Raw genomic sequence first — 230,686 nt, forward strand, 5'->3', positions numbered from 1 at the left:
GAGAGACGTTTCATCCCTTCCACCTGGTGGCATTGCTGCTGGTGCTTGGCGGCATTGCGATCGCTGAACGCGGCCGCCCCAAGCTACCGCGCTAACAATACGGCTCTGGCAAGGCCCTCACCCCGCCTCCATATAAAAATGCCAAGGCGCCGCACATCTGAAAGACGTGCGGCGCCTTGGCCGAGTTCCGGACTGCTTCCGTTTAATCGATATTGAACACCAGTTGCTTCGCCTGGCGGATTGCCGCATTCGCGCGCAGCTTGTCGAGCACCTTCTCTGAGACGGGACCGTCGACGTAGAGCAGTGCGATGGCATCACCGCCTTCCTTCTCGCGGCCGAGCTGGAAGTTGGCAATGTTGACGCCGGCGTCACCGAGCGTCGTGCCGATGAAGCCGATCATGCCGGGGACGTCGGTGTTGGTCAGATAGACCATGTGCTTGCCGACATCGGCGTCGAGATTGATGCCCTTGATCTGGATGAAGCGCGGCTTGCCGTCGGAGAAGACCGTACCGGCGACCGAACGGGTCTGGTTCGCTGTCGTCACCGTCAGCTTGATATAGCCGTCGAAGACACCGGATTTATCGCGCTTCACTTCGGAAAGGATCACGCCCTTTTCCTTGATCATGACCGGCGCGGAAACCATGTTGACGTCGGCCACTTGCGGGCGGATCAGGCCTGCGAGAACCGCGCTCGTCAATGCCTTGGTGTTCATGGCCGCCGTGGAGCCGTCATAGAGGATTTCGATTTCCTTGATCGCGCTTTCCGTGACCTGGCCGACGAAGGCGCCGAGAACGTCGGCGAGCCGGATGAACGGCTTCAGGATCGGCGCTTCCTCCGCTGTGATCGACGGCATGTTGATCGCGTTCGAGACCGCACCGTTGACCAGGTAGTCGGACATCTGCTCGGCAACCTGCAGCGCCACGTTCTCCTGCGCTTCCGTGGTGGAAGCTCCGAGATGCGGCGTGCAGACGACGTTCGGCAGGCCGAAGAGCGGGCTTTCGTTGGCGGGCTCCACCTCGAAGACATCAAAGCCGGCGCCGGCGACATGACCCGATTTCAACGCCTCGGCAAGCGCGCTTTCGACGACGAGACCGCCGCGCGCGCAGTTGATGATACGCACGCCCGGCTTCATCTTGGCGATTGCTTCTGCGTCGATGATGTTACGGGTCTTGTCGGTCAGCGGCACGTGCAGGGTGATGAAATCCGCCCGCGCAAAGAGCTCGTCGAGTTCGACCTTGACGACGCCCATCTCCTCGGCACGCTCCTTCGACAGGAACGGATCGTAGGCGACGACATGCATCTTCAGGCCGATGGCGCGGGCGCAGACGATAGAGCCGATATTGCCGGCACCGATGACGCCCAACACCTTGCCGGTGATCTCGACGCCCATGAACTTCGATTTTTCCCACTTGCCGGCCTGGGTGGAACCGTCGGCTGCAGGAAGCTGCCGGGCGACGGCGAACATCAGCGCGATCGCATGCTCGGCCGTGGTGATCGAGTTGCCGAAGGGCGTGTTCATGACGATGATACCGCGGCGGGAAGCTGCCGGGATGTCGACATTGTCCACGCCGATGCCGGCGCGGCCGACGACCTTGAGATTGGTGGCGGCGGCGATCAGCTTCTCCGTCACCTTGGTGGCAGAGCGGATGGCGAGACCGTCATAGTTGCCGATGATTTCGGCGAGCTTTTCCTTGTCCTTGCCGAGCTTCGGCTGGAAATCCACTTCAACGCCGCGGTCGCGGAAGATCTGGACGGCGGTTTCCGACAGTTCATCGGATACGAGAACGCGAGGTGCCATGAGAGGCCTCCTTAGGGATCAGTTCTGAAAGAGGTGCGGGATTGGCTGCGCCCGTTGGCGAGCGAAGCTTATCGCTTGGGTCAGGCGGCTGCCTGCGACAGTGCCGCCTTCTGGGTCTCGAAGGCCCAGGCAAGCCACGGCATCAGCGCGTCCATGTCGGCAGTCTCGATAGTCGCACCGGCCCAGATCCGCAGACCGGAGGGCGCATCGCGATAGTGGCCGATGTCGTAGGCGACGCCTTCCTTTTCGAGCAGGGCGACGACGCCCTTCGCGAAGGCAGCCTGACCGTCGGCGTCGAGAGCCAATACGTCCTTGTCAACGATTTTCAGGCAGACCGAGGTGTTGGAGCGGGTTTCCGCCCTGGTCGCCAGGTTGGCAATCCAGTCGTTCGCGTCGACGAAGCGGTGGATCGCGTCGGCGTTGGCGTCTGCCCTAGCGATCAACCCCTTGAGGCCGCCAACCGACTTCGCCCAAAGGAGCGCGTCGATATAGTCTTCGACGCAGAGCATCGACGGCGTGTTGATTGTTTCGCCGGCAAAGATGCCCTCTATCAGCTTGCCGCCGCTGGTCAGGCGGAAGATCTTCGGCAGCGGCCATGCCGGTGCATAGGTGAGCAGCCGCTCGACGGCGCGCGGCGACAGAATGAGGATGCCGTGCGCGCCCTCTCCACCGAGCACTTTCTGCCAGGAGAAGGTAACGACGTCGAGCTTGGCGAAATCGAGATCCTGCGCGAAGGCGGCGGAGGTCGCGTCGCAGATCGTCAGGCCCTTGCGATCCGCCGGGATGAATTCGGCGTTCGGCACGCGCACGCCCGAGGTCGTGCCATTCCAGGTGAAGACGACGTCGCGGTCGAAATCGACCTTGGCGAGATCCGGCAGCTCGCCATAGGCGGCTTCGAACTTGCGAACGTCGGCGAGCTTCAACTGCTTGACCACGTCGGTGACCCAACCGGCACCGAAGCTTTCCCAGGCGAGCATGTCGACGCCGCGGGCGCCAAGCAGCGACCACAGCGCCATTTCGACGGCGCCGGTATCGGAGGCGGGCACGATACCGATGCGGTAGTCGGCCGGCACTTCAAGAATTTCACGGGTAAGATCAATGGCCTGCTTGAGCTTCGTCTTGCCGATCTTGGCTCGGTGCGAGCGACCGAGTGCTGCGTCGGAAAGTGCGTCGAGCGTCCAACCAGGGCGCTTCGCGCAGGGGCCAGAAGAAAAATGGGTATTTGCCGGACGCACGTCCGGCTTGGCAGGCTTCGTCATGATGCTATCCTCTCAGATAGAAGCCCCTCGTTGGGGAGGGGTGTCCCGCCGTCGGAAATATTGTGGGTCGGAGAGGAAGTCAAGCGGCTTGCGTCGCTTTTGAAAAAATTTTGGGCGTTCCGGGCAAAGTTCGAAAGACCGGGGGCGGCGCGCCGAACGATTGTTACCAGAGCGAGAAGCGCAGGCCTGCGCGGATCTCGTGGCGGGAAAGACCATCGTCGCGGCCCTTCGCGCCGCTGGCGCCGGCAAGTGCCTCGGCCCCGAAGCCGAACATGTCTCCATCCGCTATGCGAGAATAGCGATAGCCGAGATCGAGTTTCAGCCGGTCGGTGATATCGTAGGAGATACCGGCCATGAGCGCGTAGGTGAAGCGCCAGCTGTCCTCTCCCCCATAGGATGTTCCACCTGCCCCGCCGGCGCAGGCGCCGCCGCCGGGAACGCAGGTCGCCGTCTCGTGGACAGTGTTCCAGTCGATGTTCGTGGCGCCTATGCCCGCGCCGAGATAAGGCGTGAATCCGGCGAGCGTCGCGAGATCGACATAGCCGTTCGCCATGAGGCCGAGCGCGGAGAAATTGGCTTCGTGCGAGAAAGCGCATGACGTTCCGGCGCCCTGGCCCGCGCAGGGCGCGGCTGACAACGACGAGCCGTCGAACCGACCCTCGAAATATTCCGCCGTGATGTCGGCGCGGATGACGTCGTTAAACCGATAGCCGATGCCGATCATCCCCGAGACCGGCTTGTCGAAGCGGCCATTGTCGAACGGAACGTTGTTGTAGCTGCTCGTTCCAGCGTCGAACGTGCGATAGGAGGGATCGCCCTCGCCGCGCCATGGCGCATAGCCGATGTCGCCGCGCAAATAGACGCCGCCGACATCGCCCGCTTCAGGCGAAATGGTGATTTCCGGCGCGTCGAGCAATTCCTCGTCGGCTGCATGGGCCGCACCGGACGCCAGCAGACTAGCGCTCAGACCGGCGCCCAGAGCGGCAACAAGTGCGATCCCGTAGATCCCGTGCCGCCAGTCCATCCCTATGCCCTTTCGTCAATGCCGTCGGACCGACCTTCGTGGCGGCCGGTCCAAACCTGCGTTAACTATTGGCAGGGACAAGTTAACCAGCGGTTAAGCATGTTGTTTGACGAAAAATTTAGGATCCGTGACGGGCGGAGCGTTATGACGACGGTCTGCGGAAGGCCCATTCAAACGGGAACCTGATCATCGCCTTCTCACCGATCGGCGCGCGACGCACGCGCTGCCAAGTCTCGTACATAGGAAAGCATGTCAGTCCGCCGCGACCCGGTTCTCACGAGCAAACCGCTTTCGCCGACGATCGCCCTTGCTTCTGTGAAGAAGTGACACCCCTCTCTTTCGATTTCGGCAATCACTTCCTCGACGTCCTCGATAGCATTTCGCGAGATCGCGTCCATTTTCCCGAATATGGTCGTGCAGAAGGCCTTGTCCCGAGCCGTGGCGATACCTGCGTCATTGAAGAAAAAGATGGCCTGGACGAGATTGTCGCGATCCGGCCCAACGGCCGCATATGGCTTTCCCCAGGATCTCGCAATCGCCTTCTTCCATTCGTCGGAAGCGAGGCGATCCTTCGGCAGATGAGAAAACTTGACGTCGCGTATGATGCTGTAGACGACACCGCCCGACAGTGGCGAGGTAAAATCGATCCGATAGACGTCGGCAAGCGGCGATTGCCCGCGCGACTCCAGTGTTATCGACTCGGTAAAGGTTTCGGATGCCGCGTCCTGTTTCGCTTTTATACCTTCGCGATTTTCCGTCTTCTGCCAGTGCGCGTATTTCCGCGAAATAATCGCTTCGACTTCCGAGCGGGTCATTCCGATCTCAAAATCATGCCCGGGAAGGAATCGTTGCGCGACGGCATCATTCGGGTCAGCCAAAGAGACCTTCGAGGGCGAGCCAGCATGGGCGAGCGTGGCGAAGAGGAAAAAGAAGCAGGTCGCGAGCGTCTTCATCTGTTCGTGCCTTAACCGCAATCGAAAGGGGCCGCGTGGCGGCCCCGAAACGAAGGTCTGGCTGCGCACTCCGCGCAGATCATGTCACTGTCCGAGTTAAAACTGTTACACTCCTGGATCGCTCTATTGCAGGGCGTAGCGCATACCCAGTTTGAAATCGTGCGAGGTGATGTGGTCGAAATTCATCGGACCCTCGTTCACGGTGTTGTCGTAGCTTCGGATTCTGCCGGTCTTGGCATCGCCGAGGTCGACGTAGCTGTAACCGAAATCGATCGCCAGCCGCTCGGTCGCCTGGTAGGCGACGCCGGCATGAAGCGCCCAGGCGAAGTTCCAGGTCGATTCGTCTCCGGCATAAGAAACGCCCTGGGTCGGCACGTTGACGTCGCGGAACCGCGAGATCGTGTTGCGCGATGCGCCGATGCCCGCGCCGACATAGGGCTTGACGCCATACCAGTCGCCGATATCCACATAGGCGTTGGCCATCAGCAGCCATTCCGACTTGGCGCCGTCGTAGTCATTCGTAGCGTCCCAGACCGGACCGCCCGGTGTCGTGTGGCCGTAACGGTCGAGCGCCGAGTAGTCCGCCTTGCCGCGGTATTCGACGATGCCATCCATACGCAGCCAGTCATTGAACTGATAGCCGACGCCGACGCCTGCAAGCGGTGCGCTGTCGAAGCTGCCCTCATCGAGGAACTCGTGAAGCTCGACGGTGTCCATCAACGGGTGGTGCATGTCGCCAAGCCGCTGGTTGCTCATGCCGAGATGGCCGCGCAGATACCAGCCGCCAGGGACGATAACCGGCGCCGGATCTTCGACGTAAAGGTCGGCAGCCAAAGCTGGGGTACCGCCTAATAACGCGGCAATAAATGCAATCAAAGGTTTCTTCATAATATGCCCCGCGAATATTCTGACCCGCGCCGCGTTGCCTCGGCCGGATACTGCGAATGTCGTTGCGTCAGAAATCGCATGCGGGGGTTAACATCGGATTAAGCATAGAAATTTACTATGTTTTTTAACAATTGCTGATGTTCGGCCACATCCAACCAATGCCTTGCCGCAACAAAAAAGCCGGCAAGCGATGCCGGCTTTCGATCGCGACATGCAATCTGCGTCAGGCGGCGCTGCGAACGTTGCCGATCACATTGACGAGTTCATCGACAATGCGCTCGACCTGGCCGCGGTCGTCACCTTCCGCCATGACTCGGATCAGCGGCTCCGTTCCCGACGGACGGATCAGCAGACGGCCATTCTTGGCAAGGCCCGCTTCGGCGTCGGCGATGGCCTGCTGCACGGACGGGTGCTCGAGCGGCTTGCCCGCCGACACGCGAACATTCTTCAGAATCTGCGGCACGGGCTCGAAGCGGTGGCACACTTCGCTCACCGACTTGCCCTGACGCTTGACGACGGCGAGGATCTGCAGCGCAGCCACCAGGCCGTCGCCGGTCGTCCCGAAATCGGAGAGCACGATGTGGCCGGACTGTTCGCCACCGACGTTCAGGCCGTCCTGGCGCATCTGCTCGACGACATAGCGGTCGCCGACCTTGGTGCGGTGCAGTCCGATGCCCCTGCCCTTCAGGTAACGCTCGAGGCCGAGGTTCGACATCACTGTCGCGGCGATGGCGCCCCCCTTCAGCATTCCGTCCGTGGCCCAGCTGTCCGCGATCACAGCCATGAGCTGGTCGCCATCGACGACGGTTCCGTTTTCGTCGATGATCAGCACCCGGTCCGCATCGCCGTCGAGCGCGATGCCGATATCGGCCCTGACTTCGTGAACCTTCTTCGACAGGGCGGCCGGATGTGTCGAGCCGCATTCGAGGTTGATGTTGACGCCGTTGGGCTCCGTCCCGATCGTCACCACTTCGGCGCCAAGCTCCCAGAGCGCGGACGGGGCAACCTTGTAGGCAGCACCGTTGGCGCAGTCGATGGCGATCCTGAGACCCTTCAGCGTGACATCGCGCGGCAGTGTCCGCTTCGCCTGTTCGATATAGCGGTAGATGTCGCCATCGACGCGTTTGGCCCGGCCGATATCCTCAGGCTTGGCGAGCTGGCCGGACATATCCTGGTCGATGAGCTCCTCGATCTTTTCCTCGATGTCGTCGGAAAGCTTGTAGCCATCGGGTCCGAAGAGCTTGATGCCGTTGTCGCGGAACGGATTGTGCGAGGCCGAGATCATCACGCCGATATCGGCGCGCAGCGATCGCGTCAGCATGGCGACGCCCGGCGTCGGGATCGGTCCGAGCAGGAAGACGTCGAGTCCGGCGGCCGTGAAACCGGCGACCATCGCGTTTTCGAGCATATAACCGGAAAGGCGCGTGTCCTTGCCGATCACGACACGGTGGCGGTGCGCTCCATTACGGAAGATCGTTCCGACGGCGATGCCGACACGCATGGCGAGGTCGGGCGTCATCGGGAAAATATTGGACTGGCCGCGAATGCCGTCAGTGCCGAAATATTTGCGTTTCATAAGAACTCCATGGTCCTGCTTCGGCAGGATCGTCTTTACCGGCCGCGTCTGTCTGCGTGTTCCGCGATTGGCTTTCATATCGCCGGACCTCGTATCCAGAGTTTGACGCCCTACAGCGCCGCGCGTCGAACGGGGCGCGCTAAGGTCGCTGCAGCACTTTGAACTGCTGCATGATTTTGTCCTCAAATCGATTCCGATTTAAGGAATCATGCAGTAGCGGCCTCTCCATTTCTGCAGCCTGCTCGCGTCCATCGCAGAGGTCAGGCAGGGTTGAATCATCTTTGGCATAAAACCGCAGCAAACGGCAGCAATCCTATCATCAGAAATCATTACATCGCGTTACCAACTGCGCGAAAGATATTCCGGGTAAACATACCCAACAAAAAGCCGCCGCTCCTTCCGGCGCGGCGGCTTTCCGATTCATTTTTCCGACGAGCCCTATTGCGGTTGCGGTTCGAAGCCGCCTTCCGGCTCCTCGCCCTTGGCACCAGCTTCCTTCTTCGTGCCGGCGGAGGGGACAGCCGAACCGCGATGCGGAGGCGTATCGTCTCCGAGGTCGCGTGCAGGCTTCTCGCCGCGGATCAGCGACTTGATTTCGTCGCCCGTCAGAGTTTCGTACTCCAGAAGGCCTTCCGCGAGCGCCACGAATTCGTGGTTCTTCTCCGTCAGGATGTGACGCGCCGTTCCGTAGGCGTCGTCGATCAGACGGCGGATCTCGTTATCGATCTTCTGCGCGGTCGCTTCCGAAACGTTCTTCTGCTGCGCCACGGAGTGACCGAGGAAGACCTCCTGCTGGTTCTCGCCATAGGCAACCTGTCCGAGCTGATCGGAGAAGCCCCATTGCGTCACCATCGCACGCGCAAGCTTCGTTGCCTGCTCGATATCGGAGGACGCGCCGGAGGTGATGTTCTCCTTGCCGAAGGTGATTTCCTCGGCGACGCGGCCACCCATCATGATCGCGAGACGCGAGATCATCCACTTGTAGCTCATCGAGTAGCGGTCGCCCTCGGGCAACTGCATCACCATGCCCAGCGCGCGGCCGCGCGGGATGATGGTCGCCTTGTGCAGCGGATCGGCTGATGGAACGTTGAGCGCAACGATGGCATGGCCGGCTTCGTGATAGGCGGTCAGCTTCTTCTCGGCCTCGGTCATGGCGGAGGAGCGACGCTCCGCACCCATCATGATCTTGTCCTTGGCGTCCTCGAACTCCTGCATGGTGACAAGGCGCTTGTTGCGCCGCGCCGCCATCAGGGCGGCCTCGTTGACGAGGTTCATGAGGTCCGCGCCGGAGAAGCCCGGCGTGCCGCGTGCCAAGACCTTGAGGTCGACATTGGGCGCCAGCGGTACGTTGCGGACATGCACCTTGAGGATCCGTTCGCGACCGTTGATGTCCGGGTTCGGCACGACGACCTGTCGGTCGAAGCGGCCCGGGCGCAACAGTGCCGGATCGAGCACGTCGGGACGGTTGGTCGCGGCGATCAGGATGATCCCCTCATTGGCTTCGAAGCCGTCCATCTCGACGAGCAGCTGGTTCAGCGTCTGCTCGCGTTCGTCGTTGCCGCCGCCAAGGCCGGCACCGCGGTGACGGCCGACGGCATCGATCTCATCGATGAAGATGATGCAGGGGGCGTTCTTCTTCGCCTGCTCGAACATGTCGCGGACGCGCGAGGCACCGACACCGACGAACATCTCGACGAAGTCCGAGCCGGAGATCGTGAAAAAGGGCACGTTCGCTTCGCCTGCGACCGAGCGCGCAAGCAGAGTCTTACCGGTGCCGGGGGGGCCGACCAGCAACACGCCCCGCGGGATGCGTCCGCCGAGGCGTTGGAATTTCTGCGGATCGCGCAGGAATTCAACGATTTCCTCAAGGTCCTGTTTGGCCTCATCGACGCCTGCGACATCGTCAAATGTGACGCGACCATGCGCTTCGGTCAGGAGCTTGGCCTTGGACTTGCCAAAGCCCATCGCCCCGCGGGAACCGCCTTGCATCTGCCGCATGAAGAACAGCCAGACGCCAAGGATCAGCAGCATCGGCAGCAGCGTGCCAATATAGCTCAGGAAGCCCGACGATCCGTCCGTTTCCGGGCGCACGGTGACGGTGACGTCCTTGGCTTCGAGCCGTTCGGTCAAAGCGGTATCGACGGCGGGTGCAAAGGTCTGGAAGGTTGCGCCGCTTTCGGTATAGCTGCCGATCACCTTCGAGCCGGTGATCACGACTTCCTTGACGCGGCTGGCGTCGACGTCCTTCAGAAACTGCGAGAATGGAATTTCGCGTGAACCGGCGCGCTCCGTCGGCTGCTGGAACATGCTGAACAGCGCAATCAGGAGAAGCGCTATGATTGCCCAGAGGGCAAAATTACGAAAATTAGGGTTCATCGAACTCCCCGGAACCTGTCGCAGCCCGGACATTTCGCCGGGCCGCAGTCTTGTTCCCTAACATAAGGTTCTGGCGTCGCCTTGCCAAGGCAAACCGCCGGCTCCCTCTCCATTTCTGTCAAAAACGTCGTGTACCGGCGGAGCGGGGTATCGTTCGCGCCCGAACAGCATCGCGACCGCATCCGCCATAGTCCGGTCGAAACCGGGCAAAAAGGTGTCGTAAAGGGCGATGCGGCATTCGACTTTCGCCCGGATCGAGCCGGCCATATCGGCACGCGCCGGGCCGATATGTGGCGCGGCCCGGGTGGCCCTTTTGGCGACTCCTCGGGGCAGGTCCCCATCAATAAGTATCTGATTCCATTGACCATCTTTCTGCGAGGTAGTCACGACCACCGGGTCCTGTCCGTCATTCGTCACATTGAAGCGGCCGTCCCACACGCTCGTCTCACCGGGATCGATGACAAGAACGGACAGGTTGCGCGCCTCACGGTAGAGGTAGAGACCGTTTGGACGCCTGTCATAGACGACGCCTCCCGCCGTCATGCGTCCCGGTGCGCCCGGTTGCAGAAAGCCGGATATGCGCTCGATCGTCGCATGCCCCGGCAAATGATTGCGGCCGCCGAGGACTGCGGCAACGGACAGAAGCGCGCGGCGCCAATCGGCGTCGCTCATGTTTCCCGCCTGGGCCGCCGCAATTTCAGCCACTACGGTCTCGTGCACGCGCACATGGGTCTCGATCATGGCGGCTGCCCGCGTCGATGACGCGGCCCTTTGGGCAGCGCTCCACGGAGCTGCGGGCGCCTCTTCCGAGCCTTCGAGCTCGGATCGCACGCGAACACGCTCGAACAGGGGATTGGCGTTGCTCGGATCGTCGAACCACTCGATACCCCGCAGGCTCAGGAATGCCCGTATGTCGGCACGGCTCAGGCCAAGGAATGGTCGTGAGACCCAGATGCGACGCCCGTAAAGCATGGTGCTCGCCATGCCGGCGCTGCCCTGTCCCTCCCCTTCGCCGCGTGCAGTGCGCATCGCGATCGTCTCGCGCTGGTCATCTCGCGTATGCCCGGTGGCAATGCAGTCCGCGCCGAGCGCGGCGGCGGCATCGGCCAGCAACTCATAGCGTTTCTGGCGCGCGGCCGCCTGGATGCCGCTTCGTGGCTTGTCGCCTTCCCAGCGGCTTACAAGGTGGGGAATACCCAGTTCGGCACAAAACGCCGCCACGGCTGCCGCTTCATCGGCGGATTCCGGTCTCAAGGCATGATCGATCGTGCAGGCGGCAAGCGAAAAACCTTCGCTACCTCCGTTTCTGATCGCGGAGTGGAGAGCAAGAAGAAGTCCCTTGGAGTCGCTGCCTCCAGAGACGGCCGCGAGAATCCGGCAAGGTTTGGCGAAGGAACGCAGGAATTGTCTGGCCGCGGCGATGACGGCTTCGGGCACGCGGCGCGCCTCAGCAGCCAAACCGGCTCTGCTCGCTTGACACCTTTGCCTTCACGGCCGGCGAAGCCTTGGGGTAGCGCTTGTTCACCTCGCGCAGCGTGGCGCAAGCGGTTTCCTTGTTGTCGAGGGCGCCGAGCGACATGCCGAGTTTCAGCAGCATCTCGGGCGCCTTGGGCGATTTACCGTGAGCCTGGTGCGCGTTCAGGAAAGTCTTCGCTGCGTCGCTGTACTTGCCTTGCGAATATTGCGCCTCACCCATCCAGAAACTGGCGTCGGCCGCCTTGTCGCCGTTGGGAAAGACGTCGAGATAGTCGTGGAACTCCTGTTCCGCCATGGCGTAGTCGCCGGAAAGCACATGGCCGTAGGCGGATTGGTAGAGATCGGCCGGATTGTCGAGGGACGCGGTTTGCTGCTCGGTGCCCGGATTGGCATTGATACCCGCATCACCGCCGGCGGAGTTGGCCGTCCCGGTGTCGACACCGGGGAGCGTAGCGTTGGCGCCAGGCTGGGCGCCCGCGGTGGTCGATACCGGGTTGCCGCTCTCGTCGAAAATGATCTGCCCCAACGTCGTCGGCGGCGCGGCACCCGTCGAGCCGGGATTGGCGCCTGTTGCCGCCATGTCGTTGCCGCCAGCAGAAGGTGCCGCCGGGGGTTGGCTATCCGTCACCCCCGGGGTGACGGACGCCTGATCACTGGATTTCGGCGCTTCAAGTGCGCCGCTCTTCTTTGAAGAGGACTTGCCGTTTTCGAGATCCTGGAAGCGGAACTCGTTGTCCTCCTGGAACTTCCGGATCTGTTCCTGCATCTGCAGCAATTGGAAGCTCATTTCCTCGATACGCCCGTTGAGCGAGCGGATCTCTTCCTCGAGTTGACCGATCCGTCCGAGGTCGGCCGACTGCACCTTCACCACCGGCAAGCTCTCTTTGCTGGCGGCATCGGCATGGGTTGAGCGGGCGAAAAGCCCGGAAAGTGGCATGGCATTTGCCGCTGGTCCGAGACCCGAGAGGGCCACAAGACCAATCAGTCCTGCCACGACAAATTTCTTCATTTCAGTTGTCCTGTTCGAATACCGATTATTCCCACCCCTGCGATCACGGTCCGCGATACTCGATACTGTCGCCGATTCTAAAGGTGAGTGCCGCACAGTTTTCCAATCGCTGTGAAAAAGCAACGGAGTTCGGCTAAAGTGTGGTAAAAAAGAAAAGGCGGCCCGTGGCCGCCCGTTCAAACTTCCACTTCAGTGGCCGGAGCGTCACATGCCGGCGCCGCCGAGAACGGTAACGGCGCGGCGGTTCTGCGACCAGCAGGAGATGTCGTCGCAGACGGCAACCGGCTTTTCCTTGCCGTAGGAAATGGTGCGCATGCGGTTCGCGGGAACGCCCTGGCTGGCGAGAAAGTCGCGGGTGGCGGCGGCACGGCGGGCGCCGAGCGCCAGGTTGTACTCGCGGGTGCCGCGCTCGTCGGCGTGGCCTTCGATGGTGATCGCGTAGTTCGGGTATTTCGCCAGCCACTGAGCCTGGCGGGCGAGCGTCGCCTGGGCATCGGCACGGATGGAGCTGGAGTCCGTATCGAAGAAGATGCGGTCGCCGACGTTGACGGTGAAGTCCTGCTGGGAGCCCGGCGTTGCAGCGCCTGCGCCGAGACCGAGGCCGGCGGCGTCGTTCGGCAGGTTCTTTTTCGAAGCGCAGCCGGCAAGAGCGAGCGTCATGACCAGAGCGATCATGACAGGATTGCGGGCGATGGTCTGCATGCGGCTCGCGGCCGGGGTGTCAATTCGGCTCATGGGCCGGGTCTCCTTGGAAGTGTCTGATTCACGGTTGCCAGACTGTAACCGGAAGCGGTTAATTGCTTTTCAACTGATATGGTTAACAAATCGATAATTTGCGTGGGGCGCCTGCTAGACCAGCACTTTGCGGCGAGAAAGCGGCACATCGGCCACATTTGCCACCACTTCTGTGGACACCCGATCACGATGATCTTGGATCGATCGCAAATGTGATCGGTTCTGGTCGCCGCCGGGAGATACACAAAAACAAAAACAAAGAAGCGCGCCGCATGATCGCGGCGCGCTTCAGCAAGTGGAGACGCGGGATGCGGGCGGAGAACCGCTTGCACTTCACCTCGTCCGCTCTATTCCATCAGCGGAGACCAGGCGGGGTCGGATGCAAAGCCTTGTGTCTGGACCGGCTGCTCGTTGTAACCCGTGAGGTCGATCGAATAGAGCTGCGGCCCGCCGGCACCGGCGTTCTGGCGGAAGAACATCAGGACGCGGCCGTTCGGCGCCCAGGTCGGGCCCTCGTTGTGGAAGCCCGTTGTAAGGATGCGCTCGCCCGAGCCGTCCGGCTTCATGACGCCGATCGAGAACTTGCCGCCCGACTGTTTGGTGAAGGCGATAAGATCACCGCGCGGAGACCAGACGGGCGTCGAATAGGAACCGTCACCGAAGGAGATGCGCGTCTGGCCCGAACCGTCGGCGCCCATCACGTACAGTTGCTGCTTGCCGCCGCGGTCGCTTTCGAAAACGATCCTGCTGCCGTCCGGCGAATAGGACGGCGACGTGTCGATCGCTGCGGTGTTGGTCAGCCGCGTCGTGGTGCGCGAGCGCAGATCCATCGTGTAGATATTCGCATTGCCTTCCTGCTGCAGGCTCATGATCACCCGCTGGCCATCCGGCGAGAACCGCGGCGCGAAGGTCATGCCCGGGAAGTTGCCGACCACCTCGCGCTGCCCGGTTTCGAGCTGCAGCAGATAAACCCGCGGCTGCTGGTTTTCGAACGACATGTAGGTGATTTCCTGACGGTTCGGCGAGAAGCGCGGCGTCAGCACGATGTCGTTTGAATTGGTGAGTGCGCGGGCGTTGGCGCCGTCCTGATCCATGATCGCGAGCTGGCGTTTGCGCGCCGTCTTCGGACCGCTTTCGGCGACATAGACGATGCGGGTGTCGAAATAGCCCTTTTCGCCGGTGATCCGCTCATAGATCGCATCGGCGATGATGTGGGCGACGCGGCGCCAGTTTTCCGGCTGCGTGTAGAATTGCTGACCGAGCATCTGCTGGCCGGCAAAGGTGTCCCAAAGACGGAATTCCGCCTTCAACCTGCCATCGCCCTCTTGAGTTACGCGGCCGGTGACGAGCGCCTGCGCGTTGATGACCTTCCAGTCCTCGAAGCGGGGGGCAGCGTCCGGATTGGAAATCTTCTCGATGAAAGCGCCCTTGTCGATCGGCGCGAAAAGTCCGGAGCGCTTGAGGTCCGCGGCAACCACGTCGGAGATCTTCTGGCCGAGCTCGCCCTGCAGAAAATCGGTGATCGCAACCGGCAGCGGCTCGACGTTGCCCTTGTTGATGTTGAGCTCGACGAGTGCGTTTGCCGGCGAAGCAATGAGCCCACAGCCTGCGAACATCACCATCAGAAGGCGGAAAAAATTGCGTCTCAGCATTTCCATAAAGCCTTTCAGCCTCTCATTTTCTGGGCGGGATGAGAAAAAGTGCGCGCGATTTTCCGCCCGCATCCCGCCCCAACCTGTTTAGAGCATCGAGCTCGGGTCGAAATTGACGACGACCTCGCTCCATGAATCGTACTTGTCGGCAGGCAGTCCCTTGAAGGGTGCGGATTTCAGGATGGCGCGGCGAGCGCCGCCCATGAGCGCCCTGCGCGCCGCATCGGAACCGCCGGTCGCTTCCACTTCCGGCTCGCCGATCAATTCGCCGTTCGGGTCGAGCCGCATCGTCACCTTGATGCGGACGTCCGTGGCATCGGCCATGCCGGGAATGATCGACCAGTTGTTCTGGATCTGCCCGCGAAGTGCATCCATTTCGCTCTGCGAAAGCGTGTTGCCGCTGGTCGTCTTCTTGCCGCCAAGGGCCGCCTCCTCGGTCGAACGCTTCGCGCCGCCGCCGGAGGAGTCCTGCTTGTTGAGCAGCGCCGCGATCTCGTCGGCATTGAAGTCGCTCTCCTTGGCGGAGGACGCCTTCTTCTGCTCCTTCTTGGTCTCTTCCTTCTTGCGCTCCGGCGTCTTGGCGGTCTGCGCCGGCTTTTCGACCTTGGGCTTGGCCATTGGTGTCGGCACCTTGTCGGGCAGCGCCTCGGCTTCCGGGTTCTCGGCCGGCTGCTCCTCGGCGGGAGCGGGTTCCGGCTTGGTCTCGGGCTTTACCTCCTGCTTCGGCTCGGGCAGTGCGGCAACTTCCGTCGCGGGCTCGGACGCCGGCTCGGGTTCCTCGACCTTCTGGATCTCCTCCCTGACGGGATCAGGTGTCGGCAGCGCCTTCTCGGTCTTCTCCGGAGCGGCTGCCGATTCATTCTGGACCGGCTTGGTGTTGGGCGTAGGTGTCGTCTTCAGATCCACGTCGTTGTCGCCGATATTCTCGGCGTTCTCGACCGGCGTCGGCTTTTTGGTGGGAACCGGGGACGCCTTCTCCTTCGCGGGGGCCTTCTTGTCACCCTGCTGAATCTGCGTGATCGATTCGATCGGTACGATATCGACCGGCAGCGCCTCAACATCCGCGACCTCGAAGTCGGCCGGGCTGCCAAGCGAAACCAGCGCCCAGGTCAGCACCAGGGCGTGGAGGACAGCAGAGGTTGCGAGACTGCCCTTCATGACCGAGGATCACTTTTCCTGTTCTTGGAGCGTTACGAGGCCGAGGTTCTTGAAGCCGGCCGCCGAAATGCGCGCCATGACCTTCATCACCGTGCCGTAGTCGGCGTTGGTGTCGCCCCGCACGTAGATGCGCTCGTTGTAGCCGGTGGTGGCGATTGCCTCGAGCTTCGGAACAACCTCATCGATCCCGATCGGCGTTTCCTGCAGGAAGATTTCACCGGCCGGGTTGACCGAAACGGTAATCGGCTGGGTGTCGGAGTTGAGCGCCTTTGCCTGCGTCTCCGGCAGGTCGATCGGCACGCCCACCGTCATCATCGGCGCCGCCACCATGAAGATGATGAGCAGCACCAGCATCACATCCACGAAGGGCGTGACGTTGATTTCGCTCATGATTGCCTTCTTGCCGCTGCGCCGACGACGTCCGCCGCCCGAACCCTTGGCTCCGCCAACTGCCATACCCATCAGCGTGGTCTCCGTGCTCGAGGGTCGTTATTGCGCGGCCTGGCGCGAGGACTGCAGCTTCTCGTCGATCTGCCGCGACAGGATGGCGGAGAACTCGTCGGCAAAAGCTTCCATCCGTGCCGTCAGCTTGCCGGCATCGGCGGAAAACTTGTTGTAGGCGATAACGGCGGGAATAGCGGCGAGCAGGCCGATGGCGGTCGCGAGAAGCGCCTCGGCGATACCGGGCGCGACGACGGCAAGGTTGGTCGATTTCGAACCGGCGATTGCCTGGAACGACGTCATGATACCGACGACGGTACCGAAGAGGCCGATAAAGGGAGCCGCCGAGCCGATGGTCGCCAGCGAGCCGAGTCTTGCCTCGAGCGTCTCGGATTCACGAGCAAGCGTCACGTCCATGGCGCGGTCGATACGCATCTGCAAGCCAATCGGCGAGCGGGCGCCGCGCTCGAAGCTCTTCTTCCACTCGCGCATGGCGGAGACGAAGATCGCACCCATCCCGGCCGTCTGCCGGTCGGAGAGCGTTCGGTAGAGTTCCTCGAGCGATTGGCCGGACCAGAAAACCTGCTCGAAATTGTCGAGCTGCCGGCGAACACGGCCGTAGTTCAACGTCTTGTCGACGACGATGCCCCAGGTCCAGACCGAGGCTGCGATCAACCCCAGCATGACCAGCTTCACGACAAAGCCCGCTTCCATGAACAGCGACCAGAGGGTCACATCGCTCGTCGCGGCCAATCCAACCTGTTCCATCGTTTCCAGTCCCCGAATCCAAATACCCGGCAAGAGCTGTTCATGCTCATGACCGGGTCGCCCAAACGTCCTGTTGCAAAAATGCCCCGGCATCGCCGCTGATCGCGGCATTGCGATCTAATGCTTCAGGTTGCCTTCTTGCCGTCAATTTTGGTCAAAGGATGACGTGCACTGCACAAATCCTAATGCACGGATTAAGACACCACTATGGTTAAGGGAGTGTTACCGGGCAGATATTCCTGTGGCCGACGCTCTGGAACTTCACCGCGCCATAGCACGTTTCTCTCGCATGACCCTCCAGATGCCCGGAAAAGCCGATGAGAAATCGGCGCCACGACGGCTTGACGCCCGCGACCGGCTGATCCTTGCGCTCTACGCGCAATTGAAGGCCGAGCGGGAGACCCGCTGTGCCTTCGAGGAGGCGATCGCAAACGGCGTGCTTTCGAAGGAGGTGCTCCAGGCACTGCTCGCTGATCCCGTCCCTGCCGTCACCGGCGAGCATATCGCAGCCATTGAGCGCGTGCTTGCCCGTGAGCCGCCTCGCAACGACCGGGAGCCGGAGCCGCGCCGCAGGCTCGGCCGGTGAGTGGGGAACCATGCCGGCTCGCGCGCTCTGATGTCGGCGCTGAAGAAGACCCTCGAAAGTGGCGAGGGCAAGAAACCGCAGCCGAAGGCGCAATCCGCCTCGCGCCGTCGGCGGAAATCGGCGTGAGGACGATCCATGGCTGCTCGCAATGAACCCCTTTCCGAATACAACCGACGCCGCGACTTTGGAAGGACGAGCGAGCCCAAGGGAACGGTCGCCCGGGCACACGCCGGCAGGAAACGCTTTCTGGTCCAGAAACACGATGCCACCCGCTTGCACTACGACTTCCGGCTCGAATGGGAGGGTGTGCTGAAAAGTTGGGCCGTAACGCGCGGCCCTAGCCTCGATCCGGAAGACAAGCGCCTTGCGGTGCGCACCGAGGACCATCCCTTGGCCTATGGCGACTTCGAAGGTACGATACCGGAAGAGGAGTACGGCGGCGGCACGGTGATGCTGTGGGACACCGGCTGGTGGGAGCCGGAAGGCGACCCGTCCGAAGGCCTGAACAAGGGCAAACTCTCGTTCCAATTGCATGGCAATCGGATGAGCGGTGGCTGGGCGCTCGTGCGCATGCGGCCGCGAGACGGTGAGAAGCGCGAAAGCTGGCTGCTGATCAAGGAAAGGGACGAAGATGCCTCAGAGGACGGGGAACACCTCGTCGAAGAGAACCTGACAAGTGTCCGCACCGGCCGCACCATGGATGAAATTGCCACGGGCAAGGGCGAAAAACGGGGACGCGTCTGGCATTCGAACCAGAGCACGGCGGCCAATCTCAAGGCTGGCGCAGTTGCCGAGAACAACAATCGACGCAAGCGCCCAACGCGAAAATCCTCCGGAAAGCTGCCCCCCTTCAAGGCACCGCAGCTTGCGACCTTGGTTAGCAAAGCACCCGCCGGCGACGAATGGTTGAACGAAGCCAAGTTCGATGGCTACCGCTTGATGGTTGCCATCGGCGGCGGCACTGTCCGTTGCTATACGCGCAATGGTCTCGACTGGACCGAGAAGTTTCCAGCGATTGCCTCCGCTTTGGCCGAGCTCGATTGCAAGTCCGCCCTGATCGACGGCGAAGTGGTGGCGCTGTCGGAGGAAGGCTCGACCTTTTCGGCCCTGCAAAAAGCGCTGAGGACCGGCGCCAGCACAAGGCTCTACGCGTTCGATGTCGTCGAACTCGACGGCAAGGACTTGAGCCGCAAGCCGCTTATCGAGCGAAAGGAGCAACTGAAGGCCTTGCTCGATACGCTCGGCGCCACCTCGACCGTTCAGTACAGCGAGCACGTTCGAGGTAATGGCGAACACGTGCTTGCCGCCATTTGCAAGGCCGGACAGGAAGGCATTCTTGCCAAGGAGGCGAATGCTCCCTATCGCAGCGGACGCACCCGAAGCTGGCTGAAGGTCAAGTGCACGAAACGCCAGGAGTTCGTCATCGGCGGCTATACCCCATCGACGAAAAAAGGGCGTGCTTTCGCATCGATCCTTCTCGGCACCTTCGAGGGTGAAAAGCTGGTATACCGAGGCGGCGTCGGCACCGGCTTCGGGCAAAAGACCATGGAAGAGCTCGCGGCCGCCTTCGCAAAACGCAGACGCAAGACGTCACCGTTCGACAGCGTGCCGAGAGAAAGGGACCGGAATTCCGTCTGGCTGAAGCCGGATCTTGTCGCAGAGGTGGATTTCACCGAGTTTACGGCTGACGGACATATCCGCCATGGCTCATTCGAGGGATTGCGCGAGGACAAGGAGGCCAAGGCCGTGAAACTGGAAAGACCGAATCCGACGAACGCCGCGGAGACCGGGAAGGGCAAACGTGCGACCAGGCCGCGGACAGTGGCGCCGGCCAAGGGTGATGCCGATATTCTCGGCGTGCACATCTCGCATCCGGATCGCATTCTCTTCGAAGGTCAGGGGATCACCAAGATCGACCTCGCCCGCTACTATGCAGTCGTTGCCGACAGGATGCTCCCTTTCGCGGCCGACCACCCGGTTTCGTTGGTGCGTTGCCCGCAAGGCGGACAGCAGCACTGTTTCTATCAGAAACATGCCAGCGACGGCTTTCCGCAGGAGATTCGCGAAGCACCAATCAAGGAGGCCTCAGGCGAAACCGAGAAGTACATGTACGTTCGCGACGCCGAGGGCCTCGTTGCCGCCGTGCAAATGGGCACGCTGGAGTTCCACATCTGGGGCGCAACGATCGACCGGCTGGAGAAGCCTGATCGTCTGGTCTTCGATCTTGACCCAGATCCCAGCGTCGACTTCGGCACGGTGAAGCATGCGGCGGCCGCGCTGCGCGACGAACTTTCAGATATCGGCCTCAGAACAGTTGCCATGGTAACCGGCGGCAAGGGCGTTCACGTGATTGTGCCACTTCGGCCGCATGCCGAATGGGAGGGGGCCAAGGGATTCGCCAAGAAGATGGCGCAACGTTTTGCAGATCGCGATCCGGACCACTTCATCGCCACTATGTCGAAGGCGAAGCGCAAGGGTCGGATCTTCATCGACTGGCTCCGGAACGACCGCGGCGCAACCGCGATCGCCCCCTACTCCACCCGCGCACGCGCGGGTGGCCCCGTCGCTACTCCGGTCAGTTGGGAGGAACTCGAAGGCCTTGCAGCCGCCAACACATTCCACATTCCGGACATTCTTGAGCGCATCGAATCCGGCACCGATCCGTGGGCGGATATCGGCGAAATCAAGCAGTCGCTGACGAAAAAGATACTCGGTTCGGTTGGCGACTGATCTGCGATGATTGAGATTGCGTGGTCGGGTCACTCGACCCGAGTCGGAAGCTTGTGGCCCGCCGCCAGGAACTTTACAGCCAGCGCTTCCGGCAACCGGCGTGGCCGGCCCTGCCCGTTGATGACCGCGATGATGACCTTGGCAGCGATCAGCAGCACCCCGTCGCGACGAATCTCCTGCTGCAGCACCATTTTGGCGCCACCCGCCTTCTCGGTCGTCGTCTCGATCGTCAGGATGTCGTCCATGCGCGCCGACAATTTGAAGTCGATCTCCATACGGTGAACGACGAAGACCAGGCCTTCCGTATCGCCTTCGATCGCAAGCGACGCCTGTTCGACGCCGAGCAGCCGCAGGTAGTCGGTTCTGGCGCGCTCCATGAAATGCAGGTAACGCGCATGATAGACGACGCCCGAAAAATCGGTGTCTTCATAATAGACTCGCTGCACGAGTCGGTGGCCGTTTTCGGTCAGTTCGCCCGCGAGCGAAATTAGTGACATCGTCTCATTCTCCGGGGGGATTCTGCTTTTCCTGTGCAGGAACAAAAAGCCATTTGCAAGCATTGCAGCTTTGTCACAATCCTATCCTATCACCTCACCATGTCCTTCTTCGCGATCAGGAGAACCGTGCATGAAGATTGCAATCCTCGGCGGTGATGGTTTCGTCGGCTGGCCGACCGCGCTGCATCTGTCCGATGCGGGCCATGACATCCACATCCTCGACAATCTTTCGCGCCGCTGGATCGATACGGAACTCGGCGTCCAGTCGCTGACTCCGATGGACTCCATCCAGGAGCGCACCCGCATCTGGCATGCCGAGACGGGCCGGCGCATCCATTTCAACCTGATCGACCTCGCCCGCGACTACGAGCTTCTCAAGAATTGGCTCGCCGAGCATCGGCCGGATGCAATCGTCCATTTCGCCGAGCAGCGCGCCGCTCCTTATTCAATGAAGAGCGACCGGCACAAGAACTACACCGTCAATAACAACGTCAACGCCACGCACAATCTCCTCAATGCGCTGGTGGAACTCAGCCTCGACGCCCACCTCGTGCATCTCGGCACAATGGGCGTCTATGGTTATTCGACCGTCGGCGCGGCGATCCCCGAGGGCTATCTGCCGGTCGGGATCGAGACGACGGAGGGCGAGACCGTAAGCCAGGAGATCCTTTATCCGTCCAATCCCGGCTCGATCTACCACATGACCAAGTGTCTCGATCAGCTTCTCTTCCAGTTCTACGCCAAGAACGACGGTCTCAGGATCACCGACCTGCACCAGGGCATCGTCTGGGGCACGCATACCGAACAGACGCGCCGGCATCAGCAACTGATCAACCGCTTCGACTATGACGGCGATTACGGCACGGTGCTCAACCGCTTCCTGATCCAGGCAGCGATCGGCTACCCGCTGACGGTACACGGCACCGGCGGCCAGACCCGCGCCTTCATCCATATCCAGGATTCGGTCCGATGCATCGAGCTCGCGCTCGACAATCCGCCCGCGCGCGGCAGCCGTGTCGAGATTTTCAACCAGATGACCGAGACGCATCGCGTCCGTGATCTTGCCGAGATGATCGCCGCGATGACCGGATCCAGGATCGCCTGGCTTCCAAATCCGCGAAAAGAGGCGGCAGAGAACGACCTTGTGGTCCACAACGAGAAATTCCTGGCGCTTGGCCTCGATCCGATCCGTCTTCAGGACGGACTGCTCTCGGAAATCGTCGATGTGGCAAAGAAATTCGCCTACCGTGTCGATCGTTCGCGTGTCCCGGCAGTTTCCGCTTGGACGAAGGACATTGCACCGTTGATCAATCACGATCCGGAAGGCAAGCGGCTGAAATCCGTTTCATGACCCCTGTGACGCCCCAGCCGGGAGGGCTCAGCCCCTCCTCGCCCCCTGCCGCCCGCCACGCCTTCGTGACGCTCGTCACCAATGCCGACTATGCGCTCGGCGCACGCGCACTGTTGCGGTCAATCCGGCTGACCCGAACGCCGGCGGATATCGTCGTGCTCTACACCGGTGGGGTGGATGCCGCCTCGCTCGAGCCGCTCACGGAATTCGATTGCCGCCTCCTCGAAACGGAGCTCCTGCCGCTCTCCGACGAGTTCAACGCCCGCCATGCCCGCCGCAACGTCCACGAGACGGCCCCCTTCACCAAGGGTCGGAAACCCCAATTCCACTCGCCGCTCGACAATTTCTGCAAGCTCCGGCTCTGGCAGCTCGTCGAATACGAGCGCTGCATCTTCATCGACGCCGACGCGATCGTCCTGCGCAACATCGACAAGCTCTTCCGCTACCCGGAATTTTCCGCGGCGCCGAACGTCTATGAGAACCTTGGCGATTTTCATCGGCTGAACTCCGGCGTCTTCGTCGCTGAACCGTCGATCGAGACGTTCGACAGGATGCTTGCGGTGCTGGACTCGCCCGGGGCTTTTTGGCCGCGCACCGACCAGACTTTCCTGCAAGGCTTCTTTCCCGACTGGCACGGCCTGCCGGTGACGATGAACATGTTGCAATATGTCTGGTTCAATCTGCCGGCGCTCTGGGATTGGCGCTCCATCGGCGTGCTGCATTACCAGTATGAGAAACCGTGGGAGGCTGATCATCCGCGCACTGAGGTTCTTCGCCCGCTGATCGAGCTCTGGCATGCCTACCTGACCGGAGAGAATATTCCGGATCTGGCTACGCTCGACAATCCGGCGCCAGCTGGCAGCGTGCCCGGATGACGCGCGTTCTTGTTTCCGGCGGCAGCGGCTTTGTGGGCCGCTTCATCGTCGAGCACCTCGTCGCCCGCGGCTACAAGGTTGCTGTCGGCGGGCGCACTCCCCCGCCCACAGGGTTCTTCTCACAGCCGATCCCCCATGTTCCGCTCCGCCTGGACCCGGACGCAGACCAGATCGCCGCTTTCGACGACATCTACTATTTCGTCCATGCCGCCTTCGAACACGTCGAGGGTAAGTATCGTGGCGGCGAAGGCGCAGACCCGGAGGGCTTCCGCCGCGCCAATCTCGACGGCTCGGTCCGCCTCTTCGACGAGGCCCGCGCTGCCGGGGTTCGCCGCTGCGTGTTTCTGTCGAGCCGCGCCGTCTATGGTGAAACGCCGGCCCCTGTTGTCGCCGAGACGTCGCCCGCGATGCCCGACACGCTCTACGGAACGGTGAAGCTGGCCGGCGAAGACGCCTTGAAAGCAATGACCGGCCACGGCTTCGCCACCACCAGCCTGCGTGTGACGGGCGTCTACGGGCCGGCGGGTACCGGGCGGAAGCACAAATGGAGCGGTCTCTTTGCCGACCATCTCGCAGGCAGAGCGATTCCGCCACGCAGCGGCACCGAGGTCCACGGCGACGATGTGGCCCAGGCCGTGAGACTTGTGTTGGAAGCGGAGACCGCCAAGATCTCCGGCAAGGTGTTCAACGTCTCGGACGTGCTCACCGACAACCGTGAAATCCTCGCCATTTTCAAGAAGGCAACCGGTTGTCCCCATGCTCTGCCGCCTGCGGCGCAGACGGCTGCTTTCAAGGAAATGTCGACCGATAAGCTGCGTGCGCTCGGCTGGGCGCCCGGTGGACCTGAACGACTGGCGGCGACGATCATAGAAATGGTGAGGGATGTCAGATCACAATAGCCCTCACCCTCACCCTCCCCCGCAAGCGGGAGAGGACACAGGAGCGTGCTGCGACGCCCTTCACGATCCAGTTGATCTGCGCGGGGCGGCACGGCTTCTCCCTTCTCCCGGTCAAAACGGGGAGAAGGTGGCTGCAGCCAGAGGCAGGGCCGATTGCGCGAAAAGCACGCTACCCCAGATCAACCACGACAATTTCCGGCGGAACGCCAAAGCGAATTGGCGCGATCGAACAGCCAAGGCCACCGGAGACGATCAGATTGCGATCCTCTTCGACGATATGGCCATAGGCATACCGGTCGCCAAAGCGGGACGGTACGACTGGCGCGAGACCCGCGAAACGAACCTGTCCGCCATGGGTATGGCCGGACATTGTCAAGCAGACTCGCGCCGGCACTTCCGGAAAGATGTCGGGCTCGTGTGCCAGAAGGATGACCGGCGCGTTGTCGCGCACCTGCGCCAGCGTTCCATCAAGATCATCAAGACCCGTCATCGAGCGTCGGCCCCATTTCTTGCCGGGCAGAAGGGCAAGCTGGTCCTCCAGGCCGGCAAGCCAGAACCCGTGTCCGTCCTTTTCCAGGCGGATCGCACGGTTGCTGTGGACCGGAATGCCGACATCCGCCAATGCCCGGTGGCCGAAGGTTTCGCCGCCGCCGTTTCGCTGCGCGGTCCTGTCCTCCCACCAATCGTGGTTGCCCATGATCGCATGGACGCCGAGTGGAGCCTTGAGCGTCGCGAGCGCCTTCGACCACTCACTGGAGTGGACATAGCGCGTGACCAGGTTCATGCCGGAGGCATAGTCTCCGAGCAGAACCGTGATGTCGCCGCCGAGATCGTTCGCCTGCGCGCATATGGAGGCAATACGCCTGGAGGACATCCACGGCTCGCAGGCATGAAGATCGGCAAGAGCAACCACACGAAGCTTCAGACCTGGCGTCCAGCCGGACGGCGTCAAATGATAGCGCGCAATATTCAGCCGCGCGAGCGGCTCGATGGCAAAAGCATAGCTGCCGAGTGCCGCGAAACTTGCAAAACCGCCCCCGAGCGTCTGCAGGAATCCTCGGCGCGTGAACATTTCAGTCGTCCTCCAGCGTCAGGCGGAACTGGGTCGTCTCGAGATCCTTCGGCGGATTGAGACCGAGATGCTTCCATGCGTTCGCCGTGAGCACGCGACCGCGCGGCGTGCGCTGGATGAAGCCCTGCTGGATCAGGTAGGGTTCGATGATGTCCTCGATCGCGTCGCGGGGCTCGGAAAGCCCGGCCGCAATCGTCTCGATGCCGACCGGTCCGCCGCCGAAATTGTGGGCGATCATCGTCAGGTAGCGGCGGTCCAACTGGTCGAGCCCCATGCTGTCGACGAGCAGACGCGTCAGCGCCTCGTCGGCGATCTGCCTGGTCACGGCCTCCGCTCGTGCAACCTCGGCGAAATCGCGCACCCGGCGCAGAAGGCGGCCGGCGATACGCGGCGTCCCGCGTGCACGGCGGGCGATTTCGCGCGCCCCTTCGTCGGTCATGCCGAGGCCCATCAGTCGCGCCCCGCGGCGCACGATCAGCTCCAGCTCCTCGACCGTATAGAAATTGAGACGGACCGGAATGCCGAAGCGGTCGCGCAGCGGCGTCGTCAGCAGGCCGAGGCGGGTGGTCGCCGCGACCAGCGTGAACTTCGACAGGTCGATCTTCACGGAGCGCGCCGCCGGTCCCTCGCCGATGATGAGGTCGAGCTGGAAATCCTCCATCGCCGGATAGAGGATTTCCTCGACCGCGGGATTCAGGCGGTGGATTTCGTCGATGAACAGCACGTCGCGCTCTTCGAGATTGGTGAGCAGCGCCGCGAGATCGCCGGCCTTGGCGATAACCGGCCCGGAGGTCGACCGGAAGTTGACGCCGAGTTCCTTGGCCATGATCTGTGCGAGCGTCGTCTTGCCAAGACCGGGCGGGCCGACAAAGAGCACGTGGTCGAGCGCCTCGCCGCGATTGCGCGCCGCTTCGATGAAGATCTTGAGATTGGCGCGCGCCTCCGCCTGGCCGGTGAACTCGTCCAGCGACTGCGGACGCAGCGTCGCATCGAGGTCCTCGCCTCGCTTTTCCGGCGCAATCAGGCGTGCGGCTTCACTCATGTCAAACTTCCATTTCGGGCTGCACCGCGCCCTGCGGTGCGCGGACCAAAGCCGACCACCATCACCGTGTCCACGCGCTCAACCATATTGTCATCGCATTGTCGGATCCAGCGCGGATCACGTCATTCCATTGCTTTGTGACCGCAGGAGGGTTCGCGCCCTCACCGCGCCAGTTCCTTCAGCCCGAGACGAATAAGCCTGGCGCTGTCGCCGCCCTCGCCGCCGTTCTTCAAGGCCGCGGCAACGGCGTTTGCAGCCTGGTCGCGCGAGTAGCCGAGATTGGTCAGGGCCGAAACGGCGTCCGCGACCGGAGCCGAGGCAACCCCTTCGCCAAGTTCCTGCTTGAGGCTGATCGCAGCCGATGGCTCGCCGGCAAAGGCAGGCGCCCTGTTCTTGAGCTCGGTGACGATGCGTACGGCCACCTTGGGTCCGACGCCGGGGGCGCGCGAAACCGATGTCTTGTCCTGCAGCGCGATCGCGCTCGCAAGCTCGCCCGGCGTCAGCGTCGAAAGCACCGCCAGCGCCACTTTGGACCCCACGCCCTGGACGCTCTGGAGCAATCGGAACCACTCGCGCTCGAGTGCAGTCAGAAAGCCAAAAAGCTTGAGCTGGTCCTCGCGCACATAGGTCTCGATGAAGAGCACCGCCGCCTCGCCCGCCGATCCGAGCTTGCCGAGGGTGCGCGCCGAACAATGGGCGACATATCCCACGCCGTGCACGTCGAGAACGACGTGATCCTCGCCGATCTCGTCAATGGTGCCCTTGAGCTTGCCGATCATCTGATCTTGTCTTTCTGGATGGATTTGGACCGTAGCCGTTAAACCGATTCCGACAGGGGGCCTAGCCGGCGAGAGCCGCAAGCCGGCTGGTAATCGCCTGCCGGTTGTGCGCATGGCATATGGCGATCGCCAGCGCGTCGGCGGCATCGTTGCCCTTGAACTCAACCTTTGGCATCAGCACCTTCAGCATCATGTGGATCTGCTGCTTCTCGCCATGGCCGACGCCGATCACCGCCTTCTTCACGGCGTTCGGCGCATATTCAGCCACTCGGAGACCGGCACGCGCCGGGACGAGCATGGCGATGCCACGAGCCTGGCCGAGCTTCAGCGTCGCGGTCGCGTCCTTGTTGACGAAGGTCTGTTCGACCGCGGCCTCGTGGGGCTGGTAGCTGTGCACGACATCGGCAAGCCCGTCATGCAACTGGCACAGGCGTGACGCAAGGTCCATCTCGCCGTCGGATGTCACCGTGCCCGAGGCTACGAAACGCAGCGAATTGCCCAAGGTTTCGATGATGCCCCAGCCGGTGCGCCGAAGCCCCGGATCAATGCCGATGATGCGAATCGTGTTCTGCATGCCTCACCCTATGTCGGTCAGCCGGACGCTGCCAGCAAAAAGTGAACAAAACAAAAACATTACACAGGAAAGCCGGCGGTTTAACGAAAACGGCTTGAATGCTCTTGGCTTTAAGAAACTTGAACCTACATTGCGATCGATCAATTTCTCTTAATTGAAGGTCTTGCCATGATCCCCTTCTCCGTTCTCGACCTGTCGCCGATCACCGAGGGCGGCAGCGTCGCCCAGTCGCTTGAAAACTCGCGTCGGCTGGCAACCGCAGCCGAGGAGAACGGCTACAAGCGCTTCTGGCTCGCCGAACATCACGGAATGAAGGGAATCGCCAGCGCCGCGACGTCGCTGGTCATTTCCCACGTGGCGTCGGCGACACGATCGATCCGCGTCGGCTCGGGCGGCATCATGCTGCCCAACCATTCGCCCCTCGTCATCGCCGAACAATTCGGCACGCTTGCTGCCCTTTATCCAGGCCGCATCGACCTTGGCCTTGGCCGCGCGCCCGGCACCGACATGCGGACGGCACAGGCGCTCCGGCGCAACATGGAGACGAGCGCCAACAATTTTCCGAACGATGTCGTCGAACTCCAGGCGCTGCTCGGCCCGGGCACCGAAGACCAGAAGATCATCGCCGTGCCCGGAGCCGACTCAAATGTGCCGATCTGGCTGCTCGGTTCCAGCCACTTCAGCGCTCACCTCGCCGGCATCCTCGGCCTTCCCTTTGCTTTCGCCTCGCATTTCGCACCCGATATGCTGCTCACCGCCCTCGAAATCTACCGCGAGCGCTTTACGCCGTCGCCGCAACTCGACAAGCCGCATGTAATGGTCGGCGTCATGGGCGTTGCCGCCGATACCGACGAGGAGTCAGACTATCTTTTCACTTCCATGCAGCAGTCCTTCGTTGCACTCCGCCGCAATGCGCGCGGCCGCTTCCCGCCGCCGGTAAAATCCATGGATGGCCTCTGGAGCAGTGACGAGAAAATCTTCGTCGACCATGCCATGACCTATGCCGTGGTGGGCGGTCCTGAAACGATCCGCAGCAAGATCCGGACGTTCATCGAGCAAACCAAAGCCGACGAGTTGATCATATCCATGCCGATCTTCGACATGGAGGCGCGGCTGCATTCGTTGAAGCTGTTTGGCGAGGCGCAGCGTCAACTCGCTGCGGCCGCTTGAAAGGCCGTGGCTGAAACAAGAAAGACCCGCGCTCCATTTCGGAACGCGGGTCTTTTGATCGATCAAAGAAATGTCAGGCCGAAAGCTTGGCGAGAATCTCGTCCGAAACTTCGAAGTTCGAATAGACGTTCTGGACGTCGTCGTCGTCTTCGAGGTTGTCGATCAGCTTCATCAGCGACTGTGCCTTTTCCTCGTCCACCGGCACAGTGTTCTGTGCCTTCCAGATCGCCTTGACGGTTTCCGCTTCGCCAAGAACGTCTTCGAGAGCCTTGGAGACTTCGCCGATATCCTCAAAGCCGCAGATGATCGTGTGGCCGTCCTCGTCCGTCGTCACATCATCGGCACCGGCCTCGATCGCCGCTTCCATGACCTTGTCGGCATCGCCGACGGAAAGCTTGTAGGTGATTTCGCCAACGCGATCGAAGGAGAAGGAAACCGAGCCGGTTTCGCCGAGTGCGCCGCCAGCCTTGGTGAAGGTCGAGCGGACATTGGAGGCGGTGCGGTTGCGATTGTCGGTCAGCGCCTCGACGATGACGGCGACGCCGCCCGGGCCGTAGCCCTCGTAGCGGACTTCCTCGTAGCTCTCCGCATCGCCACCCGACGCCTTCTTGATCGCCCGCTCGATGTTGTCCTTCGGCATCGACTGCGCCTTTGCATTCTGGATCGCCAGCCTGAGGCGCGGGTTCATCGCCGGGTCTGCCATGCCCGACTTTGCGGCGACCGTGATTTCGCGCGCGAGCTTGGAAAACATTTTCGAGCGCACCGCATCCTGACGGCCCTTGCGGTGCATGATGTTCTTGAACTGTGAATGGCCAGCCATGGCGCCCTCTGCATGCATGAATTTATTGGGATGGGGCGCCTTATAGTTTTATTGCCGCGCCCCGTCCAGCAGGGGGCGTCGTCTTTTCAATGCGCGCAAATGCGGCGCCGTCAAAGCGCAGCTCGCCGCCGTGGGCGGCTCAGGCACCCCGGAGAACGTAGATCAATGGCTTGCTCGGCAGGGAACGCAGCGACACCTTGACGCTTGACCCCGTGGCAAAGCTCTTGTCGTAATCGTCGCCGAACATCGCCAGAAAGTCGTTGATCAACGGCGGCCGGTGCATCGGCAGGATCAGCGCCGCGCGCAGGCGGGATACGACGCGGCTCATGCTTTCCGCGCCCATGGTCAAGCCGCCATCCACCGGTACCATCAGCACGTCGAGCCGTCCGATCTGGCGGTAATGGCTGTCGTCGAGTTCGTAATGCAAGTGACCGAGATGGCCGATGCAGAGGCCGGCAACCTCGAAGATGAAGATCGAATTGCCGTCGTGTTCCATGCCTCCGTAGCCGGAGCGTATGTCCGTCGTGACATTGCGGATATAGGCGTCGCCGACGACGAGATCATGGTCGGCCGGCTCGCCATCATCGCCCCAGCCATGCAGGACGTACCGGATGGCCGGGTCGGGCGTCAAAGTATAGTGGCTGGAATGGGCCTTGTTCATCGTTACCACGGTCGGTAGTGCCGGGGGCCGGAACCAGCCGTTGTAGTCGGTGGCGATCGAAATGCCGCCCGGCGTTTCGATCAGGAACGTCGAATGGCCGAGATAGGTGATGTTGACTTCGCTGTCAGCCGCTGTCGCCGGCGTTACCCCCGGAACCGTGAAGCTGGCGAATGTCGCTTTCGGCGTGGCCCGCGCGATCGCCTGGCATTGGCTCACCGGCGGCGAAGGCTGCTGCGCATGCGCATGTTCGGGCCAGAACGTATGGATCAGCCAGATGGCGGCCATTGTGTAGGCAAGGTATCGGAGCAGCATCCTTCACCTCTCACACGCGTCTTCGCCGCACGTTTCCTTAAATCGCAGCCGACTCAAGAATAAAAGCATGCAGCAATCAAAGTGCTACTGCGTCCTGCGCGCGTCCGATAAGACGCGCGGCGCTGTAGCGGGTGGCAGGATCATTCAAGGTCGCGGCGCCGTCCAGCAACAAACGGGCGCTGGTGCTCACAATCGCGTCATTGTCTGCATTTCTCGAACACGGGGACTGAATGCGTTCTACAGCGCTGTGCGTCTTTCAGGGGCGCAACCGACGCCATAACAGTTTGAAAGGCCGCGCAGGATCGGTGAGACGCACTCACTCCGCCGGTGCGCCCGGTGGTTCCTCGACGGCCTTCACGCGTTTCCGGCCCAGCGAGCGCAGCGTCACATAGAAGACGGGCGTCAGGAAAAGGCCGAGAAAGGTGACACCCAACATGCCGGAAAAGACCGCCGTGCCGAGCGACTGCCGCATTTCGGCCCCGGGACCCGTCGCGATCACCAGCGGCACGACGCCGAGGATGAAGGCGAAGGCGGTCATCAGGATCGGCCGAAGCCTCAGCCGGCTTGCATCGATCGCCGCCTCGACCGGCGTCTTGCCCTCCTCTTCCCCCTGTCTGGCGAATTCGACGATCAGGATCGCATTCTTCGCGGCAAGGCCGATCAGCACGACAAGACCGATCTGCGTGAGTACGTTGTTGTCGAAACCCCGGATGGCAACGCCGAGAAGCGCGGCGAGAACGGAAAGCGGCACGATCAGGATGATCGCCAGCGGCAGCACCCAGCTCTCATATTGCGCGGCGAGCGCGAGGAACACGAAGATTACCGAAAGCGTAAAGATGAAGACGGCCGTGTTGCCGGTCTGACGCTCCTGGAAGGCAAGCTCGGTCCACTCGAAGGTCGTGCCCTGCGGCAGGACCTGGGCGGCGAGCGCCTCCATCTTGTCAAGCGCAGTGCCGGTCGCGACGCCCGGCGCCGGATTACCCTGGAGCGGCACGGAGACATACATGTTGTAGCGCTGGACAAGCGACGGGCCGCTGGTATCGCGGATCTCGACGAGCGTCCCGAGCGGCACCAGCGCCCCCGATGCGGAACGCACTTTCAGGGCAAGGATATCCTCCCGCTCCACCCGATATTTCTCGTCGGCCTGGGCGCGAACCTGGTAGACACGGCCGAATGCGTTGAAATCGTTGACATAGGACGTTCCGAGATTGATCGAGAGCGTCTCGAAGATATTCGGGATCGGCACGTTCAACGCCCGCGCCTTGTCGCGGTCGATCGCCAGGAAGAATTGCGGGCTCGACGCCGAGAAGGTGGTGAAGACCCCTGTCAGCCCTTCTGTCTGGCTGGCCATGCCCATCATCTGGCGGGCAAGCCCGAGGGCGCGCCGCATGTCGGCGCTCTGACGGTCCATGATCTGCATCTTGAAGCCGCCGGCATTGCCGATGCCCCGCACCGACGGCGGCGGAATGGCGATGATGAAGGCCTCCTGGATGCTCTGCATCGTGCCGAAGATTTGGCCGATGATCTGGGTGGCGCTCTGCCTGTTCTTGAGCCGCTCCTCGAAACTGTCGAACGGCGTGAAGATGACGCCAGCGTTGGAGGCATTGGTGAAGGTCGCGCCGCTGAAACCGGCAAAGGCGACGGCGTCCCTGACGCCCGGCACCTCCCTGATCATCTCCGATGCCCGCCGCACGACCGCGTCGGTCCGTTCGAGCGATGCGCCGTCCGGAAGCTGGATGACGACGATCGCATAACCCTGGTCCATCGTCGGTATGAAGCCGCGCGGCACCACCTGCGCCATATATCCGGTGGCGCCGAGAAGGGCGACGAAGACAACGAGCGCGGCCACGAGCGCCATCCGTGTCTTGACGAGGTGGCGCACCACCCAGCCGTAGCCGTCCGCCATGCGATCGAAGCCACGGTTGAAGCCGTTGGCGAAGGCTCGGCCGAGCCGCGTGATCGGATTGCGGCTCTCGTGCTCATGGTTCTCGTGCGGACGCAGCAAAACGGCGGCGAGCGCCGGCGACAGCGTCAGCGAATTGATCGCCGAGATCACCGTCGCCACCGCGATTGTCACGGCGAACTGCAGATAGAACTGCCCGGCTATGCCCGGAATGAAGGCGGTCGGCACGAACACTGCGGTCAAGACGAGCGAAATCGCGACGACTGCCGCGCCCACCTCATCCATCGTCACATGTGCCGCCTCCCTCGGCGTCATGCCTAGAGCGAGATTGCGCTCGACGTTCTCGACGACCACGATCGCGTCATCGACGACGATGCCGATCGCAAGCACCAGCCCGAAGAGCGTCAGCATGTTCAGCGAGAATCCGAAGGCGAAAAGCAGACCGAAGGTGCCGATCAACGAGACGGGGATGGCCACGATCGGGATGATCGCCGTGCGCCAGGATTGCAGGAAAACGATCACCACGAGAGCCACGAGGATCGCGGCCTCGCCGATCGTCTTGTAGACCTCATTGATCGATTCCGCGATGAACTCCGTCGGATTGTAGATAATCCGGTACTCCAGCCCGTCAGGGAAATCCTTCGAAAGCTCCGTCATCGTTGCCTGGATCGCTTCCGCTGCAGCAAGCGCATTGGTGCCAGGACGAGAGAAGATGCCGAGCGCGACCGCCGGCTTGCCGTTCAGGTAACTGTTGGTGACGTATTCGCGGGCGCCAAGCTCGACGCGGGCGACATCCTGCAACTGCACGAGCCTGCCGTCTTCCGTGGCCTTGACGATCACGTAGCGAAACTGCCGTGGATCGCTGAAACGCCCGTCGGTCGTAACCGTGTATTGGAAGGCGCTGTCGGCCGACATGGGCGGGCCGCCGATTGAACCACCCGAAACCTGGACGTTCTGCTCGCGCAGCGCCTCGACGACGTCGCCGGAGGTCATGCCGTAGGCGGAGAGTTTCTGCGGATCGAGCCACACGCGGAGCGCATATTCGCGCTCGCCGAAGAGGGTAACATCACCGACGCCGTCCAGCCGAACGAGAAGATCGCGGATGCGCGTGCGGGCATAGTTGGAGACGTAAAGCTGGTCGTAGCGGTCGTTCGGCGACAGCAGATGCACGACCATCATCAGGTCCGGCGAACTCTTGGTCGTCGTGACGCCGATGCGCCGGACCTCCTCGGGCAAACGGGGCTCGGCTACCGAAACGCGGTTCTGCACCAGCACCTGCGCCTGGTCGAGATTCGTGCCGAGCTTGAAGGTGATCGTCAGCGCCATCGACCCGTCGGCCGTCGAATACGAGGACATGTAGAGCATGTTCTCGACGCCGTTGATTTCCTGCTCGAGCGGCGTGGCGACGGTGTTGGCGACGGTCTCGGCATCCGCCCCCGGATAGGAAGCGCGTACGACGATGGTGGGCGGTGCGATTTCCGGATATTGCGCCACCGGAAGCTGGAAATAGGCGATGCCGCCGACGATCAGCAGCACGATCGAAAGCACCGAGGCGAAGATCGGCCTGTCGACGAAGAAATGGGCGAACCTCATTGGGCGCTCTCCGCCGACTGCGCCGCTTCCTGCGGCAGCACGACGAGCTCGGGCTTCACCTTCACACCGGGCCTGACGCGCATGAGACCGTTGACGATAATCGTCTCCTCGCCCGTCATGCCGCTGCGAATGACCCGATAGCCGTGCAGGCGCGGCCCAAGGCGTACGGGCTTGGTCATGACGCTGCCATCCTGAGCAACCTCGTAGACGACGCGTTCGTTCTGGTCGGCCGCGATCGCCTCATCGGGAACGAGGATCGCTCGATAAGTATTCGAGCCTTCAACCTCCACGCGCCCGAAGAGACCGGGCTGGAGGACGAATTTCGGGTTCTCAAACCGAGCCCGCAGCCGCATCGTGCCTGTCTGGTTGTCCACCCTGTTTTCCGAGAAGTCGAGCTTGCCTTCGAACGGTCGTTCGGTGGCGTCGGCGATCGTCACCAGAACGCTGAGCGCCCCGCCGCCCTCCTGTAGGGCGCTGCCTCGCTCCCGTGCGGTGCGGGCGTAGGAAAGCACGCGACGCTCGTCGACATCGAAGTAGAAGTCGATCGGGTCGAGCGAAACGATGGTCGTCAACACCGTCTGATCCGCCTGGACGAGGTTGCCCGGCGAGATCAGGCGTCGATCGACGCGGCCGCTCAGCGGCGCGGTGATCGTCGTATACTCGAGATCGAGCTTGGCCCGCTCGACGGCCGCTTCCGCACCCCGGACATTCGCCTGCGCCGCGAGCAGCGCACGGCGGTCGTCGTCGAGCTTGGACACGGAAAGCGTGCCGCTTCCGGTGAGCGACTCCGTCCGCTTGAACGTGTTCTCCGCGAATTCAAGTGTCGATCGCGCCGCTGCAAGCGACGCTTCGGCCTGGGAGAGAGCGGTGCGGAACGGCCGTTGGTCGATGACGAAGAGCTTGTCGCCCTTCTTCACCATCGCGCCGTCAGTGAAGAAGACCTGATCGAGATAGCCGCCGACACGGGAGCGGACCGCGACCTCGTCGACGGCTTCGAAGCGACCGATGAATTCGTCAGCGTCGATCACGTCGCGCACGACCGGCTTGGCGACGGTCACGGTCGGCGCCGGAGGTGCGTTCTGGGCCGCCGCAAACGATGCGGGGAGTAGAAAGAACAAAACGCTGAAGATCGCGGGCAACGGCCACTTTCGCAACATGCACGTCCTCCGAAACCACTTGAAAGCCGAAATCGCCCGGCGTGGATCTCGTTCGGGCTGGCGACATCGAAACCCGAGGCCGGAGCATACGGGTGGCATTAAATGGAAAACTTGCAAACAGCGGCCGCATCTCGTGCGGCTCTGATTTTGACGCTAACCTGCCACCATTTGGCAGGGCTGTCACTTGAAAAAACGCAATTCCGGGAAGACGATACGACCGCCGCAGACAGCCGGCGGCAAGCGCAAGAATCGGGCGGAAAAATGCAAGCTCGCGCCGGCGGCGCCCGGTTTACGCCCAGAACTCGGGGATCGTTTCGCTGAGCCTCGGACCGAGCCGCAGCGGCGCGATCTTCTCTGCAAGCCCGGTGCGATCGGAAATCTCGACGCCGACGCCGCAGATGGTCGAGGGGCCGGAAGCCGCCTCGAAGCGGCCCTTCGGCATCTTGGAGATGAACCGATTTAGCGGCTCTTCCTTGTCCATGCCGAGCGACGAGTCGTAGTCGCCGCACATGCCGGCGTCGCTGATATAGGCGGTGCCGCCGTTGAGGATCTGGTGGTCGGCGGTCGGAACATGGGTGTGGGTTCCGACCACGAAGCTGGCGCGGCCATCAACGAAGTGTCCGAAGCACTGCTTCTCGCTTGTGGCCTCGGCATGGAAGTCGAAGACGATGGCGTCAGCCTGCTCGCCGAGCGGACAGGCGTCGAGGATCGCCTCGGCTGCCTTGAAAGGATCATCGAGCTCGGGATGCATGAAAACCCGACCCATGACGTTGGCGACCAGCACGCGGGCGCCGTTGCGGGCAAAGAAGAGATTGGAGCCACGCCCCGGCGTCCCGGCCGGATAGTTCGCAGGGCGCAGGAATTGGTCATGCCTCTCGCAGAAGACCACCGCTTCCTTCTGGTCCCAGACATGGTTGCCCGTCGTCACCACGTCAGCCCCGGCATTGATCGTTTCCAGGAAGATGTCTTCGGTGATGCCGAAGCCGCCTGCGGCGTTCTCGCCGTTGACGATGACGAAGTCGAGCTTCAGGTCGCCGACCAATCCGGGCAGGCGCTCCCAGACCGCCGTGCGGCCCGTCTTGCCAACCATATCTCCCAGAAAAAGAAGTCGCATACCCGTTCAATCCTGTCTGAAATGCCGAAAACCGCTCTCCGTCAGCACCGCGTCCAGCGCGACGTCGTGCGGTTCAGCCGGCACTGATGCCACTTCCTGGCAGTCGAAAGCAATCCCGATCAGTCGCGGCAGGTGACCTTTGCGGCGCAATCGCTCGATTGCCCGGTCATAATAACCGGCGCCGTAGCCGATCCGGTGCCCGACCGAATCGAAGGCCGACAACGGCACGAGCATGATGTCGGGATCGAGTTCGGGCGCTTCCGGCCCGGGGCCGGTCGTACCGAAACCGGTTTCGACCACCGCGATACCGTCGGCGAGTTCGCGGAAGACGATCGTCTTCTTGTCCAAGATTACCGGCAGGCATAGCCGCGCGCCGCGATCCTTGAGCCGCACCATCAGCGGACGGATGTCCGCTTCCGAGCGGATTGGCCAGAAACCGGAAACGACATGGCCGGGATCGAGCGCGATGATATCGCCGGCGTGGTCGGCCATGGAAAGGCTTGCCTCGATCCTCACCTCCAACGGCATTTCATCACGCAGAGCCAGGCGTTCCTTTCGCAGCGCTGCCTTCAAATCCTTCGGAGACATCCGACGACCTCTTCCTGCGGTTTTTGCCCTTCATAGCGCAATGCGCACCGTAGCTGGAACCACGCCGCCGCCGCTTTTGCAACACCGCGCGACAATCCTGCGCACCTTTCCCACTTCGGCACAGCATTAGCGCTCCATTCATCACAGCGCACGGTTCCGCTTTCGCGCGTCAGCTTGCGCGTGCAAGTAAGTTCGGGTTTTCAATTAATTAGCTGAGGCCAAATCCCGCAGAAAATGCGACGCCGCGGTCTTACGGGCAAGATTGAGCGGGCGGGCGAGAGCGGACGGGCAGACAGATGAATCCACTCGACCCCCTCGAACTGCGTTGCCTCTCGCTCGCCGCCTGCGGCAGGACTAGGCAGGACATGGTGCGTGAGACGGACATTCCGATGGAACGCATCAACGGCGCGCTCGATGAGGCGATGCGGAAGCTTCAGGCAAGCAATCTCGCGGAAGCCATCTTTCGCGCCGCAAGGCTCGAACTGCTTCATAACATCCAGTGGGAGCGATAGAGCGACTCGAGGCGCGTGGCGTCAAGATCCGTGGGCCATCGCGGCTCGCTCGGCAGTCCAGCGTCCCTCAGCAATCGGGGATTGTGCCACGGTGCCTCGCAGCACGGCGCAGCGTACGAGGCCTGCCACGCGCGCCAGCGCGCCAAAAGGCCTTGCACTTGCATGGCGAAGGAGGAGCCGGCCGAACCGGCGAGGAAGGACACACTCATGAGCAGGTCTCCGGAAGGCGCTCGACAGTGTTGAATCCTCCACCCTCCGTTGACATCCGACAAACGAATTGCAAACATAGCTACCATCAGATTTTCTGATGGCCCTAAAATGTCTCTTCCACTCGACAGCGACCTCCTGAGAACCTTCCTTGCAGTTGCCGATGCCGGCAATCTGACCAAGGCGGCCGACAGCGTCGGGCGCACCCAGTCGGCCGTAAGCATGCAGATCAAGAAGCTTGAAGACGCGCTTGGCGACACGCTTTTCGACCGACATTCGCGCGGCGTCGTGCTGACGACGCAAGGCCAGCGCCTTGTCGACAACGCGCGGCGCATCGTCGCGCTCCTCGACGATACTGCGGCGGCCATGCGCCAGCCCGCGCTCGACGGTTCGGTCAGGATCGGGGTTCCCGAGGAATATATCAACTCCACCCTTCCGAGGGCTTTGGGCGCGTTTGCCGCCATACATCCGGGCGTGGAGGTCACGGTGCAGCAGGGCACCTCGATGTCCAACCGGACGGCGCTTGAGGCAGGTGAGATCGACATTGCTGTCGTTTTCGAGCCCGGCGGGCGCACGAAGCACGAGGTCCTCATGGTGGATCCCACCGTCTGGGTGACTTCGGATCAACACGGCACACATGAGCGGCAGCCTCTGCCGATAGCCACATACACATACGCCACGGGCGGGTGGTGCGATGAACTGGCGATGCAGAGTCTGAAGAGGCGCGGAAAACGCAGTCGCGTAGCCTATGTCAGCCGAACGAGCGGCGGTCTGATCGCGGCCGTGGTTTCCGGCTTGGCGATCGCGCCGCTGTCGCGCAGCGCCATTCCGCCCGGCTGTCGCGAGCTGACCGAGGAAGACGGTTTTGGCATCGTCGACATGTCGAATGTCGTGCTGCGCACCCGGCTGGAAAGCCGATCGCCGACGATCGATGCCATGGCTGACGCCATCCGCAGCGCCTTCTCGGGCACTTAGTACACATCTCCTCAAATCGACCTCGATTAAGGAGACATGCAGCAATTCAAAGCGCTACAGCGACCTTTGCGCGTCCGATCAGACACGCTGCGCTCAGTAATCCGCCACGAAAAGGAAAGGTGCGATCCACGACGACCGGTGGATAGTTTACGATCCCGGGTGCCTACTAAGTAGGTGGGCGCCGTGTGTCCGAACCCACGAGTCCGGCCAGGGACAGCTCCCTTGAGATCGTGTATGGCCCCGGGGATTGTGGTTCCTGTCGGGAAGCGCAGATCGCGGCCTCAGATATAGAGGCTCTTTGTCGTTTTCGCCAGAGGCGTTTTTCTAGAAGTCTATCCGTTGGCTGGAGCGGCGGCGCGACCGTTGAGCCTGGCCGCGATGTTGTGGATCTGGGCCGTGACTTCGCTGAGTGCCGAGGCCAGTGCCTCCTCGCTCCTCGCCTGCTCCGACAACGCAACGTCGTTGCCGCTCTTCAGGCTGCCCAGTTCAGTCTCCAGGCTCTTGAGCCGGCGATTGACCTCGCTTAACTCGTCCATGACCATGATGCCGGCCATCACGGTCAACCGCAGATCGCCGATTTCTCCAAACTGCCCCTTGAGATGGCTCACATATTGATCGAATCTCGCCGCGAGGTCGCTCAGGTGGTCTTCCTGACCTTCCTCGCAGGCCATGCGGTAAGCCTTGCCGTCGATCGTCACCGTTACCTGAGCCATCGCGTAAACCTCAACGATCCAACACCGCTCGAATGGTTTCCATCGCCGTGACCAGACGACGGGAAACTTCGCGGTTGACCTCTTCCAGCCGGTTGGCCCGGAACTGGGACTGGTCGAGCTCCTGTGCGAGCCGCGACCGATCGGTATTGACCCGCCGCACCTCGCCTTCGAACTCGCTCAAATCCCGTTCCTTGTCGAAACGACCGTCGATCGCGCCCTCGAGCGAGTGGACCGCGTTCCGTAGCTCCTCGATCGCCGCTTTGACCGTCTTTGCCGGCATGCTCCGATACCTCGCTAGAGCGGGATGAGGAAATGTGTGAAGCGGATTTCCGCCCCGCTCTAAATCAACCTGCCACTGCATGATTCCTTAAATCGAAATCGATTTAAGGACAAAATCATGCAGCACTTCAAAGTGCTATAGCGACCTTTGGCGCGTCCGATTGGACGCGCGGCGCTATAGAGTCTGAGCGCGTTCCGCGAACGCGGCGCTCCGGAAGAGCCGAATCGCCGGACGCAGTCCGCTACTTCGCCTCGATTCTTTTTAAACCCATTACATAAGCCTCAACAATGCCCCGTGCGGCAAAACGCCGTCGGAAGCTGTGGATCATTGCTCCCGAGCAATCGCACTCATACTGTATGCTGCCGCACAAGAACGATATCGAAAAGCACGTCGCCATTTGGCCGCGGAAGGCCCGTATTTATTGACTCGCGTGGAGCACCTGCTATGTGTCTGCCGCTTCTCATACGGTCTTGGAGGATAGAGACCGTCCCTGACCACCGAACCCAAACGGAACAGTCATGATCTCTCGCGAAAAACACGATCGGATGGCAAATGCGATCCGCTTCCTTTCCATGGACGCCGTCGAGAAGGCAAATTCCGGTCATCCAGGTCTCCCGATGGGCGCTGCCGATATCGCAACCGTCCTCTTCACGCGGTACCTGAGCTTCGACCCCAAGAATCCCGCCTGGCCCAACCGTGACCGCTTCGTGCTTTCGGCCGGCCACGGCTCGATGTTGCTCTACTCGCTGCTCTATCTTACGGGCTACGAGGACATCACCATCGACGAGATCAAGAACTTCCGCCAGCTTGGCTCGCGCACGGCCGGCCACCCGGAATACGGCCATGCGGCCGGCATCGAGACCACCACCGGTCCGCTCGGCCAGGGCCTCGCCAATTCGGTTGGCATGGCGATCGCCGAGCGCAAGCTGCGTGACGAGTTCGGCAGCGACCTGATGGAGCACTACACCTACGTGCTCGCCGGCGACGGCTGCCTGATGGAAGGCATCAGCCAGGAAGCGATCGCGCTGGCCGGTCACCTCAAGCTCAACAAGCTGATCGTCTTCTGGGACGACAACAACATCTCGATCGACGGCCCGATCTCGATCGCGGATTCGACCGACCAGCACGCGCGCTTCCGCGCCTGCAACTGGAACACCATCGCGGTCGACGGCCACGATCCGGATGCTATTGCCGCCGCGATCGAACAGGCACAGAAGTCCGACAAGCCGACGATGATCGCTTGCAAGACCGTCATCGGCTTCGGTGCCCCGAACAAGGCCGGCACGCACAAGGTCCACGGTTCGCCGCTCGGCGCCGAGGAAATCGCCGCCACGCGCAAGGCGCTTGGCTGGGAGGCCGAGGCCTTCACCGTTCCCTCGGACGTGCTCGATGCCTGGCGCCTCGCCGGCCTTCGCTCGACGAAGGCGCGCAAAGACTGGGAAGAGCGCCTCGAAAAGACCGAGACCGAGAAGAAGGCACAGTTCGTCAGGCGCTTCGCCGGCGAGCTCGAAGGCAGCCTTGCCTCCGCAATCAGCGCCTACAAGCAGAAACTCGCTGAAACCAAGCCGTCGCCCGCGACCCGCAAGGCCTCCGAGGACGCGCTCGAAGTCATCAACGGCATTCTCGCCGAGACGATCGGCGGTTCGGCCGACCTCACCGGCTCGAACAACACCAAGACCAGCCAGACCCATTCGATCACGCCGGACAACTTCTCAGGCCGCTACATCCACTATGGCGTGCGCGAGCACGGCATGGCGGCGGCGATGAACGGCATGGCGCTGCACGGCGGCCTGATCCCCTATTCCGGCGGCTTCCTGATCTTCTCGGATTATTGCCGTCCGTCGATCCGCCTCGCGGCACTGATGGGCATCCGCGTCATCCACGTGCTGACGCACGATTCCATCGGTCTCGGCGAAGACGGCCCGACCCATCAGCCGGTGGAGCACATGGCTGCGCTGCGTGCCATTCCGAACCTGTTGATGTTCCGTCCCGCCGACGCGACGGAAACGGCCGAATGCTGGCAGCTTGCGCTCGAAAGCCACAACCGCCCGTCCGGCATTGCGCTGACGCGCCAGAACCTGATGGCCGTGCGCACCGAATATGAGGAAGAAAACCTCTGCGCTCACGGGGCCTATGACCTGATTTCCGCAAGCGACGCGAAGGTGACGATCTTCGCCACCGGCTCGGAAGTCGAGATCGCCGTCAAGGCCTGCCAGACGCTCACCGCCAAGGGTGTTTCGACGCGCGTCGTGTCGGTTCCCTGCTTCGAGCTCTTTGCCGAACAGAGCGAGGCTTACCAGCAGGCGATCATCGGCCATTCGCCGGTCAAGATCGCGGTTGAAGCCGGCATCCGCCAGGGCTGGGATCATTTCATCGGCACTGATGGCACGTTCATCGGCATGTCGAGCTTCGGCGCTTCCGGTCCCTACAAGGATCTCTACAAGCACTTCGGCATCACGCCGGAAGCGGTTGTAGCGGCCGCGGAAGCCAAACTGTCCTGATCAAGCCGGAGGGCGCTTCCCAAGGCGCCCTCTATTCGTAAAACGCCATTCTGACAGGGAAGGACCCGACATGACAGTGAAAGTCGCCATCAACGGTTTTGGCCGCATCGGCCGCAACGTGCTCCGCGCGATCGTCGAATCCGGCCGCACCGACATCGAAGTCGTCGCCATCAACGACCTCGGCCCGGTCGAGACGAACGCCCACCTGCTGCGTTTCGATTCCATCCATGGCCGCTTCCCGGCTGACGTGAAGGTCGACGGCGACACCATCGTCATCAACAACGGCAAGCCGATCAAGGTAACCGCCATCCGCAACCCGGCGGAACTGCCGCACAAGGAACTCGGCGTCGATATCGCAATGGAGTGCACCGGCATCTTCACCGCGCGCGACAAGGCGGCTGCCCACCTCGAAGCCGGCGCCAAGCGCGTCATCGTCTCGGCCCCGGCCGACGGCGCTGACCTGACCGTCGTCTACGGCGTCAACCACGACAAGCTGACGAAGGACCACCTCGTCATCTCCAACGCATCCTGCACGACCAACTGCCTGGTGCCGGTTGCCAAGGTGCTGCACGATGCCATCGGCATCGATCACGGCATGATGACCACGATCCACTCCTACACCAACGACCAGCCGTCGCTCGACCAGATGCACAAGGATCTCTACCGTGCCCGCGCCGCGGCCTTGTCGATGATTCCGACCTCGACGGGCGCTGCCAAGGCAGTCGGCCTCGTCCTGCCGGAGCTCAAGGGCAAGCTCGACGGTATCTCCGTGCGCGTGCCGACCCCGAACGTCTCGGTCGTCGACCTCAAGTTCGTCGCCAAGCGCGAGACGACCAAGGAAGAGGTCAACGCCGCCATCAAGGCTGCCGCCGACGGTCCGCTCAAGGGCGTTCTCGGCTATACGCTTCAGCCGAACGTCTCGGTCGACTTCAACCATGATCCGCATTCTTCGGTCTTCCACATGGACCAGACCAAGGTGATGGAAGGCAAGTTCGTGTCGATCCTGTCCTGGTACGACAATGAGTGGGGCTTCTCGAACCGTATGGCGGATACGGCGGTCGCCCTCGGCAAGCTCCTCTAAGACCGATGTTTCGGGCCCTTTCCTCAACGACGGTGCGATGGCGCCCGCTCGAAGGGGAAGGGCTCGAATATCTGAGCCTCAGGGCTCTTAAAGCAACGGCCGGCGCGGCCATCCGCGCCGAAAGTGTCGTCATCGGCGAGCGCGGCGGCCGCCCTTATGGCCTGCGTTACCGGATCGACTGCGACGCACACTGGCAAGTGATGTCGTTCCTGATCGAAACGACCGAAGGCAGGACGTTGCACCTGCTCTCGGACCGGCAGGGACATTGGCGCGACCTCAACGGCGTCGCCCTTCCTGAATTCGACGGCTGCATCGATATCGACCTCGCCGGTACTCCCTTCACCAACACGCTTCCGATCCGCAGGCTGAAGCTCAGCCGCAAGGCCGGCACGGCAAAGCTCAAAATGCTTTACGTGCCCTTCGATACCCTCCAACCGGTGACCGACGGCCAACACTATACCTGCCTCGAAGACGGCAAGCTCTATCGCTACGAGGCCGAGGACCGGAGCTTCGTAGCCGATCTTCCCGTCGACGAGGACGGGCTTGTCACCGACTATCCCACTCTTTTCCGTAGACTTTGACCGGAGACATCTGATGACTTTCAAGACCCTCGACGACCTGACCGACATTGGCGGCAAGCGCGTGCTCGTGCGCGTCGATCTCAACGTGCCGGTCAAGGATGGCCAGGTGACCGACACGACCCGCATCGAGCGCGTTGTCCCGACGATCCGCGAGCTTTCCGAAAAGGGCGCCAAGGTCATCCTGCTTGCCCATTTCGGCCGTCCGAAAGGTGAGCCGGTCGCCGACATGTCGCTGAAAGCAATCGCACCCGCCGTCGAGGAAATTCTCGACCAGCGGGTTCACTTCGCCGCCGATTGCACCGGCGACAAGGCTGCCAATGCCATTTCCGAGATGAACGACGGCGATGTGCTCCTGCTTGAAAACACCCGCTTCCACAAGGGCGAGGAAAAGAACGATCCGGCTTTTGTCACGGCACTGGCTGCCAATGGCGACATCTACGTCAATGACGCCTTCTCCGCCGCCCATCGCGCCCACGCCTCGACCGAGGGCCTGGCCCATCGCCTTCCGGCCTATGCAGGCCGCACCATGCAGGCCGAGCTGGAAGCGCTCGAAAAAGGCCTCGGCAATCCGAAGCGCCCGGTCGTCGCCATCGTCGGCGGCGCCAAGGTTTCGACCAAGATCGACCTCCTGCAGAACCTGGTGGAGAAAGTCGACGCCCTCGTCATTGGCGGCGGCATGGCCAATACCTTCCTTGCCGCGCAGGGGATCGACGTCGGCAAGTCGCTCTGCGAGCATGACCTTGCGGACACGGCAAAGTCGATCGTTGCCGCCGCGTCTGCTGCCGGCTGCGCCATCGTGCTGCCCGAAGACGGCGTCGTCGCCCGCGAGTTCAAGGCCGGTGCCGACAACGAAGTCGTCGACATCAAGGCAATCCCGGGTGACGCCATGGTACTCGATGTCGGCCCGAAATCTGTTGCCGCGATCAACGACTGGATCTCTCGTGCAACGACGCTGGTGTGGAACGGTCCGCTCGGCGCGTTTGAAATCGCGCCCTTCGACAAGGCGACCATCGCTGCCGCCAAGCATGCGGCGGCCCGCACGCGGGCCGGCTCGCTCGTCTCCGTCGCCGGCGGCGGTGACACGGTCGCAGCCCTCAACCACGCCGAAGTTGCGGACGATTTCACCTATGTTTCGACGGCCGGCGGCGCCTTCCTCGAATGGATGGAAGGCAAGCCGCTGCCGGGTGTCGACATTCTGCACCAGCAGAAGTGATGCAGGCTTCCCGACCCGGGCAAACATGTGGGCCCGGGTCGGGAGACACAAAAATAATTATGATATTTCAAACGATTAAAATAATTTAAATCGTTTTAGTCGATTTTCACACCATTTTCCCGGACAATTTCTTCTGTTATCGCGCCATTATTCGGAACGCGGCGGACGCATCTGCGCCTCAGACCGAACTTGTTTTCATTCGTCGCCCGCTCCGTTGGTGATCGGCGCTGTCTAAGGAGAAAAAACATGAGCGAAAGACTGGAAGATATTGCGGTTGCCATGGTCGCCAACGGCCGGGGCCTGCTCGCTGCCGACGAGTCGACCGCAACAATCAAGAAGCGCTTCGACAGCATCGGACTGGAATCAACAGAGACATCGCGCCGCGATTATCGCGAGATGCTGCTGCGGTCCGACGAAGCGATGCGCAACTACATTTCCGGCGTCATCCTCTACGAGGAAACGCTGTTCCAGAAGGCGGCCGACGGTACGCCGCTCGTCGAGGTCATTCGGCAGGCCGGGTCGATTCCCGGCATCAAGGTCGACACCGGCGCAAAGCCGATGCCCTATTTCGCCAAGGAGACGATCACCGAAGGCCTCGATGGCCTCGCGGCGCGCCTTGCGAAGTACTATGACGCCGGCGCCCGCTTCGCCAAGTGGCGCGGCGTGATCGCCATCTCCGACGCCCTTCCGACCTGGGGTGCGGTCAAGGCTAACGCCCATGCACTGGCCCGCTACGCGGCCCTCTGCCAGGAGGCGAAGATCGTGCCGATCGTCGAGCCGGAAGTGCTGATGGACGGCGCACCCGGCGATCATTCGATCGAGCGCTCGGAAGAGGTCACCGAGTGGGTGCTGCGCACCGTCTTCGAGGAACTCGGCGATGCCCGCGTCAAGCTCGAAGGCATGATCCTGAAGCCGAGCATGGTGATAGACGGTAAGAAAGCCCGCAAGGCGTCTGTCAGTGAAGTTGCCGAGCGTACGGTCAAGGTGCTGAAACGCACCGTGCCCTCTGCTGTTCCCGGCATCGCCTTCCTTTCCGGCGGCCAGTCGACGGAAGAAGCCACCGCGCATCTCTCCGCCATCAACACGGCACATGACCTGCCTTGGAAGCTCACCTTCTCCTACGGCCGCGCGTTGCAGCAGGAGGCTCTCAACGCCTGGAACGGCAAGGCGGAAAACGTCGCCGCCGGCCAGCGCGCCTTCACGCATCGGGCGAAGATGTGCAGCCTCGCCGCCAAGGGCAGCTGGAAAAAGGACCTCGAAAAGGCCGCTTGAGCGGCTTCATCGGACCGAAAACCGGGAGCGGTTTTCGGATAAACCCGATGGGCAACCAAAAGCGCGTTAGAGTGAAGAGAGGAGAAGGCCCGGCGGCAGCGATGTCGCCGGGCTTTTGCGTCGAGCAGGGCCCTAGGCGCGCCTTGCAGGCGATTGTCAGGGAGACAAGTTCGCTGTTTAAGACGATGAGACAAGGCTCTAAATCCGTAGTCCGATCGATCAGGAGCCTTCGATGACCAAAGTTTCCTTCGTCACCGTCGATGTTTTCACCTCCGAACGCTTTGCCGGCAATCAGCTTGCCGTGATCCCGGACGCGCGGGGCTTAAGCGAGGCTCAGATGCAGGCTATCGCCACCGAGTTCGGCTATTCCGAAGTCACCTTCGTGCTTCCGCCGGACGATCCCGCAAACACAGCCCGCGTGCGCATTTTCACGCCGACGACCGAAGTACCCTTCGCCGGGCATCCGAATGTCGGCACCGCCTTTGTGCTCGGTCGACAATCGGAAGTCTTCGGCAGGGTGCCGAGCGACCACCTGCGTTTCGAGGAAAAGGCGGGACTGGTAGAGATTGCTCTCTTGCGCCAAGATAGCGTTGTTACCGGCGCGCGCATCGTCGCGCCGCAGCAGCTTGTCGTCGGCCCCGCAATTGACGCAGCGACCATCGCCGCCTGCGCCTCACTCCCCCCGGCAAGCATGAGCGACCGCTGCCACGCGCCGGTGCGGATCTCTGTCGGCCTCCCCTTCGCCGTCGCCGAAGTCCGGGATGTGGAAACGCTCGCGACAGCGCGTCCGAACGTCAGCGCCTTTGACGAGGCGAATGGCCGCTATCCGCTCGCCGAAGACAGCTTCAGCCTATTCCTCTACGCCCGAACGCAGCAACATCCGTGGCAAATAAGAGCCCGCATGTTCGCGCCGCTCGACAATGTCATCGAGGATCCGGCAACCGGCAGCGCATCTGCCGCACTCGGCGCCTATCTCGTATCGCTTGTTCCGGAGGCCGACGCCGAAGTGGAAATCGTGGTCGAACAGGGCGTGGAGATGGGGCGCCGCAGTCTGATCATGGTCGGCGTCAGCAAGAGAGAGGGTTCGATCAGCAAAGTCGGCATCTCGGGCGACTGTGTGACGGTGATGCGCGGTACGATCGAGATTTGATCGCGCAACGCCGGCGAGATCCGACATCAGCACCCTGCTGATTGGTCGTCCTCGAGCGCATCGAGGAGCGCGCGGAAGCGGGGGTGATCGCGAATGGCGTCCAGATCGGAGTCCTGCTTGAACCAATGGAGGTGATAGCAGGAACTCTGCGGCACGACGGTTTCAAGGAGTTCCAGCGCGCGCTCGCCCTCACCGAGAAGCGAATAAACGCAGGCGGCATTATATTGCGCGACCACGTCGTCCGGATCGATCGCAAGCGCGCGAGCCACCCATTCCTTCGCGCGCTCGGGTTCGCCCATGTGCGCAAGTGCCAGCGCGCCGCGATGGGCCGGGCTGGCATTCTCCGGATGCCGCTCGAGCGCGCGTTCGGCCCGCGCGATGCCGATCCGAGCCCAGCGCTGGCGCTCGGCTTCGATCCCGAGCGAGAAGTAACAACCCATCAAATGAATCGGCGAAAAATAGTCGTCCGGCTTGATCTCGGCCGCGCGCAGGAAGAATTCGACCGCTTCCTGAAACCGACCTAACGCAAACAGGAAACGACCATAATATAAGTTCGCTTCATAAAGTGAAGGATCAAGCGCCAGAGCCTGGCGGAACTCGCGACCCGCCTCCTCCGTTTGCCCTTCGTGGTTTAGTGCCAACCCACGTGAGGCATGCGCTTCCGCGAGATTTGGATCAAGGGCCAGCGCCCTTGCGCTCATCTCGAGAATGCTCTCGAGCGGAAACTCCTTTTCGTGCCAGTCCCTGATCGCACATTCGCATTCGGCTATGCCGGCATACGCACGGGCATAGTTCGGGTCGAGTTCGACCGCCTTCAGGAACATCCGGCGCGCAAGCAGCAGATAGGACCGCGTCCAGGTACGCGAGAACTGCCGGCCGCGGAGATAGTAGGTGTAGGCCTCGACGGAGGTGGTCGGATCGCTCTCGATCGCCCTTTTCTCTTCCGGCAGCAGCTTGATCCTGAGCTGGTCGACGATCGCATGCGTGATCTCGTCCTGGATCATGAAAATGTCCGTGAGTTCGCGATCGTAGCGGTCTGCCCACAGATGCCCGCCGGTCTGCGCATCGATGAGCTGGCCGGTGATGCGCACCCGCTCGCCCACCTTGCGGACGCTGCCTTCGAGAATGAAGCGGACGCCGAGTTCCTGGGCGATCTGCTTCACCTTCACCGGCTTGCCCTTGTAGGTGAAGACGGTGTTGCGGGCGACGACGTGCAGGCGTGAAATCTTCGACAGATCGGTGATGATGTCCTCGGTGATGCCGTCGGAGAAATATTCCTGCTCCGGATCGTGGCTCATGTTCGTGAAGGGAAGAACTGCAACCGAAAGCTCATAACCGGGTTCCACCGTGATGGTGGCGGGTTCCGCCGGCTTCTGAGCCGCCATGTCGCCGAAGGAGATGGTGTAGACGCGCACACTCGGGGCGATGTTCTTCAACGCATGCTCGCCCTTATCCACGAAGCCGAGGTCGAGCCGCGAGCCGACGTGATCGCGGACCGACGCCGAAACCGCGATGCCGGAGGGGTCGGCCAAGCCCTCGAGCCTGGCCGCGACGTTTACGCCGTCACCGAAAATGTCGCCGTCTTCGACGATGACGTCGCCGAGGTGAACGCCGATCCTGAGCTCGATGCGCCTGGTCCTTGGGAGGCCTTCATTCCTGGCGAGCATGCCGCGCTGAATTTCCGCCGCACAGGCGACGGCATTCACCACGCTCGAGAATTCGACGAGCATGCTGTCGCCCGCGAGTTTGACGACACGCCCCTTGTGGTTTGCGATCTTGGGCTCCAGGAACTCACGGCGATGTCTTTTCATCGCTGCCAACGTGCCGGCTTCGTCGGTGCCCATGAGACGGCTGTAACCCACGACATCGGCAGCAAGGATAGCGGTCAGACGACGTTCCAAGAGACTCTCGATTTTCATCTTGTGTCCGAACAAGCTAACTTAGCCCCTTATAGTCTGAATGTCGTGCGGATACTTCAGCACCCTCGGATCAGAATAGCGCAGCATCGGCGACGGTTCTGTTTCAAATGGAACCCGCTCAGCGCGGTCTTGGCCAGCCCAGGTTCTGCCTTGCGAACACACGTCGCCGCGGTGAAAGCGATTCCAGCAAAGGCGCGTAACGTTTTCCGCGCGGAATTGCGTGGTTCAAAGAGTTAGATCTACGGCCGCACAAGCACGGTGATCATCATCACCGCGATCGCGAAAACGGCGATCTTCCAGAAATCGCGGCGTTGCCGGAGTCCCGGGATGCCAAGTGGCTTGATGATTTGGACGCCCATCGCGAGCAGCAGGAGTGCCATCAGGATTTTCGACATTCGTTCATTCCCGCAATGCTCTGTTCGCCGTGACGGACCGCGAGGACAAAGCACAATTGGGCGGAAAACGCCTGTGCACTTTTTCTCATCTCTCCCTTCGGCGTCATACCGCCGTCACTTTTCGTCGCATAGAGGGCTATTGTTTCCGCCGCCGATTTGCAATGACAGGCGGCACAAAATCCGGCTGGCAATTGCGGGTACTCGCCCCTAGCTTGCTGACGGCAGAACGATTTTCGGATTGATGATGAGAAAAAACCTGCTTCCCGTCACCGCACTCCTGCTTGGTACCCTGTTTCTCTTTCTTGGAAATGGTCTGCAGAGTCTGCTCCTGCCGGTCCGCGGCACGGCGGAGGGATATCCGACGACCATTCTCGGCCTTCTTGGCACTTCATGGGCCTCCGGCTTCGTTCTCGGCTGCTTCTTCGCACCTAACGTCGTCAAGCGCATCGGCCATGTGCGTGCCTTCAGCGTCTTCACGTCCTTGATCGCGATCATCGCCCTTCTTACCGGCATCTTGGTCGACCCGATCTGGTGGGTTGCGTTGCGCGCGGTCACCGGTTTCTCGACAGCCGGCACGTCGATGATCATCGAGAGCTGGTTGAACGAGCGCGCCACCAATGAAAGTCGTGGCGTAATCTTCTCGCTCTATATCGCGATCACGCTTTTCGGCGTCGTCGGCGGCCAGATGATGATTCCGTTCGGCGAGACGACGACGACCTTCTTTTTCATGATCTGCGGCATTCTCTATTGCGTCGCGATGTTGCCGACGCTGCTCTCCAAGGCCGCCACGCCGCAACCGCTGAAACAGGTCCGGCTCGATCTGCGCGGCCTCTATCGCAATTCGCCGGTCTCCTTTCTGGGCATCCTGCTGGTCGGCATCGCCAACGGCGCCTTCGGCACGCTCGGCGCCGTCTTCGGCCGCCAGGCTGGTCTTTCCGACAGCACCGTGGCGACGATGATGAGCGTGGCGATCTTTTCGGGAGCCATCATGCAGTTGCCTGCAGGCCGTATTTCCGACCGTGTCGACCGGCGTTACGTGCTGGCCGTGCTGGCCGGCATCGGCGCACTTGCAGGTCTTCTGATCTTCCTCGTCGAACCGAGCCAGGTCTGGATCGTCTTGACGCTGATCGCCATCTACGGTGCTGCCGCCAATGCGCTCTATCCGATCGCGGTCTCCCACGCCAACGACTTCGCCACGCCGGAAGAATTCGTCAAGGTTTCGGGCGGCCTCTTGCTGCTTTACGGCATTGGCACGATCATCGGCCCGACGATCGGTGGACCGGTGATGACTGCGACGGGCCCCTATGGCCTGTTCATGATCACCGCCTGCGCGCATATGCTGATCACCGCCTACGCGATGGTTCGCAGCCGCCGGCGTGCGCCGGTTCCGGTCGACGAGCGCGACGCCTTCTCGCCGGTCAATGCCGGTACGCCGACGACGCCGGAAAGCCTCCAGCTTTCGCCGCGTGCCGCGCCGCTGGATGAACTGCGCGACGAGGATGTCAGAGACAACCCCGAGGAAGAGGAGAGATCGAATGAGCCTGTTTGACGACGACCTTCCAAAGAAGAAAACAGCACACGAGATCGGCAGCGATCTGTCGCTGCTCTCGGTCGATGAGCTGACGGCGCGCATCGCGCTCCTGACGGAGGAGATTGCGCGATTGGAAGCCGAACGGACCCGCAAGTCGGCAAGCCGCTCCGCGGCCGACAAGCTCTTTCGGTAGAGGGATGAAGGAAAAGTGTGCGCGGTTTTCCGCCCGCATCCCGCGTCTCAGCTCATAAGAATCGATCACAAGTTGAATGCGCCTTCTTTGTATTCGCGCGTCCTGCTACGCGACCCGAAGTGAATGCAACTTAACGGCAAATTAAGCATTTTCGGTGATTGTCGAGTCATCCGGTTCCCCCGGACTCAGACATTTTCTCCGACTGGCGAATGGGTCTGATTTTTCTCCCTGTTTTACCTTGAGAGCCGCTTTTCGCGGCTCTTTTTTTGTCTTCAGGGCCGCGCGTCCCGTTAGACGCGCAAGGGACGCAGATGCCCTTTGAGCTGCCGCATGATTTTGTCAGCAAGTCGACCCCGATTCCAGGAATCATGCAGTAGTGAACAGGCATTTCAAAGAATTGTGGAGATTAACCCTTTCTTAAGAATACCCTTGCGCGGAATACGGTAAGGGATCATTCTTCAACCATAGAGGGGACCTAGGGGAGCTTTTCCCGGAGTCGCCCGTTACCTGACCGTGATGCGTTTGAACCAGGGAAAACAGGCCATGTCCGAGAGAGGATTGAATACCGTCAGTTTCGCGGGACACGCTGCGTCCTCGGCGCAGTTCAAGGCACTCTATGCAGAAGGCATGGGCCTGGTCGAGGAAACCGCGAGCTATCTCGACGGACCGGGCCGTCTGGCCTCCAAGGCGCTGCCGCGCATGGCCTCGGTGCTCTACGCCGCCGAGTCGATGCGGCTTACTACGCGCCTGATGCAGATGGCTTCCTGGCTCCTCCTTCAGCGCGCCGTCAACAACGGCGAAATGAGCCGCGATCAGGTTCTTTCGGAAAAGAGCAAGGTTCGCCTCGACAGCTTTAACGTCGATCGCAATGCGCCGGGCTGGAACGACCTTCCCGAGATGTTCCGCGACCTGATCGAGCGGTCGCTCCGTCTGCAGAACCGCGTCGCCATACTCGACCGCGAGATTTACCGGCCGCAGGAGGCGACGACCTTCGTTCCCGACAACCAGAACGGCGTCAAGGCGCAGCTCAAGCTGCTGCAGACTGCCTTCGGCACCAACTGACGCCGGCACACCGACCTTCCCAGACAACCTCGAACCCGGCCACACGCCGGGTTTTTCGTGTTGGCCGCGGTCCGGCTTGGGGCAGGCAACAAAAAAGCCCGGCAAAGCCGGGCTTCGAACACGCCGGAGAGGCGAGCGATCAGAGGCCGAGGCCTTCGAAGCGCTTCTTGAACTTGGAGACGCGGCCGCCGCGGTCGACGAGCTGCTGGCTGCCACCGGTCCAGGCCGGGTGCGACTTCGGATCGATTTCCAGGTTCATGGTGGCGCCTTCCGAACCCCAGGTCGAGCGGGTTTCGTATTCGGTGCCGTCGGTCATGACCACCTTGATCATGTGGTAGTCGGGATGGATGTCTGCCTTCATAACAATCTTCCTAGAGTTCCAGGGTCCAATTGTCGCAAGGCATTGCGACTTTGGGACCGAACACGTAAATGAAGCCGCAGACCACCACTGGGCTACGGCTCCCCAATTCGATGCCGTGCCTATACATGAAGGTCTGCGGGATAACAAGTGCCGCGCGGAAGACTTATCAAGGAAGCCCTCCCGCGCTACTGCATGATTTCTTAAATCGGGATCGATTTAAGGACACAATCGTGCAGCATTTCAAAGTGCTACAGCGACCTTAGCGTGTCCAATCCAACGCGCGGCGCTGTAGGCGATCGGGGGTCATGTGTCGAGACGAGAAAACCAACCGCCAGCACGCAGATCCATTCGCCCACTGGCCGCAGTGCTGCCATATCTCGCGCGCTATCGCCGCTTGGTTATCGGAGCGGCGATCTCGCTGACGGTCGCTGCCGTCACCACGCTGACGCTGCCGTTGGCGGTCCGGCGGATGATCGACAATGGCTTCACCAATTCCGATTCCGGCTTCATCAATACCTATTTCTCCATGCTGATGGTGCTGGCCATCGTCCTGGCCCTTGCCAGTGCTACACGCTACTACTTCGTCATCTCGCTCGGCGAGCGTATCGTCGCCGATCTCCGCCGCGATGTCTTCGCGAAGGTCACGCGGCTTTCCGCCTCCTTCTTCGACGTCAACCAGTCCGGGGAGATCGTTTCGCGCCTGACCGCCGACACGACACAGATCAAGTCTGCCGTCGGTGCCACTGCCTCGGTGGCGCTGCGCAATCTGATCCTCTGCCTCGGCGCGATCGGCATGATGATCTATACCAGCCCGAAGCTTTCGAGCCTCGTGCTTGCAGCGATCCCGGTCATTGTTTTCCCCCTCGTCGGTTTCGGCCGGTCCGTCCGCCGACGCTCACGGCAAGCGCAGGACACCCTTGCCACAGCCTCCGCCTATGCCGGCGAGGCTATTGCAGCAGCCCGTACGGTTCAGGCCTTCAACGCCGAGGAAAGCGCCAACCGACATTTCGGCAGCGCGGTGGAAGACGCCTATGGTGCCGCCCGCGCGGCGATCAGGGCGCGGTCGATCCTCACCGGATTCGCCATCACCATGGTGTTCGGCAGCGTCGTCGCGGTGCTCTGGTTTGGCGCGCGCGACGTGCTTGCCGGCACGCTGTCGGCGGGCACGCTGAGCCAGTTCCTGCTCTATTCGGTCTTCGCCGCCGGCAGTCTCGGTGCGCTCTCGGAAGTGTGGGGCGAGCTGTCGCAGGCGGCGGGTGCCGCCGAGCGCCTCAACGAACTGCTGACCGAGGTACCCCAGATCCAGGCGCCCGAGCATCCGATCGCAATGCCCGTGCCGGCCCAGGGCGCCATCGCATTTGCGGATGTCCACTTCGCCTATCCTGCGCGCCCGGATTACAAGAGCCTGAACGGCCTGAGTTTCGCGGTCAAACCTGGGGAAACCGTCGCCATCGTCGGCCCCTCGGGCGCGGGCAAGAGCACGGTCTTCTCGATGCTCCTGCGCTACTATGATCCGGTCAAAGGCACGGTTACCATCGACGGCATCGACGCCCGCATGGTCGACCCCAAGAACTTGCGTGATCGCATGGCCATCGTGCCGCAGGACGTAACGATCTTCGCCGCCTCCGTGCACGACAACATTGCCTTCGGCGCAGCGGATGCGAGCCGGGAAGCCGTCCGCGCAGCAGCCGTCGCCGCGCAGGCTGACGAATTCATCGCGAAGCTGGACCGGGGCTACGACACGCATGTCGGCGAGCGCGGGGTGACACTTTCCGGCGGTCAGCGCCAGCGCATCGCGATCGCGCGGGCAATCCTCAGGAACGCGCCGATCCTTCTCTTGGACGAGGCAACCTCCGCGCTCGACGCCGAGAGCGAGACATTGGTGCAGACGGCGCTCGATGGGCTGATGCGGCAGCGCACGACGATCGTCATCGCCCATCGGCTGGCGACCGTGCTCAAGGCCGACCGCATCCTCGTCATGGATCATGGCCGCGTCGTCGAGGAAGGCACCCATGCCTCGCTGATCCGCCATGGTGGCCTTTACGCGAAACTCGCCCGGCTGCAGTTCGACCACGGCGCGGAATCGCTCTTCGTGGCAGCACGGACTTAGACTTTCGTCGTCCAACCGCGGCTGATCCAACCTCCGCCATTGCACAGCGGGAGCCGGACCCTATTCTTAAGGACCCGGCCTTTCGCGGCCGGCATCGTCACGACGAGTTTGGGAGGATTTCCGCATGGCATTCACGAGACTGACCCGCCGCGCCGCTATCGCCTTCGGCCTGACCGCGCTTTCTGCGCTGAGCCTTGGCACGACGGCGCAAGCGCAGGAGTTTCCGGACCGGTCAATAAACTTGGTCGTCCCCTTCGCTGCCGGTGGTTCGACCGACGTGGTCGCGAGAATCATCGCCCAGAAAATGTCGGAGGATCTTGGCCAGCAGGTGGTCGTCCAGAACGTGGCGGGTGCCGGCGGCAATCTCGGCGCGGCCAACGTCGCGCGCGCCGACCCGGACGGCTATACGATCCTGATGGCGACGGTTGCGACCCACGCGCTCAACCCGCTGATCCTGAAGACGAAGCCCTATGACCCCGAGAAGGATTTCGCACCCATCTCGCTCCTCGTGATCGTTCCGAACGTGCTGGTCGTCAATCCGGAACTGCCGGCCAAGAATGTCCAGGAATTGCTCGCCCTGCTCAAAGCGGCGCCGGACCAGTACAGCTACGCCTCATCCGGCAACGGCACGCCGCTTCACCTCTCGGGCGAGCTCTTCAAGAAAATGGCCGGCGTTGAGATGCAGCATATCCCCTACAAGGGCTCCGGGCCGGCGCTGAATGACGTCATCGGCAACCAGGTTCCGATCATGTTCGACAATCTTCCCTCGTCATCGGGACACATCAAGGCCGGGACCCTGCGGGCGCTTGCTGTCACCACCGCCGAACGCGCGCCGTCGTTCCCCGATATTCCGACGATCGCCGAATCCGGTATTCCGGGTTACGAGACCTATACCTGGAACGCGCTCTTTGCGCCGGCGAACACGCCCCAACCGGTGATCGCGCGACTGAACGAGTCGGCAAAGAAGGCGCTTGCCGATCCGGCGGTCCAGAAGCGCATGGAGGAGTTCAGCGCGAAGATCGTCGGCTCGACGCCCGAGGAGCTCGCCGCGCATGTCAAGGCCGAGCTTGAGAAATGGACACCGGTCGTCCGCGACGCCAATATCCAGATGGATTGACGCTCAAACACCCCTCATCCGGCCTGCCGGCCACCTTCTCCCCGCAAGCGGGGCGAAGGAGACTCGCGACAACCGTCGAGCGTCCAAGTCCCCTCTCCCCGCATGCGGGGAGAGGGTTAGGTGAGGGACAGTCGCGGGCTCAAACATCCGCAGCCGCATTCCGCCCCGCGGCGCGGCCAGAAAAGATGCAGCCGCCGAGGAAGGTCCCCTCGAGCGCGTTGTAGCCATGCATGCCGCCACCGCCGAAGCCAGCCACCTCGCCCGCCGCATAGAGCCCCGGCACCGGCTGCCCGGAAAGGTCCAGCACTTGGCCGGAGAGATTGGTCTGCAGGCCGCCGAGCGTCTTGCGCGTCAGGATGTGCAGCCGAACGGCGATCAGCGGTCCGGCCTTCGGGTCAAGAAGACGGTGGGGCTTCGCGGTTCGCAGCAAACGATCGCCGCGATAGGCCCGCGCCCCGCGGATCGCGATCACCTGGGCGTCCTTGGAGAAGCGATTGACGATCTCGCGGTCTCGCGCCTCGATCTGCGCTCTCAGGTGCGAGGCCGGAAGCCGGTTCTCGCCCGTCAGCCAGTTCATCCCTTCGACGAGATCCTCCAGCCGGTCGCGCACGACGAAGTCCTCGCCCTTGTCCATGAAAGCCTGGACCGGGCCGGGCGGATTTCGCCCAAGCCGCTTCAGGAGAAGCGCCAAGCTCTTGCCCGTCAGATCGGGATTTTGCTCCGACCCGGAAAGGGCGAACTCCTTCTTGATGATCGCTCTTGTCAGGATGAACCAGCTGTAATCGTGGCCGCTGCGGCGGATCGCCTCCAAGGTGCCTACTGCATGTCGCCTTTAATCGTAGCCGATTAAAGGACAAAGACATGCAGCAATTCAAAGTGCTACAGCGTCCTTTGCGCGTCTGAAAAGACGCGCGGCGCTGTAGCGTATCGAAACCCGGCATTGCAGGTGCTGCAAAGCGGTTGCCGTCGGCATCGCACCAGAATGAGGACGGCCCCGGCAGAATGCGAATGCCGTGATCCGGCCAGATCGGGTCGAAGTTCTTGAGACCTTCGGTGTAGTGCCACATGCGGTCGGCGTTGATGACGGAGCCGCGCGCTCGGGCTGCAATTTCTAACATGCGGCCGTCGACGTGATGCGGCACGCCGCTCACCATCGTCGCCGGCGGTTGCCCGAGCCGCTTGCGCGGCCAGTTTCGGCGCACGAGCTCGTGATTGCCGCCGATGCCGCCGGAGCTCACGATGACCGCTCCGGCCGAGATCTCAAAGTCACCGACGACGTCGCGGGCGCTGCGCTCTCCCCGCGCCACCGGGTCCGCCTTGAGTATCGCCCCGCGCGCGCCAGTCACCACACGATCGGTCGTCACCAATTCGTCCACCCGGTGGCGAAAGCGAAACCGCAACAAGCCGCGGCTTTCCGCTTGCCGGGCGAGTCGGACAAAGGGTTCGAGAACGGCGGGACCGGTGCCCCAGGTCACGTGGAAGCGCGGAACCGAATTGCCATGGCCGTGGGCGAGCCCGCCTCCGCGTTCGGCCCAGCCGACCACCGGGAACCAGCGAAGCCCAAGCGAATGCAGCCAGGAGCGCTTCTCGCCGGCGGCGAAGTCGAGATAGGCATCGGCCCAGAGCCGCGGCCAATGGTCTTCGGGCCGATCGAATCGCGACGAACCCATCCAGTCCTGCCGCGCGAGATCGCGATGGTCGCGAATTCCCATGCGCCGCTGCTCGGGACTGTCGATGAAGAACAGTCCTCCAAGCGACCAGAAAGCCTGGCCACCGAGGTTCTGCTCCCCCTCCTGATCGAGAACGATCACCTTGCGGCCACGGGCCACAGCTTCGGACGCCGCCACGAGCCCGGCAAGGCCCGCACCGATGACCAGCACATCACAATCCATGAAAGGCGCCCTCCCTACAGCGCCGTGCGTCTTTCAGACGCACAAAGGCCGCTGTAGCGCTTTGAATTGCTGCATGATTTTACCTTGATCGGATCCGGTTCACGGAATCATGCTGCAGCAGCATCCTTCGACGTAACTGTTACGCAGACGTCAAGGTCAATTCAAGGGATCGGAGCCGCCGCTATTTCTCCGTCAGCTTCAGCTCGATACGCCGGTTCTGAGCCCGAGCTTCAGGGTTATCACCCTCGGCGATGGGCTGAAATTCACCGAAGCCTGCGGCGACCAGCCGGTCCGCCGGCACGCCCCTGGACATCAGGAACTTCACGACCGATGTCGCACGGGCGGACGACAGCTCCCAGTTGTCGGCAAAACGGCCGGATCCCGAAAGCTGTACATTGTCGGTATGGCCATCGACGCGCAGGACCCAGTTGATCTCGGCGGGGATTTCCTTCGCGAGGTCGAGGAGCGCCGCGGCGAGTTTGGCCATCTCCGCCTGCCCCTCCGGATTGAGGTCGCTGCTGCCTGAGGGGAAGAGCACTTCCGACTGGAAGACGAAGCGATCGCCGACGATGCGGATGTTTTCGCGGTCGGAAAGGATTTCCCGCAATCGACCGAAGAAGTCGGATCTGTAACGGTTAAGCTCCTGCACGCGCTGGGCAAGCGCAACATTCAGGCGGCGGCCAAGATCGGCGATCTTGGCCTGGGACGCCTGATCCTTTGCCTCCGACGCCTGAAGGGCCCCTTCGATCGCCGCAATTTGATTGCGCAGCGCCGCAATCTGCTGGTTCAGGAGCTCAATCTGGCTCATCGCACGGGCGCTGACCTGCTTTTCCGATTCCAGCTCCGATCCCAGCCGGCCGATCTTCTGGTTGGCCGCTTCGGTGCTGCCGGCGCCTTGGTCGAGCAACGCCTGCAGGCGCGAGCGCTCGTCTTCGGACTGGGTAAGCGAGGCCTGGAGGTTGGCAAGCGAATCCTCGAGATCCTGTTTGCCGCTCTTTTCCAGTGCGAGAAGCTGCGTCAGTTCGTTGATCTGGCTGTTCAGCCGGTTCAGCACCTCGTCCTTGCCGCTGATTTCCCGCCCAAGCAGGAATTGCGCCAGCACGAAGACGCTCAAGAGAAACATGATCGCCATCAGCAGCGTCGACAACGCGTCGACGAAGCCCGGCCAATAATCGATCGTTCGGTGACTGCGACCTTTGCGTGCAAGGGCCATGGGCTCAGTCGCCTCCGCTCTCGTCTACGCGGCTGAGCTGCGCAATCGACTTGTCGCCGTGCACCGTGATCCTCTCGGCCTGGCCGATGCGCGATGTCAGCTTGTCGAGCGTCTTGCGCATCGCCTTCGCTTCCTCCTGCTGCGCTTCGATCCAATCCCGGAGCATCTGCTGCTCGCCGCGCATATTCTTGACGAGGCCCTGGATGCCTTCGGCCAACGAGGCCATCGCGGCCGTCGTGCGCTGGTTTGCGCCACCCTCCTGGTTGAGCCGCGTGATCTGATCGGTCAGCCGGCGCAGTTCCTCGATGGGCGGCTCTCCTGCAATACTGATCGGCGAGGACATTCCCGATCCGACATCGGTCACCGAGGAAAGCCAGTTTTCGAGTTCCGTGTAGAAGCGGTTCTGGGCGCGGCCGGCCTGCAGGTCGAGGAAACCGACGATCAGCGATCCGGAAAGGCCGAAGAGCGAGGCGGAAAAGGCCGTTCCCATGCCGCTGAGCGGCGCGGACAAGCCGCTCTTCAGCGAACCAAGCAAATCTTCGGTGCTGCCGCTGCCCGCGTCCAGGGACTGGATGACGGTGTTGATCGAGCCGATCGTGCCGAGCAAGCCCCAAAAGGTGCCGAGGAGGCCAAGGAAGACGAGAAGGCCGGCGAGATACCGAGTTATGTCGCGCGATTCGTCGAGGCGCGTCGCAATGGAATCAAGGATCGAGCGCAGCGCGATCGTGGAAATCGCTGTCGTCTGGCGACCGCCAATCAACGACCGCATTGGCGCGAGCAGGACCGGATCGCGCCCGACCTTGTCGGCGCTTCCCGCGGCACGAAACGAATTGAACCAGCGGACCTCGGGCCGCAGGCCCAGGACGTGGTTGAAGGCGAGCAGAATGCCGATCAGCAGAACGCCGAGAATGAGCCCATTGAGGCCCGGATTGCCGGCGAAGGCATCACGGGCCTGCCGGAAGAGAATGGCGGCGACGAAACCGACGATGATCAGAAAGAGGACCATCGTCCAGAAATAGGGCATGGGGCTCGAGAGCTTGTGCGGATTGTAGTTCTCCTCCACGTTCTCCCGACCGCTCCATCCGGACAGATTGAGTTTCGTCATAGGTTAGCCAGACTCCCGGGTTCACTCCAGCACCGCGCGCCCTCAGACACGCAAGGGTTGCCGCAACACTTTGAATTGCCGCGGCATTTCTCGAAATCAAGTCCGACTCGAGAATTGCGTAGTCAGCCGCGGCACGGCACCGCTCCGGCCCGGAGACTAGTGGAACTTTGCGCCAAATTGAAGGGAAAACGAAGGCCCCCGGGACATAACGCACCGGAGGCCGCAGACCCTAACGAACAGGCTGTTGTTTACTTCGCCGGGATCGGGCGATGGATCACGTCACGCAGCGCCTTGGCGATATATTCGTTGCCGCAAACGACCGAGCCGTCCTCGACCGGCTTGCTGCCGCCGTCGACATCGGTTGCCCAGCCGCCGGCCTCGCGGATGAGCAGGATGCCGGCCGCAATATCCCACGCGGCAAGATCCCGTTCCCAGTAGCCGTCATAGCGGCCTGCGGCCACGTAGGCGAGATCGAGCGAGGCGGAACCGAAACGCCGGATGCCGGCAACTTCGCCCATGACATGGCGAAGTTCGATCAGATATTTGCCGTGATTGCCGCGGCCAAGATGCGGCGTCCCGGTGGCAATGACGGCATCCGAGAGGTTCTTGCGGGCGCCGACGCGCAGCCGGCGGTCGTTGAGGAAAGCACCACCGCCCTTTTCGGCGGTGTAGAGTTCATCCGTTGCCGGATTGAAGACGACGGCACCGACGATCTCGCCTTGACGCTCCAGCCCGATCGAAACGGCAAAATGCGGGATGCCATGCAAGAAGTTGGTGGTGCCGTCGAGCGGGTCGACGATCCAGCGATGCGCGCCGTCGGTCCCCTTGATCTCCTCGCCCTCTTCGCCGAGGAAGCCATAGGTCGGCCTCGCCTTCAACAGCTCTTCGCGGATGATCCGTTCGGCCTTGCGGTCGGCTTGGGAAACATAGTCGCCCGGTCCCTTCAGTGAGACCTGAAGGTTCTGCACTTCACCGAAATCGCGCGCCAGCGACTTGCCGGCCTTGAATGCGGCCTGGACCATGACATTGAGAAGGGCAGAACGGGCCATGTGGCGATCCTTATGATAGCGAAGGCCGGTCGAGCGCTCTCGAACCGGACATTGAACCTCTGTGACGTGTCTCGCCAGGCGCAAGCGAAGCTGCGAGTTTCGTCGTCAAAAAACCGAGTGAAGTCACTCCGTCCGCAGGGCCGAAATCAGAAATGGGGAGGCTGCGGACAAAACCGCGGCTTCAAGACCACAAAAGCCGCAGAAGTTCAAGCGAAATAGCATTGCGGCCGGTAGACCACGCCCGTGACTGCCATCTTGGCGCAGCTCGCGTCAGGAAGAACGAAACTTGTTCGCGGCGGCGAGCGCTGACTTCTGCTGCGTTTCGGTGAGGCCGAGATAGAAATCCTCGAGCGCATCGTCCTTGAGGCCGGCGCGGCGCGACAGCACGTACCACTTCGCCGCCTCGACCGGATCGGGGCGCGTGCCGATCGCGTTGACATAGAGGTGCGACAGCCGGTTCTGCGCGACGACATTGCCGCTTTCCGCCGCGCGCTTCATCCAGGCGAAGCCTTCTTCGAGGTTGCGGTCGCCGGCGATCCCTTCGACGAACCAGATGGCGATGTCGAGCTGTGCGGTATCGTAACCGGCGCGGGCGGCGCGCAACAGCCATTCGCGGGCACGCGCGCGCTTGCTCTCCTCTATGCCGTCGACATTGATATAAATCTGCGAAAGGGCATATTGCGCATCGGCGATGCCCTGCTCGGCGGATTTCTCGTAATAGGGCATTGCCGCCTTCAGGCCCTTCTCGCCCGGCATGTCGGCAACCAGCGTTTGCCCGTAATTGAACTGGGCCGAAGCATTGCCGAGATCGGCCGCCTTCTTCATCAGCTCTTCGGACTTTTTCCTGTCGCGCTTGGCGTAGCGCCCCTCCATCAGGATCAGGGCATATTTGAACATGGCCGCCGGATCGCCGTTATCGGCAGCCTGGCCGTACCAGAAGGCGGCCTGCTCGGCGTTGCGGGCAATGCCAAGGCCCTGCTCGAGGATCGATGCAACCAGCGTCTGGGCAGCGGGATCGCCGAGCTGCGCCCGCGGGAGCGCCAGATCCATCGCCGTCAGATAGTAGCCGCGCTGGAAAGCGCCATAGGCATCGTCCACCTTTCCGGTGAATGGTTTTTCCGCCGGAAGCGCCGGCAATTGTGCGCCCATGCGATCGATGACGTTGACGCCCTTGGAAGGCGTGTTGCCGTCTCCGGCCGTCGTTTTTTTCGGCGCCGGGGTCTCGAGCTTCTGCTGCGGAGCCGCAGCTTCCGGCAGGATCGCTCCGTTGAAGGGCGTGATCCGCCCGCGCTTTGGTACATTCCCCTCGTCCGGGACCCCCTCGTCCGCAGGCGCGCCCGTCGTCGGCTGCTGCGCGCGAACCGGCACCGCCGCGAGTGCGACGGCCATGAGAAGGACTGCAACCCGGCTGGGCTTCGACGACAAGCGGCTCAACATCGGACCGTCTTAATCTTCAAACCGTGGCGCTTTTTCGTCAAGCAGCGCGTTGACGGCAGCGACGACCGCCGGCGCCTGCTCCGGGTCGCCAAAGACGGCGAGACGTAGCGCCACGAATTCCGCCCCCGTCTCGGCGACGGCGAGCGCCGACTGCGGATCCGTGCCGCCCATGACGACACAGGGGATCTCGATCATCGACGCCCACCATTCGGCAAGCGCCAGATTTTTCGGATGCGGCTCCGGCTTGATGTCGCCATCGGTGCGACCGAAGAAGACGTAATCCGGCCTGACTTCGCCGATTTCGAGCGCATGGTGGCGGTCAGAGGCATTGCCGCCTCCAACGATCAGCTTCGGCGTGTGCTTCTCGATCGCATCGCCGAGCACATCGGGTCCCCCGACGATATGCAGGCCATCCGCCTTGGCGCGTCCCGCGACGCGCGTGTCACCCTCGATCAGCGCCGCCACGCCGGCTTTCTGGATCACCGGCACCAAGAGTTCGGCGTGCTGCTGGAACTCGGCGTCGCTTAGGCCGTATTGCGGCAGGATGACGGACGCCACGTCGCCTCCCCGCAAAGCGTCGGCCAGCACCTTCGAACGCTGTGCGAGATCCGTCATTTCCGGCACGACCAGCACGAGGCGGCAGCGGTTTTCTACATTGCTCATGATATCCGTTCCCTGCGGCGCCTGCTTCACTGCATGATTGCTTAAATCGGAATCGATTTAAGTACAAAATCATGCAGCACTTCCAAGTGCTACAGCGACCATGATGCGTCCGATTGGACGCGCGGCGCTGTAGGCGCGAAAGCCGCCACTCGATTTCGTTCGGGAAAACCGATAGACGGAGATGACAAAAGGATCAACCGCCACACATGCTTCCGGATTTCGACTTCTATCTCGTCGCCATCCCCGCAGTCCTGCTCGTCGGCCTCAGCAAGGGCGGCATGGGAGAGGCGCTTTCCTTGATGGGCGTTCCGATCCTGTCGATGGCGGTATCGCCTGTTCAGGCAGCGGCGCTGTTGCTGCCGATCCTCATCGCCATGGATGTCGTATCCCTGTGGATCTGGCGCAAACATGGTGACAAGAAAACGCTCACGATGCTGCTGCCCGGCGCAATCGCCGGCATCGCCATCGGCTGGGCGACCTCCGCCTATGTGCCGCGCGAGGCCTTGAGGCTGATCATCGGCCTCATTACGGTTCTCTTCGTGCTGCGCTATGTCTATACCGTCTGGCGCAGCCGCAATGGTGCCCCGATCGCGCCCAAGACGCAGCGTGCCGGACCAGCTGCCCTCTGGGGCTCCTTTGCCGGTTACGGCAGCTTCGTCGCCCATGCCGGCGGCCCGCCCTTTCAGATCTACGCATTGCCGCTGAAGCTCGATCCGCGTGAATATACAGGCACCATCGTGCGCTTCTTCGCGGTCCTCAACGCGGTGAAACTCATTCCCTATTTCGCCCTCGGCCAGCTTGATATCAGCAACCTGAAGACATCCGCCACGCTTTTTCCGCTGGCGATGGTGGCGACTGCCTGCGGCGCCTGGATCGTCCGCCGGATGAAGCCGCAGGTCTTCTATCCATTCATGTACACGATGGCGTTTATCGCCGGGTCGAGACTCGTCTGGGACAGCGTTGCGGGTCTCATTGCCGCCAGGTGACGCTCGCGAAATTGTTGCATAGCAAAATCGATTATGCCGCATCGCACAATTTTCTTGCTGCTTATGGAGAATTCGCTTAACGTCTGGCCATGACCATTGCGGACCCATTCGATGCCATCGCGGATCCGAACCGGCGCTACCTGCTGGAGGAACTGCGACGCGCGCCGAAGACGGTGAACGAATTGGCCGAAGGCTTGCCAATCAGCCGACCGGCAGTGTCGCAACACCTGAAGGCGCTGCTCGACTGCAATCTCGTGTCGGTTTCATCGAGCGGAACGCGGCGGATCTATGCGATCCACAAGCCGGGCTTTGACAAGCTGAACCTGTGGCTCGACCAGTTTTGGTCCTAATGCATGTCGCTCAAAAAGTGCACAGTGGTTTTGGGATAACGACATGCATAAGGAAGAAGGTCTGAAACTGAATGCCCGACAGAAATAGACCGGGCGTCAGGCCCGGTCGAGTGTTCCGTATATTCCGTGATGGGATTGGTTCTTGACCTTGTTGCGTTGTCACTGGGAAAGAAGACAACGCCACCCGAAATACCGTTCAGAATCAGTGAGTCGAGGAACGGAGTCTTTCGATTTCGTCCTTGATGCGCAGCTTCCTCCGCTTGAGGTCGCTGATCAACTCGTCCTCGCAGGACGGTGAGTTGAGAGCTGCGTGGAGCTCCTGTTCCAGGGCGCCATGTTTTTTCTCAAGCGTTGCAAGATGAGCCTCAATGGTCATTTGGCAGTCCCTTCCTTTTGCTTGCATCCGGCAGGTAAATGCCGGATGGTCCATGGTTTGTAACCTTACCAGTCTGCCATGCCATTTTTCATTTGTCGAAGGCGAAATGATGACGTCTGATAACTTCCCGTTACCGCCCAAGATGTGGTAGAGCGGCGCATGAAAATTCCGGATCGCAGATCAAATGCGATCGGGCTTATGGGGATCGTTTTGCATGCCGGACCAGGACCAGGCCGAACTCAGACTGACCATCGCGCGCCTGAGGCAGGAACATGAAGACTACGACGTCGCCATCAACGCCATGATTGAGACCGGCTGCGACGCCTTGCGCATCCAGCGCATGAAGAAGAAGAAGCTGGCCATCAAGGACAAGATCAGCAAGATCGAAGACCAGATCATCCCCGACATCATCGCCTGAAACGGATCAAGACCGACGTGACAGACACGACCACCCCGCCCGTCGCCATCATCATGGGAAGCCAGTCGGACTGGGAGACGATGAAGAACGCCGCCGACACGCTCGAAGCGCTCGACATCGCCTACGAGGCCCGCATCGTCTCCGCGCACCGCACACCGGACCGGCTCGTAAGCTTCGCCAAGGGCGCGCGTGACGAAGGCTTCAAGGTGATCATCGCCGGCGCCGGCGGCGCGGCGCACCTGCCGGGCATGTGCGCATCGATGACACCGCTGCCGGTCTTCGGCGTCCCCGTGCAGTCGAAGGCGCTTTCCGGTCAGGACAGTCTGCTGTCGATCGTGCAGATGCCGGCCGGTATTCCCGTCGGCACGCTGGCGATCGGGAAGGCCGGAGCGATCAATGCGGCGCTGCTTGCCGCCGCCGTCCTCGCACTCGGCGACGACGATCTCGCCGACCGCCTCGACGACTGGCGCGAACAGCAGACCGTCTCGGTAGCCGAGTACCCGGTGGACGAGGCATGAAGACCATCGGCATCATTGGCGGCGGTCAGCTCGGCCGCATGCTGGCGATGGCGGCTGCCCGCCTGAATCTCCGCACCGTCATCCTCGAACCGCAGCCGGACTGTCCCGCTGCACAGGTCGCGAACGCCCAGATCGTCGCGCCTTACGACGACGCGCACGGGCTTGACCAGCTCGCCGCGGTCTCGGACCTCATCACCTATGAGTTCGAAAACGTACCTGTCTCCGCAGCCATAAGGTTGGCCGCCACGCGCCCGGTCTTCCCACCGCCGAAGGCGTTGGAAGTGGCGCAGGACCGGCTCGTGGAGAAGCGTTTCATCAATGACTGCGGTATCGCCACGGCGCGCTTTCACGCCGTCGACAGCCAGGCCGACCTGGAGCTGGCGCTTGCCGACTTCGGCGGCTCGGGCGTGCTCAAGACCCGGCGGCTCGGCTATGACGGCAAGGGCCAGCGCGTGTTCCGCTCGACCGCGGACGACCCCGCCGGCGCCTTCATGGCCCTGGGGCAGGTGCCGCTCATCCTGGAAAGCTTCGTGCCGTTCGAGCGCGAGATCTCGATCATCGCTGCGCGCAGCCCCGACGGCAGCAACGCCTGCTTCGACCCGGCAGAGAACGTGCATCGGAGCGGCATCCTGCATACGTCCACCGTGCCCGCGGCGGTGGGCGCCGGCACGGCAGAGGCTGCGCGAGCGGCGGCGACCGCCATACTCGACGCGCTCGGCTATGTCGGCGTGATCGGAGTCGAGTTCTTCGTGCTGGCCGATGGCAGCGTCGTCGCCAACGAGATGGCTCCGCGCGTCCACAATTCCGGCCATTGGACGGAAGCGGCCTGCGTCGTCTCACAGTTCGAGCAGCATATCCGCGCGATCGCCGGCCTGCCGCTCGGCGACCCGTCGCGTCATTCGGACTGCGTGATGCAGAACCTCATCGGCGACGATGTTGCGGAGGTCCCAGGCCTGCTTGTCGAACGCAACGTGCTCGTTCACCTTTACGGCAAAGCCGAAGCACGCGCCGGCCGCAAGATGGGCCATTTCACCCGCCTGACCTGAGGGAACGCCACAGATTTGCGCTGTGCGGAAGGAAAATCCCCTGTCTTGCGGTTGACACGATAAGGGCGACACGGTATGTGCCTGCCTACTTGGAGCGCGCTGAATGGCGCGCTTTTGATTGTTATTACCGGGCGAATTTTCGTTCCCCGAAACCTGCGGATCAGGAAAATGAAGATCAAAAATTCGCTCAAGTCGCTGAAGGCCCGTCACCGCGAAAACCGTCTGGTTCGTCGCAAGGGCCGCGTTTACATCATCAACAAGCAGAACCCGCGCTTCAAGGCACGTCAGGGCTGACGCCCCGGGCAGCAATCGCGTTGCCCTGCCTGATTGGCGGTTCGCTTCTGGTGATCCCCCATATTTGATTTGATCTTGTTCCATGGCGGGCTACGATGTCCGCCATGCGTATTTTTGTGACCTCGATTCTGGCATGTCTTGCCGCGCTCGCCGCCTCCCCCGGCAATGCGCAGGCCGCAGAGCCTGCGCCGCAAACGGAAACGGCAAACCTCACAACACCGAAGCAGCGCCTCGATTCCTTGTTCGCCGACCTGAAGAAGGAACGCGATGAAGCCAAGGCGCGACAGGTGGCCGACCGCATCCGCATGGAATGGCAGGATTCCGGCAGTGCCACGGTGAACCTCCTGATGCAATGGGCCGACAAGGCGATTGCCGACGACAAGAAACCCATCGCACTCGACATTCTCGACCAGGTGATCGCTCTTGCTCCGAATTACGTGGAAGGCTGGAATCGCCGCGCCACCTTGCACTATCAAATGGGCAACTACCGCAAGTCGATGTCCGACATAAATCGGGTGCTCGCGATCGAACCACGGCATTTCGGTGCCCTTGCGGGCATGGCCACGATGCTCAGCGCCGCTGGCAAGGACGAGCTGGCGATGCGGGCCTGGCAACAGTTCCTCGACATCTACCCGTCGGATCGAAAGGCACAGGAGCAGCTGGGCGAGCTGGCCGAGAAGCTGGCGGGCAGCCGGACTTGAGCCGCGACGACAAGCTTATCCATCCTGGAGCATCTCGCTTTCAAGTGGAATCACTGAAAGCGGATAAGATGCTCTAGAATCCAAGTGCTGGAGCGTCCTCTGTGCGTTCACTTGAACCTACGGCGCTCTAGATGAGGCAGATTCGCCGAAGTGACCCGGACAGCGCTAGCCTGGGCTTGCTTCCAAGGGCACATGCGTAGAACCTGCATCTTTCTCAAACGCAAATTGGGGAAGACCGATCCGATCATGCTCGCGGCGTTGCTGCTTCTCGCCATCCTGACGATTGCCAGTGTCGGCTATAGTGTCTGGCAGGCACGACGCATATCCGCCCTCTTCCCAAACCGGGGCGCCCTCGTCGATGTCGGCGGCTTCCGCATGAACTGCGTCCACCTCTCCGGACCCGGCAGCCCCGATCTACCGCCGATCGTCTTCATCCACGGCGCCGGCGGCAATCTGCTCGATCAGATGCATGCTTTCAGGCCGGCACTCGAGGGCCGGGCGGAGCTGCTTTTCGTCGACCGGCCGGGCCACGGCTATTCGGAGCGGGGCGGAAGCGTCAATGGCCGGCCGGACGGTCAGGCGAAGGCGATCGCCAGATTGATGGAAAAACGCGGCATCGAGCGCGCCATCGTCGTGGGCCATTCCTTCGGCGCTGCGATTGCCGCAAGTTTTGCGCTCCACCACCCTGAACGAACCGCAGGTGTCGTTCTTCTCGCACCGGCGACACATCCCTGGCCCGGCGGAATCGACTGGTACTTCGCATTGGCGACGCTGCCCGGCCTCGGCTGGCTCTTCGCCCACACGGTTGCCACGCCGCTCGGCCTGCGCCGCATCGACAGCGCTACACGCTCGATCTTCTCACCCAATGAGCGCCCACTGGATTACGTCGGCAAGACCGCTCCGCATCTGGTGCTGCGGCCGATGACCTTTCTCAACAATGCGATCGACGTTGCCAACCTGCATGCCTATGTGACGCATGTCTCTCCGCGCTATGCCGAGATCGCGGCACCGACGGTCATCATCACCGGCGACAGCGACGCCATCGTTCTGGCCGATATCCATGCGCGCAGCCTTGCGCGCGACATTGCCGGATCGGAGCTGCTATGGGTCGCCAATCTCGGTCACAAGCCGGACTACGTGGTGACGGACCTCGTCATTGCAGCGATTGAGAAACTGGCCGGCAAGCCGCGGGACCTTCAAGAGGCAGCACGGCGGGCCGAAGCCCGCCTTGCGGTCAACGACGCTTCAATGCAGGAAGAGCCTTATACGCCGGTCAGCCCATCCGAGCCGATATAGGCGATGCGCAGCATGTTGGTGGCACCCGGCGTTCCGAGCGGGACACCGGCGGAGATGATGATGCGGTCGCCCGGCTTCCCGAAACCCTCCGCCGCGACGATGCGGCAGGCCCGGTTGACCATGTCGTCGAGATCTTTTGCATCCTCGGTTACGACGCAGTGCAGGCCCCAGACGACCGAAAGGCGCCTTGCGGTCTCGACAATCGGCGACAGCGCGATGACCGGCACCTGTGGCCGCTCGCGTGCGGCGCGCAAGCCCGTTGCGCCGGATGAGGTATAGCAGACGATCGCCGCGAGCTTCAGCGTCTCCGCGATCTGGTGCGCCGCGAGAGAAATAGCATCGGCTCCGGTCGCCTCCGGCGGCGTGCGCTGCGCATAGATGATGCCCGGATAGTGCGGGTCGAGCTCGACATTGCTCGCGATCGAAGCCATGGTCGAAACCGCCTCGACCGGATACTCGCCGGAAGCGGATTCGGCCGAAAGCATCACCGCGTCGGCGCCTTCGAACACAGCCGTGGCCACGTCGGACACCTCCGCACGGGTCGGAACCGGCGAGGAAATCATCGACTCCAGCATCTGGGTGGCGACGACCACCGGCTTGCCGGCACGCCGACAGGCGCGCGTCAGCTGCTTCTGCAGGCCGGGAACGGATTCGAGTGGCATCTCCACGCCGAGGTCGCCGCGCGCCACCATCAGCGCGTCCGAAAGCTCGATGATCTCGTCAATGCGTTCGATCGCCTGCGGCTTTTCGATCTTCGACATCAGGCCGACACGGCCGCGGGCAATCTTGCGGACTTCGGCGAGATCTTCCGGCCGCTGGATGAAGGAGAGCGCCACCCAGTCGACCTGCCCCGTCGCCAGCACGGCATCGAGATCGACGCGGTCCTTCTCGGTCAGCGCGCCGACGCCGAGCAGCGTGTCGGGCAGGCTCACGCCCTTGCGGTCCGATATCCTCGTACCGGAAACAACGGTCGTGACGATGCTCTTGCCGTTCGTCTTCTCGGCCCTGAGGTGCAGTTTGCCGTCGTCGATCAGCAGGCGATCGCCGGGCTTCACCGCCTCGAGGATTTCCGGATGGGGAAGATAGACGCGCGTGTTGTCGCCGGGGATCTCCTTGTTATCGAGCGTGAAGGTCTGCCCGATCTTGAGCTCGACCTTGCCCTCGGCAAACTTGCCGACGCGCAGCTTGGGCCCCTGCAGATCGGCCAGAATACCGATCGGTCGGCCGCAACGGGATTCGACACTGCGGATCTTCTCGATCAGCGAGCGCATGACGTCATGGCTCGCATGGCTCATATTGATACGGAACAGATCGGCTCCCGCCTCATGCAGCCTCTGGATCATCTGCTCGTCGGCCGACGCCGGCCCGAGCGTGGCGAGGATTTTGACTTTTCTGTTCCGCTTCATCAATTCTGGCTTTCCTGCGTGCCGGGCGTGTCGGAAAGCTGAACCATCCAGCTGCCCTGCCGCCCCGTGTCATATTCCTTGAATCCCATACGCTGGAAGCCGCGCGCGAAGCAGTCCTGCACGCCGGTGATCTTGAACTCGTTCTCGGCCACGCACATGTTGACCCCGCCGGTCCAGCGGCCGCCACGAGCCGCATCTTCCGCGTAGAGATAATAATATCTGGATTGAAGCTCGCCCTCGATCAGGGTCGCGCAGGTCGTTGCCGGCACCTGCCACCAGCCTTCGGTCACCCAGCCGTCCTTGGCGCGGTAGCCGATCGCCACGCCAACCAGGGTTTGCGTGCCGTTGCAGACACGAAAATCGGCATGAGCCTCGTCCGCGAAGATAAACGACCCAGAGGTTGCCAATAAAAACAGGAGGGTAGCCCAGAACGTTCCCAGGCCCGGTTTCGCTTTGGAAAAAGGATATCTAGACACGGCTTCCAACGGAACTCCGTTTTGATTTGCGTGGCACTTTCTTGCGATGCCCAGCCCTGAAAGTCAACGCAACACTAATCGATTACAATTGGCATTCTGGTGACAAAAGGCACAAGAGTTTCGCCTTTTTCTTGCGAAGGGCCGTTCTGCATGCGATCAGGAACTCGCGTTCGCAGATCGAGCAGGAGCGGCATGCAGGACTATTCCCCTTACGAGATCATTGAAGGCAATCCGGCGAATGGTCTCGTTCTTCTAGCCGACCACGCCATGAATCGTCTTCCGCCGGAATATGGAAGGCTTGGCCTTCCCGACAGTGCCTTCACCCGACACATCGCCTATGACATCGGCGTCGAACCGCTCACACGGGAATTGGCCGCAGCGCTCGATGCGCCGGCCGTGCTCGGCTGCTTTTCGCGGCTGCTGATCGATCCGAACCGCGGCGAGGACGATCCGACGCTGATCATGAAGATCTCCGACGGCGCGATCATCCCCGGCAACCATCCGATCACCGACGAGGAATGGGAGAACAGGCTGAACCGCTTCCACCGTCCGTACCACCAGGCCGTTTCCCAAACCATCGCGCGGGCTGCCGCAGCAGGCGGCAAGGCGCCGCTGGTCATCTCGCTTCATTCCTTCACGCCGGCCTGGAAGGCTGTCGCCCGGCCGTGGCACGCCGCAGTGCTCTGGGACAACGATCCGCGCGCCGTATTTCCCTTGATCGAACGGCTCGAAGCAGCGGGCGATATCGTCGTCGGCAACAACGAGCCCTATGACGGGGCGTTGCGCGGAGATACCATGTATCGGCATTGCATGACGCCGGGCATTGCCCATGCGCTGATCGAGATCCGCCAGGACCTGATCGCCGACGCGACCGGCGTCGCTGCCTGGGCCCGGCGCCTCGCCCCCATCCTGGCGGAGCTCAACGGCTTGCCGACGCTGCACGGCTATCAGCGCCACCCCTCGCGCACGGGTGCATACGACGACTGACCGCTGAAGCTTCCTTAAATCGCGCCGATTTGAGGATAAAACGTTCAAAGTACTACACAGCCGTTTGCACGTCTGCTCGGACGGGCGTCGCCGCAGAGGAGACCATCATGACCGAACTCAGTCAGGATCAGCAGATCGCCTTCGAGGCCGCGGCCTTCCGGCGGCTCGTGGCGCATCTGCGCGAGCGCAGCGACGTCCAGAACATCGACCTGATGAACCTTGCCGGCTTCTGCCGCAACTGCCTCTCCAACTGGTATCGCGAGGCGGCGGAGGCCTCCGGCATGGAAATGAGCAAGGACGATTCGCGCGAGATCATCTACGGCATGCCGTATGAGGAATGGCGTCAGCGGTATCAGACGGACGCATCCGCCGACCAGAAGGCCGCTTTCGAGCGCAACCGCCCGAAAGAATAGCTTCCTCGCGATTCCACTCGCGCGGGAGACGCGACGGCGGCGGAAAGCCGCGTCGCAGTTTTCCAGGATCGTGTTCCGGGAAATAGCGCCGTTGTTGCGCAATCGCCCTTGACCTCGGCGGCGGTTCGCGGCAGGTCACAGCACCCAGAAAATTCATTCCCCATAAAAGGAGAAGATCATGTCGGATGCTCACGGCGTCGCACGCGACCAGCTTCGTGCTTTCATCGAACGGATCGAACGGCTGGAAGAGGAAAAGAAGACCATCGCGGACGACATCAAGGATGTCTACGGCGAGGCCAAGGCAATGGGCTTCGACACGAAGATCCTGCGCAAGGTTATTTCCATCCGCAAGCAGGACCATGACGAGCGCATGGAACAGGAAGCGATCCTCGACACCTACCTGCAGGCGCTGGGCATGGTTCCCGCAGCCGAGGACGCAGCATAAGCTCTTCTGGCCGATCTCAACAAAAAGCCCGCCGTCGGCGGGCTTTTTTGTTTTCTCGGGAATGACGGCGATCAGTTGGTGCTGAACTTCTTCACTTCCATGAAGTTCACTGCGTTGCCGCTGAAGCGTGCCGTATCGACTACGCGCACACCACTCGTGAAGCCGGCGGCATAGACCGTTGTTGGCGCTGCGCGAAGGGTCTTGCTGACGAAGCGCGGCGCCTTGACCGGCTTCGAAAGGGTCGCGACGCGACCGGTCGAGAGCGCCCATTCCGAAATGATCTTCTGCGTCAGCTTCGGCTCGGTGCGGACAGACGAGCGGCTGGCTGCCTCGGCATCCTGCTTCTTCGGCCGGCTGCCCTTTGCCGACACCTCGGCTTCGGTGTCGAAGGCGCTATCGAAGATGGTTTCCTTCAAGCTTGCATCCGAGCGGGGCGCATAGGCCGCCATTTCGATCGGCTGTGCGGTCGGCTCGGGTTCTGTCGTCGGCGCAGCAAGCGCCACGCGCGTCGTCGCCTGGGCAGCGGTGTCACGCGGCGCCTCGGCGGATGCCACGACCCGACGATCTGCGAAAGCCGGGACACCAACCTGAGCTTCGGCAACGGCCGCAAGCGCGGCTTCCCCGGCCGGACGCATCCCCGGCACCGGCACGAAACCGAGTGCCTCAGCATCTCCGGCCGCGGCGTCGGCGGACGCCACAAGCGTTCCATTGGCTATCAGCGCATTCATATCGCGACGGTCAAGCATCTGCGGAACCGGCACCTTCAGCGTGCTGAGATCCGCATACTCCGATGGCACGGTCGGCGTCTGCTGCATGGCCGCAGCCAGCGCCTCCTGGGCGTTGTTTTGCGCGGGCGCGACAAGCGCAACCGCTACGCCACCATTTGCCGGCGCATCCTTGAAGGCCGGCCGAGCGGCCGGAACCGGTGCATTGATGTTCTGCTGTTCTTCCGAGGTCTGGCCGGCGACCGAACCCGCGACACCCGGAAGCGCCTCCTGCCCGGCCGGCGCAGATGCAGTCTGAGCCTTGGCCGGAGTCTCGCTTTCGCCGTCTTCCGCAGCGCCGGCGACGATTGCCGCTGGTTCTTCATCCTCGTCACCGCCACCGCCGAAGAGCATGGCGAACAGGTTGCCGCTACGCTTGCCGCTGGCAACGTCACCCGGTCCCTTGGCACCGCCGCCGGCAACCTCGATCGCCGACGCGCCGACCCGCCGCTTGTAATCCGCAACAGCCTGCTGATAGCCCGGCAACGGCTTGCCGTCAGACGGTACGTGCATGGTCTTCCCGTCCGGGAAGAGACGTGCCAGCTCATTGCGGGTCATGCGCGGCCAGGCGCGCACGCCGCCGACGTCCATGTGCACGAAGGGAGAGCCGGAGGTCGGATAATAGCCGACACCACCCACCTGGAACTTCATGCCTATTTCGCGGAGCGACTTGAGCCTCACGTCAGGCAGGTAGAAATCCATCGCCTTGCCGAGCATGTGCTGGCTCTTCTTGGCGACGCCCTTGGAGCGGGACCGCAGCATGCTGTTTGTGGCGGGAGAGCGATAGGCGGAAACGACGTGAATATAGTCGCGCGAGCCGCTCTTCTGGTAGACTTCCCAGACCAGATCAAGAAGCCGCGGATCCATCCTCGTCGGCTCGTTGCGCCGCCAGTCGCGCAGAAAACGGTTGATCTCCTGCAATCCCCTGGAATCGTAGCGGCCGTTGCGCTTGAAGGTGATCTGCGCCTTTTCCTTGGTATGGATGAAATAAAGCTTCAAGGTCCGGGTCTGACCGGCCGCCTCGACCGGAGGCGCCATGCCAGGTGTGACGAGGGACGCCGCCAAAGCGATGGAGGCAAGAACCTGCGGCGCCTTGCGGGCAATCGCCGAGCAGATTCTCCGCGCTAAGAAGCCGACTGGCTTCTTCAAACCGAACAAATTTGGCATTCAATCCCCGTCCGACGGACAACCGTGCTTTGTTGTCTCAGATGACTGTCAAATAAGGTGACAGCATGGCAATTATGCCACAGTCGCCACCGCCCCTTATAATATAGTGAACAGTCCACTAACAAGGTCTAAACGGCGGTGCCCCAATTGCACGGCTAATGAGGCGTGAATGCGTCGAATTTATGCGGCCTCACGCAGCGGATCGTCGGGATCGATGCCGTAATCCTTGAGCTTTCGATAGAGCGTCGAGCGACCGATGCCGAGTTTTCGCGCCACTTGACTCATCTGTCCGCGGTAGAACTTCAGGGCAAAGCGAATCAGTTCCTCCTCGACCTCGGCCAGCTTGCGGACATCGCCACCCTCATCGACGCTGGCGATGGCGTTCTCCAGACGGTTGTCTGGCATCTGCTCCCGGGACGCCGGTTGCTCCGCCACCTTCAAATCCGCATGAGCGTTCGACGCATAGCCGCCGGCGGCCGGGACGCGCTCCGGCCCGGCCTCGCCCCAGGAGAAGCCGGAACGATCGGCGACGACGTAGCCGGGTATCTGGGTCGCGATCTGCGGAAAATCCTTGACCGTGAGTTCGTTGCCTTCCGCAAGCACCACAGCGCGGAAAATCGCGTTCTCGAGCTGGCGGATGTTGCCCGGCCAATCATAGGCCGTCAGCAGCGCCATCGCGCCGCTCGAGACTGTCAGCGGCTGATTGAGCCTCTGCTCGGCGGCAAAGCGCTCGACGAAGGCGCGCACCAGCACCGGGATATCTTCCTTGCGCCGGCGCAGCGCCGGAATGGTGATCGGGAAGACATTGAGGCGATAATAGAGATCTTCCCGGAACCGTCCTTCACGCACCTCGTTGATGAGGTCCTTGTTGGTGGCCGAGATCAGCCGCACATTGACCTTTTGCGGATGGCGCGCGCCGACAGTCTCTATTTCGCCCTGCTGGACGGCGCGTAAGAGCTTGACCTGAACGTCGAGCGGCAGATCGCCGATCTCATCGAGGAAGAGCGTCCCGCCATCCGCATCGACGAACTTGCCGGTGTGCTTTTCGGTTGCGCCGGTGAAGGCGCCCTTCTCGTGACCGAACAGGATGCTTTCGACCAGATTGTGCGGGATCGCGCCGCAATTGACGGTGACGAATGGTTTGCCCGCGCGGTCGCTCGCCGATTGGATCGCGCGCGCCACCATCTCCTTGCCGACGCCGGATTCGCCTTCAAGCACGATCGGGATGTTGGACTGCGCGGCACGGCGGGCAAGGTCGATGACCCGGATCATCGCCGGGCTGGCCGAGACGATGTCGTCGAAACCAACCGCCCCGCCGCGTGACCGCCGCGATGTCTTCACCTTGCCATCGCGATGCGCCATTTTCAGCGCGTTGCCGATCGCGACCGCGAGCCGCTCCGGAGATACCGGTTTGACGAGGAAGTCGAAGGCCCCGGCCTGCATCGCGTGGACAACCGTTTCGATGCCACCCTGTCCGGTCTGCACGATCACCGGCGTATCGACGCCGCGTTCGGCGAGCGCCTCGAGAAAACCGTGACCGTTCATCTCGGGCATCAGGAGGTCCAGCAGGATGACGTCGATGATACCACCCTTGCGCACCAGCACTTCGAGTCCGCTTCGCCCGTTGTCGGCGAGATGCGCGACGTGACCCAGCCGTTCGATCATGTTCGTCAGCAACCGGCGCTGCACCGGATCGTCATCGATGACAAGAATATGTGATGTCACGAAAGCCTCCTGCTCTGGACACGCAGTACTCTTTGGCCAACCTCATGTGCCAAATCATGCCAGCTATTCGTGCCATAGAGGACTGAACATCATGTTTTGAGAAAAGCTTGCATTTTATCCATTGGCGGCGATAGCAATGGGCCCCATATGGCTTGTTACCTCAGCCACCAATGCGAGAATCCTAAGATGCCGCTATCTCCTCGAAACCTTGCCGCTTCAGCCACTCAATCCGCGCTTCGTGCGACGGCGGGACAGGCGCATGGAGCCGCCGCCGACCTTGGCGATCTGCCGTCCTGGCGGCTTGAAGATCTTTACGCATCCTCCACGTCAGAGGCATTCCGCTCCGACATGGCCAAGGCGGAGGCAGACGCGATCGCCTTCGAGAACAAATGGAAGGGCAAGCTGACGGCGGCCGCCGGCAAGACCGGAGACGAGGGTATCGGTGCCGCGGTGAAGGAGTTCGAGGCGCTCGAGGATCTGATGGGGAGGATCGCCTCCTTTGCCGGGCTCACCTATTTCTCCGACACGTCCAAGCCGGCCAACGGCAAGCTCTACGGCGACGTCCAGTCGAAGCTCACCGACATGTCGGCGCATCTCCTGTTCTTCTCGCTGGAACTCAATCGCATCGATGACAGCATCATCGATGCGGCTCTGACAAAGGACAGCCTTGCGGCACACTACAAGCCATGGATCCTCGACCTGCGCAAGGACAAGCCCTATCAGCTCGAGGACAAGCTGGAGCAGCTCTTCCTCGAAAAATCGATGACCGGCGCGAGCGCCTTCAACCGCCTGTTCGACGAAACCGTCGCGGCGCTCACCTTCAATGTCGACGGCGAGGCGTTGCCGCTCGAGGTTGCGTTGAATCTTCTGCAGGATCCCTCGCCGGAAACCCGCAAGAAGGCGGCGATCGCGCTCGCCGAAACCTTCAAGGCGAACATCCGCACCTTCACGCTGGTTACCAATACGCTTGCCAAGGACAAGGAAATCTCCGACCGCTGGCGTGGCTTTCAGGATATCGCCGACAGCCGCCATCTCGCCAATCGCGTCGAACGGGAAGTCGTGGACGCGCTGGCCGCTGCGGTGAAGGCCGCCTATCCGCGCCTCTCGCACCGCTACTACGCCATGAAAGCGAAATGGCTCGGTATGGAGCAGATGGATTTTTGGGACCGCAACGCCCCGCTCCCCGACACGCCTAACGCCGTCATCCCCTGGGACGAGGCGAAGGACACGGTGCTCTCCGCCTATCACGCCTTCGCCCCGGAAATGGCGACGATCGCCCGGCGTTTCTTCGATGACCGCTGGATCGATGCACCCGTCCGTCCCGGCAAGGCGCCCGGCGCCTTCGCTCATCCGACGGTTCCCTCCGTTCATCCCTACGTGCTCGTCAATTACATGGGCAAGCCGCGGGACGTGATGACGCTTGCCCACGAGCTCGGCCATGGCGTGCATCAGGTGCTCGCCGGCGCCCAGGGCGCGCTGATGGCTTCGACGCCGCTGACGCTTGCCGAAACCGCCTCCGTCTTCGGCGAGATGCTGACCTTCCGCGCGCTCCTCGACCAGACCAAGGATAAGCGCGAGCGCAAGGCGATGCTCGCGCAGAAGGTGGAGGACATGATCAACACGGTCGTGCGCCAGATTGCCTTCTATGAATTCGAGCGCAAGGTCCATAGCGCCCGCAAGGACGGCGAGCTCACCGCCGACGACCTCGGCGAGATGTGGCTTTCGGTTCAAACGGAAAGCCTCGGTCCCGCGATCCGGATCTCCGAAGGCTACGAGACCTATTGGGCCTATATCCCCCACTTCATCCACTCGCCCTTCTACGTCTATGCCTACGCCTTCGGCGATTGCCTCGTGAACTCGCTCTACGCCGTCTACCAAAAGGCCGAGAGGGGCTTCCAGGAGAAGTATTTCGAGCTCTTGAAGGCCGGTGGGACCAAGCATCATTCCGAACTGCTGGCGCCGTTCGGGCTCGACGCGACCGATCCGTCGTTCTGGGCGCAGGGACTGTCGATGATTGAGGGGCTGATCAAGGAACTGGAGGCGCTTGATAAGGCGGCCTAAGCCACTACAGCGCCGTGCGTCTTTCAGACGCGCAAAGACCGCTGTAGCACTTTGGATAGCGACACACCCCAGCGGCCCGATGTTGAATGGACGACGACCAGCTTCGATGATCGAGAATGCGCCCTTTGTCCTTTTCCGGGACGACAGCGAAAACCGGACGACGGTTTTCGCCGAACCTTCGCGCGTTATCACGGCGCGTACGCGAGGCGAATTCCGGCGCGGGCTTGCGGAAATCGAAAGCGCTCATCGAGCCGGAAAGTGGCTCGCCGGCTATATGGCCTATGAGGCCGGCCACCTCTTCGAAGAAAAGCTTGAACCCTTTGCCGAGGAGAACCGCGAGACGCCGCTTATGTCCTTCGGCGTCTTCGACGCGCCTGCGGAAGGTCATCCTCTTGGCGAACCGCAGCGACGGGTGGAAAACGAGCCCTTCCTCTCAGAGCCACGCGCCGGTTGGGATTTTCCGGCCTACCGCGCTCGGTTCGAACGCCTGCATCAGCACCTGCGCCAGGGAGACTGCTACCAGGCGAACCTGACGATGCCGATCCATGCACGCTGGTCGGGCGACCCGCGCGCGGCCTTCTGGTCGCTGATCGAGCGCCAGCCCGTGAAATACGGGGCGCTTGTGGCGCTCGACGGCCCGATTCTCCTTTCGCGCTCACCGGAACTGTTCTTCCGCGTCGACGCCGACGGCTGGATCGAAACGCATCCGATGAAGGGCACGGCGCCGCGCGGCGCGACGGCCGAGGAGGACACGGCGATCATCGCCGCGATGCGGGCAGACGAAAAGACCCAGGCCGAAAACCGGATGATCGTCGACCTGTTGCGCAACGACATTTCCCGTGTCACCGCGATCGGAACGCTAGACGTTCCAAAGCTTTTCGACGTCGAAACCTATCCAACCGTTCATCAGATGGTGAGCCACGTCAGGGCCAGGCTTCGGCCCGACACCGGCATCGCCGATATCTTTGCGGCTCTCTTTCCCTGCGGTTCCATCACCGGCGCGCCAAAAATCCGGGCGATGGAAATCCTTCACGATCTGGAAAGCGGGCCGCGCGACGCCTATTGCGGCGCCATCGGCTTCATCGCCCCGAGCGGGGTGATGCGATTCAACGTGGCGATCCGCACAATTTCCCTGTTTCCGGACGGCCGCGCGATCTTCAACGTCGGCGGCGGAATCGTCTTCGATTCAAAGGCCGAGGCCGAATATGACGAATGCCTGCTGAAGGCCCGCTTCGCCATCGGCGACGCCGAGATCGCGCGATGACGGATTTTTCTCTGCTCGAGACGCTGCGCTTCGAGCCGGAGACCGGCTTCGTCCGGCTGCAGCTGCATCTCGCGCGATTGACGCGCTCGGCGAGGCGGCTCGGCTTTGCCGGCGCAGAGGCTGCTCAAGCGCACCTGACCGAAGCAGTGCGCGGTGCTGTCGGTCCGTTGCGGGTCCGCCTGACGCTCGACCGCCACGGGGCCATCGCCGTGACCACCGCTCCCTTTGCCCCCCTCCCCGATGACACCGTCTGGCGCGCGCGGATCGCTGCCACACGGCTCGATTCCGGCAACCGGCTGCTCCGCGTCAAGACGACACGGCGCGAAATCTTCGAGGCTGCGCGCGGCGAGTTCACGCCGGAGGAGGCCGACGAGGTCATCCTGCTCAATGAAAAGGGCGAGGTTTGCGAAGGCACGATAACGTCCGTCTTCCTCGATGACGGAAGCGGCATCCTCAAAACGCCGCCGATCAGCTGCGGCCTGCTTGCAGGCGTGCTGCGCACCGACCTTATCTGCCAGCGCCGCGCTCGCGTTTCTCGTCTCACGCCTGCCGATCTTGAAAGCGGGCGCCTTTATCTCGGCAATTCGCTACGAGGTCTGATCCGGGCAAAACTCGGGGTCTGAGCCTGCGAGCGTATAGCGTTTCACGCGATCCCGCCCTTCGCGCTTGGCAAGATAGAGCGCCTCGTCCGCGCGGGCATAGATATCGTTGACGCTGTCCCCGTCGCGATATTCCGCAAGCCCCACCGAGCAGGTGTAGTAGAACTCCGGGATGTTCGAAAGCGGGCGGGCGCTGCGCACCTTGTCCAGCACCCGATCGAGGATGAGATGGCTCTCGCTGACCGTCGTGTCGGGCAGGATCAGCATGAACTCCTCGCCGCCGATTCGGCCGAAGCAGTCTGAACGGCGGACGATCGCCTGCATCTGCCGGGCGAAATCGAGCAGAACTTCGTCGCCGCGCTGGTGGCCATAGCGATCGTTGATCGCCTTGAAGTAATCGATATCGATGATCGCGACGCAACCCCACATGTCGGGATTGCCGGTGCAGTTCGTGATGAAGTCGGTAAGTCTGTCCATCGTGTAGCGCCGGTTCGGCACGCTTGTGAGCTCGTCCACCTGCGACGCCCGCACTGCGAAATCGCGGTCCTGCCGCAGCTCGCGTTCGTCGGCGCGAATCGAGGTGATGTCGACGGCGATGCAGAGCATGCAGCCATTGGCATCGACCGTCTCGGTCATCCACAGCCAGCGGCCATCATGAAGGTCGGTTTCAAGCGCGCGAAACGGTATCTTGCCTCGCCGATGGACCGTGGCCGCAATCCAGGTTTCGATGTCGTCCGTCTTCACCACCGTGCCCTTGCCGCAGGCATAGTTGCGCCGCATCAGATCGGCCCAGGTCGGAAAGTCGTCAGGAGCGAGATTATAGGCGGCGCGAAACGCATCGTTGGCAAAACACAAACGGTCGTGCTGATCATAAAGCGCGATCAATACGGGCGATCGAGCCTCCAGTTCCATCAAGGTCTGGAGATGGTCGCCAATCACGGTCAAATCTCAATCCCTCCGGGCAAACGCATTCGGGAAATGCAATTACAGCAAGAATATACACGCGCAAGAGCTATAACACGAATCGCTTGTGACCGAATGCCCGCCATGCCAATGGAAGGGAAATATGGTTAAGTGGCGAAGCTTCGGTTCCCCAGCATGAAACACAGCCCCTACGACGGTTCGTCGAAACCCTTCACGATCGGCCTCGTCCAGCTCGATCCCGAGCGGTGGATCGAACCGGACGATGCGCTTGAGTTCTATCTCGAGGAAAAGGCGCGGCTACTCGCCTCCATGCGCGAGAGCATTTTTCTTGCCGAGACCGGAACGGAGGCGGCGCAAGGCGAACTCCTGAACGTGCTCACCGGATACCTGCCCAACCGATTTCCGGCCCTCTACCGGCGCGAGGGCGACGCGATGGTCGTCGGTAAGCGCCGGGTGCCGCTCGCCGGCGATGCCGCCCTCGTCACCGCGGGTTCCCTGATCCAGGACGACCTTGCGATCATGGAGCGCAAGGGGGGCGATTGGCGGCTTGCCGCAGCCTATGTCGCCTTTCCATCCTCCTGGTCGCTCGCGGAGAAATTCGGCCGGGCGATGCATGAGATTCACGCGCCCGTTCCCGGCTTCGGTCAGGGCACGCGCAATGCCGAACTCATCACCCGGATGTTCGACAATCTTTCGCCCGGACGTTTCGTCGAACGCTTCAACTGGGCGATCAACGTCGACGGCGCGCTGCATTTGCCGAAGTCGAAATCCGAGCAGGCCGACGCCGAGGCGGTGTCGCTTTCCGAAGACGGCACCTTCATCCGCATCGAGCGCCAGACGCTTCGCAAACTGCCGGAGACCGGCGCGATCGTCTTCACGATCCGCATCTATTCCGATCCGCTCGCCGCGCTCAGAAGCCGGCCCGACGCGGCAGCGCTTGCCCGATCCTTCGTTACCCAACTCAACGAATTGACGCTGCCGCAGGCAGCATACAAGGGTCTTGTAAGCAAGCGGGAAGCCCTGATCGCAGCGTTGCTGGCGATTGCCGGTTAAGCAAAGTCTCAAGTGGCGGTTGACGCGGCGGCCCTTTATTGTGACAGGAAACTATGCTCTAGAGCATCCGCTTTCAGCGATTTCATCTGAAAGCGGGCAGGACGCTCCAGAACCTTCAGCGCCTCGGAGCGTTCGAACGCCCGGCGTTGCTGGCATTGCCAGAGACTCTCAATCGCCCGCTTTCCGCCCGTTTCAACCAACCTCACAGGGATGTTTTCTCAGGAGAAGACCAAAATGGCAGATACCACCTATCCGGTTCATGGCGAGATCACCGGCCCGATCGTCATGATCGGTTTCGGCTCGATTGGCCACGGCACCTTGCCGCTGATCGAGCGCCACTTCAAATACGACAAGAACCGGTTGATTGTGGTCGAACCGCGCGAAGACGCCAAGGACACGGAGCTATTCGAGCGCCATGGCGTGCGTCACGTCAAGGCTTATGTGACCAAGGACAACTACAAGGAACTCTTGAAGCCTCTGCTGACTGAAGGCGGCGGACAGGGCTTCTGCGTCAATCTCTCCGTCGACACGTCCTCGCTCGATCTCATGAAGCTCTGCCGCAAGCTCGATGTTCTCTACATCGACACGGTTGTGGAGCCCTGGCTCGGTTTCTATTTCAACCCGGAAATGGACAACGCCGCACGCACCAACTATGCGCTGCGCGAGACGGTGCGCAAGGAAAAGCAGAAGAACCCGGGCGGCACCACCGCGGTTTCGACCTGCGGCGCCAACCCGGGCATGGTCTCCTGGTTCGTCAAGAAGGCGCTCCTCAACCTTGCCGACGATCTCGGCCTGAAATACGAGGAACCGCATCAGGACGACCGCGAAGGCTGGGCGAAGCTGATGAAGAAGGCCGGCGTCAAGGGCATCCACATCGCCGAGCGCGACACGCAGCGCAGCAAGAAACCCAAGCCGCTCGACGTCTTCTGGAACACCTGGTCGGTCGAAGGCTTCATTTCCGAAGGCCTGCAGCCGGCCGAACTCGGCTGGGGCACGCACGAAACCTGGATGCCCAAGAACGCCAAGAAGCAAAAGAAGGGCAACAAGGCGGCAATCTATCTGGAGCAGCCGGGCGCAAACACGCGCGTGCGCACCTGGTGCCCGACGCCGGGCCCGCAATACGGCTTCCTCGTCACCCACAACGAGTCGATCTCGATTGCCGACTTCTTCACCGTGCGTGACAAGGATGGCGAGGTCACCTACCGCCCGACGTGCCACTATGCCTATCATCCGAACAACGACGCCGTGCTCTCGCTGCACGAGATGTTCGGTAATGGCGGCAATGCGCAGCCGGTGCACCACGTTCTCGACGAGAACGAACTCGTCGACGGCATCGATGAGCTCGGCGTGCTGCTCTACGGTCATGACAAGAACGCCTACTGGTATGGTTCGCGCCTGTCGCTCGAAGAAACCCGGCGCATCGCGCCCTATCAGAATGCCACCGGCCTGCAGGTGACGAGCGCCGTTCTCGCCGGCATGGTCTGGGCACTCGAGAACCCTAAGGCGGGCATCGTCGAAGCCGACGAGATGGACTACAAGCGCTGCCTGGAAGTGCAGCTCCCCTATCTCGGCCCGGTCGAAGGACACTACACCGACTGGACGCCGCTCGATGGTCGTCCGGGCCTGTTCCCGGAAGACCTCGATACCAAGGATCCGTGGCAGTTCCGGAACATCCTCTTCCGCTGAGAATCGCGGCGCATACGTTGCAAAATACGGCCCGGAGCATAACTGCTCCGGGCCTTTTCATTTGAGTGATAAAGTTGCACGACAGGGCGAAGCCAACCCTCGCGAACGAGGGAACCGCGCTCTAACATCTTAGAATCGATCACGTTTACGACCTGGCGCGATTCAATCCAAAATCGCCGGGATTTCGGTGACGGTCTTGCTTTCAACTCATGATCGCGGCATGGTTTCGCGCACAGACCGAAACCGCCAAGACAAGACGCGGGAGAAAACGCCCATGAAGCCTTTCGCCATTCCGACCCTTCTGGCCGCCGCGGCAGCGCTGGCATCATGCCAGTCGTCGCCACGGGAAATGGGCGGACCGCCGCCGAGCCAGGCGGCCGGCGTCGAGGGCGCCTGGGTCGATCCGAACGGCATCGTTTCCACCTTCGCCGGCGGGACGTTCTCGACGCGCACCACCGACACCAACCAGCTGCTCGCCTCCGGCAACTACGTGAATGTCAGCCCGACGCTTGTCGAAATCAGCATGACGTCACTGGTGCGCAACACCCAGTCGAAGGTCAACTGCGCGCTCGTCACGCAGACACAGCTGAACTGCACCACCGATTCCGGCGCTCAGTTCTCGCTTACGCGCCGCGGCTGAAGCGGATGGGCGAGGCGATAAACGCCCCTGTCCGCATCCACTGAAATGACTAGGGCCCGCCCAAGCGCGGGCCTTTTGCCTTTGATAACGAACCCTCGTTCCATTCCGAGACGACGATGCTGAAAACCTACACAGGAAGCTGCCATTGCGGCGTGGTTCGGTTCGAGGCCGACCTGGACATCAGCGCCGGTACCGGAAAGTGCAATTGCTCCATTTGCACGAAGATGCGCCTGTGGTCTGTTCGCGTGAGGCCAGAAGCTTTTCGTCTCGTCGAAGGCGAGTGTGAACTGACGAATTTTCAGGGCAAGAACAGGGTCGCCCATCACCTCTTCTGCCAGCATTGCGGCGTGCATCCTTTCGAGCGCATCGGTGTCCCGAACATGACGGGCGGTCCGTACCTCAATATCAATGTCGCATGCCTCGACGGTGTCGACATCGACGAGCTGTTGGCCGCACCGGTTACCTACTACGATGGCCGCAATGACAATTGGGGAGAGACACCCGCCGAAGTGCGGCACCTCTAGGCCCTGCGGCACTGGGCATCGCGACCCTGGCAGACGGCGATCGCGTCGTTCGGCAGCCGGCTTAACCTACTGCATGTCTCCTTAGATCGACCTCGATCTAAGGACAAAGACATGCAGCAATTCAAAGTGCTACAGCGACCTTTGCGCGTCTGATAAGACGCGCGGCGCTGTAGTTGGAATCCGGCGAAGAAAGGGCGCCTTTAGCGCTTGAAGTCGGCCGCAACTGGTGAAAACATCCGGCACGCCATCTCGGTCAGGGGATCGAGCATTTCCGCGCGGTTTCGCGATCGATCGGAAATCCACAGGCAGAACGGGAGAAGATCATGATCAGACATACACGGACCGGCCTCATGACCGCGTCTATTCTCGCCCTTTCTTCGGGCGCCGCCTTCGCCGATTATGAATTGAACATCCTGCACATCAATGATCTCCACTCCCGCATCGAGTCGATCAACAAGTTCGAGTCGACCTGCTCGGCGGAAGAGGAAGGCAAGAACGAGTGCTTTGGCGGCGTCGCCCGCCTGAAGACGCTGATCGACCAGAAGCGCCAGGAACTGACGGGCAAGAACACGCTTCTGCTCAATGCCGGCGACAACTTTCAAGGCTCGCTCTTCTTCACGACCTACAAGGGCGCGGCCGAAGCAGAATTCCTGAACCTGATGAAATTCGATGCCATGACCGTTGGTAACCACGAATTTGATGAAAGCGAAGACGGGCTCGCGAGCTTCCTCGACAAGGTCACCTTCCCGGTCGTAACCGCCAATGTGCTGCCGAGCTACAAGTCGAAGATCGGCGACCGGATCAAGCCTTCGATCGTGCTCGATGTCGGCGGGCAGAAGATCGGTATCGTCGGCGCGGTCGCCAACGACACGCCCGAACTTTCCTCTCCCGGACCGGACATCCTGATCGGTGAAGATGTCGCGACGATTACGAGTGCGGTCGAGGAGCTCAAGAAGCAGGGCGTCAACAAGATCATCGCCCTCACCCATGTCGGCTACCCGCGCGACCTCGCTGCGATCGCGAAAATTCCGGACATCGACGTCGTCGTCGGCGGTCACTCCCACAGCCTTCTGTCGAACACCGACGAGAAGGCGGAAGGCCCCTACCCGACCATGGTCGACAATCCCGGCGGCTACAAGGTGCCGGTGGTGCAGGCCGCCTCCTACACCAAATATCTCGGCGACCTCGTCGTCACCTTCGATGACAGCGGCGTCGTGAACGCCGCAAAGGGCGATCCGATTCTCATCGACTCCTCGGTCAAGCCGGATGAAGCCGTGCTTGCCCGAATCAAGGAGCTCGCCAAGCCGATCGAAGAGCTGCGCAGCAAGGTCATCGCCAAGACCGAAGCGCCGATCGACGGTTCGCGCGAGAATTGCCGCACGAAGGAATGCGAAATGGGCACGCTGGTGGCCGACGCCATGCTCGACCGCGTCAAAGGCCAGGGTGTCACGATCGCCATCACCAATGGCGGCGGGCTGCGCGCCTCGATTGACGCCGGCGACGTGACCATGGGCGAAGCCATCACCGTGCTTCCCTTCCAGAACACGCTTTCGACCTTCCAGTTGAAGGGCGCCGACATTCGCGCCGCGCTGGAGAACGGCCTGAGCCAGGTCGAAGAGGGCGGCGGGCGCTTCCCGCAGGTGGCCGGCCTCAAATATTCCTTCGACCGCTCCAAGCCGGCCGGCAGCCGGCTCGTCTCGGTAGAGGCGAAGGAGGGCGAAGCCTTCGCCCCGCTCGACCCGGAAAAGACCTATTCTCTCGTCAGCAATAATTTCATGCGCGGCGGCGGCGACGGCTATGCCGTCTTCAAGACCAAGGGCGAGAACGCCTACGACTATGGTCCGGGGCTGGAGACCGTGCTCGCCGACTATCTCGCGGCGCACCAGCCCTTCAAGCCCCATACCGATGGCCGCATCACGGAAGCCGCTGCGGCGGCAGGTGCAACGGCCGCTGGCACGGAGGCGCCGGCAACCGAGACCAAACCGGCTGAGAGCACTGCAGCCGCACCGGCGCAGCCTGCGACCGGGACCGCAGCTGCCGGACCGCAGAAGCACGTCATCGCCAAGGGCGACACGCTCTGGGATCTCGCCGAGTCTTTCTACGGCCACGGCATCGAGTGGAGGAAGATCTCCACCGCCAACGGCAATCCGGCGCCGCGGGCACTCGAGATCGGCCGCGAATTGCAGATCCCGGCCGAATAAGACAATTTGTCTCAACTTTCGGGCCGGCGCGGCCTTTCCCGCGCCGGCTTTTCTTTTTAGAAGCGTTTGAAACTGAAGGCGCCGGCAACGGAAAGGTGCCCATGAGGACCGAGATGACGACCGCACCTGCCGAACCGACGATCGACAACGCTGTCCGGAGATCCGGGAAGATCGGCGTGCTGCTCGTCAATCTCGGCACGCCGGACGGCACCGACTACGCCTCCATGCGTCGCTACCTCAAGGAGTTCCTGAGCGACAGGCGCGTCATCGAATGGTCGCGCCTCTACTGGTATCCGATCCTCTACGGCATCGTGCTCAACACGCGCCCCGGCAAGGTCGGCAAGGCCTATGAGCTGATCTGGAACAAGGAACGCAATGAAAGCTGGCTGCGCACGTACACCCGCAACCAGGCCGAACTGATGGCGAAGACCTTTGCCGATCGGCCGCAGGTCGTCGTCGATTGGGCGATGCGCTATGGCCAACCCACTATCGCCTCGCGCATGGAAGCGCTGCAGCAGCAAGGCTGCGATCGCGTCCTCGTTTTTCCGCTCTATCCGCAATATGCGGCAGCCACGACGGCGACGGTCAACGACAAGGCCTTCGAGGCCTTGCTGAAGATGCGCTGGCAGCCGGCGTTGCGCACGGTTCCCGCCTATCCCGGCGACCCGGTCTATATCGATGCGCTCGCCGCCTCGATCAGCAAGCATCTTGCAACGCTCGACTGGGAGCCGGAAGTCGTGCTCGCCTCCTTCCACGGCATTCCGAAGAGCTATTCCGATCAAGGCGATCCCTATTATTTCCAATGCCAAGAGACCGCGCGGCTGCTGCGCGCAAAGCTCGGCTGGCCGGAGGAAAAGCTGCAGGTTACGTTCCAGTCCCGCTTCGGCCCGGAGGAATGGCTGCAGCCATATACGGACAAGACGGTCGAGAGGCTGGCGAAGGACGGCGTCAAGCGCCTTGCCGTCATCAATCCCGGCTTCGTCTCCGACTGTTTGGAGACGCTGGAAGAAATCGCCGGCCAGGCTGGCGAAAGCTTCCATCACAATGGCGGCGAAAAATTTGCGCATATCCCCTGCCTGAACGACAGTGCCGAGGGCATGGCAGTACTCAACCATATCGTACGCCGCGAGCTCGAGGGCTGGCTCTAAAGAACACCTCGGCCCCTCATCCGACCTGCCGGCCACCTTCTCCCCGCAAGCGGGGCGAATGAGACTCGTGGCGAGCCCTCAGTCCCCTCCTCCGCGCGAGCGGGGAGAGGGTTAGGGTGACGGGCGTAAACATGAAATCAAGATGACGTCGGGACGTCGAGAGCAGAATCCGGTCCGGCCAGCCGCTTGAAATATTCCCGCGAATCGCCACGTCATACCCCAGGGGCGCTCCGAACGTTGGAGTTGCGAAGAGGGAGATATGTCGGTGGGCGGCATGGATATCGCAGTCATTGCATTCGTCGTTCTCGTCATCCTGGTGCTATTTGCCGGGATCAAGACGGTGCCGCAGGGATATCAATACACGGTCGAACGCTTCGGCCGGTACACGAAGACCATGGAGCCCGGGCTAAACGTCATCTTTCCCTTCATCGATCGCATCGGAGCGAAGATGAATGTGATGGAGCAGGTTCTCGACGTGCCGACCCAGGAGGTCATCACCAAAGACAATGCCAGCGTGTCGGCGGATGCGGTCGCCTTTTATCAGGTGCTGAACCCCGCCCAGGCCGCCTATCAGGTTGCCCATCTCGAGAATGCCCTCCTTAACCTGACGATGACCAATATCCGCTCGGTGATGGGCTCGATGGACCTCGACGAGCTGCTTTCCAATCGCGACGCGATCAACGACCGGCTGCTCCGCGTCGTCGATGAGGCGGCCAATCCCTGGGGCATCAAGATCACCCGCGTCGAGATCAAGGACATCGCGCCGCCGACAGACCTGGTCGAGGCGATGGCCCGGCAAATGAAGGCGGAGCGCGAAAAGCGCGCGCAGGTGCTGGAGGCGGAAGGCGCTCGCAACGCGCAGATCCTGCGCGCCGAGGGCGCCAAGCAGTCGGCAATCCTTGAGGCTGAGGGCCAGCGCGAGGCCGCCTATCGCGAGGCGGAGGCGCGCGAGCGCCTGGCGGAGGCAGAAGCCAAGGCGACCCGCATGGTATCCGAAGCGATCGCCGCCGGCGACGTGCAGGCGATCAACTATTTCGTCGCGCAAAAGTATACCGAGGCGCTTGCTTCTATCGGCACGGCGAACAACCAGAAGATCGTGCTGATGCCGATGGAGGCCTCTTCGCTGATCGGCTCGCTCGGCGGCATCGGCGCCATCGCGAGAGAAGTCTTCGGCGATGGCCAGCCCAGCGCGCCGCGTCCGCGCCAGTCGACGCCGCGCACGGGTCCGGCCACCAGTTCCTCCGAAACGACTTCCTGAAGGGCGTCGCCATGATCGCACGCGTCGTCCTCGAACTCGGCCCCTGGAGCTGGTGGGTGCTCGGCCTGGTGCTGCTTGCGGCGGAATTGGCGCTGCCGGGCGTCTTCTTGGTATGGATCGGGTTCGCAGCGCTCGCTACTGGCAGCCTGTCCCTCCTCCTCTGGGATACGGCATTCTGGGTCTGGGAGATCCAGGTCCTCGTCTTCGCGCTGCATTCGGTGTTCGCGGTCCTCATCGGTCGGCGCTTCGTCTCCTCCTCGAGAACGAGCGACGAGCCGCTGCTCAACAAGCGTGGCGAAAGCCTCGTTGGCCGCACGGCGGTCTTGGAGCAGCCGATCGCCGAGGGCCGAGGGCGCATACGCCTGGACGACACGACCTGGGCGGTCGAAGGGCCTGATCTGCCCGCCGGCGCGCGCGTGCGCATCGTGGCAAGCAGCGGCCGCCACCTCACTGTCGAGCGCGCCTGAGCGAAGCGCCGGGAACGGTACTCAAGCTGGATTTTCCTTTTGGAAACGATTGCTTAACCACGCGCCTTTACGGTTGCGAAACGATTGCAATCACGTTTTCGCGGACACACGGCGCATGGAGCCCAAATTTTCACGCTCGATCACGGCGGGCGCCTTGCGTCCGAGGATGCGGGCGTGGCTCCTGGCAGGCTGCGCGATCTTCGTCATCTCGCCCGCAGTCGCGCAAAGCCTCGACAATCCACCGATTGCCGACACCGCAACGGGCACGACCGGTGCAACCGGCAATACCGCCGCGATTACGGACCCGCAAACGACCGGCGCCGTTGCCGCCAGCGACCTTCCTCCGGCGCTCGACGAGGACTTCAACCGCCTGAACCGGCGCGAGGAGACGATCGATGGCCTGCGCACGCGCATCGACCCCTACGAGGGTCAGGCGACGGGCATCCGTATCGGTACTTTCGTCCTGAAGCCTGCTCTCAGCGAAACCTTCAACCATGAGCGACAGAAGACAGGCGACCGCAGCGAGAGTCGCAGCTTTATCGAGACGGGTCTCAAGGGATCGCTGACTTCCGACTGGTCCCGCCACCAGCTAAGCGTCACCGGCGAAGGCGTACTGCAGAACAACACGTCCGGCGAGGGGGAAGAAGAACCGCGCGCGGATGTCGACGCCGAACTGCGTCTCGACCTCAGCGACCAGACGACCGCACGGCTGAGGGCCGGTTACAGCTTCGAACGGGAAGACGCCAACGATCCGAACGCTATTGCCAATGCCGAAAGCCAATCCGGCGTCAACATCTATCGGCTGGGCGCTGCGGTCGAGCGCGACTACGGCCTCATACGCGGATCGCTCGGAGTCGATTTCGAGCGTCGGACCTATGGCGACGTCGAGCTCGACAACGGCACCAGGCTTTCCGTCGAGGACCGCAACCGCAACATCGGCCTGTTGGACGCACGCGTCGGCTACGAGCTGTCCCCCGCCCTCATCCCCTTCCTCGAAGCATCGGTCGGCAAGTCGAACTACGATCTGCGCGAGGACATGTTCGGCTTCGAGCGGTCCTATCAAAACTATGCGGGCCGTGCCGGGTTGGAGGTCGATCTGGGCGAAAAGCTCAATGGCGAACTCGCACTCGGATACGAAACCTACCGTTTCGACGATGATCGCCTTGGCAATCTTCGCGGCTTGTCGGTTGACGGCCGGGTCAACTGGTCTCCGCAGAGAGGCACCGACGTCCTGCTCGGCCTCGAAACCTATCTCGATCCTTCGACGACGCCAGGCGATGCAGGCTCGATCAACTATGCGCTGACCAGCATCGTTACCCGCCAGTTGCGCTCGACGCTGGTCGCTCGCCTGTCGAACAGCCTGACGCTGCGCAACTTCCCGTCGGATGCCACATCTTCCGACGAAGCCACCTGGCGAACCGGTGCCGGCCTGACCTGGGACATGAATCGTTATCTCGCACTCACCGGGGACGTCAGTTACGAACGGACGAACCGGGACCGCGGCCAGTCGACCGATACCGCCCGTATCGGCGTCGGACTGACACTGCGGCGCTAGGAGCAATTTCAGGAGAGTGCTTCAAAGGAAACGCACAAGGAGAGCCGGTGCGGTCTTGCGGAGCACAACACGCTCCGCAAGCTGAAAACAAAACAGCCGCGGCTGTCGGGCGCGGCCTGGCTTTTCGATCCGTTGGAAATTACTTCAGGCTTTGCAGCAAGTCCTTCAGCGGCCCTTCGACGGAGGGACGAATGTCGCCGCGCTCGAGCGCAAAAGCGACGTTCGCGAGGATGAAGCCGTCCTTCGCCCCGCAGTCATAGGTATCGCCGCGGAAGTGATAGGCGGCAAAAGGCTGCGCGCCGGAAAGCTTGACCATACCGTCGGTCAGTTGGATCTCATTGCCGGCGCCGCGCTCCTGCCGTTCCAGAATCGGGAAGATCTCCGGCTGCAGGATGTAACGACCATTGATGAAGAAGTTGGACGGCGCGGTACCGGGCGCAGGTTTCTCGACCATCTTGGTGATCTTGAAGCCGTCGCCGATTTTGTCGCCGACGCCGACGATGCCGTATTTGTGGGCCTGGTCGGGCGCACATTCCTCGACGGCGATCACGTTGCCGCCGCTTTGCTCGTAGAGCTCGACCATGCCCTTGAGGCACCCCTTCTCACCCTTCATGATCATGTCGGGCAAAAGCAGGGCGAAGGGTTCATTGCCGACGAGATCGCGCGCGCACCAGACCGCATGGCCGAGGCCGAGCGGAGCCTGCTGGCGCGTGAAGCTGGTGGTGCCGGCCTTCGGCAATATGCCGTCGAGAAGCTCGATTTCCGCCTTCTTGTTCCGCTCGCGGAGCGTCTGGTCAAGTTCGACCTGAATGTCGAAATAGTCCTCGATCACCGCCTTGCTGCGGCCGGTCACAAAGATCAGATGCTCAATGCCCGCTTCCAGCGCCTCATCGACGACATACTGAATGACCGGCTTGTCCACCACCGTCAGCATTTCCTTCGGCACTGCCTTGGTTGCCGGCAGGAAACGCGTGCCGAGGCCCGCGACAGGGAACACGGCTTTGCGGACTTTACGCTTGTCGGTCATAGACACCTCCTTGCAATGTTTCTCAACTCTAGCCCGAAAAAGGGGAATTGGATTGGAATTAGTCGCCGATCGCTATTTTTTTGCAAAGGAAGACGACCTGGCTTATTCATGGTAAAGACTTTGTTGACTTCGTTTCTGTAGGCTTCTCCCCTGATCCGATGCGGTTTCCGCTGTTCGGAGTGAAGAAGAACCGCATGCTGCCCGTCCACGGCCTGCTGCGGGCGACATTGCAAACCCGGAGTAGTCCGTCCGGCATGAACGCCGGCTGAACGCTCGCTGAGAAACGGAACCGATAGCTGATGATCAGAAACCGCAGGACGTTCTTTAGCCATATCGCCGCCGCCCTCGTCGTTACCGCCGCCACGTTTGGCTCAGCACCTGCACATGCAGACACGGGCTTCCAGAACTGGGTCAACAATTTCTACGCGACCGCTGCGAAGAGCGGCATTACCCAGGCGACCTACCGCAAGGCCTTCGCCGGCGTGAAGACGCCCGATCCCGTCGTGCTTGAGAAGGCGGGCTACCAGCCCGAGTTCAAGCACAAGATCTGGGAATATATCGACTCGCGTGTCAATCCGTACACAAAGCGGGTCGGCCAGGAAATGGCCGCCAAGCATGCCCGCACCCTCAACTCGCTTGAACGACACTTCGGCGTCGACAGGAACGTTCTGCTCGCAATCTGGTCGATGGAAACGAACTATGGCGCCGTCCTCGATAAGGATGACCGGCTGCACTATGTGCCGCGCGCGCTCGCGACGCTTGCCTATGCCGATGCGAAGCGTTCCAAATACGCCAGAACCCAGTTGATAGCGGCGCTGAAGATCCTCCAGAGCGGCGACATCACCCCGCGCGAACTGACCGGGTCCTGGGCGGGCGCCATGGGACATACGCAGTTCATTCCGACGAGCTACCTGCTTTATGCGGTCGACGCCGACGGAAACGGGCACCGCGACATCTGGAATTCTGTCCCGGACGCACTGGCCACAGCCGCCAACCTCTTGAGGAAGAATGGATGGCAGCCGGGCGAGACCTGGGGCTACGAAGTCGTGCCGCCGGCGAATGCAGCGAAATATTCCGGCCAGACGAAGACTCTTGGCCAATGGGCAGCGCTCGGCTTCCTCCGGCCGAACGGCAAGGGTTTTCGCAGCCCGAACACGCGCGCCGAACTCAAGCTGCCGGGCGGCAACAGCGGTCCCGGCTTCCTGATGACGCGCAACTTCTTCGTCATCAAACGCTACAACGCATCCGATTCCTATGCGCTTGGCGTCGGCCTGCTGGCGGACCAGATCGCCGGCTACGCGGGCATGCAGCAGCGCTGGCCACGCCCGGACGGATCGCTTGATATCAGCGAGAAGTTCGAATTGCAGAACCGCTTGAAGGGGCTCGGTTATTACAACGGTGAAGTCGACGGCAATTTCGGCTCGGGCTCCAAGGCCGCGATTCAGGCCTTCCAGACCCAGAACGGCCTGACGCCGGACGGCGAACCGACGCAGCACCTCCTGCGCGCTTTGCGCAACTAACGCAACCTCACCGAATACTCTGGGTCACGGCGATTTCCGATCCTTCGGTCCCAAATCGCCGTGATTTGGCGTATGGTGGGGTGCACTACAGCGCCGCGCGTCTTGTCAAAAGGCGCAAAGGTTGCTGTAGCACTTTGAATTGCTGCGTTCGACGGTGAAAGCGATCATGTTGCCAATCAGAAGCGCATCGGCGAGACGGTTCCTGCGTCCGCTTCGTTTAGCGCCGATCTTCATGGGTGCCGCGGCAATGCTCGTTGCCGCTTTCTTTGCCACGATGGCCGAAGCGCAGGAGCCGCCGCCCCCGCGGCGGAATGTTCTGCAACGACTCTTCGGTGTCTTCATTCCCCAAAGGCGCATCTACTACCAGGATCAGTACGACTATCCCCGCCAGCCCGCGCCACGGCGGGTGTTGAAACGCCGGCAACAACCGGCAGAGTCGCGACAGCCACGCCCGCAGCGCGCCAAGCCACGACCGGCGGAAGCGCCGCCGCCAGCACCTGTTATCGCAAAATCTCCGAATGCAAAAAAGGTGCTGGTCGTCGGTGACTTCATTGCCGCGAGCCTCGGCGACGGCCTCAAGGCTGCGTTCGAAACGACGCCGGGAGTTGTGATCGAAACGCGCGCGAACGGCTCCTCCGGCCTTGTCCGTAACGACTATTTCGACTGGCCGAAGATGCTGCCGGACTTTGCGACGGAGCTGAAACCCTCCGTCATCGTCGTCAGCCTCGGCGCCAATGACCGCCAGATGATGCAGATCGGCGACGCCAAGGAGCAGTTCCGCACCGATCTCTGGACGGAGGAATACCGCAAGCGCGTGAACGCGCTCGCGACTCTGGCCCGCAAGGACGGATTGCCGGTTCTCTGGGTCGGCATGCCGCCGTTCCAGTCGAGCGCCATGACCGCCGACATGGTGACGTTCAACGGCCTCTTCCGCGAAGAAGTGGAAAAGGCGGGCGGTGAGTTCATCGACATCTGGGATGGTTTCGTCGACGAGGGCGGCAAATTCGTCCTGACCGGCTCCGACATCAATGGCCAGCAGGTACGCCTGCGCGGCTCGGACGGCATCAACCTGACCAAGGCCGGCAAGCGCAAGCTCGCCTTCTATGTCGAGAAGGACATCCGCAAGCTGCTCGGCGAGGCCGCCGCCACGACGGACGTGCCGGGCGCCGAGGAACTGAAGGACCTAGTGGTCACGGCTCCGCTTGCCAACGAGGATATCGTCAAGACGCAGCCGATCAGCCTGACCGACCCGGAACTCGATGGCGCGACCGCCTTGCTCGGAGGCGATGCGCCGTTGAAGAGCACGGGCAAGAGCCCGCGCGACCTGCTCATCGAAAAAGGCGAGGTCGTCGCGGCGCCGCCCGGACGCGTCGATGATTTCCGGCTGGCAAAGCAGCAGACGGTGACCGCCAAGCCGCTGGAACAGAATTGAGATGGTATGGAACCCTGGAGGTCGTCATCCTCGGGCTTGACCCCAGGATCCAGGCCGAGGCTTCCTCTTCCCAGAAAGCTCTTCAGAGAATCGGAGTGACGTTCGCGCGTCCTGTGCCCTTGGTGTTTGGATCCTCGGGTCAAGCCCGAGGATGACGGCGTATAAAGATGCACACGTAACCGCCTACCGCGGCAGGACGCTCGACCCCATCAGCGCCTCGTCGATGGCCCGGGCCGCCTGTCGGCCTTCGCGGATCGCCCAGACTACGAGCGACTGGCCGCGGCGGACGTCGCCGGCGGTCCAAAGCTTGTCGACCGACGTCTTGTAGTCCCGCTCATTGGCGACAACATTGGTCGAGCCGCGCCGGTCGGTGTTAAGCGTCAGCTTGTCGCCGAGGTCCTTGAGCACGCTGTTGGTGAAAGGACCACGGAAACCGATGGCGATGAAAGCGAGATCGGCCTTGATGATGAACTCGGTTCCGGCGATCGGCTTGCGGCGCTCGTCGACCTGACAGCACTTGACGCCGGTAAGCACACCATCCTCGTCACCGATGAACTCCAGCGTCGCGACCTGGAACTCGCGAACCGCACCTTCCGCCTGGCTGGAGGAGGTGCGCATCTTCGTCGCCCAGAACGGCCAGACGGCGAGCTTGTCTTCCTTCTCCGGCGGCTGCGGGCGAATATCGAGCTGCGTCACCTTGACAGCACCCTGACGGAACGCCGTGCCGACACAGTCGGACGCCGTATCGCCGCCGCCGACGACGACGACATGCTTGCCGCCGGCGAGGATCGGTTCGGAGGGCCAGCCGACACTGTCGATGTTCTCGCGGCCGAGGCGGCGGTTCTGCTGCACCAGATAGGGCATCGCATCGTGCACGCCGGCAAATTCCACGCCCGGAATTCCGGCGTCGCGCGGTGTCTCGGAGCCGCCGCAATAAAGAACAGCGTCACAGTCCTCGAAGAGCTTCTGCACCGGCAGGTCTGCACCGACATTGATGCCGCAATGGAAGGTGACGCCTTCGCCGCGCATCTGCTCGATGCGGCGGTCGATGAAGTTCTTCTCCATTTTGAAGTCCGGAATGCCATAGCGCAGCAACCCGCCGGGCTTCGACTCGCGCTCGTAGACATGGACTTCGTGACCGGCGCGGGCAAGCTGCTGGGCAGCCGCCATGCCGGCCGGACCCGAGCCGATGACCGCGACCTTCTTGCCGGTCTTGGTGACCGCCGGCTGCGGCACGATGTAACCCATCTCATAGGCCTTGTCGGCGATCGCCTGCTCGACCGTCTTGATCGCGACCGGCACATCCTCGAGGTTCAGCGTGCAGGCCTCCTCGCACGGCGCCGGGCAGACGCGGCCGGTGAATTCCGGGAAGTTGTTGGTCGAATGCAGGTTGCGGATCGCCTCGTCCCAGTTGCCGTTGTAGACGAGGTCGTTCCAATCCGGGATCTGGTTGTGCACCGGGCAGCCGGTCGGGCCATGGCAATAGGGTATGCCGCAGTCCATGCAGCGCGCTGCCTGCTTCTGCACCTCCTGGTCGGACATTGGAATGGTGAATTCACGGAAATGGCGGATGCGGTCGGATGCCGGCTGGTACTTTGCCACCTGCCGGTCGATCTCGAGAAATCCAGTTACCTTACCCATCGTATCATCCTGAAAGCTTCGCGTCTGAACAGGCGCTCTTGGCAAGCGCGCGTGAGGGGCCCCCGAACCAGTCTTTGATGAACCGGGAGCCTGTTTCACCGGGGCCTCCTATTCGGCCGCCTCTGCCATTTTCATGCGTTCCATGTCCTCGAGCGCACGGCGGTATTCGACCGGCATGACCTTGCGGAATTTCGGTCGGTAATCCGTCCACTGATCGAGGATCTCCTTGGCACGGGGCGAGCCCGTGTAGTGTAGATGATTGGAGATCAACTGGTAGAGCCGCTCCTCGTCGTGACGCGTCATGTCACCCGAGACATCGACCATGCCCTTGTGCATGAGGTCGCCGCCGTGGTGGTGCAGCTTCTCCAGCATGTCGTCTTCCTCCGGCACCGGCTGCAGCTCGACCATCGCCATGTTGCAGCGACGGGCGAAATCGCCCTCCTCGTCGAGCACATAGGCGACGCCGCCGGACATGCCGGCAGCGAAGTTGCGGCCCGTTCCGCCAATGACGACGACGACGCCGCCGGTCATGTATTCGCAGCCGTGATCGCCAACCCCCTCGACGACCGCGATCGCACCGGAGTTACGCACCGCGAAGCGCTCGCCGGCGACGCCGTTGAAGTAGCATTCGCCCGAGATTGCTCCGTAAAGCACGGTGTTGCCGACGATGATCGACTGATGCGGCACGATGTTGGCGTTTTCCGGCGGCCGGACGATGATACGTCCGCCCGAGAGCCCCTTGCCGACATAGTCGTTGCCGTCGCCCACGAGGTCGAAGGTGATACCGCGCGCGAGGAAGGCGCCGAAGGACTGGCCCGCCGTGCCCTTGAGCGTGACGTTGATCGTATCGTCCTTCAACCCCTTGTGACCCCAGCGCTTGGCGAGCGCACCGGAAAGCATCGCGCCGGCCGAACGGTCGACGTTCTTGATCTCTGTCTCGAAGGCAACCGGCGCCTTGGTTTCGAGCGCGGTCTTTGCCTTCTCGATCAGCTTGCGGTCGAGAATGTCGTCGATCGGATGCTTCTGGCGCTCGGTCCAATAGGTCGCTTCCTTGGGAGCCTCCACCTTGTGGAAGATCTTCGAGAAGTCGAGGCCCTTGGCCTTCCAATGCTCGATCATGCGGTCGCGCTCGAGCAGTTCCGAAGCGCCGATGATCTCATCGAGCTTTTTCACGCCAAGCGAAGCGAGGATCTCGCGCACTTCCTCTGCAACGAAGAAGAAGTAGTTGATGACATGTTCCGGCGTGCCCTTGAAGCGTTTCCGGAGCACCGGATCCTGGGTCGCGACACCGACGGGACAGGTGTTCAGGTGGCACTTGCGCATCATGATACAGCCGGCGGCGATCAGCGGCGCGGTCGCGAAACCGAACTCGTCTGCACCGAGCAGCGCCCCGATGATGACGTCGCGCCCGGTCTTCAGGCCGCCATCGACCTGCAACGCGACGCGCGAACGCAGACCGTTGAGAACAAGCGTCTGCTGGGTTTCGGCAAGACCGATTTCCCACGGGCTGCCTGCATGCTTCAGCGAGGTCAGCGGCGAGGCACCGGTGCCGCCGTCAAAGCCCGCAATCGTGATGTGATCGGCGCGTGCCTTGGCGACGCCGGCCGCAACCGTACCGACACCCACTTCCGACACCAGCTTGACGGAGACATCCGCCTCCGGGTTGACGTTCTTCAGATCGTAGATCAGCTGCGCCAGATCTTCGATCGAATAGATGTCGTGGTGCGGCGGCGGCGAGATCAGGCCGACGCCCGGCGTCGAATGCCGGGTCTTGGCGACCGTTGCGTCGACCTTGTGGCCGGGGAGCTGGCCGCCCTCGCCGGGCTTTGCACCTTGGGCCACCTTGATCTGCAGCACGTCTGCGTTGACCAGATATTCGGTGGTGACGCCGAAGCGGCCGGATGCGATCTGCTTGATCGCCGAGCGCTGCGGGTTCATCGAACCGTCCGGTAGCGGCATGTAGCGGTCGCTCTCCTCGCCGCCTTCGCCGGTGTTCGACTTGCCGCCTATCCGGTTCATGGCGATTGCCAGCGTCGTATGCGCCTCGCGACTGATCGAGCCGAAGGACATCGCCCCGGTCGAGAAACGCTTGACGATATCCGTCGCCGGTTCGACCTCCTCGACCGGGATCGGCTTGCGGCCAACGGCCTCGGCGCTCTTGATCGTGAAGAGGCCGCGGATCGTGTTCATGCGCAGCGACGACGTATTCACCATCTCGGCGAATTCGCGGTAGCGGTCCTCGGCATTGCCGCGCACGGCGTGCTGGAGCGAGGCAATGGCATCGGGCGTCCAGGCGTGGCTCTCACCGCGCATGCGGTATGCATATTCGCCGCCGATGTCGAGCGTGTTGGCGAGCACCGGATCGGCGCCAAAGGCCGCCTTGTGGCGGGTGACCGTCTCGGCCGCGATCTCTTCGAGACCGATGCCTTCGATCGTGGTCGCTGTGCCGAAGAAATACTGGTCGACCAGCTTCGACGACAGGCCGACGGCGTCGAAGATCTGCGCGCCGCAATAGGACTGGTAGGTCGAAATGCCCATCTTCGACATGACCTTGAGGATGCCTTTGCCGACCGCCTTGATGTAGCGGTAGACGACCTCGTTGGCGTCGACTTCCTTCGGGAACTCGCCACGCTTGTGCATGTCGACCAGCGTGTCGAAGGCAAGATACGGGTTGATCGCCTCGGCACCGTAGCCGGCGAGCAGGCAGAAATGGTGCACCTCGCGCGGCTCGCCCGATTCGAGCACGATGCCGACTGAGGTACGCAGGCCCTTGCGGATCAGATGATGGTGCACGGCCGCAGTCGCAAGCAGCGCCGGAATCGCGACACGATCCGGGCCGACCTGACGATCAGAGAGGACGATGATGTTGTAGCCGCCCTTGACCGCCGCTTCCGCCCGCTCGCAAAGGCGATCGAGCATTTCCGGCATGCCTTCCGCACCTCGCGAAATGTCATAGGTGAAGTCGAGCGTCTTGGTGTCGAACCGGTCTTCCGTGTGGCCGATCGAGCGGATCTTTTCGAGGTCGCCATTGGTGAGGATCGGCTGGCGAACCTCGAGCCGCTTGGCATGCGCCATGCCCTCGTGGTCGAGGATGTTGGGTCGCGGGCCGATGAACGAGACGAGGCTCATTACCAATTCCTCGCGGATCGGATCGATCGGCGGGTTGGTGACTTGCGCGAAGTTCTGCTTGAAATAGGTGTAAAGCAGCTTGGTCTTGTTCGACATGGCCGATATCGGCGTGTCGGTGCCCATCGAGCCGATCGCCTCCTGCCCGGTCGTCGCCATCGGCGACATCAGGAGCTTGGTGTCTTCCAGCGAATAACCGAAGGCCTGCTGGCGGTCGATCAGCGATACATCGCGGCGAAGCGCCCGGGGCTCGACCGGCTTCAGGTCCTCGAGGATCAACTGCGTATCATCGAGCCACTTGCGATAGGGATGCTTGTCGGCAAGCGAAGACTTCACCTCCTCGTCGGAGATGATGCGGCCTTCTTCCATGTCGATCAGCAGCATCTTGCCGGGCTGCAGCCGCCATTTCCGGACGATCTTGTCCTGGGCGACCGGCAGCACGCCTGCTTCCGACGCCATGATGACGCGGTCGTCGCTGGTGACGATGTAGCGTGCCGGACGCAAGCCGTTGCGATCGAGCGTCGCGCCGATCTGTCGGCCGTCGGTGAAGGCAACCGCCGCCGGCCCATCCCATGGCTCCATCAGCGCCGCATGATATTCATAAAAGGCCTTCCTCTCCGGCGACATCAGCTGGTTGCCGGCCCAGGCTTCCGGGATCAGCATCATCACCGCATGCGCAAGCGAATAGCCGCCCCTGATCAGGAATTCGAGCGCGTTGTCGAAGCAGGCCGTGTCCGACTGGCCTTCATAGGAAATCGGCCAGAGCTTGGAGATGTCGTCGCCGAAAAGCGGTGAAGAGACCGAAGCCTGCCGCGCCGCCATCCAGTTGACGTTGCCGCGCAGCGTGTTGATCTCGCCGTTATGCGCGACCATGCGATAGGGATGCGCGAGCTTCCAGGACGGGAAGGTGTTCGTCGAGAACCGCTGGTGCACCAACGCCACCGCCGACTGGAAGCGCTCGTCGGCAAGATCCTTGTAGTAGGCGCCGACCTGGTAGGCGAGGAACATGCCCTTGTAGACCACCGTCGAGGTCGACAGCGAGACGACATAGAAACCGAGATCGCCGCCGTCCGCCTCCGCATAGATGCGGTTGGAGATCACCTTGCGCAGCGTGAACAGCCGGCGCTCGAATTCGGCGTTGGTGGCGGCGTCGCGGCCGGCACCGATAAAGACCTGCACGTGGTGCGGTTCGGTGGCGGCGATGTCCGGCGCCTTGGAAAGCGAGGAATTGTCGACCGGCACGTCACGGAAGCCGAGCAGGTGCTGGCCTTCTTCGGCGACGACCTCGCTGATCACATCCTTGAAATGGGCGATCAGCTTTTCGTCGCGCGGCATGAAGAGATAACCGACGGCGTATTCGCCGGCTTTCGGCAGGGTGACGCCCTGCTTGGCCATCTCCTCGCGGAAGAAGCGATCGGGAATCTGAACGAGGATACCGGCGCCGTCGCCCATCAGCGGGTCGGCGCCAACGGCGCCGCGATGCGTCAGGTTTTCGAGCATGAAGAGGCCATCGCGCACGATCTGATGCGACTTCTCACCCTTCATATGGGCGACGAAGCCGACGCCGCAGGCGTCGTGCTCGTTTCGCGGGTCATAGAGCCCCTGTTTTCGCGGTAATCCGGATGGGAAAGCGGGCGTTTTCGCATCCGTCGCAGCGTTGTGTGCGAGGTGGAGCCCTGTTTGCTGTGATGGCGAATGATCCGTCATCGTCTTCCCTCCTATTGGACCCGGAGATCCCGGGCATACCGCCGCCCGCGCATCGCTCGCCGCGTCGGCGCGTTTCGCGCTGCGGCAAAGCCGGGCATTATCGTCGCATGATCCTGATCAGGTCGCAAATAAGCGCGGCTGCACCAGGCACGAATGTCCCGCGACCATCCTGATGGCAGGCGTCAACAGCCGGATGAAACCCGGCGAAAACCGCTTGCGCTATACGCCGAATGCCGCATTTTCGGCGCTTCCGGCGATTGTTCCGGTCCCTAGACCGAAATAGGACAGCAAACCTGTCCTATTTCATGCGCTCTATGCCAGAAAGCGCCCCCCTTCGCAAGGGCATATGAGCAAATAATGGAAGAGATTTTGCCGAAGATTGCCGGAAATTTCGCGCTTTTAAAATTAAATTACAATCCGCTCGGTGGTTTCTTCACTTTGGTTTCAAACTGGTCTTGTGTTGGCATAGCTGCCGGACAGCCGCATTGATCGTCCGTGGAAGTCGGCTATGGTCTCGCCGAAGCGGCCGGACGTGGCCGAAACAAGGTGATTTCAGATGATTTTTTCCTCCGACAACTGGGCTGGCGCCCACCCGGCAATCGCCGAAAGCCTGATGGCTCATGCAGGCGGCTATGCTTCCGCCTACGGCACGAGCGAACTCGACCGGAAGGTGGAAAAGAAATTCTCCGAAATTTTCCAAAGGGAGGTGGCGGTATTTTTCGTGGGCACGGGTACCGCCGCCAACGCGCTGGCGCTGTCCAGCGTCAACCGGGCCGGCGGCGTGGTCTTTTGTCATCGGGAGGCGCATGTCCACGTCGACGAGTGCGGTGCACCGGAATTCTTCTCGCACGGGGCAAGGCTTTGCCCAGTCGATGGCATTGGCGGCAAGATGGATGCGTCAGGGCTTGAGGTCGAGATCCGTCGCTTTCCCCCGGAGTTCATCCATGGCGGCCGGCCGATGGCAGTGACCATCACCCAGGCAACGGAAAGCGGCACGGTCTATTCGCCGGCCGAAATCGACGCGATCGCTGCTGTCGCGAAATCGCACAAACTTCCTCTCCACATGGACGGCGCGCGCTTCGCCAATGCGCTCGTCAGCCTCGATGTGTCACCAGCGGAAATGACCTGGAAGCGCGGCATCGATCTCCTCTCGTTCGGCGGCACCAAGAACGGCTGCTGGTGTGCCGAAGCGCTGATCCTGTTCGACCCTTCGAAGGCACACGAAATGCACTTCCTGCGCAAACGTGCCGCCCAACTCTTTTCGAAGTCCCGCTTCATCGCGGCGCAGTTCGACGCCTATCTCTCAGGGGACCTGTGGCTCAATCTCGCCCGTCATGCGAACACGATGGCCACGCGCCTTGCCGACGGCATTTCCGCCTCGGGGAAAAGCCGGCTGGCCTGGTCGCCGGACGCCAACGAAGTCTTCGTGATCCTCAAGCAGGACGTGGCGTCGAAGCTCCAGCAACAGGGCGCGGTCTTCTACGACTGGCATGTGCCGGATGACCTGGCAGGCAGCCTCGACGGAGACGAGGGGTTTTACCGGCTCGTCACCAGCTTTGCCACACGATCGGAAGACGTCGACCGCTTCGTCGAAGCCTGCTGACGGCCGGAACCTGCAGCGCCGTGCATCTTTTTTAAGAAAACCTGCAGCAGGCATGAAAAAGGCGGCGCCCGTCGGACGCCGCCTTCCTTTCCATTCCTTAGACCAGATTAGAGGGTCTGGGCCTCGATCTGCTTCGGCTGCGAGGCAACCGAGGTGATCTCGATGCGACGCGGCTTGGCTGCCTCCGGGATCTCGCGAACGAGATCGATATGGAGCAGACCATTTTTCAGCGAAGCGGATTTGATCTCGACATGGTCGGCAAGCTGGAAGCGGCGCTCGAATGCGCGCTTGGCAATGCCGCGATGGAGAAACTGGCTCTCCTCGCCTTTGTCTTCGCTCTTTTCGCCCTTGACTGTCAGTGTGTGTTCACGTGCTTCGACCGAAAGCTCGCTCTCGTCGAAGCCGGCAACGGCCATGGTGATGCGATAGGCGTTTTCGCCCGTGCGTTCGATGTTGTAGGGCGGATAGGTCTGCGACTGATCGGGCTGACCAAGGCTGTCAAGCATGGTGAAAAGGCGATCAAAGCCGACGGTGGAACGATAGAGAGGGGAGAAATCAACGTGACGCATGGTGTCCTCCTTAAGAGCAACGGTTTGCGATGTCTGGTCTGCTACCCCATCAGGCGGCGGCTCGACCGGTGAACGGACCCGTCATCGGCGTCCGCAATCAACAGATGGGAATAAGCGCACGCCAGTTCAAGGGAATTTCCGCGCGGATTCTGCCGGACCGGCGCACTGCATGTTTCGTTAAGTCGCAGCCGATTTAGCGCCAAAAACATGCAGCCGCTCAAATGCTGCAGCATCTTTTGCGCGTCTGATCGGACGCGCAGCGCTGTAGGTGAACAGAACATGAATGACCGGTTCGGTCCCCGTTCAGCCGACGCGAGTTAGAACAAGGACACTGGGAAGAAACTCCCGGCGCTGAAGTGACCATGTCCCTTCTGCTTCAGCGGCCGGAAACGGTGATCGTCCGGATTTCACCCATCGTTTCCGGCTTTTTTTCTTTTGACGCGCGTGAGGCCACCGCCTATCCCTGATGAACAAGACGCGGTTGGGCGGTGGAATGCTCTCATCCCACCTCTTCCCGCGGCAACGACTTCAACTTTACATCTCGGGCCGTCGCTCTTCATGACCACGATCCTCTATCCGACGCCGGACAACCCGATACCGGGCAGATACGCGGCAGGCTTTTTCGATGGGGTCGGCAACCGCAAGATCCGCTACGCGGTCTTCAAGACGGAAGTCTCGGTAGCCCGCGGTACCGTCGTGCTGCTACAGGGACGCAACGAGACGATCGAGAAATATTTCGAAACGATCGCGGAACTTACCGCTGCCGGCTTTTGGGTCGCCACCTTCGATTGGCGCGGCCAGGGCGGCTCCGAGCGGTTGCTGCGCCAAACCGGTCGCGGCCATATCGCTCATTTCACCGACTACGAGCGCGATCTGATGATCTTCCTCGAGCAGATCGTGCTGCCCGACACGCGCCTGCCCTTCTCGATCGTCGCCCATTCAATGGGTGCGCTGGTGGCGCTGTCACTGGCGCCGATGCTCGCAAGCCGGATCGACCGGATGGTGCTGCTTGCCCCCTTTGTCGGCCTCAGCGGCCAGGCCATCGACCAGCGAAGCATTTTTGCGATCGCGACAATAATGGACTGGCTCGGCTTGGGAACACTGCCGCTCGAGCGCGACAAGGGCAACCGCCCCTTGGCGAACAACATCCTGACGGCCGACGCCCGCCGCTATGCGCGCAACCTCGCACTGATGGACGCCTGCCCGCAATGGCGGCTGGGGCCGCCGACGGCGCGATGGCTGCGCGAGACCTTCCAGGCGATACAGCACGTCCTGCGCCGCGAGCATTTGACACAGGTCACTGTGCCGACCATCATCCTGGCGCCGACAGCCGACCGCCTCGTGCCGCATCTTGCCGTCGAATTCCTGGCGCGCAACTTCCGCGCCGGGCACATGATCCCGATCGACGGCGCGCGTCACGAGCTCTTGCAGGAAGCCGACCGTTATCGTGCCCAGGCGATGGCTGCGATTTTCGCATTCCTGCCCGGGTTCGAGAACGCCGACGAGGCACCCCATCAATTCGAGGAAAGCTTACTTCCCGCTGCATGATTCCTTAAATCGGATTCGAATTGAGGACAAATCAATGCAGCAATTCGAAGTGCTGCAGCGACCCTGAAAACTACGAAATTCCGGACGGAAGACCGTTACACACTTTTCCCGGAATTGCTTTACAGCGCCGTGCGCCCTTCAGAACGCACAAGCACGCTGTAGGTCTTTGAATCTACGCATCGTGCTTTCTGAAAATCGATTCCGATTTTCGGGCCGATGCGCTAGCGTGTCCCGTCGGACGCGTGGCGCTGTAGTATTTCCAGCGCTTGCGCGTGGATCTCGCGACTACCGGCGGCGATGATCTCGCCGCCCATTTCCGCCGCGCCGCCCTGCCAATTGGTGACAATGCCGCCAGCCTGTTCGATCAACGGGATGAGGCCGCCGACGTCGTAAGGCTTCAATCCGCACTCGACGACGAGGTCGACGTGGCCGGATGCAAGCAGCGCGAAGGCGTAGCAGTCGCAGCCGTAGCGGAAGAGCCGCACCTTGGCCTGCAACGCCTCGAACCGCTCCTTGAGATCGCCGGTATAGAGATGCGGCGAGGTGGTGAACAACACCGCATCCGAGAGCGCATCGCAGGCGCGCGTCGAAAGCACCTTCTCTCCACCGGGACCGCGATAAGTCGCCTTGTCACCGTCGGCAAAATAGCGTTCACCGGTAAAGGGCTGGTCCATCAGCCCCATCACGGCCTTGCCTTTGCGGTAAAGACCGATCAGCGTCCCCCAGACGGGAAGACCGGAAATGAACGCACGCGTGCCGTCGATCGGATCGATGACCCAGACATGTTCACGGTCGAGACCGACATTGCCGTGTTCCTCGCCCAGAATGCCGTGCTGCGGATACGCGCCTTCGATCAGCGCGCGGATCGCCGCTTCGGCCGACCTGTCCGCCTCCGTGACGGGGTCGAACCCGCCCTCCAGCTTGTTGACGACGCTGGTGCCGGTCCGGAAACGCGGCATCGTTTCCGCTTTGGCAGCATCGGCGAGGCGATCGAAAAAGGTACGGTCCGGCAACATGTCGCTCTCTCGAAGAAAGGAAGGGAAGGCGATCTGATTAGACGAATTTGATCGAAAGGCAAGAATGCCGGAATTCGAGCAAATGGAAGACTGGAGCGCGGGCTCGATTCGCGCACGCATCGCCCTTCGGTTCAGGAGAGTTTCCCGTTGCGACTGCGAAAGTTTTCGCCCTCACAACTTGACATTTGTGCAGCGCAACATTAGAGTTCTGGAGCAGTCACTCGTGGCTGCAAATACCCTCCTTGGGTGTTTCCTCCCTAGACTTGACCGCGCCGCTGGCGCGGTTCTTTTTGAGCACGGGCCGCGCGCTATTCCGCCGCAAGCGGCAGGTATGCACCATATTCCTCGACATGTTGCGCAAGCGCGGCGATGAACGTCGTGAGGTCGGCCGTCAGCGTGGCAAATCCCGGCTTTTTGACTAGGGTCATCTCGTCGACATAGAGGCTGCGGTTGATTTCGATCTGGAGCGCGTGCAATCCGCGTGTCGGCCGACCGTAATGCTCGGTGATGAAGCCGCCGGCATAGGGCTTGTTGCGCGCGACCACGTAACCAAGCTGTTCGAGCAGACTGACGGCGGTGCGCGACAACTCAGCCGCTGCACTTGTTCCGTAACGGTCGCCGATAATGAAGTCCGGCCGATGGCCGCTGCCCGGAAGTTGGACGTTGCCCGGCATCGAATGGCAATCGATCAGCACCGACATCCCGAATTCCACATGCGTGCGGGCTATCAGCTTCCTGAGCGTCGCATGATAGGGCTTGTAGATCGCCTCGATGCGTGTCAGCGCTTCCTCGACCGGAAACCGGCCACGATAGATCTCCATATTCTCGGCGACGAGGCGCGGCACGGTCCCAAGCCCGCCGGCGACCCGCATGGAGCTTATGTTGGCATGCGGCGGCAACGGCCCTTCGAACATGCGCGGGTCGAGTTCGTAGGGTTCCCGGTTGACATCGAGAAAGGCACGCGGGAAATGGGCGCGAAGCAGCGGCGCGCCCAAAAAGGTCGCGTTCTGAAACAGCTCGTCGACGAAGTGATCTTCCGAACGGCGGATCGAATGCGCATCGAGTCGCGACTGATCTAGAAAGGCCTGTGGATAGGACCGGCCGCTATGCGGGGAATTGAACACAAACGGGATCCGCTGACTTGCGGGTTCCAGGACCTCGAAAAACTCCCGCTCGACCGCTTCCCCCATCGCAACCCTTTTTACCATGTCCGGATCTTGCTGTTCGGATCATGTTGCCAGTTGGTCGCCTCTGTGTCCATAGTGACGTCTTGCTGGTACCCGGGCATTGTTACGCCCTGTTCACCAGATATTTACCATGTTGCGGTTTGCTAAGCTGCCGCACTCCACAAGCATTGAAAAGAAGTAGCCACGGCCGAATTCATGACTGCGAAAATCCTCCTTGCCGAAGACGATAACGATATGCGCCGCTTCCTCGTGAAGGCGCTGGAAAAGGCTGGCTATAAGGTCCTGTCCTATGACAATGGCGCCAGCGCCTACGACCGGCTTCGCGAAGAACCCTTTTCGCTTCTGCTGACCGATATCGTCATGCCGGAGATGGACGGCATCGAACTCGCGCGTCGCGCGACAGAACTCGACCCGGACCTCAAGGTGATGTTCATCACCGGCTTTGCCGCGGTTGCCCTGAACCCCGATTCGAAGGCGCCGAAGGATGCCAAGGTCCTTTCCAAGCCCTTCCACCTGCGCGACCTCGTCAACGAGGTCAACAAGATGCTGGCCGCCTGACGGCACCTCGCCAGCACGGGCCTCCTGAGATTATAAATGCCAGTCCCGCCAAACTCTTGTGCGGGGGTGCGCCCTGCTTCGAGGCTGCGGCCGATCAACACGGATCGGCCGCAGCCTCTTTCATTTCAATAGTTTATCGGAAACGCCCCGCAAACAAAGGCATTGCGAGAGCATGTTCGCTGCAAGAAACGCCGCCCGCGAACGTCACCGAAAATTCTGTCAAAAAACCTTCGAAAAGCCTATTGACGCGGATGAGGGTTTTGTGGTCTATGCGCCGCATCGGATGGGCGTGTAGCTCAGCGGGAGAGCACTACGTTGACATCGTAGGGGTCACAAGTTCGATCCTTGTCACGCCCACCATTCCGATCCTTCGACCAGATTGTTTTCAGGCGCCCTTTGGGCGCCTTTTGCATATCCACTCTGTGTTCACCGACATCGTTCCGGCGTGGATAGCCCCTTCCTCGTTCAGTTTCTCCGTTTCAAGCTCTGGTGCTTGCGATCTGAGACGCCTACTTCTCAAAAGCGACGATCAGGCGAACCAGGGCCGCCCTATGCCGCCACGAGTCGAAGTGATAGCTTGCGGGCGAATGTGACAAGTCCGCTCCTTCCAGCCCTTGAATCTCCCGTGATGCCCGCACCGAATCGGCGATGCACGAAGCCCGGTCCAAAACGTTTTGGCTTGACTCCCAAAACGTTTTGGAGAACTCTGTTGTTAGGGAGTGAGAGCATTGGCCAATCTGAAACAGCTCGCGCAATCGCTGGGACTGTCGATCACGACGGTTTCCCGTGCGCTCGATGGCTATTCCGATGTCTCCGCGGCCACCCGCGAGCGGGTGCGCGAGGCTGCGGAGAAGGCAGGCTATCGGCCGAACGCGTCTGCCCGCAGGCTCCGCAAGCAGCGTGCCGAACTGGTGGCGGTCACGCTGCCGAGCGACCCTGGACATATCGGCCCGCCGCATTTCCTCGACATGCTCTCCGGTTGCGCCGAACATCTGGCGAGCGCAGGCCTGAACCTCGTCATCGCACCCGTTCCACGCGGCGAGAGCGAAGTGGAAATCTGCCGCCGCTTCGTCGATGGACGCCGTGTTGACGCGATGCTCTTGGTGCGCACCAAGCGGCGCGATGAGCGGGTCGAATTCCTGCAATCGCGCGGCATTCCCTTCGTCACAAACGGCCGCACCGAAAGCCTTGAACCGCATGCCTATATCGATGGCGATGGCTTTGCCGGATTCCTAGCCGCGACCCGGCGCTTCCAGGCGACCGGCCACCGCCGCATCGGCCATATCGCCGGCCCGCAGGAATATTACTTCGCACATGTGCGCCGCATGGGCTGGCAAGCGGCCATGGATGATGCCGGCCTCGGTTCCGACCTCTGCGCCGAGCGAGCGCCAACCGAACAGGGCGGGTATCTCGCAGCCCTCGATCTGCTCCGCCGTCCTTCGAGGCCGAGTGCACTCGTCTGCGCCACCGACGAAATGGCGATCGGCGCGCTCAGGGCTTTGCGCGAGATCGACGGCGGCGATCACATCAGCGTCGTTGGCCACGACGACCTGCCGATCGGCGCCTATACGAGCCCATCGCTGTCGACCATGCGCATGACCGGCGAGAACCTCGGCGCGAGCTTTGCGTCGCTGCTGCTTCGCGCCATCGCCGGCGAACCGGCGGCTGAGCTCCAGGAGCTTCACGCGATCGAGTTCGTCGACCGCGACAGCCACCGCCGCCCGTACGTCGCGGCATAATCGCATTCGACCACGAACAAGAATAGTGAAGGAGGAGAACATGAAACGCCTGATGTCACTCGGAATTGTGGCCTCCACCGTGCTGGCTTTCGCCTCGCCGGTGCTCGCCCAGACGGTTTTTGTGTCCACGCAGCTTCGTCCGATCGAAGAGGCGACCATCGTTCGCGAGGAACTGCTGCAGGATGTCGGCGATGTCGACTACGTCGTCGAAGAGCCGCCGCAGTTCGCGGTGCGCATGGAGGCAGAGCGCCAGGCCGGCACCCGCACGGTCAGCCTCGTCGGTGCGCTGCATGGTGAGCTTTCGCCGCTTGCCGACAGGGACTCCCTTGAGCCGCTCGACGAGCTTGCCAAGAAGCTCGCGGCCGGCGGCATGCCGCAGTCTCTGCTCGATCTCGGCAAGCTCGGCAAATCGACCCAGCAATACATCCCGTGGATGCAGGCGACCTATGTCATGGCCGCCAAGAAGGAAGCCCTGCAATACCTGCCTGCCGGTGCCGACGTGAATACCCTCACCTATGACCAGCTCATCGAGTGGGGCAAGAAGATGCAGGAAGCGACCGGTCAGCCGCAGATCGGCTTCCCGGCCGGTCCGAAAGGCCTGATGGCGCGTTACTTCCAGGGCTATTTCTATCCGTCCTTTACCGGCGGGGTGGTGCGCACCTTCCAGAGTTCCGACGCGGCTGCTGCCTGGGAGCAGCTCAAGGCGCTCTGGGCCTATGTGAACCCGAATTCGACCAACTACGACTTCATGCAGGAACCGCTGGCCGCGGGCGAGGTCATGGTCGCCTGGGATCACGTCGCACGCCTGAAGAACGCTATCTCCGCAGCTCCGGACGATTACGTCGTATTCCCGGCACCGGCCGGCCCGAAGGGCCGCGGTTACATGCCGGTCGTCGCCGGTCTCGCGATCCCGAAAGGAGCGCCGGACAAGGATGGCGCCACGAAGATCATCGAGCATCTTGCGGCGCCGGACGTCCAGCTCCTCACCGCATCGCGGGTCGGCTTCTTCCCGACGCTCAACGTAAAGCTGCCTGAAGACCTGGATCCGGGTGTCGCGCTACTCGCCGGTGCCGTGACGGCCACGCAGGCCTCCAAGGATGCGCTGATCTCGCTTCTGCCGGTCGGCCTCGGCGACAAGGGTGGCGAATTCAACAAGGTCTACATGGACAGCTTCCAGCGCATCGTGCTGCAGAATGAGCCGGTCGCCGACGTGCTCAAGGCGCAGGGCCAGACATTGGCCAAACTGATGACCGACACCAAGGCACCCTGCTGGGCACCGGACGCCAAGAGCGACGGCCCCTGCCCGGTCGAATAAATCCTCCCGAGGATGCCCGGGCGGACTGTCCGGGCATCCTCATTGAAGACTTCCGAGGCGGGAGCCGATGACCAACAACCGATCCTGGATCCCCTATCTCCTGATTCTGCCGTCCGTCGCCTTCCTGGCGCTGCTCTTTATCGTACCGCTGGTGCAGACGATCTGGCTGGCGTTCTCGGACAATGGCCTGCCGTCGTCGGCGAATGCCCAGCGCATGATGGCCGACATCAACTTCACCCGTTCGATCAAGAATACCTTCCTGCTGACAATCGCGGTCGTGCCGGTTCAGCTCGCGATCGCACTTGCCATGGGCACCATGGTCGCCAAGGTCGGCCGCGGCCGCGAGACCATTCTCTGGGTCTGGACGATCCCGCTCGGCATCTCGGATCTCGCCGCCGGTCTCGTCTGGCTGTCGATCCTGCAGAACAGCGGCTATTTCAACTCGCTGCTCCTCGGGCTCGGCGTCATCGAGCGGCAGGCGAGCTGGCTCTCATACCAGACGCCCGTGGCGCTATTCTTTGCCATCGCGGTCGCCGAGATCTGGCGCGGCACGGCGATTGTCATGGTCATCATCGTCGCCGGCCTGAACCAGGTGCCGAAGGAGTTCAAGGAGGCCGCCGAGATCTTCGGCGCCGGGCCGTGGACGCGCTTCTGGCGCATTACGCTGCCGCTTATCCGGCCGGCGCTGCAATCGGCACTCATCCTGCGCACGGTGCTCGCCTTCGAGGTCTTCGCGGTCGTCTATGCGCTCGGCGGGCGCAATTTCCCGGTCCTCGTCGGTGAGGCCTACAATTGGCAGAACCAGAACCAGAACTATGGCGTCGCGGCGGCCTATGCCGTGCTGATCATGATCATCTCGCTCGCCGCCACGCTTATCTATCTGAAAGCGATCAAGGTCGATCCGGAGCGGCTGCCATGAGTGCGCAAATCACGAGTACAGCGAACCCCGAAGGCTTCGTATCCTCCCGCCGCTGGCTTCTGTGGAGCGGTATCGCAGCGCTCTGTGCCTGGGTCCTGGTGCCGATTTACCTCGTGGCCCTCGGTGCGCTTGGCGGCCGTCAGGGGGTCTATCAGTGGCCGAAGACCGGTCTGCCGACCGGCATCTCGCTCGACCCGTTCATCCTGTTCCTGAAGACCGAGGGCGTGCTGCAGTCCTTCCTGAATTCGCTGGGAGCGGCCGGGATTACCGTGGCGCTTTCCATCCTGCTCGGCGCACCGGCCGGCTACGCGCTCGCGCGCTACAACTTCCATGGCAAGGACAGCTACCGTCTGCTGGTGCTGCTCACCCGCGCTTTCCCGCTGGCGATCCTGGCACTGCCCCTCACCGTTTCCTTCATCAAGCTCGGCCTCTACGACACGATCATCGGCGTCGGCCTGATCCACACGGTGCTCGCCCTGCCGTTTGCCGCACTCGTGACGCAGGGCATCTTCATGGGCGTGCCAAGGGAACTGGAGGAAGCCGCCTGGGTGTTCGGGTGCACCCGCGTCCAGGCTTTCTTCAAGATCGTCGCGCCGCTGGCACTGCCCGGCATCGTCGCAACGGCAGTCTTCGCCTTCGTCATTTCCTGGAACGAGGTGTTCGCGGCCTCGGTGCTGACGGTCCGCAACCGCACGCTGACGGCCTATCTGCTGACGGTCCTATCCGAAAGCCCGATGCACTACCGCTTCGCCGGCGGCCTGATGCTCATCCTTCCCTCGGTTGTCTTCATTTTCGCGGTGAGGCGCTACCTCTTCGCGATCTGGGGCATTTCCTCCAAGTAACGGGACCATATCCATGGCCAACATTGTCATTGACCGCATCCGCAAGAGTTTCGGGACCTTCGAGGCCCTGAAGGAGGTCTCGCTGACGATCAACGACGGCGAATTCGTCTCGCTGCTCGGTCCTTCCGGCTGCGGCAAGACCACGCTTCTGCGCATCATCGCAGGACTGGAAACCGCCACGTCCGGCGATGTCCTGATCGGCGGCAAGTCCGTGATCGGTCTGCCGCCCAAGGAGCGTGGCCTGGCGATGGTTTTCCAGAACTACGCCGTCTTCCCGCATATGACGGTCTACGAGAACGTCGCCTTCGGCCTGCGGATGCAGAAGGCCGATGATGCGCGGGTGAAGGCGCAGGTCGAGAAGGCGGCGGGCCTGCTCCACATCGAGCAATATCTCGACCGCTATCCGAACAAGCTCTCGGGCGGCCAGCGCCAGCGCGTCGCGGTCGCTCGCGCGCTGGCGGTCGAGCCCAAGGTTCTGCTGATGGACGAGCCGCTTTCCAACCTCGACGCGCTGCTGCGGCTCGAAATGCGCACCGAGCTCAAGACAGTGCTGCAATCGGCAGGCACCACGACGATCTACGTCACCCATGACCAGACGGAGGCCATGGGGCTGTCGGACCGCATCGCCGTCATGCACAACGGTGTGGTTGAACAGGTCGGCACGCCGGTCGACGTCTACAACTACCCAGCGACGCGCTTCGTCGGCGGCTTCATCGGCAACCCGCCGATGAATTTCATCAAGGTGCCGGTTACCAACGGCCAGGTGGCCGCCGGCAGCGAGCCGCTTACGGCACCCAAGGACAGCGGCAATGAAGTGATCCTCGGCCTGCGCGGCGAGGCCGTCCAACTGGCGCCTCTGCCCGCTGGGATGGAGATGAAGGTTCGCGTCGCCGAACCGATGGGATCGCATTTGCTGCTGACCGGCTCGATCCACGACCAGCCGGTGCGCGTCATCCTGCCATCTTCCGAGACCGTCAGGAGCGGTGACGTCATCGGCCTCAAGCTCGACCCGAACCGTATTACCTGGCTTTCACCCGACAGCGGCAGGTCCATTCCGGCCGCAACGGCCTGACAATTTTGGAGTACCCGGCATGAACGTGCATATCGACCAGGCCAAGCAGATTCTCGTCGCGAACGATCGCGGCGGTTATACCGTGCCGACCGACCGGCTCTATCCCTTTCAGTGGAACTGGGATTCCGCTTTCGTCGCTATGGGCTTCGCGCTCTACGACACCGACCGCGCCTACCGCGAGTTGGAACGCCTGGTGGAGGGGCAATGGGCGGACGGCATGATTCCGCACATCGTCTTCCACCAGCCGAGCGACACCTACTTCCCGGGCCCGAGCGTCTGGCGTACGAAACATGCGGTCCCGACCTCCGGCATCACCCAGCCGCCGGTGTTCGCGATTGCGCTGCGCAAGCTCCATGAGGTCGCAGGCAGACAAGCGGAGGCGCGCACTCTGCCGCTCTACGAGGCGGCGCTGAAATGGCACCGCTGGTGGTACAGGGCACGCGATCCGGAAGGGTCCGGCCTTGTCGCGCTGCTTCACCCCTGGGAAAGCGGAAGCGATAATTCGCCGGCCTGGGACATCGCGCTCGCCCGCGTACCGACCACCACCGACACGCCCGTGGTTCGCAAGGATACCGGCCATGTGAATGCTGAAATGCGGCCGCGCGACGAGGACTACAAGCGGTTCATCCATCTTGTCGACGCCTATGCCGCCTGCGGCTGGGATCCGGCAAAACAATGGAAGAAGGCGCCGTTCAAGATCGCCGAGATCCAGACGACTGCGATTCTGCTGAAAGCCGGCGAAGACCTCGAGCATCTTGCCGGCTTGTTCGGCAGGACGGAAGACGCGGCCGAGATCGCCGGCTTCAACGACCGCACCCGCAAGGCCATTCTGTCCCAGTGGCGGCCGAAGCTATCGCGCTTCGTTTCCCGTGACCTGATCTCGGGCGACGATGTGGAAGCCGCGACACAGGCGGGCTTCATCCCTCTTCTTTCGCTCGATCTCGACGCCGGGATTGCCGACGCGCTGGTGACCGAGATGAAGGCATGGTCCAAGGGCCTCAAGGTCGCTTTCCCGACCACAAAGCCGGGCATTGCAGCCTGGGAACCGAAGCGCTACTGGCGTGGCCCGGCCTGGGCCATCATCAACTGGCTGCTGATCGATGGGCTGAAGCGCAACGGCCATCCGGACGCAGCGGAAGAGCTCAGGAAGTCGACGATTACGGCAATCGAGACGGAAGGTTTCGCCGAATATTTCGACCCGGTAACCGGAGAGGGCTGCGGCGGCCTGGGTTTTTCGTGGACGGCTGCCGCCTATATGTGGCTGACGAAAGCTGCATCTACAGCGGCGCGCGTCCAATAAGACGCGCAAAGGACGCTGTAGCACTTTGAATTTTGTCCGTAAATCGGGTACGATTTAAGGAAACATGCAGAGCTTGAAGAATTAGCAAATCCCGGAAGGCAACCCTTCCGTCCAGAATCCATCGTTTCAGCGAAACGGTGGATTCTTTGCCCGGAGCCAAAGCCGCCGGTGGACCGTCAGTGCGCCACCTGCGATGCCGCCGACATCACCTCGTCGGGCGCCGGCGCCCGGAACATGTTGCGGCCGTCAGGTGTCATCTCGGTGAAGCACCAGCGCACCACGCCGTCGCGGTCGAGCAGGAACTGTCCGACCATCTGGCCCATGCCCGTGGCGACCATCCGGTTGTCTTCGTCCGTCATCTCGTAGTCGTCCTTCTTGTCGAGATATTCGGACGCGGCGAACGGGTCCATCGGCTCCGGCAACTCCTCGGGCATGTCGATGCGCATCGACATCGCGGTCTGCATACCGACCTTGCGGGGCCAATCGTCTTCGTTCTCTGTGAACTCCAGGTTCGGCAGACCGAAGGCACGGTGCGAAATCCGTTCGGGATCGGCCGCGGCGAGAAGGTTCGGCAGAGGATGGTAGCGGAAGTAGAGCCGCGCCCGCTCGATCGGCGTATTTACGACCGTCAGGCTTTCGACGCCTTTTTCGTTCAATGCGCCCTTGAGCTGCGCCATGGCGGCGATATGCCGGCGGCAAAACGGACAATGCAGACCTCGAAACAGGCCCACCAGGACCGGCTTGTGGCCACGAAAATCATCAATGGCGATCTTGCCTTCCCGCGTGATCGCGTCGAGCACGACATTCGGCGCGCGATCTCCCGGCTGCAATGGCCCTGTGCTTTGATATTCGACCATGATGCTCTCCTCCCGCTGACAGTTTGGCGCCACCAATCGAAGCATGACATGTTATAATCACATCATTTCAAACAGTTAGATCATTCCACCAACCATAAAACGGTCTAGTCGAGAAACGGCAGTATCATCAATGCTTCAGGATCAAGATCGTGACGGGCGCAGATGTCTCGAGCCAGTGTAAAATAGCGCTCGGCCGCCTCCAGATCTCCCGCATCAAGGCAGAGCGCTCCTAGACCATCATAGCACGGAAAAAGCACCTGCGCTTCGCTCGTTTCGCGGGCGAGGTCGAGCGCCTCGCCATAAAGCCGGCTCGCCTCGTGCGGACGGTCGTGGCACTGGTAAATCTGCCCGAGCACGAGCAGGGACACCGGAAGGTGGTCGCGCTGGTCGAGAGCGCGGTCGATTTCGATCGCCTTCTCAGCGGCGGGCACGCCCTCGGCGGCGCAGCGGTCGGTGAAGGTACAGCAGGCTACGGCGAGATTGGCGAGCAGCCGCGCCTGAAAACCGAGATCGCCGATGCGCCGCGCCATATCCAGGCCGCGTCGGCAGACGTCGATCGCCAGCTTCGGATCGACGATCGTGTAGAGCACGCCGAGATTCGTGTATCCGCGGCAGGCCGCCTGCATCAGGGTGGCCGCCTCGGCAACGCCAACGCTCTCCTCGACCGCGGCGATTGCCTCGCGCCTGCGGCCACGACGTGCCAGCGCAACACCCTTGGTGTTCAAGGCCTCGGCAGTTACCAGGGCTGCCTCGCGCCGCGTCTCATCGCCGGCTTCGCGTGCCAGGTCCCCGACCCGGCTCAACGCGTCGTCCGCCCATTTCGAAGCGGCGAGATAGTCGCCCATCCGAAAGGCGAGATGTCCGCGCTCCTGCAGAAGGGAAGCGCTCTCCACAGGCGCATCCCCACTTGCGAGGAGGACGGCTGCATCGCTGAAATTCGCTTGCGCCTGCTCGCGATCGCCGGCCTCCCAGCGGAGATGGCCGAGCTTGCGAAGGATCCGTGCGGAGGCAACCGGATCGGCCGAGACCCGCTCATAGCCGAGCAGCGCGCGATAATGCTCCTCCGCGGCGGCGCGCTCGCCGGTCGGCTCCAGGAGATCCGCAATGCGCTCGCGGGCGACGAACCATTCCGGCCTGTCTTCGCCCAAGGCCGCAAGCGCTGCCATGGCCTGCCGGTAATAGCGGATGGCATCCTCGTTGGCACAGAGCTGGCGCGCTCGATCACCGGCCTCCATGAGGTAGCGTGCACCCTTGCTACGGTCTGTCGACTGGCTGAAATGGTGGCCGAGCAGCGCCAGTTCCTCGAACCGCTCAGGGTTTTCGCCGTAGCGGCGTTCGAGCGCCTCGGCGATGGCCGCGTGAATCTCCGTGCGCCGCTTCACGAGCAGGTTGTTATAGACGGCCTCGTGAAGCAGCGACTGCATGAAACGGTAAGATTGCGACGATCGCTCGCTCCCCGCCTCCTCGATGATTTCCGTGTCGCAAAGCAGTTCCAGGCCCCGCTCCACATCGGCCGGCGCGGCGGCGATGCGTCTCAGCAGGTTCGCATCAAAGCTCGGGCCTATGACGGCGGCACAGTGGACCAGGCGGCGTACCTCCTGCGGCAACCGGTCGATTCTCGCCAGCAGCATCGCTTCGATGCCGACGGGGATGTCGACCGTCGCCTCCCCGCCGGCCACGCGCCAATCGGAGCCGTCGCGCCTCAGCGTTTCCAGATCGATCAGACTGCGAACGATCTCCTCGATGAACAGCGGGTTGCCGCCGGCCCGGCGCAGGATCCGCTCACATAACTTGTTGGGCAGACGACCTTCGCCGAAGAAGGCCGACAGAAGGCGTCGGCCCTCGGCCGCGGATAATGGGCCGAGACGCAAGGCGGTAATGCTGGTGCGGCCGGGAGCCAGCATGTCGGGACCGGCATCCGGGCGCTGCGTCGTCAAGAGCATCAGCGGCCGGCGATCGAGCCTGTCCAGCACGAAGCGGAGCGCCTCGAGCGAAGCCGAATCCGCCCAGTGCAGGTCCTCGATGACGAGGAGAAGCGGCGCCTGGTCGAGGCGCCGCTCCAGGATGGCCCGGATGGCGGAGAACAGCTGTCGCCGAACTTGTTCGGGCGCGATGTGCTGCAGCATCCCGTCGCGATCGCCGATCCCGAGAATATGAAAGAAGAGCGGCATGAGCCGTTCGATTTCGTCCGCCGGAAAGCCGATTTCGGCGAGGCCGAGAGACAGCCCCTCCTGCGTCTGCTCCGGCGTGTCGGCCGAGGATATGCCATAAGCACTGCGCAGGACGCGGGCGAGGGTTCCGTAGGAGGGTTCCCCGAGTGGCGAACACCCTGCCCGCCGCACGGCGACGTGCGCAAACTCGGCTTCCTCGCCAAGGCCGGCGAGAAAGTCGTTGACGAGACGTGTCTTGCCGATCCCGGCTTCACCGGTCAGGCGCACCAATTGCGCCGTGCCGCCGCAGGCCAACGCAAGACAGTCACGCAAGCGCCCGATTTCCTTGTCGCGCCCGATCAACGGCGCGCTCAGGCCGAGCGCGTCGAGCCCCCGTGCCGCACGCGGCATGTCGAGCGCCCCGGTCATGCGGTGAACCTGCACGCTGCCGGCCTTGCCGCGCAGGGTGACCGCCCCGAGCGTCTCATAGGCAAAGGCGTGCCGCGTAAGGCGGTGTGCCATCGGCCCCACGAGTATTTCATCCGGCCCGGCCATCGACTGCAGCCGCTGTGCGGTGTTCACCGTATCTCCTGTGACCGAATAGGATTTGCTGCCGCCCGCACCGAAGGCGCCGGTGACGACGGGCCCGGTATTGACGCCGATATGGAGGTTCAGTGGCAGACCGATGCGTTCGCGCCAGCGTTCACCCACCAGCGCTGCCCGGCGCACCATTTCCAACGCCGCACGAAGCGCTCGCTCCGGATCGTCCTCATGCGCCACCGGTGCACCGAAGAGGGCGAGCAACGCGTCCCCGATGAACTTGTCGACGAACCCGCCGAAGGCTTCGACGGCCTCCGTCAACGCTTCGAAGAGTTCGTTCTGCAGCGCCTGCAAGATCTCCGGATCCACCTGCTCGCCCAAGGTGGTGAAGCTGCAGAGATCAGCAAAAACGATCGTGACCGTGCGGCGATCGGCACCACTGTCCGCGCTCGAACGGGGCGGAGAGACGACCTGCGGCGCCGTGGCGGCAACGTCAGGCCGCGGCGCTGGCGCAGACCGAGGCTCCGACGGTGCCGACGCACTGATCTGGGTGCCGCATTGCGGGCAAAACGCGAAATGCGGCGGACAGGAATAGCCACAACCGGGGCACAGGTTCTGCTGTTTCGCTCCGCACTTCGGGCAAAACGCAAAACCGCTTTGTATTTCGTAACCGCATTCGTGACAGTTCATCCGGGCGAACCCTCAAGAAAGTCCGCCACGCCCGGAAGAGCCCGAGCCTGTCGGGTGTGAATGCCCTATGAGAATGGACTTGTTGCCTTGCCTTGGCAAGCAAACGCAGCACGGGCGCGGCAGCGCGCCGGGGCGTTCATGAGGCGGCGAGGCACCGCAAGCTCGTCGCGGAAATAATCTGACGCAAAAGATGACGCGCGCGCAATTTTGCGCTAGTACCCGTGCACCGGCGCTCCCGGATCGCCACATCCGCGCAATGACTTTCGTCCGTGAAGGAATACGTTCATGCCTGCCTATCGTTCCCGCACCACCACCCACGGCCGTAACATGGCCGGCGCCCGCGGCCTCTGGCGCGCAACGGGCATGAAGGACAGCGACTTCGGCAAACCGATTATCGCGGTGGTGAACTCGTTCACGCAGTTTGTGCCGGGCCACGTGCATCTTAAGGATATGGGCCAGCTCGTCGCGCGCGAGATCGAGGCGGCCGGCGGTGTCGCCAAGGAGTTCAACACGATCGCCGTCGACGACGGCATCGCCATGGGCCATGACGGCATGCTCTATTCGCTGCCCTCACGCGAAATCATCGCCGACAGTGTCGAATACATGGTCAACGCGCACTGCGCCGATGCCATGGTCTGCATTTCCAACTGCGACAAGATCACGCCCGGCATGCTTATGGCGGCACTTCGCCTCAACATCCCGGCCGTCTTCGTCTCCGGCGGACCGATGGAAGCCGGCAAGGTCGTGCTGCACGGCAAGAAACACGCACTCGACCTCGTCGACGCGATGGTCGCTGCCGCCGACGACAACATTTCCGACGAGGACGTCAAGGTCATCGAGCGTTCCGCCTGCCCGACCTGCGGCTCATGCTCGGGCATGTTCACGGCGAACTCGATGAACTGTCTGACCGAGGCGCTCGGCCTTTCGCTCCCCGGCAACGGTTCGACGCTCGCTACCCACGCCGACCGCAAGCGTCTGTTCGTCGAGGCCGGCCACCTGGTGGTCGATCTCGCGCGCCGCTACTACGAACAGGACGACGAACGCGTCCTGCCGCGCATGATCGCTTCCAAGCAAGCCTTCGAGAATGCCATGGCGCTCGATATCGCCATGGGCGGCTCGACCAACACTGTGCTGCACATCCTCGCCGCGGCCTATGAAGGTGAGGTCGACTTTACCATGGACGACATCGACCGGTTGTCACGCAAGGTTCCCTGCCTGTCAAAGGTCGCACCCGCAAAGGCCGACGTGCATATGGAAGACGTCCATCGCGCCGGCGGCATCATGTCGATCCTCGGCGAACTCGACAAAGGCGGCCTCATCAACCGCGACTGCGTGACCGTCCACAGCGAGACGCTCGGCGACGCCATCGACCGCTGGGACATCACCCGCACGTCGAGCGAAACCGTCCGCGATTTCTACCGTGCCGCGCCGGGCGGCATCCCGACCCAGGTCGCGTTCAGCCAGGAGGCGCGCTGGGAAGATCTTGATACCGACCGCGAGAAGGGTGTCATCCGCTCGGTCGAGCATCCCTTCTCGAAGGACGGCGGCCTTGCCGTCCTCAAGGGCAACATCGCGCTCGACGGCTGCATCGTCAAAACGGCGGGCGTCGACGAAAGCATCCTGAAGTTTTCCGGCCCGGCCCGGGTCTTCGAAAGTCAGGACGCCTCCGTCAAGGCGATCCTCGCCAACGAGATCAAGGCGGGCGACGTCGTGGTCATCCGCTACGAAGGTCCGAAAGGCGGCCCAGGCATGCAGGAGATGCTCTACCCGACGAGCTATCTGAAGTCGAAGGGCCTCGGCAAGGCCTGCGCGCTCATCACCGACGGCCGCTTCTCCGGCGGTACGTCCGGCCTCTCCATTGGCCACGTCTCACCCGAGGCGGCGAACGGCGGCACGATCGGCTTGGTGCGCGATGGCGACATGATCGACATCGACATCCCGAACCGCACTATCAGCTTGCGTGTTGACGAAGCCGCGCTCGCCACCCGCAGACAGGAGCAGGACGCCAAGGGCTGGAAGCCGGCCGAGCAGCGCAAGCGTCGGGTGACGACGGCGCTCAAGGCCTACGCCGCATTTGCCACCTCCGCCGACCGTGGCGCCGTGCGAGATCTCGGCGACCGTTAAGGCGGGGCTCGGGCAGATCGAACGGTTGCGGGGCATCACGCGGAGCGTGCATCCGCTAGCATACCCCCCTCTGCCCTGCCGGGCATCTCCCCTACAAGGGGGAGATCGGCATGTGGCAACCTCCTGCCCGATATTCAGCCTTTCAGCTTCGGCTTCGGATCTGCGCCCTGATGAGCGGAGGGCGCGCTTCTTGCCAATCTCCCTCCTTGTGGGGAGATGCCCGGCAGGGCAGAGGGGGTACAACACCCGCTTTCCCCATTTTCAGCGCAACACTCGCAGCAAGGCTTCCGCCACAGGGGAGCTTTTTCATCGCGATCGTCCGAAATCACATGTGCCGCGTCTCTGCGGGCGGGTTCCACCAATTGTTGTGCAGCCCGTCCATATACTGGATCGGCAAAGCCGCGAGCACGGCCGGATCGACGTCGTCGAGGCAGGCGATATTGATGGAGACGAACGCGCCGCCGATCTCTTCGACATATCCGTGGCCGTAGGGCGCCATACCGCAGGTCTTGCAGAACCGGTGATGGCCGCTCATCGTGCCAAACTGGTAGTCACCTAAGCCGTTTTCCTCGCACATTAGCCGGAAGTCCTCCGGCTTTACGGTCGCGCCCCAATAGCGCAGCTTCGAGCAATACGAACAATTGCAGCGACTGGTCCCCGCCTGGAGATCGACATCGACCTCGTAGCGAATCCGCCCGCAATGGCAGCTCCCTTGGTAGGTCGTCTTCATCGGCATCACCCCTCGCTTTGGTGCCATCAAGGCTTTGATTTTCGCAAAGTTAGAGCGGGAAAAGCGGACGGAAAGGTCTCCTCGTCCGCCAGACGGACTAAGGACGCGGTAGCACTTTGAGTGGCTGCGATATGCCGGCCCCGATCGTTCACGCCTCCACCGATAAGATCTCGGCGGCTCGCGTCCCGTCTTGGGTTAGCGCCACAAGATCGGCGCGCAGGCGGTCCGGAACAGTCGCGCCGAGCTGTCCATCGACCTCGGCATGGGTTTCCTTCCAGATCGGCACGGCCTCAGCTAGCAGCCGCTCGCCTTCCGCCGTCAGCCGCAGGCGGCGCAACCGACGGTCCTCCGGATCGACAAGGACGTCGATAAGCCCGCGACGCTCAAGCGGCTTCAGCGCAGCGGTCAGTGTCGTGCGGTCCATGGCAAGCAGCGACGCAACCATGCTGATACTCGGCGGTTCCGGCCGGTTGAGCGACATCAGCAGCGAGAACTGCCCGTTTGTGATATCGAGGGGCCGCAGCGCCTCGTCGAACCGGCGTGCGAGTGCCCGGGCAGCGCGCTGGATATGCAGGCACAGGCAGTTGTCCCTGACGAGGACGGTAGTGGCGAAGGGTACCAGAAGCGACTTTGACATGGTTGAGTAATGTTGATATCAACGTAATTAGTCAAGTGCTACATTTCGTGAGGAGGAAGAGCATGAGACCGAACCACGCCGTTGTGTCACCCGAGGAATGGCTGAAGGCACGCAAATCGCTTCTCGCCCTGGAAAAGGAGCACACCCGCTTGCGGGACCGGATCAATGCCGAGCGTCAGGCTCTGCCTTGGGTACGGATGGACAAATCCTATGTCTTCGAAACGCTCGCCGGCCCCAAGACATTGCCGGAGCTTTTCGGCGGGCGCAGCCAGCTCGTCGTCTATCACTTCATGCTTGGAGCAGACTGGGAAGCCGGCTGTCCAAGCTGCTCGTTCCTGGCCGATCATTTCGCCGGCATGCTGCCGCATCTCAATCATCACGACGTTACGCTGATCGCAGCTTCGAACGCGCCGCTCGCCAAGATCGAAGCCTATCGCAAGAGAATGGGCTGGCACTTCCCGTGGGTGTCGGCTGAAGGCAACGGCTTCAACAGCGACTTCCATGTGTCCTTCACGCCCACCGAACTCGCGGGCGACAAGGTCGTCTACAATTTCACGGAAATCGACAGCAATGAGGCCTACGAAGAGCTTCCCGGGCTCAGCGCCTTCTACAAGGACGAGGACGGCACCGTCTATCATACCTACTCCACCTATGCCCGCGGCCTGGAGGAACTTGTCGGCACCTTCATGCTGCTTGACCGGGCGCCGAAGGGTCGGAACGAAGGCACGATTATGGACTTCGTCCGCCGCCACGACGAATACGAGGAAGCGCCCAGGCAAAGAGCCTGACGCCAAGGGGAACCATCGGCGTTTCCGAGCGTTGCTATGTCACGCGGCGCTCCAGTCCGGGACGGCGCGTCTCGCCATTGGAGGGATTGATGAAGGCGGAGCCGCAGGAAGAACACCGCTGGCTGGAACAATTGCTCGGTGAGTGGCAAGTCACGTCGCTATCGCCGACCGAGGACGGCCCGCCGCAGGCTCCGTGGACGGAAAACGTTCGCTCAATGCAGGGCCTCTGGATTGTCTGCGAGGGACAAGGCACGATGTCGGACGGCAGCGCCGGCCAATCGTTGATGACCCTTGGCTTCAACCCACAGACGAACCGCTATGTCGGCACCTGGGTCGGCTCGATGATGACGCACATGTGGGTCTATGACGGCGTGCTCGAAGACGACCGCAAGACGCTTACGCTTAACTGCGAGGGGCCGGACTTCGACCGACCCGGCAGATCCGCCAGCTATCAGGACGTAATAACCCTCATCGACGGCAATCACCGCACGCTGACGGCCCGTGTCCAGACCGAAGACGGAAACTGGAAGGAGATCATGGCCGCCGAATATCGCCGGCGCTAAGGCGACATGCATAAGAGCGAAGAAGAGGTAAAGCGCGTCTCATGAATTCGTCTGAACGCGATGCGCTTCAGTGACGGCAGGCAAACCACTGTTCCGCTGCCGCGAATGACAGCAGATCCCCACAGCAAAAAACCGGAGGACGGAAAATGACGGGTCAGCATGGGAAATTCGTCTGGTATGAACTGATGACGACCGACACGAAGGCCGCCCAAACTTTCTACGAAAGCGTTGTTGGCTGGAGCGGCAGCGATGCCGGTATGCCGGGCATCGAGTACACGCTGTTCTCCGCAGGTGATCGGCAGGTGGCGGGATTGATGACAATGCCCGAGGGCGCGCTGGAGATGAAGATCCCGCCTGCCTGGCTCGGCTATGTCGCCGTCGATGACGTCGACGCGACCGCCGCCAAGCTCGCAGCAGACGGCGGCAATGTTCACCGCGCTCCGGACGACATACCGGGTGTCGGCCGCTTTGCCATCGTCACCGATCCGCACGGCGCCGTGTTCGCGCTTTTCAAAGGGACGAGTGAGGCGCCTGCGGCCCTCGAGCAGATGGCGCCCGGAAACGTCGGCTGGCACGAGCTGATGGCCGGCGACCTCGAGACCGCGTTCCCGTTCTACTCCAGCCTTTTCGGCTGGACCAAGGACCAGGCGATGGACATGGGCGACATGGGCACCTACCAGATCTTCGCCTGGAACGGCACCCCGATCGGCGGCATGATGACCAAGCCGAAGGAGGTTCCCTCCCCCTACTGGCTTTACTATTTCAACGTCGAGGCGCTGGATGCCGCGATCGAGCGGGCAAAAGCCGGTGGCGGCAAGATCGTCCTGGAGCCCATGGAAGTGCCGGGCGGAGCCTGGATCGTACAATGCATCGATCCGCAGGGCGCCCTTTTTGCCCTCGTTGCACCGAGACGTTGACGGCCTGTCGACCAGTGACACCTTAAGAGCCAAGGGCGCCTCTCCATGCGGGGCGCCCCCTCTCCAATCCAAACTCGTGCATGTCGCACGCCGAGCCGTCTCGACGCCGGCCTGCTGCATATTTCCTTAAATCGCAGCTGATTGAGGCGGCGCGCTGGGGTGATCGCTCGCCCGCCCGACCGGTTCCGGCGCCACGCGGGCATTCCGACCAAGAAAGTCGAGCACGGCCCGAATACGCGCGGGAAGCGCGCCGCCTTGGCCGAGGAAGACGGCGTGGATCTCTTCCAGATCGCCGGGATTGAAGTCTTCCAGCACGGGAACGAGCCGCCCGGCGTCAATGTCGGCGCGCACGGTGAACTCCGCAAGCCGCGCCAGTCCGGCGCCGGCAAGGGCGAGATGGCGGAGCCCCTCGCCGTCGCTCACCTGCAGCATGCCTGAAGCCGGCAGAATGATCGTTTCTCCGTCGGACCGGATCGGCCAGCCGTCGACGGCGCGCGCATAGCAGAAGCCGAGCCGGTTATGGCCCTCCAGCTCTTCGATGGTCGAGGGCGTCCCGTACTGATCGAGGTAGGAGGGCGCGGCCACGATCACCATTCGCGTGGTGCCGAGCTTGCGGGCAATCAGCGCCGAACTCTTCAGCGGCCCTGATCGGATGGCGATATCGGCATGCGCCTCGATCAGGTCGACCACCGCGTCGGTCTGGACGATATCAAGCGAGACAGCGGGAAAGCGCCCCCGGAATTCCGGCAGCAGCGGCATCAGGATATGGGTTGCGAAGGAAGCGCTGACATTCAGCCGGACCCGACCCGTCGGCATCTCGCCTCCGGCCGCACAACGTTCGGCCTCCTCGATGTCGGCCAGGATGCGGGCAGTGCGCTCGTAGAAGGCACTGCCCTCCGGCGTCAGTTGCAGCCGCCGCGTGGACCGGTTGACGAGGCGGACGCCAAGCCGCTCCTCGAGCCGGAGGACAAGCTTGCTGACTGCCGATGGCGTCATGCGGAAATGGCGCGCTGCCGACGAGAAGCCGCCGAGTTCAACCGCCCTGGCGAACACTTCCATTTCCCCTGAACGATTGACGGAAAGCCGAGACATATGACTTCAACTCACAAATGATGTTCCGAACAGCAGTCTATCTCCAAAAGGCAAAGAGCTCCACCTTCATGTCTCCAGATGCATTGAAACGACAAGGGAGTTGCAAAATGGAGTATCGACGGCTCGGCTCGTCTGGTCTGAAAGTTCCGGCACTGAGCTTCGGCGCAGGCACGTTCGGCGGAAAGGGTCCGCTCTTCGGCGCCTGGGGCACGACGGACGACGCGCAAGCGCGTCGCCTTGTCGATATCTGCCTCGAGGCCGGCGTCAATCTCTTCGACACGGCGGATGTCTACTCCGATGGCGCCTCGGAGGAAGTGCTCGGCGCGGCGATCAAGGGCCGCCGAGAGAAGGCGATCCTGTCCACCAAGATGTCGCTGCCGATGGGCGACGGGCCGAACGACGCCGGTTCATCGCGCTCGCGTCTCATCCACGGTGTCGAAGCGGCGCTGAAGCGTCTCGGAACCGACTATATCGACCTCATGCAGTTGCACGCTTTCGACGCCGGAACGCCGATCGAAGAGGTGCTCTCGACATTCGACGTCTTGGTTCGCGCCGGCAAGCTCCGCTATGTCGGCGTCTCCAACTTCGCCGGCTGGCAGTTGATGAAATCGCTCGCGCTCGCCGAGAGACACGGCTATCCCCGCTACGTCGCCAACCAGGTCTACTATTCGCTGATCGGCCGCGATTACGAATGGGAACTGATGCCGCTCGGGCTCGACCAGGGTGTCGGGGCTCTCGTCTGGAGTCCGCTGGGCTGGGGCCGGCTGACGGGCAAAATCCGCCGCGGGGAGCCGTGGCCGCCCGGAAGCCGGCTGCACGACACCGCGGCGTTCGGACCGCCGGTCGACGATGAAAAGCTCTACGACATCGTCGACGTGCTCGATGCCCTGGCAGACGAAACCGGCAGGACCGTGCCGCAGATCGCCATCAACTGGCTTCTGCAGCGGCCGACCGTTTCGAGCGTCATCGTCGGCGCCCGCAACGAAGAGCAGCTCCGGCAAAACCTCGGCGCTGTCGGCTGGTCGCTCTCTGCCGATCAGCTGGCGCGTCTCGATAAGGTGAGTGCAATGACGGCGCCATACCCGCATTTCCCCTACTACCGGCAGGAAGGCTTCGCCCGCATCAACCCTCCGCCGGTCTGAGCGGGCGACGCCCGGGATTTGCGCCCCGGCTTTCGGCTTGCTTTCTTTCTTCGCATTGCACAAAGTTCCCCATGAATGGCCGGCAACGGACCGGCCATCGAGGGGAAAATCTGCATGTCGATCAAGGCCAGCATCTACCACCTCACGCACTACACCTACGACCGCCCGGTGAGCCTCACACCGCAGATCATCCGGCTGAAACCTGCCGCGCATTCGAAGACCAAGGTCATCAGCCACTCGCTGAAAGTCTCGCCTGCCAACCATTTCGTCAATTTGCAGCAAGACCCCTACGGCAACTATCTGGCCCGCTACGTCTTTCCCGATCCGGTGACGGAACTGAAGATCGAGGTCGACCTGGTCGCCGACATGACCGTCTACAACCCATTCGATTTCTTCGTAGAGGAAGAAGCCGAGCACTGGCCTTTCGGTTATCCCGAAGACTTGAGCGAGGACCTGAAGATCTACATGACGCCGGAGCCGATCGGGCCAAGGCTTTCGCAATTCATGGAGAGCGTCGACCGGTCACGCCAGCGCACCGTCGACAAGATCGTCGCTCTCAACACGCGGCTGCAGAAGGAAATCGGCTATGTCATCCGCATGGAGGCGGGCGTCCAGTCGCCGGAAGAGACGCTCGGCACTGCCAGGGGCTCATGCCGCGATTCCAGTTGGCTGCTGGTGCAGATCCTTCGCAATCTCGGCTTTGCCGCCCGCTTCGTCTCCGGCTATCTGATCCAGCTGAGGCCGGACCTGAAAGCCCTCGACGGCCCCTCCGGCACCGAATACGACTTCACCGACCTTCACGCCTGGGCCGAGGTCTATCTTCCGGGTGCCGGCTGGATCGGGCTCGATCCGACGTCAGGTCTATTGACCGGAGAGAGCCACGTTCCGCTCGCCGCCACCCCGCATTATCGAAACGCCGCGCCGATATCCGGCGAGTTCTTCGGCGATCCGGACACGAGAAGCGATTTCGCCTTCGACATGAACGTTGCTCGCGTCGCCGAACATCCGCGCATCACCAAGCCCTTTTCCGACGAGAGCTGGGAAGCGCTGAATGCGCTCGGTGATGAAGTCGATCGTGTGCTGGCGGAAAACGACGTTCGCCTGACCATGGGCGGCGAACCGACCTTCGTCTCGATCGACGATTTCGAATCCGATGAATGGAACACCGCAGCGGTCGGCCCCACGAAGCGCAAGAAGGCGGATGCGCTCATCCGCCGCCTGCGTGAGCGCTTCGCGCCGGGCGGCTTCCTGCATTACGGACAGGGCAAGTGGTATCCGGGCGAAAGCCTGCCGCGCTGGACCTTTTCCCTCTGCTGGCGCAGAGACGGCGTGCCGATCTGGCGCCAGCCCAGTCTGATCGCCGAGGAAAACGGCCGGCACGAAATCACCGGGGAGGACGCCGAGCGCCTGCTCGTCGCGATTGCCGGCGAACTCGACGTCGATGCGGACATGGTCGTTCCGGCCTATGAGGACCCGGCCGAGTGGATCGTCAAGGAAGCAAACCTTCCGGACAACGTCGACCCTTCCAATTCCAAACTCAAGGATCCGGAAGAGCGCAGCCGCCTCGCCCGCGTCTTCGAGCGCGGGCTCACGGCCCCGACGGGCTACGTTCTGCCAGTGCAGGCCTGGAACGCACGTGCGAGTGACCGGCGATGGATGAGCGAGAAATGGAAGACCCGGCGCGGCCGGATTTTCCTCGTGCCCGGTGACAGCCCGGTCGGCTATCGCCTGCCGCTCGGCTCGCTCCCCCATATCGCGCCGTCTGCCTACCCCTATGTCAATCCGGTGGATCCGACAGTTTCGCGTGACGACCTGCCGAATTTCAGCGAGAGCCGGGGCCGCGTGCAGCCGTCGCGCTTCCAACCGTCCGAGGAGTCGCCGACGCCGCTGCCGCCCTCTCGCGACGAGATCGACGGCGCCGTCCGCACCGCGATCAGCGTGGAACCGCGCGACGGGCGGCTTTGCGTCTTCATGCCGCCGACCACCAGCATCGAGGAATATCTCGATCTCGTCGCCTCGACCGAGCGGGCCGCCGCCGTGCTCGGCATGCCGGTGCATATCGAAGGCTATGCGCCGCCGCAGGATGAGCGCATCAACGTCATCCGCGTCGCTCCGGATCCCGGCGTGATCGAGGTCAACATTCACCCGGCAGCGAACTGGCGGGAATGCGTCGACATCACCACGGCGATCCACGAGGAGGCCCGCCAGAGCCGGCTCGGCACCGACAAGTTCATGATCGACGGCCGCCACACCGGAACCGGCGGCGGCAATCACGTGGTCGTCGGCGGCCGCAGCCCCAATGACAGCCCGTTCCTGCGTCGGCCGGATCTTCTGAAGAGCATCGTGCTCCACTGGCAGCGCCACCCCTCGCTCTCCTATCTCTTTTCCGGCCTTTTCATCGGGCCGACCAGCCAGGCGCCGCGCATCGACGAGGCGCGCCACGATTCGCTCTATGAATTGGAGATTGCGCTCGCACAGGTACCGCCGCCCGGCGGCGATCGCCCGGCTCCCTTGCCATGGCTGGTGGACCGGTTGTTCCGCAACCTGCTCGTCGACGTCACCGGCAATACCCATCGCTCCGAAATTTGCATCGACAAGCTCTTCTCACCGGACGGACCGACCGGGCGGCTCGGACTGATCGAGTTCCGCGGTTTCGAGATGCCGCCGAACGCCCGCATGTCGCTCGCCCAGCAATTGCTCGTTCGCGCGCTTATCGCCCGCTTCTGGAAAAGCCCTATCGATGGCGGCTTCGTGCGCTGGGGCACGGTTCTGCACGATCGCTTCATGCTGCCGCACCATGTCTGGCAGGATTTTCTCGACGTGCTTGCCGACCTGCGCACCTACGGCTTCGATTTGAGGCCCGAATGGTTCGAGGCACAGCTCGAATTCCGTTTCCCGTTCTGCGGCGAGGTGGAATATGAAAAGGCCAAGCTCGAACTGCGACAGGCCCTCGAACCCTGGCATGTGATGGGAGAACATGGCGCGATCGGCGGTACCGTGCGTTTTGTCGATTCCTCGGTGGAGCGATTGCAGGTCAAGCTCGAAACCGCCAATCCGGATCGCTACAAGGTCGCCTGCAATGGCCGCCCCGTGCCGCTGACACGGACCGGGAAAAGTGGCGTGGCCGTCGCAGGCGTACGTTACAAGGCCTGGCAGCCCGCCACCGGTCTGCATCCGGTCCTGCCGGTCAACACTCCCCTCACATTCGATATTTATGATACATGGTCGAACCGGGCGATCGGCGGCTGCGTCTATCATGTGGCGCATCCCGGCGGCCGCAACTATGAGACATTTCCGGTTAACGGCAACGAGGCGGAAGCGCGCCGCCTGGCACGCTTCGAGCCCTGGGGCCACACCACCGGCGGGTATCGGCTTCAACCCGAGGCCCCGCCGGCGGAATTTCCGCTGACGCTCGACCTGAGACGTCCGGCAGGAGTGTAGATGGCGAAGAAACAGACGGCAGAGGCGGAAGAAAAGCATCGGCGCGACGGCGACCCGGTGTTCGGCTATCGCGCCCTTCCGGGAATCGCCGACGAGATGCTCGATCGCGACGGCAATGTCCGGCCGGTCTGGCAGCCGCTACTCTCGGCCCTCGGCCGCATGGACGAAACGGATCTCGCCAACCGCTTCGCCCGCGCCGATCGCTATTTGCGCGATGCCGGCGTTTTCTATCGGGCCTATGGCGGCCGGGAGAATTCGGAACGAAGCTGGCCGCTGTCCCACATCCCCGTCCTGATCGACGAGGCGGAATGGGCCGTCGTTTCGCAAGGGCTGATCCAGCGTGCCGAACTGCTCGAGCGCGTGGTCGCCGATATCTACGGCGAAAACCGCCTGGTCCAGGAGGGCCTGTTGCCCCCCGCGCTCGTCGCCTCCAACCCGGAGTTCCTGCGCCCGCTGGTCGGTGTCAAACCCGCCGACGGACATTTCCTGCACTTCTGTTCCTTCGAGATCGGACGCGGGCCGGACGGCAATTGGTGGGTGCTTTCCGACCGGACCGAGGCTCCCTCCGGGGCCGGGTTCGCACTGGAAAACCGCGTTGCGACGACACGCGCCTTTTCCGACCTCTATGCCGAAACCCACGTCCACCGACTAGCGGGCTTCTTCGGCGCCTTCCGCGATACGCTCCAAGCTCGAAAGCAACATCCGGACGATCGAATTGCCGTCCTTTCGCCCGGCATTGCCAATGAGACCTATTTCGAGCACGCCTATATCGCCCGCTACCTCGGCTTCATGCTGCTGGAAGGCGAGGACCTGACGGTGGTCGGCGGTCGCGTCATGGTGCGCACGGTTGCCGGCCTCAAGCCTATCGGCGTGCTCTGGCGCCGCCTCGACGCGGCCTTCGCTGATCCGATCGAACTCAACCAATCCTCCCATATCGGCACGCCCGGCATTGTCGAGGCGTTGAGGGCCGGCTCCGTCTCGATCGTCAACGCGCTCGGCTCGGGCATCGTCGAGAGCCGCGCCTTTCTCGCCTTCATGCCGGCGATCTGCCGTCACCTGCTTGGCGAGGAGCAAAGGCTGCCGTCGATCGCCACCTGGTGGTGCGGGCAGCAGGCCGAACGCGACAATGTCGCCGGCAATGTCGAGCGCATGGTGATCGGCCCCGCCTATTCGACCCGCCCCTTCTTCGACGACAACGGACAGTCGGTCCTCGGCACGTCCCTGTGCGAGGGTGGCACGTCGGTTTCGGAATGGCTCGGAACCGGTGGCGGCAAGCTGGTCGGCCAGGAGGTCGTCACACTGTCGACGACCCCTGCCTGGGTGCGCGGCCGGCTGACGCCGCGACCGATGAGCTTGCGGGTCTTTGCCGCGCGCACACGCGACGGCTGGCAGATCATGCCGGGCGGTTTTGCGCGCATCGGCTCCGGCGACGACGTGGCGGCGATCGCGATGCAGGCGGGCGGCACGGCCGCCGATGTCTGGATCGTCAGCAACAAGCCGGTCGAGTACACGACGCTGCTCCCGGCCGAAGAGAGCTTCACGCGCAACATGCCGGGCAGCCTGCCGAGCCGCGCGGCCGACAACCTCTTCTGGCTCGGCCGCTATATCGAGCGGGCGGAAGGCGCTCTCAGGATCCTGCGCGCCTGGCACGGACGCTTCGCCCAAGCCGCCGACCCCAACATGCCGCTTTTGAAGGACGTCACTGACTACCTGGCGGCTCTCGATATCAACACGCGGCAACCGGTGCCTGACAGCCTGCTTGCCAATATCGACAGCGCGCTCGTCAGCGCCGGCAATATCCGCGACCGGTTCTCGCCCGACGGGTGGCTGGCTCTCAACGATCTGTCGAGGACGGCGCGGAAGTTCCGCGCGACGGTGCAGGCCGGCGACGACGCCACGCATGCGATGACCATTCTGTTGCGCAAGCTCGCGGGTTTTGCCGGCCTCGTGCACGAAAACATGTACCGCTTCACCGGCTGGCGCTTCCTGTCGATCGGTCGCTACATCGAGCGTGGCCTGCACATGACCCGCCTGCTTGGGCACATGTCGGGACCCGAAGCTCCGGACGGCGCCTATGACATGCTGCTCGAGATCGGCGACAGCGTCATGACCCACCGCCGCCGCTACAACGTCAATACGGCAGCATTGACCGTCACCGACCTGCTCGCCCTCGATCCGCTCAATCCGCGTTCGGTTCTTTACCAATTGAACGAGATCAAGACCGAGGTGGAGCTGCTGCCGAACGCGTTCGTCAACGGTCAGATGTCACCCTTCTACCGCGAGACGATGCGGCTTCATTCCGGCCTTGCGGTGATGACGCCGGAGGCAATGACCGCGACCGTCTACAAGCAACTGGAACGGGACCTCGAGAAGCTTTCGAACCTGCTCGCACAAACCTATCTCGGCTAGAGCAGGATGAGGAAAGTGTGGGCAGTATTTCTCGCGCATTCTGCGCCAACTTATTGGAAACGAAGGGCACGGCTTGATGCTCTACGACATCAACCTGAAGATCACTTACGGTTACGAGGTCCCGGTCGCCGGCGGACGCCATCTCGTACGTGTGCTGCCGGCCTCGATCCCCGGTCGTCAACGGCTTGTCGTCGGCTCGATAAGCTGCCAGCCGACCCCCGGCGAACGGGTTGAAAGCGTGGATTTCTTCGCCAACCCGACCACGTCGATCCTTTTCCGCTCCGTGCATGACAGCCTTGCCATTCGCATGCAGGCACGCGTCCAGGTGGAAGCGCAGGCGCTCACCGCCGACCTCACGCCGCCGCTTGCGGGTCTTCCAGCACAGCTCGCCGCATGCTGGTCGGTCGATGCGCAGTCGCCGCATCATTTCGTCGGGCCGAGCCCGCTCCTGCCGGACGCCCCGGAGATCGCGGCCTACGCACGCGCGATCGCCGACGAGGAAATGACGGTGCGGCAGATCGGGACGGCAATCTGCGAGCGCGTCCACCGCGATTTCTCCTATGATACCGAGGCAACAACCGTGAACACGACGGCCGCGGAAGCCTTCAAGCTCAAGCGCGGTGTCTGCCAAGATTTCACCCATGTGATGATCGTCGCTCTTCGCAGCCTCGGCATCCCGGCAGGCTATGTCAGCGGATTCCTCAGAACCTTGCCGCCACCGGGCAAGGAACGGCTGGAGGGCGCCGACGCGATGCATGCCTGGGTTCGCTTCTGGTGCGGCAGTGCGGGCGGCTGGATCGAGCTCGACCCGACGAACAATATTCCTGCCGGCACGGATCACATCGTCGTGGGCCACGGCCGTGACTATGGCGACGTCGCGCCTGTCATCGGCATACTCAAGAGCTATGGCAGCCATACGACCGAACAGGCCGTCGACGTCATTCCCGTCGGCTGACCCGAATTGGTACAACCCGCGTCCCGTTTCCGGACAACCAATCGCGAGAAAACCGTTTGAAAGCACGGATTTCCTCCGAAATTCATTAAAATTCAAACAATTACCTGAACGAGATTGTAATCCATCGCCGCTAATGTCTACCCAAGCTTGCGATGTATTGGTTGGGGTGTGCAAAGATGGGAAGACAATCCATGGTAAGACGGTCCTTCGGCATGATGCTGACGGACCGCGGCGGTAATTTCGGAATGATGACGGCGCTGGTGGCGCCGCTGCTATTGGCAGCGGGCGGTGTTTCCATCGACATGGCCAACATGCTGATGACCAAGAACCAGCTGCAGGACGCCACCGACGCCGCAGCGCTCGCCGCTGCTTCCGCTCTTGTCTCCAACGAACAGCCAAACATCGACGCCGCCAAGGCAATCGCGCGCAAATTCCTGAAGGCGCAAATGGCAACGTCGAATTCGGCGGATACCCCGGCCGAGGGCTCGCAGCCTGGAACGGCGACGGCCCAGTCTACGGACAGCGCAGCGGCCGCTGCCGAGGCGCCGAATTGGGACGATATCAATACCTCGGAGGTGAACATCACCGAGACACCCAACGGCGTGAAAGGGAAGTCCTTCAAGGTTTCGATCCTCAACAAGCACCGGATCGAGTTCAACGCGATGACGCGCCTCCTGGGCACGGATTCGATTGAGCTCGAAACCCGGGCAACGGCGGAAAGCGCAACCGAGAGCAAGAACGCGCTCTCCATGTATCTCGTGCTCGACCGTTCGGGATCGATGGCCTGGAAGACGAACACGATCGACACGACGAAGTCCAAGTGCCCCAACTACACGGAGGCGAACTGGAACAAGTATCCGAACCTGTCGGCGACCAGCCCGTGCTACATCACCAAGGTCAACGCGCTGAAGACCGCTGCAAGCGACCTGTTCGCCCAGCTGATGCTCGCCGATCCGGGATCGATCTATGTTCGCACCGGGGCGGTTTCCTACAACGCGTCGCAGGACCCCGCCGGCAGCCTCGCCTGGGGAACGACGGGAGCCGCAGCTTACGTCAATGCGCTGGTCGCGACAGGCGGCACGGCCTCGGGCAACGCCTTCAAGACTGCCTACCAGAAGGTGATCGCATCGACGGAAGACACGGCGCACGCCAACAAGAACGGCCAGGTTCCGACGAAATACATCGTCTTCATGACCGACGGCGAGAACAACTACGCCAACGACGACACGGTCACCAAGTCCTGGTGCGACACCGCCAAGGCCAACAAGGTTCAGATCTACAGCGTCGCCTTCATGGCGCCGGACCGCGGCAAGAAACTGCTGGAATATTGTGCCTCCTCGACCTCGCATTATTTCGAAGCCGAGGAAGCCGCCGACCTCGTTGCCGCCTTCAAGGCGATCGGCGAACGGGCCTCTGCCATGGTCTCCCGCCTCACTCAATAGTCGACGCGAAACAGCTCTATGCATGCCGTCCGGCCTCGCCGGGCGGCATTTTTCGTTCTGCGCAAGTACATGTTGCAAGCGCTTCGGATCGATGCAAAATTGCCTTAACTCCCGGCCGGCGCCGGCCCGCGGCCTTCCCGCACGCAAAAAGGCCAAACAGAAAAAGGCATGACAATTCTTATGATGAATCGGCTCTCCACCTCCGAACTGCCGCAACCCGCACCCAGGTCGTCCGAGCCCGGCCAACTCGCGGTGGAAATCCTCGAACGCCTCAAATACCGCATCGGCAAAGACCCGAAAGTTGCCAAACCGCATGACTGGCTGACGGCCGCCATTCTCGTTGCCCGTGACCGCATCACCGACAAGTGGATGGACTCCACCCGCAAGACCTATGCCACCGGCGCCAAACGCGTCTACTACCTGTCGCTCGAGTTCCTCATCGGCCGCTTGATGCGCGACGCGATGACGAATATCGGCCTGATGGACGAGATGCGCGATGCGCTGGCGTCGCTCGGCGTCGATATCGACGTGGTCGCGCAACTCGAGCCCGACGCAGCACTTGGCAATGGCGGCCTCGGCCGGCTCGCCGCCTGCTTCATGGAGTCCATGGCGACAGTCGACGTGCCCGCCTACGGCTACGGCATCCGCTACATGCATGGCCTGTTCCGCCAGCAAATGGCCGACGGCTGGCAGGTCGAACTGCCCGAGACCTGGCTGGCCCACGGCAATCCCTGGGAATTCGAACGGCGCGAAAGCTCCTATGAAATAGGCTACGGCGGCGTCGTGGAAACCGTCAATATCGACGAGGAAGTTCAACGTTACGTCTGGAAACCGGCCGAACGCGTCATCGCAACCGCCTTCGACACACCGGCCGTCGGCTGGCGCGCAAAGCGCGTCAACACGCTGCGCCTCTGGACCGCTCAGCCGATCGATCCGATCCTCCTCGAGGCCTTCAACGCCGGCGACCATATCGGCGCGCTGCGCGAAAGCAACAAGGCGGAGAGCCTGACGCGCGTGCTCTATCCGGCCGATGCGACGCCGGCGGGACAGGAACTGCGCCTCAGACAGGAGTATTTCTTCTCTTCCGCCTCGCTGCAGGACATTCTGCGCCGCCACCTGCAGCAATATCCGGACTTCACGTCCTTGCCGGACGCGGTCGCCATCCAGCTCAACGATACCCACCCGGCCGTTTCCGTCGCGGAACTCGTGCGTCTTCTGACCGATGTCCACGGGCTCGATTTCGAGCAGGCCTGGGACATCACCCGCCGCACCTTCGCCTACACCAATCACACGCTGCTGCCGGAAGCGCTGGAAAGCTGGCCGGTGCCGCTCTTTGAGCGGTTGCTGCCGCGCCACATGCAGATCGTCTACGCCATCAATGCCAAGATCCTGATCGAGGCGCGCAGGCAGAAGCACGCGACCGACGAGGAAATCCGCAACATTTCGCTGATCGAGGAGACGGGCGAACGGCGCGTGCGCATGGGCAACCTCGCCTTTGTCGGCTCGCATTCGATCAACGGCGTCTCGGCGCTGCACACCGAGCTGATGAAAGAAACGGTCTTTGCCGATCTGCACCGGCTCTATCCCGAGCGCATCAACAACAAGACCAACGGCATTACGCCGCGCCGCTGGCTGATGCAGTGCAATCCCGGCCTGTTCGGCCTCATTCGTGAGGCGATCGGCGACGAGTTCATGGACAACACCGAGGCACTCCAGGCGCTCGACGCCTTTGCCGACAAGGCGGACTTCCAGGAGAGCTTCGCCGCCGTCAAGCGTGCCAACAAGGTGAAGCTTGCAAAGCTCATCCAGGCAAACCTTGGAATCCGGCTCGATCCCTCGGCGATGTTCGACATCCAGATCAAGCGCATCCACGAATACAAGCGGCAGCTCTTGAACATCGTCGAGGCGATCGCTCTCTATGACCAGATCCGCTCGCACCCCGAACTCGACTGGGTGCCGCGGGTCAAGCTCTTTGCCGGCAAAGCGGCGCCGAGCTATCACAACGCCAAGCTGATCATCAAACTTGCCAACGATGTCGCCCGCGTCATCAACAACGACCCGGCGGTGCGCGGCCTCCTGAAGATCGTCTTCGTTCCGAACTACAACGTGTCGCTCGCCGAAGTGATGGTGCCGGCCGCCGATCTTTCCGAACAGATCTCGACCGCCGGCATGGAGGCCTCCGGCACCGGCAACATGAAATTTGCGCTGAACGGCGCGCTCACCATCGGTACGCTCGACGGCGCCAATGTCGAAATGCGCGACTGGGTGGGGGAGGAAAACATCAAGATCTTCGGCATGACCGCCGAGGAGGTGGCAAAGGCGCGGGCGGAAGGACACAATCCGCGCGCCATTATCGAAGGCTCGCGTGAGTTGTCGCAGGCGCTCTCAGCGATCGCCTCGGGCGTATTCTCGCCGGACGACCGCAATCGCTTCGCCGGGCTCGTCGACGGGCTCTACAACCATGACTGGTTCATGGTCGCCGCTGATTTCGAGGCCTATGCGAAGGCACAGCGCGAGATCGATCGGCTCTGGACCGAGCCATCCTCCTGGTACGCTCAGGCGATCCGCAATACCGCGCGCATGGGCTGGTTCTCGTCCGACCGCACGATCCGGCAATATGCCGGGGAAATCTGGAGCGCTGGATGACGGTATCGCCCGGTAAGGACCCAGCGCACGCTCCGTCCGGTGTGCTGCCAGCACCGGAAATCGCGGCAATACTTTCCGGCACCCACGACAATCCTTTCGCTGTTCTCGGCGTTCATGCCGCCGGCAAGAACTATGTTGCACGCTGCTTCATTCCGGGCGCCGAAGCGGTGACGGCAGAAACACTCTCCGGCAAGGAAATCGGCACGCTCAACCGGCGCGACGACGCGGGCTTCTTCGAGGGTCTCGTGTCTCTGCGCAAGGAGCAGCCCATTCGTTACCGCGCCATCAACAGCGGCGGTGAATGGATCGTTGTCGATCCCTACAGTTTCGGCCCCGTTCTCGGGCCGATGGACGACTATTATATCCGCGAGGGCTCCCATCTCAGGCTCTTCGACAGGATGGGCGCCCATCCGATCACGCATGACGGCGCGGAAGGCTTCCACTTTGCCGTCTGGGCCCCGAACGCGCGACGCGTGTCGGTGGTCGGCAGTTTCAACGACTGGGACGGACGCCGGCACGTCATGCGCCTGCGCGCCGACACCGGCATCTGGGAGATATTCATTCCCGGCGTCCCTGCTGGCGCGCCTTACAAATATGAGATCCTCGACAGCCAAGGGACGCTCCTGCCGCTGAAGGCGGACCCTTTCGCCCGCCGGTCGGAACTGCGCCCCGATACGGCCTCGATGACGACGGGCGAGATCGCGCAGGTCTGGGAGGACGAAGCGCATCGGAAGCATTGGGGCGAGGCCGATCCGCGCCGGCAGCCGATCTCCATCTACGAGGTCCACGCCGGCTCGTGGCAGCGACGCGACAACGGCGAGATGCTCTCCTGGGACGAACTGGCGGACCGGCTCATTCCCTACTGCGTCGACATGGGTTTCACGCATATCGAGTTCCTGCCGATCTCCGAATTTCCGTTCGATCCATCCTGGGGTTATCAGACCACGGGCCTCTACGCACCGACGGCTCGTTTCGGCGAGCCCGAGGGTTTCGCCCGCTTCGTCAACGGCTGCCACAAGGTCGGCATCGGCGTCATTCTCGACTGGGTGCCGGCGCATTTCCCGACAGACGAGCACGGCTTACGCTGGTTCGACGGCACCGCGCTCTACGAGCATGCAGACCCACGCCAGGGTTTTCATCCCGACTGGAACACGGCGATCTACAATTTCGGCCGCCAGGAGGTTCTCGCCTATCTCGTCAACAATGCCCTCTATTGGGCGGAGAAGTTCCACGTCGACGGTCTGCGCGTCGATGCGGTCGCCTCGATGCTCTACCTCGACTATTCGCGCAAGTACGGCGAATGGGTGCCGAACGAATACGGCGGCAACGAGAACCTGGAAGCCGTGCGCTTTCTACAGACGATGAACTCCCGTCTTTACGGCATCCACCAAGGGGTGCTGACGATCGCCGAGGAGTCGACTTCCTGGCCCAAGGTTTCGCATCCGGTTCACGCGGGTGGCCTCGGCTTCGGCTTCAAGTGGAACATGGGCTTCATGCACGATACGCTGCAATATCTCATGCGCGAGCCCGTGCACCGGAAGTTCCATCACAATGACATGACCTTCGGGCTGCTTTACGCCTTCAGCGAGAATTTCGTGCTGCCGCTGTCGCATGACGAGGTGGTGCACGGCAAGGGATCGCTGATCGCGAAAATGGCCGGCGACGACTGGCAGAAGTTCGCCAATCTCAGGGCCTATTACGCCTTCATGTGGGGCTATCCGGGCAAGAAACTCCTCTTCATGGGCCAGGAATTCGCCCAATGGCGCGAATGGTCGGAGGATCGCGCGCTCGACTGGAACCTGCTCGAATACAATCTGCACGAGGGAATGCGTCGTCTCATCCGCGACCTGAACGGCACCTACCGCTCGAAAGCGGCGCTGTATGCGCGCGACTGCGAGGGCGAGGGCTTCGAATGGCTGATCGCCGACGACCGCGAGAATTCCGTCTTCGCCTGGCTCAGGAAAGCGCCAGGTCAGAAGCTTGTCGCCGTCGTCACCAATTTCACGCCGGTGTACCGGGAAAACTACGACATACCGCTTCCGGTCGCGGGACGATGGAAGGAAATCCTTAACACCGATGCGGAGATCTATGGAGGGAGCGGCAAAGGCAACGGCGGTGCCGTGCGTGCGGAGCAAAAATCAACGGGAATAACGGTCGCCACCATCGCGTTGCCGCCTCTGGCAACACTGATGCTGGAGCAGGACTAGCGCATACGTGCGCGATAGACGAAGCGAACGAACTTGCGTGGGCCGCAAGGCGTAAGAAAACCGCCTGGCTGTCCTCGAAGAACAGCGATTTTTGGGGAGGACAAATGGTGGAAAAGCGTACACAACCTTTGGCCCGCGATGCCATGGCCTATGTTCTCGCCGGCGGCCGCGGCAGCCGCCTGAAGGAATTGACCGACCGCCGCGCCAAGCCGGCGGTCTATTTCGGCGGCAAGGCGCGCATCATCGATTTCGCGCTCTCCAATGCGCTCAATTCCGGTATCCGCCGCATCGGCGTCGCCACCCAATACAAGGCACATTCGCTGATCCGGCATCTGCAGCGCGGCTGGAACTTCTTCCGTCCCGAGCGCAACGAGAGCTTCGACATTCTGCCGGCAAGCCAGCGCGTCTCCGAAACGCAATGGTACGAAGGGACGGCCGACGCCGTCTATCAGAACATCGACATCATCGAGGACCACGGCGTCGAATACATGGTCATCCTCGCCGGCGACCATGTCTACAAGATGGACTATGAACTGATGCTGCAGCAGCACGTCGACTCCGGCGCCGATGTCACGATCGGTTGCCTCGAAGTGCCGCGCATGGAAGCGACCGCCTTCGGCGTCATGCACGTCGACAAGCAGGACCGTATCATCGCCTTCGTTGAGAAGCCGGCTGACCCGCCCGGCATTCCGGACAGCCCGGACCTGGCGCTCGCTTCCATGGGCATCTACGTGTTCCACACCAAGTTCCTGATGGACATGCTGCGCAGGGACGCCGCCGACCCGAAGTCGAGCCGCGATTTCGGCAAGGACATCATCCCCTATATTGTCGAGCACGGCAAAGCGGTCGCCCACCGCTTCACCCGCTCCTGCGTCCGGTCGGATTTCGAGCGCGAGGCCTATTGGCGCGACGTCGGTACGATCGATGCCTATTGGCAGGCCAATATCGACCTCACACACGTGACACCCGAACTCGACATTTATGATAACACCTGGCCGATCTGGACCTTTGCCGAAATCAAGCCCCCGGCGAAATTCGTCCATGACGATGAGAACCGTCGCGGCTCCGCGACCTCCTCGCTCGTTTCGGGCGATTGCATCATCTCGGGCGCTGCGCTCAACAGGAGTCTCCTGTTCACCGGCGTCAGGGTCAATTCATACTCCAGACTCGAAAATGCCGTAGTTCTCCCCGACGTGACAATTGGGCGGCATTCGACGCTGCGCAATGTGGTCATCGACAGCCGCGTCGTCATTCCTGAGGGCCTGGTCGTCGGCGACGATCCGGAACTTGATGCCAAGCGCTTCCGCCGCACGGAAACCGGCGTCTGCCTGATCACACAATCGATGATCGACAAGCTGGGAATGTAGCCGCGTATGAACATCCTGTCCGTTGCGTCCGAGGTCTATCCATTGGTCAAGACCGGGGGGCTCGCCGACGTCGTCGGCGCCCTCCCCGCAGCTCTTGTTCCGCATGGCATTCGGACGCGCACTCTGGTGCCCGGCTATCCCGCCGTGCTGCACAAGCTGAAAAAGAAGAAGAAGGTTGGCGGCTTCGGCAATCTCTTCGGCCATCCCGCGACGGTGCTTTCGGCCGAGCTCGACGGACTGGATCTGCTCGTCCTCGACCAGCCCGCCCTCTATGCCCGCGACGGCGGACCCTATCTCGATCCGACCGGGCGGGATTATCCCGATAATTTCCGCCGTTTCGCCGCACTCTCGCTTGCGGCCGCCGAAATCGCCGGCGACAACATCGTCCCCGACTGGAAACCGGACCTCGTCCACGTCCATGACTGGCAAACGGCGCTGACCCCCGTCTACATGCACTTCGGCTCGGCGTCGAACATGCCGACGGTGCTAACCATCCACAATATCGCTTTCCAGGGGCAGTTCGGCGCATCGGTGTTTCCCGAACTCGCGCTGCCGCCGGAGGCCTTCTCCATGCAGTTCATCGAATATTACGGCGATGTCGGCTTCCTGAAAGGCGGCCTGCAGACGGCGACTGCGATCACCACGGTAAGCCCTTCCTACGCGCAGGAGATCCTGACGCCGGAATTCGGCATGGGCCTGGAGGGGCTTCTCGCAAGCAGGGTGACGAGGCTGACCGGCATCGTCAACGGCATCGACGCCGACGGATGGGACCCTGAGACCGACCCCCACATCGTGGAGCACTACGGCCCCGCCACGACCAAGCGGCGTGCCGCCAACCGCAAGGCACTGGAAGAGCGCTTCGGACTGACGAGCACCGCCGGGCCGATCTTCTGCGTCATCAGCCGCCTGACCTGGCAAAAGGGGATGGACCTGCTTGCCGAAGTGACGGACGATATCGTGGCGCTCGGCGGCAAGCTCGTCGTGCTCGGCTCGGGGGACGCGGCGCTCGAAGGGGCGTTGCTCGCCGCCGCCTCGCGCCATCGCGGCCATATCGGCATGGTGACCGGCTATGACGAACCATTGTCGCATCTCATGCAGGCGGGTGCCGATGCGATCATCATCCCGTCGCGCTTCGAACCGTGCGGGCTCACCCAGCTTTATGGGCTGCGCTACGGCTGCGTGCCGATCGTCGCCCGTACCGGCGGGCTTACCGACACGATCATCGACGCCAATGAGGCTGCGCTTTCGGCCAAGGTCGCCACCGGGTTCCAGTTCAGACCGGTCACCGCCGACGGATTGCGCCTTGCGATCAGGCGTGCCTTCCGTGCATACAGCGAACCGAAAGTGTGGGCTCGCATGCAAAATCAGGGCATGAAGTCCGACGTTTCCTGGGCCAAGAGTGCGGAACGCTATGCCTCACTCTATTCCGGTCTCCTCGCGAAAGGCTAAGAAAGATGATTAAAACCGTCTCCACAAACCCCTACGGCGATCAGAAACCCGGCACGTCCGGCCTGCGGAAGAAAGTTCCGGTATTCCAGCAGAAGAACTATGCCGAGAACTTCATCCAGTCGATCTTCGATTCGCTCGAGGGCTTCGAGGGCCAGACGCTGGTGATCGGCGGCGACGGCCGCTACTACAACCGCGAAGTCATCCAGAAGGCCATCAAGATGGCGGCCGCGAATGGCTTCGGCCGCGTGCTTGTCGGCCGCGGCGGCATCCTGTCGACCCCGGCGGCCTCCAATATCATCCGCAAATACAAGGCCTTCGGCGGCATCGTGCTGTCGGCGAGCCACAATCCCGGCGGTCCGACCGAGGACTTCGGCATCAAATACAATGTCGGCAACGGCGGCCCGGCGCCGGAAAAGGTGACGGATGCGATCTTCGCCCGCACCAAGGTCATCGACAGCTACAAGATCGCGGACGTTGCCGACGTCAATCTGGACCTGGAAAGCTCCCACCAGGTCGAGAATATGACAGTGACAGTCATCGACCCGGTTGCGGACTACGCCGAGCTTATGGAGAGCCTGTTCGACTTCGCCGCGATCCGCAAGCTGCTCGCCGGCGGCTTTCGCGTCGTCTTCGATGCGATGAGCGCGGTCACCGGGCCCTACGCCAAGGAGATCATCGAGAGGCGGTTGGGAGCACAGAAAGGCTCGGTGATGAATTTCATACCGCTGCCCGATTTCGGCGGCCACCATCCGGATCCGAACCTCGTGCACGCCCGCGCGCTTTACGAGACGATGATGGCGCCGGACGCCCCGGATTTCGGCGCTGCTTCCGACGGCGATGGAGACCGAAACCTCATTATCGGCAAGGGTATCTTCGTGACGCCTTCGGACAGCCTGGCAATGCTTGCGGCCAACGCGCATCTGGCACCCGGCTACGCCAAGGGACTGGCAGGGATCGCGCGCTCGATGCCGACGAGCGGCGCCGCCGACCGCGTGGCGGAAAAGCTCGGCATCGGCATCTACGAAACGCCGACCGGCTGGAAATTCTTCGGCAACCTGCTCGACGAGGGCCTGGCGACCATCTGTGGCGAAGAAAGTGCCGGCACCGGGTCCAACCATGTGCGCGAGAAGGACGGGCTCTGGGCGGTGCTGCTCTGGCTCAACATTCTTGCCGCGCGCAAGGAAAGCGCACTTGAGATCGCCCGCAAACACTGGGCGACCTATGGCCGCAACTATTATTCGCGCCACGACTACGAAGAGGTCGACACCGACGCGGCAAACGGCCTGATCAGTGCCCTGCGGGACAAGCTCGCCGCCCTGCCGGGCAAGAGCTTTGGCGCGCTCACGGTCGAGACGGCCGACGACTTCTCCTATAACGATCCGGTCGACAAATCGGTGAGTAAGAACCAGGGCATCCGGGTCCTGTTCAAGGGCGGGTCCCGTGTCGTCTACCGCCTTTCCGGCACCGGCACATCGGGCGCGACGCTCAGGGTCTATATCGAGCGGTTCGAAGCGGACCCGGCACGTCACGACCTCGACACGCAGGCGGCGCTTGCCGATCTCATCGCCGTGGCCGACGAGATTGCCGAGATCAAGACCCGAACCGGCCGCAACGCACCGAGCGTGATTACCTGAAGCCCGGCCCCCAGCCTGCATCTGAGATCAACGACGGGACGAAAGGTACGCCCTTCATGCCGACCGCCGTAACTTCGCGCCTCGGCGCGATGCTCACGTCAGATGGAACGCGCTTTGCAGTCTGGTCCCGCCATGCTGCCCGCATCGAGCTTTGCCTGTTCGACAAGTCGGGCGACAAGGAGCTCCGTCGCCTGCCGCTGACGCGCGACGGAGACGTGCACAGCCTGACGCTTGCCGATGCGCCTGTCGGCACCCGCTATGGCCTGCGGACCGACGGCATCTACTCGCCCGACCATGGGCTCTGGTTCGATCCCTCGAAGCTTCTGGTCGATCCCTACGCGATCGAGCTCGATCGTCCCTTTCGCCATGATCCGCGCCTGACGATCTTCGGCGAGGAGACCGCCGATCTGGTGCCGAAAGCGATTGTCACCGATACAAAGGCGGTGGATCCGAGCCCGCCGCTGTTTGAGCCGGGCGGATTGATCTACGAGGTGGCCGTCAAGCCCTTCACCATTCTGCATCCCGATATTCCCGAGAAAAGACGCGGCACAGTCGCCGCCCTGGCGGAACCGGTGATCATCGACCACCTGAAGCGCCTTGGTGTCGCGGCGGTCGAACTGATGCCGATCGTCGCGTGGATCGATGAACGGCACCTTCCGCCGCTCGGCCTTCACAACGGCTGGGGTTACAATCCGATCGCCCCGATGGCGCTCGATCCGCGGCTCGTGCCCGGCGGCATCGAGGAACTGCGCAACACTGTCGAGACGCTGCACAAGGCCGGCATCGGCGTCATCCTCGATCTCGTCTTCAACCATTCCGGGGAGAGCGACCGTCTCGGCACGACGCTTTCGATGCGCGGGCTCGACAATCTCACCTACTACCGCCACGTGACCGACCGGCCCGGAGAACTCATCAACGACACCGGCTGTGGCAATACGATCGCCTGCGACAATCCGGTGGTACGGGACCTGATCCTCGACAGCCTGCGCCATTTCGTGCTTGCCGCCGGTGTCGATGGCTTCCGCTTCGACCTCGCCTCCATCCTCGGGCGTGACATGAGCGGCTTCCACCGCGACGCCGCTCTCTTTGCGGCCATCGCCGCGGATCCCTTGCTTAGCGATCGCATTCTCATCGCCGAACCGTGGGATACCGGTCCCGGCGGCTACCAGCTCGGCAATTTCCCCGAGCCCTTCCTCGAATGGAACGACCGCGCGCGGGATGACATTCGCCGCTACTGGCGCGGCGACCGCCATGCGATCGGCGCGCTCGCGACCGCACTTGCCGGTTCCTCCGATACGTTCTCGCGGTGGGGCGAGACGGCGACCCGCAGCGTCAACTTCGTCGCCGCCCATGACGGCTTCACGCTGACGGATCTCGCCTCTTATGCGCGCAAGCACAACGAGGCGAACGGGGAAGACAATCGCGACGGCCATGACGAGAACTATTCGTGGAACAATGGCGCCGAAGGCCCCATTGGCGATCCGGAGATCCAGGCTGCGAGACAAGTGGACGCCATGGCGCTGATCGGCACGCTTTTCGCGTCGCGCGGAACGATCATGCTGACCGCCGGCGATGAAGGCGGGCGCAGCCAGGGCGGCAACAACAACGCCTATGCCCAGGACAACGCCGTGACTTGGCTCGATTGGGCGAAGCTCGATCCGAAGCTCGTCGATCACACGGCCGCGCTCTCAGCGATACGACGGCGTTTCGATGTCTTCGCCAAGACAGGCTTCTTCACCGGCAAGGGCGACGTCGCCTGGCTGCGTCTCGACGGCCATCCATTGACGGTCGAGGATTGGGAGCACCCGGCGACCGACAACCTCCTCATGCTCCTTACAACCGGAGACCGGGAGCAGCGACGAGCGACACGGCTCGCCGTGGTCGTGAACCGCGGTCATGCACCGCATCCCTTCCAGCTTCCCGCGAGCGTCGACGGCGAGTGGCGCGACCCTCTTTCGGGGACGGCGGCACCGTCATTGGTCTCTTCCCGCTCCGTCACCTTCTTCGTCGAGGTTGTCTGAGTTTTTACGACTACTTGCTAGGGTTGCTTCTGCCAGCCTATAGATCGGTTGGGAGGCCCGTGGAGCGGACGAGGAAAAGTGTGAGCGGTCTTTTTCCGTCCGCATTCCGTTCTAGTTCTTTAAAGGCGATCAGGACAATCAAATGCCGCAGGAAATTTCACTTTCAGAGATCAAGGGTCTGATCGGCAAGGAGCTCGGCGTCTCCGACTGGATCACCGTGACGCAGAAGACCATAGACAGTTTCGCCGAGGCGACGGGCGACTTCCAGTTCATTCACACCGATCCGGTGCGCGCGGCAGCCGAAACGCCCTTCGGAGGCACGATCGCCCATGGCTTCCTGTCGCTCTCGCTGCTTTCGGCGATGAACTACAATTGCCTGCCGAAGATTCGCGAACAGACGATGGGCATCAACTACGGCTTCGAGAAGGTGCGCTTCGTGGCACCGGTGAAGAGCGGCGCGCGCGTGCGCGGCCGCTTCACCATGGCAGATGCCCGCTTCCGCGGCGCCGGCATGCTGATGATCACCTATGACACCACGGTCGAAATCGAGGGCGAAAGAAAACCGGCGCTGACGGCGACATGGCAGACGATCATCCAGTTCGACCCGAAGGACCGGCCGGCGGATGCCTGAGCGAGCGGAAACCGAGGAGCGGGTCCGGCGAGCCTTTCGCGGCCAGGGCAAGTCCTGCGAAGAACTCGGCTCACCTTTCATGGCCCGGCTTTGCCAGCTGGCTGCAGAGCGCCTCGATGGTGAAAGTGCAGTCGGCGCCCGTGTCATCGGCTGGAAAGGCAATCCGCGGCCCGAGGCGGACTCCGTACCGCTGCGGCTGTTCGGGGCGCTGCATGCCCTTGTGCTGCTGGATCGCGACCAGACGTTGATTGCGTCTTATCCACCGAACATAACCGACGACGAGACGCTCTGGGCCGCGTGCGAAGGGGCTTTTCGGAAGCATGCCGATTTTATCCTCGAGCGGCTCACTTCCGCACCGCAGACGAACGAGGTGCGCCGCTCGGGTGCACTGCTTGCCGGCTTTCTCACGGTTGCACGCGCCTTCGGGAAACCACTTGTCCTGTCGGAAATTGGTGCGAGTGCCGGGTTGAACCTCCACTGGGACCGCTACGGCTACGAGCTTTCCGGCAGCCAGTGGGGCGATATGGGATCCGGCGTCATCATCTCGCCTGTGTGGTCGGGCGCGGTGTCGCCCGGTGGGTCGGTCGATATCGTCGGACGGGCAGGATGCGACATCAACCCGCTTGATCCGGTGAGTGAGGAGGACCGGCTACGCCTGCTCTCCCACATCTGGGCCGACCAGCCGGACCGGCTCGAGCGGACTCGAAATGCGCTGGCGATCGCGGCTGCGAAGGGCAACCTTGTCGAGCGCGCGGACGCTGTGGACTGGCTGAAACAGCGCCTCTCCCATCCCTTCCCCGGCGCAGTCCACGTCGTCTATCACTCGGTCGCCTGGCAATATCTGCCTGAATCCGCCCAGCAAGAGGGCGTCGAGCTGATCAATGCTGCCGGCGCCGCGGCAACGGCAGATGCACCGCTTGCCTGGCTGCAGATGGAAGCGGACGGCTTGAGACCTGGGGCGGCGCTGACGCTTCAGACTTGGCCCGGCGGCAAGAGGCATCTGGTCGGTCGGGCGGATTTCCACGGTCGATGGATAGACTGGATCGGCCTACCGAAATGATTGCCGGAACCGCCGTCAGAACGTGATCACATGGCGGATGACCCGCCCCTGATCGAGAAGATCGAAAGCCTCGTTGATCTCTTCGAGTGGCCCCGTGCTCGATAACAGCCGGTCGACCGGCAGCTTGCCGCGCTGGTAGAGCGCGATGAAACGCGGGATATCGCGGCTCGGCACGCAGCTTCCCATGTAGCTGCCGCGAACCGTGCGTTCCTCGGCAACGAGGCTGACAGCAGGGATGGCGATCTGGCTCGATGGGTGGGCAAGTCCCGCCGAGGCGGTCAAGCCGCCGCGCCGGGTGATCCCGTAGGCAAGCTCGAAGGCTTTCACCGAACCGGCCGCCTCCACGGCATGATCGACGCCGCCGCGGGTCGTCTCGCGGATCTTTCCGGCGGCATCCGGATCGCCGGCCAGGAACGCGTCGGTCGCGCCGAGCTGGAGCGCCAGCTTCAGCTTTTCCTCAGCAAGATCGACCGCGACGACACGCTCGGCGCCGGCGGCGATCGCGCCCAAAACCGCCGCCAACCCGACGCCACCTAGGCCGGCAACGGCAACGGACTGACCCGGCTTGACCTGGCAGGTGTTGACGATTGCACCGACACCGGTCAGCACCGCGCAGCCGAACAGGGCCGCTTCGACCATCGGCAGGTCCGCCTCGATCCTGACGGCCGAGTGGCGCGAGACGACGGCATAATCGGCAAAGGCGGAAACGCCGAGATGGTGATGTACGGGGACCGCATCGCAGCGCAGGCGGCGCTCGCCTGAAAGCAGCGTCCCCTTGCCGTTTGCCTCGGCACCGGGGATGCAGAGCGCCGGCCTGCCTTCAGCACAGGGCAGACAATGCCCGCAGCTCGGCATGAAGCTCATCACCACCCGATCACCAGGCGCGATGTCGCGCACGCTGCTGCCGACCGCCTCCACGGTGCCGGCCGCCTCGTGACCAAGCGCCATCGGCACCGGACGTGGCCGATCGCCATTGATGACGGAGAGATCGGAGTGACAGAGACCGGCTGCACCGATTCTGACCAGAAGCTCGTCCGGTCCCGGCGGGTCGAGGTCGATGGTCTCGATCGAAAGAGGCCGGGTGTTGACATAGGGCCTCTCGACCGGTGATTTCCTCAGCACCGCCGCGCGTGTCTTCACGCCCACTCCTCCGCTTCACACTCCAAGATTCTCGGCCGAATCGAAGCAAAATCTAACGTGATCCTTTCCTGGGAGTCGAGACGGCGATGATTGCTCCCTCTCCCCGGGTTTAACCCGAGGACTAACCCTCTCCCCGCACACGGGGAGAGCGACTTTGGGCCGCATTGGCGCGAGTCCCCTTCGCCCCGCTTGCAGGGAGAAGGTGCCGGCATGAGGGGCAAATACATAGTGCACGCGCTGCCTGAAAAAGAAAGGCGGCAGATCGCTCCGCCGCCTCCAAATTCGAAAATGCCGGCACTCTTCAGTGCCCCGCGTCCTCGGCACCCTCCGACAGAAGGCCGAAGACAAAGGGCGAAAACGACCGCCAGCACTCGAGGCGGAACGTATCCTCGGCCGTGCGGAGGAGCACGATTTCCGCCTTCCCCAGAACGGTCCGCGAACACGCGCCGACCGGGAAGATCGCGAGCGAAAGGTCCTGCGGACAGCCGCTGTTGATCGCCACCGCGGCACCCGGGCCGCTGACGATGACGGCCGTGTTGCGGTGGGAAATATCGACCGCCGAATGCATCACGCCGCTGGACGCGGCAGCCGCAATCAGATCCTTACCGTCTTCGTCGATCACCAGCCACTCGTCCGGACCGAGCCAGAGCGCATGACGCTTTCCGGTCGAAGCGGACGTCTTCGGCCGCACCGGCAGGGTGACCCCCAGTGAAGCGGACAGTGCCGAAACCGCGTCGGGTGCCGCGCGCAGCGATATCCGCGAGGCGGGCGCCGCGGGCGTCAGGATCGCCGCCGGCGAGCCGCCACGCAGGCCAGCGAGCGGAGCTTTGCGGATTGCAGTTGCCTGGTCAGCCATGGAGGCGACCTCCTTCCTTGTCAAAGAACACCATGTCGCTCACCTCGACGGCAATCGTCCGATCGGCCATCGGGATGTAAAGGGTTTGGCCGAGGCGCTCGCGTCCGCCGGCGACCACCGCCAGCGCGATCGACCGGCCGCAATTTTCCGACCAGTAGGACGAGGTGACATGGCCGAGCATGGTCATCGGCTTCGGTTCGTTCGGATTGGCAACAATCTGCGCCCCTTCCTCCAGGACCACCTTCGGATCCTTGGTAAGGAGACCGACGAGTTGCTTGCGACCGTCCTTGACGAGGTCTGGGCGCTTCAGTCCGCGAATGCCGACGAAATCCGGCTTCTTCTTCGACACCGCCCAGGAAAGGCCGGCATCGTCCGGTGTGAGGGTCCCGTCGGTATCCTGACCGACGATGATGTAACCCTTCTCGGCGCGCAGCACGTGCATGGTTTCGGTGCCGTAGGCGCAGGCGCCCATCGGTTCAGCCCGGGCCCAGATCGCCTCCCATACGGCATGGCCGTAGTCCGCCGGTACGTTGACTTCGAAACCGAGTTCGCCGGTGAAAGACATGCGGAAGAGCCGCGCCGGCACGCCGCAGATCCGCCCTTCGGCGACGCTCATGTGCGGGAAGGCTTCGTTCGAAAGATCGATGCCTTCAACGAGCGGCGCGATGATCTCGCGCGCCTTCGGCCCTTGAACCGCAATGACCGCCCACTGCTCGGTGGTCGAGGTGAGCCACACCTTCAGATGCGGGAACTCCGTCTGCAGGTAGTCTTCCATGTGGTTCATGACGCGCGGCGCGCCGCCGGTCGTCGTCGTCACGTGGAAGCGGTCTTCGGCGAGCCGGCCGACGACGCCGTCGTCATAGACGAAGCCGTCGTCGCGCAGCATGATGCCGTAGCGGCAGCGGCCGGGCTTCAGGTTGTCCCAGGCGTTGGTGTACATCAGATTGAGGAACTTGGCCGCATCGGGGCCGACGACCTCGATCTTGCCGAGCGTCGACGCATCGAAGACGCCGGCCGTTTCGCGGACGGTCTTGCATTCGCGCGCAACCGCATCGTGCATGCTCTCGCCGGCCTTCGGATAGAACCAGGCGCGCTTCCAGTTGCCGACATCCTCGAATTCGGCGCCTTGCGCCTCTTCCCAGGCATGCATCGGCGTCTTGCGGGCCGGATCGAAGAGGCTCCCGCGAGAATGGTTGACGATCGCACCGAAAGTCACCGGCGTGTAGGGCTGGCGGAAGGTCGTCAGCCCCACCTCGGGGATCCCCTTGCCGAGCGCTTCGGCGGCGATCGCGAGCCCGTGCATGTTGGAGAGCTTGCCCTGGTCGGACGCCATGCCGTTGGTGGTGAAGCGCTTGATATGCTCGACGGAGTGCATGCCCTCGCGCACCGCAAGGCGAATGTCCTTGGCGCAGACGTCGTGCTGGAAGTCGATGAAGGCCTTGACCGTTGTGTCCGGCCCCGCCCCTTCCGCTGCGCCGATCATGCCGCCCGTCCAGACGAAGGCGTTCTCGCCGGAAATCGCGAGCTGCGATCCGTTTTCAGCACCCGCGGCGCGCGCGGCCAGTTCACCGGCGGCAAGCGCCTCGTCGATCGTCGCCTGGAGATCGTCGGTGCCGTTGCAGGCACCAATCGAGAGGCAATCCTGCGCATAGGTACCCGGCAGGAAGCGCTCCGTTTCGGCGTCGAACTTCACCTTGCCGCGCGATTGCGAGAAGAGGTGCACCGACGGCGTCCAGCCGGCAGAGACGAGCAGCGCATCGACGGCGATCTTGCGTGCCGCACCGCCACCCCTTCGGGAAACGCTGATCGAGGAGATCCTGAGCTTGCCGGTGGTGTTGACGACCGAATGGCCCGCCAGCACCTCGATGCCGAGCCGGCGTGCTTCCGCCAGCACGGCCTCGCCGGGCTTCTCGCGGCTGTCGACGATCGCCGGGACGGCGACGCCCGCCTTCCTGAGATCAAAGGCGGCCTCGTAGGCGGAATCATGTGCCGTGTAGATGCCGACCCTGGTGCCGACGGCGACGCCGAAGTGGTTGAGATAGGCGCGACCCGCCGACGCCAGCATGATGCCCGGCCGGTCGTTGTTGGCGAAGACCATGTGACGCTCGATCGCACCGTTAGCGAGAATGACCTTCTTCGCCCGCACCTGCCACAGCCGCTCGCGCGGCAATGCCCTGTCCGGCGCGGACAGGTGATCGGTTACCCGTTCGACGAGACCGACGAAATTATGGTTGTAGTAGCCGAACGCGGTCGTGCGCGTCAGCACGGTGACATTGTCCCGGTCCGCGAGCGCCTTGCCGGTCGCCTGCGCCCACTCGTAACCGGGCTTGCCGTCGATGACCGTGCCGCTGTCGTAGTGGAGCGCACCGCCCACTTCCGACTGCTCGTCGCACAGGATGACCTTGGCGCCGGCCTGCGCCGCCGCAAGCGCCGCCGAAAGACCGGCAGCGCCCGCGCCGATCACCAGCACGTCGCAATGCACGTACCGGCTCGCATAGTGATCCGGATCGGCCTCCGTCGGCGCAACGCCGAGGCCGGCTGCGCGGCGGATGAAGGGCTCGTAGAGCGCGTGCCATGCCGCCTTCGGCCACATGAAGGTCTTGTAGTAGAAGCCGGCAGCGAAGAAGGGCGAGAGCAGGTCGTTGAACCCGCCGACATCGAAGGCGAGCGACGGCCAGCGGTTCTGCGACGAGACCTTGATCCCGTCGAAGACCTCCTGCACCGTGGCGCGCACGTTCGGCTGCCTGCGTGCCGCGTCGCGCGATACGTCGAGCAGCGCGTTCGGTTCCTCAGCCCCGGCGGAAAGAATGCCGCGCGGACGGTGGTACTTGAACGACCGGCCGACAAGATGGATGCCGTGGGCGAGCAAGGCCGAGGCAACCGTATCACCCTCGAGCGCGGTCAGCGTCCGTCCATCGAAGGTGAACCTGGCAGTGCGGGCGGGCGTCAGGCGGCCCGCACCCGAAATGCGATTGGCTCCGCTCATTGCGCTGCTCCTTCCAGGGGCTCGTAGGTCTCGACCGTCGCGCTCGTCTTGGGCTTGGCATCGAGGTCGGGCTTCGGCTCGCCGGCCTTGTAGGTGGTAAGGAACCGGTCGCTCACCGTGTCACGGGCCGCATTGAAGAAACGACCGCAGCCATGGATGTGCCGCCATCTTTCGAAGATCACGCCTTTCGGATTGTCGCGCAGGAAGAAATAGGCTTCGAACTCTTCGTCGCTGATCTCGGCGATGTTGGTCGGACGGGCGATATGGGCATCGCCGGCATTGCGGAATTCGAGCTCGGAGCGCTCTTCTTCGCAATAGGGGCAGTAAATCAGAAGCATCTGGAATGTCCTCGCATTAGAGCGCCGCGCGTTCCGTCGAACGCGCAAAGGTCGCTCCACCTTCCTTCTAGTGCGCAACGGCGGCAGCGGCCGCCTCGTCGATGAGCCGCCCGGTGCGGAAACGCTCGAGCGTCAGGCCGGCAGCGAGCCTGTGCGGTTCGCCGCGTGCGATGAGATGGGCGAAGAGGTTGGCCGAGCCCGGCGTCGCCTTGAAGCCGCCCGTTCCCCAACCGGCATTGAGGTAGAGACCCGGCACCGGCGTGACGCCCTGGATCGGCGAACGGTCCTGCGTCACATCGACGATACCGCCCCATTGCCGCATCATCTTGACGCGGCGGAACATCGGGAAGAGTTCGCAGATCGCATCGAGCGTATGGGTGATGATCTGCAGGCCGCCGGTCTGCGAATAGGAATTGTACTGGTCGGTGCCGGCGCCGATGACGAACTCGCCCTTGTCCGACTGCGAGATATAGGCGTGCACCGAATTCGACATCACGACGCAGGGGAAGATCGGCTTCAGAGGCTCGGAGACGAGCGCCTGCAGCGGCTGGCTCTGCAGCGGCACGCGCACGTCGGCCATCTGCATCAGTACCGACGTGTGGCCCGCTGCAGAAATGCCGACTTTCTTCGCGCCGATAAAGCCGCGATTGGTATCGACGCCAATCACACGGCCGGTCGCATCGCGGCGAATCCCGCTCACTTCGCAGTTCTGGATGATGTGAACGCCGCGGTCGGAAGCCCCGCGCGCATAGCCCCAGGCGACCGCGTCATGGCGGGCCGTGCCGCCGCGCCGCTGCAGCGCCGCGCCGTTGATCGGATAGCGGGCGGTCTTCGAAATATCGAGCGGCGGACAATAGGCTTTGGCCTGCTCCGGCGTCAGCCACTCGTTGTCGATGCCGTAGAGCCGGTTGGCATTGATGTGCCTCTTGAAGGACTGCTGGTCATGGATGTTGTGCGACAGCATCATGACGCCGCGCGGCGAATACATGACGTTGTAGTTCAGGTCCTGCGACAGGTTCTCCCAGAGCTTCAGCGAATGCTCGTAGATGTCCATGCTCTCTTCATAGAGATAGTTGGACCGGATGATCGTCGTGTTGCGGCCGGTATTGCCACCACCGATCCAGCCCTTTTCGAGCACCGCGACATTGGTGATGCCATGCTCCTTGGCGAGGTAATAGGCGGCACCCAGGCCATGCCCGCCCCCGCCGATGATGATGACGTCATATTCCTTGCGCGGCTCTGGCGAAGCCCAATGCGGCCCCCAGCCCTTGTGGCCGCGTAGCGCCTCGCGCGCCACGGCAAAAACAGAATATTTGCGCATCCGCCTGCTACTCCATGAACCCCGAGAAAACGTGTTGTTGGCGTTAGAAATCGCAAATCTGAGAGCCATGCAACGTTTCTTTTGCGACGCGATTCGGCGAACTTGGGCGGAGTTGCGACATCGTGTGAACACCCCGCGCAGGGCAAAGTTTGGGCCCGCCCTGCCCAGCGGGAGCCGCACTCGTGCATTTTTCCGGTCCGCTCGCACTGTCGTCGCTGGACTTTCCCGGCACGATCTGGTATCCGCTCCTTTAATCGTAGAGCTTCCAGCTCAGCGAATACATATTCTTTGCCTCCCTTACCTGACGGTGAGGCTGACAACTCGAAACAAAGGAACGGGATTCACGTGCAGGTACTTGTCCGCGATAACAATGTCGACCAGGCGCTCCGCGCTCTCAAGAAGAAGATGCAGCGCGAAGGCATTTTCCGCGAAATGAAGATGCGTGACTTCTACGAAAAGCCGTCCCAGAAGCGTGCGCGCGAAAAGGCTGAGGCCGTCCGCCGCGTTCGCAAGCTGGCTCGCAAGCGCGCACAGCGTGAAGGCCTTCTGGCTCGCTGATTTGTCGTTTTTTCGACGCTTTCCAATGTAAGTCGTGGCGGGGGCGAGGTATCGCCACCGCCTTTTTAGTATGGACACCATGTCCGTCGGCAAGCTAGCGTGACGTGTCAGCTTGCGACGGTCAGCCGCCCGGATGGGATAAGCCGGTCGGATCGCCGGAGGATCTGACGAACCCCTGGCTGGAGCCCCGCGCATTCGCCGGTCTCCGTGAACGGAAAGCCGACGGCTTTCGGGATCTTGTCGCATTGAGGGATCGACTTTGACATTTGCTGCCATGACTGCGGACGTCTCCGCCATTAACGAGGCGCACCGCCGCCACCAGCGCAGGCCGAAGCTTGCTGCCATGCTCATCCTCGGCTCCACCCTGCTTCTTGCAGGTTGCCAGACCGACAACTCCGAATCGATGATCCGCGTCGAGCGGGCGCAGGGCTCGGAGGAAAACATTGCCTCGCTTTCGAACGTCATCGCCTCCAATCCGAGCGACCCGGAAGGGTACAATGTGCGCGGCTCGGCCTATGGCCGTGCCGGCGAGTTCCGTCGCTCGCTCGCCGATTTCGACAAGGCGATCGAGCTCAACCCGCGCTTCTACCAGGCCTATGCCAACCGCGCGCTCGTCCAGCGCAACATGGGCAACCAGCAGGCGGCGGTCTCCGACTACAATACGGCGCTGCAGCTTAACCCGAACTATGATGTCGCCTATATCGGCCGCGGCAACCTCTACCGGCAGGCCGGACAGCTCGACGCCGCCTTCAACGACTTCAACAAAGCGATCCAGCTCGACACGACCGACCCCCGCGCCTACCACAATCGCGGCTTGATCTATCAGGCGCGCAACCAGCATGGGCAGGCGATTGAGGATTTCTCGACGGCGATTTCGCTCTCGCCAAGCTCGCCGGAACCCTATAACGGCCGCGGCATTTCCTATGTCGCACAGGGGGACGACGACAATGCCTTTTCCGATTTCAACACCGCCATCAACCTGAACGGCAAGGTCGCGGAGTCCTGGGCAAACCAGGCCCTGATCTACGAGCGCCGCGGCGACAAGGCAAAGGCGTCGAAGTCCTATTCGCATGCGCTTTCGCTCGATCCCAAATACGAGCCGGCCCGGGCGGGGCTCGCCCGTGTGAAATCGATGTCCTGATCGGAATTTTCCCGATATTTCGACGCCCGCGACACTCTCGCGGGCGTTTTTTTTTGCTCGCTCGGGCGCGGCCGCCAAATGCCCGATACTGCATGTTTCCTTAAATCCTAACCGATTTAAGGATAAAAACATGCAGCACTTCAAAGTGCTACAGCGTCTTTTGCGCGCCCGACAAGACACGCGGCGCTGCAGTGGAACCTTCACGGTCTCGAAGCCGTTTGACCAATGGCTTCAATAACGGAGACTGAGCCATGATCAAGCAAACCTTCATCGCAGCGGCCGCCCTTGCTGCCCTTTCGGGCGCTGCACCCGCTGCTGCGCAAAGCTATGTCACGCTCGGCCGCCTTACCTGCGGCTCGGAAGGCGGCACAGGTCTCATCATCACTTCGACGAAGAACCTGATGTGCACCTACACGCCGGCCAACGGCGCACCGACGGCTGTCTATGCGGGCATGATCAAAAAGTTCGGCCTTGATGTCGGCACGACCGGTAAGAGCGTGATGGTTTGGGATGTGCTGGCCAAGACCGGCACACCGATAACCGCACACGCCCTCGCCGGCGAGTATTACGGCCTCGGGGCCGATGCGAGCTTTGCGGTCGGCGGCGGTGCCAAGGTGATCGCCGGCGGCACCAACAAGGCCTTCATGCTGCAGCCGGTGAATGTCCAGGTCCAGGAAGGGCTGAACATTGCCGTCGGCGTCGACCAATTGACCTTGGCGCCTGCAGGCTGATCATCACGCCGGAAAACCGCGATATGGCGGAAAGGACGTTCGGGCCCCGGTCGAGACCGGGGCCCTTGTCGTTCCGCACATTCGAGCTCGCGAGCCGGTTGGACAACGCGAACTGCAACTGGTCGAACGACCAAATGTCGAATAGCTTATGGCATCGGAAATTTGCCCCGCAGGTGGCAGCAAGAAGCAGGCGTTGTCTCGGCAGGAAGAATGATGAACGACCAGCAGATCCGCGAACTGGTGCAGTGGACGTCCGAGCAGGGTATCCGGGGGAGCGAGGAACCCGAGCTGCTCGCCGGCTTCTGCGAAAGGTGCCAACAGGCCGGACTCCCGATCAAGCGCGCGCTCGGCCTGATCGACACGCTTCATCCTGAAATCGAAGGCCGCTCCTTTACCTGGGACAGCGAAAGCGGTGACGCCCCTGAGGTCACTCCCTATGGATCGACCGCCACCGGCGAGATGCAGGCGAGCTGGCACCGCTCGATCTTTTATCACATGCTCGTGGAACACCAGGCCGAGCGGCGCACCCGGCTCGCTGCGGAAGCGTCCGTTCCCTACAATTTCCTCGATACGCTGAAGGCGGACGGCTACACCGACTGCATCAGCATGATCCATTATTTTACCGACCAGGGCCGCGTCGGCGAGATGGACTGTTTTTATTCCTATTGGACGACGAAGAAGCCGGACGGCTTCAGCGAGGATGAGGTCGACGCGTTGAGAGTGCTGCTGCCGACGCTCGCGCTCGCCGTCAAGGCAGCCTCGTGCGTGCGCATCATCAGCACGCTTGCCGATGTCTATCTCGGTCACGATGCCGGCCAGCGGGTTGTCAAAGGCAGCATCGAGCGCGGTGCCGCCGAGAAAATCGAGACCGTCATGTGGTTTTCCGACCTGCGCAACTATACGCGGATCTCCGAGACGGTCGCGCCGGAGGAGATCATCCCGCTGCTCAACGACTATGCCGGTACCGTGATCAGCGCCGTCCACGATCATGGCGGCAGCGTCCTGAAGCTGATCGGCGACGGCGTTCTGGCGATCTTCAACGCCGGCGACCGCGCCAGCGCCTGCGCCTCGGCTGTTGCCGCCGAGCGGCAGTTGCGGCTGATGTTGAACGAGTTGAACGCAAAGCGGCTCGAGGACGGAAAGCCGACGACCGACGTCTACCTGGGCCTTCATATCGGCGAAGTCTTTTACGGCAATATCGGCAGCCAGAACCGGCTCGACTTCACGGTCGTCGGTCCGGCGGTCAACGAGGTGAGCCGAATCTCTTCGATGTGCCGGTCGGTCGAACGGCATGTCATCATGTCCTCGGAATTTGTCGAGGCCTGTCCGCCCATCCTGCGCGCCGATGCCGTTTCGCTCGGCCGCTTCGCGTTGCGCGGCATCGCCCGGGCAAAGGAGCTGTTTACCTGGGACCCGGAGATTTCCGGCACCTGATGCTACGGTGCCGGATCGGCGGAACGCTTCTCGGCGAACACCTTGACCAGCCAATCGATGAACACGCGCACGCGCGGAGAAAGCTGCCGGCTGCGCGGATAGAACAGCGAGACGGGCGTCGGCGTCGGCCGACAATGCCTCAGCACCTCGACGAGCGCGCCGTTCTGCAGGTCGCCCTCGACGTGGTAGCGGGGCAACTGAATGAGGCCGAGCCCCAGCCGGGCCGCTGCCACGAAGCTTTCCGCCGCATTGACGGAGATGGTGGCCGGAAGCGTGGCCGTGCGAACGCCCCTCTCCTCGACAAACTCGAGCGGCAACAGGTTGCCCGTCGCCGATGAGCGAAACCCGATCATCCTGTGTCCATCGAGATCGTCGACTGCCCTTGGCAACCCGAACCGGGCGATGTAGCCCGGCGATGCACAGGTAATCTCATCGAGCATTACGACCCGACGTCCGATCATGTCGCTTGTTTGCGGCTCGCCGACACGCAGCACGCAATCGATGCCCTCGCGGACCAGATCCACCAGCCGATCGCCCTCGCTCATATAGAGTTCGATGTCCGGATAGGTTTCGAGAAAGGCCGGTAGGCTGGGGAGAACGAAGTGTCGTGCCAGCGTGCCATGAACATCAACTCTGAGAAGCCCCTTCGGCTTCGCCCCGGCGAACGCCCCCTCGGCGTCCTCGATATCGTCCAGAATGGCGATGCAGCGCTGATAGTAGGCTTCGCCGTCGAGCGTCGGGCTTACATGCCGCGTCGTGCGCTGCAGGAGCCGCACGCCAAGCCGCGCTTCGAGCTGCTTGACCGCGTCGGTGACGGTCGACCGCGGCAGACCGAGATCTTCGGAAGCAAGCGTGAAGCTCCTCCGCTCGACGACGCGGGAAAAGACGCGCATGGCGTCCAATCTGTCCATTGTTCGACCAATCCGGATAGTGTTGACGGGTAATGCGTGATTATCCGCAATAAGAACCGAGGCATCCTCTCTCTGTCAACGGCGCACAGCGCTTCAATCGAAGGAGAGATGAGATGTCTGCAAACACCAACCAGATCGCGATCGTCACCGGCGCGTCGCGCGGCATTGGCGCCGCCATCGCCGAACGCCTGGCAAAGGACGGGTTTATCGTCGTCATCAACTATTCCGGCGATCCCGAACCCGCCGAGGCGCTGGCACGCGGGATCGAGCAGAGAGGCGGCAAGGCCGTGACCGCCAGGGCGGATGTCAGCAGCGCCGAAGCCGTCCGCCGGATGTTCGATGCTGCCGAAGCGGCCTTCGGCGGCGTCGACGTCCTCGTCAACAATGCCGGTGTTCTCAAAACCGTGGCGCTGGCCGACACGACCGACGAGGAATTCGACCGGCACTTTGCCATCAACGTGAAAGGCACGTTCAACACGATGCGCGAGGCCGCACGGCGGATGCGGGATGGCGGTCGGATCGTCAACTTTTCATCGACAACACTGGCGCTGAACATGCCGGGCTATGCCACCTACAACGGCACTAAGGCAGCGGTCGAAGCCTTTACGCATGTTTTCGCCAAGGAGCTGCGCGGCCGCAGCATTACCGTCAACGCCGTGGCCCCCGGCCCGATCGCGACCGATCTTTTCCTTACCGGCAAGAGCGATGAATTGATCGCACAGTTCGCCAAGATGCCGCCGCTCGAACGGCTCGGCCAGCCGGAAGACATCGCCAATGTCGTCGCCTTCCTCGTCGGCCCCGATGCCGGCTGGGTCAACGGCCAGGTCCTGCGCGCAAACGGCGGCGTCGCCTGAGTGGTCGCCATCCAATCAAATCACGCCAATGGAAGGATCAAGATCATGAACAAGGAAGTTATTGTCATCACCGGCGCCTCCAGCGGTTTTGGCGCCCTCACCGCCCGCGCACTCGCAACGGCTGGGCATGTCGTCTACGCCGGCATGCGTGCAACTGAAGGCCGCAACGCGCCCCAGGCCGAGGCCGCGAAATTATTCGCCGCTGAAAATGGCGTCGATCTTCGGCCCGTCGAACTCGATGTCATCTCCGGTGCCTCTGTCGAAGCGGCGATCGCCCGGATCATCGCCGATCAAGGCCGCATCGATGTTGTCGTGCACAATGCCGGCCACATGTCCTTCGGCCCCGCCGAGGCCTTCACGCCGGAACAGCTCGCCGAGCTTTACGACGTCAACGTGCTCTCGACGCAGCGCGTGAACCGGGCCGCTCTTCCCCTAATGCGCGAACAGGGCAAGGGTCTGGTGGTATGGGTTTCCTCTTCCAGCACTCGGGGTGGCACGCCCCCCTTCCTGGCGCCCTATTTCGCCGCCAAGGCCGCGATGGACGCGCTTGCCGTCTCCTATGCCGCCGAACTCACCCGTTGGGGCATCGAAACCGCCATCGTCGTGCCGGGCGCCTTCACCAAAGGGACCAACCATTTCGCCCATTCCGGCGCACCAGCCGATGCGGCCCGCGCCAGCGAATACAGCGAAGGTCCATACAGGGGCGTGCCAGAACAGGCGCTAAAGGGTCTGGCCGCTCTCGAACCGGCCGGCGCCGATGCGGGCGCCGTCGCCGATGCCATCGTCGATATCGTCAACATGCCCTTCGGAAGCCGCCCGTTCCGCACCCACATCGATCCGTCAGACGATGGCGCGGAACTCGTCAACGGCGTCGCCGACCGTGTGCGGGCGGAACTCTACCGGAATATCGGCTTGCAGGATCTGCTGAAGCCGCACGTCATCCGCTGACCTTCAAGCGTTAGGCTCGCTTACGGATGGCAGGCGACTTCCCGTCCGAGATGAATAAATGAAAATGCCCGCCTCTCGGCGGGCATTTTCGTCTGAATGGTGCGGATCCGTCAGTGGTTCATCGCCTTGACGATTTCCTCAGTGACCTTCTTAGCGTCGCCCAGAAGCATCATCGTGCCGTCCTTGTAGAACAGCGTGTTGTCGATGCCGGCGTAGCCGGAGCCGAGCGAGCGCTTGACGAACAGGCAGGTCTTGGCCTTGTCGACGTCGAGGATCGGCATGCCGTAGATCGGCGAGGTCTTGTCGTCGCGCGCCGCCGGATTGGTGACGTCGTTGGCGCCGATGACATAGGCGACGTCGGCCTGGGCGAACTCCGAGTTGATGTCTTCCAGCTCGAACACCTCGTCATAGGGAACGTTCGCTTCTGCCAGGAGCACGTTCATGTGCCCCGGCATGCGGCCGGCGACCGGATGAATCGCGTATTTGACGTCGACGCCGGCGGCTTTCAACTGATCGCCGAGTTCGCGGAGCGCGTGCTGTGCCTGTGCCACCGCCATGCCGTAGCCCGGCACAATGATCACCTTCGAAGCGTTCTGCATCAGGAAGGCGGCATCGTCAGCCGAGCCCTGCTTGACCGTCCGCTGGACGCCGTCGTCGCCGCCGGCAGCCGCTGTCTCGCCGCCGAAGCCGCCGAGGATCACCGAGATGAACGAGCGGTTCATGCCCTTGCACATGATGTAGGAGAGGATCGCACCCGACGAGCCAACCAGGGCACCGGTGATGATCAGCGCCAGGTTGCCGAGCGTGAAGCCGATGCCGGCGGCCGCCCAGCCGGAATAGGAGTTGAGCATCGATACGACGACGGGCATGTCTGCGCCGCCGATCGGGATGATGATCAACACGCCGAATACGAGCGACAAGAGAACGATCGCCCAGAAGTCGAAATGACTTTCCGTCAGCGCCAGACCGACGATGAAGAAGATGACGAGCGCGACCAGTGCGAGGTTGATCGCATGGCGGTAGGGCAAGAGGATCGGTTTGCCCGACATACGGCCGTCGAGCTTCAGGAAGGCGATGATGGAACCGGTGAAGGTGATCGCACCGATCGCGACGCCGAGCGCCATCTCGACGAGCGCCTGCGCGTGGATCCCGCCGACTTCGCCGATACCGAAGGAGGACGGCGCATAAAGCGCGCCAGCGGCGACCAGCACCGCGGCAAGACCGACAAGCGAATGGAAGCCGGCGACGAGCTGCGGCATCGCCGTCATCGGGATGCGCTTGGCGATAAAGGCGCCGGCGCCACCGCCGAGTGCAAGCCCGAGCGCGATCAGCAGGAAGCCGCCGATCGAAGGCATGGCGAGCAAGAGCGTCGTGGCGATGGCGATGCCCATGCCGATCATGCCATAGGCATTGCCCTTGCGGCTGGTGGTCGGATGCGACAGGCCGCGCAGCGCCATGATGAACAGGACGCCGGAGACGAGGTAGAGGAAGGCTGCGAAATTAGCGTTCATCGGCCCGCCTCACTTGTCTTTTTTCTTGTACATGGCGAGCATGCGCTGGGTGACCAGGAAGCCGCCGAAGATGTTGACCGAGGCCAGCACCAGCGCCACGAAGCCGAAGCTGGTGGCAAGCCCCGAGGCCGAAATCCCGACCGCCAGCAGCGCACCGACGACGATCACCGACGAGATCGCATTGGTCACCGCCATCAGCGGCGTGTGCAAGGCCGGCGTCACCGACCAGACGACGTAGTAGCCGACGAAGATCGCCAGCACGAAGATTGCCAGGCGGAAGACGAAAGGATCGATCGCACCGCCGGTCGCACCGTGCGCCACTGCGCCGGCGGCGTCCGGCACGTATTCGGCCGCGGTCCTGACCGCTTCGACCGCCCGATCGAGATCGGCCAATGCCTTGTCGAGAAGTTCATTCGCCATTACTTGTCCCCCTCTTTCGCGCCGCCGAAGGCCGGATGCACCACGGCGCCGCCGTGGGTCAGCGCCGTCGCCTTGACGAGCTCGTCCTCCATGTTGAGCGCCAGTGCCTTGGTCTCCTTCGAAACCATCGTCTCGAGGAAGGTAACGAGGTTCTTGGCATAAAGCAGCGAGGCGGAAGCGGCGATACGGCCCGGCACGTTCAGGTGGCCGACGACCTTGATACCTCCGACCTCGACGACCTTTCCGGCTTCCGCGCCCTCGACGTTACCGCCACGCTCGACGGCAAGGTCGACGACGACCGAGCCGGGCTTCATCGAATCAAGCATCGCTCGGGTTACGAGGCGCGGGGCCGCACGGCCCGGGATCAGCGCCGTTGTGATGACGATGTCCTGCTTGGCGATATGCTCGGCAACGAGTGCGGCCTGCTTGACCTGGTAGTCCTTCGACATTTCCTTGGCGTAGCCGCCGGCCGTCTCGGCCGCCTTGAACTCCTCGTCCTCGACGGCGATGAACTTGGCCCCGAGCGAGGCGACCTGCTCCTTGGCCGCGGGACGGACGTCCGTGGCCGACACGACTGCGCCGAGGCGCCGCGCGGTGGCGATCGCCTGCAGTCCGGCGACACCTGCGCCCATGACGAAGACCTTCGCCGCCGGCACGGTGCCGGCCGCCGTCATCATCATCGGCAGCGCCCGGTCGTATTCGCCGGCCGCATCGATCACCGCCTGGTAGCCGGCGAGGTTAGCCTGGGAAGAAAGCACGTCCATCGACTGCGCCCGGGTGATGCGGGGCATCAGCTCCATTGCAAAGGCAGTGAGTCCCGCCTCAGCCATCATCGCAATCGCGGTCTCGTTGCCGTAGGGATCCATGATCGCGATGACGATCGCGCCGGACTTGTAGCCGGCAATTTCGGCGTCGGTCGGTCGCCGCACCTTGAGCACCACGTCGGCGCTCTTGGCATCTGCTGACGAGCCGATGCGGGCGCCAACCTTCTCGTATTCGGCATCGAGGATGCGCGACCTGAGGCCCGCGCCCGCCTCGACGACCACGTCAAAGCCCAGCGACTTCAGTTTCTTGACGCTTTCGACCGAACCCGCGACGCGCCCTTCGTGCGCATCCGTTTCCTTCGCGATAAAGACAATCTCGCTCACAAGTCCCCTCCCGACTCGCAGTCGAGCCTAACCCGGGCCGCGAGCATCTTGTTCGACTGCTGGAGCGCCCCCATAAGGCGACGGCATCCATGGTGACAGGCACTCCTCCGTCGAAGGCAGGCGTTGCCCGCCGTCGAAAATGCTCCTCACGCGGTGAGGTAAAGCCGGATTGCGTCCGACGGCCGAAGGTGGGGCACCCTCCTGCCCCGCATCCAGCAAGAAATGTCAGAGAAACCGGTTAGCGAAGAAGGAGGAAACCGGCCACGTTGAGGATGATCAGCAGCACGAGCGAGCTGAAGAAGCCCATTGTGGTGAAGAAGGCTGCAGCCATCGCAATCAGCATCGTGGCGCAAAACAGCGTGCCGAATTTCGTCGCGTTCAGGAAGAGGTTGTAGGTCTTCTCATGCTCGGAATAGTCCATCGGAGCGCCCGTTTCGACCGGTCCCGAATGATGCTCTGCCATCTTCCAATTCTCCCAGAATGCTGCGGCGCGGCCAGTGGCCACGTCCGCCTTTCAACCTTGATCCACGCACGGAGCCGCCTGCCAAAGCGGTGAGCAGACAGTCCTTTAGCTCCGCATACACAATGCGCAAGCCATGCGCAACGAAAACCCGCCCGCAAGGACTGCGGCATAAACGATATCCTGTTTGCGCTCTTCCGTTGGCTGCGGCCGACGTGCCACAGCGCCGCGCGTTTGATCGGAACGCGCAAAGGACGCTGTGGCACTTTGAGTTGCTGCGTGTTTTCGCCCTTAAATCGGTTCGATTCAAGGAAACATGCAGTAATCAGCCGCTTGCGAATGCACGGGCGTAAGCGCGACCGTAGCTGCCTTGCGCAATTCGCGCGGTGGGCAGGATCGTCAGCGGTGCGAACGGCACTTCGTTGCGGTCCGCAAACATCATCCGGCGCTCGAACGGTTCGGAGTCGAAAATCGGATAACGATCGAGGATCGAGGGACGCTGTCCGCGAACGCGCGCGACCAAGAGGGCACCGTCGGCATTGTAGACGCCGAGGTTTTCCCGGCACGCGACGACCGTCTCCGAGGCGAAGATACGCTTGTAGAAAGCCGTATGGCGCGGCCGGCAAGCCGTCAGGCAACGGTCGGCGGAGAAATATTCACAAGCCATCGCAACCGGACGGAGCGTCAGATAGGGCAGCGCCCGCATCTCGTCGCCGAGCACCTCGGGATCCACGGCGAGCCTGCCCGGGTCGATCAGCACCATGCCCGCATCCAGGAAGGTATCGATCTCCGGACCGAAGATAATTCCGGACGTGCTTGCCCGGTGGTCCGGCGTCACATGGTGTACACGCACCGTACTGACCAGGTTCTCATCGAGATAGATGCCGAACACATAGGCATGACTATCGAAGTCGAGGTCGTCTATCAGCGTTGATCCCGTCAGCTCCATCAGGTTGACGGCCTTGTAGGCCTTGTACCTGAGCCGCGCGATGTCTTCCATGTCCTCGCCGGTTTCGACGCGCCTGTATTCGACGCGGTCGAGCAGCTGCATCAGCTTCTCGGAAAAAATTCCAGGCTCCGCCTGGCGCCCATCAGCACCCATCAATCGCCCCCATAGTTAACAAAAGGTTAACCTATTGACGGCTGGGGAGCTGGCAACAACAAAATGATACAGGCTGCACTTAACCTTTTGTTAACCTTAACAAATGGTTAAATTCCATGGTGAATCCGTGGGGTGAGGGTCGCAAACGTTGCCGGGAGCCTGATGCGGGGCAGAATGGCGGAGCAGAGCCGCGCATTGAAACGAAGAGATGGGACGTCAGGCGATGCGCTGGTTGGACGACTTCGTGGGTCGTTTCCGTACACCCTGCTTGCACAAGGCGTCGATCGCGGAGGCCGGCATCGGCGCCGCGAAGACAAAGCCCTGTATCAGGTCGGCGCATTTGTATTCGTTGATCAGCTGGAGCTGATCCGCAGTCTCTACCCCTTCGACGACGGTCTTCAGGCCGAGGGCGCGGGCGAGATTGACGGTGCCTCGCAAGAGCTTGAAGCGCCGTGCGTCTTCGCGAATGTTGCGGACGAAAGACCGGTCGATCTTGATGATGCCGGCAGGCAGCGTATCGAGATAGCTGAGGCTCGAATAACCGGTGCCGAAGTCGTCGATAGCGATGGTTATGCCCCGCTCGTGCAGCTCGCTGAGAATGCCCTGGACCTTGGCCGGCTCATCCATCAGGCAGCTTTCCGTCACCTCGAGGTGCAGCCGCGCCGGACACAGCCCCGTTTCCTTGAGCGCCTCGTTGACCACCGCGACGATCCCGTCGCCCCTGAGATCGAGGACCGAGAGATTGACCGACACCGACACGTCGGCCGGCCAGTTCATGCAGTCCCTGCATGCCTGCCTTAGAACAAAGCGCGTGATGTCGGTGACGACACCCATCTCTTCGGCAAGCTGGATGAACACGTTCGGCGGCACGGGCCCACGCTCCGGATGTGTCCAGCGCGCCAACGCCTCGCAGCATTCGATCCGCGATCCATCCGGCGTAAACATCGGCTGGTAGGACACGCTCAGGCTATTTGCGTTAAGCGCATCGCGCAAATCGCTCTTGAGTTTCTGGCGATCGAGATAGCGGGCATCCATCTCGCCTTCGAAGGCGGTGCAGCCACTCTTGTTCCTTGCCTTGGTTTCCGAGAGTGCCAGGTCCGCCTTGATCTGCAATTCTTCGAACCGGAAATCGCCACTCTGAACAATGACGAAGCCGGCGCTCATGGTCATGGCGAATGTGAAGCCGCCAGCCACGTAAACGCCGCGCAGACCTGCATGCACGGCCCGGATCCGCTCTTCCAGATCGGCAACATCTGCCCTGTTGGGAAAGAAGACCACGAACTCGTCACCCATCAGGCGAGCGGCGATCGCATCGTCGCCGGTAAGGCTCTTGAGGCGTTCGGCGATCGCCTGTAGCAATTTGTCGCCGACGACATGCCCTCGCGTATCGTTGACATGCTTGAATTCCGCCACATCGACGAGGAGAAGGCCTATGTCGCGGCCGTGCCCGCCACTGGCAGCCATCGCATTGTGGGCAAGTTCAGAAAAATAGTCTCGGCTCGGCAGCCCCGTCAGCGTGTCGAAGCGCACCATCTGCAGGACCTGCTTCTCCGCCTGCACACGCGCCGTCACGTCTTCGAAGATCAACACGATCTCGCCGTTCTCGCGGCGATTTGCCGAGAACTCGAGGAAAAGGTCTTGCGAGGTGGAGATCAGCGCGCGAGAGCGCTTTCCCTCGATCAGCAGGTCGAGCTGTCGCGCGATCTTCTCCTTGTTGTCCGCGCCAAGCGCCATGCGGTCGGCGGCACGCTGCAGCACTTCGTCGAGCAGGCGATCCTTGAGATCGGCCTTGTCGCCGAGGCTGAGGAGCTCGCAGGCGCGTTCATTCGCGACCACGATGCGGTTGTGGCCGTCGAGCATGAAAAGCCCATGCGTCATGTTGTTGAGTGCCGCGTCGAATTGCCCGGCAATGGTCGATATTTCCCGCGCCGCGAGGACGTTCTCATAGAGGAAGGAGCGCACGTTGTTCGCCATCGTCCAGGTGGTCAGGATGAATGGCAGTATCAGCACCGCCAGGACGAGCATGTAGGGGTCCCGCAAGGTCAAGAGACCGATCACGATCGGCAGGCACGCCGATGATGACAGCAAGAGGACCGCTCGTTCGGAACCATAGTTCCGGCCCACCAACGAAATCATCGACGCCAGCGTCACCGAAATGCACGCCAGTTCCGCGAAGGAATCCTGACTGACGACGATTGCATATCCGCAGGCAATGCCGCAGGTCAGCGTCACGCTGACGCCACCGACGATGTATCGGTTCTCCCATTTTCTGACCATGGCATTGTCGGCGCGGGAAAAATCCTGCCGGTCGAACCGGGCCATGTCCAGGTTGCGGAGCGCCCAGACGACGACGATGGTCGCGGCGCATAACAGATAGAAAAGATCGGAGGTCTTGACGAAGACAAGCAGGAAGGTCACGACATGCGACAGCATGCCGATCACCAGCGTCCGGCGATGTTCATAGAGCGAACTCACAGACGACAGGTAGACATCTGTCGGAAGAGCGCCCCGTTCATTGGGCATCATGAACCAAGCTCCGGGTTTGCCGGATTGTTAGGGTCGAGGACTTAACGAAAGATTTCGTCTAACCCCCCGAAAGATCTGCCGAATTGCAGGATAGCAGCAAACAGGCACTGGGCTACACGCACCGATTCAACCCAATATTGCAGAAGACTGGTAAAAGTAGCCTCTTTCTACAACCACGCATAGGCATTTGCGACTTGCACACTTCTTCAACTGGCGCGGGCTCCAGCCTCGTTTTCCCGATGAAATGGTTACCCGACCTTGAAGAAATGCCCTAAATCCTCTCCCGTTCTTATCCTAGCCTGCCCAAAAAGCCCAGTCACCGGTGGCAGGCCGTCGAGAGCGATTCTCGATAGTTGACTTTAACCGAGATCTGACTGCAAGGCTTTCCGAATAGAAACGGAGTTTGATGATGTCGAAGCCTGTCGTTGCGATTCCCTGCGACTTCCGCGAATTCGACGGCAATGTCTGGCATGTTGCCGCCCATCAATATGTGCGCGCGGCCGTCGAAGGCTCCGGCGTCATGCCGTTCCTCATTCCGGCGCTCGAAACCGGCAATGACATCGACGAGGTCCTCGACCGTGTGGATGGCGTTCTAGCGAGCGGGGCACGCTCCAATGTCCACCCTTCACTTTATGGGAAGCAAGCGACGGATGCGGACGGTCCGTTCGATCCGGGTCGCGACGCCACCAGCCTGCCGCTGATCCGGCGTGCGCTTGATCGCGGCGTTCCGCTGCTAGCGATCTGCCGAGGCATCCAGGAGCTCAATGTTGCGCTCGGCGGTACGCTCGCGACCGAAATTCAGGACCAGCCCGGCATCTGGGATCATCGCAAGCCCGATGTTCCCGAACTCGACGTTGCCTATGGCATTCGCCAGGACGTGATCGTCAAGGAAGGAAGCTGCCTGGCGCCCGTCCTCGGCGCCGGCCGTGTCAGGGTCAATTCGCTGCACCGGCAGGCAATCGCCGCAACCGCGCCGCGCCTCGCCGTCGAAGCTGTTGCCGATGACGGCACGATCGAGGCGGTGTCGGTCATCGGCGCCAAAGCCTTCGCCGTCGGCGTGCAATGGCACCCGGAATACTGGGTGAAAACCGACACACCTTCGGCCTCGCTTTTCAGGGCCTTCGGCGATGCGGTGCGTGCCTATAAAGAGGCAAAGGCCTGATCTCGTCTTCCGGATCATTTCACCGTTTCATCGAAACAGCGAATTGACCCATTCGTTGAGCCCACGCAGTTCCGGACGCCAAACCGTTACACGCTTTTCCTGGAATTGCGCCGGAAGGGCGTTTCAACGACCGGAGTAAGGGCCTCTCCCGTCGAAAACCAGGCCTTCAGATTGTCGACGACGAGATCGGACATCGCGTTGCGGGTCGCCACCGAAGCGGAAGCCACATGCGGCAGAAGTGACACGTTCGGAAGCGTGAGCAATGCCTCCGGCACGTGTGGCTCATTCTCGAAAACATCGAGCCCCGCCCCGGCGATGACGCCATTCTGAAGGGCGGCAACAAGCGCCGCCTCGTCCACGGTCGAGCCGCGGCCGACATTGATCAGCACACCCTGAGGGCCGAGCGCGGCCAGAACGTCGGCGTTGACGGCCTTCAGTGTGCTCGGCGTGCCGGGCACGATCACGATCATCGTGTCGACCGCGTCGGCAAGGTCCCTGAGGCTTGAATGATAGGCGTAGGCAAGCCCCTCGCGCGGCGTGCGCGTGTGGTAGGCGATCGGAACAGCGAAAGCCTCGAGTCTCCTTGCGATCGCAAGGCCGATCCGCCCCAGGCCGAAAAGCCCGATCTTGCGCCCCCGGAGCGAGAGCGGCGAAAGTGGAAACGCCCCTTCCCGCGCCCAGCGGCCCTGCCGCAACCATTGCTCGGCCTGTGGCAGGCACCGGAGCGTATTGAGGAGCAGGCCGATTGCCGTGTCGGCAACCTCCTCGGTCAGGACATCGGGTGTATTGGTGACGGCAATCCCTCGCGCTGCCGCGCGGGCAACATCGACGCCATCATAGCCAACGCCGAAATTGCCGATGATCTCGAGGTGGGGTAACGCGTCCATAAGATCCACCGGCAGGCGGCCGGAAACCGCCACGCCGGCGACGTCCGCCATCTCCGGCGTCACCAAATCCACATCGGCCCGCTCGATGCGCACGGTCTCGAACATTTCCGGTAGCCGGTCGAGAATGCGCTGGTTGATCTTGCCGGGCACGAGAATTCTGGGGCGGCTCTCGGACATCATCATTCCTTTCGGGAGATGCGCTCAGGCGGTCACGCGGAGAGGGCCGGTCGACTGGCGTATGCGCATCTCCGGCTTTATCAGATGGATTCCGTCCGGCTCGTGGCTGCCGGAAAGCTTGTCGAGAAGCGCTCGCGCCGCGCTGCGGCCGACGTCGGCCTGCCCGTTCCAGACGGTCGTCAGCGCCGGGGTCGCGATCGAGGCTTCCTCGAGGTCGTCATAGCCGGTGACCGAGATGTCGACGCCCGGCACGAGCCCGGCGCGGGCGATGCCGTTCATCATGCCGATTGCCACCAGGTCGTTCCAGCAGACGACTGCCGTCGGCTTTTGCGGCAGCGACAAGAGATGTACGGCCGCCTCGAAACCGCCCTGCTTGGAGCGCGGCCCGGGAATGCGCAAGTCCGGATCGACGTCGATATTCGCCTTGCGCAGCGCATTCACATAACCCTGGTAGCGGTCGCGGCCGGTCGAGGTCTGGTCGGTGCCGCCGACCATTGCGATGCAGCGGTGGCCAAGGCCGATAAGGTGATTGGTCGCAAGCGAAATGCCATAGGCATCGTCGCCGCGGAAAATCGGCACGTCGAGTCCCTCGATCGACCGGGCAATCAGAATTGCCGGCATGCCGTTGTCCTCGGCAAGCTGTATGTCCTCCGGCGGGGTGCCGATCGCCGGCGACATGATCACGCCGTCGCCGCCAAGCTGCAGCAGCGTCTCGATGAAGTCGCGCTGCTTCTCGACGGAATCGTAGTGATTGGAGAGGATGAAGGTCTGCTTGTCGCGATCGAGTTCCGCCTCGATCGCCTTGAGGATTTCCCCGTAGAACGGGTTCATGATGTCGTGCACGACGACGCCAATGATGCCGGATCGCGATGTCCTCAAGCTCGCGGCGCGGCGATTGTAGATATAGCCGAGCGCGCGTGCCTGCTCCTTGATCTTATCGCGTGTGACGGTCGCCACCAGTGGGCTGTCACGCAATGCCAGGGATACTGTCGCCGTCGAAAGGCCGAGTGTTTCCGCGATTGTCGAAAGCTTGACCTTTTGCGCCACTATGTTCCCCCTGATTTCACCGATCTCGTCAGCCCGTTTTAAATCTTCTTTAAACTGTTTAAATCATCGCCGCAATCAGGAAGTGTCGCCCCGCAGCGCCGCGCGTCTTATGAGACGCGCAAAGGACGCTGTAGCACTTTGAATTGCTACATGTTTTTGTCCTTTGATCGGCTACGGTTAAAGGCAACATGCAGTGGCCGCGTGGGATCAATCGGGCGCCCTTGCCGCCTGCAGATTGCTGTCGACCGCCTTGAGCAATTTCAGAAGCGTACGCACCTGCTTGTCGGTCAAGCCCCGTGTGGCGAGCTGTTCGGAATGCTGACCAGCCTCCGCAATGGTCTGAAGCCGTTCGCGCCCGGGCATGGTCAGATAGACCTTCGTCAGTCTCGCATCTTCCTCATCCGGCCGGCGTTCGAGGAAGCCCTGCGCTTCCATGCGGCCGATCGTGCGCGTCATAGTCGGTGCCTTGACGCCAAGTTTTGCTGCTAGCGCACCTGCCGTCAGGCCATCGGTCTCGGCCAGCGCGAGCATGACGCCGTCCTGCCCCGCATAGAGGCCGCTCTCCACCAGATTGCGGGAAAGTACGGTGCGCATCGAGCGCGCCGCCTGCACAAGAACCGAAGCAAGATCGTGCGGCTCGACAGCAAGCTCGTCCCTCTTCTTGCCGTTCTTGCCCTTCTTTTCGGCCTTGCTCTTCTTGCCCATTGGACCTCCCGCCGAATCCCGTACACTCTGTTATAGCAATACGGCTTGTGATTACGAACTGTATGACTCAAATAACAATTTTACGACACTCGGGATGGAGAACCGAAGAGAAATGTTGATGCCCGAGCCCAACTGGAACGACAACCCCTCCGATCTCGCGCCTTCCGAGCGGCGGCAGTGGATCGCGGTGCTGCCGCTCGGCGCGCATGAGCAGCATGGGCCGCATCTTCCCTTCGAAACCGATCGGCTGATCGCAGAGGGCATCGTTCGGCGTGTCACGGCCGCGCGGCCGGCGGACCTTCCGGTAACGTTCCTACCGGTCGAGCCCGTCGGCTATTCGATCGAGCATATGGACGTGTCCGGCACGCGCACGCTCACCTTTGACGAAGCGATCGGTCGTTGGCTCGGGATCGCCGAAAATCTCCATCGCCTCGGCATCCGCAAATTCGTCATGCTGAACGCCCATGGCGGCAACTCGCCGCTGATGACGATCGTCGCGACGGAGGCGCGGGTGCGCTTCGGTATGCTCGCGGTCGCGACGAGCTGGACGCGTTTCGGGCAGCCGGAGGGCTGGATCAGCACCGAGGACAAGGCGCTCGACATCCATGGCGGCGACATCGAGACGTCGGTGATGCTGGCACTCCACCCCGACAAGGTGGATATGACGCGGGCCACCCGGTTTTCTTCCCGCCAGAGCGACTTCATCGCCCGGTTCACGCATTTGCGCGCCTACGGCCCGCACGCGTTCGGCTGGAAAATGTCGGACCTCAACCGGCAGGGTGTCGCCGGCGATGCCGGCGCCGCGACTGCCGCGCGTGGCGAAGTGCTCCTTGCACACACGGTGAAAGGCATCATCGAACTGCTCGAGGACGTGAAGGCCTTCGACATCGACGAACTTTCCTGATCGGCGAATGATGGACCAGTTCCGGCAGTGAATTCGACTGCCGCCATTTGCGCATCGTCGCTTCATCTCCTATATGAGGACGCGACATAGATGCCCGCGGCGCATCGCCAATCCTCGAGGCTCCCATGACCGAAACATCCACGCAGAAGCCGATCCCCGTCACCGTGCTCACGGGTTATCTCGGCGCCGGCAAGACGACCCTCCTCAACCGTATCCTCAGCGAAAATCACGGTCGCAAATACGCGGTGATCGTCAACGAGTTCGGCGAAATCGGCATCGACAACGACCTGATCGTCGAGTCCGACGAGGAAATCTACGAGATGAACAACGGCTGCGTCTGCTGCACCGTGCGCGGCGACCTGATCCGTGTCGTCGAGGGGCTGATGCGCCGTCCCGGTCGCTTCGATGCGATCATCGTCGAGACCACCGGCCTCGCCGATCCAGTGCCGGTCGCCCAGACCTTCTTCATGGACGACGACGTGCGCGCCAAGACCGAGCTCGATGCCGTCGTGGCCCTGGTCGATGCCAAACACCTGCCGCTGCGTCTCAAGGACAGCCGCGAAGCCGAGGACCAGATCGCCTTCGCCGATGTCGTGCTCTTGAACAAGACCGACCTGGTGACGCCGGAAGAGCTGGAGCGGATCGAGGCAACGGTACGCGTCATCAATCCGTCCGCTCGCATCTACCGCACGCAGCGCTCCGAGATCGACCTGACCAAGGTGCTCGACCAGGGTGCCTTCAATCTCGAAAAGGCACTCGAAAACGATCCGCACTTCCTCGATCAGGATGAGCACGACGATCACGTCTGCGGACCCGATTGCGACCACGATCACCATCATCACGACCATCATGATCATGATCATGATCATGGCCATGGCCACGATCACCACCATCATCACCACGACCATGGGCCGTCGCCCATTCATGACGTGACGGTGCAGTCGATCTCGCTGCGCGGCGGCGAGATGAACCCCGACCGCTTCTTCCCGTGGATCCAGAAGATCACCCAGACCGATGGTCCGAACATCCTGCGGTTGAAGGGCATCATCGCTTTTGCCGGCGATGCCGAGCGTTACGTGGTCCAGGGCGTGCACATGATCATCGAGGGCGACCACCAGCGCGCCTGGAAGGACGGCGAGAAGCGCGAGACCCGGCTCGTCTTCATCGGCCGCGATCTCGACCGCGAGAAGCTCGAGCGCACCTTCAGGGCCTGTGAGGTCCAGGCATGATCGCCGGTAAGATCATGCTGAAACAAGAGAGCCTGGCTAACTGATGCCGACAGTCGCTCCGCTCGATCTCGAAGGTCACGTCGTCGGCGTGGCCTTCCTCAAGGACACCCCCTTCTTCGCCGAAGCCTCCGGCACCATCCATCACCTCGACCATGGTCTGAAGACCGTTGAAGCCAATGATGGCCTGCTCTCGCTCGACCATGACGAAGCGAGCGACAGCCTGCTGACCGGCGGCGAGGACGGCAAGGTGATGCGCATCTCCGCCGACGGCACCATGAGCCTCGTCGCGGAAGCGCCGCGCAAATGGATATCGCAGGTCGCGGCCGGCCCTCAGGGCGCGGTCGCCTACGCCTATGGCAAGACGACCCATGTTCGCCTGGCGGACGGCACGACAAAGGATTTTCCCGAAGAGCGAACCGTCGAGGGCATAGCCTTTGCCCCGAAGGGTCTGCGCATCGCCGTTGCCCGCTACAACGGCGTGTCCATGCACTGGGTGGCGATCGCCGGCCAGCCGGCCGATCTCGAATGGAAGGGCGCTCATACCGGCATCACCTTTTCCCCGGACGGCCGTTTCGTCGTCACCTCCATGCAGGAAAACGCGCTGCACGGATGGAAGCTCGATGCCAAGGCGGGCGCCGAAGCGCGCCACATGCGCATGACCGGCTATCCGGCCAAGGTGAAGTCGCTGTCCTGGTCCGCCAAGGGCAAGTGGCTCGCGTCTTCCGGCGCGCCGGCGGCGATCGTCTGGCCATTCCAGGGCAAGGACGGACCGATGGGCAAGGCTCCGCTCGAGCTCGGCACGCGCGGCAACATCATGGTAACCGCGGTCGCCTGCCATCCGGCCGAAGACATCGTCGCCATCGGCTACGACGACGGCATGATCCTCGCCGCCCGCTTCGCCGACAGCAAGGAAGTGCTGCTGCGCCGGCCCGGCAAGGGTGCGATCACCGCCATGGCCTGGAGCAAGAGCGGCCGCCAGCTCGCCTTCGGTTCGGCGGCCGGCGATTGCGGTGTCGTGGATCTCGCCGGGTAGCCTGTCTTCCGCAGTGTGGGCGGAAGGCTCCTCACCCAAGCCTCTCCCGGCAAGTGGGGCGAGAGGATGTGCTGCGCGATTCGTCCATGCAGCAATTCAAAGTGCTGCACCGACCTTTACGCGTCCGATTGGACCTGCGGCGCTGTGGGTGGCGAAGGCGGCGCCACGAGTCCCTTCTCCCGCCTGCGGGAAGACGGTGGCGGCAGCCGGATGAGCGGCCAATCGCAAGCTGCTTCACCACTCAAGCTCCAGATGCGGCCGCCCGTTCGAGGTCTTTTCGACCGTCCGTCCGGTCTCGTCTATCGTCGCCGTTACCCTCTGGCGAAAGGCCGAAAAACTTTCGAACGTGACGACATCGACCGGTTCATCGAACTTGAACGTCAGACGATAGCGTCCCGGCTCAGCACTTATCGCGTGAGCCGAGAGGATTTCCGCATTGAAGGCCTGGCCGAGATAGTGGCCTTTCACCCGTGACCCCAGCATCCAGGGATTGAAGCGAGGCCGGTTGCCGACGGCGGCGTGAAGCGTGTTCCAGTCGCGGTAGCCGTATTGGGCGGCGACGAGTTCGAGCGATTTGGAGTGGCTGATCTGCTCGCCCTCGGACGCGAGCCGGGAGCGCAGGCGCCGTGCCTGGTCCTTCAGCGCGTCAAGCGAGGGAAGCGTCGGTTTATCATGCGTCATGACAGGGTCTCCTGTTGCGGCATGCAATTTTCAGGATGGGTGCCCGCATTGCCATCGGTTCGCATGCCGTTTCGGCGTGACCGTGTCGAAAGGAGGGACTTCACCAAAGCATCAAGCTCGCGGACGGCAGGGGCCCTCGCCCACCGCCTGCATAGGGGAAGCCGAGAAGGCTGTCAAACGAGTGTCGCCTGCAACAACGACGGCAACGACCTCATCAAAGATGGCGAACAGACGCTTGCGCGCACGCAAAAGCCGTGAGACGACTTTCGTCGCGAAGGGAGGACATCATGAGCGAAGTCACCATTCTTGCATTCGCGCTCGTCGCTTTCATCGGCATCGTGACTCCGGGTCCGACCGTGCTTCTCGCGCTTACCAATGGCTCGCGCCATGGCGTGAAACGGGCGACGGCGGGCATGATCGGCGCCATACTGTCGGATTTCGTACTGATCGGTGCGGTGGCTCTCGGCCTCGGCGCGCTCTTGGCAGCGTCTGAGTTCTGGTTCACGGTCGTCAAGTGGCTGGGTGCAGCCTATCTCGCTTTCCTGGGCATCATGCTGCTGCGCTCGCGCGGCACGCTGGAAATTGCCGCCGACAGCAAGAGCCCAGCCGGCACCGCCACGGTACGCACGATCTTCCTCAAGAGCTTCCTTGTCGCGGTCACCAATCCCAAAGGCTATCTGTTTTTCTCCGCCTTCCTGCCGCAATTCGTCGTGCCGGCCTTGCCGCAGACGCCGCAATATACCGTCCTGGCCATCGTATTCGCATCGATCGACCTGATGGTGATGTTCGGCTACGCCCTGGTCGGTTCGCAGGCGGTCCGTTTCCTCAAACGCTCCGGAGCGATCTGGCTCGATCGGCTGTGCGGTGGCGCCCTGTTGGCGCTGGCAGGATCGCTCGCACTCTATCGAAGGGCCGCCAACTGACACGTGGAAGCGAAGACAACGCATGATCGGCTACACGATGGCCAGAACGGCGGATCTGAAGCGGGCCGAGCGATTTTACGATCCGCGGATGGTCCTGATCGGCCAGGAGCGCTGCTATTGCGACGAACAGGTCACCTCCTGGGGCCGGCGGGATGACGGCCTTTCTCGTTGAAAGCGTGGACATGATGGAGCGGATGTTCGAAATCGCCAGGGCGGTTGGAGCGAAGGGACACCGGGCTTCCGCCCGCAATATGGCGATGGCTGTTACGCAGCCTACGTGATCCGGACGGAAACAGGCTTGCCTTCGCTTGTTACGACGCGAGGACGCCGCTCACGCCCGACGCGTGAGAGCCGCTCGAACAAGCCCTTTCGAAAACACTACAGCGCTCCCGCCGGCGCGGCAGGAGCGCTGTTTGTTATCCGCCTCCGCAGGGTTGGAGGCGGCGAAATTAAGCGGCGCGCTTGAGCGGAGGCATGGCTAGCTTACGACCGCTCGCCACCAGCATCCCGGCGGCGCCATTGAGCCAGCCGCTCTTCAGCTCGAGCGCCAGGAAGCGGTTGCGCTCGAACGGTCCCGGCATGACGAGATGCTGCGCCCGCTCGGCGAAGAAGCCGAACCGCTCGTAATAGGCAGCGTCGCCGACAAGCAGGATCGCCCCGTGGCCGCGGTTCTTGGCCGCCTGGATTGCCGCACGCATCAGCATGCCGCCGATCCCCCTGCCCTCATGCGCCGGATCGACGGCAAGCGGGCCGAGAAGAAGCGCGGGCACGCCATGGCCCTCCCGGTCGACACCAGCCTCGACGTTCCAGAGACGCACCGTGCCGATCACATGACCGTCCTCGTCGCGCGCGACAAGGGCAAGCCCGTCGGCCGGCACGCGGCCGCGACGCAGCTTTTCCGATGACTTGCGCCGGCGATCCGTGCCCATGGCACGGTCGAGCAGGTTTTCACGCGCGACGACGTCGCCCGGGTTTTCGGAGTCGATCACAAAGGTGGACGGCGCGAAGAACGCGCGCATGGCATCAACAACAGCGGCCATCGGGGCCTCCCGTCATCAAAACCGCTTCAGGCGGACCGGATAAGAATTGTGAAATCGCCGCTCCCGCGGTTGGCGCGGGAGCGGGCAGGATCAGATCACATAGGCCTTCAGCGGCTCGAAGCCGTTAAAGGCGACGGCCGAGTAGGTCGTCGTGTAGGCGCCCGTCCCTTCGATCAGCACCTCGTCGCCGATCGTCAGCGAGATCGGCAGCGGATACATGTTCTTCTCGTAGAGCACGTCGGCCGAGTCGCAGGTCGGGCCGGCAAGCACGCAGGGCTCCATCGCATCGCCGTCGCGCGCGGTGCGGATCGGGTAGCGGATTGCCTCGTCCATCGTTTCGGCGAGGCCGCCGAACTTGCCGATGTCGAGGAAGACCCAGCGGTGGTTGTCGTTGTCCGACTTCTTCGAGACAAGAACGACTTCCGCCTTGATCACGCCCGCATTGCCGACCATGCCGCGGCCCGGCTCGATGATCGTCTCCGGGATGTTGTTGCCGAAGTGCTTCTTCAGCGCACCGAAGATCGCCTGGCCGTAAGCTTCCGCCGACGGGACGTCCCTCAGGTACTTCGTCGGGAAGCCGCCGCCCATGTTGACCATCTTGAGCTCGATGCCCTGCTTGGCAAGCTGCACGAAGACCCGCTTGGCATCGGCGAGCGCCGAATCCCAGGCGTCGAGCTTCGTCATCTGCGAGCCGACGTGGAACGACACACCGTAGGAGACGAGGCCGAGCTGATGGGCGTAGACGAGCACGTCGACAGCCATCTGCGGGACGCAGCCGAACTTGCGCGACAGCGGCCATTCCGCACCTTCGCCATCGGTCAGGACGCGGCAGAAGACACGGGCGCCGGGAGCGGCACGCGCGACCTTCTCGACTTCCTCATGGCTGTCGACAGCGAAAAGGGACACGCCCAGCGCATAGGCGCGGGCAATGTCGCGCTCCTTTTTGATGGTGTTGCCATAAGAAATGCGTTGGGCGGTCGCACCGGCATCGAGCGCCATTTCGATTTCGGCGACGGACGCGCAATCGAAATTGGAGCCGAGACCGGCGAGAAGGCGCAGGATTTCCGGCGCCGGGTTGGCCTTGACGGCATAATAGATCGAGCTGTCAGGCAGCGCGTGGCGAAAGGCCTTGAAATTGTCGCGCACGACGTCGAGGTCGACCACGAGGCAGGGGCCTTCCGGTCGTCGGGTGTTCAGGAAGTCGATGATGCGTGCAGTGGTCATAGCCATATTCCCCGGATCCATTAGACTCCACAACTGTGGAGGACAAAGGGCATACGCGCGCTTGCACTGGAACCAGCCGGTGGAGACCCCGGAACCATGCATGCGCTCGATGCGCGAAACAGTGAATCGAAGCCCGCGAAGGCTAAGACTCGGCTTTGTCTGCCATGGATTGGAGGGGATAACCCAACCGCACTTCCGGCAATGAAGGTGTGCCTCTTCAGTAACCCCGGCTGTTGGAAAGCCGGCAGACACCAGAAAGGCCCGCACCGTCGTTGCTTCAAGATGTCCTCGCATTTCCCGGTTGGCCGGAATAGCGACTGGAGGGGTTAGTTCCAGGTACCTTACCGATTTCCTCACCTTATTCGAGGGTCGGCGGACACCCACAGGCACGTGCGACTTTGGGCAAGGGGTAGGTAAGAAAAAACAGTGTCGTAATCAAGAGTTTTTTGCGTTCCGCGGTTGAATTTTTTCCGAAGCCGACGACATTGTCGGTGTTCACATTCACTGAACAATCGAGCCAGCTGGAGAGAAAGCGCCAAGCCTTTGAAATCAATGGGATTTGCTCCGGCCACATGAGACGACCGCGCTAAGACGCGGCGCCTCGGGTCGAGCACTGAGGGCGCGGCGTATTCATGATCCTTCGACAGGCGACCGATTGCGGCCGAATCAGCCCGGCGAACATGAGGCGAAAGAAAGTCAGCCATGGACACCTTGACCCGTATCCGTGCCTTCATCGACGTCGTGGACGCGGAAGGCTTTTCCGCAGCCGCCCGGCGCGTCGGAAAATCCAAGGCACTTCTGTCGAAATATGTTCGTGAGCTGGAAGACGAGCTCGGCGCCCTGCTGCTCAATCGGACGACGCGGCAATTCTCGCTGACGGAGGCCGGCCACACCTATTATCGCACGGCCTCGGAGATCCTGAAGGAAATCGACAACCTGGCCGATCTCGTGCGCGCCAACAATTCCGACCTGCGTGGCCGGCTGCGGATCACCGTGCCCAGGACATTCGTGGATGCGGATATCGGCCAGTCGCTGATCGATTTTGGCAAGCAGCATCCCGAATTGTCGCTCGAAATCGTCTCGGACGATCGCTTCATCGATCTGGTGGAAGAAGGTTTCGACGTCGCGATCCGCATCACGCGGCTCGAGGATTCGACGCTGATCGCGCGCAAGCTCGATGACTTCCAGGTGCTGCTCTGCGCCTCGCCGGACTTCGTGGAAAGGATCGGCCCGCTCAAGCATCCGACCGAGCTTTCGAAAATCTCCTGCATTCTCGACACCAACGGCCGATCCTATTCGAACTGGCGCTTCGTCGAACCGGACGGTTCACCCTTCACGGTGCCGGTGGGCGGACCGATCGAAGTCAACAGTCCGCTTGCCTCCGCGCGCGCCGCGGTGACTGGTCTCGGGATTGCCCCGGTGCCGGATTTCATCGCCCGGCCGAAGATCCAGTCCGGCGAGCTGGTGACGTTGTTCGATGACTTCCTGCCCAAAGACCGCGGCATCTACGCGATCTATCCGCATCGGCGCTATCTGCCGGCCAAGGTGCGCACCTTCGTCGATTTCCTTCACGGCTGGTTCCGCTCGCGGTGACGGCGCCGTGCCGCCAAGTCCCAATTCCGTCCCATTTGCAGTACATTTCGAAAACGATTCGCGCGGCTTACAGCGCCGCGCGTCTTATAAGACGCGCAAAGGACGCTGTAGCGGTTTGAATTGCTGCATGTTTTTTTCCTTCAATCGGCGACGATTGAAGGAAACTTGCAGTGGGCCGAAAAGGATTTCCTCTCCCATGAAAACAAAGTGCTTCGCCATAGCCGGCCTTGCCACGCTTTTCGCGCCCGCCCTGGCTGTCGCGCATCCACACATTTTCGCCGAAGCGCGGTTGGAGATCGTTTCCGACGACGAGGGTGGGATCGCCGAACTGCGCAATGTCTGGCGCTTCGACGAGTTGTTCTCCGCAAGCGTCGTGCTCGACTTCGACAAGAACTCGAACGCGACCCTCGACCCGGACGAGCTCAAGGAGGTCGGCCAGACGGTGCTCGAGTCCCTTTCGGAATATAATTACTACACGACGATTTTCGACAACGGCAAATCGGTAAAGGTGACGAAGCCCGACAGCATCAATGTCGACTACAAGGACAACCAGCTCCTGATGATCTTCGCGGTGAAGCCGGCGGAAGCGATGCCGCTCAAGGGCAAGCTCTCCTTCGGCGTCTACGACCCGACCATGTACACGGCGATGGACTTTCCGACCGACGACGATCTCGCGGTCGTCGGCGAGAAGATCGAGGCCTGCGAGCACAAGGTAGTGAGGCCCGATCCCGACGAGGTGCTCGCGGAAAACAAGGACACGCTGACCGACGCCTTCTGGAACGACCCGACCGGCACCGACATGTCGAAGCTCTTTGCAACCAGGATCGAGGTTACATGCTGAATGCACGCAGGATTGGCCGACCGCTGGCCGCCGCGCTTTTGCTGGCGCTTCTTTCGGCGACGGCAGCCGCGGCCCAGTCGCCGCTCGGCATCGGCACCGCCGAACCGTCGGTCCAGACGACGGGTTTCCTAGGCGGCTTCTTTGCCTGGGTGAACATGGAGCAGCAGGGCTTCTACCGGATGCTGACCGGCACGCTCAAGGGCATGCGCGAAAACCCCTGGCAGCTCTGGTCGTTGATCGGCCTCTCCTTCGCCTATGGCGTCTTTCACGCCGCCGGCCCGGGCCATGGCAAGGCGGTCATCTCCTCCTACATGATCGCCAACGAGACGGAACTTCGCCGCGGCGTCGTTCTCTCCTTTCTCTCCTCGATCCTGCAGGGCGTGGTGGCGATCCTCCTCATCGGCGCCGTCTATCTCCTGTTGCGCGGCTCGTCGATCAGCATGACCGAGGCCACCCACTCGCTTGAGGTCGGAAGCTACGCGCTGATTGCGGCCTTCGGAGGCTGGCTGGTCTTTCGTAAGCTGCGCTCGATGGCGCGCGCCACTCCCGCCTTGGCCATCGGCGCGCACACGGAGCGCGGCCATCACCGCCACGATCACCATGACCATGATGACCACCACCACCATCATCATGCCCACGCTCCGGGTGAGGTCTGCGCGACCTGCGGACATGCGCACGCGCCGGACCCGGCCATGCTGAAGGGAGATCGTTTTGCGCTGAGCGAAGCCTGGTCCGCGGTCGTCGCCGTCGGCCTGCGCCCCTGCTCCGGCGCCTTGATCGTTCTCTCCTTCGCGCTTTTGAACGGGCTCTATCTTGGTGGCGTTCTCTCGGTCTTCGCCATGTCGATCGGCACGGCGATCACGGTTTCCATTCTCGCCACCTTGGCCGTGACGGCCAAGGGGTTCGCGCTCCGCTACGCCTCGAGCGGTTCGGCTGCTGCACGCATTTCCAACGGCATCGAGATAGCCGGCGCCGCGATGGTGCTGGTGCTTGGACTTGTGCTGCTGGGCGCCGCACTGCAGGGATAGAGCAAGCCCAGGATTTGCTAGATTCCGAGACCAGGTATTACTGCCCGCGCCGCCGCTGATGGCGGGCGCGCAGCCAGAAAATCAGGAAAAAGCCGAGGACGAAGAGAGCGCCGAAGGCAGCGGCGAGCCACGGCGAAATATCGCCCAGCCGAAGCATGATCGACGGCAAGGCGAGGAAGCCGACGGCGACCACCAGCAGGATGATGGCGGCGGCAATCGCCGGCGATCTTTCTTTTTTCTCAGGCGGATTCAAGTTCGCTCCTTGCCTTCATGTCGGCGCGAATATCCTTGAGGCACCGCTTCTGACGGCCATCCCCGTGGAAGTTCTCGGGCGACAGCCAAGCTTCGAATGCAGCCTTGATGGGCGGCCATTCGCTGTCAATGATCGAGAACCAGGCTGTATCGCGGTTGGCGTGCTTCGAAATCATATGCTGGCGGAAAATGCCTTCGAACGTGAAGCCTAGACGCGCTGCCGTGGTGCGGCTCGGTTGGTTTTCGCTGTGGCATTTCCATTCGTAGCGGCGATAGCCCAGATCCTCGAAAACATGCCGAGCCATCAGGTATTGTGCCTCCGTCGACAACGTCGAGCGCGCCATCAGGGGGCCGTGTGCAACGGCGCCGACTTCCACGACGCCATTGGCCGGATCCGCGCGCATGTAGTTCGCCATGCCGACGACCTTGCCGGTCGATTTGTCGCGGAACACTTCGGTTACCCAGCCGGATTTCTCCTGCGCCGCCGTCAGCCACGCGTCAAATGCATCAATGCCGGAAAAGTCGTCCTGCGTGAAATATCTCAACAGTGGGTTGATGGCCAAGCCGCCGAAGGCGTCGCCCCAGAGCGCCTTGAGGTGCTGTGCACGGTCATACGGTTCCAGCCGAACATATCGGCCCTCGATGAAGACTGGCCGCGGGGCCGGACATCCCTTCCAGTTGGCGAGATCGCGCATCAACCACTCCGAATCCATTGCTATATCCGCAAATAGGTCAGATGCGGACCGGTTACAAATTCAAACTGGTGATGAAATCATGAAGCGGCCGCGCACCGCTTCTCCTGCATCTACGGCGCGTGTCCCCGCACCATACACTCGCGCGAGGTCAGGCGGGGACCTTGGCTCCCGAAACGGTCGCCTCGATGTGGTCGACGAGCGCATCGGGAAGCCCGAGACGGCCGGCGAGCAGATCGAGATAGCCGCGTTCCGCCCGGCTCTCGGGCTCGATCGCGAGGCGCGACGCAGTGTAGATCTCCACGCGCTGCTCCTCCGTCGTCGCGGCAGCGACGATAGCATCGAGATCGACTGGATTGGCGAGTTCCGCCTCGAGGAACGCCGCCGCGTCGGCCGAGAGACCGGAAACCGACAGCTTGTCGATGATGTGGCCGCGCTCGGTCTCGTCGATATGGCCGTCGGCACGCGAAGCGGCGATCATGGCACGCACCAGGATCAGGGCAAAATCGTTGCTCACGGCTCCCGGTGCCGTGAAGCCGGAATCCGCCGGCGGCGGCAGGAGCTCCGGTGTCGACTGCGCAGCCGGTTCGGGAGCCGGCGTCTTGCCGGCCTGATAGTTCTTGTAGGCTTGATAGCCGAGCCCGGCGATCGCCGCGAGACCGCCGAGCACGGCCGCATTGCCCGCGAGCTGACGACCGGATTTCGTGCCGAGGAGGACAGCAGCGATCGCGCCGGTGGCAAGCGGATTATCCTTGGCGAGCTTGGTCACTTGATCCGCGCGATCGCGGACCGTGCCGCCGGCGCCCGGCACCTGCGACCCCAAGAACTGGTCCAGCAACTTCTTCGCGTCGAACATGGCTTCGCTCCTCTTCGGTTACCGCGCGACGACAAAGCAAAAAAGCGCTCTCCCGCCCCCGCGTCGTTGTCGGCGGATTGAGACATAGGAACGTTGCGAGGAAAATACAAATTGACGTTGAAGATGAAAAAGCCGGGCAAACGCCCGGCCGTTGCACGCCTACTGCATGTTTCCTTAAATCGTACCCGATTAAGGATACAAACATGCAGCAATTTAAAGTGCTGCAGCGTCCTTTGCGCGTCTGGTAAGACGCGCGGCGCTGCAGGTGACCCGCAAAATCACCCCTTTAGGGCGTAGGCTTCTGCGGCAAGCTTGGTGATGCCCGCCCAGTCGCCTTTCGCCACCAGTTCCTTCGGCGCCACCCACGAACCGCCGACGCAGACGACGTTCGGCAGCGAGAGATAGTCGCGTGCGTTGCCAAGCGAGATGCCGCCGGTCGGGCAGAACTGAGTGCCGGCGAGCGGCGATGAAAGCGACTTCAGATAGGCGGCCCCTCCTGCCTGCTCGGCCGGGAAGAACTTCATAACCTGATAGCCTTCCTCGCGCAGCCCCATGACCTCGCTCGCCGTCGCGGCCCCAGGCAGCAGCGGCACTTCGTGATCGTTGGCAACATCGATCAGCTCCTGGGTCGTGCCGGGGCTGACGATGAACTGCGATCCTGCCTCCACGGCCTGCTCGAACTGCGCGGCATTGAGAATCGTGCCGGCGCCGGCGACGGCGCCCTCAACCTCGGCGGCGACCGCACGGATCGCATCCAGCGCCGCCTGCGTGCGCAGCGTGATCTCGATCGCCTTCAGTCCACCCGCGACAAGTGCGCGCGCCAGCGGCACGGCAGTCGCGGCATCGTCGATGACCAGCACCGGGACCACCGGTTGCAGCTTGAGAATGGAGAGAAGCTTGTCGGTTTTCGCGCTCATGCCGGTCACCTTTTAAAACGATTGAATACTGCGCTCCGCATACTCCCCCCAGCCGCCCTTGTCGAGACCGAAGGTCGTGAACACAACCTCGCCTTATAGCAGCGGAAAATAAAATACCATCGATAGCAGAGAGATCGCTTGAGCGTTGGCGATAAAGCGATAACTTATCCGCGATCCACCTCTCGATATGGCGGGAAATCCATGGCGAAGGAGATAGAACGCAAGTTCCTGGTCGCTTCCAGCGGTTGGCAAGAACATGCGGACAAGGGCATAAAACTCCAGCAGGCCTACATCGTCACCATGGACGACCGCTCCGTGCGCGTACGAATCCATGGCAACAAATGGGCGCGCCTGACCATCAAGATCGGCAAGTCGGCGCTGGTCCGCAACGAATACGAATACGATCTGCCCATGGACGACGCCCGCGAGCTGCTGACCCAGGCGGTTGGCATCGTCATCGAGAAGCGACGTTACCGCGTGCCGCACAAGGGCTTTACCTGGGAAGTCGACGTCTACGAAGGGGCGCTCTCCGGGCTTGTCGTCGCCGAGGTCGAGATGAAGCGGGAAACGGATTTGCCGGCCCTGCCGCAATGGCTGGGTCGCGAGATTACCGGGGACCGCCGCTATTCCAACCAGGCGCTTGCCACGGAGGGGCTACTGGAAGCGCAGTCATGAGTTATGCGTTTAGTCCTGACCGGCCTTTCACCGAGGACTTTCGGGCCGTCGGGGCCGAACAGATCGAGCGGGCGGTGGCGGCGCTGGAACAGCGACCGCAAGGCGTTCATGAAGCAATTCACGACGCGCGCAAGAACTTCAAGCGCCTGCGTTCGCTCTACCGGCTGGTTGCTTCCGATGCGCCTCTCTTCCAGAAGCAGGAAAACGCGCGTATCCGCGCCATGGGGCGAAATCTTTCGACCGTCCGCGACGCGGCGGCACTCGTGGAGAACATCAACTACCTGCGCGGGCAAACGCAGAGCGACGAACAGGGGACGGCGCTTGACCAGATCTACACCATTCTGGCGGAGCGCCGCGACCGGGTTGCCGAGAGCGAGACAGATATAGAGGGGAAGATCGCCGCGACGATTGTCGACTGCGAGCAGGCGCTTGACGCACTCGCACAGGTTTCCTTCGACAACGGCAAACGAAAGTCCACCGCCCGGCTGAAAAAGGGCTGGCGGCGTACGCTGAAGCGCGCCGCGCGCGCGAGAGCGGCCTGCGAAGCGGATAGCGACGCCGCGCTCTTCCACGAATTGCGCAAGCGAGCCCAGGATTACCGTTTGCAACTGGCGCTGATGCGGCAGGCCTGGCCGTCGGCAATGGAGGCAAAGAGGGCGGAAGCCAAGGCGCTCGTCGATGTGCTCGGCCATCTGAATGACCTCGCCACTCTGACATCGCTCGTCAACGACGAGCCGGGAGTTGCCGGCAGCAGCCAGAACCGGGCGCATCTGATGTCCGCGGTCGCTACGCGGGAAGAGGCGCTGAGGAAGGAGGCGCGGCAACGGGCCGCGGCTGTCTTTCACGATAAGCCGAAGAGCGAAAGCCGGACCGTCGCACTGCTGTGGCTTGAAGCCGGCCGGTAGGACCGGCGAAGAGGCCCGCGACCCGCCCCTCGTCCGGCGTGACGCCAACGGGACAATCGGGCACGGCCTGATCGATTGCGCTCGGCGCTCGAAAGCTGTATTTGCGAGCCCATGACCGACATTTCCATGACCCCGCGCCCGGAGACACAAGGCCAGTTTCTGGTGGCAGCGCTTTACCATTTCGTTTCCTTCCCGCGCTTTGCCGATTTCCGCGAACCGTTGCAGGCCGTCTGCGACGCCAATGGCGTGAAGGGCACGCTGCTCGTCGCGCATGAGGGCATCAACGGCACGATTGCCGGCCCCGACGAGGGCATTGCCGCAGTGCTCGCCTATCTGCGCCAGCAACCGGAATTCACCCGTCTCGAATACAAGGAAAGCCGCGCGTCTGCGATGCCGTTCCTGCGCATGAAGGTGCGGCTCAAGAAGGAGATCGTCACCATGGGGGTCGAAAACATCGACCCCAACAAGGTGGTGGGCACCTATGTCGACCCGAAGGATTGGAACGCGCTGATCTCCGATCCGGACACCCTTGTGATCGACACGCGCAACGACTACGAAACGGCAATCGGCCTCTTCCGCGGCGCCGTCGATCCGAAAACCAAGACTTTCCGCGAATTCCCCGACTGGGTACGAAACAATACCGGCCTGCACAACAAGCCGAAGATTGCGATGTATTGTACCGGCGGTATCCGTTGCGAGAAGGCGACGGCCTTCATGAAGGAGCAGGGCTTCGAAGAGGTCTATCACCTGAAAGGCGGCATCCTTAAATATCTCGAGCAGATCCCTGAAGAGCAGAGCCTCTGGGACGGTGCCTGCTTCGTCTTCGACGAGCGCGTTTCCGTTACCCACGGCCTCGCAGAAGGCGAGCACACGCTCTGCCATGCCTGCCGCCAACCCGTGACCCCGGAAGACCTGTTGTCTCCTCTGCACGAGGAAGGCGTCGCCTGCATTCATTGTCATGAGATCCGCACCGACGGGGACCGCGAGCGCTATCGCGAACGGCAGAAGCAGATCGCACTGGCAAAGAAGCGCGGCGAGCGACACCTCGGAAGCTGAGTATCGCCGTTATCTGCCCCTCATCCCGCTGCCGCGATCTTCTCCCCGCAAGCGGGGCGAAGGAGACTCGTGGCGACCGCTTAAATCACCCCGGCAGCGTCTCATACTCCTCCAGGCCAACAGCCAGTCGATCCCAATGCGGGCGACTGCGGGTGAAGACAGCATTGCTGGGCTCAAACAGTGACATATCGTCGAGCGTGCCGGCATAGACCGTCCAACGGTCGGCACCGGACGAGAAGATCTGGCTGCCGCAGGTGGGGCAGAAATAGCGGATCGTCACGTTGCCGTTTTCGGCGAGCTTCTCGTAAGCGCAGAGCTCGCCGGCGACCTCGACGTCGGCACGCGAGAAGATCATGTAGCAGGAATGACCGGTACCCGTGACCCTCTGGCAATCACGACAATGGCAGAAACCGGAATAAATAGGCGCTTTCCTTGCCTCATAGCGCACCGCGCCGCACAAACATCCGCCCTTCATAGCACTCATATCACGTCCTCCCAAACCGAGCGGAGGATAGCGAAGCGGCTCTCGCGGTCAAAGAAAAACCGCACGCCGAGGTTGCGGCGCGCGGTTCCCATCTGCGTTCAACGGACAGGCTTACCAGCTGGGGATGAGTGCTCCCTTGAAGGTGTCGACGATGAAGGCCTTGACGCTCTCGTCGTGATAGGACTCGACGAGCATCTTCACCCAGGGCGCATCCTTGTCCGCGGCACGCACCGCAATGACGTTGGCGTAAGGAGACTTCTCGCTTTCGATGGCGATGGCGTCCTCCTTGGGATGAAGGTCGGCTTCGAGCGCGTAGTTGGTGTTGATCACGGCCGCGTCGACATCAGCGAGCGAGCGCGGAAGCTGGGCCGCATCGAGTTCGGCGAACTGGATGTTCTTCGGATTTTCCGTCACGTCCGCCGGGGTGGCCTTCAGCCCGGCATCCGGATTGACCTTGATGAGGCCCTTCGAGGCGAGGACCAGGAGCGCGCGGCCGCCGTTGGTCGGATCGTTCGGGATCGCGATCGTCGCGCCGTCCTGCAACTCATCGAGGCTCTTCACCTTGTTCGAATAGACGCCCATCGGCGTGGTGATGGTCAAGCCCACGCTGACGATATCGTAGCCGCGATCGGCGATCTGGTTATCGAGATAGGGCTGGTGCTGGAAGGAATTGGCATTGAGTTCACCATCGGCGAGCGCCTGGTTCGGAACCACATAGTCGGAGAATTCGAGGATCTCGATGTCGAGCCCCTTGGGAGCGGCGACTTCCTTCACCTTCTCCATGATCTGGGCATGCTCGCCCGGTGTTACGCCGACCTTGATGGTCTCTGCGAGCGCGGTGCCGGCGGCAAGGGCGGCGAAGGCGGCCGCTAGAATAAGCTTTTTCATGAATGTCTCCTTTTTTGCTGTTTGGAGTCCTGGGAGGATCAGTTCTTGCGGCTGCGCTTGTCGAACCGGCGGGCCAGGCCATCGCCGGCGCTCTGGACGACCTGCACCAGCACGATGAGCACGACGACGACGATCAGCATCACATCCGGCATGAAGCGCTGGTAACCGTAACGGATGCCGAGATCGCCGAGACCGCCGCCGCCAACGGCGCCGACCATCGCCGAATAGCCGATGAGGCTGACGATGGTCATGGTGAGCGCCAGCGTCAGCGCCGGACGGGCCTCGGCCAGAAGCACCTTGAAGACGATCTGCGTCGGCGTCGCGCCCATGGCGCGGGCGGCCTCGATCAGCCCCTTGTCGATGTCGCGGATGGCTGCCTCGACCAACCGCGCGAAGAAAGGAATGGTCGCGATCGTCAGGGGGACGATCGCCGCTTTCGTGCCGATCGAGGTACCGGTGACAAGCCGCGTGAACGGAATGATCGCGACGACCAGGATGATGAACGGCGTCGAGCGCGTGGCGTTGACGATCAGCCCGACGATGCGGTTGATGTTGGGCGCCGGAAACAGTTCGCCCTTGCCGCTGGTCGCGAGGAAAATTCCGATCGGCAAGCCGATCAGGGAGCCGACCAGGCCGGCGATCGCCACCATGCGCAGCGTGTCGAGCGTGGCCTTGCCTATGAGCAGCAGAAGATCAGGCGACATAGCCGAGTACCTCCGTGACCAGTCCGTTCTCGGTAAAAAACCGCTCCGCCCTGCCCGATGTTTCCGCGTCCGCAGCATAGGCAACGACGAGCGAGCCATAGGGTTTGCCGCCAATCTCGTCGATCGTTCCGGCGATGATGTTCACCTCGGCGCCGACCGACTTGATGAGCTGCGAAATCAGCGGCCGTTCCGCCGTCGCGCCGAAGAAGGTGAGGCGCACCACGGCACGATCGCCGGCACTCGCCGCCGGCTTCAGGCCACGCGCAACGGCATCCGGCAGCTTCGACCCAGGCAGGCCCGAGAGCAACGCACGCGTCGTCTCGTGCTTCGGATGGGTGAAGACGTCGAAGGTGTGGCCGCGTTCGACGATTTCACCCTTATCGATGACGGCCACATCCGACGTCACCGCCTTCACCACTTCCATCTCATGGGTGATGAGCAGCACGGTCAGCCCGAGTTCGGCATTGATCCGCTTCAAGAGCTCGAGGATGGACTGGGTCGTTTCCGGGTCGAGCGCCGATGTCGCCTCGTCCGAAAGCAGCAGCTTCGGCTCCGTCGCCAGCGCGCGGGCAATGCCGATGCGCTGCTTCTGGCCGCCCGAGAGTTCGGCCGGATAGCGGGCGTGTTTGTCGGCTAGGCCGACGAGATCGAGAAGCGGCCGCACGCGCGCTTCGATGGCGCGGCGATCCATGCCCGCAATCTCCAGCGGCAGCGCGACGTTGCCAAAGACAGTGCGCGAGGAGAGCAGGTTGAAATGCTGGAAGATCATGCCGACGGAACGCCGGAGGTTGCGCAAGCCCGCCTCGTCAAGCCCGCCGACATCGACCCCATCGACGAGTACCTTGCCGCTCGACGGCTTCTCGAGGCCATTCACCAGCCGGATCAGCGTCGACTTGCCGGCGCCGGAACGGCCGATGATGCCGGTGATCGAGCCACGCCCCACGGCAAGGCTGACATTGTTGAGGGCGGTGAAGGCACCGCTCTTGCCGGACGCGGCAAACCGCTTGGAAACGCCGTCGAAGACGACGGCGGCGTCGCCAGCAGAGGGTTCGGAAGAAGGAAACGTCATTGTCCGGTCGCCCTCATAAGAGGGATCACAATGATGGAAGGATACATGATGCTCTCGGATGTTCGAAATTCTGGTCCCGGACGAATAAACGGGGAAGGGAAAGCGTGTCTGGTCAGGCCGACATTCGACAACGCATTCGGAACACGGAGCAACTCTCTATCATTGGACAACCGGTCGGTTCAACGCCTCCACGGCATGGCAGCCATGCCATGGAACATGGCTTCTTATGACGGCAGGCAGCCCCGTTTCACAGGTACATTTTTGCGAAGCCACGCAGGCTGGAGCAAAAGTCTACTCTTTTTATCCAGAACGGTCGCGGCCAGAGGCGCCCCCCGTACTCGCAATGTCCACGCGACCTAGGCCGCCTTGTGGTTACCTTTCGGGAACTGCTCCGCCAGTTCCTTGTACCAGTGGCCGCTCTTCTTGATCGTGCGGACCTGTGTCTCGTAGTCCACGTGGACGATGCCGAAGCGCATCCGGTAACCCTCCGCCCATTCGAAATTGTCCATCAGGCTCCAGGCGAAATAACCGCGCATCGGATAGCCCTTGGCAATCAGATCCGCGGTGGCCGACAGGTGGTCGGCGATGTAGTCGAGCCGCGGCTGGTCATCGACGACGCCGTTTTCTAATCCCATGTTGTAGCAGGCGCCGTTCTCGGTGATGTAGCAGTCGGGCAGCTTGTAGTGGGCATTGAGCGTTTCGACGAGCGTGCCGAGCGCCGGAGCATAGACTTCCCAGCCGATATCCGTTTTCACGTGACTGACCGGCTTGGCATTCACCGTTGCCGGATATTCCGCACCCGCGGTCGGATCATCCGAAACCCGCATCGGCGTATAATAGTTGAGGCCCCACCAATCGAGCGGCTGGGAGATCGTCTCCATGTCGCCGTCCTCGATCAGTGGCATGCGGCTGCCGAGTGCCGCCAGGAACCCTTGAGGATATTCGCCCTTGAAGATCGGCCCGAAGAAGACGCCATTGTGGAAGTCGAAAGCGCGCTCGGCCGCGGCCTTGTCCTTGGCGCCGGTGCTGCCCGGATAGACCGAGTGCGCGTTGATGACGATGCCCGTCGGCAGGCTCGACCTTTCGGAGCGGATCGCCTCGACCCCGAGGCCATGGGCGAGATTGGTGAAGTGAAGCGCGGCGAGCGCCGCATCCATGTTGCGCTCACCCGGCGCATGGATGCCGTAGAGATGGCTCAGCCATACCGAGCACCAGGGTTCGTTGAAGGTGGCGACCGCATCGAGCCTGTCGCCGAGGCGGGCAATCACGGTCTTGGCATAGCGTTGGTAGGCGTAGGCGGTCGTGCGCGCCGTCCAGCCGCCGTCGCCCATCAGCGCGAGCGGCAGATCCCAATGGTAAAGCGTCGCGAAGGCCTTGATGCCGCGGGCTTTCAAGCCGTCGACAAGCCGGTCGTAGAAATCGAGGCCCTTCTCGTTCACCGGTCCGGTGCCTTCCGGAATGATACGCGGCCAGGCGATCGAGAAGCGATAGGCCTCGACGCCCAGGCCCTTGATAAGATCGAGGTCTTGCTCCAGCCGATTGTAATGATCGCAAGCGACGTCGCCGTTGTGGCGCTCGAAGACGCGGCCCGGCATGTTGGAGAAGGCATCCCATATGGATGGCTTGCGCCCATCCGCCTTGCTTGCCCCCTCGATCTGGAACGATGCGGTTGCTACTCCGAAGACGAAGTCGCCAGGGAAGCGTTCTGCGAGTTTCTTGGCTTCGATCATTGTTCAGCCTCGTCGTCTGCGCAGCCGGACGCCGGGACCGACGCTGCTGCATTCAATTCATCGGGTAGAGCGGGAGCCGACGGAAAGCCGCGCGCTTCTCCTCGTCCAGCTCCCGTTTTCGAAGGTGGCCTAAAGGGACACCGGCAAATGTCAACCCGCGAAAAGGGCGAGGTTGGCCCCGCCCCGATGTCAGACCTTGATCCAGGCGCCGTTGCGCTTCGAGGACTGCACGCAGGCATCGACGAAGACCATGCCTTTCATGCCGTCATCGATCGTTGGGTAGGTAACGGCCGCATCCACCTTCTCGCCGTTGCGCTTGGCGAAAATCGCCCGTGCAGCCTCCGAGTAAATATTGGCGAAGCCTTCGAGATAGCCTTCCGGATGGCCGGAGGGGACGCGCGAGACGCGGGCGGCGGCCGGCCCGGCCCCGGCACCGGCACGCGTGAGCAGGCGCTTCGGTTCGCCAAATGGCGTATGCCAGAGATAGTTCGGGTCCTTCTGCGTCCATTCGAGGCCGCCCTTGGTGCCGTAGACGCGGACCATCAGGCCGTTCTCGTGGCCGGGCGCTACCTGGCTGCACCAGAGCATGCCCTTGGCGCGCGCGCCGTCCTTCGCCTTGAAGCGCATCATCACATGGGCATTGTCGTCAAGCTGACGCCCACCGACGAAGCTGTCGAGATCGGCAGAAAGTTCTTCCAGTTCGAGGCCGGAAACGAAGCAGCCGAGGTTGTAGGCATGGGTGCCGATATCACCGGTGGAACCGCCAGCGCCCGACCGGGCCGGATCGGTACGCCACGCCGCCTGCTTCTGGCCGGATTGCTCGATGTTCTCGGTCAGCCAGTCCTGCGGATACTCCATCTGCACGAGTCTGACGGCGCCAATATCGCCGTTCGCCACCATTTCGCGCGCCTGGCGCACCATCGGATAGCCGGTATAGTTGTGCGTCAGCACGAACAGCGCATCGCTTTCCTCCGCCGCCTTCTTGAGCTTTTTCGCATCGGCAAGCGTCGAGGTCAGCGGCTTGTCGCAGATGACATGGATGCCGCGCTTCAGGAATTCCTTGGCGGCGGCGTAGTGGACATGGTTCGGCGTCACGATCGCAACCGCCTCGATACCATCCTTGAGCTTCGCCTCACGGATCGCCATTTCCTTGAAATCGGAATAGACGCGCTTCGGATCGAGCCCAAGTTCACGGCCGGAGGCTTGCGCCTTGTCCGGCGTCGACGACAGCGCGCCGGCCACCAGCTCATAATGATCGTCGAGCCTTGCCGCGATGCGGTGGACGGCGCCGATGAAGGCGCCGGAACCGCCGCCAACCATGCCAAGCCGGATACGCTTTCGACGACCTTCCGTGCTGCTTCCCTCTATAGCCATTCTGTTTTTCCTCTCCTGAAGTGTTTGGTGTGCGCCGCCCCCTCATCCGCCTGCCGGCACCTTCTCCCCGCTGGTGGGGAGAAGGGACTCGTAGCGACGCCTCCCCCTGAGGCAGCGGAAGGTGGGGCAAGTTCCCTCGCCCCGCATGCGGGGAGAGGGTTAGGGTGAGGGGCCGAGGACTAAATTCCCAGCATCCGCCGGTTCGCTGCCTCGTCCGTTCCGCTGTCGGCGAAATCGTCGAAGGCCTTTTCGGTTACGCGGATGATGTGGTGCTTGACGAAGTCGGCGCCTTCGCGTGCGCCGTCTTCCGGATGCTTCAGGCAGCACTCCCACTCGACGACCGCCCAGCCGGCGAAATCATTGGCGGCCATCTTGGAGAAAACCGCGCCGAAATCGACCTGGCCGTCGCCGAGCGAGCGGAAACGACCGGCGCGGTTCACCCAACCCTGGTAGCCGCCATAGACACCCTGCCGACCGGTAGGATTGAACTCCGCGTCCTTGACGTGGAACATCCGGATGCGGTCCTTGTAGATGTCGATATTGTCGAGATAGTCCAGGCACTGCAGCACGTAGTGCGACGGATCGTAGAGCATGCAGGCGCGGGCGTGGTTGCCCGTGCGTTCCAGGAACATCTCGTAAGTGATGCCATCGTGCAGGTCTTCACCCGGGTGGATCTCGTAGCAGACATCGACACCGCAATCCTCGGCATGATCGAGGATCGGCTTCCATCGCCGGGCCAGCTCGTCGAAGGCCGTTTCCACGAGGCCAGCGGGACGCTGCGGCCAGGGATAGACGAAGGGCCAGGCGAGCGCTCCGGAGAAACTCGCCATGGCATTGAGGCCGAGGTTCTTCGACGCTGTCAGCGCCATCTTCACCTGTTCCACCGCCCATTGCTGGCGCGCCTTCGGATTGCCGCGCACTTCCGGCGCGGCGAAGCCGTCGAAAGCCTCGTCATAGGCCGGATGCACCGCGACGAGCTGACCCTGCAGATGGGTCGAAAGCTCGGTGATCTCGACGCCGTTGTCGCGCGCTTTCCCGGCGACCTCGTCGCAATAGGTCTTGGATTCGGCCGCCTTTTTCAAGTCGAACAGCCGTCCGTCCCAGCTCGGAATCTGCACGCCCTTGTAGCCGCAGTCGGCCGCCCATTTGGTGATCGAGTCCCAGGAATTGAACGGAGCCGTGTCACCGGCGAACTGCGCAAGAAAAAGCCCTGGGCCCTTGATGGTCTTCATCCCGATTTTCCTCCCTGGATCACGATTCCGGCCCGTGTGGCCGGTTGCTGGAAAGGTGCAGTTGCACCCTAATTTCGCGATAGCTGATAGACCTGAAACGTTGCAGGAAGCAGAAGCTAACAGATTTCTCACGAGGGGCAATCCCGCTTCTGCCTGTCGGTGCAAGCCGCATTTTTGGTCCGCCAAAGCGCATGGTGGTGTATTCGAGTGCGGATGGGCGCCCCGGAACAGGAGCGCCCATCGCTTGCAGCGATCAGACGTAGCGGTTGACCACGTTCTCCAAGAGCTCCTGCTTGCCGGATCTCGGCTGCGGATTGAGGTCGGCCTTGCGAACCCAAGCCTCGATCTCTTCGAGAGAGAAGCCGCCATCGAGCATCTTCTTCGCCTCCGACACGTTCCAACCTGCATAGCGCTTTTCGAGCGGCGCCGAGAGCGCCTTGTCCTCGATCATCTTCGCCGCCGCCCTGAGACCCCGCGCGCAGCAATCCATGCCTCCGATATGGCCGATCAGCAGATCCTCCGGATCGAGCGACTGACGGCGCAGCTTCGCATCGAAATTGGTGCCGCCGGTCTTGAAGCCGCCGCCCGCAAGCACGTGGTAATAGGCAAGCGCCATTTCCGGAACATTGTTCGGGAACTGGTCGGTGTCCCAGCCAGACTGGTAGTCGTTGCGGTTCATGTCGATCGAACCGAAGATGCCGAGCGCATTGGCAAGGGCCAGCTCGTGCTCGAAGGAGTGGCCGGCAAGGATCGCATGGCCCTGCTCGATGTTGACCTTGACCTCGTTCTCAAGACCGTATTTCTTGAGGAAGCCGTAGACGGTCGCGACGTCGAAATCGTACTGGTGCTTGGTCGGCTCCTGCGGCTTCGGTTCGATCAGGATCGCACCCTTGAAGCCGATCTTGTGCTTGTACTCGACGACGAGATTGACGAAGCGGCCGAGCTGGTCGAGCTCGCGCTTGAGGTCGGTGTTGAGCAGCGTCTCGTAGCCTTCGCGTCCGCCCCAGAGCACATAGTTCTCGCCGCCGAGCTTCTGCGTCGCGTCGATGCAAGTCTTCACCGTTGCCGCGGCAAAGGCGAAGACGTCCGGATCCGGATTGGTCGCCGCACCCGACATGTAACGTCGGTTCGAGAAGAGGTTCGCCGTGCCCCAGAGCAGCTTGACGCCGGTGTCGCCCTGCTTCTTCGCGAAATAGTCGACGATCTCGTTGAGGTTGCCGGTGTTCTCCGCGAAGTTGCTGCCCTCCGGGCGCACATCCGCGTCATGGAAGCAGTAGAACGGCACGCCGAGAAGCTGGAAGAATTCGAAGGCGACGTCGGCCTTCAGCTTCGCGGCATCCATCGTGTCCTTGAACCAGGGACGCTCGAAGGTCTGGCCGCCGAAGGGATCGCCGCCCGGCCAGACGAAGGTGTGCCAATAGGCGACGGCAAAGCGAAGGTGATCCTCCATCCGCTTGCCGAGAACGATTTCGTCCGGATTGTAATGGCGGAAGGCGAGCGGATTGGTGCTCTCCGGTCCCTCATATTTGATCTTGGCTATATCGCCGAAAAATCCCGTGCTCACGGTCTTGCTCCTCTCATGGATGATGGATCGCCGGCGCCGAGCGGCGGCCGGCCATTACGTGGAAGGTAATTGGTTTCATTCCCTCGATCGCCGACAGTCGGCCCATCGCAACACAAACCGAAGGGAAAGTTCCGATGTACGACCTCGATCACATTGCCGAAGCCTATATCGCCGCCTGGAACGAGACCGATGCCGCAAGGCGCGGCCCTCTTGTCGAAAGGGCGTTCACGCCGGAGATCGGCTACCGCGACCCGGTCATGTGGGGCGACGGCCACGAAGCAATCGACACGCTGATTGCGGGTGTGCAACACCAGTTCCCCGGCTTCCGCTTCGCCCTCAAGGGCAAGCCGGACGGGTTCGCGGACATGATCCGCTTCTCCTGGACGCTCGGGCCGAACGGAACCTCGGTCATCGAGGGCACGGATTTCGGCCTCATCGAGGATGGCCGGCTGAAACAGGTCACCGGCTTTCTCGACAAGATCCCGGCGCAATAAGCGACGGTCGGGTGTGCCGCGGCCGATCATAGCGTTGCATCCCTGATCGCCGGATAGAGGCGACGATAGCGCTGATACGCATCCTCATAGGCCGAAACCAGCGACGCCTCCGGCGCGATGGTTTCGGCCGTTGCAGGTGCGAAGCAGGTTGCGACCGGATCGGCGCCGGTTGCGGCGATAAGGCCGAGGCGCGCCGCGCCGAAGGCCGCGCCGAAATCGCCGTCCGCCGGCAGGTCGACCGGCAGGTTGAGCGCTGTCGCGATCGACTTCAGCCAGTAGCGTGAGCGCGAGCCGCCGCCGATCGCGGTCACGCGCCCCAGCGTCGTGCCGGCCGCGCGGAGCGCCTCCAGGCTGTCGCGGATCGCAAAGGAGACCCCTTCGAGCACCGCCTGAGTCAGCACCGCACGCGAGCTTTCGTGGCCAAGGCCGGCAAATGCGCCGCGGATCGCCGCATCATTGTGGGGCGTGCGCTCGCCGGCAAGATAGGGAAGGAAAGTGACGGAACCCGGCGCCTTCAGGACGTCGCCGAGTTCGCCGGTCAGCTCCGCGGCACTCCTGCCGGTGACGCCCGAATGCCAGTTGAGAGCATCGGTCGCAGAGAGGATGACGCCCATCTGGTGCCAGGTGTTCGGGAGCGCATGGCAGAAGGCATGGACTGCGCTCTCCGGATTGGGAAGGTAGCTCGCATTGGCGGCGAAGAGCACCCCGGAGGTGCCGAGCGACACGAAGGCCTGCCCCTCGGCGACCGTGCCCATGCCGCAGGCAGAGGCCGCGTTGTCGCCGGCGCCGCCGGCAACGACCACGCCAGCGCCCATGCCCCACCGGCTCGCGAGTTCCGGCCTCAGCGTGCCGGCACTCTCCGTACCTTCGACGAGATCCGGCATCTGCCGTTCCTCAAGCTGCGTGGCGGCGAGCAGGCTTTCCGACCATTTGCGCTTGCTCGTGTCGAGCCAGGAGGTGCCGGCGGAGTCGGACATTTCCGACACGTGTTCACCGGTCAGCCACAGGCGGAGATAATCCTTTGGGAGCAGGACCCAGCGCACTTTGGCGAAAATCTCCGGCTCGTTCTCGCGCACCCATGCGAGCTTCGGCGCGGTGAAGCCCGGAAAAACGATATTGCCCGTCAGCGCACGGAACTGCGGATCGCTGTCGAGGGCGGCGGCCTGGCGGAAGCTGCGGGTATCGTTCCACAGAATGCAGGGACGAAGCACGGCGTCATTCTCGTCGAGCAGCGTCGCACCGTGCATGTGGCCGGAGAGGCCGATGCCGCGGACCGCGGCAAGCGCGTCCGCATGCGCTGCCTTGAGGCCGGCGATCGCTTGCTCCGTGGCGCGGACCCAGTCGGCCGCATCCTGCTCCGACCAGCCGGGGTGCGGCCGCGAAACGTCGAGCGCTCCCGATGCCGAGCCGATGATCTTCTGCTCGCCATCGATCAGCATTGCCTTGACGCCGGACGTGCCGAGATCCAGTCCGAGATACATGGGTGTCCTCCTATGCCTGCTCGATCGGCAGGTTGTCCTTCAGGAAAATGTCGATGCGGATGCGTTCCTGCGCCTCGATCACGGCAAGACCGTCGGCCTTGGCCTTCAGCACGCGGATCGCGCTTCTCACCTCGTGCCCGGCATCCTGGTTGAGCACGGCGTCGATCGTGCCGGAACGGAGCGCGGCGCGGCTGTGCGGCGTCAGCTCGTGGGCGATCGTGCAGATCGTCTTGCTCCTGCCGGTGTTCTCGAGCGCGGCGACGAGACCGCGATTGCCGGCGCCGAGGCTGTAGATGCCGGCAAGATCCGGCTCACGCTCTACGAGCGCCCGAACGAGCTTTTCGACAAGGATCGGATCGTCCTGCCCTTCGATCAGAGGAAGGAGCGGGCGCGCCGGAAATTCCTCGGCCATGACGGCGGTAAAGCCCTCCAGCCGGTCGCGATGGTCGCGCACCAGCATCGAGCCGGCCAGCACGGCGATCGGACCCGCGCGGCCACCGGTGAAGCGGCCCATCAGGGTGCCGGCTGTGCGGCCTGCCGCAATGTTGTCGACACCGGCAAAATGATCGCGTCCCGATCCCGGCAGGTCGGAAACGAGGGTGACGACGGCAATACCATCATCCCGAAGCCGCATCACCGCCTCGGCCACCCCGGGGGCGTCGACGGCGACGACGGCCACCCCGGCCGGCCGGCGCTGACGCGCCTCCGAAAGCGCCTGCGCGAGCGCCTGCGCGTCGAAGACCGGAACGGGAAGAATGGTGATCTGCGTTCGCTCTGCCGCCGAACGCGCCATCGCGGCCCGCACCTCGCCCTCGAGTCCGCGCATGAACGAGTTGTCGCCCGCCGGCAGGATGAAGACGAAGGGGTAGTTGCGACCTTTCGCGAGGTTGGCGGCGGCGACATCGCGTACATAGCCGAGCGTGGCAATCGCGCGCTCGACCTTGTCCCTTGTGACGTTCCTGACGCCTGGGCGATTGTTCAGGACCCGGTCGACGGTCGCCAGGCTGACGCCCGCTTTGGCGGCGATATCGTGAACCGTTGGTCGCATCGCTTCCTCCCGGGGGAACCCTTAGAGGAATTTTTGATGTACGTAAATCAAAAATGTCGCCGCCGCGGACGGAACCGGATCCGCCATCTTCCGGTGAAGGCTTTTCAGGTGAAGCGTTTGCTGAAGGCGTGAGTAAAAACGACGCGGCCGGCCTCGCCCTGAGCTTCGCCGAAAGCGACGTCCATGACGGCGTCGGTGATGCGGACGACAGCAAAGCCGCCGAGATAGGCTGCCTTCGGCTTGAAGAGATCGACGCCGTCGGCGCGATAGGTCATGACGCGGTCATGTTCATGTCCGTGGAAAAGGCCAATGACATTGTAGCTTTTCAGCGCGTCGAGCAACGTCCGGCGCTGCTCCGGGCTCCACCAATGCGGCTTCCCCTCTCCCCGATCGTCGAAGACATCCGCCGTCGTGTCCCAGACCTCCGTCGAAAACGCATCCCAGCCATAATGCTGGAACAGCACGACCGGTCGACCGTCGGCGGCGTAGTACGCAAGGTCCCCCTTGAGCCAGCCGAGACCGCTCACCGCGCCCTTGTTCTGGTCACCGCCAAAGCGCTGCAACTGGACGAGATGCAGGCCGCCCCAGTCCCAGGAATAGTTGTCCGACAACGGATCGTAATTCGTCACCGGCACCGGCGGCTTGTAGAACACAGTCTGGCGGTGCGTAAGCTCAACATAGTCACGCAACTCCCGACGGTACCAGTCGACATTCGGCGGTGTGCCATCCTGGTCGAGATCGTGGTTCCCGAGTCCGACATAGACGGGAAAGTGAATGTGCTGCGGGCCCGGGCCTTGCTCGTACCGGCTCTGGAACTGCTGCAGTTGCCGCCCCTCACGCGGCTGGCGAACCTGACCGCCGCCATCGTCAGTGATGTCGCCGCCGAGAACAAGGCCGAGCGGGCGCCCGATTTCCTTGCCCGCACTGACGAGGCCGCTTGGATCCCCATCGATGGTCGCCGGCCAGTGCTGTGTGGGAATTGCGTTGAGCGCCGCGACATGGCGCAAGAGGTTCGCGTCGGTCTTGCCCTCCTCCTCGCATTTCGGCGCCAGCCCTTCGGTGGAAACGATGCAGGCGTGGACGTCGTTGGAGAAGAGAAAAGTTGCGTCGACGGGAGGCCATGCGTTGGCGGCACGGACGCGACCGGCGGCGATCGACAGACCTGCGCCCACGGTGGTCGCGAGAAAAGTGCGTCGGGACAGGTCGCGGCAATCCGGATTGCTCACCTTGGACACCTCCCCGCAGCCAAGTCCGCTTCTGCGGAACCGGACAGCCCATCGGCTTCAGCCGTCATGGAGTGTGCAGCAGGGAATGCGGCACGTAAAGCGTGCCGCTTCCGTCAGTGGCCGCTGCCGCCGGCGCCGGCGCCCTGCGGCTTGCTGATCATCATGACGCCGATGATCAGTGACAGGAACAGCACCGTCAAAATCACGAAGACGTCGACGAAGGACAGGATCACCGCCTGCGTCTGCACCATCGCTGCGAGTTGCTTGACCGCGATCGTCGTTCCGTCGAGGCCGTGGGCGGTGAAGTTCGAGGCCATGTTCCGGAGCCGTTCGACCGCCTCCGGGTTGCCCCACTGGATATGCTCGGCAAGCCGGGCATAGTGGAAATCCTGGCGCTGCGTCAGAATGGTGTTGATGACTGCAAGACCAACGGCACCGCCGAGGTTGCGCGTCAGATTGTAGAGGCCGGACGCATTGCGGATGCGGGCGGGCGCCAGCGTGCCGAGCGCGATGTTGTTGATCGGCACCATGCAGAGCATCAGCGAGCAGCCGCGCAGGATCTGCGGCACGAGCAGTTCCCAGAAGTCCCAGTCGGCAGTCAGTTGGCTCATCGACCAGGTACCGGCTGCAAAGCCCGCAAAACCAATGGTCATCATCACCCGCGGGTCGAGGCGGCCGGAAAGAAAGCCGGCGACCGGCGCCGTGAAGAACATGGCAAGGCCGGAAACGAACATGGTCTCGCCGATCATCAGCGAGTCGTAGCCCCGGATGCGCCCGAGATAGAGAGGGTAGAGATAGGTAAGACCATAGAGGCCGATACCCATGACGAAGGAGAAGAGCGAACCGAAGGCGAAGTTACGATTGGCGAAGGCCCTGAGGTCGACCACCGGGAACTCGACCTTGAAGGCGCGATAGAAGAACACGGCGGCAGCAAGCGCCGCGGCAATCGCGCCCAGGATGATGTGCTCGTCATTGAACCAGTCGTTGGCGTTGCCCTCCTCCAGCACATATTCGAGCGAGCCGAGGAAGACCGCCATGGACAGCAGCCCCCACCAGTCGAACTTCTTCATCAATCCCAGTTCGGGTTTGTCGAAGTCGATGAAGGTCCAGGTGAGCGTCGCGACGATGATGCCTGGGATGACGTTGACGAGAAACAGCCAGTGCCAGGAGAAGGCGTGGCTCAAATAACCGCCGACTGTCGGTCCGATGGTGGGCGCAAGCGTTGCAATCAGGCCGATGATCGGCGAGACGACATTGCGCTTCGACGGTGGGAAGATCGTGAAGGCGGCGGCGAAGACCGACGGGATCATGCCGCCACCGATAAAGCCCTGGATCGCCCGGTAGATGATCATCTGGTCGATATTGGTGGCGGTCGCGGCAAGTGCGCTCGACGCGGTGAAGCCGGCCGCGGCGACGGAAAACAGCACCCGCGTCGAAACGATGCGGGCGAGCGTGCCCGACAATGGGATCATGATGACTTCGGCGATGAGATAGGCGGTCTGCACCCAGCCGATCTCGTCCGATCCGGCCGAAAGGCCGGCCTGGATTTCGGCGAGCGAGGCCGACACGATCTGAATGTCGAGGATCGCCATGAACATGCCGATCACCATCGCAAAGAAGGCGATCAGCCGTCTCGGGTCCATATGCTCCTCGGCTCTGGGCGCGATTGCCGCGACCGAGCCTGCCGTTGCCGTTGCGGCCATCTGCGCCACTCCTCGTCCGCTATGCGGCCTTACTTTACTCCAGCCACTTTCGACTGATCAGGCGCCGTGCGGGTATCGACGTCGACGACGACGCTCAAGCCCGCGCGCAAATGTCCTTCGGCCAGCACGTCGGCCGGGATCTTGATGCGCACCGGAACCCGCTGGATGACCTTGGTGAAGTTGCCGGTCGCATTTTCCGCCGGCAGCAGGGAGAAGACCGAGCCCGATGCCGGCGAGATCGAGGCGACGGTGCCTTCGATCGGATGTTCGTCATAGGCATCGACATGGATCTGCACCTTGGAGCCCGGCACCAGATGCGCGATCTGCGTTTCCTTGAAATTGGCATCGATATAGAGCTGGTCCACCGGAACGAGGGCCGCGAGACGCTGACCGGCGGAAACGAGATCGCCGACCTGAACCGCCACATTGCCGACGATGCCGTCATAGGGTGCCTTGAGCACCGTGAAGCCCAGGTCGCGGTTGGCCTTGTCGCGCGCGAGCTCCAGCGAACGGATGGTGCTTTCCGCTTCGGTACGCTGCGCCTCGAGCACGGTGATATTTGCATTGGCCGCGGCGATGTTGGCCTCGGCGCCGACGAGGTTTGCCCGCGCCTGATCAAGCGCGACATCGGCATTGTCGCGCGAGGCGACCGTTCCGACCGCCTTGGACTGGAGGTCGCTGGCGCGCTTCTGCGTCAGCTCTGCGCCGCGAACGGCCGCCTCGAAGGCCGTCTTCTGGGCTTCGGCCTGGCTGAGGCTCGCCTTTGCGCCGGCGATCTGCGCATCAAAGCGGCTGAGCGCCAGTTTCTGGGTGGCGATCTGCGCCTCGGCCTGCTCCGCGGCGATGCGATAATCGCCATCGTCGAGCGTAACCAGCGGATCGCCCGCCTTCACGTGCTGGTTGGCAACCACGTCGACCTTAGCGACATAGCCGGACACCTTCGGCGAGATGGTCGCTATGTCGCCGTCGATATAGGCGTCATCCGTCGAAACCATGAAACGACCGTTGGTCCACCAGTCATAGCCGTACCAGGCGCCGGCGGCGAGCATTGCCAGAGCCAGGACCGGCAGCACCGGCTTGCGGCGTCTTTTCTGGGGCGCGGCAACGTCAGCGGCCTTGTGCTCCACGACCGATGGGGCCTCGCTTGTGGGCGCGGGGGCTTCGGCCTTCGGATTATCCACGACTTCAAAATCATCGCCGACGGGACGGACACGGGCAGCGCTGGAAGTGCTGGTAGCGGACATATGACACCGGTTTTTGCTGGGATTGAACTGAACCGTTCGGTTCGATTGCGCTTGACATAATGCCTTTTGGACCGCATATCAAGAGGCAATCGAACTGGCCGGTTCGATTACTTGCTCAAAGGGCAAACAAAAGTGTGCGGGCTCCTCCCCGCCCCTTGTCTTTACTGGAACCGGCCGTGTTTATGGTTTTGGATAAATTCGTCTAAGACCATCTTGATGAAAGGAGTGGAAACGTCCGGTAGCCATGACGTCAGCGAAAAGCCTAGAGCAGGAAAAATCCCTGCAGGATCAGCAACAGCATCTTTCGAGCGGTGGGCGGCACGCCGCCGGCGAGGATCCGGCCAAACGCGAGCAGATTCTCGAAGGCGCGAAACGCGTTTTCATGAGGAGCAACTTCGACGCTGCCAGCATGAACGATATCACCCGCGAGGCAGGCGTTTCGAAGGGCACGCTCTACGTCTATTTCGAGAACAAGGAGGACCTGCTCGAGGCGCTGATTGCGCGCGAGCGCAACCGCATCGTCGACAGCGTCAAGCAGTTGCTGAACGAAAACGCGCCGCTCGAAGACACGCTTTATGATTTTGGCGTGACGCTGGTGACAAGCATGACGTCCGACTACACGATCCGGGCCATGCACACTGTGCTCAGCGTGATCGATCGGATGCCGCGGCTGGCGCAGCGCTTCTTCACGTCAACACCAGAAAACGGCTACACGGTCCTGAAAGCCTATCTTGACCAGCAGGTCGAGGCCGGCACGCTATTGATCGACGACACGGAAATAGCCGCGAAACAATTCATCGAACTGTCCTCGGCCGGAATCTTCAAGGGCCGCCTCTTCGGCATGTGCGAAGCACCGTCTGCCGAGCGGATCGACAAGAATGTCAGATCGGCCATCCGCGTGTTCCTCGCCGCCTACGGCCAGAAATCGAACGCCAGCTGAAGCCCCGGCCTGCAGCGCCGCCCGTCTTAGACTATCGGACACAGGAGCGTCGTGCGCGGGAGCTATTCTCTGCCAATCCAGCAATTGCGATCAAACGCGCCCGCCCGCGAGGCCGTAAGACGTGCATGTCCGCTTCTGCATGTTTCCTCAAATCGACATCGATTTGAGGGCAAAATCATGCGGTGATCCAAAGTGCTGCGGTGACCTTGCGCGTATCACAAGACGCCCGGGCGCTGCAAGGGAGTGAGCATGAGTGCTATCGGCAGAGCGATCTGGTTCATCGAGAGCCATTTCGCCGAGGATATATCGCTGGACGACATCGCCGAGGCCGCAGGCCTCTCACGCTACCATCTGTCACGCGTGTTCGGGCTTTCGAGCGGCCGCTCGATCAGCGCCTATATCCGCGGCCGGCGCCTCAGCGGCGCCGCGCAGGCCCTCGCCAATGGCACATCCAGCATTCTCGAAGTGGCCCTCGATGCGGGCTATGGCTCGCACGAGGCCTTCACCCGTGCCTTTCGCGAACAGTTCGGCCTGACACCCGAGTCCGTCCGCAAGCAAGGGCACGTCCGCAATGTCGAACTGATGGAGCCGATCAGGATGGATGACGCACGCACCTTGAAGATCGAACCGCCCCGTTTCGAGGAGAGCCCCGGACTTCTCCTCGCCGGTCTCGCCGAAACCTATGCCTACAATCGCACCGAGGGCATCCCTTCGCTCTGGCAGCGCTTCAACGCCCATTTCGGCAATGTGCCCGGCCAGCGCGGGAATGTCGCCTATGGCGTATGCACCCAGTCGGACGGCGAGGCCGGGCGCTTTCGTTACATGGCCTCGGTGGAAGTCGATGATACCGATGGGTTGCCGGCAGGCTTCACCGTTTTGAAGTTGCCCAAACAACGCTACGCCGTATTCCTCCACAAAGGACACATATCGGCGATCTCCACCACCGCCCACTATGTTTTCGGGTCATGGTTTCCGGATTCCGGGCTGGAGCACGGCCAGCTTCCGGACCTGATGGAAAAATATGATGAGCGCTTCGATCCCCGCACGGGAATGGGCGTCGTCGAAATTTGGGCTCCGATAAAACAGTAAACGGTAAAACGCAGCCGCGAAACGGCAGCGGCGCTTGCCACCGTGGCGATGGTCCTTAAATACTCCGGCGAATCCTGGGCGACGACGCGCCCAGAGCGGGGCGACGAGAACTGCACGCGGTTTTCCTCGTCCCGCTCTAATTGTCAGAACCGATCATGTTGAATGATTTGGTCGTTTCGACCAAGATCGTCGTGATCAAGGAGAGGAACGATCGCCGATGCAGGAAATCCTGACGCTTGCCCAAAGCCTTGAGGCTTGGGTCGCTCTGATCACGCTCATTATCATGGAAGTCGTGCTCGGCATCGACAACTTGATCTTCATTTCCATTCTCACGAACAAGCTTCCCGCCGAAAGCCGCGTCAGCGCCCGCCGCGTCGGCATTGGCCTTGCGCTGATCATGCGGCTGGCGCTGCTCGGCACCGTTGCCTGGATCGTGCAACTGACCGAACCGGTTTTCGAGGCCTTCGGCCACCCGTTTTCCTGGAAGGACATGATCCTGATAGCCGGCGGTCTTTTCCTCGTCTGGAAGGCGACCAAGGAGATCCACCACAATGTCGATCCGAGTGATCATGGCGAGGACTTCATCGCGACTTCGGCGATCAACAGCTTTGCCGCGGCCATCGGCCAGATCCTGCTGCTCGATCTCGTCTTCTCGGTCGACAGCATCATCACGGCCGTCGGCATGACCCCGCATCTGCCGATCATGGTCGCAGCCGTCATCGTCGCGGTGACTGTCATGCTGCTTGCGGCGACGCCGCTTGCCAACTTCATCGAGAGGAACCCGACGATCGTGATGCTGGCGCTTGCCTTCCTCTTGATGATCGGCACCACGCTGATTGCAGAAGGTATGGGCTTCCACGTACCAAGAGGCTACGTCTACGCCGCCATGGCGTTCTCGGCCCTCGTCGAAATGCTGAACATGATGGCGCGCAACGCCCGACTGCGAAAGCAGCAGGCCAAGAAACTGCACTAAAGGAATTCCAGACAGCCGTTTAGCGCGAAACGCCAGAAGAAGAGACCTGCATTCGCCGAATGCAGGCCTCTTTGACTGCGGGAGACAAGTGAGGATACGAACCGGACGGGTTGGGAGTTCGACTACCGTTTTCGTTGGTCACGGGATGAAACCGGAAAAATTCCCGCATTCTCCACTTCCGTCGCGTCCGGTTGGCACGGTCCGCGTCCTCGACTGTATAAACGCCTGACGACCGCGAACGTTCCAACAAAATGGCCTGTCCACTTTCCGTTGACATGCGGGGCTTTCTATGGTCTCACGCCAGCCGACTGGAATTGCCCGCCGATACCGCTGGTGCGGCACCCTTGCGGGCCTTTCCTTCCCATAAAATGCGCGCCCATACGCCGGAAATGCACTCCGGCCAGGGCCTAAAAGCACGTCGAAACGGGCAAAGACCATGGCAGATTCAGCAGTCCGGGTGCGCATTGCACCTTCTCCCACCGGCGAACCGCATGTCGGCACGGCCTATATTGCGCTGTTCAACTATCTCTTCGCAAAGAAGCACGGCGGCGAGTTCATCCTGCGCATCGAGGACACAGACGCGACGCGCTCGACGCCGGAGTTCGAACAGAAGGTGCTCGACGCGCTGAAATGGTGTGGGCTGAAGTGGTCCGAAGGCCCCGATATCGGCGGCTCCTACGGGCCCTATCGCCAGAGCGACCGCAAGGACATCTACAAGCCCTACGTCGAGAAGATCGTCGAGAATGGCCACGGTTTCCGCTGCTTCTGCACGCCCGAACGGTTGGAGCAGATGCGCGAGGCGCAGCGCGCCGCCGGCAAGCCGCCCAAATATGACGGCCTGTGCCTTAGCCTCTCGGCGGAGGAAGTAACCTCGCGCGTCGCCGCCGGCGAGCCGCATGTCGTGCGCATGAAGATCCCGACCGAAGGCTCGTGCAAGTTCCACGACGGCGTCTATGGCGACGTGGAGATCCCATGGGACGCAGTCGACATGCAGGTCCTGCTCAAGGCCGACGGCATGCCGACCTACCACATGGCGAACGTCGTCGACGACCACCTGATGAAGATCACCCATGTCGCGCGCGGCGAGGAGTGGCTGGCGTCGGTGCCGAAGCACATCCTGATCTATCAGTATCTCGGCCTCGAACCGCCGAAGTTCATGCACCTGTCGCTGATGCGCAATGCCGACAAGTCGAAGCTGTCGAAGCGCAAGAACCCGACATCGATCTCCTACTACACGGCGCTCGGCTACCTGCCGGAAGCGCTGATGAACTTCCTCGGCCTGTTCTTCATCCAGATCGCCGAGGGCGAAGAACTCCTCTCGATGGAGGAGCTGGCAGAGAAGTTCGATCCGGAAAACCTCTCGAAGGCTGGCGCGATCTTCGACATCCAGAAGCTCGATTGGTTGAACGCGCGTTGGATCCGCGAGAAGCTCTCAGAGGAAGACTTTGCCGCGAGGATCTTCGCCTGGGCGATGGAAAACGACCGTCTCAAGGAAGGCCTGAAGCTCGCCCAGTCGCGCATCTCGAAGCTCGGCGAACTGCCCGACCTCGCGGCCTTCCTGTTCAAGTCGGATCTCGGCCTGCAACCGGCCGCCTTTGCCGGGGTGAAGGCGTCGCCGGAAGAATTGCTCGAGATCCTCAATACCGTTCAGCCGGATCTTGAAAGGATCCTCGAATGGAACAAGGAATCGATCGAGGCGGAATTGCGCGCGGTCGCCGAGCGCATGGGCAAGAAGCTGAAGGCCATTGTCGCGCCGCTCTTCGTCGCCGTGTCGGGTTCGCAGCGCTCGCTGCCGCTGTTCGATTCGATGGAACTGCTCGGCCGTGCGGTCGTGCGCCAGCGCCTGAAGGTCGCGGCCCAGGTGGTCGCGTCGATGGCGGGCAGCGGAAAGTAGGGACAGGAACATGAACGAGAAGACAGCAACGGCCAGCCTTTCCTCCGACGCAACGGAAGTGCGCGCACAGAAGCTGAAGCTGCTGCGCGCGGAGATTGGCGACGTCTATCCGGCGCACTTCCACCGGACGATGACCAATGCGGAACTCGCGGCGAAATATGAGAGCCTGGAACCGGACACCGAAACGCAGGACGTCGTGACCGTCGCCGGCCGCGTCTTTTCCTCGCGCAACTCCGGCATGTTCATGGATATCCATGACGCCTCCGGCAAGATCCAGATTTTCTCGCACAAGGACACTACGCCTGAAGAGGCGCGTGCGCTGCTGCCGATGATCGACATCGGCGATATCATCGGCGTTACGGGCACTGTCCGCCGCACCAAGCGTGGCGAACTGACGATCAATGCGCAAGCGATCACGATGCTGACCAAGTCGCTGCTGCCGATGCCGGAGAAGTGGCATGGCCTCTCCGATATCGAGTTGCGCTACCGCAAGCGTCACCTCGACATCATGACCAACGAGGAGTCGAAGCTCCGCTTCCAGCAGCGCAGCCGCATCGTATCCGGCATCCGCCGCTTCATGGAGAACGACGGCTTCATGGAAGTCGAGACGCCGATGCTGCATTCGGTCTACGGCGGCGCAACCGCCGAGCCCTTCAAGACGCATCACAACACGCTGAAGCTGGACATGTTCCTGCGCATCGCGCCGGAACTCTACCTGAAGCGCACGCTGGTGTCGGGGCTGACCGACAAGGTGTTCGAGATCAACCGCAACTTCCGCAACGAAGGCGTCTCCACCCGGCACAATCCGGAATTCACGATGATGGAGTGCTACTGGGCCTACGCCGACTACGAGGACGTCATGGACCTCGTCGAGCGCCTGTTCGCCGAACTGGCGGTCTCGATCCACGGCACGACGGAATTCACCTACGGCGACAAGGATATCTCCTTCAAGGGTCCGTTCCGCCGCGTGCCCATGCCGGACGCCGTCAAGGAAGCGACCGGCATCGACTTCCTGGCGATGAAGACCGACGAGGAGGCGCGCACCGCAACCGCGGCCGGCGGCTTCGAGGTCGAGAAGGATTGGACCTGGGGCGAATGCCTCGCCTTCGTCTTCGAAGAAAAGGTGGAACCGACGCTGATCCAGCCCGCCCACGTCACGCATTTCCCGAAGGACATCTCGCCCTTCGCCAAGGAAGTGCCGGGCGAGCCGCGCCTCGTCGAGCGTTTCGAGACCTATTGCAACACCTGGGAACTCGGCAACGCCTTCTCGGAACTCAATGACCCGGAAGAGCAGCGCGCCCGCATGGTCGAGCAGCTCGAACAGGCGCATGCGCGCGGCGAACTGGCAAAGCAGCTCGACGACGAATTCCTCGATGCGATCGACCAGGGCATGCCGCCCGCCGGCGGCCTCGGCATCGGCGTTGACCGGCTGATCATGCTTCTGACCAATGCACCGTCGATCCGCGACGTGATCCTGTTCCCGGCCCGGCGCCACAAGGCCGACTGAGCCACGCGGACAAAACACGGCCATACAAAAGCCCGTCTTTCACCAGGCGGGCTTTTTGCTTCTTTCCCGATGGATTGTCTTAGTCCACGGAGAGCGTAATCAATTCCAATGAATTGAGGCGCGGACGGAAACCGCACACGCTTTCCTCATCCCGCCTTAATGGCCGGCGGGCGCCTCAGCGCTCTCGACAGTTTGCGCGGCGGCTTCGTCGACCTCCGCGCCTTCCGTTGCTGCCGCAGACGAATCGACGCAAAGCGAGTGATCGTCCATGGCGCTCATCAGGGCGCGCACCTCGTCAAGCTCAAGCCGAACGGCCTTGCCGTGGAACATCCCGGAGGCGTTCGCCGCCCCGTCATTGTAGGAAGCGCGGAACGGCTCCTCCATGCCCGGGACCCTTCGGGGACCGGGAGCAAAAAGAACCTCGGCGCCGATCGCCGCGCCGCGTACTGCAGCCCGCTCCTCCGGCCCCGCCGCATCGAGCACGACGACCTGGTAGAGATCGGCCTGCTCCTTGTGCGATAGCGCACCGACCACGCGGAGCGCCGTCCTGATGCGGTCCGGTCCGCTCGCCCTGTCGGTCTTTACATGCATCCTGACCCAGCGCTGGCCCCTGTGATCGAGCTTCAGCGTCCGGATCGTCGTACATTCGAGCCCGGATGGCGATGGCTCGGCAAGACGGGACATAAGCCTATCGCGACCGACATAGACGGCGGCACCGCCGGATGCCGCGGAAACACTGAGCGCGGCAGAGAGGATGACCACCAGCCTTTTGGAAGGACGCAATCTGCTGAAAATAGCCTTCACCGCGGCTCCGCTGTCGTCTTCGAAATTGCAAAGAAGCCCGAAGGCCGTTGCCACGATAAGTCAACGACCTTTCGGAAAGTTTAAGTCCATCCAGCGGGATGCTCGCGGACGCGGTTCATGGCGACTGACCGTGGAGGTCTTGCTCTCGCGCCGGGCTCGACTAAAAGGGATGCCGCAATTTTTCCGCGGGGGACTAGCCAGATCATGGCGCGTATCGGATTAGTCGGAGCAGGCATCATCGGTCGCGGTCGCGGAACTCCTCTCGACGGGAGAAAGCGTTGATTTGGCACCTTTCAGCTTTCGCCGCTTTTTAACACGGGTGGCATTCTCACGTTCCTCATCCCAGAACAAAGAAAAGAAGAACACATGCACAAGGTTATTTTCGATACGGATCCCGGCGTCGACGACGCGATGGCGCTTCTCTTCCTTCACCGCCACCCGGATATCGATCTCATCGGCATCACCTCCGTTTTCGGCAATGCCTCGGTCGAGACGACGACGCGAAACGCGCTCTTCCTGAAGCAGGCGTGGAACATCGCAGCGCCGGTGGCCAAGGGTCTCGGCGAGACCTTTAATCACGGCCGCCCCCATGTCGGCTGGCCGACGGGCATTCACGGCGACGACGGACTCGGCAATATCGACGTGCCGGAAACGATCGACCTGCCGCTCGACCCCCGTCCGGCCCACCGTTTCATCATCGATACGGTGCGCGCCAATCCCGGCGAGGTGACGCTCGTCGCCGTTGGGCGGATGACCAATCTGGCGCTGGCGGTCCGCGAAGATCCGGAAATCGCCGCGCTGGTCAAGGATGTCGTGATCATGGGCGGCGCCTTTGACGTTCCCGGCAATATCACGCCGGCGGCGGAAGCCAACATCCACGGCGACCCGGAAGCAGCCGACGTTGTGATGACGGCGCCCTGGCCCGTCACCGTCATCGGCCTCGACGTGACCACCCGGACGGTGATGACACGGGCCATGCTGGTCGATATCGCCGAGCGTGGCGGCGCGCCGGCAAGACTCCTGTCCGACATCTCGCAGTTCTACATCACCTTCTACGAGCAGCATGTCGACGACGGCATGATCGTCCATGACAGCTGTGCCTGCGCCTATGTCGTTGCGCCGGACTTGTTCCGCACCCGCAGCGGCTCTGTCCGCGTCGTCTGCGGTGGCATCGCCGACGGGCAGACGATCCAGAAACCCGATGCACGCCTGTTTCCGCCGAGCCCCTGGGACGGGCTTCCGAGCCAGAAGGTCTGCACCGGCATCGATGCCGAGGGCGTGCTTAAACTCATCGCCGACACGCTCTCGTTAAGCCACTAGGCTCCAGACTCAATTGGTCCACCAGATGATGATAGCGGCGATGTGGACGGCAGCCTGGAAGTTTGTGGCGAGCTTGTCGTAGCGGGTGGCGATCCGCCGCCAATCCTTGAGACGGCAGAACATCCGCTCGATGACGTTGCGCTGGCGATAGGCCGTTGCATCGAAGGGATGGCGGCGCTTTCTGGTCGGGTTGTTGGGAATGACCGGAATGGTGCCGCGTGCGGTCAGATACTGGCGCAGGGCATCGCTGTCGTAAGCGGTGTCGGCGGCGAGGAAATAGGCGGGTGGCAGGTGCTGGAGTAACGGCACGGCGGCGCGCACATCGCCCATCTGCCCCGGCGAGATCTGCAGGCCGAGCGGCCGGCCGCGCCCGTCTACGACGGCGTGGATTTTCGTCGTCCGGCCGCCGCGGGAGCGACCAATCGCCTGCGTCTGCGCCCCCCTTTTCCACCGGCGGCGGAGCGATGGACCTTCGCGGTGGTACTGTCGATCATCTGCATATCGCATGGACTGGCCGCGACCAGGGCCGAAAACAGCTTCTGCCACAGGCCGCGGCCGGCCCAGCGATGAAAGCGGTTGTAAATCGTGGTTGGCGGGCCATAGACGGCCGGGCAATCCTGCCAACGGCAGCCGACACGCAACACATGGACAATGCCGCTGATGACGCGGCGGTCATCGACCCGGCGCGCACCGGGCCGGTTCTTCGGCAGCAGCGGTTCGATCACGGACCATTGCTGATCACTTAGCCAGAATTCGCTTCCCATGCCTCACCTCCGCTATTTCGGAATAGAATCATGAAAATCAAACGCCATCAATAGGCTGATTGAGTTTTAACCCTAAGGCGCGGCTCAGACGCGAGCGGTGAAAATCTTGTCCACATAGCTGGCAGACGCGCCTCTGCCGGCTATCTTTGTCTGCATGAGACCGGACAACCTGCTTTACCCCGCCCCCAGGGGACTCTACTGCGAGAAAGGCGACTTCTACATCGACCCGATTCAGCCGGTCGAACGGGCGCTCATCACGCACGGCCATGCCGATCATGCCCGCGCGGGTCACGCTCACGTGCTCGCGACTCGTGAGACGCTCGACATCATGCGCATCCGCTACGGTGACGGCTTTTGCGGCGCGAGCCAGATCGCCGCGCTCGGCGAAACGATAACCGTCAACGGCGTGACCGTCCGTTTTCACCCGGCCGGCCATGTGCTGGGCTCGGCGCAGATTGCCGTCGAGGCGGATGGAACGCGGATCGTCGTCTCCGGTGACTACAAACGGCGGCCGGATCGGACCTGCCGGGCTTTCGAGCCGGTCCGCTGCGACGTCTTCATCACCGAGGCGACCTTCGGCCTTCCGGTCTTTCACCATCCCGACGACGGCGCCGAGATCGCCCGACTGCTGATGTCGCTAAGGCAGTTTCCAGAGCGGGCCCATATGGTCGGCGCCTATGCGCTCGGCAAGGCGCAGAGGGTCATCGCCCTCCTGCGCCAGCAGGGCTATGACGAGCCGATCCACATCCACGGCGCGCTCGCCAAGTTGTGCGAGTATTACCAGAGCGAGGGCATCGATCTCGGCGAAATCCGCCCGGCGACGTTGGCCGGCGAGAGCCGGCAGGATTTGGCCGGCGCCATCGTCATCGGCCCGCCCTCCGCCTTTGCCGATCGCTGGGCGCGGCGCTTCGCCGAGCCGCTTGCCGTCTTCGCCTCCGGCTGGATGCTCATCCGCCAGCGCGCCAAGCAACGCGGCGTCGAACTGCCCCTCGTCATATCCGATCACTGCGACTGGGCAGAACTCACGGGAACGATACGCGAGATCGCGCCGGCCGAAGTCTGGGTGACGCACGGCCGCGAAGAGGCACTGGTGCGCTGGTGCGAATTGCAGGGCATTCCGGCGCGTCCGCTTCACCTCGTCGGCTACGACGATGAGGGAGAGTGAGAGCCATGAAGGCCTTCGCCGAACTGCTCGACCGGCTGGTTCTAACGCCGCAGCGAAATGCCAAGATCCGCCTGCTTGCGGACTATTTTCGCGAGGCCGGCGACCCTAGCCGCGGTTACGCCCTTGCCGCGATCGCCGGCACGCTGAGCCTCAACACCGTCAAGCCCCAACTGATCCGCGACCTCCTGCTTGAACGCATGGACGAGGTGCTGTTTCGCTATTCCTATGACTATGTCGGTGATCTCGCGGAGACCGTCTCGCTGGTGTGGGAGCCGCCGCAAGAGCGCGTTGCAGCCGACATTCCGCTCGGAGAGGTCGTTGAACGGCTGCAGATGGCGGGCCGGTCCGAGGTGCGATCGCTTGTCCGCGACACGCTCGATCAACTCGACACGTCGGGCCGCTTCGCGTTTCTGAAGCTCGTGACCGGGGGCCTCAGGATCGGCGTTTCGGCACGGCTGGCAAAACAGGCGCTGGCGGAAATGGGCGGCAAGGACGTCAGCGAGATAGAAACCCTCTGGCACGGTCTGACGCCGCCCTATCTGCCGCTTTTTCTCTGGCTCAGCGGCGAAGCGGACATGCCGGTCCTCAAGACGCCCGCGGTCTTTCATGCCGTCATGCTCGCGACACCGGTCGGCGAAGGCGATCTCGAAGGACTGGATCCGGCGGACTTCGCCGCCGAGTGGAAATGGGACGGGATCCGCGTGCAGCTGGCGAATATCGGCGGCGTGCGGCGGCTCTATTCCCGCAGCGGCGACGAGATTTCCGGCGCCTTTCCGGAAATCCTCGAAGCGGCCGGCTTTACCGGCGTCATCGACGGCGAACTGCTGGTGGGCGGGACGGCCCGCAGCAACCAGGCGACCGGCACCTTCGCCGACTTGCAGCAGCGCCTGAACCGCAAGACGGTCAACCGCAAGATGCTCGAGGATTATCCCGCTTTCATTCGCGGCTACGACATCCTCTTTTCGGGCGAACGGGATATCCGGAGCGAACCTTTCCAAGCCCGTCGCCAGGCCCTCGCTGCGCTGATCGACGCGGCATCGCCGCAGCATTTCGACCTGTCGCCGCTCGTCCCCTTCTCGACCTGGGAGGAACTCGATCGGCTTCGCGCCAACCCACCGGACCCGGTAATCGAAGGCGTCATGCTCAAGCGGCTAAACTCGCCCTACGTCGCCGGCCGGGCGAAGGGACCCTGGTTCAAGTGGAAGCGGGAACCCTTCAACATCGACGCGGTGCTGATGTATGCGCAACGCGGCCACGGCAAACGATCGAGCTACTACTCCGACTTCACCTTCGGCGTCTGGACGGAGAGCGACGGGCAAACAGTCTTGGTTCCGGTCGGCAAGGCCTATTTCGGTTTTACCGATGCCGAACTCGAAATTCTCGACCGCTTCGTTCGCGACAATACGGTCGAGCGCTTCGGTCCGGTACGAGCTGTCCGTGCCGAGCCCGAGGCCGGCTTCGTCGTCGAGGTCGCCTTCGAAGGCCTCAATCGCTCGACCCGGCACAAGTCGGGTGTCGCGATGCGCTTTCCGCGCATCGCCCGCCTGAGGGCGGATAAACTGCCGCGGGACGCCGACAGGCTCGAAACATTGCTGGCGATGATCGAGGAGAAGGCACTGCGATGACGAACAACGAAGCGCGATATGCAAGAATCGAGCGAAGCACGGCAATAATTGTTAAGAAGAATTTGTAATCATCCCGCGGTTCTTCGCCGTATGCACCGTCCTGGGGTGACCTTGTGTCAGATAAACGTGCCGTTAACCTTGGAGAGCCTTGGTTCTCTCGGGTTTTGACACCGAGCTATTTACCGACCTTTATCGCGACCCTTGTTGTCGTGATCGCGGGATTCCTTGCCGATAACCAGAATTTGGTCATCTCCGAAGCACGCGAGCGCGCACTGGTGGCGGACGAGCTCAATCCGATACGCTCGAGAATCGAATCCAGCATCAACGGCAACCTCCAGCTTGTTCGCGGCTTGATCGGCACGATCGCCACCGAACCCGGCATGCAGCAACAGCGCTTCGGCGAACTTGCCCGCAGCATCTTCACCGAGCGGTCGCAGTTGCGCCACATTGCGGCCGCTCCGGACCTTGTCGTATCGATGGTCTATCCGACCTCCGGCAACGAAAGGGTCGTCGGGCTCGATTACCGCAAGAACGAAAGTCAGCGCACCGCGGTGATGCGGGTCAGGGAAACCGGCAAGATGGTGCTCGCTGGCCCCGTCGACCTCGTCCAGGGCGGCAAGGGCCTGATCGGACGGTTTCCGGTGTCGACCGATTTTGGTGGCGGCAGCAATCGCTTCTGGGGCGTCGTTTCGGCGGTGATCGATGTCGATCGCCTTTATCGCGACAGCGGCCTCGTCTCGTCGACGCTCGGCATCGACATTGCGATAGCAGGTCGCGACGGCCTCGGACGCGAGGGAGCGGTCTTCTTCGGCGATCCCGCGATCTTCAGCCAGGCCCCGGTCGAGATGAGCGTATCACTCCCCGGAGGTTCATGGAGCATCGCCGCAATCCCCAAAGGCGGTTGGCCGGCCACGCCTGCCAACGCCTGGCAGATCCGCCTGCTGATCGCGATCGGCGCCTTGATGATCATCGTCCCCATGCTCTTCACGGGCCGGCTCATGGCCGAGCGCCAGAGGAACATTCGCGCTCTGAAGCAAAGCAAGGATCAGCTTCAGGAACTTTCCCATCGGCTGAAGATTGCGCTCGACACGTCCGAGATCGGTATCTGGGAGCTCGATATCGAGAGCGGAAAGTTGCTGTGGGACGGCCGGATGAGGGAGCTCTACGGCATCGGGAATTCGATGCGCGAAACCTACGAAGACTGGAAGAATACGCTGCACCCGGACGACCTGGTACGCGCCGAAGAGGAGTTTGCCGAAGCGCGCGCGAGCGGCGGCGCCTATAATTCCGAGTTCCGCATCCGCCTTGCTGGCGGCGAGGTGCGCCATATTCGGGCGATCGGCTCCACCCACGTCGGAGCAGACGGGCGCAGGAAGATCGTCGGCGTCAACTGGGACGTGACGGCCGATTTCGAAACGAGAGCCACGCTTTCCGAGGCCAAGCGGCTTGCCGAAGCCCACAGCAGCGAACTGGAAGCGGCGCGCCATCGGATGGAATTCAACGCGCTGCACGATCCGCTCACTGGCCTGCCGAACCGGCGCTTCCTCGACCAGATCCTCGCCGAGCGCAGCCAGCATTTCGACGATCGCGCGAAGCTCAGCATATTTCATATGGATCTCGATCGCTTCAAGCAGATCAACGACACGCTCGGCCATGCTGCCGGCGACGAAATCCTGAGGCATGCGGCTGAACTCCTGCGGCGGAATGCGCGCGAGGGTGACTTCGTTGCCCGTATCGGCGGCGACGAATTCGTGATCATCCGCCAGAGCCACGGCCAAGACGAGGACGGAGGGCTTGCATCACGTGTCATCGAAGCGATGAGCGTGCCGGTCCGCTACAAGGATCAGGAATGCCGCATCGGCGTCAGCATCGGTATTGCCGCCCAATCGCTCGCGGAAGACGAGCTTTCGCAGGTTCTCGTCAATGCCGACATCGCGCTTTACGAGGCCAAGCGCCGCGGCCGCAACAGGCACGAGACCTTCACCGGCGCGCTGAAGACCGCGGTGTTCCAGACCAAGCAGACCGCCGACGAAATCCTTCGCGGTCTTGAGCGGAACGAATTTATCGCGCATTTCCAGCCGCAATTCTGCCCGACCTCCCTCGACGTCATCGGCGTCGAAGCGCTGGTGCGGTGGGATCACCCGACCAAGGGACTGCTCAGCCCGCACGCGTTCCTCAAGACAGCGGAAGATATCAACGTCGTCGCATTGATCGACCAGAAAATCCTGGAACAGGCGCTGTTCCAGATCTGGAGGTGGGAAGCGAACGGCATCCGCATCCCGAAAGTCTCGGTCAATCTCTCTTATCCGCGGCTGCGCGACGACGGCCTGATCGAGCGCCTCAAGCAGATGCGGATACCGGAAGGGCGGCTCTCCTTCGAACTGCTCGAATCGATCTCCTTCGATGAAAACGACGTGACGGTGCTCTCGAACATCGAGCGCATCAAGGAACTGGGAATCGACATCGAGATCGACGATTTCGGAACCGGCTACGCCTCCATTCTCAGCCTTACGAAACTGACGCCGCGCCGGCTGAAGATCGATCGTCAGTTGATCGTGCCGATCCTGACCTCGCCGGCGCAGCGACGGCTCGTCGAATCGATCATCGACATCGGCACCTCGCTCGGCATCGAGGTGATCGCCGAAGGCGTCGAGACGCTGGAGCATGCCCGTATCCTCAAGGACTTGGGCTGCCACGGGCTGCAGGGCTACGCCTTCGCCCGGCCGATGAATGCCAACGATCTCGCCACCTTCGTTTTCGAGCGCCGCTGGCAGGCCGCGTAGACATGCCGAAAACGTCGCCGCATTGGTGCGTTTTTCTTTCCGCAAGGCTTGGCAGTCGCCCGGAAAAAAGTCATAAAAACATATGCCTTTGCCGCTTCGCGGATGATCCGGGCATCGTTTGCGGTGGTCGCCTTTAAGCGACACTCCTGCGGGACCCCTGGTCCCACTCTCCAACATACCCAACGAGGGGAACGGAACGATAGAATACGCGGGAAAATTGCTGCCTGTTTTCATTCTCGCGCCTTTTGCGGGAAGCCTCATTGCAATCTTCTTTCCGTCCGATCAGCGCGGTGCCACGGCCTGGTTCGCAGGTGCGATCGCCCTTGTCTGCTTTCTGGTGACCGCGGGGCTCTATCCCTTCGTCGCTTCCGGCGGGGTGCTGCGTTATCAGCTCGACTGGATCCCCGAGCTCGGGCTCAACTTCACGCTGCGGATGGACGGCTTCGCCTGGCTGTTTTCGGCGCTGATCACGGCGATCGGCGTTCTCGTCGTCCTTTATGCCCGCTACTACATGGCTGCCGAGGACCCGGTCCCGCGCTTCTTCGCGCTGTTCCTCGCCTTCATGGCATCAATGCTCGGCGTCGTCCTTTCCGGCAACCTCATCCTGCTTGCGGTGTTCTGGGAGCTGACGAGCATCGTCTCCTTCCTGCTGATCGGCTACTGGCACCACAATGCACACGCCCGCGACGGCGCGCGCATAGCGCTGACGATGACCGGCATGGGCGGGCTTTGCATGCTGGTCGGATTGCTGATCATGGGCCGGATCGTCGGGAGCTACGATCTCGACGTCGTTCTCGCCTCCGGCGACGCGATCCGCAACCACCCGCTTTACTTGACCGTCCTTATCCTTCTGCTGCTCGGCGCCCTCACGAAGAGCGCGCAGTTTCCCTTCCATTTCTGGCTGCCGCACGCGATGGCTGCGCCGACGCCGGTCTCCGCCTACCTACATTCGGCGACGATGGTGAAGGCCGGCGTCTTCCTGCTCGCGCGGCTGTGGCCGGTGATGGCCGGCACCGAGGCCTGGTTCTGGATCGTCGGCCTCGCCGGGCTCACGACCCTCTTGCTCGGCGCCTATTTCGCGATCTTCCAGCAGGATCTGAAGGGGCTCCTCGCCTATTCGACGATCAGTCATCTGGGGCTTATCACCGTGCTGCTAAGCCTCGGCAGCCCGCTGGCAGCCGTCGCCGCGGTCTTCCACATCGTCAATCACGCGACCTTCAAGGCTTCGCTGTTCATGGCGGCGGGCATCATCGATCACGAAACCGGCACGCGCGATATGCGAAGGCTGAGCGGTCTCTTCCACTACATGCCGATCACCGCCACGCTTGCAATGGTGGCAAGCGCGGCAATGGCCGGCGTGCCGCTACTCAATGGCTTTCTTTCCAAGGAGATGTTCTTCGCCGAGGCGATCGAGACGCATCTCATCAACACGCTCGATACGATAACACCCTATGTCGCGACGATCGCGAGCATGTTTGCCGTCACCTATTCCCTGCGCTTCATTCACGGCGTCTTCTATGGCCCCATGCCGCAGGACCTGCCCAAGAAGCCCCACGAACCGCCGCGCTGGATGCGCGCGCCGGTGGACTTCCTCGTGCTTGCCTGCCTTGTCGTCGGCATCATTCCCGCGCAGACGATTGGTCCATTCCTGCATACGGCCGTCGTTTCGATCCTCGGCGATCGCACACCGCAATACAGCCTTGCCGTCTGGCACGGCCTGAACGTCCCGCTGATCATGAGCTTCGTGGCGCTGTCGGGCGGGGTCGGCCTCTATTTCTTGATGCGTTCCTACCTTGCGACCAGTGTCGAAGGCCCGCCGGTCTTCCGCCTGCTCCAGGGTCAACGAATCTTCGAACGCGTGCTGGTGACGCTTTCATGGAAGTGGGCCCGCTCGCTGGAGCAGCGGCTCGGCACGCGCCGCCTGCAGCCGCAGATGTGCTTCGTCGTTCTCCTTGCACTCTCAGCCGGGGCGTTACCGCTTGTGCTCGGCGGCTTCAAGCTTCCGCCGCTCGTCATACACGGCATCGATCCGGCCTTCGCACTGCTCTGGGTGATCGGCATCGCCTGCGCCGTCGGCGCGGCTTACCAGGCGAAGTATCATCGACTCGCATCGCTCGTACTGCTCGGCGGCGCGGGGCTCGTCACCTGCATCACCTTCGCCTGGCTTTCCGCACCAGACCTCGCGGTAACCCAACTTCTGGTGGAAATCGTCACCACCGTGCTGATCCTGCTCGGATTGCGCTGGCTGCCGAAGCGCATCGAGCAGCCCGATGATGCGGAGGATCTTCCCTTCCGCATCCGCCTCAGGCGGCTGCGCGACTTCATTCTCGCGATCCTGGCCGGCGGTGGGGTGATGCTCATCTCCTACACGGTCATGACGCGACCACTGCCGGAAACAATCGCCAGCTATTTCCTCGAACGTGCCTACACGGAGGGCGGCGGCACCAACGTCGTCAACGTCATCCTCGTCGACTTCCGCGGCTTCGACACGCTTGGCGAGATCGCCGTGCTCTGCATCGTCGCCTTGACGGTCTTTGCGCTTCTCTTGCGCTTCCGTCCGCAGGCCGACAGTCTGGAGGCCCCGGAACAGCAGCGGGTGCAGAACGCCTTCGACGACGACCACCCGGACCGTGCAGCCGGCGACAGCGTCGCCGAGTACCTCTTCGTGCCCTCCGTCATCATGCGGTGGATGTTCCCCATCACCGGGCTGCTGGCGGCCTACCTCTTCCTGCGCGGACACGACCTGCCGGGCGGCGGTTTCGCGGCCGGCATCGCCATGTCGATCGGCTTCATCCTGCAATATATGTCGGGCGGCACGCGTTGGGTCGAGGAGAGGTTGCGCATCCACCCGCTGCGGTGGATGAGCATCGGCATTCTGGTCGCAACCGCGACCGGCGCCGGATCGTGGCTCTTCGGCTATCCGTTCCTCACCTCGCACGCGCAATATGCAACATTGCCGATCGTCGGCAAGTTCCCGCTTGCGAGCGCCATCCTCTTCGATCTCGGTGTCTTTTCGCTGGTTCTTGGAGCCACGGTGCTGATCCTCATTGCATTGGCCCACCAGTCTGTCCGCGCGCCGCGCGCCCACATGCGGGCAGTGCGCGCCGAAAAGGAGGGGGTTCGGTAATGGAACTCATTCTTTCCGCGGGGATCGGTGCGCTGACCGCTTCGGGCGTCTATTTGTTGCTGAGGCCGCGTACCTACCAGGTCATCATCGGTCTCTCACTGCTCTCCTATGCCGTCAATCTGTTCATCTTCGGCATGGGGCGGCTGCGCGTGAACGCGCCCCCGGTGCTCGACGCGGGCGGCGTCGGCGACCTTGCCCAGTATACGGATCCCGTAACGCAGGCGCTGGTGCTGACCGCGATCGTCATCGGCTTTGCGATGACGGCGCTCTTCCTCGTCGTGCTGCTTGCCTCGCGCGGCTTCACCGGTACCGACCATGTCGACGGAAGGGAGCAGCGCCATGATTGATTGGCTGCATCACCTTCTCATCATCCCGATCCTGCTGCCGCTCGCCGTCGGCGCGGCGCTGATCCCGATCGACGAGCGCAACCGGATGCTGAAGGGTCTCTTCGGCTTCGGCTCAACGCTCATCGTCTTCGTTGTCGCCACGATTCTCATGCGCATTGCCGCGAGCGCCGGCAACCTGCCGGAGACCGGCATCTATCAGCTTGGCAACTGGCCGGCTCCCTTCGGCATCGTTCTCGTGCTCGACCGTTTGTCCGCGCTGATGCTCTGCCTGACGGCAGGTCTGGCGCTTGCCGCCCAGGTCTATTCCATGGCGCGCTGGCACACGGCTGGCCACCATTTCCATTCGCTGTTCCAGCTTCTCGTCGCCGGTCTCAACGGCGCCTTTCTGACGGGCGACATCTTCAATCTCTTCGTTTTCTTCGAAATGATGCTGGCCGCATCTTATGGCCTGCTGCTGCACGGCTCCGGCCCCGTGCGCGTCAAGGCTGGTTTGCACTATATCGCGATCAATCTTGCCGCCTCGTCGCTGTTCCTCATCGGCGTCAGCCTGATCTATGGCGTCACCGGCACGCTCAACATGGCCGACCTTGCCACGAAGCTCGCAACGCTTACGCCTGAGAACCGGCAACTCGTCGAAACCGGCGCCGCGATCCTCGGCATCGCCTTTCTCGTCAAGGCCGGCATGTGGCCGCTGAGCTTCTGGCTGCCGCCGGCCTACGCGGCCGCGACGCCGCCGGTCGCTGCGGTCTTTGCCATTCTGACCAAGGTCGGCATCTACGTGATCGTCCGCCTGCACTTCCTCATCTTCGGTGCGGCCGCCGGGCCTTCGGCGGGTTTCGGCCAGGAGTGGCTCGTTGCCGGCGGCATGCTGACGATCGCGTTCGGCGCGATCGGCGTGCTCGCCTCGCAGGCGATGGGCAGGCTTGCCGGCTATTCGGTTCTCGTCTCCTCCGGAACGCTGCTTGCGGCGATCGGCCTCGGCCATGCAGGGATGCTCGCCGGCGCCCTCTTCTACCTCGTCAGCTCGACACTCACGATCTCCGCCTTCTTCCTGCTCATCGAACTCGTCGACCGCGGCCGCGATGCCGGCGCCGACGTTCTGGCGGTGACGATGGAAGCCTATGGCGACTTCGATGAGGATGAAGAAGAGGAAGAGGTCGGCGCCGCGATACCGGGGACCATGGCCGTTCTCGGCCTCTGCTTCTGCCTCTGTGCCGTGCTCCTTTCGGGCCTGCCGCCCTTGTCCGGATTCATCGCCAAATTCGCGATCCTGCGCGGCCTCTTCGACGTGCCGGGCAGCGATCTTACAACCGCGATGTCCGCCGCCGATTGGACCTACGTCGTGCTTCTCATCGTGTCGGGGCTCGCCGCCATGATCGCGATGAACCGCATCGGCATCCGCACCTTCTGGGCCTCGATCGAGGGCACGGTACCGCGGGTCTTCGTCATCGAGATCACGCCCGTTCTCGTTCTGCTTGCCGCCTGCGTCTTCCTGAGCCTTCAGGCCGGGCCCGCCATGCGCTACATGCAGGCAACCGCTGACGACCTGCTCAATCCGTTGCTCCAGAGCGAGCGTGTTCTTTCCGCGCCAAGGGCGGGGGGGCAATAACAATGCGCACCTGGTTTCCCTATCCGCTGCTGTCGACCGTGCTGCTGGTCATGTGGTTGCTTCTGAACCAGTCGCTGGCGCCTGGCTCGATCCTCATCGGCCTCGTTCTCGGTATGGTGCTCGGCTGGGTGACGCTCAAGCTGCACCCCACAAGATCGCATCTACACCGCATCGGGCGTGCGGCTGGCTTCGCTCTTGAGGTCATCGCCGACATCGTCCGCTCAAACATCGCCGTTGCTTCGATCATCCTGCGCGCACGCCGCTACCCCGCGAATGCGGGCTTTCTGACCGTCGACCTCGATCTCGAAGATGAGAACGCCCTCGCGCTGCTGGCCTGCATCATGACGGCGACCCCCGGGACGGCATGGCTCGAATACGATCGCCACCAGAAGACCTTGCTTTTCCATGTGCTGGACCTGCAGAACGAGGAGATCTGGCGCGGGACGGTCAAGCGTTACGAAGCGGCGTTGAAGGAGATCTTCCAATGACTGAGCTTGCGATCACCTGGTCAGTGCTCCTCTCCCAGGTCATGCTCGGCGTGGCGATGGGCTGCGCACTTTATCGCATCGCCAGGGGGCCACGCGCGCAGGACAGGATCCTCGCGCTCGATACGCTCTACATCAACGCGATGCTGATGCTGCTCTCCTTCGGCATTCGCAGTGCGAACACGATCTATTTCGAGACCGCATTGATCATAGCGCTGATCGGCTTCGTCTCTTCGATCGCCTTCGCCAAATTCCTGATGCGCGGCGAGGTGATCGAATGAGCCACCTGACGGACCTGCCGACCTGGGCCGCCTTCACCGTCTGCGGTTTGCTGCTTTTCGGGGCGACGATGACGCTGATCGGTTCGCTCGGTCTGCTGCGCCTTTCCGACTTCTACGAACGCCTGCACGCCCCGACAATAGCGACCAGCGGCGGCACGATCCTGATCTGCCTGGCGTCGATGCTCTGCTTCGCCGTGCTGCAAAGCCGCTGGATCTTCCACGAGTTGCTGATCATCTTCTTCATCATGGTGACGACGCCGGTGACACTGGCGCTGCTTGGCCAGGCGGCGCTCTATCGCGACCGCTTTGAAGAACGAAACGGCGTGCCGCGCAAGCACAAGCCGGAAAGCGAGAAAAGCGCCGACTGATTGAACCTAACAAGTTGGAGCGGGACGCGCGCGGAAAGCCGCACGCACTTTTCCTCATCCCGCTCTATTCGCGGCCGCGAAAGCGGCGCTGATAGGCGGGGTCGTAGAGCGAACTCTCGCGGAAGTCCGCAGCTTCGAGGCCGGGGCCAACGAAGATCAGCGCCGTGCGTTCGATCGGCTCGAGCGCGACCCTGGCGGCGATATCGCCGAGCGTGCCGCGCAGGACCCGCTCGTCCGGCCAGGACGCCTTGACGACGATCGCAACTGGGCAATCGGCGCCGTAGAGCGGCGTCAACTCCTCGACGACCCGGTCGAGCGCATGGATCGCCAGGTGGATCGCCAGCGTCGAGCCCGTGGCGCCGAAAGCGGCAAGCGTCTCGCTATTCGGCATCGGCGAGGCGCGGCCGGAAACACGAGTCAGCACCAGGCTTTGCGCCACGGCCGGAATTGTGAGCTCCCGGCCGAGCGTTGCGGCGGCCGCCGCGAAAGCCGGCACACCGGGCGTCATGGTGTAGGCAATGCCGTGCCTCTCGAGCCGGCGGATCTGTTCGGCGACCGCGCTCCAGACGGAAAGATCGCCCGAATGCAGTCGAGCCACGTCCTCGCCGGCCTCTGCGGCGCGGACATATTCCGCTTCGATCTCATCGAGCGACATCGGCGCGGTATCGACGATGCGAGCGCCGGGTGGGCAATACTGCAGAAGCTCGGGCGACACGATCGAGCCGGCATAGAGGCAGACCGGGCAGCGGCCAATCAGGTCCCTGCCCCTGACTGTAATCAGATCTGCCGCACCCGGACCCGCGCCGATGAAATGAACCGTCATATCCTATCCTTTTAAATTCGCTCGCCCTGAGAGCGGCGCAAGACCGCGCGCTGTGGTCGCTTATTCCGCCTTGACCCAGGACCATTGGGTGACCGGCATCGCCGGTCGCCAGCCGGTCATCGTTCCGACCGGTGAGGCCCGAGCGATATCGATCCGGATCAGCGAGCCGCCAAGCCGGGCATGCTGCGCGATGAGAACGGCCTCCATTTCCGTCGTCACCGCATTCGCCACCAGTCGTCCGCCAGGGCGAAGCGCAGCGATCGCGCTGTCCATCACACCGGGCTCGCTGCCGCCACCGCCGATGAAGATCACGTCGGGCGACGCAAGGCCACGAAGCGCCTCCGGCGCTCCGCCTTCGATCACCGCCAGCCCGGGCACACCGAAGCGCGCCGCATTGCGCCCGATACGCGCGGCACGCTCGGGCGAGGCCTCGATGGCGATAGCGCGCATCGCCGGGTCCGCCAGCATCCATTCGATGGCGATGGAGCCGGAACCGGCGCCGATATCCCACAACAACTCGCCCTTGCGCGGAGCCAGCGCCGACAGCGTCAAGGCACGGACCTCACGCTTGGTGATCTGGCCGTCATGCTCGAACAGGGCATCGTCGAGACCGGCGGCGAGCGGCAACACCCGCGCGGTCGCGTCGGCAACGACTTCAATCGCGCAGACGTTCAAGGAATGCAGGTCTTCGAGGGCGAAGCTCGATGCGATCTGCCGCGAGATACGTTCGCGTTCGCCACCCAGCGCTTCCAAAACGCTAAGTCGGGATTGACCGAATCCGCTATCGCAAAGCAGCGCGGAGAGCGCCTTCGGACCACATGCATCCGAAGTCAGCGCCAAAATACGGGCGCCTGGCTGCAGATGCGGCCGGATGAGATCGAGCGGGCGCCCGTGCAGCGAAACCGTCGCCACGTCCTGCAATGCCCAGCCGAGCCGTGACGCCGCTAGGCTGAAGGACGATGGTGCAGGAAGGGTGCGCATTTCGATGGCATCGATCCGGCGGGCAAGCGTGGCGCCGACGCCGAAGAGGAAGGGATCGCCGGAAGCGAGCACGACGACGGGGCTGCCCCGCCTTGCAACGATCGCCTCGACCGATTTTTCAAAGGGGTTCTGCCAGGCTTGGCACTCGCCCGTTATCAGGGAGGCCGCAAGCTCGATATGCCGGGCTCCGCCGAAGACGACCGGCGCAGTCGCAATCAGCCGCTTGGCCTCGTCGCCGAGACCCGCTACACCATCCTCACCGATACCGATGATCACCAACCAGGGGGCGACGATGGCCGAAGCGCTGTTCGACATGTCAGCCATGGACAGACCTCGCATTCTGATCCTCGGCGGCACGACCGAGGCGCGGCAACTGGCCGAGCGTCTTGCGGCCGATCCTCGCTACGATGCGGCCATCTCGCTCGCAGGCCGCACCGCCGACCCGCGCCCGCAACCACTGGCGACCCGCGTCGGCGGTTTCGGCGGCGCAGACGGGCTTGCCGCCTTCCTCAAGGCGGAGAATGTCGCGCTGCTGATCGATGCGACGCACCCCTTCGCCGCCCGCATATCTCACAATGCCGCCGCGGCGGCGGCGACGACCGGAACGCCCATTTTTGCGCTCCGCCGCCCCGCCTGGGAGCTTGAACGCGGAGACCGCTGGACGCGCGTCGAGAGCGTGGCCGAGGCCGTGTCCGCACTCGGTGGGGCGCCGCGCCGCGTTTTCCTGGCGATCGGCCGGCAGGACGCGTTCCACTTCGAGAAGGCCCCGGAACATCGGTACGTCGTTCGCAGCGTAGACCCCGTGACGCCGCCGCTCGCCCTGCCCGACGTCACCGCAATTCTTGCCTGTGGTCCTTTCGCGGAAGCGGACGAGATCGACCTCCTCGAGGAGCATGGCATCGACGTCGTCGTCGCCAAGAACAGCGGCGGCACCGCGACCTATGGCAAGATCGCCGCCGCACGCAAGCTCGGGATCGAAGTGATCATGGTCGAGCGCCACAAGCCCGCCGACGTGCCGTCGGTCGGCGATTGCGATGAGGCGCTCGAACGCATCCATCAGAGGCTTTCCCCGGTAAAGGACCGCGGCGTATAGACGAGATCGGGCTTGCCGTCGCGCGGCACGATGCGAGTTTCCGGAGAGCCGATGATCACGCAGGTCGCCATGTCGGCGCGGTTGGCATCGGCCTCGCCGAGCGGCATCACTGTGATGCGCTCATCGGGGCGGCCGGCCGCGCGGCCGAAGATCACCGGGACGTGAGGAGGCAGAACCTGCCGCAGGATGGCGAAAGCCTCTCCGAGCTGCCACGGCCTTGTCTTGCTGATCGGGTTGTAGAGCGCGATCACCAGCCCAGCCTCGGCGGCAAGCCGCAGCCTTTTCGTGATCACCTCCCAGGGTTTCAGGTTGTCGGACAGCGACATGGCGCAGAAGTCATGCCCGAGCGGCGCGCCGATCCGGGCGGCGACGGCCAGCATGGCGGTCACGCCCGGCGTGATCACCAGATCGACCTTGCGCCATTCCGCGGGGCCATTGTCGATCGCCTCGCAGACGGCGGCCGCCATGGCGAAGATGCCAGGATCGCCGCCCGAAACAACGCAGACATCGGCGCCCGCCGCCGCGC

General features: G+C 62.5%; 197 protein-coding genes, 1 tRNA gene, 1 other RNA gene and 3 pseudogenes (2 of these 202 cut by a window edge). 108 read left to right on the forward strand and 94 right to left on the reverse strand.

Annotated elements, in window-relative coordinates:
• Nucleotides 1-95, forward strand: partial view of a DMT family transporter gene (locus FKV68_RS17105; RefSeq protein ID WP_180938991.1) — the 3' portion only. The gene continues 796 nt to the left of window position 1, outside the view; 95 of the gene's 891 nt are visible here — the last part of the coding sequence; its start codon lies off the left edge, out of view; the stop codon is at nt 93-95.
• Between the two features lie 107 nt (nt 96-202).
• Here FKV68_RS17105 and serA read toward each other — a convergent pair whose 3' ends face one another.
• The 14 genes from serA to tolQ all read right to left on the reverse strand — a co-directional run bounded on the left by serA (nt 203) and on the right by tolQ (nt 17,113).
• Entirely contained in the window at nt 203-1,798 is a 1,596-nt protein-coding gene (gene serA, locus FKV68_RS17110) for a phosphoglycerate dehydrogenase (RefSeq protein ID WP_180938992.1), read from the reverse strand.
• 80 nt (nt 1,799-1,878) lie between these two features.
• Nucleotides 1,879-3,057, reverse strand: coding sequence for a phosphoserine transaminase (locus tag FKV68_RS17115; protein WP_180938993.1), 1,179 nt, complete (start codon nt 3,055-3,057; stop codon nt 1,879-1,881).
• Nucleotides 3,058-3,220: 163 nt separating this feature from the next.
• Nucleotides 3,221-4,081, reverse strand: coding sequence for an outer membrane protein (locus tag FKV68_RS17120; RefSeq protein ID WP_180938994.1), 861 nt, complete (start codon nt 4,079-4,081; stop codon nt 3,221-3,223).
• Nucleotides 4,082-4,278: 197 nt separating this feature from the next.
• Nucleotides 4,279-5,034 (reverse strand): hypothetical protein, encoded by a 756-nt coding sequence (locus FKV68_RS17125; RefSeq protein ID WP_180938995.1) that lies wholly within the window; start codon nt 5,032-5,034, stop codon nt 4,279-4,281.
• Nucleotides 5,035-5,157: 123 nt separating this feature from the next.
• Complete coding sequence (locus tag FKV68_RS17130; protein WP_180938996.1) at nt 5,158-5,922, reverse strand: outer membrane protein; 765 nt, start codon at nt 5,920-5,922, stop codon at nt 5,158-5,160.
• Nucleotides 5,923-6,145: 223 nt separating this feature from the next.
• The gene (gene glmM, locus FKV68_RS17135; RefSeq protein ID WP_180941545.1) at nt 6,146-7,498 is read right to left on the reverse strand and encodes a phosphoglucosamine mutase; all 1,353 of its coding nucleotides are present in this window, start codon (nt 7,496-7,498) and stop codon (nt 6,146-6,148) included.
• A gap of 438 nt (nt 7,499-7,936) precedes the next feature.
• The gene (gene ftsH / locus FKV68_RS17140) at nt 7,937-9,874 is read right to left on the reverse strand and encodes an ATP-dependent zinc metalloprotease FtsH (RefSeq protein ID WP_180938997.1); all 1,938 of its coding nucleotides are present in this window, start codon (nt 9,872-9,874) and stop codon (nt 7,937-7,939) included.
• A gap of 57 nt (nt 9,875-9,931) precedes the next feature.
• Nucleotides 9,932-11,311, reverse strand: coding sequence for a tRNA lysidine(34) synthetase TilS (tilS, locus tag FKV68_RS17145; RefSeq protein WP_180938998.1), 1,380 nt, complete (start codon nt 11,309-11,311; stop codon nt 9,932-9,934).
• Nucleotides 11,312-11,321: 10 nt separating this feature from the next.
• Nucleotides 11,322-12,359: a tol-pal system protein YbgF gene (ybgF, locus tag FKV68_RS17150; protein WP_180938999.1), complete on the reverse strand. Its 1,038-nt coding sequence runs from the start codon at nt 12,357-12,359 to the stop codon at nt 11,322-11,324.
• A gap of 204 nt (nt 12,360-12,563) precedes the next feature.
• On the reverse strand, nt 12,564-13,094 hold the full coding sequence (gene pal, locus FKV68_RS17155; RefSeq protein ID WP_180939000.1) for a peptidoglycan-associated lipoprotein Pal: 531 nt from the start codon (nt 13,092-13,094) through the stop codon (nt 12,564-12,566).
• Between the two features lie 347 nt (nt 13,095-13,441).
• Complete coding sequence (tolB, locus tag FKV68_RS17160) at nt 13,442-14,752, reverse strand: Tol-Pal system beta propeller repeat protein TolB (protein WP_180939001.1); 1,311 nt, start codon at nt 14,750-14,752, stop codon at nt 13,442-13,444.
• An 81-nt stretch (nt 14,753-14,833) separates the two neighbouring features.
• Nucleotides 14,834-15,904, reverse strand: a complete 1,071-nt coding sequence (locus FKV68_RS17165; protein ID WP_180939002.1) for a cell envelope integrity TolA family protein — start codon at nt 15,902-15,904, stop codon at nt 14,834-14,836.
• Between the two features lie 9 nt (nt 15,905-15,913).
• Entirely contained in the window at nt 15,914-16,366 is a 453-nt protein-coding gene (tolR, locus tag FKV68_RS17170; protein ID WP_180939003.1) for a protein TolR, read from the reverse strand.
• Between the two features lie 27 nt (nt 16,367-16,393).
• Complete coding sequence (gene tolQ / locus FKV68_RS17175; RefSeq protein ID WP_136508078.1) at nt 16,394-17,113, reverse strand: protein TolQ; 720 nt, start codon at nt 17,111-17,113, stop codon at nt 16,394-16,396.
• A 301-nt stretch (nt 17,114-17,414) separates the two neighbouring features.
• Between tolQ and FKV68_RS17180 the strand changes: the two genes are divergently transcribed.
• Nucleotides 17,415-17,699 (forward strand): hypothetical protein, encoded by a 285-nt coding sequence (locus FKV68_RS17180; RefSeq protein ID WP_180939004.1) that lies wholly within the window; start codon nt 17,415-17,417, stop codon nt 17,697-17,699.
• 135 nt (nt 17,700-17,834) lie between these two features.
• Entirely contained in the window at nt 17,835-20,429 is a 2,595-nt protein-coding gene (ligD, locus tag FKV68_RS17185) for a DNA ligase D (RefSeq protein ID WP_180939005.1), read from the forward strand.
• Nucleotides 20,430-20,458: 29 nt separating this feature from the next.
• On the opposite strand, the gene ybgC is transcribed toward ligD, so the two are convergent.
• Entirely contained in the window at nt 20,459-20,926 is a 468-nt protein-coding gene (gene ybgC / locus FKV68_RS17190; RefSeq protein WP_180939006.1) for a tol-pal system-associated acyl-CoA thioesterase, read from the reverse strand.
• A 130-nt stretch (nt 20,927-21,056) separates the two neighbouring features.
• Between ybgC and FKV68_RS17195 the strand changes: the two genes are divergently transcribed.
• From FKV68_RS17195 to FKV68_RS17205, 3 genes are read left to right on the forward strand one after another with little or no spacing between them, the layout of a single operon-like run.
• Entirely contained in the window at nt 21,057-22,277 is a 1,221-nt protein-coding gene (locus tag FKV68_RS17195) for an NAD-dependent epimerase/dehydratase family protein (protein WP_180939007.1), read from the forward strand.
• Entirely contained in the window at nt 22,274-23,152 is an 879-nt protein-coding gene (locus FKV68_RS17200; protein ID WP_180939008.1) for a glycosyltransferase, read from the forward strand. The genes FKV68_RS17195 and FKV68_RS17200 overlap by 4 nt, the downstream gene beginning before the upstream one ends.
• Entirely contained in the window at nt 23,149-24,051 is a 903-nt protein-coding gene (locus FKV68_RS17205; RefSeq protein WP_180939009.1) for an NAD-dependent epimerase/dehydratase family protein, read from the forward strand. Before FKV68_RS17200 ends, FKV68_RS17205 begins: the two co-directional genes overlap by 4 nt.
• Nucleotides 24,052-24,220: 169 nt before the next feature.
• Here FKV68_RS17205 and FKV68_RS17210 read toward each other — a convergent pair whose 3' ends face one another.
• The 4 genes from FKV68_RS17210 to ruvC all read right to left on the reverse strand — a co-directional run bounded on the left by FKV68_RS17210 (nt 24,221) and on the right by ruvC (nt 27,518).
• Complete coding sequence (locus FKV68_RS17210) at nt 24,221-25,123, reverse strand: metallophosphoesterase (protein WP_180939010.1); 903 nt, start codon at nt 25,121-25,123, stop codon at nt 24,221-24,223.
• Between the two features lies 1 nt (nt 25,124).
• On the reverse strand, nt 25,125-26,165 hold the full coding sequence (gene ruvB / locus FKV68_RS17215; RefSeq protein WP_180939011.1) for a Holliday junction branch migration DNA helicase RuvB: 1,041 nt from the start codon (nt 26,163-26,165) through the stop codon (nt 25,125-25,127).
• A 161-nt stretch (nt 26,166-26,326) separates the two neighbouring features.
• Nucleotides 26,327-26,944: a Holliday junction branch migration protein RuvA gene (gene ruvA / locus FKV68_RS17220; RefSeq protein ID WP_180939012.1), complete on the reverse strand. Its 618-nt coding sequence runs from the start codon at nt 26,942-26,944 to the stop codon at nt 26,327-26,329.
• A 61-nt stretch (nt 26,945-27,005) separates the two neighbouring features.
• A complete protein-coding gene (gene ruvC, locus FKV68_RS17225) occupies nt 27,006-27,518 on the reverse strand; it encodes a crossover junction endodeoxyribonuclease RuvC (RefSeq protein ID WP_180939013.1) in 513 nt (170 codons plus the stop codon).
• Nucleotides 27,519-27,686: 168 nt separating this feature from the next.
• On the opposite strand from ruvC, the gene FKV68_RS17230 reads away from it, so the two are divergent.
• Nucleotides 27,687-28,688: an LLM class flavin-dependent oxidoreductase gene (locus FKV68_RS17230; RefSeq protein WP_180939014.1), complete on the forward strand. Its 1,002-nt coding sequence runs from the start codon at nt 27,687-27,689 to the stop codon at nt 28,686-28,688.
• A gap of 73 nt (nt 28,689-28,761) precedes the next feature.
• On the opposite strand, the gene FKV68_RS17235 is transcribed toward FKV68_RS17230, so the two are convergent.
• From FKV68_RS17235 to FKV68_RS17260, 6 genes are all read right to left on the reverse strand, one after another.
• On the reverse strand, nt 28,762-29,508 hold the full coding sequence (locus tag FKV68_RS17235) for a YebC/PmpR family DNA-binding transcriptional regulator (RefSeq protein WP_180939015.1): 747 nt from the start codon (nt 29,506-29,508) through the stop codon (nt 28,762-28,764).
• A 139-nt stretch (nt 29,509-29,647) separates the two neighbouring features.
• Complete coding sequence (locus tag FKV68_RS17240; RefSeq protein ID WP_180939016.1) at nt 29,648-30,481, reverse strand: MBL fold metallo-hydrolase; 834 nt, start codon at nt 30,479-30,481, stop codon at nt 29,648-29,650.
• A 316-nt stretch (nt 30,482-30,797) separates the two neighbouring features.
• Complete coding sequence (locus FKV68_RS17245) at nt 30,798-33,977, reverse strand: efflux RND transporter permease subunit (RefSeq protein ID WP_180939017.1); 3,180 nt, start codon at nt 33,975-33,977, stop codon at nt 30,798-30,800.
• A complete protein-coding gene (locus tag FKV68_RS17250; protein WP_180939018.1) occupies nt 33,974-35,134 on the reverse strand; it encodes an efflux RND transporter periplasmic adaptor subunit in 1,161 nt (386 codons plus the stop codon). The genes FKV68_RS17245 and FKV68_RS17250 overlap by 4 nt, the downstream gene beginning before the upstream one ends.
• A gap of 289 nt (nt 35,135-35,423) precedes the next feature.
• A complete protein-coding gene (locus FKV68_RS17255; protein WP_180939019.1) occupies nt 35,424-36,248 on the reverse strand; it encodes a TIGR00282 family metallophosphoesterase in 825 nt (274 codons plus the stop codon).
• 6 nt (nt 36,249-36,254) lie between these two features.
• Nucleotides 36,255-36,836 carry a 5-formyltetrahydrofolate cyclo-ligase gene (locus FKV68_RS17260; protein ID WP_180939020.1) on the reverse strand — a complete coding sequence of 194 codons (582 nt, stop codon included), beginning with the start codon at nt 36,834-36,836 and terminating at the stop codon, nt 36,255-36,257.
• A gap of 296 nt (nt 36,837-37,132) precedes the next feature.
• On the opposite strand from FKV68_RS17260, the gene FKV68_RS17265 reads away from it, so the two are divergent.
• Together FKV68_RS17265 and FKV68_RS17270 are read left to right on the forward strand one after the other, a co-directional pair.
• A complete protein-coding gene (locus FKV68_RS17265) occupies nt 37,133-37,348 on the forward strand; it encodes a helix-turn-helix domain-containing protein (RefSeq protein ID WP_180939021.1) in 216 nt (71 codons plus the stop codon).
• Between the two features lie 285 nt (nt 37,349-37,633).
• On the forward strand, nt 37,634-38,530 hold the full coding sequence (locus FKV68_RS17270) for a LysR family transcriptional regulator (RefSeq protein WP_180941546.1): 897 nt from the start codon (nt 37,634-37,636) through the stop codon (nt 38,528-38,530).
• A gap of 119 nt (nt 38,531-38,649) precedes the next feature.
• Here FKV68_RS17270 and ssrS read toward each other — a convergent pair.
• From ssrS to FKV68_RS17285, 3 genes are all read right to left on the reverse strand, one after another.
• Nucleotides 38,650-38,808: non-coding RNA, 6S RNA (ssrS, locus tag FKV68_RS17275), on the reverse strand.
• A 54-nt stretch (nt 38,809-38,862) separates the two neighbouring features.
• Nucleotides 38,863-39,243 carry a cell division protein ZapA gene (locus tag FKV68_RS17280; protein ID WP_180939022.1) on the reverse strand — a complete coding sequence of 127 codons (381 nt, stop codon included), beginning with the start codon at nt 39,241-39,243 and terminating at the stop codon, nt 38,863-38,865.
• Between the two features lie 10 nt (nt 39,244-39,253).
• On the reverse strand, nt 39,254-39,523 hold the full coding sequence (locus FKV68_RS17285; protein ID WP_180939023.1) for a DUF4164 domain-containing protein: 270 nt from the start codon (nt 39,521-39,523) through the stop codon (nt 39,254-39,256).
• A gap of 518 nt (nt 39,524-40,041) precedes the next feature.
• On the opposite strand from FKV68_RS17285, the gene tkt reads away from it, so the two are divergent.
• The 6 genes from tkt to FKV68_RS17315 all read left to right on the forward strand — a co-directional run bounded on the left by tkt (nt 40,042) and on the right by FKV68_RS17315 (nt 47,321).
• Nucleotides 40,042-42,024: a transketolase gene (gene tkt / locus FKV68_RS17290; protein WP_180939024.1), complete on the forward strand. Its 1,983-nt coding sequence runs from the start codon at nt 40,042-40,044 to the stop codon at nt 42,022-42,024.
• Between the two features lie 70 nt (nt 42,025-42,094).
• Nucleotides 42,095-43,105, forward strand: a complete 1,011-nt coding sequence (gene gap / locus FKV68_RS17295) for a type I glyceraldehyde-3-phosphate dehydrogenase (protein ID WP_180939025.1) — start codon at nt 42,095-42,097, stop codon at nt 43,103-43,105.
• A gap of 5 nt (nt 43,106-43,110) precedes the next feature.
• Nucleotides 43,111-43,686 carry a putative glycolipid-binding domain-containing protein gene (locus tag FKV68_RS17300; RefSeq protein ID WP_180939026.1) on the forward strand — a complete coding sequence of 192 codons (576 nt, stop codon included), beginning with the start codon at nt 43,111-43,113 and terminating at the stop codon, nt 43,684-43,686.
• Nucleotides 43,687-43,699: 13 nt separating this feature from the next.
• Nucleotides 43,700-44,899, forward strand: coding sequence for a phosphoglycerate kinase (locus tag FKV68_RS17305; protein ID WP_180939027.1), 1,200 nt, complete (start codon nt 43,700-43,702; stop codon nt 44,897-44,899).
• A 246-nt stretch (nt 44,900-45,145) separates the two neighbouring features.
• Nucleotides 45,146-46,171 carry a class I fructose-bisphosphate aldolase gene (locus FKV68_RS17310; RefSeq protein ID WP_180939028.1) on the forward strand — a complete coding sequence of 342 codons (1,026 nt, stop codon included), beginning with the start codon at nt 45,146-45,148 and terminating at the stop codon, nt 46,169-46,171.
• 232 nt (nt 46,172-46,403) lie between these two features.
• Nucleotides 46,404-47,321 carry a PhzF family phenazine biosynthesis protein gene (locus FKV68_RS17315; RefSeq protein WP_180939029.1) on the forward strand — a complete coding sequence of 306 codons (918 nt, stop codon included), beginning with the start codon at nt 46,404-46,406 and terminating at the stop codon, nt 47,319-47,321.
• A gap of 26 nt (nt 47,322-47,347) precedes the next feature.
• On the opposite strand, the gene FKV68_RS17320 is transcribed toward FKV68_RS17315, so the two are convergent.
• Together FKV68_RS17320 and FKV68_RS17325 are read right to left on the reverse strand one after the other, a co-directional pair.
• Nucleotides 47,348-49,240 (reverse strand): adenylate/guanylate cyclase domain-containing protein, encoded by a 1,893-nt coding sequence (locus tag FKV68_RS17320; RefSeq protein ID WP_180939030.1) that lies wholly within the window; start codon nt 49,238-49,240, stop codon nt 47,348-47,350.
• Nucleotides 49,241-49,479: 239 nt separating this feature from the next.
• On the reverse strand, nt 49,480-49,635 hold the full coding sequence (locus tag FKV68_RS17325; RefSeq protein WP_180939031.1) for a hypothetical protein: 156 nt from the start codon (nt 49,633-49,635) through the stop codon (nt 49,480-49,482).
• Nucleotides 49,636-49,879: 244 nt separating this feature from the next.
• Between FKV68_RS17325 and FKV68_RS17330 the strand changes: the two genes are divergently transcribed.
• The 3 genes from FKV68_RS17330 to rcdA all read left to right on the forward strand — a co-directional run bounded on the left by FKV68_RS17330 (nt 49,880) and on the right by rcdA (nt 52,421).
• Nucleotides 49,880-51,184, forward strand: coding sequence for an MFS transporter (locus FKV68_RS17330; RefSeq protein WP_180939032.1), 1,305 nt, complete (start codon nt 49,880-49,882; stop codon nt 51,182-51,184).
• Nucleotides 51,171-51,359: a DUF1192 domain-containing protein gene (locus FKV68_RS17335; protein WP_180939033.1), complete on the forward strand. Its 189-nt coding sequence runs from the start codon at nt 51,171-51,173 to the stop codon at nt 51,357-51,359. The genes FKV68_RS17330 and FKV68_RS17335 overlap by 14 nt, the downstream gene beginning before the upstream one ends.
• Nucleotides 51,360-51,902: 543 nt before the next feature.
• Entirely contained in the window at nt 51,903-52,421 is a 519-nt protein-coding gene (gene rcdA / locus FKV68_RS17340) for a protease adaptor protein RcdA (protein ID WP_180939034.1), read from the forward strand.
• 139 nt (nt 52,422-52,560) lie between these two features.
• On the opposite strand, the gene rpmE is transcribed toward rcdA, so the two are convergent.
• Nucleotides 52,561-52,782, reverse strand: coding sequence for a 50S ribosomal protein L31 (gene rpmE / locus FKV68_RS17345; protein WP_180939035.1), 222 nt, complete (start codon nt 52,780-52,782; stop codon nt 52,561-52,563).
• Nucleotides 52,783-53,089: 307 nt separating this feature from the next.
• Between rpmE and FKV68_RS17350 the strand changes: the two genes are divergently transcribed.
• A complete protein-coding gene (locus FKV68_RS17350; protein WP_180939036.1) occupies nt 53,090-54,892 on the forward strand; it encodes an ABC transporter transmembrane domain-containing protein in 1,803 nt (600 codons plus the stop codon).
• Between the two features lie 124 nt (nt 54,893-55,016).
• Nucleotides 55,017-56,009 carry a Bug family tripartite tricarboxylate transporter substrate binding protein gene (locus FKV68_RS17355; protein WP_180939037.1) on the forward strand — a complete coding sequence of 331 codons (993 nt, stop codon included), beginning with the start codon at nt 55,017-55,019 and terminating at the stop codon, nt 56,007-56,009.
• Nucleotides 56,010-56,148: 139 nt separating this feature from the next.
• Here FKV68_RS17355 and FKV68_RS33760 read toward each other — a convergent pair.
• The 6 genes and pseudogenes from FKV68_RS33760 to FKV68_RS17390 all read right to left on the reverse strand — a co-directional run bounded on the left by FKV68_RS33760 (nt 56,149) and on the right by FKV68_RS17390 (nt 63,368).
• Nucleotides 56,149-57,901, reverse strand: a pseudogene (locus tag FKV68_RS33760) (FAD-binding dehydrogenase).
• Nucleotides 57,902-58,082: 181 nt separating this feature from the next.
• Nucleotides 58,083-59,114: a peptidoglycan -binding protein gene (locus FKV68_RS17370; RefSeq protein WP_180939038.1), complete on the reverse strand. Its 1,032-nt coding sequence runs from the start codon at nt 59,112-59,114 to the stop codon at nt 58,083-58,085.
• A gap of 4 nt (nt 59,115-59,118) precedes the next feature.
• A complete protein-coding gene (locus FKV68_RS17375; protein WP_180939039.1) occupies nt 59,119-60,219 on the reverse strand; it encodes a MotA/TolQ/ExbB proton channel family protein in 1,101 nt (366 codons plus the stop codon).
• A 248-nt stretch (nt 60,220-60,467) separates the two neighbouring features.
• Complete coding sequence (locus tag FKV68_RS17380) at nt 60,468-61,268, reverse strand: inositol monophosphatase family protein (RefSeq protein ID WP_180939040.1); 801 nt, start codon at nt 61,266-61,268, stop codon at nt 60,468-60,470.
• Nucleotides 61,269-61,538: 270 nt separating this feature from the next.
• A complete protein-coding gene (locus FKV68_RS17385; RefSeq protein ID WP_180939041.1) occupies nt 61,539-62,705 on the reverse strand; it encodes a tetratricopeptide repeat protein in 1,167 nt (388 codons plus the stop codon).
• A 9-nt stretch (nt 62,706-62,714) separates the two neighbouring features.
• Nucleotides 62,715-63,368: a thiamine phosphate synthase gene (locus tag FKV68_RS17390; protein ID WP_180939042.1), complete on the reverse strand. Its 654-nt coding sequence runs from the start codon at nt 63,366-63,368 to the stop codon at nt 62,715-62,717.
• 206 nt (nt 63,369-63,574) lie between these two features.
• Here FKV68_RS17390 and FKV68_RS17395 point away from each other — a divergent pair, with 206 nt between their 5' ends.
• Together FKV68_RS17395 and FKV68_RS17400 are read left to right on the forward strand one after the other, a co-directional pair.
• Complete coding sequence (locus tag FKV68_RS17395; protein WP_180939043.1) at nt 63,575-64,354, forward strand: sulfite exporter TauE/SafE family protein; 780 nt, start codon at nt 63,575-63,577, stop codon at nt 64,352-64,354.
• Between the two features lie 89 nt (nt 64,355-64,443).
• Nucleotides 64,444-64,704: an ArsR/SmtB family transcription factor gene (locus FKV68_RS17400; protein ID WP_153436425.1), complete on the forward strand. Its 261-nt coding sequence runs from the start codon at nt 64,444-64,446 to the stop codon at nt 64,702-64,704.
• Between the two features lie 202 nt (nt 64,705-64,906).
• Here the strand turns inward: FKV68_RS17400 and FKV68_RS17405 are convergent, their stop codons facing one another.
• Nucleotides 64,907-65,080: a YdcH family protein gene (locus FKV68_RS17405; RefSeq protein WP_173510145.1), complete on the reverse strand. Its 174-nt coding sequence runs from the start codon at nt 65,078-65,080 to the stop codon at nt 64,907-64,909.
• Nucleotides 65,081-65,294: 214 nt separating this feature from the next.
• On the opposite strand from FKV68_RS17405, the gene FKV68_RS17410 reads away from it, so the two are divergent.
• The 6 genes from FKV68_RS17410 (at nt 65,295) to FKV68_RS17435 (ending at nt 69,353) form a co-directional block, all read left to right on the forward strand.
• Nucleotides 65,295-65,498 carry a YdcH family protein gene (locus tag FKV68_RS17410; RefSeq protein ID WP_012709331.1) on the forward strand — a complete coding sequence of 68 codons (204 nt, stop codon included), beginning with the start codon at nt 65,295-65,297 and terminating at the stop codon, nt 65,496-65,498.
• Between the two features lie 53 nt (nt 65,499-65,551).
• Entirely contained in the window at nt 65,552-66,016 is a 465-nt protein-coding gene (purE, locus tag FKV68_RS17415) for a 5-(carboxyamino)imidazole ribonucleotide mutase (protein ID WP_173510144.1), read from the forward strand.
• The gene (locus FKV68_RS17420; RefSeq protein WP_180939044.1) at nt 66,013-67,062 is read left to right on the forward strand and encodes a 5-(carboxyamino)imidazole ribonucleotide synthase; all 1,050 of its coding nucleotides are present in this window, start codon (nt 66,013-66,015) and stop codon (nt 67,060-67,062) included. The genes purE and FKV68_RS17420 overlap by 4 nt, the downstream gene beginning before the upstream one ends.
• A gap of 168 nt (nt 67,063-67,230) precedes the next feature.
• Complete coding sequence (gene ykgO, locus FKV68_RS17425; protein ID WP_119256688.1) at nt 67,231-67,356, forward strand: type B 50S ribosomal protein L36; 126 nt, start codon at nt 67,231-67,233, stop codon at nt 67,354-67,356.
• 95 nt (nt 67,357-67,451) lie between these two features.
• Nucleotides 67,452-68,057, forward strand: coding sequence for a tetratricopeptide repeat protein (locus FKV68_RS17430; protein ID WP_180939045.1), 606 nt, complete (start codon nt 67,452-67,454; stop codon nt 68,055-68,057).
• Nucleotides 68,058-68,303: 246 nt separating this feature from the next.
• A complete protein-coding gene (locus tag FKV68_RS17435; RefSeq protein ID WP_180941547.1) occupies nt 68,304-69,353 on the forward strand; it encodes an alpha/beta fold hydrolase in 1,050 nt (349 codons plus the stop codon).
• Here the strand turns inward: FKV68_RS17435 and pyk are convergent.
• Both pyk and FKV68_RS17445 read right to left on the reverse strand, forming a co-directional pair.
• Entirely contained in the window at nt 69,320-70,759 is a 1,440-nt protein-coding gene (pyk, locus tag FKV68_RS17440) for a pyruvate kinase (protein WP_180939046.1), read from the reverse strand. The genes FKV68_RS17435 and pyk overlap by 34 nt on opposite strands.
• A pseudogene (locus tag FKV68_RS17445) lies at nt 70,759-71,148 on the reverse strand (DUF1036 domain-containing protein); the annotation flags it as partial. The gene pyk and the pseudogene FKV68_RS17445, both read right to left, overlap by 1 nt.
• Before the next feature lie 279 nt (nt 71,149-71,427).
• Here FKV68_RS17445 and FKV68_RS17450 point away from each other — a divergent pair.
• From FKV68_RS17450 to FKV68_RS17460, 3 genes are all read left to right on the forward strand, one after another.
• A complete protein-coding gene (locus tag FKV68_RS17450; protein ID WP_180939047.1) occupies nt 71,428-72,222 on the forward strand; it encodes an N-formylglutamate amidohydrolase in 795 nt (264 codons plus the stop codon).
• A gap of 107 nt (nt 72,223-72,329) precedes the next feature.
• Nucleotides 72,330-72,635: a DUF1244 domain-containing protein gene (locus tag FKV68_RS17455; protein ID WP_180939048.1), complete on the forward strand. Its 306-nt coding sequence runs from the start codon at nt 72,330-72,332 to the stop codon at nt 72,633-72,635.
• 178 nt (nt 72,636-72,813) lie between these two features.
• Nucleotides 72,814-73,080: a DUF2312 domain-containing protein gene (locus FKV68_RS17460; protein WP_136508132.1), complete on the forward strand. Its 267-nt coding sequence runs from the start codon at nt 72,814-72,816 to the stop codon at nt 73,078-73,080.
• A 71-nt stretch (nt 73,081-73,151) separates the two neighbouring features.
• Here FKV68_RS17460 and FKV68_RS17465 read toward each other — a convergent pair whose 3' ends face one another.
• Both FKV68_RS17465 and FKV68_RS17470 read right to left on the reverse strand, forming a co-directional pair.
• On the reverse strand, nt 73,152-75,011 hold the full coding sequence (locus FKV68_RS17465) for a peptidoglycan L,D-endopeptidase MepK (protein WP_180939049.1): 1,860 nt from the start codon (nt 75,009-75,011) through the stop codon (nt 73,152-73,154).
• 180 nt (nt 75,012-75,191) lie between these two features.
• Entirely contained in the window at nt 75,192-76,736 is a 1,545-nt protein-coding gene (locus tag FKV68_RS17470; RefSeq protein ID WP_180939050.1) for a sigma-54-dependent transcriptional regulator, read from the reverse strand.
• Nucleotides 76,737-76,922: 186 nt separating this feature from the next.
• Between FKV68_RS17470 and FKV68_RS17475 the strand changes: the two genes are divergently transcribed.
• The 3 genes from FKV68_RS17475 to FKV68_RS17485 all read left to right on the forward strand — a co-directional run bounded on the left by FKV68_RS17475 (nt 76,923) and on the right by FKV68_RS17485 (nt 80,684).
• Nucleotides 76,923-78,797 carry a M3 family oligoendopeptidase gene (locus FKV68_RS17475; RefSeq protein WP_180939051.1) on the forward strand — a complete coding sequence of 625 codons (1,875 nt, stop codon included), beginning with the start codon at nt 76,923-76,925 and terminating at the stop codon, nt 78,795-78,797.
• Nucleotides 78,798-78,903: 106 nt separating this feature from the next.
• Entirely contained in the window at nt 78,904-80,061 is a 1,158-nt protein-coding gene (locus FKV68_RS17480) for an aminodeoxychorismate synthase component I (RefSeq protein WP_180939052.1), read from the forward strand.
• On the forward strand, nt 80,058-80,684 hold the full coding sequence (locus FKV68_RS17485) for an aminotransferase class IV family protein (protein WP_180939053.1): 627 nt from the start codon (nt 80,058-80,060) through the stop codon (nt 80,682-80,684). The genes FKV68_RS17480 and FKV68_RS17485 overlap by 4 nt, the downstream gene beginning before the upstream one ends.
• Here the strand turns inward: FKV68_RS17485 and FKV68_RS17490 are convergent.
• Nucleotides 80,649-81,599 carry a GGDEF domain-containing protein gene (locus FKV68_RS17490; protein WP_180941549.1) on the reverse strand — a complete coding sequence of 317 codons (951 nt, stop codon included), beginning with the start codon at nt 81,597-81,599 and terminating at the stop codon, nt 80,649-80,651. The genes FKV68_RS17485 and FKV68_RS17490 overlap by 36 nt on opposite strands.
• Before the next feature lie 159 nt (nt 81,600-81,758).
• Between FKV68_RS17490 and FKV68_RS17495 the strand changes: the two genes are divergently transcribed.
• From FKV68_RS17495 to FKV68_RS17535, 9 genes are all read left to right on the forward strand, one after another.
• A complete protein-coding gene (locus FKV68_RS17495; protein WP_180941550.1) occupies nt 81,759-82,637 on the forward strand; it encodes a heme-dependent oxidative N-demethylase family protein in 879 nt (292 codons plus the stop codon).
• 234 nt (nt 82,638-82,871) lie between these two features.
• Nucleotides 82,872-84,323, forward strand: coding sequence for a homospermidine synthase (locus tag FKV68_RS17500; protein WP_180939054.1), 1,452 nt, complete (start codon nt 82,872-82,874; stop codon nt 84,321-84,323).
• 274 nt (nt 84,324-84,597) lie between these two features.
• Entirely contained in the window at nt 84,598-84,963 is a 366-nt protein-coding gene (omp10, locus tag FKV68_RS17505) for an outer membrane lipoprotein Omp10 (RefSeq protein ID WP_180939055.1), read from the forward strand.
• Nucleotides 84,964-85,079: 116 nt separating this feature from the next.
• On the forward strand, nt 85,080-85,487 hold the full coding sequence (locus tag FKV68_RS17510) for a GFA family protein (protein WP_180939056.1): 408 nt from the start codon (nt 85,080-85,082) through the stop codon (nt 85,485-85,487).
• A 323-nt stretch (nt 85,488-85,810) separates the two neighbouring features.
• Nucleotides 85,811-87,688, forward strand: a complete 1,878-nt coding sequence (locus FKV68_RS17515; protein ID WP_180939057.1) for a 5'-nucleotidase C-terminal domain-containing protein — start codon at nt 85,811-85,813, stop codon at nt 87,686-87,688.
• Between the two features lie 113 nt (nt 87,689-87,801).
• Entirely contained in the window at nt 87,802-88,836 is a 1,035-nt protein-coding gene (gene hemH / locus FKV68_RS17520) for a ferrochelatase (protein ID WP_180939058.1), read from the forward strand.
• Between the two features lie 265 nt (nt 88,837-89,101).
• Nucleotides 89,102-90,094: an SPFH domain-containing protein gene (locus FKV68_RS17525; protein ID WP_180941551.1), complete on the forward strand. Its 993-nt coding sequence runs from the start codon at nt 89,102-89,104 to the stop codon at nt 90,092-90,094.
• An 11-nt stretch (nt 90,095-90,105) separates the two neighbouring features.
• A complete protein-coding gene (locus FKV68_RS17530) occupies nt 90,106-90,561 on the forward strand; it encodes an NfeD family protein (RefSeq protein ID WP_180939059.1) in 456 nt (151 codons plus the stop codon).
• 115 nt (nt 90,562-90,676) lie between these two features.
• Nucleotides 90,677-92,116 (forward strand): outer membrane beta-barrel protein, encoded by a 1,440-nt coding sequence (locus FKV68_RS17535; protein ID WP_180939060.1) that lies wholly within the window; start codon nt 90,677-90,679, stop codon nt 92,114-92,116.
• Between the two features lie 139 nt (nt 92,117-92,255).
• On the opposite strand, the gene galU is transcribed toward FKV68_RS17535, so the two are convergent.
• A complete protein-coding gene (galU, locus tag FKV68_RS17540) occupies nt 92,256-93,143 on the reverse strand; it encodes a UTP--glucose-1-phosphate uridylyltransferase GalU (protein ID WP_180939061.1) in 888 nt (295 codons plus the stop codon).
• A gap of 299 nt (nt 93,144-93,442) precedes the next feature.
• Here galU and FKV68_RS17545 point away from each other — a divergent pair, with 299 nt between their 5' ends.
• Together FKV68_RS17545 and FKV68_RS17550 are read left to right on the forward strand one after the other, a co-directional pair.
• A complete protein-coding gene (locus tag FKV68_RS17545) occupies nt 93,443-94,663 on the forward strand; it encodes a lytic murein transglycosylase (protein WP_180939062.1) in 1,221 nt (406 codons plus the stop codon).
• A 166-nt stretch (nt 94,664-94,829) separates the two neighbouring features.
• Nucleotides 94,830-96,095, forward strand: coding sequence for an SGNH/GDSL hydrolase family protein (locus FKV68_RS17550; RefSeq protein WP_180939063.1), 1,266 nt, complete (start codon nt 94,830-94,832; stop codon nt 96,093-96,095).
• Nucleotides 96,096-96,278: 183 nt separating this feature from the next.
• Here FKV68_RS17550 and FKV68_RS17555 read toward each other — a convergent pair whose 3' ends face one another.
• Complete coding sequence (locus tag FKV68_RS17555) at nt 96,279-97,736, reverse strand: glutamate synthase subunit beta (RefSeq protein ID WP_180939064.1); 1,458 nt, start codon at nt 97,734-97,736, stop codon at nt 96,279-96,281.
• 108 nt (nt 97,737-97,844) lie between these two features.
• Entirely contained in the window at nt 97,845-102,569 is a 4,725-nt protein-coding gene (gene gltB / locus FKV68_RS17560) for a glutamate synthase large subunit (RefSeq protein WP_180939065.1), read from the reverse strand.
• Nucleotides 102,570-102,926: 357 nt separating this feature from the next.
• Between gltB and FKV68_RS33545 the strand changes: the two genes are divergently transcribed.
• Both FKV68_RS33545 and FKV68_RS17565 read left to right on the forward strand, forming a co-directional pair.
• Nucleotides 102,927-103,058 carry a hypothetical protein gene (locus FKV68_RS33545; RefSeq protein WP_269808441.1) on the forward strand — a complete coding sequence of 44 codons (132 nt, stop codon included), beginning with the start codon at nt 102,927-102,929 and terminating at the stop codon, nt 103,056-103,058.
• Nucleotides 103,059-103,125: 67 nt separating this feature from the next.
• A complete protein-coding gene (locus FKV68_RS17565; RefSeq protein WP_180939066.1) occupies nt 103,126-104,172 on the forward strand; it encodes a threonine aldolase family protein in 1,047 nt (348 codons plus the stop codon).
• A gap of 107 nt (nt 104,173-104,279) precedes the next feature.
• Here FKV68_RS17565 and FKV68_RS17570 read toward each other — a convergent pair whose 3' ends face one another.
• Nucleotides 104,280-104,741, reverse strand: coding sequence for an Hsp20 family protein (locus FKV68_RS17570; RefSeq protein ID WP_180939067.1), 462 nt, complete (start codon nt 104,739-104,741; stop codon nt 104,280-104,282).
• Between the two features lie 558 nt (nt 104,742-105,299).
• On the opposite strand from FKV68_RS17570, the gene FKV68_RS17575 reads away from it, so the two are divergent.
• Complete coding sequence (locus tag FKV68_RS17575; protein WP_180939068.1) at nt 105,300-106,289, forward strand: alpha/beta fold hydrolase; 990 nt, start codon at nt 105,300-105,302, stop codon at nt 106,287-106,289.
• A 221-nt stretch (nt 106,290-106,510) separates the two neighbouring features.
• Here the strand turns inward: FKV68_RS17575 and hisN are convergent, their stop codons facing one another.
• Together hisN and FKV68_RS17585 are read right to left on the reverse strand one after the other, a co-directional pair.
• Nucleotides 106,511-107,305 carry a histidinol-phosphatase gene (gene hisN / locus FKV68_RS17580; RefSeq protein WP_180939069.1) on the reverse strand — a complete coding sequence of 265 codons (795 nt, stop codon included), beginning with the start codon at nt 107,303-107,305 and terminating at the stop codon, nt 106,511-106,513.
• A 308-nt stretch (nt 107,306-107,613) separates the two neighbouring features.
• A complete protein-coding gene (locus FKV68_RS17585; protein ID WP_180941552.1) occupies nt 107,614-108,495 on the reverse strand; it encodes an N-formylglutamate amidohydrolase in 882 nt (293 codons plus the stop codon).
• Nucleotides 108,496-108,687: 192 nt separating this feature from the next.
• Here FKV68_RS17585 and cpdR1 point away from each other — a divergent pair, with 192 nt between their 5' ends.
• The 8 genes from cpdR1 (at nt 108,688) to FKV68_RS17625 (ending at nt 116,237) form a co-directional block, all read left to right on the forward strand.
• A complete protein-coding gene (gene cpdR1, locus FKV68_RS17590) occupies nt 108,688-109,050 on the forward strand; it encodes a response regulator CpdR1 (protein WP_003531148.1) in 363 nt (120 codons plus the stop codon).
• Nucleotides 109,051-109,335: 285 nt separating this feature from the next.
• Nucleotides 109,336-109,410: transfer RNA gene (locus tag FKV68_RS17595), tRNA-Val, on the forward strand.
• A gap of 368 nt (nt 109,411-109,778) precedes the next feature.
• Nucleotides 109,779-110,789, forward strand: coding sequence for a LacI family DNA-binding transcriptional regulator (locus FKV68_RS17600; RefSeq protein WP_180939070.1), 1,011 nt, complete (start codon nt 109,779-109,781; stop codon nt 110,787-110,789).
• A gap of 40 nt (nt 110,790-110,829) precedes the next feature.
• Nucleotides 110,830-112,104, forward strand: a complete 1,275-nt coding sequence (locus FKV68_RS17605) for an ABC transporter substrate-binding protein (RefSeq protein WP_180939071.1) — start codon at nt 110,830-110,832, stop codon at nt 112,102-112,104.
• A gap of 67 nt (nt 112,105-112,171) precedes the next feature.
• Nucleotides 112,172-113,023, forward strand: coding sequence for a carbohydrate ABC transporter permease (locus tag FKV68_RS17610; RefSeq protein WP_180939072.1), 852 nt, complete (start codon nt 112,172-112,174; stop codon nt 113,021-113,023).
• Entirely contained in the window at nt 113,020-113,865 is an 846-nt protein-coding gene (locus FKV68_RS17615; RefSeq protein WP_180939073.1) for a carbohydrate ABC transporter permease, read from the forward strand. The genes FKV68_RS17610 and FKV68_RS17615 overlap by 4 nt, the downstream gene beginning before the upstream one ends.
• A gap of 13 nt (nt 113,866-113,878) precedes the next feature.
• Nucleotides 113,879-114,937 carry an ABC transporter ATP-binding protein gene (locus FKV68_RS17620; RefSeq protein ID WP_180939074.1) on the forward strand — a complete coding sequence of 353 codons (1,059 nt, stop codon included), beginning with the start codon at nt 113,879-113,881 and terminating at the stop codon, nt 114,935-114,937.
• Between the two features lie 19 nt (nt 114,938-114,956).
• Nucleotides 114,957-116,237: an MGH1-like glycoside hydrolase domain-containing protein gene (locus tag FKV68_RS17625; protein ID WP_180939075.1), complete on the forward strand. Its 1,281-nt coding sequence runs from the start codon at nt 114,957-114,959 to the stop codon at nt 116,235-116,237.
• A gap of 176 nt (nt 116,238-116,413) precedes the next feature.
• On the opposite strand, the gene FKV68_RS17630 is transcribed toward FKV68_RS17625, so the two are convergent.
• Together FKV68_RS17630 and FKV68_RS17635 are read right to left on the reverse strand one after the other, a co-directional pair.
• Nucleotides 116,414-117,094 (reverse strand): peroxiredoxin-like family protein, encoded by a 681-nt coding sequence (locus FKV68_RS17630; protein WP_180939076.1) that lies wholly within the window; start codon nt 117,092-117,094, stop codon nt 116,414-116,416.
• A gap of 104 nt (nt 117,095-117,198) precedes the next feature.
• A complete protein-coding gene (locus FKV68_RS17635; protein ID WP_180939077.1) occupies nt 117,199-120,474 on the reverse strand; it encodes an adenylate/guanylate cyclase domain-containing protein in 3,276 nt (1,091 codons plus the stop codon).
• 285 nt (nt 120,475-120,759) lie between these two features.
• Between FKV68_RS17635 and ilvD the strand changes: the two genes are divergently transcribed.
• Complete coding sequence (ilvD, locus tag FKV68_RS17640) at nt 120,760-122,598, forward strand: dihydroxy-acid dehydratase (protein WP_180939078.1); 1,839 nt, start codon at nt 120,760-120,762, stop codon at nt 122,596-122,598.
• Between the two features lie 325 nt (nt 122,599-122,923).
• Here ilvD and FKV68_RS17645 read toward each other — a convergent pair whose 3' ends face one another.
• A complete protein-coding gene (locus FKV68_RS17645) occupies nt 122,924-123,328 on the reverse strand; it encodes a GFA family protein (protein WP_180939079.1) in 405 nt (134 codons plus the stop codon).
• A gap of 148 nt (nt 123,329-123,476) precedes the next feature.
• Nucleotides 123,477-123,965 carry a MarR family winged helix-turn-helix transcriptional regulator gene (locus FKV68_RS17650; RefSeq protein WP_180939080.1) on the reverse strand — a complete coding sequence of 163 codons (489 nt, stop codon included), beginning with the start codon at nt 123,963-123,965 and terminating at the stop codon, nt 123,477-123,479.
• A gap of 62 nt (nt 123,966-124,027) precedes the next feature.
• Here FKV68_RS17650 and FKV68_RS17655 point away from each other — a divergent pair, with 62 nt between their 5' ends.
• The 3 genes from FKV68_RS17655 to FKV68_RS17665 all read left to right on the forward strand — a co-directional run bounded on the left by FKV68_RS17655 (nt 124,028) and on the right by FKV68_RS17665 (nt 126,233).
• A complete protein-coding gene (locus tag FKV68_RS17655; protein ID WP_180939081.1) occupies nt 124,028-124,753 on the forward strand; it encodes a DUF899 domain-containing protein in 726 nt (241 codons plus the stop codon).
• Between the two features lie 89 nt (nt 124,754-124,842).
• Nucleotides 124,843-125,316, forward strand: coding sequence for a DUF1579 domain-containing protein (locus tag FKV68_RS17660; protein ID WP_180939082.1), 474 nt, complete (start codon nt 124,843-124,845; stop codon nt 125,314-125,316).
• A 146-nt stretch (nt 125,317-125,462) separates the two neighbouring features.
• Nucleotides 125,463-126,233 (forward strand): VOC family protein, encoded by a 771-nt coding sequence (locus FKV68_RS17665; RefSeq protein WP_180939083.1) that lies wholly within the window; start codon nt 125,463-125,465, stop codon nt 126,231-126,233.
• A gap of 126 nt (nt 126,234-126,359) precedes the next feature.
• Here the strand turns inward: FKV68_RS17665 and FKV68_RS17670 are convergent, their stop codons facing one another.
• Complete coding sequence (locus FKV68_RS17670) at nt 126,360-127,325, reverse strand: LysR family transcriptional regulator (protein WP_180939084.1); 966 nt, start codon at nt 127,323-127,325, stop codon at nt 126,360-126,362.
• A gap of 107 nt (nt 127,326-127,432) precedes the next feature.
• On the opposite strand from FKV68_RS17670, the gene FKV68_RS17675 reads away from it, so the two are divergent.
• The 13 genes from FKV68_RS17675 (at nt 127,433) to FKV68_RS17735 (ending at nt 149,729) form a co-directional block, all read left to right on the forward strand.
• Nucleotides 127,433-128,467 carry an aldo/keto reductase gene (locus tag FKV68_RS17675; protein ID WP_180939085.1) on the forward strand — a complete coding sequence of 345 codons (1,035 nt, stop codon included), beginning with the start codon at nt 127,433-127,435 and terminating at the stop codon, nt 128,465-128,467.
• A gap of 114 nt (nt 128,468-128,581) precedes the next feature.
• Nucleotides 128,582-131,908 (forward strand): transglutaminase family protein, encoded by a 3,327-nt coding sequence (locus FKV68_RS17680; protein WP_180939086.1) that lies wholly within the window; start codon nt 128,582-128,584, stop codon nt 131,906-131,908.
• On the forward strand, nt 131,909-134,317 hold the full coding sequence (locus FKV68_RS17685) for a circularly permuted type 2 ATP-grasp protein (RefSeq protein WP_180939087.1): 2,409 nt from the start codon (nt 131,909-131,911) through the stop codon (nt 134,315-134,317). It abuts the gene before it with no gap.
• A gap of 76 nt (nt 134,318-134,393) precedes the next feature.
• Nucleotides 134,394-135,272, forward strand: a complete 879-nt coding sequence (locus tag FKV68_RS17690; protein ID WP_180939088.1) for a transglutaminase family protein — start codon at nt 134,394-134,396, stop codon at nt 135,270-135,272.
• Between the two features lie 176 nt (nt 135,273-135,448).
• Entirely contained in the window at nt 135,449-136,714 is a 1,266-nt protein-coding gene (locus FKV68_RS17695) for a vWA domain-containing protein (protein ID WP_180939089.1), read from the forward strand.
• 168 nt (nt 136,715-136,882) lie between these two features.
• The gene (locus tag FKV68_RS17700) at nt 136,883-139,360 is read left to right on the forward strand and encodes a glycogen/starch/alpha-glucan phosphorylase (RefSeq protein ID WP_425347615.1); all 2,478 of its coding nucleotides are present in this window, start codon (nt 136,883-136,885) and stop codon (nt 139,358-139,360) included.
• Nucleotides 139,357-141,567, forward strand: coding sequence for a 1,4-alpha-glucan branching protein GlgB (glgB, locus tag FKV68_RS17705; RefSeq protein WP_180939090.1), 2,211 nt, complete (start codon nt 139,357-139,359; stop codon nt 141,565-141,567). Before FKV68_RS17700 ends, glgB begins: the two co-directional genes overlap by 4 nt.
• 104 nt (nt 141,568-141,671) lie before the next feature.
• Nucleotides 141,672-142,934 (forward strand): glucose-1-phosphate adenylyltransferase, encoded by a 1,263-nt coding sequence (gene glgC, locus FKV68_RS17710; RefSeq protein WP_180939091.1) that lies wholly within the window; start codon nt 141,672-141,674, stop codon nt 142,932-142,934.
• 6 nt (nt 142,935-142,940) lie between these two features.
• Complete coding sequence (gene glgA, locus FKV68_RS17715; protein ID WP_180939092.1) at nt 142,941-144,383, forward strand: glycogen synthase GlgA; 1,443 nt, start codon at nt 142,941-142,943, stop codon at nt 144,381-144,383.
• Nucleotides 144,384-144,388: 5 nt separating this feature from the next.
• On the forward strand, nt 144,389-146,017 hold the full coding sequence (locus FKV68_RS17720; RefSeq protein ID WP_180939093.1) for an alpha-D-glucose phosphate-specific phosphoglucomutase: 1,629 nt from the start codon (nt 144,389-144,391) through the stop codon (nt 146,015-146,017).
• Nucleotides 146,018-146,073: 56 nt separating this feature from the next.
• Nucleotides 146,074-148,038, forward strand: coding sequence for a glycogen debranching protein GlgX (glgX, locus tag FKV68_RS17725; RefSeq protein ID WP_180939094.1), 1,965 nt, complete (start codon nt 146,074-146,076; stop codon nt 148,036-148,038).
• A gap of 142 nt (nt 148,039-148,180) precedes the next feature.
• Nucleotides 148,181-148,669 carry a MaoC family dehydratase gene (locus FKV68_RS17730; protein ID WP_180939095.1) on the forward strand — a complete coding sequence of 163 codons (489 nt, stop codon included), beginning with the start codon at nt 148,181-148,183 and terminating at the stop codon, nt 148,667-148,669.
• A complete protein-coding gene (locus FKV68_RS17735; RefSeq protein WP_180939096.1) occupies nt 148,662-149,729 on the forward strand; it encodes a DUF2332 domain-containing protein in 1,068 nt (355 codons plus the stop codon). Before FKV68_RS17730 ends, FKV68_RS17735 begins: the two co-directional genes overlap by 8 nt.
• A 15-nt stretch (nt 149,730-149,744) precedes the next feature.
• On the opposite strand, the gene FKV68_RS17740 is transcribed toward FKV68_RS17735, so the two are convergent.
• From FKV68_RS17740 to FKV68_RS17760, 5 genes are all read right to left on the reverse strand, one after another.
• Nucleotides 149,745-150,869 (reverse strand): zinc-dependent alcohol dehydrogenase family protein, encoded by a 1,125-nt coding sequence (locus FKV68_RS17740; protein ID WP_180939097.1) that lies wholly within the window; start codon nt 150,867-150,869, stop codon nt 149,745-149,747.
• Between the two features lie 301 nt (nt 150,870-151,170).
• A complete protein-coding gene (soxG, locus tag FKV68_RS17745) occupies nt 151,171-151,725 on the reverse strand; it encodes a sarcosine oxidase subunit gamma family protein (RefSeq protein ID WP_180939098.1) in 555 nt (184 codons plus the stop codon).
• Entirely contained in the window at nt 151,718-154,711 is a 2,994-nt protein-coding gene (locus tag FKV68_RS17750) for a sarcosine oxidase subunit alpha (protein ID WP_180939099.1), read from the reverse strand. The genes soxG and FKV68_RS17750 overlap by 8 nt, the downstream gene beginning before the upstream one ends.
• Nucleotides 154,708-155,049: a sarcosine oxidase subunit delta gene (locus tag FKV68_RS17755; protein WP_180939100.1), complete on the reverse strand. Its 342-nt coding sequence runs from the start codon at nt 155,047-155,049 to the stop codon at nt 154,708-154,710. Before FKV68_RS17755 ends, FKV68_RS17750 begins: the two co-directional genes overlap by 4 nt.
• 67 nt (nt 155,050-155,116) lie before the next feature.
• Nucleotides 155,117-156,370, reverse strand: a complete 1,254-nt coding sequence (locus FKV68_RS17760) for a sarcosine oxidase subunit beta family protein (RefSeq protein WP_180939101.1) — start codon at nt 156,368-156,370, stop codon at nt 155,117-155,119.
• A 345-nt stretch (nt 156,371-156,715) separates the two neighbouring features.
• Between FKV68_RS17760 and rpsU the strand changes: the two genes are divergently transcribed.
• The 4 genes from rpsU to FKV68_RS17780 all read left to right on the forward strand — a co-directional run bounded on the left by rpsU (nt 156,716) and on the right by FKV68_RS17780 (nt 160,234).
• Nucleotides 156,716-156,928 carry a 30S ribosomal protein S21 gene (rpsU, locus tag FKV68_RS17765; RefSeq protein WP_012709405.1) on the forward strand — a complete coding sequence of 71 codons (213 nt, stop codon included), beginning with the start codon at nt 156,716-156,718 and terminating at the stop codon, nt 156,926-156,928.
• A gap of 274 nt (nt 156,929-157,202) precedes the next feature.
• Nucleotides 157,203-158,069, forward strand: a complete 867-nt coding sequence (locus FKV68_RS17770) for a tetratricopeptide repeat protein (protein ID WP_180939102.1) — start codon at nt 157,203-157,205, stop codon at nt 158,067-158,069.
• A 251-nt stretch (nt 158,070-158,320) separates the two neighbouring features.
• Complete coding sequence (locus tag FKV68_RS17775) at nt 158,321-158,800, forward strand: DUF992 domain-containing protein (protein WP_180939103.1); 480 nt, start codon at nt 158,321-158,323, stop codon at nt 158,798-158,800.
• 213 nt (nt 158,801-159,013) lie between these two features.
• Nucleotides 159,014-160,234: an adenylate/guanylate cyclase domain-containing protein gene (locus tag FKV68_RS17780; RefSeq protein ID WP_180939104.1), complete on the forward strand. Its 1,221-nt coding sequence runs from the start codon at nt 159,014-159,016 to the stop codon at nt 160,232-160,234.
• Between the two features lie 2 nt (nt 160,235-160,236).
• Here FKV68_RS17780 and FKV68_RS17785 read toward each other — a convergent pair whose 3' ends face one another.
• Nucleotides 160,237-161,145 (reverse strand): LysR family transcriptional regulator, encoded by a 909-nt coding sequence (locus FKV68_RS17785; protein WP_180939105.1) that lies wholly within the window; start codon nt 161,143-161,145, stop codon nt 160,237-160,239.
• Between the two features lie 113 nt (nt 161,146-161,258).
• Between FKV68_RS17785 and FKV68_RS17790 the strand changes: the two genes are divergently transcribed.
• Both FKV68_RS17790 and FKV68_RS17795 read left to right on the forward strand, forming a co-directional pair.
• Complete coding sequence (locus tag FKV68_RS17790) at nt 161,259-161,999, forward strand: SDR family oxidoreductase (RefSeq protein ID WP_180939106.1); 741 nt, start codon at nt 161,259-161,261, stop codon at nt 161,997-161,999.
• A gap of 45 nt (nt 162,000-162,044) precedes the next feature.
• A complete protein-coding gene (locus FKV68_RS17795) occupies nt 162,045-162,947 on the forward strand; it encodes an SDR family NAD(P)-dependent oxidoreductase (protein ID WP_180939107.1) in 903 nt (300 codons plus the stop codon).
• A gap of 110 nt (nt 162,948-163,057) precedes the next feature.
• On the opposite strand, the gene FKV68_RS17800 is transcribed toward FKV68_RS17795, so the two are convergent.
• The 6 genes from FKV68_RS17800 to FKV68_RS17825 form a co-directional block, all read right to left on the reverse strand.
• Entirely contained in the window at nt 163,058-164,458 is a 1,401-nt protein-coding gene (locus FKV68_RS17800) for an NAD(P)(+) transhydrogenase (Re/Si-specific) subunit beta (RefSeq protein ID WP_180939108.1), read from the reverse strand.
• A 9-nt stretch (nt 164,459-164,467) separates the two neighbouring features.
• Nucleotides 164,468-164,878: an NAD(P) transhydrogenase subunit alpha part 2 gene (locus tag FKV68_RS17805; RefSeq protein ID WP_180939109.1), complete on the reverse strand. Its 411-nt coding sequence runs from the start codon at nt 164,876-164,878 to the stop codon at nt 164,468-164,470.
• Nucleotides 164,878-166,026: a Re/Si-specific NAD(P)(+) transhydrogenase subunit alpha gene (locus FKV68_RS17810; protein ID WP_180939110.1), complete on the reverse strand. Its 1,149-nt coding sequence runs from the start codon at nt 166,024-166,026 to the stop codon at nt 164,878-164,880. Before FKV68_RS17810 ends, FKV68_RS17805 begins: the two co-directional genes overlap by 1 nt.
• A 238-nt stretch (nt 166,027-166,264) precedes the next feature.
• Nucleotides 166,265-166,489 (reverse strand): aa3-type cytochrome c oxidase subunit IV, encoded by a 225-nt coding sequence (locus FKV68_RS17815; protein WP_180939111.1) that lies wholly within the window; start codon nt 166,487-166,489, stop codon nt 166,265-166,267.
• 322 nt (nt 166,490-166,811) lie between these two features.
• Nucleotides 166,812-167,588, reverse strand: a complete 777-nt coding sequence (locus FKV68_RS17820; RefSeq protein ID WP_180939112.1) for an N-acyl amino acid synthase FeeM domain-containing protein — start codon at nt 167,586-167,588, stop codon at nt 166,812-166,814.
• A gap of 216 nt (nt 167,589-167,804) precedes the next feature.
• Nucleotides 167,805-170,114: a putative bifunctional diguanylate cyclase/phosphodiesterase gene (locus FKV68_RS17825; protein WP_180939113.1), complete on the reverse strand. Its 2,310-nt coding sequence runs from the start codon at nt 170,112-170,114 to the stop codon at nt 167,805-167,807.
• Nucleotides 170,115-170,523: 409 nt separating this feature from the next.
• On the opposite strand from FKV68_RS17825, the gene FKV68_RS17830 reads away from it, so the two are divergent.
• A complete protein-coding gene (locus FKV68_RS17830) occupies nt 170,524-171,276 on the forward strand; it encodes a gamma-glutamyl-gamma-aminobutyrate hydrolase family protein (protein ID WP_180939114.1) in 753 nt (250 codons plus the stop codon).
• Between the two features lie 86 nt (nt 171,277-171,362).
• Here the strand turns inward: FKV68_RS17830 and FKV68_RS17835 are convergent, their stop codons facing one another.
• From FKV68_RS17835 to FKV68_RS17845, 3 genes are all read right to left on the reverse strand, one after another.
• A complete protein-coding gene (locus tag FKV68_RS17835) occupies nt 171,363-172,340 on the reverse strand; it encodes a 2-hydroxyacid dehydrogenase (protein WP_180939115.1) in 978 nt (325 codons plus the stop codon).
• Nucleotides 172,341-172,364: 24 nt separating this feature from the next.
• Nucleotides 172,365-173,387 carry a LacI family DNA-binding transcriptional regulator gene (locus tag FKV68_RS17840; protein ID WP_173509066.1) on the reverse strand — a complete coding sequence of 341 codons (1,023 nt, stop codon included), beginning with the start codon at nt 173,385-173,387 and terminating at the stop codon, nt 172,365-172,367.
• 207 nt (nt 173,388-173,594) lie between these two features.
• On the reverse strand, nt 173,595-174,092 hold the full coding sequence (locus FKV68_RS17845; RefSeq protein ID WP_180939116.1) for a MarR family winged helix-turn-helix transcriptional regulator: 498 nt from the start codon (nt 174,090-174,092) through the stop codon (nt 173,595-173,597).
• Nucleotides 174,093-174,204: 112 nt separating this feature from the next.
• On the opposite strand from FKV68_RS17845, the gene FKV68_RS17850 reads away from it, so the two are divergent.
• From FKV68_RS17850 to FKV68_RS17860, 3 genes are all read left to right on the forward strand, one after another.
• Entirely contained in the window at nt 174,205-174,996 is a 792-nt protein-coding gene (locus tag FKV68_RS17850; RefSeq protein ID WP_180939117.1) for a creatininase family protein, read from the forward strand.
• A gap of 125 nt (nt 174,997-175,121) precedes the next feature.
• Nucleotides 175,122-176,225 (forward strand): CobW family GTP-binding protein, encoded by a 1,104-nt coding sequence (locus tag FKV68_RS17855; protein WP_180939118.1) that lies wholly within the window; start codon nt 175,122-175,124, stop codon nt 176,223-176,225.
• Between the two features lie 43 nt (nt 176,226-176,268).
• A complete protein-coding gene (locus FKV68_RS17860; protein WP_180939119.1) occupies nt 176,269-177,258 on the forward strand; it encodes a WD40 repeat domain-containing protein in 990 nt (329 codons plus the stop codon).
• A 234-nt stretch (nt 177,259-177,492) separates the two neighbouring features.
• Here FKV68_RS17860 and FKV68_RS17865 read toward each other — a convergent pair whose 3' ends face one another.
• A complete protein-coding gene (locus tag FKV68_RS17865; RefSeq protein WP_180939120.1) occupies nt 177,493-177,939 on the reverse strand; it encodes a glyoxalase superfamily protein in 447 nt (148 codons plus the stop codon).
• 287 nt (nt 177,940-178,226) lie between these two features.
• On the opposite strand from FKV68_RS17865, the gene FKV68_RS17870 reads away from it, so the two are divergent.
• Nucleotides 178,227-178,862, forward strand: coding sequence for a LysE family translocator (locus FKV68_RS17870; protein WP_180939121.1), 636 nt, complete (start codon nt 178,227-178,229; stop codon nt 178,860-178,862).
• Between the two features lie 22 nt (nt 178,863-178,884).
• Complete coding sequence (locus FKV68_RS32945; protein WP_209647312.1) at nt 178,885-179,034, forward strand: VOC family protein; 150 nt, start codon at nt 178,885-178,887, stop codon at nt 179,032-179,034.
• A gap of 277 nt (nt 179,035-179,311) precedes the next feature.
• On the opposite strand, the gene FKV68_RS17880 is transcribed toward FKV68_RS32945, so the two are convergent.
• Nucleotides 179,312-179,902, reverse strand: a complete 591-nt coding sequence (locus FKV68_RS17880; RefSeq protein ID WP_180939122.1) for a GNAT family N-acetyltransferase — start codon at nt 179,900-179,902, stop codon at nt 179,312-179,314.
• Nucleotides 179,903-179,992: 90 nt separating this feature from the next.
• Entirely contained in the window at nt 179,993-181,132 is a 1,140-nt protein-coding gene (gene odc2, locus FKV68_RS17885) for an ornithine/lysine decarboxylase (protein WP_245181632.1), read from the reverse strand.
• A 696-nt stretch (nt 181,133-181,828) separates the two neighbouring features.
• On the opposite strand from odc2, the gene FKV68_RS17890 reads away from it, so the two are divergent.
• From FKV68_RS17890 to FKV68_RS17900, 3 genes are all read left to right on the forward strand, one after another.
• The gene (locus tag FKV68_RS17890; protein ID WP_180939124.1) at nt 181,829-182,719 is read left to right on the forward strand and encodes a LysR family transcriptional regulator; all 891 of its coding nucleotides are present in this window, start codon (nt 181,829-181,831) and stop codon (nt 182,717-182,719) included.
• Nucleotides 182,720-182,915: 196 nt separating this feature from the next.
• Nucleotides 182,916-183,560, forward strand: a complete 645-nt coding sequence (locus FKV68_RS17895) for a DUF1007 family protein (RefSeq protein ID WP_180939125.1) — start codon at nt 182,916-182,918, stop codon at nt 183,558-183,560.
• Nucleotides 183,554-184,588 carry a nickel/cobalt transporter gene (locus FKV68_RS17900; protein WP_180939126.1) on the forward strand — a complete coding sequence of 345 codons (1,035 nt, stop codon included), beginning with the start codon at nt 183,554-183,556 and terminating at the stop codon, nt 184,586-184,588. Before FKV68_RS17895 ends, FKV68_RS17900 begins: the two co-directional genes overlap by 7 nt.
• A gap of 37 nt (nt 184,589-184,625) precedes the next feature.
• Here the strand turns inward: FKV68_RS17900 and FKV68_RS17905 are convergent, their stop codons facing one another.
• From FKV68_RS17905 to FKV68_RS17920, 4 genes are all read right to left on the reverse strand, one after another.
• Nucleotides 184,626-184,841, reverse strand: a complete 216-nt coding sequence (locus FKV68_RS17905; protein ID WP_180939127.1) for a hypothetical protein — start codon at nt 184,839-184,841, stop codon at nt 184,626-184,628.
• Entirely contained in the window at nt 184,828-185,535 is a 708-nt protein-coding gene (locus FKV68_RS17910; RefSeq protein ID WP_180941554.1) for a GNAT family N-acetyltransferase, read from the reverse strand. Before FKV68_RS17910 ends, FKV68_RS17905 begins: the two co-directional genes overlap by 14 nt.
• 148 nt (nt 185,536-185,683) lie before the next feature.
• On the reverse strand, nt 185,684-186,388 hold the full coding sequence (locus FKV68_RS17915) for a tellurite resistance TerB family protein (RefSeq protein ID WP_180939128.1): 705 nt from the start codon (nt 186,386-186,388) through the stop codon (nt 185,684-185,686).
• Nucleotides 186,389-186,666: 278 nt separating this feature from the next.
• Complete coding sequence (locus tag FKV68_RS17920; protein WP_180939129.1) at nt 186,667-187,305, reverse strand: 2-dehydro-3-deoxy-phosphogluconate aldolase; 639 nt, start codon at nt 187,303-187,305, stop codon at nt 186,667-186,669.
• 201 nt (nt 187,306-187,506) lie between these two features.
• Here FKV68_RS17920 and FKV68_RS17925 point away from each other — a divergent pair, with 201 nt between their 5' ends.
• The 3 genes from FKV68_RS17925 (at nt 187,507) to trhO (ending at nt 189,941) form a co-directional block, all read left to right on the forward strand.
• Nucleotides 187,507-187,980 (forward strand): CYTH domain-containing protein, encoded by a 474-nt coding sequence (locus FKV68_RS17925; RefSeq protein ID WP_180939130.1) that lies wholly within the window; start codon nt 187,507-187,509, stop codon nt 187,978-187,980.
• Nucleotides 187,977-188,885 carry a CHAD domain-containing protein gene (locus FKV68_RS17930; protein ID WP_180939131.1) on the forward strand — a complete coding sequence of 303 codons (909 nt, stop codon included), beginning with the start codon at nt 187,977-187,979 and terminating at the stop codon, nt 188,883-188,885. Before FKV68_RS17925 ends, FKV68_RS17930 begins: the two co-directional genes overlap by 4 nt.
• 111 nt (nt 188,886-188,996) lie before the next feature.
• Complete coding sequence (gene trhO / locus FKV68_RS17935; RefSeq protein WP_180939132.1) at nt 188,997-189,941, forward strand: oxygen-dependent tRNA uridine(34) hydroxylase TrhO; 945 nt, start codon at nt 188,997-188,999, stop codon at nt 189,939-189,941.
• 85 nt (nt 189,942-190,026) lie between these two features.
• Here the strand turns inward: trhO and FKV68_RS17940 are convergent, their stop codons facing one another.
• The 8 genes from FKV68_RS17940 to xylA form a co-directional block, all read right to left on the reverse strand.
• On the reverse strand, nt 190,027-190,425 hold the full coding sequence (locus FKV68_RS17940) for a GFA family protein (protein ID WP_245181635.1): 399 nt from the start codon (nt 190,423-190,425) through the stop codon (nt 190,027-190,029).
• A gap of 111 nt (nt 190,426-190,536) precedes the next feature.
• Nucleotides 190,537-191,313: a MetQ/NlpA family ABC transporter substrate-binding protein gene (locus FKV68_RS17945; RefSeq protein WP_180939133.1), complete on the reverse strand. Its 777-nt coding sequence runs from the start codon at nt 191,311-191,313 to the stop codon at nt 190,537-190,539.
• Between the two features lie 38 nt (nt 191,314-191,351).
• On the reverse strand, nt 191,352-192,017 hold the full coding sequence (locus tag FKV68_RS17950) for a methionine ABC transporter permease (RefSeq protein ID WP_180939134.1): 666 nt from the start codon (nt 192,015-192,017) through the stop codon (nt 191,352-191,354).
• The gene (locus FKV68_RS17955) at nt 192,007-193,086 is read right to left on the reverse strand and encodes a methionine ABC transporter ATP-binding protein (protein ID WP_180939135.1); all 1,080 of its coding nucleotides are present in this window, start codon (nt 193,084-193,086) and stop codon (nt 192,007-192,009) included. The genes FKV68_RS17950 and FKV68_RS17955 overlap by 11 nt, the downstream gene beginning before the upstream one ends.
• A 356-nt stretch (nt 193,087-193,442) precedes the next feature.
• Nucleotides 193,443-194,816, reverse strand: a complete 1,374-nt coding sequence (locus tag FKV68_RS17960) for a GH1 family beta-glucosidase (RefSeq protein ID WP_180939136.1) — start codon at nt 194,814-194,816, stop codon at nt 193,443-193,445.
• 189 nt (nt 194,817-195,005) lie between these two features.
• A complete protein-coding gene (locus tag FKV68_RS17965; protein WP_180939137.1) occupies nt 195,006-196,190 on the reverse strand; it encodes a Gfo/Idh/MocA family protein in 1,185 nt (394 codons plus the stop codon).
• Nucleotides 196,191-196,369: 179 nt separating this feature from the next.
• Nucleotides 196,370-197,422: a sugar phosphate isomerase/epimerase family protein gene (locus FKV68_RS17970; protein WP_180939138.1), complete on the reverse strand. Its 1,053-nt coding sequence runs from the start codon at nt 197,420-197,422 to the stop codon at nt 196,370-196,372.
• A 253-nt stretch (nt 197,423-197,675) separates the two neighbouring features.
• Nucleotides 197,676-198,986 (reverse strand): xylose isomerase, encoded by a 1,311-nt coding sequence (gene xylA / locus FKV68_RS17975; protein WP_180939139.1) that lies wholly within the window; start codon nt 198,984-198,986, stop codon nt 197,676-197,678.
• Nucleotides 198,987-199,120: 134 nt separating this feature from the next.
• Between xylA and FKV68_RS17980 the strand changes: the two genes are divergently transcribed.
• On the forward strand, nt 199,121-199,480 hold the full coding sequence (locus FKV68_RS17980) for a nuclear transport factor 2 family protein (RefSeq protein ID WP_180939140.1): 360 nt from the start codon (nt 199,121-199,123) through the stop codon (nt 199,478-199,480).
• 26 nt (nt 199,481-199,506) lie between these two features.
• Here the strand turns inward: FKV68_RS17980 and xylB are convergent, their stop codons facing one another.
• The 5 genes from xylB to FKV68_RS18005 all read right to left on the reverse strand — a co-directional run bounded on the left by xylB (nt 199,507) and on the right by FKV68_RS18005 (nt 206,182).
• The gene (xylB, locus tag FKV68_RS17985) at nt 199,507-200,961 is read right to left on the reverse strand and encodes a xylulokinase (RefSeq protein WP_180939141.1); all 1,455 of its coding nucleotides are present in this window, start codon (nt 200,959-200,961) and stop codon (nt 199,507-199,509) included.
• 10 nt (nt 200,962-200,971) lie between these two features.
• Nucleotides 200,972-202,009 carry a LacI family DNA-binding transcriptional regulator gene (locus tag FKV68_RS17990; RefSeq protein WP_180939142.1) on the reverse strand — a complete coding sequence of 346 codons (1,038 nt, stop codon included), beginning with the start codon at nt 202,007-202,009 and terminating at the stop codon, nt 200,972-200,974.
• Between the two features lie 104 nt (nt 202,010-202,113).
• Nucleotides 202,114-203,235, reverse strand: coding sequence for a metallophosphoesterase (locus FKV68_RS17995; protein ID WP_425347616.1), 1,122 nt, complete (start codon nt 203,233-203,235; stop codon nt 202,114-202,116).
• 113 nt (nt 203,236-203,348) lie between these two features.
• Nucleotides 203,349-204,938 (reverse strand): DHA2 family efflux MFS transporter permease subunit, encoded by a 1,590-nt coding sequence (locus FKV68_RS18000; RefSeq protein ID WP_180939143.1) that lies wholly within the window; start codon nt 204,936-204,938, stop codon nt 203,349-203,351.
• Between the two features lie 29 nt (nt 204,939-204,967).
• Nucleotides 204,968-206,182, reverse strand: a complete 1,215-nt coding sequence (locus FKV68_RS18005) for an HlyD family secretion protein (RefSeq protein WP_180939144.1) — start codon at nt 206,180-206,182, stop codon at nt 204,968-204,970.
• Between the two features lie 244 nt (nt 206,183-206,426).
• Between FKV68_RS18005 and FKV68_RS18010 the strand changes: the two genes are divergently transcribed.
• The 5 genes from FKV68_RS18010 (at nt 206,427) to lysS (ending at nt 212,585) form a co-directional block, all read left to right on the forward strand.
• Nucleotides 206,427-207,122, forward strand: a complete 696-nt coding sequence (locus FKV68_RS18010) for a TetR/AcrR family transcriptional regulator (protein WP_180939145.1) — start codon at nt 206,427-206,429, stop codon at nt 207,120-207,122.
• Nucleotides 207,123-207,371: 249 nt separating this feature from the next.
• On the forward strand, nt 207,372-208,211 hold the full coding sequence (locus FKV68_RS18015) for an AraC family transcriptional regulator (RefSeq protein WP_180939146.1): 840 nt from the start codon (nt 207,372-207,374) through the stop codon (nt 208,209-208,211).
• A gap of 217 nt (nt 208,212-208,428) precedes the next feature.
• Nucleotides 208,429-209,184 carry a TerC family protein gene (locus tag FKV68_RS18020; RefSeq protein WP_180939147.1) on the forward strand — a complete coding sequence of 252 codons (756 nt, stop codon included), beginning with the start codon at nt 208,429-208,431 and terminating at the stop codon, nt 209,182-209,184.
• Between the two features lie 436 nt (nt 209,185-209,620).
• On the forward strand, nt 209,621-211,078 hold the full coding sequence (gene gltX, locus FKV68_RS18025; protein ID WP_180939148.1) for a glutamate--tRNA ligase: 1,458 nt from the start codon (nt 209,621-209,623) through the stop codon (nt 211,076-211,078).
• Between the two features lie 10 nt (nt 211,079-211,088).
• The gene (gene lysS, locus FKV68_RS18030) at nt 211,089-212,585 is read left to right on the forward strand and encodes a lysine--tRNA ligase (protein WP_180939149.1); all 1,497 of its coding nucleotides are present in this window, start codon (nt 211,089-211,091) and stop codon (nt 212,583-212,585) included.
• Between the two features lie 156 nt (nt 212,586-212,741).
• Here the strand turns inward: lysS and FKV68_RS18035 are convergent, their stop codons facing one another.
• Complete coding sequence (locus FKV68_RS18035; protein WP_180939150.1) at nt 212,742-213,389, reverse strand: hypothetical protein; 648 nt, start codon at nt 213,387-213,389, stop codon at nt 212,742-212,744.
• 366 nt (nt 213,390-213,755) lie between these two features.
• Here FKV68_RS18035 and FKV68_RS18040 point away from each other — a divergent pair, with 366 nt between their 5' ends.
• Nucleotides 213,756-214,709: a nucleoside hydrolase gene (locus FKV68_RS18040; RefSeq protein WP_180939151.1), complete on the forward strand. Its 954-nt coding sequence runs from the start codon at nt 213,756-213,758 to the stop codon at nt 214,707-214,709.
• A 9-nt stretch (nt 214,710-214,718) separates the two neighbouring features.
• Here FKV68_RS18040 and FKV68_RS18045 read toward each other — a convergent pair.
• A pseudogene (locus tag FKV68_RS18045) lies at nt 214,719-215,473 on the reverse strand (IS5 family transposase).
• A gap of 154 nt (nt 215,474-215,627) precedes the next feature.
• On the opposite strand from FKV68_RS18045, the gene FKV68_RS18050 reads away from it, so the two are divergent.
• The 9 genes from FKV68_RS18050 (at nt 215,628) to mnhG (ending at nt 227,263) form a co-directional block, all read left to right on the forward strand.
• Nucleotides 215,628-216,638 carry a ligase-associated DNA damage response exonuclease gene (locus tag FKV68_RS18050; RefSeq protein WP_180939152.1) on the forward strand — a complete coding sequence of 337 codons (1,011 nt, stop codon included), beginning with the start codon at nt 215,628-215,630 and terminating at the stop codon, nt 216,636-216,638.
• Nucleotides 216,639-216,643: 5 nt separating this feature from the next.
• Nucleotides 216,644-218,263, forward strand: a complete 1,620-nt coding sequence (locus tag FKV68_RS18055; protein ID WP_180939153.1) for a cisplatin damage response ATP-dependent DNA ligase — start codon at nt 216,644-216,646, stop codon at nt 218,261-218,263.
• Nucleotides 218,264-218,376: 113 nt separating this feature from the next.
• Nucleotides 218,377-221,046, forward strand: coding sequence for a bifunctional diguanylate cyclase/phosphodiesterase (locus tag FKV68_RS18060; protein ID WP_180939154.1), 2,670 nt, complete (start codon nt 218,377-218,379; stop codon nt 221,044-221,046).
• Between the two features lie 199 nt (nt 221,047-221,245).
• Nucleotides 221,246-224,173 (forward strand): monovalent cation/H+ antiporter subunit A, encoded by a 2,928-nt coding sequence (locus tag FKV68_RS18065; RefSeq protein WP_342454833.1) that lies wholly within the window; start codon nt 221,246-221,248, stop codon nt 224,171-224,173.
• Nucleotides 224,173-224,520 carry a Na+/H+ antiporter subunit C gene (locus FKV68_RS18070; RefSeq protein WP_180939156.1) on the forward strand — a complete coding sequence of 116 codons (348 nt, stop codon included), beginning with the start codon at nt 224,173-224,175 and terminating at the stop codon, nt 224,518-224,520. The genes FKV68_RS18065 and FKV68_RS18070 overlap by 1 nt, the downstream gene beginning before the upstream one ends.
• Complete coding sequence (locus FKV68_RS18075; RefSeq protein ID WP_180939157.1) at nt 224,513-226,129, forward strand: monovalent cation/H+ antiporter subunit D; 1,617 nt, start codon at nt 224,513-224,515, stop codon at nt 226,127-226,129. The genes FKV68_RS18070 and FKV68_RS18075 overlap by 8 nt, the downstream gene beginning before the upstream one ends.
• 2 nt (nt 226,130-226,131) lie before the next feature.
• Nucleotides 226,132-226,617 carry a Na+/H+ antiporter subunit E gene (locus FKV68_RS18080; protein WP_180939158.1) on the forward strand — a complete coding sequence of 162 codons (486 nt, stop codon included), beginning with the start codon at nt 226,132-226,134 and terminating at the stop codon, nt 226,615-226,617.
• Complete coding sequence (locus FKV68_RS18085) at nt 226,614-226,895, forward strand: K+/H+ antiporter subunit F (protein ID WP_180939159.1); 282 nt, start codon at nt 226,614-226,616, stop codon at nt 226,893-226,895. The genes FKV68_RS18080 and FKV68_RS18085 overlap by 4 nt, the downstream gene beginning before the upstream one ends.
• The gene (gene mnhG, locus FKV68_RS18090) at nt 226,892-227,263 is read left to right on the forward strand and encodes a monovalent cation/H(+) antiporter subunit G (protein ID WP_180939160.1); all 372 of its coding nucleotides are present in this window, start codon (nt 226,892-226,894) and stop codon (nt 227,261-227,263) included. Before FKV68_RS18085 ends, mnhG begins: the two co-directional genes overlap by 4 nt.
• A 64-nt stretch (nt 227,264-227,327) precedes the next feature.
• Here mnhG and cobM read toward each other — a convergent pair whose 3' ends face one another.
• Together cobM and cbiE are read right to left on the reverse strand one after the other, a co-directional pair.
• Nucleotides 227,328-228,086, reverse strand: a complete 759-nt coding sequence (gene cobM / locus FKV68_RS18095) for a precorrin-4 C(11)-methyltransferase (protein WP_180939161.1) — start codon at nt 228,084-228,086, stop codon at nt 227,328-227,330.
• A gap of 60 nt (nt 228,087-228,146) precedes the next feature.
• On the reverse strand, nt 228,147-229,382 hold the full coding sequence (gene cbiE, locus FKV68_RS18100) for a precorrin-6y C5,15-methyltransferase (decarboxylating) subunit CbiE (protein ID WP_180941557.1): 1,236 nt from the start codon (nt 229,380-229,382) through the stop codon (nt 228,147-228,149).
• Here cbiE and FKV68_RS18105 point away from each other — a divergent pair.
• Nucleotides 229,360-230,160 (forward strand): cobalt-precorrin-6A reductase, encoded by an 801-nt coding sequence (locus FKV68_RS18105; protein ID WP_180939162.1) that lies wholly within the window; start codon nt 229,360-229,362, stop codon nt 230,158-230,160. The genes cbiE and FKV68_RS18105 overlap by 23 nt on opposite strands.
• On the opposite strand, the gene FKV68_RS18110 is transcribed toward FKV68_RS18105, so the two are convergent.
• Nucleotides 230,124-230,686, reverse strand: partial view of a precorrin-3B C(17)-methyltransferase gene (locus tag FKV68_RS18110; RefSeq protein ID WP_180939163.1) — the 3' portion only. 202 nt of this gene lie beyond the right edge of the window; 563 of the gene's 765 nt are visible here — the last part of the coding sequence; its start codon lies beyond the right edge, outside the window; its stop codon occupies nt 230,124-230,126. The genes FKV68_RS18105 and FKV68_RS18110 overlap by 37 nt on opposite strands.

Origin of the sequence: Sinorhizobium mexicanum, from assembly GCF_013488225.1 — a bacterium.
GTDB lineage: Bacteria > Pseudomonadota > Alphaproteobacteria > Rhizobiales > Rhizobiaceae > Sinorhizobium > Sinorhizobium mexicanum.

Excerpts from the sequence above, each read along its gene's own strand:
- serA (WP_180938992.1), bottom strand. The coding sequence starts at position 1,798 with ATGGCACCTCGCGTTCTCGTATCCGATGAACTGTCGGAAACCGCCGTC.
- FKV68_RS18085 (WP_180939159.1), top strand. The coding sequence starts at position 226,614 with ATGACTGAGCTTGCGATCACCTGGTCAGTGCTCCTCTCCCAGGTCATG.
- FKV68_RS17890 (WP_180939124.1), top strand. The coding sequence starts at position 181,829 with ATGGACACCTTGACCCGTATCCGTGCCTTCATCGACGTCGTGGACGCG.
- FKV68_RS17675 (WP_180939085.1), top strand. The coding sequence starts at position 127,433 with ATGGAGTATCGACGGCTCGGCTCGTCTGGTCTGAAAGTTCCGGCACTG.
- FKV68_RS17695 (WP_180939089.1), top strand. The coding sequence starts at position 135,449 with ATGGGAAGACAATCCATGGTAAGACGGTCCTTCGGCATGATGCTGACG.
- ruvA (WP_180939012.1), bottom strand. The coding sequence starts at position 26,944 with ATGATCGGCAAGCTCAAGGGCACCATTGACGAGATCGGCGAGGATCAC.
- FKV68_RS17210 (WP_180939010.1), bottom strand. The coding sequence starts at position 25,123 with ATGTTCACGCGCCGAGGATTCCTGCAGACGCTCGGGGGCGGTTTTGCA.
- FKV68_RS17910 (WP_180941554.1), bottom strand. The coding sequence starts at position 185,535 with ATGCGCGATCTCGCCAACTGGAAGGGATGTCCGGCCCCGCGGCCAGTC.
- FKV68_RS17880 (WP_180939122.1), bottom strand. The coding sequence starts at position 179,902 with ATGGCCGCTGTTGTTGATGCCATGCGCGCGTTCTTCGCGCCGTCCACC.
- FKV68_RS17305 (WP_180939027.1), top strand. The coding sequence starts at position 43,700 with ATGACTTTCAAGACCCTCGACGACCTGACCGACATTGGCGGCAAGCGC.
- FKV68_RS17820 (WP_180939112.1), bottom strand. The coding sequence starts at position 167,588 with ATGGGTGCTGATGGGCGCCAGGCGGAGCCTGGAATTTTTTCCGAGAAG.
- FKV68_RS17735 (WP_180939096.1), top strand. The coding sequence starts at position 148,662 with ATGCCTGAGCGAGCGGAAACCGAGGAGCGGGTCCGGCGAGCCTTTCGC.
- FKV68_RS17865 (WP_180939120.1), bottom strand. The coding sequence starts at position 177,939 with ATGACGCATGATAAACCGACGCTTCCCTCGCTTGACGCGCTGAAGGAC.
- FKV68_RS18075 (WP_180939157.1), top strand. The coding sequence starts at position 224,513 with ATGATTGATTGGCTGCATCACCTTCTCATCATCCCGATCCTGCTGCCG.
- FKV68_RS17980 (WP_180939140.1), top strand. The coding sequence starts at position 199,121 with ATGTACGACCTCGATCACATTGCCGAAGCCTATATCGCCGCCTGGAAC.
- FKV68_RS17835 (WP_180939115.1), bottom strand. The coding sequence starts at position 172,340 with ATGTCCGAGAGCCGCCCCAGAATTCTCGTGCCCGGCAAGATCAACCAG.
- FKV68_RS17495 (WP_180941550.1), top strand. The coding sequence starts at position 81,759 with ATGAAACACAGCCCCTACGACGGTTCGTCGAAACCCTTCACGATCGGC.
- FKV68_RS17805 (WP_180939109.1), bottom strand. The coding sequence starts at position 164,878 with ATGGCGAATGAACTTCTCGACAAGGCATTGGCCGATCTCGATCGGGCG.
- FKV68_RS17300 (WP_180939026.1), top strand. The coding sequence starts at position 43,111 with ATGTTTCGGGCCCTTTCCTCAACGACGGTGCGATGGCGCCCGCTCGAA.
- FKV68_RS17650 (WP_180939080.1), bottom strand. The coding sequence starts at position 123,965 with ATGTCAAAGTCGCTTCTGGTACCCTTCGCCACTACCGTCCTCGTCAGG.
- ruvC (WP_180939013.1), bottom strand. The coding sequence starts at position 27,518 with ATGCAGAACACGATTCGCATCATCGGCATTGATCCGGGGCTTCGGCGC.
- FKV68_RS17965 (WP_180939137.1), bottom strand. The coding sequence starts at position 196,190 with ATGGCTATAGAGGGAAGCAGCACGGAAGGTCGTCGAAAGCGTATCCGG.
- ruvB (WP_180939011.1), bottom strand. The coding sequence starts at position 26,165 with ATGAGTGAAGCCGCACGCCTGATTGCGCCGGAAAAGCGAGGCGAGGAC.
- FKV68_RS17420 (WP_180939044.1), top strand. The coding sequence starts at position 66,013 with ATGAAGACCATCGGCATCATTGGCGGCGGTCAGCTCGGCCGCATGCTG.
- cobM (WP_180939161.1), bottom strand. The coding sequence starts at position 228,086 with ATGACGGTTCATTTCATCGGCGCGGGTCCGGGTGCGGCAGATCTGATT.
- gltB (WP_180939065.1), bottom strand. The coding sequence starts at position 102,569 with ATGACGGATCATTCGCCATCACAGCAAACAGGGCTCCACCTCGCACAC.
- FKV68_RS17570 (WP_180939067.1), bottom strand. The coding sequence starts at position 104,741 with ATGCGTCACGTTGATTTCTCCCCTCTCTATCGTTCCACCGTCGGCTTT.
- FKV68_RS17755 (WP_180939100.1), bottom strand. The coding sequence starts at position 155,049 with ATGCTTCTGATTTACTGCCCCTATTGCGAAGAAGAGCGCTCCGAGCTC.
- rpmE (WP_180939035.1), bottom strand. The coding sequence starts at position 52,782 with ATGAAGGCAGACATCCATCCCGACTACCACATGATCAAGGTGGTCATG.
- FKV68_RS17115 (WP_180938993.1), bottom strand. The coding sequence starts at position 3,057 with ATGACGAAGCCTGCCAAGCCGGACGTGCGTCCGGCAAATACCCATTTT.
- pyk (WP_180939046.1), bottom strand. The coding sequence starts at position 70,759 with ATGAAGCGGAACAGAAAAGTCAAAATCCTCGCCACGCTCGGGCCGGCG.
- FKV68_RS17700 (WP_425347615.1), top strand. The coding sequence starts at position 136,883 with ATGACAATTCTTATGATGAATCGGCTCTCCACCTCCGAACTGCCGCAA.
- FKV68_RS17605 (WP_180939071.1), top strand. The coding sequence starts at position 110,830 with ATGAAACGCCTGATGTCACTCGGAATTGTGGCCTCCACCGTGCTGGCT.
- FKV68_RS17730 (WP_180939095.1), top strand. The coding sequence starts at position 148,181 with ATGCCGCAGGAAATTTCACTTTCAGAGATCAAGGGTCTGATCGGCAAG.
- FKV68_RS18005 (WP_180939144.1), bottom strand. The coding sequence starts at position 206,182 with ATGTCCGCTACCAGCACTTCCAGCGCTGCCCGTGTCCGTCCCGTCGGC.
- tolQ (WP_136508078.1), bottom strand. The coding sequence starts at position 17,113 with ATGGAACAGGTTGGATTGGCCGCGACGAGCGATGTGACCCTCTGGTCG.
- galU (WP_180939061.1), bottom strand. The coding sequence starts at position 93,143 with ATGACCGACAAGCGTAAAGTCCGCAAAGCCGTGTTCCCTGTCGCGGGC.
- soxG (WP_180939098.1), bottom strand. The coding sequence starts at position 151,725 with ATGGCTGACCAGGCAACTGCAATCCGCAAAGCTCCGCTCGCTGGCCTG.
- glgC (WP_180939091.1), top strand. The coding sequence starts at position 141,672 with ATGGTGGAAAAGCGTACACAACCTTTGGCCCGCGATGCCATGGCCTAT.
- gltX (WP_180939148.1), top strand. The coding sequence starts at position 209,621 with ATGGCAGATTCAGCAGTCCGGGTGCGCATTGCACCTTCTCCCACCGGC.
- FKV68_RS17565 (WP_180939066.1), top strand. The coding sequence starts at position 103,126 with ATGATTTTTTCCTCCGACAACTGGGCTGGCGCCCACCCGGCAATCGCC.
- FKV68_RS17315 (WP_180939029.1), top strand. The coding sequence starts at position 46,404 with ATGACCAAAGTTTCCTTCGTCACCGTCGATGTTTTCACCTCCGAACGC.
- FKV68_RS17785 (WP_180939105.1), bottom strand. The coding sequence starts at position 161,145 with ATGGACAGATTGGACGCCATGCGCGTCTTTTCCCGCGTCGTCGAGCGG.
- FKV68_RS18010 (WP_180939145.1), top strand. The coding sequence starts at position 206,427 with ATGACGTCAGCGAAAAGCCTAGAGCAGGAAAAATCCCTGCAGGATCAG.
- ybgC (WP_180939006.1), bottom strand. The coding sequence starts at position 20,926 with ATGTCACTAATTTCGCTCGCGGGCGAACTGACCGAAAACGGCCACCGA.
- FKV68_RS17205 (WP_180939009.1), top strand. The coding sequence starts at position 23,149 with ATGACGCGCGTTCTTGTTTCCGGCGGCAGCGGCTTTGTGGGCCGCTTC.
- FKV68_RS17460 (WP_136508132.1), top strand. The coding sequence starts at position 72,814 with ATGTCGGATGCTCACGGCGTCGCACGCGACCAGCTTCGTGCTTTCATC.
- FKV68_RS17265 (WP_180939021.1), top strand. The coding sequence starts at position 37,133 with ATGAATCCACTCGACCCCCTCGAACTGCGTTGCCTCTCGCTCGCCGCC.
- FKV68_RS17395 (WP_180939043.1), top strand. The coding sequence starts at position 63,575 with ATGCTTCCGGATTTCGACTTCTATCTCGTCGCCATCCCCGCAGTCCTG.
- FKV68_RS17510 (WP_180939056.1), top strand. The coding sequence starts at position 85,080 with ATGCTGAAAACCTACACAGGAAGCTGCCATTGCGGCGTGGTTCGGTTC.
- FKV68_RS17310 (WP_180939028.1), top strand. The coding sequence starts at position 45,146 with ATGAGCGAAAGACTGGAAGATATTGCGGTTGCCATGGTCGCCAACGGC.
- FKV68_RS17480 (WP_180939052.1), top strand. The coding sequence starts at position 78,904 with ATGATCGAGAATGCGCCCTTTGTCCTTTTCCGGGACGACAGCGAAAAC.
- FKV68_RS17260 (WP_180939020.1), bottom strand. The coding sequence starts at position 36,836 with ATGTCTCCGAAGGATTTGAAGGCAGCGCTGCGAAAGGAACGCCTGGCT.
- FKV68_RS17555 (WP_180939064.1), bottom strand. The coding sequence starts at position 97,736 with ATGGGTAAGGTAACTGGATTTCTCGAGATCGACCGGCAGGTGGCAAAG.
- FKV68_RS17625 (WP_180939075.1), top strand. The coding sequence starts at position 114,957 with ATGAACGTGCATATCGACCAGGCCAAGCAGATTCTCGTCGCGAACGAT.
- FKV68_RS17410 (WP_012709331.1), top strand. The coding sequence starts at position 65,295 with ATGCCGGACCAGGACCAGGCCGAACTCAGACTGACCATCGCGCGCCTG.
- xylB (WP_180939141.1), bottom strand. The coding sequence starts at position 200,961 with ATGTATCTCGGACTGGATCTCGGCACGTCCGGCGTCAAGGCAATGCTG.
- FKV68_RS17690 (WP_180939088.1), top strand. The coding sequence starts at position 134,394 with ATGCTCTACGACATCAACCTGAAGATCACTTACGGTTACGAGGTCCCG.
- trhO (WP_180939132.1), top strand. The coding sequence starts at position 188,997 with ATGACCGACATTTCCATGACCCCGCGCCCGGAGACACAAGGCCAGTTT.
- FKV68_RS17870 (WP_180939121.1), top strand. The coding sequence starts at position 178,227 with ATGAGCGAAGTCACCATTCTTGCATTCGCGCTCGTCGCTTTCATCGGC.
- FKV68_RS17645 (WP_180939079.1), bottom strand. The coding sequence starts at position 123,328 with ATGAAGACGACCTACCAAGGGAGCTGCCATTGCGGGCGGATTCGCTAC.
- FKV68_RS17485 (WP_180939053.1), top strand. The coding sequence starts at position 80,058 with ATGACGGATTTTTCTCTGCTCGAGACGCTGCGCTTCGAGCCGGAGACC.
- FKV68_RS33545 (WP_269808441.1), top strand. The coding sequence starts at position 102,927 with ATGGAAGAGATTTTGCCGAAGATTGCCGGAAATTTCGCGCTTTTAAAA.
- FKV68_RS17465 (WP_180939049.1), bottom strand. The coding sequence starts at position 75,011 with ATGCCAAATTTGTTCGGTTTGAAGAAGCCAGTCGGCTTCTTAGCGCGG.
- FKV68_RS17325 (WP_180939031.1), bottom strand. The coding sequence starts at position 49,635 with ATGTCGAAAATCCTGATGGCACTCCTGCTGCTCGCGATGGGCGTCCAA.
- FKV68_RS18040 (WP_180939151.1), top strand. The coding sequence starts at position 213,756 with ATGCACAAGGTTATTTTCGATACGGATCCCGGCGTCGACGACGCGATG.
- ilvD (WP_180939078.1), top strand. The coding sequence starts at position 120,760 with ATGCCTGCCTATCGTTCCCGCACCACCACCCACGGCCGTAACATGGCC.
- FKV68_RS17130 (WP_180938996.1), bottom strand. The coding sequence starts at position 5,922 with ATGAAGAAACCTTTGATTGCATTTATTGCCGCGTTATTAGGCGGTACC.
- FKV68_RS17770 (WP_180939102.1), top strand. The coding sequence starts at position 157,203 with ATGACTGCGGACGTCTCCGCCATTAACGAGGCGCACCGCCGCCACCAG.
- FKV68_RS17900 (WP_180939126.1), top strand. The coding sequence starts at position 183,554 with ATGCTGAATGCACGCAGGATTGGCCGACCGCTGGCCGCCGCGCTTTTG.
- FKV68_RS17940 (WP_245181635.1), bottom strand. The coding sequence starts at position 190,425 with ATGAGTGCTATGAAGGGCGGATGTTTGTGCGGCGCGGTGCGCTATGAG.
- FKV68_RS17545 (WP_180939062.1), top strand. The coding sequence starts at position 93,443 with ATGATCAGAAACCGCAGGACGTTCTTTAGCCATATCGCCGCCGCCCTC.
- FKV68_RS17610 (WP_180939072.1), top strand. The coding sequence starts at position 112,172 with ATGACCAACAACCGATCCTGGATCCCCTATCTCCTGATTCTGCCGTCC.
- FKV68_RS17925 (WP_180939130.1), top strand. The coding sequence starts at position 187,507 with ATGGCGAAGGAGATAGAACGCAAGTTCCTGGTCGCTTCCAGCGGTTGG.
- FKV68_RS17945 (WP_180939133.1), bottom strand. The coding sequence starts at position 191,313 with ATGAAAAAGCTTATTCTAGCGGCCGCCTTCGCCGCCCTTGCCGCCGGC.
- FKV68_RS17680 (WP_180939086.1), top strand. The coding sequence starts at position 128,582 with ATGTCGATCAAGGCCAGCATCTACCACCTCACGCACTACACCTACGAC.
- FKV68_RS17550 (WP_180939063.1), top strand. The coding sequence starts at position 94,830 with ATGTTGCCAATCAGAAGCGCATCGGCGAGACGGTTCCTGCGTCCGCTT.
- glgB (WP_180939090.1), top strand. The coding sequence starts at position 139,357 with ATGACGGTATCGCCCGGTAAGGACCCAGCGCACGCTCCGTCCGGTGTG.
- FKV68_RS17400 (WP_153436425.1), top strand. The coding sequence starts at position 64,444 with ATGACCATTGCGGACCCATTCGATGCCATCGCGGATCCGAACCGGCGC.
- FKV68_RS17750 (WP_180939099.1), bottom strand. The coding sequence starts at position 154,711 with ATGAGCGGAGCCAATCGCATTTCGGGTGCGGGCCGCCTGACGCCCGCC.
- FKV68_RS17435 (WP_180941547.1), top strand. The coding sequence starts at position 68,304 with ATGCTCGCGGCGTTGCTGCTTCTCGCCATCCTGACGATTGCCAGTGTC.
- FKV68_RS17430 (WP_180939045.1), top strand. The coding sequence starts at position 67,452 with ATGTCCGCCATGCGTATTTTTGTGACCTCGATTCTGGCATGTCTTGCC.
- FKV68_RS18020 (WP_180939147.1), top strand. The coding sequence starts at position 208,429 with ATGCAGGAAATCCTGACGCTTGCCCAAAGCCTTGAGGCTTGGGTCGCT.
- FKV68_RS17475 (WP_180939051.1), top strand. The coding sequence starts at position 76,923 with ATGCCGCTATCTCCTCGAAACCTTGCCGCTTCAGCCACTCAATCCGCG.
- FKV68_RS17920 (WP_180939129.1), bottom strand. The coding sequence starts at position 187,305 with ATGAGCGCGAAAACCGACAAGCTTCTCTCCATTCTCAAGCTGCAACCG.
- mnhG (WP_180939160.1), top strand. The coding sequence starts at position 226,892 with ATGAGCCACCTGACGGACCTGCCGACCTGGGCCGCCTTCACCGTCTGC.
- FKV68_RS18050 (WP_180939152.1), top strand. The coding sequence starts at position 215,628 with ATGAGACCGGACAACCTGCTTTACCCCGCCCCCAGGGGACTCTACTGC.
- FKV68_RS17355 (WP_180939037.1), top strand. The coding sequence starts at position 55,017 with ATGGCATTCACGAGACTGACCCGCCGCGCCGCTATCGCCTTCGGCCTG.
- FKV68_RS17120 (WP_180938994.1), bottom strand. The coding sequence starts at position 4,081 with ATGGACTGGCGGCACGGGATCTACGGGATCGCACTTGTTGCCGCTCTG.
- FKV68_RS17950 (WP_180939134.1), bottom strand. The coding sequence starts at position 192,017 with ATGTCGCCTGATCTTCTGCTGCTCATAGGCAAGGCCACGCTCGACACG.
- FKV68_RS17685 (WP_180939087.1), top strand. The coding sequence starts at position 131,909 with ATGGCGAAGAAACAGACGGCAGAGGCGGAAGAAAAGCATCGGCGCGAC.
- tolB (WP_180939001.1), bottom strand. The coding sequence starts at position 14,752 with ATGGAAATGCTGAGACGCAATTTTTTCCGCCTTCTGATGGTGATGTTC.
- FKV68_RS17660 (WP_180939082.1), top strand. The coding sequence starts at position 124,843 with ATGAAGGCGGAGCCGCAGGAAGAACACCGCTGGCTGGAACAATTGCTC.
- FKV68_RS17620 (WP_180939074.1), top strand. The coding sequence starts at position 113,879 with ATGGCCAACATTGTCATTGACCGCATCCGCAAGAGTTTCGGGACCTTC.
- FKV68_RS17720 (WP_180939093.1), top strand. The coding sequence starts at position 144,389 with ATGATTAAAACCGTCTCCACAAACCCCTACGGCGATCAGAAACCCGGC.
- FKV68_RS17335 (WP_180939033.1), top strand. The coding sequence starts at position 51,171 with ATGAGCCTGTTTGACGACGACCTTCCAAAGAAGAAAACAGCACACGAG.
- FKV68_RS17370 (WP_180939038.1), bottom strand. The coding sequence starts at position 59,114 with ATGGCCCTTGCACGCAAAGGTCGCAGTCACCGAACGATCGATTATTGG.
- FKV68_RS17230 (WP_180939014.1), top strand. The coding sequence starts at position 27,687 with ATGATCCCCTTCTCCGTTCTCGACCTGTCGCCGATCACCGAGGGCGGC.
- FKV68_RS17375 (WP_180939039.1), bottom strand. The coding sequence starts at position 60,219 with ATGACGAAACTCAATCTGTCCGGATGGAGCGGTCGGGAGAACGTGGAG.
- ykgO (WP_119256688.1), top strand. The coding sequence starts at position 67,231 with ATGAAGATCAAAAATTCGCTCAAGTCGCTGAAGGCCCGTCACCGCGAA.
- FKV68_RS17670 (WP_180939084.1), bottom strand. The coding sequence starts at position 127,325 with ATGTCTCGGCTTTCCGTCAATCGTTCAGGGGAAATGGAAGTGTTCGCC.
- FKV68_RS17825 (WP_180939113.1), bottom strand. The coding sequence starts at position 170,114 with ATGATGCCCAATGAACGGGGCGCTCTTCCGACAGATGTCTACCTGTCG.
- FKV68_RS17585 (WP_180941552.1), bottom strand. The coding sequence starts at position 108,495 with ATGGGGGAAGCGGTCGAGCGGGAGTTTTTCGAGGTCCTGGAACCCGCA.
- cbiE (WP_180941557.1), bottom strand. The coding sequence starts at position 229,382 with ATGTCGAACAGCGCTTCGGCCATCGTCGCCCCCTGGTTGGTGATCATC.
- FKV68_RS17380 (WP_180939040.1), bottom strand. The coding sequence starts at position 61,268 with ATGGCCCGTTCTGCCCTTCTCAATGTCATGGTCCAGGCCGCATTCAAG.
- FKV68_RS17280 (WP_180939022.1), bottom strand. The coding sequence starts at position 39,243 with ATGGCTCAGGTAACGGTGACGATCGACGGCAAGGCTTACCGCATGGCC.
- FKV68_RS17795 (WP_180939107.1), top strand. The coding sequence starts at position 162,045 with ATGAACAAGGAAGTTATTGTCATCACCGGCGCCTCCAGCGGTTTTGGC.
- FKV68_RS32945 (WP_209647312.1), top strand. The coding sequence starts at position 178,885 with ATGATCGGCTACACGATGGCCAGAACGGCGGATCTGAAGCGGGCCGAG.
- FKV68_RS17515 (WP_180939057.1), top strand. The coding sequence starts at position 85,811 with ATGATCAGACATACACGGACCGGCCTCATGACCGCGTCTATTCTCGCC.
- hemH (WP_180939058.1), top strand. The coding sequence starts at position 87,802 with ATGACGACCGCACCTGCCGAACCGACGATCGACAACGCTGTCCGGAGA.
- FKV68_RS18015 (WP_180939146.1), top strand. The coding sequence starts at position 207,372 with ATGAGTGCTATCGGCAGAGCGATCTGGTTCATCGAGAGCCATTTCGCC.
- gap (WP_180939025.1), top strand. The coding sequence starts at position 42,095 with ATGACAGTGAAAGTCGCCATCAACGGTTTTGGCCGCATCGGCCGCAAC.
- FKV68_RS17655 (WP_180939081.1), top strand. The coding sequence starts at position 124,028 with ATGAGACCGAACCACGCCGTTGTGTCACCCGAGGAATGGCTGAAGGCA.
- glgA (WP_180939092.1), top strand. The coding sequence starts at position 142,941 with ATGAACATCCTGTCCGTTGCGTCCGAGGTCTATCCATTGGTCAAGACC.
- FKV68_RS17320 (WP_180939030.1), bottom strand. The coding sequence starts at position 49,240 with ATGAAAATCGAGAGTCTCTTGGAACGTCGTCTGACCGCTATCCTTGCT.
- tkt (WP_180939024.1), top strand. The coding sequence starts at position 40,042 with ATGATCTCTCGCGAAAAACACGATCGGATGGCAAATGCGATCCGCTTC.
- FKV68_RS17200 (WP_180939008.1), top strand. The coding sequence starts at position 22,274 with ATGACCCCTGTGACGCCCCAGCCGGGAGGGCTCAGCCCCTCCTCGCCC.
- FKV68_RS17760 (WP_180939101.1), bottom strand. The coding sequence starts at position 156,370 with ATGCGCAAATATTCTGTTTTTGCCGTGGCGCGCGAGGCGCTACGCGGC.
- FKV68_RS18070 (WP_180939156.1), top strand. The coding sequence starts at position 224,173 with ATGGAACTCATTCTTTCCGCGGGGATCGGTGCGCTGACCGCTTCGGGC.
- FKV68_RS17245 (WP_180939017.1), bottom strand. The coding sequence starts at position 33,977 with ATGAGGTTCGCCCATTTCTTCGTCGACAGGCCGATCTTCGCCTCGGTG.
- FKV68_RS17575 (WP_180939068.1), top strand. The coding sequence starts at position 105,300 with ATGACCACGATCCTCTATCCGACGCCGGACAACCCGATACCGGGCAGA.
- FKV68_RS17180 (WP_180939004.1), top strand. The coding sequence starts at position 17,415 with ATGCCCGGAAAAGCCGATGAGAAATCGGCGCCACGACGGCTTGACGCC.
- FKV68_RS17990 (WP_180939142.1), bottom strand. The coding sequence starts at position 202,009 with ATGCGACCAACGGTTCACGATATCGCCGCCAAAGCGGGCGTCAGCCTG.
- ftsH (WP_180938997.1), bottom strand. The coding sequence starts at position 9,874 with ATGAACCCTAATTTTCGTAATTTTGCCCTCTGGGCAATCATAGCGCTT.
- FKV68_RS17930 (WP_180939131.1), top strand. The coding sequence starts at position 187,977 with ATGAGTTATGCGTTTAGTCCTGACCGGCCTTTCACCGAGGACTTTCGG.
- FKV68_RS17405 (WP_173510145.1), bottom strand. The coding sequence starts at position 65,080 with ATGACCATTGAGGCTCATCTTGCAACGCTTGAGAAAAAACATGGCGCC.
- FKV68_RS17450 (WP_180939047.1), top strand. The coding sequence starts at position 71,428 with ATGCAGGACTATTCCCCTTACGAGATCATTGAAGGCAATCCGGCGAAT.
- FKV68_RS17970 (WP_180939138.1), bottom strand. The coding sequence starts at position 197,422 with ATGAAGACCATCAAGGGCCCAGGGCTTTTTCTTGCGCAGTTCGCCGGT.
- FKV68_RS17250 (WP_180939018.1), bottom strand. The coding sequence starts at position 35,134 with ATGTTGCGAAAGTGGCCGTTGCCCGCGATCTTCAGCGTTTTGTTCTTT.
- FKV68_RS17455 (WP_180939048.1), top strand. The coding sequence starts at position 72,330 with ATGACCGAACTCAGTCAGGATCAGCAGATCGCCTTCGAGGCCGCGGCC.
- FKV68_RS17240 (WP_180939016.1), bottom strand. The coding sequence starts at position 30,481 with ATGCTGCTCCGATACCTTGCCTACACAATGGCCGCCATCTGGCTGATC.
- hisN (WP_180939069.1), bottom strand. The coding sequence starts at position 107,305 with ATGTTGCCGGACCGTACCTTTTTCGATCGCCTCGCCGATGCTGCCAAA.
- omp10 (WP_180939055.1), top strand. The coding sequence starts at position 84,598 with ATGAAGCCTTTCGCCATTCCGACCCTTCTGGCCGCCGCGGCAGCGCTG.
- FKV68_RS17790 (WP_180939106.1), top strand. The coding sequence starts at position 161,259 with ATGTCTGCAAACACCAACCAGATCGCGATCGTCACCGGCGCGTCGCGC.
- FKV68_RS17915 (WP_180939128.1), bottom strand. The coding sequence starts at position 186,388 with ATGTTCGACGCGAAGAAGTTGCTGGACCAGTTCTTGGGGTCGCAGGTG.
- FKV68_RS17500 (WP_180939054.1), top strand. The coding sequence starts at position 82,872 with ATGGCAGATACCACCTATCCGGTTCATGGCGAGATCACCGGCCCGATC.
- FKV68_RS17285 (WP_180939023.1), bottom strand. The coding sequence starts at position 39,523 with ATGCCGGCAAAGACGGTCAAAGCGGCGATCGAGGAGCTACGGAACGCG.
- FKV68_RS17960 (WP_180939136.1), bottom strand. The coding sequence starts at position 194,816 with ATGATCGAAGCCAAGAAACTCGCAGAACGCTTCCCTGGCGACTTCGTC.
- FKV68_RS17815 (WP_180939111.1), bottom strand. The coding sequence starts at position 166,489 with ATGGCAGAGCATCATTCGGGACCGGTCGAAACGGGCGCTCCGATGGAC.
- purE (WP_173510144.1), top strand. The coding sequence starts at position 65,552 with ATGGGAAGCCAGTCGGACTGGGAGACGATGAAGAACGCCGCCGACACG.
- FKV68_RS17630 (WP_180939076.1), bottom strand. The coding sequence starts at position 117,094 with ATGGTCGAATATCAAAGCACAGGGCCATTGCAGCCGGGAGATCGCGCG.
- ybgF (WP_180938999.1), bottom strand. The coding sequence starts at position 12,359 with ATGAAGAAATTTGTCGTGGCAGGACTGATTGGTCTTGTGGCCCTCTCG.
- tolR (WP_180939003.1), bottom strand. The coding sequence starts at position 16,366 with ATGGGTATGGCAGTTGGCGGAGCCAAGGGTTCGGGCGGCGGACGTCGT.
- FKV68_RS17780 (WP_180939104.1), top strand. The coding sequence starts at position 159,014 with ATGAACGACCAGCAGATCCGCGAACTGGTGCAGTGGACGTCCGAGCAG.
- FKV68_RS17665 (WP_180939083.1), top strand. The coding sequence starts at position 125,463 with ATGACGGGTCAGCATGGGAAATTCGTCTGGTATGAACTGATGACGACC.
- FKV68_RS18105 (WP_180939162.1), top strand. The coding sequence starts at position 229,360 with ATGGCCGAAGCGCTGTTCGACATGTCAGCCATGGACAGACCTCGCATT.
- FKV68_RS17775 (WP_180939103.1), top strand. The coding sequence starts at position 158,321 with ATGATCAAGCAAACCTTCATCGCAGCGGCCGCCCTTGCTGCCCTTTCG.
- FKV68_RS17235 (WP_180939015.1), bottom strand. The coding sequence starts at position 29,508 with ATGGCTGGCCATTCACAGTTCAAGAACATCATGCACCGCAAGGGCCGT.
- glmM (WP_180941545.1), bottom strand. The coding sequence starts at position 7,498 with ATGAAACGCAAATATTTCGGCACTGACGGCATTCGCGGCCAGTCCAAT.
- FKV68_RS17800 (WP_180939108.1), bottom strand. The coding sequence starts at position 164,458 with ATGAACGCTAATTTCGCAGCCTTCCTCTACCTCGTCTCCGGCGTCCTG.
- FKV68_RS17855 (WP_180939118.1), top strand. The coding sequence starts at position 175,122 with ATGACCGAAACATCCACGCAGAAGCCGATCCCCGTCACCGTGCTCACG.
- glgX (WP_180939094.1), top strand. The coding sequence starts at position 146,074 with ATGCCGACCGCCGTAACTTCGCGCCTCGGCGCGATGCTCACGTCAGAT.
- ligD (WP_180939005.1), top strand. The coding sequence starts at position 17,835 with ATGGCTGCTCGCAATGAACCCCTTTCCGAATACAACCGACGCCGCGAC.
- FKV68_RS17955 (WP_180939135.1), bottom strand. The coding sequence starts at position 193,086 with ATGACGTTTCCTTCTTCCGAACCCTCTGCTGGCGACGCCGCCGTCGTC.
- FKV68_RS17255 (WP_180939019.1), bottom strand. The coding sequence starts at position 36,248 with ATGCGACTTCTTTTTCTGGGAGATATGGTTGGCAAGACGGGCCGCACG.
- FKV68_RS17530 (WP_180939059.1), top strand. The coding sequence starts at position 90,106 with ATGATCGCACGCGTCGTCCTCGAACTCGGCCCCTGGAGCTGGTGGGTG.
- FKV68_RS17385 (WP_180939041.1), bottom strand. The coding sequence starts at position 62,705 with ATGTTGAGCCGCTTGTCGTCGAAGCCCAGCCGGGTTGCAGTCCTTCTC.
- FKV68_RS17165 (WP_180939002.1), bottom strand. The coding sequence starts at position 15,904 with ATGAAGGGCAGTCTCGCAACCTCTGCTGTCCTCCACGCCCTGGTGCTG.
- FKV68_RS17535 (WP_180939060.1), top strand. The coding sequence starts at position 90,677 with ATGGAGCCCAAATTTTCACGCTCGATCACGGCGGGCGCCTTGCGTCCG.
- FKV68_RS18080 (WP_180939158.1), top strand. The coding sequence starts at position 226,132 with ATGCGCACCTGGTTTCCCTATCCGCTGCTGTCGACCGTGCTGCTGGTC.
- rcdA (WP_180939034.1), top strand. The coding sequence starts at position 51,903 with ATGTCCGAGAGAGGATTGAATACCGTCAGTTTCGCGGGACACGCTGCG.
- FKV68_RS18000 (WP_180939143.1), bottom strand. The coding sequence starts at position 204,938 with ATGGCCGCAACGGCAACGGCAGGCTCGGTCGCGGCAATCGCGCCCAGA.
- FKV68_RS18055 (WP_180939153.1), top strand. The coding sequence starts at position 216,644 with ATGAAGGCCTTCGCCGAACTGCTCGACCGGCTGGTTCTAACGCCGCAG.
- pal (WP_180939000.1), bottom strand. The coding sequence starts at position 13,094 with ATGAGCCGAATTGACACCCCGGCCGCGAGCCGCATGCAGACCATCGCC.
- odc2 (WP_245181632.1), bottom strand. The coding sequence starts at position 181,132 with ATGGCTATGACCACTGCACGCATCATCGACTTCCTGAACACCCGACGA.
- FKV68_RS17895 (WP_180939125.1), top strand. The coding sequence starts at position 182,916 with ATGAAAACAAAGTGCTTCGCCATAGCCGGCCTTGCCACGCTTTTCGCG.
- FKV68_RS17195 (WP_180939007.1), top strand. The coding sequence starts at position 21,057 with ATGAAGATTGCAATCCTCGGCGGTGATGGTTTCGTCGGCTGGCCGACC.
- lysS (WP_180939149.1), top strand. The coding sequence starts at position 211,089 with ATGAACGAGAAGACAGCAACGGCCAGCCTTTCCTCCGACGCAACGGAA.
- FKV68_RS17850 (WP_180939117.1), top strand. The coding sequence starts at position 174,205 with ATGTTGATGCCCGAGCCCAACTGGAACGACAACCCCTCCGATCTCGCG.
- FKV68_RS17390 (WP_180939042.1), bottom strand. The coding sequence starts at position 63,368 with ATGAGCAATGTAGAAAACCGCTGCCGCCTCGTGCTGGTCGTGCCGGAA.
- FKV68_RS17615 (WP_180939073.1), top strand. The coding sequence starts at position 113,020 with ATGAGTGCGCAAATCACGAGTACAGCGAACCCCGAAGGCTTCGTATCC.
- FKV68_RS17830 (WP_180939114.1), top strand. The coding sequence starts at position 170,524 with ATGTCGAAGCCTGTCGTTGCGATTCCCTGCGACTTCCGCGAATTCGAC.
- FKV68_RS17635 (WP_180939077.1), bottom strand. The coding sequence starts at position 120,474 with ATGAACTGTCACGAATGCGGTTACGAAATACAAAGCGGTTTTGCGTTT.
- FKV68_RS17330 (WP_180939032.1), top strand. The coding sequence starts at position 49,880 with ATGAGAAAAAACCTGCTTCCCGTCACCGCACTCCTGCTTGGTACCCTG.
- FKV68_RS17125 (WP_180938995.1), bottom strand. The coding sequence starts at position 5,034 with ATGAAGACGCTCGCGACCTGCTTCTTTTTCCTCTTCGCCACGCTCGCC.
- FKV68_RS17845 (WP_180939116.1), bottom strand. The coding sequence starts at position 174,092 with ATGGGCAAGAAGAGCAAGGCCGAAAAGAAGGGCAAGAACGGCAAGAAG.
- FKV68_RS17860 (WP_180939119.1), top strand. The coding sequence starts at position 176,269 with ATGCCGACAGTCGCTCCGCTCGATCTCGAAGGTCACGTCGTCGGCGTG.
- cpdR1 (WP_003531148.1), top strand. The coding sequence starts at position 108,688 with ATGACTGCGAAAATCCTCCTTGCCGAAGACGATAACGATATGCGCCGC.